Here is a 228,451-nt window from a genome sequence, read left to right on the forward strand (position 1 = left end):
CGGATAACAAAACGGTACCCCTACCGTGTTATCTGGAGTCACCGTATGACCACCAACGAGAAAGTAGCACGTCGCAAACTCAGCCTGCTAGAGCTCGCCAAAGAGCTCAATAACGTCAGTAAAGCCTGCAAGCTCATTGGCTACAGCCGCCAGCAGTTCTACGAAATTCGCCGTAATTACCAGACCTATGGCGCCGAGGGCTTGCTCGACAAATTGCCGGGCTGTAAAGGGGCTCATCCCAATCGGGTTGCGCCCGAGATTGAACAGGCCATCCTCGATTACTCCCTCACCAGACCAACTCAAGGCCCGCTGCGGGTCGCGCAAGAACTGGCTCTGCAAGGCATCAATGTCAGTGCGGGCGGTGTGCGTGGCGTGTGGCAACGGCACGACTTGCTCTCTAAACACGACCGCTTGCTGCGCCTTGAGAAAACTCACCGTGAGCAGACCATTGAGCTCAATGACGAGCAAATTCGCCTGTTAGAACGATTCAGTCCCGAGTTCCGAGAACGCCAGATTGAGGTTCATTACACCGGAGAACTGGTGGCGGTCGACACCTTCTTCGTCGGCGCGCTCAAGGGGGTTGGCAAGGTGTATCTACAAACCGTGCTGGACTGCTACAGTCGCCACGCCTGGGGACGGCTCTACACCAGCAAGCTGCCGGTGACCTCGGTTCATGTGCTCAATGAAACGGTGCTGCCGTTTTTCGAGGCCCACGAGGCGCGGGTCTATACCATCCTGTCGGACAACGGGCGCGAGTTCTGTGGGCGCCCAGACCACCATCCCTACGAGCTGTTCCTGCAACTGGAGGGGATTGAGCACCGAACCACCAAGGTGCGCAGGCCGCAGAGCAACGGCTTTATCGAGCGGCTGCATCGAACCTTGCTGGATGAACACTTCCGCATCAAGGGGAGGACGACCTGGTATGAGTCGGTAGAGCAGATGCAGACAGACCTGGATAGCTATCTGGTGCACTACAACACCCAGCGGCCACATCAGGGCAGGATGATGGAGGGTCAAACCCCCTACAGCATGTTCAAGAAGGGTCTGAAATTGATACCGAAGGAAGTGCGCTCTAAAGTAGCGTAAACAAGACACCGGTTTGAGGCCGGTGTCAGGTGATAACTAGATCTGTACAAAAGAGACCGGCTGATGGCCGGTCTCTCTTTATAAATCAGCATCACACTACCGATTTATATCTCAAAAAAACCTATCTTTCATTTCTTCACATACACCATCAATTCCAGGAAACATTGAACCAGCAGTGATACCCATATATCTTAATTCACGCATTGCCTCATCACGATACTTCACAGGGATATCAATAGCATGAAGAAATTTAACACCATTACTTTTTTCTACACTTAGTATATAGGCTTCTATATTTACCACATTTGTAACTGTAGTAAGGGCTTGTTGAGGTATCACCCTAGGATTATTTATGGCAGCAAAATCCGTAGCTGACAGGTGAGGGAATGGAGGGTTTAGATAATTAATCTGACTTAGCCTCTGCCTCCATAATTTATTATTGAATATATATATCCTAATGCACTCATCATTATTTTCATGTCCTTTCACCCATTCTCTAAAAGCAAAAAAAGCGGCCACAAATGGGGAATAACTCCAGTCTAATAATGGTGTGGGATATCCATGGTGTTGCAATAAGTTAAAGAATGCTCTATTTTGCTTCGGGTCATCCAAGTTGAAATAATGCGATGTGATTGAACACAATCTTTGATGTAGTATTGGAATGTCTTTTGATATAAATAAATCAGTTCTATATCTTCCTCGTCGATGGAAAGATGTCTGCAATGGCCATGGCTGTTTCTGTCCACGAAAAACCATCTGATCATCTAATATCTCAGATACGTGTTTTTTATATTGCTCCCAAGACATCTCAGATGATTGTATCAATGATTTTTCAGTAACTTTTTGCAAAGATAACTCTGCAGTCAAATTAACATCAATATCTGTTTTTGCTGATATTTTCATTCTATCACCATCAATTGTCATTGAGACATCAGCTTTTTTTGAATGAGAAATATCTTTATCGTACAAGTTCTTTATTGATTCCCAAGGAACTATATTATAGTTCCTTGGATCAATTGGTGAAACATCTGCCAAATAAGTGTTATTACTAGCTAAATCCTCAGCACTAAAATACGCAATAGACGATGGAATTTCAGATTTTTTAGGACATATATAAGCCAACACCTCATAACCTGAATCATTCTTTTCTATATATAATATTATTCCACCAACTACATCTCCAGAATATGTACCAATCCACTGACCTATCATCTCGCCCCCCTGAAAAGCAATATCAAAATACATTAACTTCAGGCTAATGACATATCAATCAAAAATCAAGATTTGTATTAATCAAGTCTTATATTATGTAAATAAAATAAACTATTGATAATGTTTTAGTTAGCGAAAAAAAGCGCCTCCCAAGGGAGGCGCTTTTCAATTCAGTACCAAGCAATCAGCGATTACAGGGATTCAGCGGTTGCAACCACGTTTTCCACGGTAAAGCCGAATTCCTTGAACAGCAGCTCGGCCGGTGCGGACTCACCGAAGGTGGTCATACCGATGATCTTGCCGCCGAAACCGACGTACTTGTACCAGTAGTCAGCGATGCCAGCTTCGATGGCCACACGCTTGGTGACGGAGGACGGCAGGACGGACTCTTTGTACTCGGCAGACTGGGCGTCGAACACGTCGGTAGACGGCAGAGAGACCACGCGCACGGCACGGCCCTTGGCAGTCAGCTGCTCATAGGCGGCAACGGCCAGTTCCACTTCGGAACCGGTGGCGATCAGGATCAGCTCCGGAGTACCGGCGCAATCCTTCAGCACGTAGCCACCCTTGGCGGTATCGGCCAGCTGCTGGGCAGTACGATCCATCTGGGCCAGGTTCTGACGAGAGAAGATCAGAGAGGTCGGGCCGTCGGTACGCTCGATGGCGTGTTTCCAGGCGATGGCAGATTCAACCTGGTCACACGGACGCCAGGTGCTCATGTTCGGAGTCAGACGCAGGGAGGCGATCTGCTCAACCGGCTGGTGAGTCGGGCCATCTTCACCCAGACCGATGGAGTCGTGGGTGTAAACGAAGATAGCGCGCTGCTTCATCAGGGCGGCCATGCGCAGGGCGTTGCGGGCATACTCCATAAACATCAGGAAGGTAGCGCCGTAGGGGATGAAACCACCGTGCAGGGCGATACCGTTCATGATGGCGGACATGCCGAACTCGCGTACACCGTAGTGGATGTAGTTGCCGGAGGCATCGTCGTTGGTCAGGGACTTGGAGCCGGACCACATGGTCAGGTTGGACGGCGCCAGGTCAGCAGAGCCACCCATGAACTCCGGCAGCAGCTTGCCGAAGGCTTCCAGAGAGTTCTGGGACGCTTTACGGGTTGCGATCTTGGCCGGGTTGGCTTGCAGGGTTTCGATGATCTTGGCGGATTCAGCAGCCCAGTTGGCCGGCAGTTCGCCAGCGGTGCGGCGCTTGAATTCGGCAGCCAGAGTCGGGTGAGCGGCTTCATAGGCGGCGAACTTGGCAGCCCAGTCGGCTTCCAGTGCAGCACCCTTCTCCTGAGCGTTCCACTCGGCAGCGATATCGGCCGGGATAACGAACGGAGCGTGGTCCCACTTCAGGAATGCGCGAGCAGCGGCGATCTCGTCGTTGCCCAGCGGTGAGCCGTGGCAGTCGTGAGAACCGGATTTGTTCGGAGAACCGTAACCGATGATGGTGCGGCAGCAAATCAGAGTCGGCTTGCCGGTCTCGGCCTTGGCGGCTTCGATGGCGGCATTGATGGCTTCCGGGCTATGACCGTCAACAGCCGGGATTACGTGCCAGCCGTAGGCTTCGAAACGCTTGACGGTGTCGTCGGTGAACCAGCCTTCTACGTGACCGTCGATGGAGATACCGTTGTCATCCCAGAACGCGATCAGTTTGCCCAGTTGCAGGGTACCGGCCAGAGAGCAAGCCTCGTGGGAGATACCTTCCATCAGGCAGCCGTCGCCCATAAAGGCGTAGGTGTAGTGGTCAACGATGTCGTGACCCGGCTGGTTGAACTGGTCAGCCATGGCTTTTTCGGCGATCGCCATACCCACGGCGTTGGTGATGCCCTGACCCAGCGGGCCAGTGGTGGTTTCAACGCCCGGCGCGTAACCGTACTCCGGGTGACCCGGGGTGCGAGAGTGCAGCTGGCGGAAGTTTTTCAGATCGTCGATGGAGAGGTCATAACCGGAGAGGTGCAGCAGGGAGTACAGCAGCATGGAGCCGTGGCCGTTGGAGAGAATGAAACGGTCGCGGTCGGCCCACTTGGGGTTGTTCGGGTTATGTCTGAGGTGGCTACGCCACAGCACTTCGGCGATATCCGCCATTCCCATGGGGGCGCCCGGGTGACCGGAGTTGGCTTTTTGAACGGCATCCATACTCAATGCACGAATGGCATTGGCAAGCTCTTTACGAGAAGGCATCTGAATCTCCTGCGATTGCTTCATTTGATGGCCAAGATTAAGGCGCGTTATTGTCCCAGCAGGGCGCGCGGCGTGCAAATATTATCTGGATGAATAAAGTGGCTTTGGGAGGACAATCGCTTTTCTTGCCCTCTATTGACCAAAGCAACCAGAGAAAAACGTTTGATTCCCATCCCTTTCGGGATAGGAGAGCACCGCTTGTGACCCATTGGACACTGCGCGACAAAATAGTGCTGGCAATCGGGGGGGGCGCTAATTAAAATAGACGTCCAGATGTAGATACCTCTACACCATCCCATTCATCCGGTTATTGCTATGGCGATAACCCAGACAAGCTGAGACTCTTATCATGGCAAAGCTGTTTACTTCCGAGTCGGTCTCCGAAGGCCATCCCGACAAGATTGCGGACCAGATCTCCGATGCGGTACTGGACGCCATCCTCAAGCAAGATACCAAGGCACGCGTTGCCTGCGAGACCCTGGTCAAGACCGGTATGGTCATGGTGGCCGGTGAAGTAACCACCTCTGCCTGGGTTGATATCGAAGAGATCGTGCGTGATACCGTACGTGAAATCGGCTACACCCACTCCGACATGGGCTTCGATGCTGACTCCTGCGCCGTGCTGAACGCCATCGGCAAGCAGTCCCCGGATATCAACCAGGGCGTTGACCGCAGCGATCCGCTGGAGCAGGGCGCTGGCGACCAGGGCCTGATGTTCGGCTACGCCACCAATGAAACCGACGTGCTGATGCCGGCCCCCATCACCTACTCTCACCTGCTGGTGAAGCGTCAGGCTGAAGTGCGCAAGAACGGCACCCTGCCGTGGCTGCGTCCGGATGCCAAGAGCCAGCTGACCTTCGCCTACGACGACGCAGGCAAGATCATCGGTGTGGATGCCGTGGTGCTGTCTACCCAGCACGCCGAATCTATCAGCCACAAAGATCTGGTTGAAGCAGTACGCGAAGAGATCATCAAGCCGGTGCTGCCGGCCGAGTGGGTCAACAAGGACACCAAATACTTCATCAACCCGACCGGCCGTTTCGTTATCGGCGGCCCGATGGGTGACTGCGGTCTGACCGGTCGCAAAATCATCGTCGACACCTACGGCGGCATGGCCCGTCACGGTGGTGGCGCCTTCTCCGGTAAGGATCCGTCCAAGGTTGACCGCTCAGCTGCCTACGCCGCCCGCTACGTTGCCAAAAACATCGTTGCCGCCGGTCTGGCCGATCGCTGTGAAATCCAGATCTCCTACGCCATCGGCGTGGCCGAGCCGACCTCCATCAGCGTCGAAACCTTCGGTACTGCCAAGGTTGCCGAGGAGCTGCTGGTCAAGCTGGTACGCGAGCACTTCGAACTGCGCCCGTATGGCCTGATCGAAATGCTGGATCTGAAGCGTCCGATCTACCAAGCCACTGCTGCCTACGGTCACTTCGGTCGCGACGAGTTCCCGTGGGAGCAGACCGACAAGGCCGAACTGCTGCGTTCTGCCGCTGGCCTGTAAGGCTCGCTGTTGTGTTAAAAGGGGAGCCTGGCTCCCCTTTTGCTTATCCGCCATTTGACGAGATGTTGATGTCTGCCACTCCTGCCCAGCTTGTCGCCCTGCTGCAACAACGCGTAGAAGCCTGTTTTGTGCAGGCCGAGGCGCGCCTTGGCCGCACCTTCCCCCGCCCGCGGATCTACTGCAATATGCGGGGCCGGGCGGCAGGATCGGCGCGGCTGCAAACCTGGGAGCTGCGCTTCAATCCCGCCCTCTATCAGGCCAACCAGCAGGCGTTTCTGGATGAGGTGGTGCCCCACGAGGTGGCCCATCTGCTGGTACACGCCCTATGGGGTGAAGGTCGCGGCAAAAGCCGGGTCTTGCCCCACGGCCGCCAGTGGCAATCGGTAATGCGGGAGGTATTTGGCCTTGAGCCCAGAACCACCCACAGCTTCGATCTGGCGGTATTGGCCCAGCGCACCGTGCCCTATCGCTGTCACTGCCAGCAGCATCAACTCTCTATTCGCCGCCACAACAAGGTGGTGCGCGGCGAGGCCCGCTACCACTGCCGCCGCTGCAAGCAACCGCTGGAGCGGGAACGGCCGGAGCCAGAGCTGTAAGCCAGCTTGTGTCGCGCCCCTGTGGTAGGGTGCCCGCCATCGTTCGTCAATCACCCCGTTTGCAAGGAATCTTATGCGTTTCATCTCCTCCCTCGCCCTGACCCTGCTGGCCGGTTTACCGCTGCTCAGCTCCCCCCTGCACGCCCAGACCTTTCGCGAAGCCAAGCAGGATCTGGTGAAGCTCTATCGCAGCCAGCCTGCGGTCACCACCTTCTACTGCGGCTGCGACATCGACTATCAGGGCAAGAAAATGAGCCCGGATCTCGCCAGTTGCGGCTATGAGCCGCGCAAGCAGGCCAAACGCGCCGCCCGCATCGAGTGGGAACACGTGGTCCCGGCCTGGGAGTTCGGCCACCAGCTGCAATGCTGGCAGGATGGCGGTCGCAAGAACTGCGAAAAAGCGAGCCCCGAGTTCAACAAGATGGAGGGGGATATGCACAATCTCTTCCCCGCCATTGGCGAGGTGAACGGCGATCGGGCCAACTACCGCTTCTCCGACTGGAACGGCAAGCCGGATCAGTACGGCCAGTGCCAGATGCTGGTGGATTTCAAGGATCGTCGGGTGCAACCGCCCAAGGGGCCGGTGCGGGGCCAGATTGCCCGTGCCTACCTCTACATGAGCCAGCAGTATGGGCTGCGTCTGGCAGCGCAACAGCGTAAACTGTTCGAAGCCTGGGATCGCCAGTACCCGGCAGAGGGCTGGGAGTGCGAGCGCAACCGCCGCATCGGCAAGCTGCAGGGCAATACCAATCCCTTTATTGAAAAGCAGTGCCAATAACCCCATTTGACCAGGGAGGGGGATCGCCCCTCCTATCATGAAACCCTTCCCTTCTGCCGCGTGAGCCTTGCTCGCCGCAGGATATAAAGGGTTTCCAAGCAAGAGACTGACAAGCAGCCATGCGCATTCCACGTATCTATGAACAGGCCACCCTGCAAGTTGGCCAGACTATCGCCCTGTCGGAAGACGGCGCCAACCATATCGGCCGGGTACTGCGCATGCAGCCGGGCCAGCAGCTCGAGCTGTTCAATGGCGATGGCAATCAATACCCCGCCACCATCGCCAGCGTCGGCAAGAAGTCGGTGGAAGTGACCATCGACAGCTGCGACGTCCAATCGGTGGAGTCACCGCTGGCCATCCACCTCGGTCAGGTGATCAGCCGTGGAGACAAGATGGACTTCACCATCCAGAAATCGGTGGAGCTGGGCGTCACCTGCATCACCCCGCTCTTCTCCGAGCGCTGCGGCGTCAAGCTGCCGGCAGACCGGCTGGAGAAGAAGCGCGAACAATGGCAGAAGGTGGTGATCAGCGCCTGCGAACAGTGCGGCCGCAACGTGGTGCCCGAAGTGCGTATGCCGATGGAGCTGGACGCCTGGCTGGCGGAAGAGACCAAAGAGCTCAAGCTCAACCTGCACCCGCGCGCCGAGTACAGCATCAACACCCTGCCCGTTCCCGAGCATGGGGTACGCCTGCTGATTGGCCCGGAAGGGGGCTTGTCGAGCGACGAGATCGCCCGTACCGTGCAGGAAGATTTCAAAGAGATGCTGCTGGGGCCGCGGGTGCTGCGCACCGAAACCGCCGCCCTGACGGCGATTACTGCGCTGCAGTGCCGCTTTGGCGATCTCGCTTGAGGCTGCATCATGGACGATTACGCTGCGCTAATCGACCCTACAACCCTATCGAGCCATTAAAAAGGAACAGCGGATGACCATTAAACTCGGCATCGTGATGGACCCCATCTCGGCCATCAACATCAAGAAAGATTCCAGCTTTGCCATGCTCGAAGAGGCGCAAAAGCGCGGCTATGAGCTCTTCTATCTGGAGATGAAGGATCTCTACATGGAAGCCGGTCGTGCCTTTGGTACCATGCGCCCGCTCACTGTCAAATATGACTATGCCGACTGGTACACGCTGGGCGAGGTGGTGGATCAGCCCCTCTCCAACCTCGATGTGATCCTGATGCGCAAGGATCCGCCGTTCGATACCGAATTTATCTACGCCACCTACATGCTGGAGCGGGCCGAGGATGAGGGTTGCCTTATCGTCAACAAGCCGCAGAGCCTGCGCGACGCCAACGAGAAGCTCTACACCGCCTGGTTTGCCGAGCACACCCCGACCACGCTGGTGACCCGCCGCGCTGACAAGCTGCGCGCCTTCCACGCCAAGCACAAAGACGTGATCTTGAAGCCCTTGGACGGCATGGGCGGCGCCTCCATCTTCCGCATGAAGGAAGATGACGCCAACGTCGGCGTGATTATCGAGACCCTGACCGCCCACGGCAGCCAGTACTGCATGGCGCAGACCTATCTGCCCGCCATCAAGGATGGCGACAAGCGGGTACTTGTGGTGGATGGCGAACCGGTGCCCTACTGTCTGGCCCGTATTCCGGCGCAAGGTGAGACCCGTGGCAATCTGGCGGCCGGTGGCCGTGGTGAAGCACGTCCCCTGAGCGAAGCTGACTGGGCTATTGCCCGCGCGGTGGGCCCGACGTTGAAAGAGAAAGGCCTCATCTTCGTCGGCCTCGACATCATCGGCGATCGGCTGACCGAGATTAACGTCACCAGCCCGACCTGCATTCGCGAGATTGAAGCCGCCTTCGATGTGCACATCACCGGCATGCTGATGGATGCCATCGAGCGTCGGCTGGGCAAATAATCACCAGGCAGGCTAAACCGACCTGTTCGGGGGTAACCCGCCCCCGACAAGCCCGGAAACAGAGAGGGTGGCCCGGCGCCACCCTCTCTGTTTCAAGACAATCCGGAAAGGGGCGGGATCTCGCCCAGCCCAAAAAGCGGTTTTTCCCATGGGGATCAACTGCCATAATTGACCTCAAATACCTTTGCACTATTTGGCCTCTATGCAAACACTGCAAAATCACTTCCTGCTTGCCATGCCAAGCCTGACGGATCCCTACTTCGAGCGCTCGCTGGTCTATCTGTGCGAGCACAACGAAGAGGGCGCCATGGGACTGGTCGTCAACATTCCGGTCGAGATGTCGCTGGAAACCATGCTGACCCAGCTCCAGCTCAATCCGCCCAACAACCCGGAGCTCAAGCAGCCGGTGCTGCAAGGGGGGCCGGTTCACGCCGATCGTGGCTTCGTGCTGCACAGCTTCCGCCCCGGTTTCAACTCCACCCTGCAGGTGGGGGATGAGATGATGGTGACCACCTCCAAGGATATTCTGGAAACCCTGGGTACGAGCGAGGCCCCTGCCCATTGGCTGGTGGCTCTTGGCTATGCCGGCTGGAGCGCCGGGCAGCTGGAGCAGGAGCTGGTGGACGGCGCCTGGCTGGTGATCCCTCCCAATCCGGCTCTGGTGTTCAAGACTCCCATTCACAAACGTTGGCAGCAAGCTGCCGCCAGCATAGGGGTGAACCCGGTTCACCTCTCCAGCGACATCGGCCACAGCTGATCGGCTGGCCCGCTCCGCTCTCTATTTCGAGGATTTATCAGTTATGTCATCACGCAGCATCATGGGCTTTGACTATGGCACCAAGAGCATTGGCGTCGCCATCGGTCAGGAGCTGACTGGCACAGCCCAGCCTCTGCGCGCCCTCAAGGCCAACGACGGCATCCCCAACTGGGACGAGATTGAGAAGCTGCTCAAGGAGTGGCAACCGGACCTGCTGGTGGTCGGCCTACCGCTGAACATGGATGGTACCGATCAGGAGATCACGGTACGGGCCCGCAAATTCGGCAACCGGCTACATGGCCGCTTCGGCAAGCCGGTGGAGTTCAAGGATGAGCGACTCACCACCACAGATGCCCGCGCCCGCCTGTTTGAGCGAGGCGGCTATCGCGCGCTGGAGAAAGGCAGTGTGGACGGCGTCTCGGCGCAGCTGATCGTCGAAGCCTGGATGGAAGAGCAGTACAACTAAGCCATCCACAGCAAGGCAAGGGTCGCAACCCTTGCCTTGTCTAGCACTATTCCCTCATTACGCCTGTGATTGTCCCGCCACCAGCCCTTCGGCCTCTGTCGGCGTCGCATTCATCATCCGGTTCAGCCAGGGCACCATCAGCCCCATCACCACCGCAATCAGCAGGGTCGCCATCCCGATCTTGCCAAATACGCCGGTGTAAATGGGCAAAGTTTGCAGCGGATCCGTCATCCCTTGCGGCACGGCGGTAAAGGTCGCCACATAGCCCCCCAGCAGGGACGCCATCGCCTGAGTCAGGAACCACATTCCGAGAATGAAGCCCATCAGCCGTTGTGGCACCAGCGCGGCGACCATCGCCAGTCCCAGGGCACTGATCATCAGCTCGCCCAGACTCTGGAACAGGTAGATAAGCACCATAAACCAGGGGGAGGTAAGCCCCTGCTCATCGGCAAACCACCAGCCGGATGCTGCCGCCGTCAGAAAGCCCAGCGAGCAGAAGAACATCCCGAGAGTGAACTTGAGCGGCATGGTGAGATCCCGCCCCTTGCTGCCCATTCGGGTATAGATCATCGCGAGTACCGGGCTACCCACCACCACCCAGAAGGGGTTGAGCGCCTGGAAGCTGATGGGGTTGACGCTCATGCCCAGCATCTCGTGGTGCATGTTGTTGATGGCAAAGAAGTTCAGAGACGTCGGCATCTGGGCATACAGCACATAGAAGAGCACCGCCTCCAGCATCAGCACGAAGGCCACATACATCTTGTTGCGGTCCACTGTGTCGAGCCTGAATGCCTCGCGAAAGAAGAAGATCACCACGGCGATGGTTACCGTCATCAGCACCATGTTGGCGATCACCACGTGGTGCATCAGCCAGGCGCAGAAGAAGACCATGGCTACCGAACCCAATATAACCAGCAGTAGTTTGCTGTAATCGAGCGGCAGGTGATCCGGCTCGGAGCCAATATCCTTGACCATATTGCGGCAGGCAAAGAAGGTAAGCAGCGCAATAATCAGCCCCACCCCGCACAGGTTATAGGTCACGGTATAGCCGTAGTGATCGGCAATCACCGGCGCGAGCGAGAGGGAAATAAGGGAGCCAATATTGATCGACATATAGAACAGGGTAAAAGCCCCATCCAGCCGTGGATCTTTTGGCTCATAGCATTTTGAAAGCAGGCTGGCCGGATTGGCCTTGAACAGACAGTTACCGACCGCGATGGTGCCTAGCGCATAGAAAATCAGGTCGGGATTGTAGATCGACAGGCCGGTCATAAAATAACCGACCACCAACACGATAGCCCCGAGCACCATGGTGCGCTTGGTGCCGAGCACATGGTCGCCGACATAGCCGCCGACCGAGATCAGACCATATACCAGCGCCGAGAAGGCACCGAAGGTAATAAAGGATTGCTCTTGGGAAAAACCCAGTTGCTGTACAAAGAAGACCGCCAATATCCCCTGCACGCCGTAATAACCGAAGCGCTCCCAGAGTTCGACGAAAAATATCATAAAGAAGGGTTTGGGCTGTTGTAACAACCCGGTCGGTGCTGTTGCTGGACGCATATCAACCTGCCTTTGCTGAGATTTATTTTTATTAATCTGGTGGTGGCTGCCGCACTATTTTTTGCCCGCCATTGCTATAACGGAGAGCACAGTCAGCCTGCCAATCTGGCTATTTTCGGGTGCACGCGCCCCGTTCGATGAAAGGTGTTTTTCATCTAGCCGGTTTCAATTACGGGTTATCGGGGGATGGTGAGTGGCGTCTCCCAGTACAGTTACCGGCTCCGGGTTCTACCTTTGCTGCATCCCTTTACTCAAGCCGGTTTTGCTTATTCCCCTCTGCTCCGTCACTCATGGCTGGTGGCTAGATAGCCGGGGCATGACACGGCCACAGACGACCTGTGGGGCTGGCTCACGCCGCGCTCTACTGGCAGTCACCTACGCAGGCGCTATCTAACCCCGCCATTCCAAGGGGTTCCATGCTATATCACTACTAATACAGGAACTTAATGGTCGATCACACTTTAAAAGTGGTCATTAGTGAAGTTTTCTAATGAAACCACATGAATTTTTTTCGTGAAAAGAGCTTCACTCGAGACGTGAAACCAAGGCAAATATGTGCATAAAGAGAGTTGAATGGCACACAGTTTGAACCCGACCTCGGCACTTAAGTCGTGCCAAAGCCCACTCATCCGGGCGATACAACAACAAAAAGCCGGAGCAGATGGCTCCGGCTCATCGATAGGCACCGTCACGGCCACATTAGCGTGAGCGTGGCGATTCGTCGTTGTAGAGTCGCCGGATCTCGTTGCGCAGCCACATCACCTTGGCATCCTGATTGTGCCGTTTGTGCCACAGCAGGATGAAGGCGATCTCCAGCTGGGCGTAGAGCTTCTCGGGGAGCGGCAGCGGCATGGCGATCAGATTGCCGTGATGCCGACTGGCATAACCACCGCAGTAAGAAGGAGCCACCGCGATCAGCTCATGGCTCGACTGGGAGGCAATATGCAGCGCCTGCTCGAAGCTTGAGACCATGATGGGTACCTCCCGCTTCAGCCCCTCGTCCTCCAGCAGACTGTCGAGAGCCCAGGTATCGTTCGCTTCCCACACCATGCTGATCTGGGGGCAGGCCAAAAAATTCTCCAGCGACCACTTCTGCTCGAGCAAGGGGTGATCCTTACGCAGAAAAACCACCGGTCGATCGGTGAACAGCACCTCGTGATCGATGTAATAAGGCAAGCGGTTGACCCTGGCCCGAGAGCGGCCATGGGTCTCGCGGGCGCAGAAGCCGAGATCTGCATCGCCATTGACGATGTCATTGAGGGAGTGGTGATCCCACCCCAGCATCCTGACTACCGAGTTGGGGTACTTCTGGTAGATGGTCATGGGCAGATCGCTCAGGAAGCTGATGTAAAAGGGGGACTCCATCACCAGCGTGAAGCGGGCACCGTCTGGGATCGCCTCGCTATTGAGCGAGGTGATACTGTCGGTTAGCTGGAACCAGACCTTCAGCTCCTCCTCCAGGGTCAGGGAGAGGTTGGTCGGCTGCAACCCCTGCCGCACCCGCACAAACAGGGGATCGTCAAACCACTCCCGCAATTTGGCCAGAGACTTGCTCACCGCTGACGGAGTGACACAGAGCTTTTTGGCCGCCCCTGCCACACTGCGCTCCTGCATCAGGTACTTGAACACCACCAGCAGGTTCAAATCGAGTTCACCCAGATTGCGCATATCCCCTCTCATCTTCCATCAGCCCTGCGACCGCGCTTCACGAAGCGCGAGCCATGGTAACAGCCCTTTGACAGCCAGGTAACTGAGCAGAGCCAGCATCAGGGCATAGATCAGCATCTCGGACGGAGTAAAGCCGAGCCGGCCAAGCAACCAGATATAGAGGCCGGAGAGGCTGATCTGCATGATGCAGAGCACGGCGCTGGCAAACGCCACATTGTGCTGGCAACCGTCGAGCGCCTCCCCCATCGCCACTCCAAAGCCGCAGGAGAAGCCGACACAGACCAAGGCAAATCCCGGCAGCAGCAGATGGATATCGCCTCCCGTCTGCCAGCTGCCGAACAGTGAGCAGGCCGCCAGCAGATAGGAGAGATGAGACACCGCCAGCACCTTGTGCTTACCAAGCCAGCGCAGCAGCAGCGGCGTCAGGAAGGAGGTGGACATGCTCACCCCGGCCATCACCATCATCACGATGGAGTACTGCTCGGTAGTGAAGCCAAACTCCTTCATCAGGATCAGCGGCGAGACGCTGACATAGACCAAAATAGAGGTCACGCTGGCACTGGTCAGCAGGGAGAGCAACATAAAGCGCGGGGAGCGCAGCAGGGCAAATGGCAGCGTTGTGCCCCCCCCCGTTTGCCGGGCCGGGCGGGTCTCCTTGAGCAGCAACCAATTCACCAAACCGCTGACAGCCGCCACCAGCGCCATCGCCACGAAGATCCCGCGCCAGTCAAAATGGGACAGGATGAGGTAACCGAGCACCGGCGCCAGCACCGGGATCACGCAGATGACCCCGTTGATCATCGAGAGCGCCATCGCCAACCGCTCCTGACTTAGCACGTCCCGCAGCACGGTAAAGGTCATGACATAGAGCGCCCCCGCCCCGACTCCCTGCCAGAAACGGCCGAAATAGAACTGGCCAATCCCCTCTGCACTGCCTGCCACCAGCGAGGCGAGGACAAAAATCAGGGCGCCCCCGAGCACCACCCAGCGCCGCCCGTAGCGATCGGCAATCATTCCGCCCAGCAGCACGGTCGCCGCCATGCCAAACAGATAGATGGAGAAGGCGGTGTGGATCTGCGCCTCGCTCGCCTGCAGGGTATCGGCAATCTGGGGCACGGCGACCAGATAGAGATCGATCCCGACCGGATAGAGGATGATCATCAGAAAAGTGCACAACAGGAAAACAGGCATGGATGCTCCATAACAGATTGACCCGCCTACCCCCGCCAGATGGCAGCAACATAGAGCAAAAGTTGGCGGGGCCAAGGTGGTGACAAAGGTAGCAACGCAGCGCGTCGCAATGGGGGCAACTATATGGGCGCCCACCGCCCTCACCTAGTGAAGAGATGGCGATCGGTACATTCCAATCAGGAAATATCATATTAAGTTGCGTGCCTGAGCGGCCATATTTAATCGACCAGACACAGCAATAAACCGGGTCACCTCCCGCTCATTGCCATCTCATCGCCTCACTTTTACCGCCCACCAGTTATCCGCCTTCGGCTTTGCGGGCGTATAAGCTGTAGGGGCAACGCAATACAGGGAATGTGTATGACGGGTATGAAAAAAGAAGAACAGATTGCCGGGCTGCTGGCGGCACTGGAGCAAGTCATTCTGGGCAAGCCGCTGCAACTGAAAATCGCGCTGGTAACCCTGCTGGCGCGCGGTCATCTGCTGATCGAGGATCTGCCCGGCATGGGCAAGACCACCCTGGCCCACGCGCTGGCGCAGGTGCTGGGGCTGGCATGCAGGCGGTTGCAGTTCACCGCCGATCTGCTCCCCGCCGATTTGCTGGGCCTGCAGATCTTTGATCCCCGCCAGCAGCACTTCACCTTTCACCCCGGCCCCATCTTCACCCAGGTGCTGCTGGCCGACGAGATCAACCGCGCCAGCCCCAAGGTGCAGAGCGCGCTGCTGGAGGCGATGGCCGAAGGCAAGGTGAGCATCGAGGGCCACACGCACCCACTCCCCGATCCATTTTTCGTCATCGCCACCCAGAATCCGGCGGATCAGGCGGGCACCTATCCACTGCCGGAGTCCCAACTCGACCGCTTCGCCGTGCGACTCTCGCTGGGTTTTCCGCCGCGAGAGGCGGAGCGCCAGCTACTGCGGGGCAACCAGCCGAGCGGCCCGTTGCCCGCCATGCTGGATGCTGCCGGACTCGCCACCTTGCAAAGCGAAGGTGATGCTATCCATGTTTCCGATGCCACCCTCGACTACCTGCTGGCGCTGGTGCACCAGAGCCGCTTTGATGGGGATCTGCCACAGCCCCTCTCCCCCCGGGCAGCCCAGAGCTTGCTGGCGGTGAGCCGTGCCTGGGCGCTGGTGGCGGGGCGGCGCTTTGTCACGGTGGAGGATGTGCAGGCAGTCTTCCCCTATGTGGCCGAGCATCGGCTGCGGGGCAGCTTTGGCGTACAGCACGGCGAAGCCTGTCCCCTGAGCCAGCGATTGCTGGCCAAGGTCGATCCGGATAATCCCTGATGAGCAAATTGCTAAACCGTTGGCAACAGTGGCGAGCCCGCTGGCAGCGACGCTGGCTCGATCGCCGCATTCCCCCGGCCCGCCAGATCACGCTGGGTACCCGCAGCCTCTTTATCCTCCCCACCCGCATGGGGCTGCTCTATCTGCTGGTGCTGCTCGCCATCTATCTGCTCGGCACCAATTACCAGAACAATCTGGTGCTGCTGGTGGCCTACTGCCTCGGCAGCCTGTTTATGGCAGCCATGTGGCTCACCCACCGCAATCTGCTGGGGCTGGAGCTGCTGGGTGGCCCGCTGATGCTCGGGGAAGCGGGTAGCCAGCTGCCTATCCGTATCTTGGTGCAGAGCCCGCGCCCGGTGCAGGCACTCAGCTTTAACCTCAACGAAGGCACCCTCTGGCTGGCACAGACCGACGCTGTGCCCAGCTCAGTTATCCTGCCTGTATCGGGCTCGCGCCGTGGGCCACTGCCCCTAGGTCGATTGCGGGTCGAGAGCCGCTACCCTCTTGGCCTGTTTCGCTGCTGGTCCCTGCTGGACTTGCAACTGGAGGGCTGGCTCTCTCCCAAACCGGTATTCGGCGCGTTAAGGGGGGAGCATGCGACCCAAAGCGAGGGTTATCAGGGCCAGCCCGCTCCAGCGCCCCTCGGTGACTTTGATACCCTGCGGACACATCAGGCCGGTGAACCACTGAGCCGGGTCGCCTGGAAGCAACTTGCCCAAGGGCGCGGCCTGCTGACCAAACAGTTCCATGAACCACAGCAGGATGACAATCACCTCACATTGCCGCGGGTCGCAGGCGGGGATCTGGAGCAGCGGCTGGCGGTGCTGGCCTGGTGGTGCGCCGATTACGGCAAGCGGGGCATCCCCTTCACCCTGACGCTGGCAAACCAGACGCTGGGGCCCGATAGTGGCGCCACCTTTGTGCAGCGCTGCCTGCTGGCACTAGCCCAGTTCGATGCCACACCACCGAAGAGCACGCCCGATGCTGCTCGATAACCGCCGTCTGTTGCCACTCATCGCTCTGCAACAGCTGCTGCTGGTCGCGGCGCTCTGGCCCCAACTGCAGATCTGGGTGGCGGCGGTGGGCGCCATCACCCTCGGCGTCCGGGCCATGATGCTGTGGCGCGGCTGGCCGCCCCTGCCTGCCCGCGGGTTGGCGCTGCTGGCCATCACCACTGTGCTGTTGCTGGGACTACAGTGGCGTGGCTTGGGCACCCTGCCCGCCCTGATCAATCTGCTCTGGCTCGGCTATAGCCTCAAGATGATCGAGGTACGGCGCGAGCGGGATATCGAGCTGGTGCTTCTGCTCGCCTTCTTCCTCATCACGCTGGCGCTGGTACAACGCCAAAGCATCGGCTGGACGGCCGGGATGGGAGTGGCACTCTGGCTGGCAGTGACCGCGCTGGTGGCCGCCGTCGCCCCCGAGCAGAAAAGGCCATGGCGCAGCGCAGGCGGTGCCCTGCTGCTGGCGCTTCCTTTGCTCATCACTCTGTTTTTGCTGCTGCCGAGGCTGCCGCCCCTCTGGCAGATGCCCACCACCAGCCGCGCCCTGTCGGGGCTCTCGGAAGAGCTGGCCCCCGGCGATATCAGCGAACTGGTCAACTCATCGGAACTGGCGTTTCGGGTCACCTTTGCCGATGGTCCGCCCCCGGCCCGCGAGCGCTACTTTCCGGTGATGCGCCAAGAAGTTTTCGATGGCCAGCGCTGGTTGCTGAGCCCCGAGATCAGGGCGTGGCAAAAGACAGTGCCGGTGCAAACCGGGCTGACCCTTCTGGCATCCTCTTCACAAGCCAGTACTCAACTGGCAGATAGTCCGTTACCCGCCGGAAGCTACGAGGTGATCGCCGAGCCCCAGCGCCACCGCTGGGCCTTTGCCCTGAGTGAACCGCGTCAGCTGGCGGGCCCTGTGCTGCTTACCCCTCTCGACACCCTCTATCGTCAGGGGAGCGGCGAAGTGGCGATCCGTTATCGCATTGGCCGCGGCGAAGCACAGATCGAGGACGACCACCAAGCCGCCCAGCGCAACCTGCAACTGCCAGCCGGAGGCAACCCGAGAGCGCGCGCCCATGGCCAAGGGCTGGCCGCACGCCATCCGGATCGCGCAGCGCTGGTCGCCGCCCTGCTCGCGCAGTTTCGCAGCCAATCCTATTACTACAGTCTGACCCCGCCACGACTTGGCCGTGACGGGGTGGATGAGTTCCTGTTCGATACCAAGCGCGGCTTTTGCGGCCACTATGCCATGGCGACCGCTTTCGTACTGCGCGCAGCCGGTATTCCAGCACGGCTGGTCACCGGTTATCTCGGCGGTGAGTGGAATCCAAGGGGCAACTATCTGGCGGTACACCAGTTCGATGCTCATGCCTGGGTGGAGTATCTCGATGAAGGTCGAACATGGCGGCGAATCGACCCCACGGCGGCAGTGGCACCGGAGCGCATTGAAGGCGGCGTGAGGGAGGCGCTGAGCGACGAGTTTACCGCTGCCGACCCCCTCGCTTTGCAGCGTTATCGCAACTGGGCTCTGCTCAATCAGCTGCGCTGGTGGGGCAACAATATCGACTACCAGTGGAGTCGCTGGGTGATTGGTTACGATGCGGGCCAGCTCTGGCAGCAAATTGGCCTGCGCTGGCCTGCACTGACGGGGCACACTCCCTGGTTGATCCTCGCCAGCCTGATGCTGGTCGCCCTGCTGGTGAGCCTGCCCCTGCTGTTGCCCGCCCCCCTGCCGCCAGAGCGGCGCATCTGGCAGCCCCTGCTCAAACGGGGCAAACGCAGTGGCTACCCACCAGAGCCCGCCGAGAGCATGGGGGCATGGTGCGAGCGGCTGGCACGGCTGCGTCCCGACCTTGCCCACTCCCTGCTAAAGAGTGCGTGGCTCTATCGACTCTGGCGTTATGCCCCCCTCAGCGAACGGCAACAAGGGCGCTGCTGGCGCCAGTTGCGACGGCGTGTCAGACAGCTCGTCCAGCGCTGGGATCAACAGCCAACGAGTTCACCATAAAAGAAGGGGGGAGCCACCGGCTCCCCCCTTCAGGTTTTAATCAAGAGGTTTGACTCACCGCTTGTTACTTTTTGGTCGGATTGTCCCAGATCCCCTCTTCCAGCTGGGAGCGGATCTCGGGGTACTTGTTGGCATCAAAGGTGGGTACCTTGCCCAGCCGGAGCTGGTCGTTGTAATCCTTCGCCAGCTTGATGGCAACGCTGGAGAGCAGCAGGATAGCCACCAGGTTGACGATGGCCATCAACCCCATGGAGACATCAGCCATTGCCCAGACGGTCGGCAACTCGCCCACAGAGCCGAACATCACCATGCCCAGCACAAACATCCGGAACAGCATCAGGCCGCCCTTGTGGTTGTGCTCGAGGAACACCAGATTCGTTTCGGCATAGGAGTAGTTCGCCACGATAGAGGTGAAGGCGAAGAAGAAGATGGCCGCCGCGATAAAGATGTTGCCACCGCTGCCAATCTGGGAGGAGAGCGCCCGCTGGGTCAGCTCGACACCGGTCACGCCGGAGCCCGGCTCAAACTGACCTGACATCAGGATGATGGCGGCGGTACAGCTGCAGATGACGATGGTATCCATAAAGACCCCCAGCATCTGCACATAACCCTGGGAGGCCGGGTGCGGCGGATAGGGTGTGGCAGTCGCTGCAGCGTTGGGCGCAGAGCCCATGCCCGCTTCGTTGGAGAAGAGACCACGCTTGATACCGTTGATCATCGCCTGGGAGATGGCATAACCCAGCGCACCCGAACCAGCCTGCTCAATCCCGAAGGCGGACTTGATGATCAGCATGAAGACATGGGGCAACTCGGTGATGTTCATCGCCACGATCACCAGCGCCAGCAGGATGTAGGCCAGCGCCATAAAGGGCACCACCAGCTCGGCAAAACGGGCGATACCACGAATGCCGCCGAAGATAATCAGGCCGGAGAGCGCCACCAGCGCCAGACCGCTGACCCAGTCAGGAATGCCAAACGCCACCTTCATCGCCAGACTGATGGAGTTGGCCTGCACCGCGTTGAACACAAGGCCAAATGCCAGGATCAGGCAGAGCGAGAACACCACCCCCATCCAGCGCATGCCAAGGCCTTTCTCCATGTAGTAGGCCGGGCCACCACGGTAGTTGCCATCCTCATCCTTGACCTTGTAGAGCTGGGCCAGGGTGCTTTCAACGAAGGCGGTCGCCATGCCGATAAAGGCAATCAGCCACATCCAGAAGATGGCGCCGGGGCCACCCAGATAGATGGCGACAGCCACACCGGCCAGGTTGCCGGTGCCGACACGGGCGGCAAGGCTGGTACAGAGGGCCTGGAAGGAGGAGATGCCCGCGTTGTCCGATTTACGGCTGTTTTTCAGCACGGAAAACATGTGGCCAAAGTGACGGATCTGGATAAAACCCAGGCGGAAGGTGAAAAAGATACCGACCCCGATGAGCAGGTAGATGAGCACGGCTCCCCACATCAGGTCGTTTAGCATCGCAATCAAGGTGTCCATAATTCTCTCGTTGTTATTCACATCCATGGTCAGTCTGCGCTGACCGTTTTCTGTCTGTCGTTTAATTAGCGTTTCGCTAAAGGGGCGGAATCTAGCACAGCGGGAGAGCCCGGAATAGTGATCCCGGTCACGCGAGACACAAAAAACGAACGGTAAAAGCCCATAAAGCTCCATTTAAATCGCAAACTTTCAACAAACTCAATAATTCAATCAGACAGGCCACTATTAAGCCCCATAAGAGAACCATTTTGATATATCCCTGATGAGCTATCCGAAAACGCAAACGCTTGCATGAAATGGCTTTCAAACGGAGACATTTCGCCAAACGTTTTCGCTGTAATTAAATTTCAAGTACGTAGTGAGATAATTTATGTGATCGACGACACAAATATGGATATTGGCTAAAAAAGTTCAGCTGAAAGCAAACCGGAGCGAGGTCGGAACGAAATGTAAAAAACCTTACTAATCATATAGTTTCAAGCCATAAAACGGGATAACTCAACAGCCTGAATGTTTAACAACCAAGCGCCCCTATTGCAGGATGCAGCACATCAGTATTAATTAGGCAGGCAATGACGATGGGCCGCCCCCATCGCGCTTTTCTGAGCCTGAGGCACCAAGATCCTGTAATTTTATTTCAGAACCACCGTCTCAAGCCCGCAACCCAGGGATTACTCCCTCATTAAGAGATGATATTCGCTATGGCCGATAAATTAACCCAGCTGAAAGCCCTGACCACTGTTGTTGCCGACACCGGTGATATCGAAGCCATCAAACGCTATCAGCCCATCGATGCCACCACCAACCCCTCTCTGGTTCTGAAGGCCTCCGAGATCCCCGAGTACGCTCCGCTGATCGAAGACGCCATCAAGTGGGCCAAAGCCCAGAGCCAGGACAAGGCACAGCAAATCATCGACGCGGGCGACAAGCTGGCCGTCAACATCGGTCTGGAAGTGCTGAAGATCGTTCCGGGCCGCATCTCTACCGAAGTGGATGCCCGTCTCTCCTTCGATACCGAAGCCAGCATTGCCAAAGCCCGCAAGCTGATCCGTCTTTACAACGAAGCCGGCATCAGCAACGACCGCATTCTGATCAAGCTGGCCTCCACCTGGGAAGGGATCCGTGCCGCCGAGGTTCTGGAGAAAGAGGGTATCCAGTGCAACCTGACCCTGCTGTTCTCCTTCGCCCAGGCCCGTGCCTGTGCCGAAGCCGGTGCCTTCCTGATCTCCCCGTTCGTGGGTCGTATCCTCGACTGGTACAAGGCCAAGCACAACCGTGATTACACCGCCAGCGAAGATCCGGGCGTGGTCTCCGTCACCTCCATCTACAACTACTACAAGCAGCACGACTACCCAACCGTCGTGATGGGGGCCAGCTTCCGCAACACCGGCGAGATCCTGGAACTGGCCGGTTGCGACCGCCTGACCATTGGCCCGGCCCTGCTGGAAGAGCTGAGCAAGACCGAAGGCGCCGTGGTACGCAAACTGGACTACACCGGTGAGCGCAAGGCCAAACCGACTCCGATGACCGAAGCCGAATTCCGCTGGGAACTGAACCAGGATGCCATGGCTCACGAGAAGCTGGGCGAAGGTATCCGCATGTTCGCCATCGACCAGGGCAAGCTGGAAACCATGCTGGCAAGCCGCCTGTAATCGGTTCTTTTTTCTGATAAAAACCGGGCCCCTGACAAGGGGCCCGGTTTTTTTTCATGGGCTTTTTTAGCGCTGTCATAGAGTCGTCACGAAAACGTTTTAATTTCAGATTCGTTATGTTATACGGGTGGTGAAAACGATAAAAACCAAGGAGGGAGCCATGGAAATGTTCAACTTCGATTATGACGAGGTGGTTGAACTCGGTTCGCGTAGCCGCGGGACAACGGGAAAAAAACGTAAATGGCGTGAAATCGAGGCGTTGAAAGACAAACATCGCCTGCAGAAGGAGCTGCAATCCATCGATATCGCCTATGAAGGTCTTACAGACGAGATTGAACTGTAATACCACCAGACACCTGTAAAAGCGCTCCGCACAGCCGGGGCGCTTTTTTATGCCGCAATCGGATGATCAAGCGGCTTGTCATGCCACCGCTAGCAATGCCAAAGGATGCTGCAGGCTAATGACAGTCATCACCAATAACATGGCATACCAACCCTGCCCCTCACTCGCGAAGAGTGAGCGGCGCCGTTTCAGGGCGCGTTGGGGCAATCACCGCAAGACATGTCATCAGTAATAAAAAGCCCCCGTCGCTGACGGGGGCCTGAATACTCGGGGCTGTCGGCTGCGCTTAGCAGTAGCCGTAGCCTAGCAGACGCTGGTAGCGCTGCTCCAGCAGTTGCTCGGTATCGAGCGGACGCAAGGCGTCCAGATCCTGCTTGATACGAGCCTTGAGGTTTTTGGCCATCTTCTCCACATCGCGGTGGGCACCGCCGAGGGGCTCGTCGATCACGTGGTCGATCAGCTTGAGCTCTTTCAGACGCTGGGCAGTGATACCCATCGCTTCGGCAGCCACAGAAGCTTTGTCAGCGCTCTTCCACAGGATGGAGGCACACCCTTCCGGCGAGATGACGGAGTAGGTAGAGTACTGCAGCATGTTGACGCGGTCACCCACGCCAATGGCCAGCGCACCACCTGAACCGCCCTCACCGATCACGGTGCAGACCACCGGCACGGTCAGACCGGCCATCACTTTCAGGTTGCGGGCAATCGCTTCGGACTGACCACGCTCTTCGGCACCGACGCCGGGGTAAGCGCCCGGGGTGTCGATAAAGGTGATGATCGGCATCTTGAAGCGCTCGGCCATCTCCATCAGACGCAGGGCCTTGCGGTATCCTTCCGGACGCGGCATGCCGAAGTTGCGCTTGATCTTCTCTTTGGTCTCGCGACCCTTCTGGTGACCAATCACCATCACCGGCTCACCGTCGAGACGGGCGATGCCGCCGACGATAGCCTTGTCATCGGCATAGGCGCGATCGCCAGCCAACTCGTCGAAATCGGTGAAGATATGCTCGATATAGTCAAAGGTGTAGGGGCGCTGGGGATGACGCGCCATCTGGGATACCTGCCAGGCCCCCAGATCACCGAAGATCTTCTTGGTCAGCTCTTCGTTTTTCTTCTCCAGCCGGCGGATCTCGTCTTTCAGATCCACGGCGTGATTGCCTTCACTCACATGTTTGAGTTCATCAATCTGCGCCTGCAACTCGGCAATCGGCTGTTCAAAATCCAGAAAAAGACTCATAGGGCCTTAGAACCTCTAATCAAAAACCAATTCAACCCGCTCTCGTCCAAGCAGGACTCGCAAGTCATCTATCAGTTGATCGGTGGGCGTCACCCGCCACTCGGTACCGAGCGTCAATCGCACCCGGGAGCCGGGGCGACGATAGTTTACCTGAACCGGACAGACTCCGGCACGGGCGGGCTCCAAAATCTCGCACAAACGCGGGAAAAAGCGATCATCAATCCGCTGTTCATCGAGGGAGATGCGGATTGCTCTGGCAAAACGCTCCCTCGCATCGTTGATATCCAGTAATTCTCGAGCCGACATTTTAAGGCCACCGGAGAAGTCATCAAAGCTGACCTGTCCAGAAACCACCAAAATGCGGTCTTTTTGCATCAATTCTTCATATTTTTCCAGCGCTTCACTGAACAGGGTCACATCGAGGCGACCGGAACGGTCGTCCAGGGTGAAGATCCCCATCTTGTTGCCACGCTTGGTCACCATGCTGCGGGCCGCAATCACCAGCCCCGCCGCCGTGGTCACGGTATCGCGGGAGGTGGGGTGCAGATCGCACAGGCGACCCGAGGTATAACGACGCAATTCGCTGCTGTACTGGTTGATGGGGTGGCCGGTGAGATAGAGCCCGAGGGTCTCGCGCTCCCCTTCCAACCACACCTTGTCAGGCCAGTGCGGCACATTGGCAAACGCCTTCTTGACGTCGTCAATCTCTTCGGTGAGCACGCCGAACATGTCGACCTGCCCCACCGCCTGCGCCTTGGCGTGCTGCTCGGCGGCACGCATCGCCTCCTCCAGGGTCGCCATCAGGGCGGCGCGGTGAGGGCCGAGCCGATCCATGGCGCCGGAGAGGATCAGCTTCTCCATCACCCGCTTGTTGAGCTTCTTGATGTCGACCCGGTTGCAGAAGTCGAACAGATCGCGGAACGGGCCGTCTTGATCCCGGGCGCTCAAGATCGCATCGATGGGGCCTTCACCGACCCCTTTCACTGCCCCGATCCCGTAGACAATATGACCATCTTCGTTGACCGAGAAGCGATAGCGGCCGGTGTTCACATCCGGCGGGATCACGGTGAGCCCCATCCGCTGGCACTCGTCCACCAGAGTCACGATCTTGTCGGTGTTGTCCATATCGGCGGTCATGACCGCCGCCATGAACTCGGCCGGGAAGTGGGTCTTGAGCCAGAGGGTCTGGTAGGAGACCAGCGCATAGGCGGCGGAGTGGGATTTGTTAAAGCCGTAGCCCGCAAACTTCTCCACCAGATCGAAGATCTTCATCGCCAGTTCGCCGTCGACGCCATTTTTGACGGCACCCTCCTCGAAACCGGCTCGCTGCTTGGCCATCTCCTCGGGCTTTTTCTTACCCATAGCCCGGCGCAGCATATCCGCGCCACCCAGCGTATAACCCGCCAGGGTCTGGGCTATCTGCATCACCTGCTCCTGATAGAGGATGATGCCGTAGGTCGGTTCCAGAATCGGTTTCAGGCTCTCGTGCTGCCACTTCTCGTCCGGATAGGAGATCGCTTCATTACCGTGCTTGCGGTCGATGAAGTTATCCACCATGCCTGACTGGAGCGGGCCCGGTCGGAACAGGGCCACCAGTGCGATCATGTCTTCGAAGCAGTCGGGGCGCAGCCGCTTGATGAGATCCTTCATGCCGCGGGATTCCAGCTGGAATACCGCGGTGGTCTCGTAGCGCTGCAGCAGGTCAAACGACTTCTTGTCATCGATGGGGATGGCGGCGATATCCACCGGCGGCTTGCCCTCTTTGGCAAGACGCGGGTTTATCATGCCGAGCGCCCAGTCGATGATGGTGAGAGTGCGCAGACCGAGGAAGTCGAACTTCACCAGACCTGCGTATTCCACGTCGTTCTTGTCGAACTGGGTGACCGGGTGATGGCCCTCGTCATCGCAGTAGAGCGGCGCAAAGTCGGTGATCTTGGTGGGCGCGATCACCACGCCACCGGCGTGTTTACCAGCGTTGCGCACCACCCCTTCGAGACGGCGAGCCATGTCGATGAGGTCTTTGACCTCCTCATCCTGCTCGTAGAGCTCGGGCAGCTTGGGCTCGGCCTCGAACGCCTTGGCGAGCGTCATGCCCGGATCCGGCGGAATGAGCTTGGAGATGCGATCCACAAAGCCGTAAGCGTGGCCCAGCACTCGGCCCACGTCCCGCACTACTGCCTTGGCCGCCATGCTACCGAAGGTGATGATCTGGGAGACCGCATCCCGGCCATACATGTCGGAGACGTGCTCAATCACCTCGTCGCGTCGGTCCATGCAGAAGTCGACGTCGAAGTCGGGCATGGATACCCGCTCGGGGTTCAGGAAACGTTCGAACAGCAGGTCAAATTCCAGCGGGTCGAGGTCGGTGATCTTGAGGGCGTAGGCCACCAGAGAGCCCGCCCCCGAGCCCCGGCCCGGACCAACGGGGATGCCGTTGTCCTTGGACCACTGGATAAACTCCATCACGATGAGGAAGTAACCCGGGAAGCCCATCTGGTTGATCACTTTCAGCTCGATGTCGAGACGCTCGTCATACTCGGGACGACGCTCGGCACGCACTTGCGGATCCGGGAACAGGAACTCGAGACGCTCCTCCAGACCCTCTTTCGACTTGGCCACCAGAAAATCTTCGGTAGTCATGTCGCCAGTCGGGAAGTTGGGCAGGAAATATTCGCCGAGACGCACCGTCACGTTGCAGCGCTTGGCGATCTCCACCGTGTTTTCCAGCGCTTCGGGAATGTCGGCAAACAGCTCCGCCATCTCCTCCTGACTACGCAGGTACTGCTGGGGGCTGTAGCGACGGGGACGGCGTTTGTCCATCAGGGTATAGCCATCGTGGATGGCAACCCGGATCTCGTGGGCATCGAAGTCATCGGCGTTGAGGAACACCACCTCGTTGGTGGCGACCACTGGCAGCTCGAACTCGGTGGCGATGGCCACCGCCATGTGCAGGTAGACCTCTTCGTCGGGTCGACCGGTGCGCAGCAGTTCGAGATAGTAGGCATCCGGGAAGTGGGTCTGATAGAAGGCGACACACTGCTCGGTCATCTGCCGGTTGCCCTTGAGCAGGAACTTGCCCACATCCCCCTCGCGGCCACCGGAGAGGACGATCACCCCCTTGGCATGTTCGGCGAGCCAGCTCTTGTCGATAACCGGACGCCCCTGCACGTGGCCGCGCTGATAGCCGCGAGAGATAAGCAGGGTGATATTCTGGTAGCCGTCGTTATCCATGGCGAGCAGGGTGAGGCGGAACTGCTCGTCGCCGAGCTCATCGCTCTGCACCCAGAAGTCGGCACCGACGATAGGCTTGATCCCCTTGCCGTGGGCCGCGCCATAGAAGCGCACCAGACCGCACATGTTCATCTGATCGGTCAGCGCCAGCGCCGGCATGTTGTTGGCCGCAGCCGCCCCGACGATGGGGTTGATCTTCTGCAGGCCATCGACCATGGAGAAGTCGGAGTGGACTCGCAGGTGGATAAAACGGGGGTCAGCCATCGTCATCTCCTCTCGCTGCTCAAACTAAATGGCATGGTCTACTCGATCCCTAGTGCGCGGCGCACCGGCTTGAAGCTCTTGCGATATTCGGGCAACGGGCCACGCTCGGCCAGAATGGCGAGGTGCTCAGGCGTAGGGTAACCCTTGTGGCGGGCAAAACCATACTCGGGATGGCGACAGTCCAGCTCGGTCATCTCCGCATCTCGGGTCACCTTGGCGAGGATAGAGGCGGCGCTGATGGCGGCCACCAGACTATCGCCCTTGACCACGGCGCGCGCTTCCATCGGCAGCGCCGGGCAGCGGTTGCCATCGATAAAGACCAGCTCGGGGGTGACCTTCAGTCCCGCCACGGCGCGCTGCATCGCCAGCATGGTGGCATGCAGGATGTTGAGCCCGTCGATCTCCTCTGGAGTGGCGCGACCGATGGCCCAGGCGAGCGCCTTCTCTTTGATCTCGTCAAACAGGGCGAGGCGCTTCTTCTCAGAGAGCTTCTTGGAGTCGTTGAGCCCCGCGATCGGATTGGCGGGATCGAGAATGACCGCAGCGGTGACCACGTCACCCACCAGGGGGCCACGGCCCACTTCGTCCACACCGGCAACCAGCTTGTCGTCAGGAATATCGATCATCATCTTGTAGCCTTGAATCAAAACAGGCCCCGTGGGGCCTGACAGGGGTCGACTGGCGCGGCATCACCGCTCGGAAAACGGATTAACGGGCTGTGCGGCGCAATCGACGGTCCGAAATAGCGTTATCTGCCGAGCAGATCCGCCACCGCATCGGCGGCCTGCGAGTCGGCATTGCAGCGGATCAGCTGGTGCAGCTCGGTGAAGGTGTTGACCAGCGCACTGTTTTCGTGCTCGAAGTACTTGCTCACCTCTTCCACCAGATTCTCCGGGGTGCACTCGTGCTGGATGAGTTCCGGCACCAGCATGCGACCGGCGAGCAGGTTGGGCAGAGAGACAAATTCGGTCTTTACCAGTCGCTGGGCCAGCCAATAGCTGAAGGGCTTGAGCTTGTAGCCCACCACCATCGGCTTTTTCACCAGCATGGCTTCGAGCGCCGCGGTGCCAGAGGCCAGCATCACCACGTCGGCGGCGATCATCGCCTCGCGGCCCTGCCCTTCCAGCAGCACCATGTCGAGACCCGGCGCTACCTCGGCCTTGATGGCCATAAACTGCTCGCGCCGTTTCTGGTTGACCAGCGGCACGATGAAGCCGAGATCCGGATAGCGCACCGTCAGGTGTTTGCACGCCTCGAGAAACAGGGGGGACATAAAGCCCACTTCTGCGGTGCGGCTGCCCGGCAGCACTGCCAGCCAGCGGCGATTGGCATCGATACCGAGATTGCGACGCACGGCAGCCTGATCCGGCACCAATGGAATATCGTCCGCCATGGTATGGCCGACAAAACGGCAAGGGGCGTCGAAACGGTCGTAAAAGGCTTTCTCGAACGGCAGGAAGGCGAGCACCATGTCGGTGGCAGCTTTGATCTTGTGAATGCGGTTCTGGCGCCAGGCCCACACAGAGGGGCTGACATAGTGAACCGTCTTGATACCGGCGCGGCGCAGTTTCAGCTCCACTCCGATATTGAAATCCGGTGCATCCACGCCGATAAAGACATCGGGCGGATTGGCAATAAAATGGCGCAACAGTTCGCGACGGACCTTGAGGATGCGCGGCAGACGGCCCAGCACCTCGGTGATCCCCATGACGGAGAGCTCTTCCATCTCGAACAAGGCCTTGACGCCGAGGGCCTGCATCCGCGGCCCGGCGATCCCTTCGAACTGCGCATCCGGGTAGCGGGCCTGCAGCTCGCGCACCAGACCAGCGGCCAGAATGTCGCCGGAGACCTCTCCGGCGACGATACCGATACGAACCGGATCAGGCACGGATGATTCCGCGCTCGTTATCTTTGAGGAAGTCCACATAGAGCTGGACGGCCGGTTCGGCTTGCGCCATCTCGATCAGCACCGGCAGCACCTCTTCGATGGTCTTGCCGGAGCGGAAGATCTCTTTGTAGGCACGCTTGACGGCTGAGATGGCCTCGGCGCTGAAACCGCGGCGACGCAGACCTTCAGAGTTGACCCCGAACGGCTTGGCGTAGTTGCCGGCAGCCATCACGTAAGGCGGCACGTCCTTGTTCAGGGCGGCGCAGCCACCGACGAAGGCGTGGGAGCCAACACGGCCAAACTGGTGAATGGCAGAGAGCCCACCGAAGATCACGAAATCGCCGATCACCACGTGGCCCGCCAGGGTCGCGTTGTTGGCGAAAATGCAGTTGTCACCGATGATGCAGTCGTGGGCAACATGAACGTTGACCATGAACAGGTTGCCGCTGCCCACCTTGGTCAGAGATTGATCCTGAATGGTGCCACGGTGGAAGGTGCAGTTCTCGCGAATGACGTTGTTGTCGCCAATTTCGAGGAAGGTGCGCTCACCGGCGTACTTCTTGTCCTGGCAATCCTCACCGATGGAGGTGTGCTGGAAGATCTTGTTGCCGCGACCAATCTTGGTCGGGCCCTTGATCACCACATGGGAACCTACCCAGGTGTTGTCACCGATTTCCACCTCGGCGCCGATGACAGAAAAGGGGCCGATTTCAACCCCTTTACCGATCACGGCAGACTCATGGACGATGGCAGTATCGTGAATGATGGCAGTCTGGTCGATCACGTGTGTTAAACCTCGCGTTTGGCGCACATCAGCTCGGCGGTACAGACCACTTCACCGTCGACGGTGGCGACACCGGTGAACTTGGCAATACCGCGACGCTCTTTCAGGAACTCCACGTCGAGCACCAGTTGGTCACCGGGGCCGACCGGACGCTTGAAGCGAGCGTTGTCGATTGAGGCAAAATAGTAGAGTTCGTTGGGAGACGGCTTGCCCACCATGGTAAAGGCCAGGATACCGGTGGCCTGTGCCATCGCTTCCAGGATCAGTACGCCCGGGAACACCGGCTTGGCCGGGAAGTGCCCCTGGAAGATCGGCTCGTTGAACGAGACGTTCTTGATGGCGCGCAGGGTTTTTCGCTCCTCGCTGATCTCGTAGTCGTCTACACGATCCACCATCAGAAACGGATAACGGTGGGGCAGCAGATCCATGATTTCCTGGATACCCAGGCTCTTCTTTTCAGTAGTCAAAACAGTACCCTATACCAATCGTGATTATTCTTGATCCAGCTTCTTCTCAAGCTTGCTTAACCGCTTGTGCATCTCTTCGATACGCATCACCCGGGCGGCGGTCTTGCGCCACTCTTTATTGGTTTGCAGAGGGATGCCGGAAGAGTAGACACCGGGCTCGGTAATGGGTCGCATAACCATGGCCATACCGGTAACGGTGGCCTGGTCGCAGATCTCCATATGCCCGTTAAAGACGGAAGCGCCGCCAATGATACAGTATTTGCCGACCTTGAGACTACCAGCCATCACGGTAGAGCCCGCCACGGCGGTGCCGTAACCGATCTCCACGTTGTGGGCGATCTGGCACTGGTTGTCGATGATGACGTTGTCAGCGATGCGGGTATCTTCCAGCGCACCGCGGTCAATGGTGGTACAGGCACCGATCTCGACCCGGTTGCCAATGGTCACACCGCCGAGCTGGGGGATCTTGATCCACTCGCCACGCTCGTTGGCATAACCGAAACCATCGGCGCCGATCACTGTGCCGGATTGAACCAGACAGTCGGTACCCATGGTCACATTGTGATAGAGGGTGACGTTGGCCCACAGCCGGGAGCGTGCTCCCAGCCGGGTATTTTTGCCAATAAAACAGCCCGGGCCAATGCGTACATCGTCACCCAGCACGACGTCGGATTCGATCACTGCATTGGCGCCGATGGCCACTCTCTCGCCCAGTTGCACGTCAGCCGCGATAACGGCGCTCGGATGGATATCCGTGGCCGGCTGCGGGGTAGTGTCCAGCAGTTGGGCTACCCGGGCAAAGCCCACATAGGGGTCTTTGAGCACCAGGGCATTGGTGGGACAAAATGGCAGATCCGCTTCTGTAATGAGCACGGCGGTCGCCTTGCTCTGCTCCAGATAATGCCGGTACTTTTTGTTGGACAGGAAGGTGATATCCCCCTCCCCGGCCTTTTCCAGTGTCGCTACCTTGCGGATTTCCAGGGTTCCGTCGCCATGGACCTGGGCCCCCAGTTGCTGGGCCAGCTGTGCGAGAGTGAATGCCATCAATTAGTTGCTCTTGCTTACCTGAGAAATAACCTGGCCGGAGATGTCCAGCTTGCTGGCGGCATACGGGGCGGCATTGCGCTCCAGCACCAGATCGTAACCATTGCTCTTGGCGATGGAATCGATGGCAGCCTGTACCTTGGTCAGGATCTTGTTGCGCTCTTCGGACTGACGGCGACCGTTGTCCTGCTCAAAGGCTTGACGCTTCTGGTTGAACTCCATCTGCAGCTTGGCCAGCTTCTCCTGGTTCTGCTTCTTCTGCTCGGCGCTCATGAAGGCTTCATCCTTGCGGAACTTCTCGACCAGCTTCTGGCCTTCCTGTTCCAGCTTCTGCAGCTCACGCATACGCGGCTCGAATTCACCTTTCAGCTTGGCTGCAACGGCTTCACGCTGGGGCAGCTTTTGGAAGACTTCGCCCATATCCACCACGGCGATCTTGGTCTCAGCGAAGGCAGAACCCATGCCGGCAGCCATCAGTGCAAAGCTCAAACCAGCTACTTTCAACGCTTTATTCACACTTACTCCTTGTTCCCTCATGGCGAGGGCTACCTGATTTACCCGATTATGCAAGCGGTGTTAGGACCGTCTTGTTACCTGGTGAGGCACGCATACCGCGCGTCCCATCATTGAAGACCCCCACCGCATGGGTGGGGGCGAAACTCTGCTTAGAAAGTACGACCGATGTTGAAGGAGAAGACTTCGGTGCGATCCCCTTCGTATTTCTTGATCGGCTTGGCCAAGGCAAACACCAGCGGGCCCATCGGAGAGAGCCACTGCAGGGAGACACCGGCAGAGACCCGGATATTGCCCGGGTTGGAGTAGTCCTGGCTCAGATAGTTGCAATCAGAACCGGCGGCGCAAGGATATGCCCCGTTGGCAAAATCAGTGCTCCATACGGTACCTGCGTCCATAAAGACGGTTGAACGGATCTGCGGACGATAGGTCTCGGAGACGAACGGGGTCGGGAAGACCAGCTCCAGTGAGGCGACGGCCAGAGCGTTACCGCCTACCGAGGTGTCGGAACCTTCGTAGTAGCCAGTTTCACACGGCTGAGAACCCGTGCAACTGCCAGCACCCGGCTTGTTGTAGGTCTTGTAGATCGCCTTGGGACCAATGGTATTGCTCTTGAAGCCACGTACCGTATCGAAACCACCGGCATAGTAGTTCTCGAAGAACGGCAGCATGGAGTCATCGCCATAGCCGTTACCGTAGGAGACACGACCCTTGCCGATCATTACCCAGCTGTGATCCGCATCGAGCGGGAAGTAGTGGGCATCTTCGGCAGAGAGCTTGTAGTACTGCAGCTCCATGCCCGGTACGGTCACCTTGGCGTTGATACGCTGACGATCGCCAGAAGTCGGGAACATCCCCTTGTTCAGGGTAGAGCGGGTCCAGCCAGCTGTGACATCAACGGTCACGAAATCGAGGTTGGAACCATCCTGTGAATAGGCATTCCAGAACTGATCCATCTGTACCGACTGGCGGTTATCGTTCCACTGATCCCAGCAGTAGGTATTGCCATCAGTATCCGGATTGTCCTTCAGACACTCCTGATAGTTCTGGGCATTGAATGACGGACGGCTCAACTTGGTGCTCTCGATACCGGTGCTGAAGTCGAGACGGTTGAACTCGTTGACCGGGAAGCCGCTGGAGAGACGGAAACCGATGGTTTCATTCTCGTAATCAACAATATCGGCATCATCGGCGCGGAACTGGTTGTAGTAGACCCGACCACCCAGGCTGACACCATCCACTGTGAAGTAGGGGTCGTTGTAGCTCAGGTCAACGTTCTTGGAGTAGTCGTTGGTGCTGGCGTTGATGGAGACCTTTTTACCGGTACCCATAAAGTTGTCCTGGGAGATCCCCGCCTGCAGGCTCAGACCCGATTCGGTACCGTAACCGATACCGGCGTTGATGGAGCCTGCTGGCTGCTCCTTGACCTTGAAGTCGAGGTCAACCAGGTCATCGTTGCCCGGCACCCGCTTGGTGTCCACTTCGACGCTCTCGAAGTAGCCAAGACGGTTGAGACGACTCTTGGACTGCTCGATGTTGTCGGAGGAGAGCCAGGTACCCTCCATCTGGCGCATCTCGCGACGCAGCACCTGATCTTCGGTGGTGGCGTTACCGCTGAAGTTGATGTTGCGCACATAGACACGGGGGCCAGGCTCAACGTTGACGATCAGCTCCACTTCTTTGGTCTTGTCATTGACCTGCGGGAAGGTGACCACTTTCGGATAGGCGTAGCCGTAACGGCCGAGGAACTTGGAGAGCACCTCTTCGGTATGAGTCACCTGACTGGCGGAGTAGGTGCTGCCGGCAGCGATCGGGATCAATCCCTTCATCTCGCCACCGCGATCGATCAAGTCACCCTTGAGCTGGACACCGGAGACCTTGTACTGATCCCCTTCCTTGATGTTGAGGGTGACGTAGACGCCCTTCTTGTCGGGGGTCATGGAGACCTGGGTAGACTCCTGCTGGAAGCGGATATAGCCGCGGTCCATGTAGTAGGAGCGCAGGGTCTCGATATCACCGGCCAGCTTCTGCTTCTGATAGCGCTGGTCGGCGGTGAAGTTCCACCAGGGCACTTCATCGCGCAGGGAGAGCTGGGCAATCAGCTTCTCTTCAGGGAAGACGCTGTTGCCGACGATGTTGATCTGCTGGATCTTGGCCGCTTCCCCTTCCACGAAGGTGAACTTGAGGTCGACCCGGTTGCGCGGCAACGGAGTGACGATGGCCTTGACCTTGGCGGAGTATTTACCCACGCCATAGTAGAAATCTTCCAGTCCCTTCTCGAGGGAGGTGAGTACGGTGCGATCCAGCGGATCACCCACACGAATACCGGAGGACTCCAGACTCTGGGTCAGTTGCTCCTCTTTGATATCCTTGTTGCCGGCAAACTCGATGCTGGAGATGGTCGGACGCTCCTTGACCATCACCTGCAGCACCTGGCCGTCACGGTAAACCTTCACATCCTCGAAGTTACCCGAGGCATAGAGCTTTTTGATGGCGCTGGCCAGAGCCACGGAGTCGACGGTATCACCGACCCGGATCGGCAGGTTCAACAGTGCGGCACCCAGGGTCACCCGTTGCAGACCTTCGACCTGGATATCTTGCACCACAAAAGAGGCAGGGGCCGCCTGGGCCAGGAAACTGGCACCCAGCAGGCAACTCAACACCAATGCTTTTTTAACAGCCATTTTGTTCTTATGTGTCCTTGTTGATGCTCTGGCCTCAGAGGCGAGCGAAATCGTTAAACAGCGCAATGCCCATCAATAACATCAGAATGGCGGCGCCGATCCTGAAACCCACTTCCTGTATTTTCTCTGATACCGGCTTGCCGGTGACCGCTTCGATCAGGAAATAGACCAGATGGCCACCATCGAGCACCGGCAGGGGGAACAGATTGATAATTCCCAGGTTGACGCTGATCAGCGCCAGAAAACTCAAGAAATAGACCAGACCATAGTCGGCACTGCTGCCGGCGCCCTTGGCAATGGAGATGGGGCCGCTCAGGTTGTCCAGCGACACGATGCCACCGATCAACTTGCCAATCATGTCAAAGGTGAGCGTGATCAGGCTCCAAGTCTTGTCCGCGCCATGCCACAGCGCCTGCAAAGGCCCATACTGTAACAGAATTCGATATTCATCCGGTAATGGAACCAGTTGCGGCGAGAGACCGACGAATCCTACCAGCTTGCCCTGCACCTTGCGGCTATCCGGGGTCAGGGTCACGTTGAGATCACTGTTGTTGCGCTCAACCACCACTTGCAGGGGTTCGCCCGGAGCCTGCTGCACCAGCTCGACAAACTGGGCCCACGCGGTAATAGGCTGATCGCCGACCTGTTTGATACGGTCACCGACCTGCAGCCCCGCCTTTTCACTGGCACTCTTGGCCACCACGGCAGCGACGACTGGCAGCACTTTGCCACTCAGGGGGACAATTCCCAAGCTGCCGATGGGCGACTCTTTATCCGGATCGAAGGTCCAGCCAGTCAGCGACAAGGTTTTATCGGTGGCATAGCTGGTATTGGGTGCCTGCACCTTGAGAGTCACAGCATCGTCACCCAGATGGCTGATAAGGGCGTAAGTGACGCTCTCCCAGTCACCGGTCTGCTCATCGCCGACCCCGACAATCTCCATCCCCGGCAGCACACCCGCCTCGGCCACGATGGATGCCGGACGCACTTCACCGATCACCGGCTTGACGCTCGGCACCCCGATGATAAACATCAGCCAGAGGGCAAACAGGGCAAAAACGAAGTTGGCCATAGGACCTGCGGCGACAATCGCCATCCGCGCCCAGACACTCTTGTGGTTGAAGGCATACTGCTCGTCACCGGGCTTGAGTTCATCGACCCGGCCATCGAGCATCTTGACGTAGCCACCGAGCGGGATCAGCGCCAGCACATATTCGGTGCCATCTTTACCCATCCGGCGCCAGATCGCCTTGCCAAAACCGATGGAGAAGCGCTCAACCTTGACGCCACAACGACGGGCCACCCAGAAGTGACCAAACTCGTGCACTGCGACCAGCAGGCCCAGCGCAACAACAAAAGCACCGATATTCCACAACACACCGCCCATCAGCCAAGCTCCTCAATCAAAGTGTGAGCACGGGCTCTTGCCGCACCGTCCAGGGCAAACAGATCATCGAGCGAGCCGACGGCGCTGCTCTCCAGCGCCAGCATCACTGCCTCGTTGATCCGGGCAATATCCATAAAGCCGATGCGCCCGGCCAGGAAGGCGGCAACCGCCTCCTCGTTGGCTGCATTGAGCGCAGTGGTCGCCGCTTGTCCCTTCTGGCAGGCATTGATGGCCAGCGCCAGACAGGGGTAGCGATCATAATCAGGCCGGATAAAGCTGAACTCTCCGACACTGAAGAAATCCAAAGGTTCCACACTGGAGGGGATGCGATTGGGATAAGCCAGCGCATGGGCGATGGGGGTACACATATCCGGATTGCCCAGCTGGGCCAGCACGGAGCCATCCTTGTACTGCACCATGGAGTGGATCACCGACTGCGGGTGGATCACCACCTGGATCTGCTCGGGCGCCGCATTGAACAGCCAGCGCGCCTCGATGTACTCCAGCCCCTTGTTGATCATGGTGGCGGAGTCGACCGAAATCTTGGCCCCCATCGACCAGTTGGGATGAGCGATGGCCTGCGCCGGCGTCACCTTGGCCAGCTCGCTGATCTCGGTGTAACGGAACGGGCCGCCAGAACCGGTCAGCAAAATCTTGCTGATCCCCGCCGCCGCCAGATCGCAAAAACCGGGCTGGCGCTGCACAGCGGTCGGCAGACACTGGAAGATGGCATTGTGTTCGCTGTCGATGGGCAGCAGCTCGGCGCCATGCTCGCGCACCGCCTCCATGAAGAAAGCACCGGACATCACCAGCGCCTCCTTGTTGGCCAGCAAAATACGCTTGCCGGCACGTACCGCGGCCATGGTCGGGGCCAGTCCGGCCGCACCGACGATGGCGGCCATCACGCTATGGGCGTCGGGGTGAGCAGCAACCTCGCAAAGGGCTGCTGCACCAGACATGACCCGGGTCGCACTGCCGTGCGCTTTCAGACGGGCAGCCAGTTCACGGGCGGCATCCTCATCGACCATCACGGCAAAGCGGGGGGAGAATTCGAGGCAGTCCCGCAACATGGCATCCACGTTGCGGGCGGCGGTCAACGCCAACACTTGCCAACTGCCCGGGTTATGGCGCAGCACTTTCAAGGTACTCTGACCAATGGAGCCGGAGGCTCCCAGAATAACCAGTGACTTGTGCATCAAAACTCCTGACTGAGTAGCAGATAACTGAGCAGAAACACCGGCAGAGCGGCGGTCAGGCTGTCGATCCGGTCGAGAATACCGCCATGACCCGGCAGCAGAGTGCCGGAGTCCTTGATGCCTGCTTCGCGCTTGAACATGCTCTCGGTCAGATCGCCGAGCACGGAGGCCAGCACCGCCAGCAGAGAGCAAAACAGCACGGTGATCATCTTGGCAGGAACAAATCCCATCGACCAGGTAACGCCGATGGCCAGCAGGCTGGCGGTAAAGAGGCCGCCACACATTCCTTCGATGGTTTTGCCCGGACTCACAGCCGGTGCCAGCTTGTGCTTACCGAACGCCTTGCCGAAAAAATACGCGCCAGAATCTGCCGCCCAGACCAGTCCCATCACGAACAACAGGATCCAGGCGCCCATCATGGGGTCATGGTAAAAGTTGTAACCACGGATGGCGACCAGCGACCAGAAGAAAGGAACCAGGGTCACCAGACCAAACAGCGACTTGAGCCAGATAGACTCTTTCCACAGCTTGGCGCTTTGGGGATAGCGCAGCACCAGCAGCAGACCCAGCAGCCACCAGCTTACCGCGGTCCAGAGCACGCCCATCACGAGGGGGTGCAGATGGGGCGTCCAGAGTTGCTCTACCGGCAGCCAAAAGAGGCTGGCACCGAGCAACAGACAAAATACGATGGGTAACCATTGCTGCGGAGCAGCAGAGACAAACCCACTCCATTCGCGACTGGCCAACAAAAACACCAGCGCAGCCAACAGGGCAAAAAATTTCAATGGCAGAAAGAAGAGCGCCCCCAACACCAGGGGGATCAACATCAAAGCAGTAATAATTCGTTGTTTTAGCAAAAGAAACCTCTCTCTTGGGAGCGGGGTTTAGCCGGTCTGCTGCTCGGCGATCAATTCCCGTATCTGTTCACCCGTGCAACCGAAGCGACGCTCGCGGGCAACGAAAGAGGCAACCGCCTCACTGAACTCGGCCTCGTTGAAATCGGGCCACAATACCGGGGTAAAATAGAGCTCGGCATAGGCGAGCTGCCATAACACAAAGTTGCTGATGCGATGATCACCACCGGTGCGGATCAACAGGTCCACGGGTGGCAGATCGGCCATGCAAACCTCGCGGGTCAACATGGATTCATCAATGTCGTCAGCGGCCAGTTCACCGGCCGCCACTGCTTTGGCCAGCTTGCGGGCCGCCTGAGCGATATCCCACTGGCCGCCATAGTTGGCCGCAATGTTCAGGGTCAACCCCTTGTTATTGGCGGTCAAGGCTTCCGCCTTGGCGATTTTGGCCTGCAACCGCTCACTAAAGCGAGCAGTATCGCCAATCACCTTGAGCCGGATCCCGTTGTTGTGCAGTTTCTGCACCTCACGACCCAGCACTGTAATGAACAGTTCCATCAAGGCACTGACCTCCCCTTCCGGGCGGCGCCAGTTCTCGCTGGAGAATGCAAACAGGGTCAATGCCTCGATCTTGGCACGCGCAGCAAAGGTAACGGCCTCGCGCACTGACTTGACGCCCGCCTTGTGGCCATAAACCCGCATCTTGCCTCGGTTCTGGGCCCAGCGACCGTTACCATCCATGATGATGGCGACGTGACGGGGTAAAGACGAGTTGGCACAATCACCCAACGCAGCCAAAAGCGACATGTAATTCTCCCACAAAGACAAAAGCGCCGTGCAGGGGCACTACACGGCGCTCGTAATATACCTTTCAGACGGTTAGATTTCCATTAGCTCCTTCTCCTTTACGGCAAGGGCCTCATCGACCAGCTTGATGTAGGAGTCGGTCAGTTTCTGGATCTCTTCCTGGGCGCGACGGTCGTCGTCTTCGGAGATCTCTTTGTCCTTCAGCAGCGCTTTCAGGTCGGCGTTGGCGTCACGACGGATGTTGCGCACGGCAACACGAGCGTTTTCCGCTTCGGCACGAACGATCTTGGTCAGATCACGACGGCGCTCTTCGGTCAGCGGCGGCAGCGGCACGCGCAGGGTCTGGCCATTGCTGGACGGGTTCAGGCCCAGATCGGAGGTCAGGATCGCCTTCTCTACCGCCTGGATCATGGAGCGGTCAAAAATGGAGATGGAGAGGGTGCGAGCATCTTCTGCCACGACGTTGGCCAACTGTTTCAGCGGAGTGGCAGCACCGTAATACTCAACCTGGATGCCGTCGAGCAGGCTCGGATGAGCGCGGCCGGTACGGATCTTGGACATTTGAGTCTTGAGCGCTTCTACGCTCTTGCCCATACGGTCCTTGGCGTCGTTTTTAATCTCGTTGATCACAGTGGTTTTCCTTTTGGCGAACGAGCCGCTACACGGCCCGTGTCTATCTTATTTACTGACGTGATGGATAGGATAAGAGCGCCAGGTGGCTCACTTTTATCTTATTTACCAACGTGGTGGATCAGAGTGCCTTCCGGTTCACCCATGACAACCCGGCGCAGGGCACCCGGTTTGTTCATGTTGAACACGCGGATCGGCAGATCATGGTCACGTGCCAGGGTAAAGGCAGCAAGATCCATCACCTTGAGCTCTTTTTCAAGAACTTCATCATAACTCAGTTCATGATACAGTACGGCATCCGGATTCTTGACCGGATCTTCGTTGTATACACCATCAACCTTGGTGGCTTTGAGCACCACGTCAGCTTCGATCTCGATCCCGCGCAGGCAAGCCGCAGAATCGGTAGTGAAGAAGGGGTTGCCGGTACCGGCAGAGAAGATAACGACTTTGCCAGCACGCAGCTGGCTGATTGCCTCGGCCCAGCTGTAGGAGTCGCAGACGCCTTGCAGAGAGATGGCAGACATCAGACGGGCATTCACATAAGCACGATGCAGGGCATCACGCATGGCCAGACCGTTCATCACGGTTGCCAGCATACCCATGTGGTCGCCCACCACGCGGTTCATGCCCGCTTTGGCAAGACCGGCACCACGGAACAGGTTGCCGCCACCGATGACCAGACCGACCTGAACACCCAACTCAACCAGTTCTTTGATCTCTTGGGCCATCCGCTCCAGCACCGCCGGATCAATGCCGAAACCCTCGGATCCTTGCAGGGCTTCACCACTCAACTTCAGAAGAACACGTCTGTATGCAGGTTTGGGATTGGTACTCATGTCACTGATTCCTGGTCATATAAAGACCGCGACATAAGTCGCGGTCTGGGGAAACGGAAAAACCGGTTCGATTAGGCCTTTTGAGCGGCCGCGATTTGGGCTGCAACTTCAGCAGCGAAATCGGTCTCTTGCTTCTCGATGCCTTCGCCCACTTCGAAACGGGTGAAGGAGACAACGTCAGCGCCTTCTTTCTTCAGCAGTTCGGCAACGGTCATGGAAGGATCTTTCACGAACGGTTGACCAGTCAGGGAAACCTCACCGGTGAACTTCTTCATGCGGCCTTCAACCATCTTCTCGGCGATCTCTTTCGGCTTGCCGGAGTTGATGGCGATGTCGATCTGGATTTCGCGCTCTTTGGCAACGACTTCAGCAGACACGTCTTCAGGCTTGACGAATTGCGGGCTGTTGGCAGCAACGTGCATGGCCAGATCTTTGGCCAGCTCGGCAGAACCACCGGTCAGCTTGGTGATAACACCAATGCGGGAACCGTGAACGTAGGTACCCAGGTTGTCACCTTCAACCAGCATCACGCGACGCAGGTTCATGTTCTCACCGATCTTGGCGATCAGGTTGGTGATGGTCAGCTCGACGGATTCGCCGTTACCGAAGTCAGCGGCTTTCAGCGCGTCAACGTCAGCAATTTTCTGGGTCGCAGCGATGTCAGCGATCTTCTGGCCCATTGCCATGAAGCTGGCATCTTTGGCGACGAAGTCGGTTTCGCTGTTCAGCTCGATCATGACGGCAACGTTGCCTTCGGTGCGAGCAAAGATAACGCCTTCAGCGGCGATACGGCCAGCTTTCTTGGCGGCTTTGGCCTGACCGGATTTGCGCATGTTCTCAATTGCCAGCTCGATATCACCAGCAGCTTCTTCCAGTGCTTTTTTGCAATCCATCATGCCAGCGGCAGTGCGCTCGCGCAGTTCTTTTACCAGGGCGGCAGTAACGTTAGCCATGTCCAGTATCCTCGGTCTTGAATTGACAAGAAACAGGGGCCACAAGGGCCCCTGCTAACCAATTACATCAGCTTGGTTAATAAGGGCTTTACAGTCCTTATCAATTACTCAGCTTCAACGAAGCCATCTTGTTCGGCTTGAACAACGATGTCCTGAGCGCGAGCTTCCAGTACGGTGTCAGCAGCAGCATTCAGGTACAGCTGTACGGCACGGATAGCGTCGTCGTTACCCGGGATGACATAGTCAACGCCGTCCGGGTTGGAGTTGGTATCAACGATGGAAACTACCGGGATACCCAGGTTATTGGCTTCTTTGATAGCGATATGCTCGTGGTCGGCATCGACAACGAACAGAACGTCAGGCAGGCCGCCCATGTTCTTGATACCACCCAGGCTCTTCTCCAGCTTTTCCATTTCGCGAGTACGCATCAGCGCCTCTTTCTTGGTCAGCTTGTCGAAGGTACCGTCTTGGCTCTGGGTTTCCAGATCTTTCAGGCGCTTGATAGACTGACGAACGGTTTTCCAGTTGGTCAGCATACCGCCCAGCCAGCGGTGGTTTACATAGAACTGGTCGCAACGCTCAGCGGCTTCTTTTACGGCTTCAGACGCGGCACGCTTGGTACCAACGAACAGTACCTTGCCTTTCTTGGCAGCTACGGAGCTGATGAAGTTCATGGCATCGTCAAACATCGGAACGGTTTTTTCCAGGTTGATGATGTGAACTTTGCTGCGGGCACCGAAGATGTAGGATTTCATTTTCGGGTTCCAGTAACGAGTCTGGTGACCGAAGTGAACGCCGGCTTGCAGCATGTCGCGCATAGAAACTTTAGCCATTTTATACCTCTGTATTGGGGTTAGGCCTCCACACATCCCATATAACCGACCCGTTAAGGCACCCCGGCATATGTGTCGATGTGTGTGTGTTGTTTAAGTAAGGGTGATGAAATCGGGAAGCAAGTTCCCCATTCCGGCGCGCTTTATACCATAACTTTGTTCAGGACACCACCGGCCGACACCCTAAACAGGTGTAAATATGGATCCCGCCAGAGGATGCTGCGACGCCGATTTGACGTTGTGATGACAATCACACTGGAAGTACGCGGGGGTTGCGGATAAAATTTTGCCCTGATTGCAAACGCATCTATTTTTCATTACCAGTCCTGTCTGCCCTCGCAGGCCCAGCGGCAGGCCGCAAGAGAGATCCCATGTCCATTAAAATCAAGACACCGGAAGAGATTGAAAAGATGCGCGTTGCCGGCCAATTGGCCGCCGATGTGCTGGTCATGATTGCGCCCCATGTCAAAGCTGGCGTCACCACTGACGAACTGAACACCCTCTGCCACGACTATATTGTCGACGTACAACAGGCGGTTCCAGCTCCGCTCAACTACCACGGCTTCCCCAAATCCATCTGCACCTCGGTGAACGATGTGATCTGCCACGGTATCCCGAATCACAAGAAGCTGCGCGATGGCGACATCATCAACCTGGATATCACCGTTATCAAGGATGGTTACCACGGCGATACCTCGGCCATGTTCATCGTGGGTGAAACCACCCCGCTGCGCCGCCAGCTCTGCAAAGTTGCGCAAGAGAGCCTCTACGCCGCCATCAAGAAGGTGCGTCCGGGGGCCTGCATCACCGAGATTGGCGCAGTGATCCAGCCCATCGTCGAGAAGGCCGGTTTCTCCGTGGTGCGTGACTACTGCGGTCACGGTATCGGTGCCGAGTTCCACGAAGAGCCGCAGATCCTCCACTATCGCAACAGCGGCAAGCTGGAGCTGAAAGCAGGCATGTGCTTCACCATCGAGCCCATGGTCAACAGCAAGAAGTATCACTGCAAGGTCAATCCGAAGGATGGCTGGACCGTGACCACCAAGGATGGCGGCGACTCCGCCCAGTGGGAGCACACCCTGCTGGTGACCGAGGATGGCTGCGAGGTGCTCACCCTGCGCCCCGATGACACTATCGACCGCTTCATCAAACACAGCTAACATCGAACCCCGGCCCTGAACTTCCAAAGCGCCGGGGTTTTTACTTCTGTTTCAGCCATTTGCCTGCCACTGTGTGTGAGATGCCATGGACGCCAGCCTGCTTTCCCCCCATTTGTTACCCGATGATCAGCTCACTCGCGACAACTGCAAAGAGTACCTGAGCCGCTTTCTCGGCTGGCTGCACGCCCGTTTTGATGCCGGCGACAACATCATCGAGCTGGTCGCCACCCGCTCCGAGTACATGGATCAGTTGCTCTGCCGGTTGTGGCAGAAGTTCGGCTTCGACAAGAGCGACCTAACCCTGATCGCGGTAGGCGGTTATGGCCGTGGCGAGCTGCACCCCCACTCCGACATCGACCTGCTGATCCTCTATGATGGCGATGAACTGGACGAGGTGTTGGGACTGCGCATCGGCGAGTTCATCACCTTGCTGTGGGATCTCAAGCTTGAGGTGGGTCAGGCGGTGCGCAACGTGGCGGAGTGCCTCGAGCAGGGGCGCGCCGATATTACGGTAGCAACCAACCTCATCGAGGCCCGCTACATCACAGGTCGCCAGGAGGGCTTTCGGCAACTAAAAGAGGCCACCGGCCCCCAGCACTTCTGGCCGAGTGAAGCCTTCTTTCGCGCCAAGCGCCAGGAGCAGGCGGAGCGTCATCAGCAGTTTCTCGGCACCGCCTACAAGCTGGAGCCCGATCTCAAGAGCAATCCAGGCGGCCTGCGGGATATTCAAACCCTCGCCTGGGTCGCCCGCCGCCACTTCGGCGCCACTACCTTGTTCGAGATGACCAGCCACGGCTTCCTCAATCGGGCCGAGTACCGCGAGCTGCTCGACTGCCAGAATTTCCTCTGGAAAGTGCGTTTCGCCCTGCACATGGCGATCAACAAGGGAGATAACCGCCTGCTGTTCGATCGCCAGCGCACCGTAGCCCAGATGCTGGGATTCGAGGGGGAAGGCAACACTCCGGTCGAGCAGATGATGAAGCGCTTCTACCAGACTGTGCGGCGGGTCTCGGAGCTCAACGAGATGCTGCTGCAGCTGTTTGACGAGGCGATCCTCGGCAACACCGCCATGGATGTGCGCCGCCTCTCCGACGAGTTCCAGCTTCGTGGCCGCCTCATCGATGCGGTGGATGCGGAGCTGTTTAGCCGTGAACCGGCCGCTATCCTGCGCCTCTTCTATCAGATGGCCCAACACCCCGAGATTGCGGGTATCCACTCGGCAACCTTGCGCCAACTGCGCGAGGCGCGCCGCAAACTCAACTGCTGGTTGCAAGACTTGCCCGACTGCCGTCGCCTCTTTATGGCACTGCTGCGCCACCCCAACGGCATCGGCCTGCCGCTCACCCTGATGCACAAGTACGGCATTCTGGCGGCCTATCTGCCCCAGTGGAACCTCATCGTCGGCCAGATGCAGTTCGACATGTTCCACGCCTACACGGTGGATGAGCACACCCATCGGCTGCTCAAGAACATTCACCAGTTTCCCAATCCGGCCAGTCGCCAGAGCCACCCGCTCTGCCACGAGGTCTTCACCCGGCTGCGCAAACCGGAGCTGCTCAGCATCGCCGCCCTGTTCCACGACATCGCCAAGGGGCGGCGTGGCGATCACTCGGAGCTCGGCGCCGTCGATGCGCTGGAGTTCTGCCAGCTGCACGGTCTGGATCGCTACGAGAGCCGACTGGTCGCCTGGCTGGTGCGCCACCATCTGCTGATGTCGGTTACCGCCCAGCGCCGCGATATCTACGATCCCGACGTGGTCACCGACTTTGCCCAGAAGGTGCGCGACGAGCAGCATCTCGACCTGCTCTACTGCCTCACCGTGGCCGATATCTGCGCCACCAACGATACCCTGTGGAACGACTGGAAGGGCACCCTGCTGCGGGAGCTCTACTTCGCGACCCAGAAGGCGCTGCGCCAGGGGCTGGAGAACCCGCCCGACATGCGGCTGCGCATTCGCGAAAACCAGCGTCAGGCCAAGCAACTGCTTGCGCAACGGGATGTATCGGAAGAAGCGATCAACCAGCTCTGGGCCGATTTCAAGGCCGACTACTTCCTGCGTCACAGCCCGGAGCAGATCGCCTGGCACTGCCGCCACATCATCGAGCATGGCGACAATCCGGCACCGCTGGTGATCATCGGCAAACACCCGACCCGCGGCGGCAGCGAGGTGTTTATCTACTGCCGCGATACCCCGAATCTGTTTGCCACCGTCGCCTCGGCACTGGATCAGAAGAACCTCAACATCCACGATGCCCAGATCATGAACTCGCGCAGCAACTATGTACTCGATACCTTCGTGGTGCTGGAGCCGAGCGGCGAACCCATCAGCCCCAACCGCACCGCCACCATCAAGAAGGCGCTGGAGAAGGCGCTGCAGGAGCCGGGCAAGCTGGTGCTGCGCAACAAGCCGCTGTCACGGCGCCACCGTCAGTTCAGCGTGCCGACCCGGGTGGTCTTTCTGCCCCGCTCTTCGCCCACTAAAGGGGAGAGCCGTCACACCCTGATGGAGCTGACTGCCCTCGATACCCCCGGCCTGCTGGCGCGGATCGGTGCCGTTTTCCAGCAGTGCGGACTGTCGCTGCACGCCGCCAAAATTGCCACTTTCGGTGAGAGGGTCGAGGACTTTTTCAGCCTGACCAGCCTCGATGGCGAGCCACTGACGGCGGAGCAGCAAAAACAGCTGGAAGAGCGACTGGTACACCAACTCAACCCCCAGCAGTCGGTGCTGGATTAAGCGAAGAGTGATTCGAAAGAGGCTGGTTGTCGGGCGTTTTTTTGCCATGCCAAACAACTGGTTGGCACACACCGGATGAAGAAATGGCCGCTGGCTGGAAGAATTCCGGTCAACCCCTTAAAAACAGTCGGAAAAGTGTGATACAACAAACAGAATTTTTTAAAGGAAACCTGTCATGACCGAGTTGCAACAGATCATTGAAGCGGCCTTCGAGCGCCGCGACACCATTACTCCGGGCTCCGTGGATAGCACCACCAAGTCCGCCATCCTTCAAGCCATCGACCTGCTGGACTCTGGCAAGGCGCGGGTTGCCGAGAAGATCGCCGGTGAGTGGGTTGTCCATCAGTGGTTGAAGAAAGCGGTACTGCTCTACTTCCGCATCAACGACAACGGCATCATCAAGGGCGACGATGCCCAGTACTACGACAAGGTTCCCCTCAAGTTCTCCAACTACACTGCCGAACAGTTCAAGGAAGCGGGTGTGCGCGTGGTGCCGCCGGCAACAGCCCGCAAAGGCTCCTTTATCGCCCCCAATACCGTGCTGATGCCCTCCTATGTCAACATCGGCGCCTTCGTTGACGAAGGTACCATGGTCGATACCTGGGCCACTGTCGGCTCTTGCGCCCAGATCGGTAAGAACGTTCACCTCTCCGGCGGCGTCGGCATCGGCGGCGTACTGGAACCGCTGCAGGCCAACCCGACCATCATCGAAGACAACTGCTTTATCGGCGCCCGCTCCGAAGTGGTTGAAGGGGTCATCGTCGAGGAAGGTTCCGTCATCTCCATGGGCGTCTTCATCGGCCAGTCCACCCGCATCTATGACCGCGAAACCGGCGAAATCCACTACGGCCGCGTACCGGCTGGCTCCGTGGTCGTCTCCGGCTCCCTGCCCTCCAAATGCGGCAAGTACAGCCTCTACGCGGCGGTGATCGTCAAGAAGGTCGATGCCAAAACCCGCGCCAAAGTCGGCATCAACGCCCTGCTGCGCTCCATCGACGAGTAATCAGCATTGCTGTGATGAAAAGGGCGCCTGATGGCGCCCTTTTGATTTTGGCGCCCCTGTCACAGGCAAGCCATGAGGCATCGGTTAAGATGGATGGGACAGGATCGTTTCAAACCGAGGAAGCCTGATGTACGAGAATCTGAAGAGCCTGGGGATCCAGGATCCCGCCTCCGTCGACAGCTATACCCTGCGCCAGGAGGCCAACCACGACATCCTCAAGATCTACTTCAAGAAGCAGAAGGGCGAGTTCTTCGCCAAGAGTGTCAAATTCAAATACCCGCGCCAGCGCAAAACCATGCTGGTTGACTCAGGCACCCATGAGTACAAGGATGTCACCGAGATCAACGCCAACCTCAAGTATGTGGTGGACGAGCTGGACAACCTGACCCAGGGCGTCCATCAGCAAGCCGACCCGGACATCAAGCAGAAGATCCTGCGCGACCTGCGCCATCTGGAAAAAGTGGTACAGAACAAGATCAGCGAAATCGAACGGGATCTGGAGAAACTCTAATCCCCTCGACTCGACAAAAGAGCGCCCAGATGGCGCTCTTTTTATTGGCTGATTACTGGATGACTTTATCTGGCTATAAGGTTGATCTGGTGATGGTGTGCGATAAGGCGAGCGAGGCACAACGCCGACAGAAGGTATCCCGTTACACATCGCATCTTGGGCAACGAGACTCCTGCCGAGATCGATCTACAGCGACTCGCACGATCCATAACCAGAAATAGCAAGAGGGAGGCTTTCGCCTCCCTCTTCAAACACGCTGATATTCAGGCAACAGAATTAGTTGCTCTTCATCCAGATGTCCATGTCGGTTTTCAGGTTGTCGGACTTGGTACCGAAGATGGCTTGAACGCCGGAACCAGCCACTACCACACCGGCAGCACCCAGCTTCTTCAGACCAGCCTGGTCAACCTTGGCAACATCTTTCACGCCAACACGCAGACGGGTGATGCAGGCATCCAGAGAAGCGATGTTCTCTTTACCACCGAAGGCGGCAACCAGAGCAGCAGACATCTCGTCTTTGCCTTGGCCAACGGCCTCTTCAGCAGTCTCGTCTTCACGACCCGGGGTTTTCAGGTTCATGGCACGGATAACGAAGCTGAATACCACGTAGTAGATAGCCGCGTAAACCAGACCCAGACCAACCAGCAGCAGCATGTTGTCGGCACGCGGTGATTGCACCACGAAGTCGATGAAGCCGTTGGAGAAGGTGTGACCGTGTACGATACCCAGAGAGTTGGTCAGCACATAAGCCAGACCAGCCAGTACAGCGTGGATTGCGTACAGAACCGGAGCGATGAACAGGAAGGAGAATTCAATCGGCTCGGTGATACCGGTCAGGAAAGAGGTCAGGGCAGCAGAGGCCATGATACCAACGATCTTGGCGCGGTTTTCCGGCTTGGCAGCGTGAGCGATGGCGAACGCAGCAGCAGGCAGACCGAACATTTTGAACAGATAGCCACCAGCCAGCTGACCGAAGCCGTTACCGGCAGCGCGGGACGCGTCATCAGCAGTCAGGAAGCAGGTCATGATACCGTGAACAGTTTCACCGGCACCGTTAACGCAAGTACCAGCCTGATAGAAGAACGGTACGTTCCAGATGTGGTGCAGACCGAACGGGATCAGGGAGCGCTCAACCACGCCGTAGATACCGAACGCCAGTACCGGGTTCTGGTTGGCAGCCCAGTCAGAGAAGGCACCGATGGCGCCACCCACTGGCGGCCAAATCACGGACAGGATCACACCCAGACCGATGGAGAGGAAACCGGTGATGATGGGTACGGCACGTTTGCCCGCGAAGAAGCCCAGGTACTCTGGCAGCTGGATCTTGTAGAAACGGTTGAACGCCCAAGCAGCGATACCACCGGCCAGGATACCACCCAGCACGCCGGTTTCGATGGTTTCAACACCCATCACAGGTGCCATGACCTTCAGGGTTGCGACCATGATGCCGTAGCCAACGATGGCTGACAGACCGGATACACCGTCGTTATTGGTAAAGCCCAGAGCAACACCCACTGCGAACAGCAGGGCCATCTGGCCAAATACGGAACCACCGGCTTGCTCCATCAACTGGGAGACAATTTCCGGCATCCAGCTGAAGTGGGCAGCCCCCACCCCCAGCAGAATACCTGCGACTGGCAAGACTGATACTGGCAGCATCAGCGCCTTACCAACCTTTTGCAGATTAGAGAAAGCATTTTTGAACATTGTGTGCGCTCCTGAATGGATTGTCGTCCCTGAACGATCTATCTGGATGAAATAAGGACTGATTCATTCAGATATCTTCGAGTCGGGCTTGTTTATTTTGACCATCAGAATATAACCCAGCGGGTCATAAATTGCTGCTTTCGAAGGCGGGGGAATATTGAATTTGGAGGGAAGATCACAACTTGTTTAGCAGCTAAAAAACAACCACTAATATAGGTTAATAATCTGCATTATCACTCTATTACAAAAACATATAAATAGCAGTTTCACTTTGTATTTTAATAATACCATTTATATCAAATGGAAACTCATTGTAACTCAATGTAACGGCGTGACTTTTATTTATTACAGTCTACCGATTAAAAAGGCCTCCAACAAGGGAGGCCTCAATAAATATATCTGACCAGTAAATGGTCGTATTATTCTATTTTTGCGAGCGCTTGACCGCATCAATAAACACGCTTTTTGCCTTGGTTGAACCGGCCCGCTCGGCCTCGTTCACCAGCTTCATCGCCTTGTCGATATCCCCCGCCTTGACCGCTTTTTCGATCTGGCTCTGGTAGAAGGCTTCAGTTTCACTCAGCATGGCAGGAGCAGGTTTGGCTGCGACCGCAGCTGTTGCAGTTGTGGTAACGGCTGCGGTAGTCGCTATCGCTGCAACCTGCTGACCCTGGCTCATAGCCACCTTGTCGGCATATTCGGGTTTGAATACCGCTTCAAGACCACTCCCACGGGCCATATCTTTGACTTTGATCTGCACCAAACCCCACGGGGAGTGCGGGATCACCGGATCCTTGATATCAGGCTCAACGGTACCATTAGCGCGAGCAAATGCTTTTGATGGATGCAGGATTGTTGTGCTGCCTGAGAGCTTATCCGCGGGCGCATAAACGATCATGTATGTTTCGCTGGCCGGGTTGCCAGGCATGCTGCGGTCAACAAAAACACGTCCTTCGATACGGTCGTTATCGAGCAAGTGAGCAGGCTGATAGCTGAATACTGACTCACCCAGGACCCGAGTCACCTTGAACTCGGCATCCAGCATAATGACCTTGGGCACCATCACGGTTTTACTCACCTGTGATGCCAGGCTGATCGCCAGATTGCCGGTGTTGGTCGGCAAGCGATAAGCAGCAAAGTAACTCATCCCCTCATCAAACTGAAAAGTGGGTTGCTTGCCATCAATGGCCAGCAAGGTCTCACCTTCAGGCAAGGGGGCATAACTGAAATCTTTAAACGCCACACAGCAGCTTGAGGCTTTGGCCAACGCTTGCTTGGCTTGATCTGCATCGCTCAAGATCGAGCCATGTTCTTCAAGAGGAACAACCATGTTTCCGGCACAACCGGTTAATAGCGCAGTGATTACGGCTGCAATAGACATCTTTACCCGTTTCATTTTTCTTATCTCCATAATCCGGTGGCCGTGATCCGGCGAAACAAAACTGCCCCCATAAGGGGGCAGTCACTAACTTAACTTAAACTTTTGCTTACCACCAAGCTTCTGCTTGAACACCAAATTGGTAGGTGTCTTTGGAGGTATTGCCTTCGAAGACTTTCTTGTCTTCGTCGTTAGCCAGATAGGAGGCGAACACACGGATTTCCGGACGGGCCCAGAAGCTGGAACCGGCAGACCAGGCTTGTGCCAGGGTCAGCTTGTAGCCAGCATCTTTGTCTTCGCTACCATTGGTAGACTTGTTGTTGTCCTTGAAGTAGCCGCCTTCAAAGATGGTCTTGTTGAAGTCATCCCACTTGTACATCGGGCGGATAACAGCGGACATGGTTTCGTACTTGTCGTTGCCATCCCACATTTCGTTGCCTACACCGTAAACCAGCTGGTGACCCATCTCCCAGGAGTTGCCCATCGGAACAACGCCCCAGTTGATGATACGGAAACCATCGGCACCGTCTTTGGCTTCAGCACCGTACCAGGAACCATCGCCATAGAAAGCCATAGTCTTGGAGTAACCTTCGGTACCGTATTGCAGCACGGTTTTGTTGAAACCACCGAGGATGCCTGCGGTCAGTTCAGCAGTCAGCATGACGCCGTCTTTCGGGTCTTTTTTCAGTGCTTTCTGATCGTTGGTCTCATTGACCAGAGCGTAATCCACGCCCAGCTCCAGAGAAGCATCGGTCCACAGCGGGATGCCGGCATAACGCAGATCCAGAGTATTGACGTTCAGGTCTTCGTTCTTGGTGTAAGTAGGCTCTTCGATGTAATTACCGGTCGGATTACCATTGGCATCCAAAACGGGTTTCTTAGTTACACCTGTTTTGGTGTATTGGCCAAACACATCGGCAGCGCTGCGATCGTTGCGTACCCATGCGAAAGAAACTTTACCCGGACCAGCCTGGATGCCTTCGATACCAGCACCGGCACCGGAGATGTTCCAGTAGTAGAAGTCGGAGATGTGGATGTCATGGCGTTGATAGTAACGCTTACCAGCCCACAGGGTTGCTTCAGGAGCAAAGTTCAGCAAGCCTTTGGCTTGTACGTTGAACTGACGCAGAGCGAAGTCGGAATCACCATTGCACTGCTTGGCATCGAAGTTACAAACAGTACCGGTACCTTCCCAGTCGTTTGAACCGTTGGAAGCCATGGCAAACATGGAATCAACATAGAAAGTCTTGCCATCTTTGTTGAATACTTCCTGACCCAGTTGCACTTCACCGTAGGTATCATTTTCGTTACCAAGACGGCCAACTTTATTGACGTTGTATTTAACCATGTCGCCGTCGCCGGAAACACCGACGCCGGAACGGAAGTAACCGTGGAAATCTACGGCAAAGGCGGCTTGGGAAGCCAGGGCGGCAGTAACAGCTGCTGCAATCGGGAGCCACTTCATTTTCATTGTCATATTCCTTATTTCCCGCAGTGAGGAGTGTGATCCTGAATATTCAACTTCTTATCACCATGTAATCCTGTTGGTGATAACCGAGGTTGATTATAGGGAGCGTATTTCACGACAAATATGAAGCGACTCACAAAATGGCGACAAATCGCTCGGCAAACGATCTCCACAACAACAACAAGTAAAAAAGCCATCAGCCGCGCAATTAAAATCTGGAAAACAAGAAAAACACACAACAACAGCAACCCTGAAAGCGTTATCATTAATTAATTCGCGATAGAACTAAAGTCATTATTTTACGTTCGAATGACAAAAACATGACTGAGATCGCTTTCAAGATGGAACTTTTATTTGGATGACGGGTCTGCGGTGCGCGTGAAACCATTACGGCAATGGAATGCTAAAAGGGGAAAATACCCCTCCGCCATCAGGGGAAATATGCGTTGCAGAGTGAGATGGTTTTTGTGCAAATAACAATCCCCTGCTACTTAAGGCTCAGGGGATTGATATGGCTCTATTCAAGAGAATATTCAGGGCTGAATATCCCACTTTTTCAGCCAGCTGAGTGCCACCTGTTCGGGTTCATCGTGCACGGTGGCATCCAGCTCCAGCGGGGGAATCACTCGCGTGGCCCCCAACTCTTGCAGCAATCCGTCCAGCCGACGGCCCGCGCCACAAAAATGGTCATAGCTGCTGTCCCCCATGGCAATCAGGGCATAACGCAATCCCTTAAGCCAAGGTGCCTTGTCGGCCAGCTCGCTGGCAAAAGGCTGCAGATTGGGTGGAATGTCCCCCTGCCCGGTGGTGGCACTGACCAGCAATAAAAAACGGCCGGGGTCTATGTCCGCCAGCCGTGCTTCTTCGTGCAGGGTACAGTGATGCCCCTTGCGTTCCAGCTCATCTGCCAAGGTCTCGGCCACCAGCATGGCTGCGCCGTAGACAGTTCCTACCACGATATCGATCTGCGCCATTCTCCTCTCCCTGCTTGAGTCACTCTTTTGAGCAACTCTATCAGCAAGCTGGCGTCAGATGCCACCGGTTCAAGGCTGAGGATCAGGCGCTTAGTAGTCGCTCTCGCTGGCGGGCCAGCCCATCTCGGCAAACAGGCGCAGCACATCCTGACCGAGCGGAGCCTGGATCCGCATCGGCACCTTGAGCACAGGATGGGTAAAGCTCAGGGTGCGGGCCACCAGCAGCAGCCGTTCGCAGCCAAAGTGCTCGCGAAAGAAACGGTTGTGGCGGCCATCCCCGTGGGTGGTATCCCCGACGATGGGGTGGAACAGGTGATCCATATGGCGGCGCAGCTGATGCTTGCGGCCGGTCTTCGGGAACAATCTGACCAGGCTGTAACGACTGGTGGGGTGCTTCTTGGAGACTGCGTGGGGCAGCTCGACCTGATGCAGGCGACGGAAGGTGGTGACAGCATCCTGCGCCGGGCGATCCGGGTTGCTCATGGCATCGGCAATCTTGTCCAGCTGCTCCTTGAGGGGATAGTCGATCACCCCCTGCTCGGGCACCCAGCCCCGCACCAGTGCCAGGTACTCCTTGTGCACCTGACGTTGGGTAAAGGCTTCGGTCAGTGCGCGGGCAATCACCGGATCGAGCGCAAACAGCAGCACGCCAGAGGTGGGCCGATCGAGGCGATGCACCGGATAGACGTGGCGACCGCCGATCAGATCCCGGGTCATCTGCATGGCAAAGCGGGTCTCGCCCTTGTCGAGCCAGCTGCGATGCACCAGCAGACCGGAAGGCTTGTTGACCGCCACCAGCCACTCATCCTGATAGAGCAGGGTCAGCTTCAGGTCACTCTCTTCTCGGGTTTGATCTGGCATCATTGTTCGATCACTTTGCCGGAAAGCAGCAGATCGAAGCGGGCGATCAGGCGCAGCAGCGCTTCTGCTTCGGCCAGATCTTCTTTGTAGACTTCGCTGGCCATGGGATAAAGGGAGACGCTGGTGGGCAGCGGCGCCTGCAACATCACCAACTGCTCCATGCGCGGGATCAGCACGAACTGCAGCCACTGATCAAAGCTCAGGGTATCGACACAAAAAGGCAGGGTGCTTGCTAGGGCTTCGTCACCGGGATGGTCAGCTTGCCAGCGCTCAAGGCGCTGCAACTCGGCGGTGAGTTCCCCCAACAGGCCAGCTACCAGCAAATATTGATTCATCTCGCTCTCTTCCTCATAACCACAGATTGATCCGCTGACCCGACAGGGTCAGCCAGGATGCCGATACATTCGGTCGCGCAGCACCGGCGATTAAGCCTGCTCGTCGACATACACGGCAGCCAGCGCGGCCTGCCGACTTTAAAAAAGGGCGATACTATACACCTCCCCCCGCATGGCTGCCATGTTGATATCTGCCGCAACGCGCGTCTGCTGCCACTGGCTATCCTCGGCAAGGGCCTTATAATCGGCCCGCATCACCATTAGCCGGATCTCACCATGTCTGTGACGCCTACTGCCATCAATACCTTGACCGAATTTCTGACTCAGGCTGGCACCCAGTTCCAGCTGTTTGACATGGGCCGCCAGGTGCGGCCACTGGCAAGCGATACCTTTGTGCGCATCGAACAGCAGCAGGAGCCCTATCCCTGGCCGCTGCAACAGCACGCCTGGCTGGGTGTGCACTTCTTCCAGCCGAGCGAGTCTCGCCACTACCTCTGGTTCCTCAAGTTTGCCCTCGATGAGCGCGGCCTGCTGATGTCAAATGGCCCCAAGCTGTTCATGGATCAGGTGGTGGAGACCCTGGGCTACAAGCTCACCGGCGATCTGGACGAGGAAAAAGCCCAGCGCTTGGCCGACAACCCCTACACCTTCCGCCCGGCGGAGGCAAAAATGGCCAGTCTGCACGCCAAGCTGGCGCGCCAGCTGGAACAGGCCCCTTCCGCCTATTACGATGCCCTCTGCCACTATCTGGCCGCCCCCAACGACACCGGTTGGCAGACGCTGGGGCTGCAGGGCTTTGCCGATCTGGCCGAGCGGCTGCATGATGAACGCAATCTGGCGCTGATCTGCAAGGCGCTGCCCAAACTGCCGCAGGAACCGCTCTATGCCCTCTGCCAGAGCCTTGAAAACGCCCCGCTGCCGCCTGCAGTACAAGGGGCCCTGCTCGAGCGGATCGGCAAGGAGCAGGAGTGCGCCGCCCCCAACCCTGAGACCCTGGCCTACCTCTGCCGCGCCATGTCCTCCTGCCCCGGCAGCACTTTGCGCACCAACAAGCTGCTGACCCTGCTGCAAACCCAGCCGAGCCCTGCGCTGCTGCTCGCCATCGCCGGCCGGCTCTGGCCCGACCTGAAAGATGCCAATCTGCTCAGCCACTATCTGGAACAGCTGGCACTGCAACCGACCCAGTTCTTCAATCAGGTTTTTGCCGAGTTGGTCACTTTACCGGCCCTGCGCAATGGTATGCTGGCCAGACTGCGTGACCCCAACCGCAGCGATGCGCTGGGCAAGGCCATCGGCCGTCTGTTTGCCTCGGCCTGATCCCTCGCCTCCCCCTCACGCCACGAGGCAACACGGCGGGATATAGAAAAGGAGATCGGGAGTGCCGAGCAGGACTCCCGGTTATCGACATCACGATAAGGAAGCCCGCCTATGGGAGAGATGCTCGGAATTTTGTTGCTGATTGCGATTGCCGGCCTGTTCTGGCTGCAACGCCAACAGGCAGAAGTGGCCTGGCAATACATGCGCCGCTACTGCCAGCACCATGACCTGCAACTGCTGTCACTGGCTCGCCATCGGCGGGAGCTGGCACATAATCCCCTGCGGCTGCTGACCCACTATCAGTTTGAATTTTCCAGCGATGGCGAGAGCCACTATCAGGGCACCCTCAAGATGCAGGGGCTGCACATCGTAGGCGTTGATCTGCCACCCCATCGCATCCCCTCTGCCTGATCCCCAATCTCGTCTCTGCGCCCGATGGCTGTGCCTGTCTATAATCTCAGGGATTAAACAAAGGGAGAGACGAGATGGAACCCCTTGTCCACGATCTGCCAGCCCTGTTTGCCCAGCTCGGGATGGCCAACGACGAGCTGAGCCTGCACCGCTTTGTGCACGACCATCACCTCGACAATGAAACCCTGTTGCCGGAGGCCGGTTTCTGGAACGCCGCCCAGGCCAGCTTTCTGCGCGATGCCCTGTGGAACGACTCCGACTGGTGCGAGGCGATCGACCAGCTCGATGTGATGCTGCGCCAGCCCCGCTAAGCCGCCCGCCCCTTTCCTCCCCTGCTGGCTTTGGTTAAGATCCCGCACCGATATCGATCCCCCCTTCTCACCCAGAGCATGCTTATGTCCGCCCACGAGATCATCCGAATTGCCAACGAGCTGGCCGCCAAGGGCCTGACTCCCACCACAGCCATGATCAAGGCCCGCCTCACCCAGCCCGTGCCGATGGCCGAGCTGCTGAAAGTGCTGAGCCAGTGGAAGCAGCAGCCAGTCGCGACCGCCGAGAGCGAGCTCCTGCCAGAGGCTGTGCCGCAGCCAGCACCGGAGCTCACCCTGCAGCAACTCGCCGAACAGCTCGCGCGCATCGAGCAGAAGGTGGATCGCCTGACCGACCTGCTCCTCAAGCAGGGGCAAGGCTGAACCATGTATATCGTCGAACTCTGCTTTGAGTGTTACCGCGATACCTCCCTTGGCGACGCCGAGCGGGCCATCGTTAACTACCTCGACATGCTGCGTTATCAGGGCCAGATCCTCGGGCGGGAGTTCCCCACCAGCATGCACGACGGCTATTTCGTCAGTCGGGTGGTTTGCCCGGAGCAGGATAGCCTGCACCCCGACAACCAGAGCGAGCAGGTAAAACTGGCCGAGCAGCAGCTCAATCAGGCCGGGTTATTGGCGCCAAAGCTCCATCTTCAAGGGGCGGATCTGCTCTCCGACAGCACAGATCCTTGCGGCCAGCTGGGCGAGCGGCCGAGCTGGATGCTGCTCTACACCAGCTTCCTGCACACCTGCTCGCCGCTGCGATGTGGCGACCACTTCGCCCCCATTCCGCTCTACCAACTGCCCGCGGTCGCCAACGGCGATCAGAAGCAGATCATCAAGTGGCAGGAGGATTGGGAGGCGTGCGATCAGTTGCAGATGAACGGCTCCATCGCCGAACATGCGGCGCTGCACGAAATCGGCGAAGTGGGCAGCCGCCTCTACCGGCGCGGCAGCGATCTGGCCAAACGGCTGGAAGTGCTGAGCGGCATCCCCACCTACTACTACCTCTACCGGGTGGGCGGGCTGAGCGCCGCTGACGAGAAGGCGCGCCCCTGTCCCAGCTGTGGCGGTGAGTGGGCGCTGGCAGAGCCACTGCACGAGATCTTCGACTTCAAGTGCGACAGCTGCCGTCTGGTCTCCAACCTCTCCTGGGATTTCAAGGATTAAGCTCGTTCCCTGTACGCGATGCCATAAAAAAGAGCCTTGCCGCATGGCAAGGCGCTTTTCGTTCCGATGAATAACCTTGGCTCGAACCGGCGCTATTGCGGCAACGTCTCCAGCCGCTCCAGAAACGCCGGCAAAGAGGGAGCCAGCGTCAGACGGCGACCAGAATCGAGCCACTCCAGCCACACCTGACCACTCTCGTTATCAAGGGAGATGAGCGTCATCTCGTTGCGGGTGGTGGCAATGAAGATGGAGGGGGTTCGTTTTAGCTTGCGCAGCATCAGCAGGTGGCCGATGAGGTTCTCCTTGAGCAGGTCGAGATCCGCGTCGTTCCACGGCAGGATCAATTCAAGGCGCAGCCCCTTGAAAAGGCAGGGGATGGGGCGGCTGAACCAGTGCCCGAACAGGGCGATGGCGCTGGGATGAATCGTCAGCTCAAGGGCGTCGGCCATGGCTGTAAAATCGGCGGGCTCGGAGCGATGGTGAGGACGCCAGGCCACCCGACCATCGGCGGGCTCACCAAGCTGGCAGGGGGAACGCCAGTCCGCCTCCCACTCGCACAGGGGCAAGCCTCGTCTGGCCTCGCCATCCCGTTGCCAGCGGGCAAAAAAGTGCTCCAGGGCAGACAAAACTTGATCCGACATCGAAAATCCCCACAATTGCTGGCAAAGTCCGCTATTGCACCACCAAACCCGGTAACAGACAAGGTTGCCAGCCGACCTTGCGACCCGAGCAACAGAACCCGGGATACAGAGAGGCCGACACCCAAGCCAAACGGCTGCAACCATCCGGCCCAGCAATGGCCCGTTTCATTCCACTCATCATGAGCACATTACGTGAGCAAACAAGATAGATACGCCGGGGCCAGCGCCCTGACCGGCCTGAGCCTGGGCCAGCAATCCGATTACATCAGCCAGTACACCCCCTCCCTGCTACAGCCGGTTCCCCGCAGCCTGAACCGGGATGATCTCCAGCTGGGCGATGATCTGCCCTTTAGCGGTTGCGATGTCTGGACCCTCTATGAGCTCTCCTGGCTCAACGCCAAGGGCAAGCCGATGGTGGCGGTGGGGGAAGTGGCCATTCCGGCCACCAGTGCGAACCTGATCGAATCCAAATCCTTCAAGCTCTACCTCAACTCCTTCAACCAGACCCGTTGCGACTCTATCGAGGCAGTCGCCGCCATGCTGACCAAGGATCTGAGTGCCTGTGCGGGTGAGACCGTCAAGGTGACCCTGTTCCCCCTCGACAAGGCGCCGCACCAGATTGCCCTGCTGCCCGGCGAGTGCATTGATGAGCAGGATATCGAGGTAGACAATTACGAGTTTGATGCGTCCCTGCTGCAAGGGGCAGCCGGTAGCGAGTTGGTCGAGGAGACCCTGCACAGCCACCTGCTCAAATCCAACTGTCTGGTGACCAGCCAGCCCGACTGGGGCTCTGTGGTGATCCGCTACAAGGGGCCGAAACTCGATCGGGAGAAGCTGCTGCGCTACCTCATCTCGTTCCGCCAACACAACGAGTTCCACGAGCAGTGCATCGAGCGGATCTTTATCGACCTCAAGCACTATTGCCAGCCTGAGCAGTTGACCGTCTATGCACGCTATACCCGCCGCGGCGGCCTCGACATCAACCCGTTTCGCTCCGATTTCGAAGCCGTGCCCGCCAACTTGCGTCTGATCCGCCAATAAAGTCGAGTTGCGACAGAGAGGGCAGTCGCACTGCCCTCCATGACTGGCAAAAAGGTTTCAATCGATGCTTTACGCAGCAGGGATAAGGGGGCTGGATAATAAAATCCAGACGAAACCCACTTGCCGGCCACCAGCAAACCACAGTAAACGCTGGACTCGCAGGGGGGGGCTTGGATAACATGCCAACACCTCTGCGCCGTCCTTAATCCAATGAATCAACTGTTTTTTCTGGCCATGATGATGTCCTCCCTGTCAGCTCCGAATCTGGATCTGGACAAGGAGCAACTCTCTATCGATCTGCAACAAGCGCAATCGATGGTACTGACCGATCCTGCCAGATGCGTCCAGATCACCACCGCCTTCCTGACGCGCGCAGCCAATAATCCCCAGCAAATCATCAGTAATCGCCAGGAGTTCGGTTATCGCGAACCCATCCTGAGCTACAGCACGGCGGCCCAGACCATAGGCGCCCATCTGCTCAAAGGGGAGTGTCTGCTGCAACTGGGTCAATATCAGGCCACCCAGCAAGCGCTCGACAAGGCGATGGCGCTGGCAGACAAAGAGCAACAACCGGAACTCAAGGCCCACGGCCTCTATCTCAAGATCCGCAGTCAGGCCCTCAAACCGGATAACCAGAGCACCAGCCGCGCCCTGATGGATCAACTGGACGAACAGTTGGCCGTCCCCACGCTCAAGCAGAGCCAGCTCCAGATTTATGGCCGCCTGCAACGCACCAGCTACGACATCGAGAACCAGCACTTCGATGATGCCAAGGCCCACTTGGCAGATGCGCGGATCTGGGCCGCCAAGACCCCCAATCCCCTCGCCAGTGCCTGGGTCAGCGCCATCAGCGGCGACCTTTATCGCGCGCTGCAGCAGCCGCAACTGGCGCTGGGGGAATATATCGATGCCCAGCAACAGGCCAAAAGCCTCAATGACCCGCTCTTTCTCGGCCTGCTGTCGAACCAGATCGTGAAACTCTACCAGCAGGAGCAGGAGCCCCAGAAAGCGCTGCAGTATGCCAATGAGGCGGCCAACTACTTCCACTCCATCGGCAACCCCTCCCTGCTGTGTGACTCCCTGATGGTGCTGGCGCGACTCAATCGCGAGCAGGGCGACCTCAATATGGCGCTGGTCTACTTCTTCAATGCGCTGGATCTGCTCGATGAAGGGAGCAACCGACCACAAGCCTCCCTGCTCAAATATGAAATTGGCAAAACCTACCTGCAAAGCGGCAACCTCTCGCTGGCCAGCAACTACCTCAATGCGGCCCGTCAGTCCCACGAGCTGAGCGATGCCAAAGAGCCGCTGATCGATACCCTGCTGCTGCTCGGCGAGCTCTATCTGAAGAAGCAGGAGGCCGCCATCGCCATCCTGCAGTTGGAGAACGCCCGCGCGCTGGCCAATCAGCTCGGTGATACCCGCCGTCAGTACGAGGTATTCCGCCTGTTGTCGCTTGCCTACGAACAGAAGGGGTATCTGCGTCAGGCTCTCGACAGCTACAAGCGCTTCCACCGTCTTGGCGAGGAGGTGCGCCAGCAGGAGCAAGCTATGGAGCAGGCGGCGATCCGTGACAACTATGTCCAGGTCGAGCGGGTGCAACATATCAAGGAGCTGGAGCAGCGACTTAACAACAGCCAGCATCAGCAGGAGCGCTATCTCTGGTCGAGCATCACCACCAGCCTGCTGCTGGCGCTCTTTATCTACCTCTTCTTCACCCTCTGGCTCAAGCTGCGTACTGCCCGCCTGCAACTGAAACGGACCAATGAGGCCCTGCTGATCGAGCCACGCTCGGGGCTGGCCAACTGGCAGCGACTGATGAACCGCTGGCCCCGGGAGATGGCAAAGCGCCAGCTGAAATCGGATCGCTGGTACCTCAGCGAACAGCCCTCCAGCGAGTTCGATGACAAGCTGCACTATCTGCTGTTCCGGGTGCCTTTCCTGGTCAACACGCTGGAGCGCCACGGCTATCAGGCCAGCAGAGAAATCGAGCAGGCCTTCGGTGCCTATATGGACACCCTGACCCCGCAAGATGGCCGTATCTATGACTTGCGTGAAGGACACATGCTCTATGTGGTGCCACAGCGCCACGTGACCAACCTGCATCAACTGGCGGGAGACCTGCTGACGGCCATCGCCGCCTTCCCTTGCAGCTATCCGCTGGATCGCCAGATCAGCCTCGGGATTGTCAGTCACCCCTTCCTGCCGAAAGCGGCGACCGCGCTCGATCACAATGGCCTGTTTGACCTCTGCTATCTCGCCCTGTCGGGAGCCATTCAGCTCAGTGAAAAATGCCAGCAAAACGCCTGGTTGGAGCTGGCTGCGATCGATTGCCAACAAGCGGCATTTTTTAATGGAGATGTGTGGCAATGCGGCCTGATGGCAATTGACAAGGGACTGGTAAAAGTCAATTCTTCTCATGAAAAGCAATGGGTTAATTGGCCCAGCCTTGCAAGGAAGCCGGCAGCCGATAACCACCAGGAAATAATGTAGATAACAGGCGAGGATCGAAACCAGGTTCGACCACTGTTGCTATCCAACACCAAAAACAATAATGACAACAGGGCGACCTGATAATGAATGACATCGCTGCCGTAGCAGGACAATTGGCAAGACTCAGGGAATCCCTTCAGCAGAAACAGCTGGAACTCGACGGCGTGCTGTCGTTTTCCGATGCAGAGCGTGCTCGCGGCATCCAGTTTATCAACAAGTTGATGCTCTCCTGCCGTGGCTTCGACCGCGAGCTGGACAATCGCTTCGCCAAGCTCAAGCAGAAACTGGATAACAATCCCGCATTTACCTCGCTGGACGCCGACCTGCTGGCCATTGAAAAACTGCTGCAGCAGCACAGCAATGCGCTGGAAGAGTCGATCACCCTGACCCAGACCGCCATCGATCTTGGTTCCAAACAGCTGAAAACCATCAAGGGCTTCCCGGAAGAGACCCGCAAGTCCCTCAAGGAATTTCTGGCAAGTCCCGCCGGTTACGGCATTGCCGATCACCAGAAGAAGGTGATCAAGCTGCTGGAGTTCTACCAGCAGGCGATCAAGATCCAGCTGCTGCCAAGCCAACCCATGTTGGCACCGTCAGGTGCAACTCAACAAGAAAGCAATACTGCCAGCAACGATGGCCAGCCCGATGTCGACCCGTTTGATCTAAAGGATCACGCTCGCATCGCCGATGAGCTGCAGCGGCTTATCACCGAACTCGACTTTGCCGGCGCCATCGGCGAGAGCCTGAGCGACATTCGTCGCCAACTGCTGATCGGGATCAACCCTGCCCTGCTGGCGGAAACCTGCCTGCAGGTGATCGAGCTCATCATCGAGGGCACCCGTGAGGAGCGCAAAGCCTCCCGCGCCTTTCTCAGCTCCCTCAACGAGAGCCTCTCCGCGGTACATGTAGGCTTTACCGAATCCCTCGATGAGGGGCGCGCGCTGCAAAACGAAACCCGCGAGACCCGCGAGGCGCTGGTCAACGAGTTGCAGGCGATCGATCACTCCCTGGCCAGCCATAACTCCATCGATGCGCTCAAGCGCGCCATCTCCGGCCATATGGGCGCCATCAACCTGCTGCTGCAAGAGCGTGACAGCACGGCGGCGCGGGAGCGTCACCTGCTTACCCGCCTCTCCACCATGGAGTCCAAGCTGCGCTTGATGAAGGAGGAGACCGCCGAGTACAAGAAGCGGCTGACCATTCAAAAACACAAGCTGTTCCTCGACAGCCTGACCCAGGTGCACAACCGGGCTGCCCTCGATGAACGGCTGGAGCAGGAGTACAAACGTTGGCTTCGTTACCGCACTCCGCTCTGCATGGCGATCATCGACATCGATCACTTCAAGAATATCAATGACAACTACGGCCATATGGCGGGTGACAAGGCACTGAAAGTGGTCGCCAAAGCACTGCAGAGTGCACTGCGTGACACCGACTTCATCGCCCGCTTTGGTGGAGAAGAGTTCGTGGTGTTGCTGCCCAATATCAACCCGGACAAGTTCCAGAAGCCGCTGGAGACCCTGCGCCAGACCATCAAGAGCATCCCGTTCCGTTTTCGCGATGCCAAGGTGGAGATCACCATCTCCATCGGTGCAACCCTGTTCAAGGATGGGGACAACCCGTCAGATGTATTTGAACGGGCGGACAAGGCGCTCTACCACTCCAAGCACACCGGTCGGGATCAAGTGACACTGGCCTGACAAGCGGCTAAAAAAACAGCGAACAGTCATCGCCCTATTTCCCTCCACCCTCTGTTACCACTACTATCGATCTCAGGGGATGCAACATAGCGTCCCCTTTTCTCCCCAGGGAAAAACACAACGATAACAAGTGAGTAAAGGGGAACCTATGATTACGCACATCAATCCTGTCGGCAGCATGGATTTGCTGTCACAGCTTGAGGTGGATCGCCTCAAGCAGACTGCCTCCAGCGATATCTATCAACTGTTTCGCAACTGCTCGCTGGCAGTGCTCAATTCAGGTAGCCATACCGACAGCTCCAAGGAGATCCTGGAGCGCTTCAAATCGTTCGATATTCATGTGATCCGGCGCGAGCGCGGGGTCAAGCTGGAACTGTTCAATGCCCCCGAGCACGCCTTTGTCGATGGCGAGATCATTCGCGGCATTCAGGAGCACCTCTTCTCGGTGCTGCGCGACATTCTCTATGTCTCCAATCAGCTCGAGTCCAACCGCCAGGTCAATCTGACCAACTCCACTCATATCTCCAACGTGGTGTTCGCCATTCTGCGCAACGCCAAGGTGATCCTGCCCGGCGCAGATCCCAACCTGATCGTCTGCTGGGGTGGCCACTCCATCAACGAGATCGAGTACCAGTACACCCGCGCCGTGGGCAGCGAGCTGGGCTTGCGTGAGCTGAACATCTGTACCGGCTGTGGCCCTGGCGCCATGGAGGGCCCGATGAAGGGGGCCGCCGTCGGCCATGCCAAACAGCGGGTGCGCAACGGGCGCTACATCGGCCTCACGGAGCCTTCCATCATTGCGGCCGAACCGCCCAACCCCATCGTCAACGAGCTGGTGATCCTGCCAGATATCGAGAAACGGCTGGAAGCCTTCGTGCGCCTTGGTCACGGCATCATCATCTTCCCGGGCGGGGTCGGCACCGCCGAAGAGCTGCTCTATCTGCTCGGCATCATGATGCATCCGGCCAACGAGCGGCAGCCGATGCCCATCATCCTGACCGGCCCGAAAGAGAGTGCCGACTACTTCCGTGCCATCGACGACTTCATCAAGGCGACCCTCGGTGAACCGGCGACCAAACTCTACCGGATCATTGTCGGTGATGCGCCGGAAGTAGCCCGGGTGATGAAGGAGGCGATGCCAAAAATCCGCGAATACCGCAAATCGGTCGGCGATGCCTATTCCTTCAACTGGTCCCTCAAGATTGAGCCGGAGTTCCAACTCCCCTTCGAACCGGATCACGCCAGCATGGCCAGTCTGGATCTGCACCGCAACCAGCCGCCCCAGTTGCTGGCAGCCAACCTGCGTCGTGCCTTCTCCGGCATCGTCGCCGGCAACGTCAAGGAAGGGGGCATTCGCGCCATCGAGAAGAAAGGCCCCTTCAAGTTGCACGGCGACAAGGAGCTGATGCACCTGATGGACAAGCTGCTGGAGAGCTTCGTCAAGCAGCAGCGGATGAAGCTGCCGGGCAGCCAGTATGTGCCCTGCTACGAAATCGTCCGCTAGGGTACAGATAGATCATCGACAGAGGGGTGCATCGGCGCCCCTCTTTATTGGCTCAATGCCCTCCCTACTGCCATCAATCCCCCATAAGGCGAGCGGTTTGTTACAATGGGGCGTCCCGACCGCCAAGAGTGCCCCATGTCAACTATCCGGCCACACCTGCTCATCATCGATGCCCTCAACCTCATTCGCCGTCTGCACGCGGTACAGGCCCAGCAGGCACTGACCCCTGCCCAGGCACTGGTCGCAACCCGCGCCAACCTTACCAATACCTGCCGTAAGCTGCTGGCCAATAGCGAGCCGACCCATGTCATTGCGATCTTTGACGGAGAGAGCGATGGCGAGGTGCATAGCTGGCGCAAGGAGGTCTATCCGTCCTACAAGGAGGGACGCACACCCATGCCACCGGAGCTGCGCGAAGGGCTGGGTACACTGCAGGATGCCTTCTGGGAGTGCGGCATAGACGCCCTGCTTTCAGAAACCGACGAGGCCGACGATCTCATCGCCACCCTGGCCTGTGGCATTGCCCAACACGGGGCAAGGGCTACCATCATCTCCACCGACAAGGGGTTCTGCCAACTTATCTGCCCGCAGATCCAGATCCGCGACTACTTCAACAAGCGATGGCTGGATGCCGCCTTTGTCGAGCAGCAATACGGGGTTGCGCCGACACAACTGGTCGATTTCTGGGCGCTGACCGGTATCGGGGGCTCCAACATCAAGGGTGTTCTGGGGATTGGCCCCAAGACCGCTACCCAACTGCTGCAGCAATATGGCGATCTGGCAGCCATGCTCGAAGCCTGCCAGCAAGAGGACGCCGCCAAGCCCCTGATCAAGCTGCGCCAACATCAGGATGAGGCCCTGCTGGCCCAGCGGCTGGTGCGCTTGCAGCGGGATATTCCGCTGGGATTCAACCTGCGGGACATCCGCTACCCGCCCCAGCCAGACTAAAGTGCCGAACAAAAATGAAGACAAGGGCGTGAACCATGACGAGACTCACCCTCGCTGTTGATAAAAGTGAGTAGAATGTAAAGGAATGTGGTTGGTTTGCTGAGTAAATGCTATAAAGCAGCCCCATCCTCCCCTATACCCTGGAAGTGGAACCCTCTCATGTCCAAAAGAAAAATTACCGTGATCCCCGGCGACGGCATCGGCCCCAGCATCATTGAATCAGCCATCCAGATCCTGACCCATGCGGGCTGTGATTTTGAGTACGAATACGCTGATGCGGGTCTGGTTGCCCTCGAGAAGCATGGCGAGCTGCTGCCCCAGGCGACCCTGGATCTGATTGAGAAGAACAAGGTGAGCCTGAAAGGACCATTGACCACACCGGTCGGCGGCGGTTTTACCTCCATCAACGTCTCCCTGCGCAAGAAGTTCAACCTCTACGCCAACGTGCGTCCGGTCATCTCCTTCAAGGGCACCAGAAGCCGTTACGACAACATAGACATCATCACGGTGCGTGAAAACACCGAAGGCATGTACTCGGGTGCAGGTCAGAAGCGCAGTGATGACAACAAGAGTGCCGAGGCGATGAGCATCATCACCCGCGAAGGGGCCGAACGCATCGTCAAGTTCGCCTTCGAGCTGGCCCGTCAGGAAGGGCGCAAGAAGGTCACCATCATCCACAAGGCGAACATCCTCAAGTCGACCTCCGGCCTGTTCCTCGAAGTGGCCCGTGAAATCGCCAGCCACTACCCGGATATCCAGAGCGAAGAGATGATCGTCGATGCCGCCTGCATGAATCTGGTGATGTACCCGGAGCGTTTCGATGTCATGGTCACCACCAACCTGTTCGGCGACATCCTCTCGGATCTTTGCGCCGGTCTGGTTGGCGGCCTTGGAATGGCGCCCGGCGCCAACATCGGCGATGGCGCGGCCATCTTCGAAGCGGTCCACGGCTCTGCCCCCGACATTGCAGGCAAGAACATTGCAAACCCGACCTCGGTGATCCTCGCCTCCATCCAGATGCTGGAGTACCTCGGCATGCAGGATAAAGCAGAGCGGATCCGCGAGGCAGTACGAGCCACCATCGAATCCGGTGATCGGGTCACCCGCGATCTGGGCGGCACGGCTTCCACCAGCGAATTCACCCAGGCCATCATCGATCGTCTGTGAGTTAATTCATTGATTTTAAAAGGGAGCTTCGGCTCCCTTTTTTATGTTTCCGAATCCTTTGCCACTCCCCGAACAGCAACTATGTTCAATAGAGAAGAAGAACAGGGAGTGTTTTTCATGAAGGGATACGGGTGCTATCTGGTTTCGGGTCTGATGCTGGTGTGTGGTACTGCCAGTGCTTTCGAGCAGGATCAACAGACCCAAACCGCCAAACTGCCACAGCAGGAAAAACGGACTGCCACCGAGGTATGGCGCTCGAGCCTGAATACCAACGACCTGCTAAAAGCGCCCAAACCCCTGTCGTTTGGTATTGAAGTCTCCACCGACAACTTTGGTAATCAAAAGATCACCTCCTACCCGCAGCTTAATCTGACCCCGGAAAAAAGCGTCAGTCTGTCAGTCGAACGCTTCAGACCCAAGGTCAAGTTCAAGGCTGGCGGAATGAACACCGCCCTCAGGCTGAGAGGAGACGGGATAAAGATGCAATTCAATCCGGTCGACAAAACCATCCCGCTGCAGATAGAGATCAAGGTGACCGACGACGAATCCTCCCTGCGCCTCGATTACCGTTTCTGATATTTTCCGGCAGCCGAATAGCAAAAGGCCGACAGGTTTCCCTGTCGGCCTTGGTATTTATCGTACGGGCAGAACTGCTACATCACGCCTTGGGCTCGAGTTTGGAGACCCAGTACTTGTTGTAAACATGCACGGTGATCTCTTCTCGATCGTGATAGAGCTGCTTGGCCTGGATCACGAACGCGTTGTCGATCTCCTTGAGCATCTCGCGCAGCACCTCGATATTGTGCACCGACTCGGCATAACGCTTCTTCATCGGCAGCTTGAGGTTGAACATCGCCTCCTGGCAGTCACCCTCACGGAACCAGTCCGCAATCATGTGAACGACCCGCGCCGGTTTATCGACCATGTCGCACACCAGCCAGTAGGTGTTCTTCTTGCTCGGACGCCAGACGAAACCGTCATCCCGGATATGCTTGACCTGACCGGTATCCATCAGGGATTGGGCCATCATACCGTTGTCGACCGCCGTCACCATCATGCCACGGCGCACCAACTGATAGGTCCAGCCACCCGGGCAGGCGCCCAGATCCACCGCCTTCATGCCTGAACAGAGACGCACATCCCACTCTTCCCGCGGCACGAACACGTAAAACGCCTCCTCCAGCTTGAGGCTGGAGCGGCTCGGTGCATCGGCCGGGAAGCGCAGGCGCGGGATCCCCATGTGGAATCCGGAGTTGTTGAACGAGTAGGAGTAACCCAGCAACACGTGATCATTGGCCATGAAGAAGGCGTGGAACACCGGACGGTTTGGCGTCTCCTTCTTGGTCAGGATCTCGTTGCTGCGCAGCGCCTGACGAAGCGGCACGGTGAACTTGCGGCAGAAGGCCGACAGCTCTTTCGCTTCGTTGGTATCCGCGGTTTCGACCCGCAGATCGCCGCAAATGGTGTAGTCACTCACCGCCTCAAGGATCGGGGAGATCCTGTCCGCGACATCCAGATCCTTCAGCTCATGGGTGACCACCAGCATCTGGCGGATGAAGATGAGCTCCCGGAACGGCAGCTTGCGAGCCAGCAGGTCCGCCTGCTCCTCGTCATACAGTTCGAAGATCACATAACCGCTGTCGTCCTTGACCCGGGCGAAACCGTAGCACTGCATGTTACCGGCACGCTCGGTGATCTCTGCTGCCGCCTCTTTCTCAAAACCGGGGCGGCAATAAAGCAGCAGATTATTCATTTTTTCCTCCAAGACGACAGCCAGCCCAGATCAGGGCCGCCCATCCCAACATAAAACAGAGGCCACCGGCCGGAGTAATCAACCCCAGCCCCTTGCTGCCAAGCAGCACCATGGCGTAAATACTGCCGGAGAATCCGATGATCCCCAGCACAAAAGCGGTGCCAGCCAGGTGGATCACCCTGCTGCGCACACCACACCAGCCCAGAACCAGCAGGGCCAATGCGTGAAAAAACTGATATTGCACGGCGGTATTGAACGCCGCCAGACGCTCGGGCGTAATGCCGGTCGCCGCCAATCCATGGGCGCCATAAGCCCCCAGCATGGTGGCCATCAACCCGAAGAGACCGGCCAGTATCAGCCAATGTCGATGGATCTGCATCCTCACTCTCCCTCTCTCATCGAGGCTGGCAATAAAGCCAACCCTCTCGTGCTATCCATGCCGGGCCACAAAATGGCTGATGGCCGCCGCTGCATGCTGCATATTATCCTGCTCGCTCACGCCACTGGCTTTTCGCGGTTTGAAACCATGATCACCATCGGTCAACCAATGGACCGATACGGCGGGTGAGAAGGGGAAATCGGCCAGTTCAGCGCGACTACCGAAGGTATCGCGCTCCCCCTGCAACAGCAGGGTTGGCACTGCAATATGCTTGAGTACCTCGCCTCGCCAGCTGTCGGGCTTGGCCGGAGGGTGGAAAGGATACCCGAGAATGAGCAATCCTGCAGCATTCATCTCACCCTCGCCTTCGCTATACAGTTCCGCCGCCATCCGCCCGCCCATCGACTTGCCCGCCAGAAACAGCCGTGGATGGGCAAACTCGCGGATCATGTCGCGCCAATGGGCGAGCAGCACATGTGCTCTGTCCGGCGGACGGCGCTTGCCATCCTGTGCTCGCTTGGTCATGTAGGGAAAGTTGAAGCGCACCACTTCGATGTCGGGGCCAGCCAGCAGACGTGACATCTCGGCAAGAAAGACATGATCCATCCCCGCGCCTGCCCCGTGGGCCAGCAAAATGCGAACGGGGGCATCAACTGCCCCCTCGCGGATCACCTCATGCATCGGCGAGCCTTGCCCTGCGACGCGCCTCTTCCTGCTCCACCAACTCCAGCATCCAGTCGCGGAAGGCAACGATCTTACCCTGATCCGATTGTTGCTCCTGGCACACCAGATAGAAGGCATTTTTGCTCACCAGCACCTGCTCGAACGGGCAGATAAGGCGGCCGGCCTCAATCTCGGGCTGAGCCAGCACGCTGTGGCCAAGCGCCACCCCCTGGCCGTGGATCGCCGCCTGGATCACCATGGTGGAGTGGCTGAAGATGGGCCCCTGATTGACGTTAGGTGCATCGATATCGAGCTGGCGGAACCAGGCCTTCCAGTCGCGGCGGGAGGTATCGTGCAGCAGGGTATGAAGTGTCAAATCTTGCGGCGTACGCAGCGGTTTGGGCCCGGTCAGCAGCAAGGGGGAACAGACCGGGATCAGGTATTCGGTATGCAGCTTGTCCGAGCGCAGACCCGGCCAGTTTCCGCGCCCGTAGTAGATGGCCACATCCACATCGTCGGTGAGCGACCCTTCGTCGAGATCGACCGCCTTGATCCGCACGTCGATATCGGGGTGGCGCTCGCTGAACTTGACCAACCGCGGCACCAGCCACTGGATGGCGAAACTCGGCTGCAAACTGACAGTCAACGCCCCCTTGGCACTGCGGGCCAGCAGCTTGTCGGTCGCCTCAGAGATGGAGGCAAAGATGTCCTTGATATCCAGGAAATAGCCCTGCCCCTCTTCGGTCAGCAACAAGGAGCGGTTTTTGCGGCGGAACAGCTTGATGCCAAGATACTCCTCCAGCGCCTTGATCTGGTGACTGATGGCAGCCTGAGTCACAAACAACTCTTCTGCTGCGCGGGTAAAGCTTAAGTGACGAGCCGCAGCTTCAAACGCCTTGAGGGCATTGAGCGGGGGTAAACGACGAGACATGACACCAGCCGACGATGAGTTTTTCTAATGGGGCGCATTATAATTTGTCGGTTGCGGGTCGACCAGTGAATAAACATAATTCGCCCAGCAATCAGTCGTCATATGGCTCACATTTTCTAGTACGTGTTGGTTTACATGTGTTTTTAGTGAGCCTTTCGACTGTGATTGTGGTGTTGTGTTTCTTCCTCTGCGGGAAGAGGGGCTCAAATCTCACCGGTTTGACCCAGTCTGTCATCTGAATGTGTTTGGCGCCTCCAGCTGGATGGCGCCTTTTTTCATCCCTTCTATACCTTGAACTGCCCCACCAGCTGCTGCTGCTTGTCCGCCAGCGCAGAGAGCTCGCGACCATTTTCGGCGGAGGTCGCCGCCTCGGCACGAATGGTGTGGCTCACATCGCGAATGTTGCTGACGTTGCGGTTGATCTCGTCCGCCACCCGGCTCTGCTCCTGCGCCGCCCGGGCAATCTGCTCGTTCATCTGATGGATGGTGGAGACCGACTGGATAATCTGCTCCAGCACCTGCACCGAGAGATCCACCTTGGCGAGCGTCTCGTCAGCCTGACCATGACCATCTCGGATAGCCTTGACCACGGCGCCGGTACCGGATTGCAGTTGGCTGATCAGGGTCTGGATCTCGACGATGGCATTCTGGGTGCGACCGGCCAGATTGCGCACCTCATCGGCCACCACGGCAAAGCCACGGCCCTGCTCACCGGCCCGCGCCGCTTCAATAGCCGCATTCAGCGCCAGCAAGTTGGTCTGCTCGGCAATTCCCTGGATCACGATAAGAATGTCATTGATGTTGTCGCTGTTGGCGGAGAGCCGCTCCACCACCGGCTGGGCATCGTTGATAATGGTCATCAGCTTGCGCATCGCCTCCTGGGTGTCGGCAACGACATATTTGCCCTCTTGCGCCGCGGCATCAGTGGTGTTGGCAGCCGCCACCGCCGAGCCGGCATTACCGGAGACCTGCAACGCTGTGGCGCTCAGCTCTTCAAATGCCGTCGCCACCAGATCGATCTCCTGATACTGGGCCTGCATGCCGCTGCTGGTGCGCTCGGCCACTTGCGCGGCTCGCTCGGCACTGTTACGCGTACCGGAGACGGTATCAATCACCTGACTGATGGTGGATTGCAACTTGTTGAGGAAGCTGTTGAACCACTTGGCCAGCTCGCCGATTTCGTCTTGCCGCTGGATCTCGATACGCTGGGTCAAATCCCCCTCACCGCTGGCGATATCCTTGAGGCGGGCAACCACGGCGCGGATGGGCGCCACAATCTGGCGCGCCATCAACCAGATAAAACTCAGGGCCACCAGCGAGACCAGCACTCCGATTGACAGCTGCGAGACCACGCTGCGATTGGCTTCACTGGCCAACTCATCTTGCAGTTGCTGGGCCGAAGCCAGTACTACGGCCCGTGGCAATTCAATGTAGATGCCCCATTTACGGTCGGTGCCACGCATGGATACCGGGACAAAAGTCTGCAACAAGGCGCCGTCGCTGCTCCAGCGAGTCAGCTCCTGCCCCTGACTGAGCCAGCCTTTCAGCTCGCTGGCCAGCACCTGATACTTCTGATCCAGCCCGCGCCCCATGGTCACATCGAACTCATCGGCTCCCGCCACGCGCCCCTCGTGACTGACCAGCAATATTCTGCCCTTGCCGTCATAGAGCTCCTTGTCCATGGTGCTGACCAGACTCTGCAAAGTAGCCAGCGAGATATCGACCCCGACCATCCCCAGCAAGGTCTCCTGCTCCAGCAGCGGGACCGTCACCGAGGTCATCAATATCTGTTTATCGCCCACATCGTCCAGGTAGGGCTCCAGCAAGCAGAGGGCACGGGTGCGAATACTGCAGCGATACCACTCGTTTTCGATTCCACCAGCCTCGGTCGGGCTTTCATCGGCCAGTACATCCTCATTCTGCACTTCCGGTTCTATCTTGCCGTTGTCATAGGCCCAGTAACTGGAAAAACGCCCCTTGTCGTTGGAACCCAGCGCCGTTGAGCCCTGATAGTTGCTGTCTTCCCCATCCAGCTGGTCAGGCTCGAACACCGCATAGACACCAAGCAGATTGGTCGATGAGGCAACGGCATCGTGCAGTTGCTGATTGACGGCGCTGCGCAGCGCCTCCGAATGGACAAAGTTCTCGGCCGCATTCTTGCGCTGGAACAACACGCTCTCCGCCAGCAAACTGGCGCGGAAATAGGCCTCATCGAGATAGCTGGTCACCTTGGCCGCCTGCTCCGAGCCCATCGCCTTCATCCAGTTTTCGGCAGACTGCTGCGCCTCGTGCATGGTGGCTTGCCGCACCTGCTGTTGCATCTTGTTCGCGTTGTAAATCGAAGAAGCAACCAGAGCGGCGGCTGTCACCAACAGACAGCAACCGGCGATCAGGGTAATCCGACCCTGGACAGAAAGAGCGCTCATGCCAATATTCCTACGTCATACAGATATGGATAGATTATCGACTTTATAAACAAAAACTTAACTCTCTCACAGCAAATCCAGCGAGAGTTGATTAACTTCACCCTCTTTTGGCAAACCCACCACCAAGCCCAGCAGGCGAACCGAACGCCCTTGCGCCCGCTGTAGCCCCTCTTTGAGCAGGGGAACGAACAAGGCTGGCTGATAGCCACCCTGACTGCGATAGACAGTGGTCTGGTGGAAGTCGGCAAACTTGAGTTTAATCCCCTGCCCCATCACCTGCTCGGCAGGGCACGCCAGCTGAAATCGCCGCTCAAGCTCCGGCAACAGTTGCTGCAATACCGTCAGGCAGGCAGCTTCGTCACAAACATCGCTCGCCAAGGTGGTCTCCACCCCGATGGTTTTGCGGATCCGGTGTGCCTGCACCGGCTGTTCATCCAGCCCCCAGATCCGGGTCGTCAGCATCTCTCCCAGCTTGCCAAAACGGCTGCACAGCTCTTGTGCCGACAAGGCCCGCGCATCCTCACAAGTGTAAAGCCCCTGCGCCTCCAGCCGCTCGGCAGTCTTGCTCCCCACCCCGGGCAGTTTGCCGAGGGGCAACTGGCAGACAAATTCAGCCACTTCGTCGGGACGAATGACAAACAGACCATCAGGCTTTCGCTGCTCCGAGGCGAGCTTGGCGAGAAACTTGTTGGGGGCCACTCCGGCCGAGGCGGTCAATCCCAGTTCGGAGACGATGGCTTGCCGGATCTCTTGCGCCATGAGGGTGGCGCTGCCGCCAAAACAGCGACTGTGGGTCACGTCGAGGTAAGCCTCATCCAGCGACAGCGGTTCAACCTGATCGGTATAGCGCAGGAAAATGGCCCTGAGCTGACGGGAGATATCCTTGTACACCGCCATTCGCCCAGGGATCAGTACCAGCGGCGGGCAGAGTTTTTTCGCCAGCGCGCTCGGCATGGCGGAGCGCACCCCGAACCGGCGCGCCACATAGTTACAGGTCGAGATGACGCCGCGCCGCTCGGAGGACCCACCGATGGCAAGCGGCACCTCCCGCAACGCCGGATTGTCCCGCATCTCCACCGCGGCAAAAAAGCAGTCCATGTCGATATGGATGATCTTGCGCATACCACTGTATAAATAAACAGACATGGCATCATCTTACCCCAAGGATAACCGCAACTCTATCTCTCTTGTTGTGGCTAAAATAGTAGACTCCAAGGAGACCTTTACTACCACAATGACAAGGAGCGTTCGGGATGAAATATCTTTGGCTGGGGCTCTGTTTGCTGCCGTTGACCGGCATCGGCAAGAACAACCCGACGGCAGAGTGCCGCTGGCTGTACGACCGGATTGAGATACTGGAACAGGCCATCAAGAAAGGGGACACACTCGGCACAGAGCAAGAGTTGTCTCTCTGGCGTGAAGAGTTTCGCAAGAAGAAGTGCAAACAGTACGACTACTGAGCCGGACAAGATGGCGTGACCGACAACGGCAAATAACAAGCGGGCCCCGATCAAGATGATCGGGGCCCGTTTTTCAAAGCGTGACCAGCTTGATTCTGCAGCAGAGTGTGCTCAAGGCAGCACCATAGGGCCAGCCACGGCGGTAGCCACATCATCCCCGCGCAGCACCCGCACCAGTTCCAGCGCAAACTCGATGGCGCTGCCCGGCCCCTGGCTGGTGATCAGGCGATGAGCCTCATCTCTGACGACCCGCTCATGTGACAGCTGCGATGTCGGTAGTCGGGACTGAAAGCCGGGATGACAGGTGACGATGGCACCATCCAGCAGCGCGTGATGTTGCAAGAGCACCACAGGGGCGGCGCATATGGCAGCGCGCCAGCGGCCAAGAGCGGCCTGCTCTTTGAGCAGATCGATGGCCAGCGGGGTATCGCGGATCACTTCGCTGCCGGGCAGACCACCGGGTACCACGATGGCTTCAAAGTCCCGACGGGTCAGCTCGTCGATATGACAATCGGCCACCAGCTGCACCCCGCGCGACGCTTTTACCTGCCGGGATCCGGCAGGGCAGCAAGAGGCCAGCACCACCTCGATGCTGGCGCGCACCAGGGTATCGACAATGGCGACCGTCTCTATCTCTTCCGACCCGGGGGCCACCAGCACCAGTACACTCACGTTCGCCTCCTTGCAGCTTGCTCTGCCATGTAGAAGATCAGACGGCCTGACTCTTCTCTTTGATTGCCTGATAGAGACCCTGATTGACCGGTACGGCGATGCCATGCCGGGCTGCCTTGGCCAGCAGGAAGCCGGTGATGGCCTCAATCTCGGTCTCGCGTCCCAGCTCCATATCCTGATGCATGGAGGAGTAATTGTCAGCGGTCAGTTCCACCACTGTCATCACCCGACGTTGCAACTCCTCTGCCGTGGTCGCAACTCCTTCGGCACACATCACATCCGCCACTTCCACGCAGATCTGCTGCAGGGCATCGGCAAAACGGGGGCCAGCCAGCTCGCCATTTTTCAGCTTGTAGAGGGCCGTCAGGGGATTGATGGCACAGTTGATGGCAAGCTTTTGCCACTGGCGCGTCAATACCTGCTCATCCCAACCAGCCTGACCCAGTGCCAGCGCCAGCTCGTCCGCGAGCGCGGCATGGGCCTTGGCGGCATCGTTGATCGGGCCAAGCCAAGTTTCCCCCTTGCCAGTATGACGGAAGACAAAATGGCCGCACTGCATGGCGCCATGGCTGGTGACACCGGCAATCACCGGATTGTGCGGGAACATCTCGACCACCTGCTCGGCAATGCCCATCCCGTTGTGCAGCAGCACGATTGGCACGCCGGCATCCAGATTGCTCACCAGCGGTGTCAGTGCGGCAATCACCTGACTGGCCTTGGTCATCACCAGCAGACGCTGGATCTTGCCGGGTTTGCTGACAAATCCGCGCTCGATATTGAGCAGCTGGACATGCCCCTCCAGCGAGGTGAAATCGATCCCCGGATGGAGCGTGGACTTATGATGTTCGCGCAACAAGACACGGGTAGATTGACCACTCAGGGTCAGCAGGGAGGCAAAAACGCCGCCGAGGGCGCCACAACCCAACAGTGACCACTTCGGAGTAACGGGTGGAATAACGGGCTGTCGGGAATTTTTTAATCCGCTTGGCATGGTGTGACTCTGTCAGGGTAAGGGTTGCAATCCTCTCAACCTGTTACCGGGGATAAGTGAAGATGTCGCTGGTGGACACTAACGGGTCCACCCGTCCTGTGCGCTGGGGATTCTAGCAGAGCAACCCCATCAAAATCAGCAAATTTGCCCGTTTTCTGGTAGATTTGCCCCCCGATAACGCAACATGAGGAGCTCCGGCTATGCCGTCATTCGATATTGTCTCTGAAGTCAAAATGAACGAGGTGTTGAACGCAGTCGACAACGCCAATCGTGAACTGGCCACCCGTTTCGATTTTCGTGGGGTAGAAGCCAGCTTCGAGTTGAACAAGGAAGAGGTAAAGCTGGAAGCCGATGCTGATTTCCAGCTCAAGCAGATGGTCGAAATCCTGCGCGGTGCCCTGCTCAAGCGCAACATCGAAAACAGCTCCATGGAAGTGGGTGACTCCGTTCACTCCGGCAAGCGTTTCCACCTGACCGTCAAGTTCAAACAGGGGATCGAGAAAGAGATCGCCAAGAAGCTGGTCAAGCTGATCAAGGACTCCAAGATCAAGGTACAGGTCGCCATCCAGGGTGATGAAGTACGTGTCACCGGCAAGAAGCGTGACGATCTGCAAGAGACCATGGCACTGGTCCGTGGCGCCGAACTGGGTCAACCGATGCAGTTCCAGAACTTCCGCGACTGATTTATCCACTCAGCCGTGGCGCACTTGATGACTCGCGCCACGCTATCTAAATCGCGGCCATAAAAAAACCGGAGCAGATGCTCCGGTTTTTTGTACCCCAAGTTTTATTAGAACTTGTAGGTAACAGAGAAGTAGTGGCCGAAACCGGTAGTGTTCAGACCACCAAAGGCACCATTGTTGATACCGTAGATTTCGTTGAAGTACTTCAGACCGTAACCAACTGCGTAACGGTCGGAGTGCCAGTAGATACCGTGGAAAGTACCCAAACCGTTAGCACTCTGGTTGTTGTCGCCATGGATATCTTTATCAAACAGATAATCCAAGTAGCCCTGATAGGAGACGAAGCTGCCGTTGGAGAAGGTATAGAAAGGCTTGAACCAGTTCATGGAGAACTGATAACCGTTCCAGTCACCCTCTTCGGCCTTGAAGCCACTTTCGGTTGCATGGCGAGCATACAGGTTCATGCCAACTTTACCGAACCAAGGCACCTGTACATCAGCACCCAGACCGATCATGTTCTCCATCATGGAGTCATCAACGTTGTTCAGGGTAGCGATGTAGAGCTCTTGTACCGGGCCGAAGGAGAGATCTTTACCAGTCAGGGCATCCAGAGAAAGACGCGGGGCGAACTTCATGAAGATGTTCTGGCCATTGTGTTTGTCGCTATGGCTGCTTTGGAAAATATCGAACACATCGACATAGCCATACAGATCAAACATACCGGAACGACCACCGAATTCCATTTCCAGGTAGGTGTCGTTGTAGTCGCTGCCCATGTAAGGACGCTGGTCAATGGTATGCATGACGTTGAACTGCATCCATTTGAAATCATTCTTGTGGATATCACCGCTGTAGTCAGCAGCGAAGGCCGGGGTAGCGGCAGCAGCCAGCAGACCGGCAGCGATCAGAGTCTTGGTAAATTTGGCCATTTTATTGGTCTCTTGTGCGTTAGTTGAGGTTTTCCGTAGCCTGCCCACAAGGAGCGAGAGGGATTCTAATCAAATAAAATTGGGGGTGAAACAACTTCTCGGGAACTTTATCCGGAAGTGTGAATCTAATCACCCCCGATTCTACGCAAACGCTTGCTATTTGTCAGCCGTTGAGAGCAACTCACTCCCTTTTCTGGCGACAAGCACAATCAACAACAACACCGGCAAGCCCAATAAACTGGTTCCGACAAAGAAAGCACTGTAGCCAATCAGCTCCACAACCTGCCCGGAAAAACCGGCGAGCAACTTGGGTAGCAGCAACATTACCGAGCTGAACAGGGCGTACTGAGTGGCCGAAAATGCCACATTGGTCAGGCTGGAGAGATAGGTCACGAAAGCCGCGGTCGCGATACCGGCACTGAGGTTATCCAGCGAGATAATCAGGGTCAGCAGTTCCAGATTGTGGCCAACCTGATTGAGCAGGGCAAACAGCAGGTTGGTGCTGGCAGTGAGCAGCGCCCCCAAGAACAGGATGCGCAGCGTACCGAAGCGCATCACCAGCACGCCCCCCAGCGCAGCGCCCACCAGCGTCATGATGACGCCAAACACCTTGGTAATGGTGGCAACCTCGGTCTTGCTGAACTGCATATCCACATAGAAGCTGTTGGACATCACCCCCATCACCACATCGGCAACCCGATAGCAGGCGATCAGAGCCAGGATCAGCAGCGCCGAGCTGCCATAGCGACGAAAGAAGTCGGCAAACGGACACCAGACCGCCTCATAGCCCCAGGCCCCCGCACTCGCCAGCAGAGCTGGCCACCCTTTTTCCAGGAGCTGCGCCTTGCGTTCGGCCTGTTGTTTGCCCTGCTCGGCCAGATCGATATCCGGCTCGTGGCAAAACAGCGTGGTGATAACCCCGAGTGACATCAGACCCGCCATCACCAGATAGGTAATCTGCCAGCCACGATAGTCATAGCCGCTGTTGCTGCCAAACCACGCCGCCAGCGCCAGCGCACCGGCGCCCGCCATGATCATCGCCAGTCGGTAGCCGGTCATGTAAGAAGCAGCCATCGCCGCCTGCAGCCGCTCGGGGGCAGATTCGATGCGATAGGCATCGATAACGATATCCTGAGTCGCCGAGGCAAAGGCCACCAGCAGGGCAAACATCGCCAGCTGGGCCAGCTCGGTCTTGGGATCGCAGAACGCCATGCCGACCAGCGCAGCGGCAATCAGCAACTGGGAGAAGAACATCCAGCTGCGGCGACGCCCCAGCAGCGTGGAGAGCAACGGCAGCGGCATGCGATCCACCAGCGGCGACCACAGCCATTTAAAGCCATAGGCGAGCGCCACCCAGCTCATATAGCCGATATCGGTCAGGCTGACATCGGCCTCGCGCAACCAGAATGAGAGGGTACCGAACACCAGCAGCAGCGGCAGACCCGATGAAAAACCCATGGCAAAGAGAATAAACACCCGAAATTCGAGATAGACGGCGAGGGACTCTCTCCAGCTTGGTTTGCGGATCATGTTCAACTACCTGACGACTTTGGAAAAGTGCGTCATTTTGGCAGGTTGATGGCAGATAGCCAAGGCGAGCAAAGAGATAGGCAAAAGAAGTCCGGATAGAGAAAAGGCCCATCCCGAACGGGATGAGCCTTGTATTGTGGCATGGCGAGGGCGAGGTGACGAGCCGCGTCCGGCGAGAGTTACTTGCCCGCTTTCTTGTCGACTTTCTTGTCTGCCGGAGTTTCTGCCAGCAAGACCACCTTCTTCAGAATGATGGGACTGGTCGGCACATCGTTGGCACGCAGAATGGGGCTGTAACCGGTCTGTACCTGAGCCAGTTTGTCCAGCACCTCCATCCCCTGAACCACCTGACCGAACACGGTATAACCCGCAGAGCCACCGGCGTTGAGGTTATTGTTGTCGACCAGATTGAAGTAGAACTGGCGAGTAGCGCTGTCGACCGCCTGGGTGCGAGCCATGGCGATGGAGCCACGCTTGTTGGGCAGACCGCCACGCGACTCGTTGACCACAGGTTCATAAGTCGGCAGTTGCTGGAACTGCTGGTTGTAGCCCCCCCCCTGCACCACGAAATCCTGGATCACCCGGTGGAAAATGCTGCCGTCATAGCTGCCATCAGCCACGTAGCGCAGGAAGTTCTTCACCGTCTGGGGCGCCTGCTTGGACGCCAGCTCCACCACGATATTGCCGTGGTTGGTCTCCATTCTGACTTTCGGGCCCGCGAACGCCAGCGGGGCGATCAGCATGGCCAGCAACCAGAGTTTTTTCATCATCAGACCCCTGCACCGTTCGGTTGACCTTTCAGGTAACCGCGCAGCGCATCATCCGCCATGATCTGCTGCAGCACGCTACCCAGTTGCAGGTTCAGTGTAGACTCCAGGTCGGCCATGCTTGGCTCGCTCGGGCTCTCCTTGCTGGAGGACATGTTGAACTGCTTGGTCAGACGGTTGCCCTGGAAATCGGCGATCACCTGCAGGCTGACGCGGGACTTGGTGACATAGGTAAAGGTCTTCTCTTCCACATTGACTGCGGCGTTGGAGATCACCAGCGTCAGGTTGGTGGTGCCACTGTTGCCAACTTCCAGACCCTGGCTGCGCAGCCCTTCGGCCAGCCGCTCGGCCATCAGCAGGTTGAGCGGACGCTCACTGTTGACCAGCACGGGCGCTTTCTCTTTATGTTTGATAGAGAAGACATAAGCAGCCTCACGCTTGTCTACCCCTTCCATGGTGATGCGATTGCCAGAGTAGTATTGCTGGTTGGCGGGGATCACCTGCGGATTGAGCAGCGCCGTCTCCGGCCAATGAGTGGCACACCCGCCCAGCATCAGGGCGGCCAGCAGCAAGAGTGACTTTTTCATCATGGTTTCCTTTGGCTTTAGCGTTTGATGGCTTTCAAAATAACGAATTTGCTGTTCGACGCAACGACTTGTGCGTTGGCAAACAAGCGCTTGAGTTTGTTGTGATAGTCCAGATGACGGTTGCCTACTATCCAGAGTTCACCCCCTTGAGGCAACACCCGGTGCGCATCGCTGAACATCTGCCAGGCGATATGATCGGTGATCGCCTGCAGCTGATGGAAAGGAGGGTTGCAGAGGATCCGATCCGCCGAGCCGACCGCCACCCCGTCGAGACAGTTATTGACCATAAAGCGGGCGCGCGGCAGTGCATCGGGCAGATTGTGCTCGACGTTGAGCTGTGCCGAGGCGACTGCCATATAGGATTCATCGATAAAGGTCACCTCCACCTCGCTGTCTTTGGCGAGCAGCGACAGACCCAGCACCCCGTTGCCACAGCCCAGATCGATCACCTTGCGGGCACTGTGGATGGGCAGGTTGTCCAACATAAAACGGGCACCGATATCGAGACTGGTGCGCGAGAAGACATTGGCATGGTTGTGGATGAGCATGCCACTCCCCTCCAGCGGCCAGACAGTCGGGAAGGGGTTGGCCAGCGCGGGTTGTCCGGCCTGCGGCTCGCAGTGAATAAGGCGCGCCTTTTTCCAGGCCAGCGAGGTACGGGTAGGCCCCAGATACTTCTCGAACAACTTGAGGGTGGAGGTATGAATATCCTTCGCCTTGCCGGCAGCGATAACGCGGGTTGCCGGTGTCACCACCGCACGCAATGCCAGCAGTTGCTGCTCCAGCAGTGCCTGATATTTGGAGACCTTGATCACTACCAGAGCAGGAGCATCGGGCAGCGGCGCCAGCGCATCCTGCAAGCGGATACCACCCGCATCCAGTCCGTTTTCGGCCAGATTGGCCAGGGTCGCCCGCTCACTGATGTAGGAGTCGGTGACGCAGCAGGGGGAGTGCGGATGCAGATAGGCCGCCAGCGCGCCAAAACCGTCATTCATGATGATGACGGGGCCCGCCTGCTCGAGGGGAGACTCCGCCAGGGTGTTGATCAGGTATTCGTCAGCCGCATCCCAGGCTTGCAGGGTCTCCTGACTCTGGCGCGGATAGCGGTAGAGCGTGAGCTGGCAATGGGGAGTGTCGAGAAGGGTTTGCATAGGAAGAGTCCAACCTCGGCTTGATTCGTGTATACAGGCGCCAGGGGCGACGCAAAGTGGCGCTATTCTAGCGAGGAGCAGGAATTTCACCAGTTCGATGCGCATCAAGGGGGCAACTGACGGGTGATTTCCCTCTTACGGGGGCTTATTCCATCCCGCGACTGCCGATAGAATGGCCCGACATTCACTCTGGAAGCCGATCCGATGACCATCCAACAACTGATTGAAGCCAAGCTGACCGCAGCCCTCTCCCCCACCGTGCTGGAGGTGATCAACGAGAGCCACATGCACCGTGTGGAACCGGGATCTGAGAGCCACTTCAAGGTGGTGATCGTCAGCGAGCAATTTGCAGGGCAGCGGCTGCTGGCCCGTCATCGTCAGGTCAATTCGGTGCTGGCCGACGAGCTGGCCGGTGCCGTTCATGCACTGGCGTTGCATACCTACACCGAGACCGAGTGGCAGGAAAAAGGCCACGCCCCGCGCACCCCGAGCTGCGTTGGCAAACCGTCACTCTCCTGAAACCGGTTGTACCACAGGATTCTCCTCGAGAACCTGCCAACAAAAATTAAACATATTTCCCCCATTGGCCCCGAAAAGGCTACATCCAAGGGGGTATATTTCGGCATCAAGGCTTTTTGTTGATAGTGGAGACAACGGCAAATACCCCCATCGAGGTATCGAAATAAAAAAACCTTTAAAACCACTACTTACAAGGTGTCGGGGGCTTATTCATTGCAGGTTAATTTTGTGATGGCACGGGGATTTTGCCCATTTGGCATGGCAGAAAATGCACCTTAAGTGGTAAACTCAAGCGCTTTTGAGTGAGCCTGCATGTTGAATAATTGTTGAGCCTGCCCACCTGGCGCAACCACAACATCAACTCATTCAACCACCCGTCGTGATGTATTTCTCGGCGCTAACCAACCTCTCCCGTAACGGTAGTGCAAGTAAGTATGATTACAATCAAAAGAGGACTGGACATCCCCGTGCTGGGTGCGCCAGAGCAAGTAATCTACGATGGCCCCGCCATCACCCGTGTTGCGACACTGGGCGAGGAGTTTGTGGGGATGCGACCTACTATGTTCGTCAAAGTAGGTGATCGCGTCATCAAAGGTCAGGATCTTTTTGAAGACAAGAAGAATCCGGGCGTTAAATTCACAGCTCCTGCCACCGGTGTGGTTTCAGAGATCAACCGTGGTGCCAAACGTGTTCTCCAGTCAGTGGTCATCGACCTCGACGGTTCCGATGAACAGGTGACGTTTGAGCATTTTGCCTCTGCCGAGCTGGCCAAGCTCGAGCGCAGCAAGGTGCAAGAGATCCTGGTCGCATCAGGTCAGTGGACTGCGTTGCGTACCCGTCCGTTCAGCAAAGTCCCCGCGGTAGCGTCTGCCCCGCGCGCCATCTTTGTGACTGCAATGGACACCAACCCGCTAGCAGCCGATGCCGAGCTGATTATCAAGGAACAGCCGCAGGCCTTCCTCGATGGTCTGGCCGTATTGACCCGCCTGACCGACGGCGCCGTCTACGTCTGTAAAGGCGAAGGCAGTCTGCCCCACTCTCCGCTGGCTCAGGTCAAGGAAGAGATCTTCGTTGGTCCGCACCCTGCCGGTCTGCCGGGTACCCATATCCACTTCCTGGATCCGGTCAGCAGCACCAAGGTGCAGTGGCACATCAACTATCAGGATGTGATCGCATTCGGCAAGCTGTTCACCACCGGTCAGATCTTCACTGACAAGGTGATCGCCCTTGCCGGCCCGAACGTGCTCAAGCCGCGTCTGCTGCGTACCCGTCTGGGCGCCTGCATCAGCCAGCTCACCAATAATGAGCTGCGTGCCGACGAAAACCGTATCATCTCCGGTTCTATCCTGAGTGGTGCCAAAGCCGAAGGTGTTCACGACTACCTGGGCCGCTACCACAATCAGGTTTGCGTGCTGGGTGAAGGTCGCGAGAAAGAGTTCCTGGGCTGGATCAACCCCAGCGCCAACAAGTTCTCTATCACCCGCACCACCCTCTCTCATCTGATGAAGGGCAAGCTGATCAACTTCACCACCACTACCAACGGTAGTGACCGTTCCATGGTGCCTATCGGCAACTATGAGCGGGTGATGCCACTCGACATCCTGCCGACCCTGCTGCTGCGGGACATGGTCTCCGGCGATACCGACGGTGCGCAAGCACTGGGCTGCCTGGAGCTGGATGAGGAAGATTTGGCGCTCTGTACCTTTGTCTGCCCCGGCAAGACAGAGTACGGCCCGATCTTGCGTGAGTGCCTGACCAAGATTGAACTGGAAGGTTAAGCGATGAGTTTCAAGCAACTTCTTGAAAATATGGAACACCACTTCGAACCGGGTGGAAAGTACGCCAAGTACTATGCCCTGTTCGAAGCGGCGTACACCCTGTTCTACACCCCGGGTAGCGTTACCCGCAACGCCTCCCACGTTCGTGATGCGCTCGATCTGAAGCGCATGATGATCATGGTGTGGCTGGCCGTGTTCCCGGCCATGTTCTGGGGCATGTACAACGTTGGTAACCAGGCGATTGCCGCCATTGCCCACATGGGCTCGGCTGCTGGTGCCAGCAGCTGGCAATATGCCCTGGCGACCATGCTGGGCGCCTCCCTCGATCCGGCTGTTGCCGGTATCGGCAGCAAGATGCTAATTGGCGCCACCCACTTCTTCCCAATCTATATCACCGTCTTCTTTGTCGGTGGTTTCTGGGAAGTGCTGTTCGCCATGGTGCGCAAACACGAGATCAACGAAGGCTTCTTCGTGACCTCCATTCTGTTTGCCCTGATCGTGCCGCCCGAGCTGCCCCTGTGGCAAGCTGCGCTGGGTATCACCTTCGGTGTGGTGATGGCCAAAGAGGTGTTCGGTGGTACCGGCAAGAACTTCCTGAACCCGGCGCTGGCTGGTCGTGCGTTCCTGTTCTTCGCCTACCCGGGCCAGATCTCCGGTGACGCCGTGTGGGTTGCCGTTGACGGCTTCTCCGGCGCGACTGCCCTGAGCCAGTGGGCCCAAGGCGGCCAGATGGCGCTGATCAACGGAGCAACCGGCCAGGCTATCAGCTGGATGGACGCTTTCCTGGGTAACCTGCCGGGTTCCATCGGTGAAGTCTCTACCCTGATGATCCTGCTGGGTGCCGCCATGATCGTCTACATGCGCATCGCCTCCTGGCGCATCATCGCCGGCGTGATGATCGGTATGATCGCCACCTCCCTGCTGTTCAACGTCATCGGTTCCGATACCAACCCCATGTTCAACATGCCGTGGCACTGGCATCTGGTACTGGGTGGCTTCGCCTTCGGTATGGCCTTCATGGCGACCGACCCTGTCTCCGCAGCCTTTACCAACAAAGGCAAGTGGTGGTATGGCGCCCTGATCGGCGTAATGGTCGTGCTGGTTCGCGTGGTCAACCCTGCGTTCCCGGAAGGCATGATGCTGGCCATTCTGTTTGCAAACCTGTTTGCTCCCCTGTTTGACCACTTCGTCGCTCAGGCAAACATCAAGCGGAGGATTGCTCGTGGCGTTTAATAAAGATTCAACCCTCGGCACCGTCAGCGTGGTCACCGGCCTGTGTCTGGCCTGTTCCATCGTGGTATCCGTTGCAGCTGTGGGCCTGCGTTCTACCCAGCAGGAAAACAAGGCGCTGGACAAGCAGAGCAACATTCTCGCCGTAGCCGGTGTGGATGTAAGCGAAGTGGCCAAGCGCGACCTGGCCAAACTGTACGGCGAGAAGATCGAAGCGCGTCTGGTGGATCTGGCGACCGGTGACTTTGTTGACGGCGATGCCGACAACTTCGACACCAAGCAGGCAGCCAAAGATCCGGCCCGCAGCATCCGTCTTGCCGCCGCTGACGACAAGGCCAGCCTGCGTCAGATCTCCAAGCAGATCCCGGTATTCTTCGCCAAGGATGCCGAAGGCAAGATCGACAGCATCATCCTGCCCATCTACGGTCAGGGTCTGTGGTCGACCATGTATGCCTTCGTCGCCGTTGCCGCTGATGGCCAGACCATCAAGGGCATCACCTACTATGACCACGGTGAAACCCCGGGTCTGGGTGGCGAGATCGAAAACCCGGCCTGGCAGGCGCTGTTCAAGGACAAGAAACTGTTCGACCAGAATGGCATGCCGGCGCTGCGCGTCATCAAGGGCCATGCTCCGGCGGGCTCCGAGCACGAGATCGATGGTCTCTCCGGTGCCACTCTGACCGGTAACGGCGTACAGCATACCTTCGACTTCTGGATGGGTCCCAAGGGCTTCGGTCCTTTCCTGGCCAAGGTTCGTGCAGGAGAAATCAACAATGGCTGACAAGAGCGAAATGAAGAAGTTGCTGTTGACGCCTGTGCTGGGCAACAACCCCATCGCCTTGCAGGTGCTGGGTGTCTGTTCTGCACTGGCGGTTACCAGCCAGATGAAAACTGCGTTTGTAATGACCCTCGCGGTCATGGCGGTCACCGCCTTCTCAAACCTGTTTATCTCCCTGATCCGCAACCAGATCCCGAACAGCGTCCGGATTATCGTACAGATGGCGATCATCGCCTCACTGGTTATCGTGGTTGACCAGGTGCTCAAGGCGTACGCCTATGACATCTCCAAGCAACTGTCGGTCTTCGTGGGTCTGATCATCACCAACTGTATCGTAATGGGTCGTGCCGAAGCATACGCCATGAAGAGTGCCCCGCTGCCCTCCTTCCTGGATGGTATCGGCAACGGTCTGGGCTATGGTGCCATTCTGCTGAGTGTCGCGACCGTGCGTGAACTGCTGGGCTCCGGCACCTGGTTCGGCATCGAGCTGCTGCCGCTGGTGAACAACGGTGGCTGGTATGTGCCCAACGGCCTGCTGCTGCTGCCGCCGAGTGCATTCTTCATCATTGGTCTGATCATTTGGGGCGTGCGCACCAAGGATCCCAAGCAGGTGGAGGCGAAGGATTAAGGTATGGAACACTATCTGAGTCTGTTGATTAAATCGATCTTCATCGAAAACCTGGCACTCTCCTTCTTCCTGGGGATGTGTACCTTCCTGGCGGTGTCCAAGAAGGTAAAGACCTCCATGGGTCTGGGTATTGCCGTTATTGTGGTGCAGACCATCGCGGTTCCTGCCAACAACCTGATCTACAACTACGTGCTTAAAGATGGCGCTCTCGTATCCGGTCTGGATCTGAGCTTCCTGAGCTTCATCACCTTCATCGGTGTGATTGCAGCGCTGGTACAGATCCTGGAGATGGCGCTGGACAAGTACTTCCCGGCACTCTACAACGCGCTGGGTATCTTCCTGCCGCTCATCACCGTGAACTGCGCCATCTTCGGTGGCGTCTCCTTCATGGTGCAGCGTGACTACAACTTCATGGAGTCTGTGGTCTACGGTGTGGGTTCAGGGGCAGGCTGGATGCTGGCGATCGTTGCGCTGGCAGGTATCCGCGAGAAGATGAAGTATTCCGATGTTCCGGAAGGCCTGCGCGGTCTGGGCATCACCTTCATCACCGCCGGTCTGATGGCGCTGGGCTTCATGTCCTTCTCTGGTATCTCCCTGTAATCGGCTTTCCTGCAATCAGAAAGGAACGATAGATGGAAATTATTTTGGGTGTGGTCATGTTTACCGTGATCCTGCTGGCACTGGTGGCAGTCATTCTGTTCGCCAAGTCCAAGCTGGTGACCGCGGGCGACGTGACAATCAGCATCAATGGTGACCCGGCCAAGGCTGTGACCAGCCCGGCCGGTGGCAAGCTGCTCGGCGTGCTGGCTGGCAGCGGTATCTTCGTCTCCTCCGCCTGTGGCGGCGGTGGCTCCTGCGGCCAGTGCAAGGTACGGGTGAAATCCGGTGGTGGCGACATTCTGCCGACCGAACTGGATCACATCAGCAAGGGCGAAGCCCGTCATGGCGAGCGTCTGGCCTGTCAGGTTACCGTTCGCTCCGACATGGATATCGAACTGCCGGAAGAGATCTTCGGGGTGAAGAAGTGGGAATGTACTGTTATCTCCAACGATAACAAGGCCACCTTCATCAAAGAGCTCAAGTTGCAGATCCCCGATGGCGAGAGCGTGCCGTTCCGCGCCGGTGGTTATATCCAGATTGAAGCCCCGGCTCACCACGTGCACTACAAGAACTTCGATATTCCCGAGGAGTATCGCGGTGACTGGGATCGCTTCAAGATCTTTGAGCTGGAGTCCAAGGTCGATGAGCCAATCATCCGTGCCTACTCCATGGCCAACTATCCGGAAGAGTTCGGCATCATCATGCTGAACGTACGTATCGCAACCCCGCCCCCGAGCAACTGGACTGCCCCTCCGGGACAGATGTCCTCCTACATCTTCAGCCTGAAGGCTGGCGACAAGGTGACTATCTCCGGTCCGTTCGGTGAGTTCTTCGCCAAAGACACCGATGCCGAAATGGTATTCATCGGTGGTGGTGCGGGTATGGCGCCGATGCGTTCCCATATCTTCGACCAGCTGCGTCGCCTGAAGTCCAAGCGCAAGATGAGCTTCTGGTACGGTGCCCGTTCCAAGCGCGAAATGTTCTATGTCGAAGACTTTGACATGCTCGCCGCCGAGAACGAGAACTTCACCTGGAACGTCGCGCTGTCTGATCCGCAACCGGAAGACAACTGGGACGGCTACACCGGCTTCATCCACAACGTGCTCTACGAGAACTACCTCAAGAACCACGAAGCACCGGAAGATTGCGAGTTCTACATGTGTGGACCTCCGGTGATGAACGCTGCCGTCATCAACATGCTCAAAGACTTGGGCGTTGAAGACGAAAACATCCTGTTGGATGACTTTGGTGGTTAATCCATGCACAGTGTTGTAAAGACCTGGCTAGCCTTCGGGCTAGCCTTTTTCTTGACTGGGTGCGGTCAGGAGACGGTCCAATCCAAGCCGGAGATCCACATCACCGGTAGCACCATGGGCACTTACTACTCCATCAAGGTGGCGGACAACGCCATCAGCGATCCGGCCAAGCTTCAAGCTGAGGTGGATGTGTTGCTGGAGCGGGTCAACGATCAGATGTCGACCTATCGCCCCGATTCCGAACTGTCGCGCTTCAACCAGAGCCGTGACAACAAACCGGTAGTGGTCTCCCGCGATACCGCACGGGTCGTCACAGAGGCTATTCACATTGGCCGTGAGAGCCAGGGGGCGCTGGACGTCACCGTTGGCCCCTTGGTCAATCTGTGGGGCTTTGGCCCGGACAAGAAGCCGACCAAGGTCCCTTCCGACGAGCTGATCACCCAGACTCGCCAGAAGACCGGTCTGGGCAACCTGCACGTCATCACCTCGGTGGATGCCGATACCCTGCAAAAAGACATTCCGGATCTTTACGTCGATCTCTCTGCCATCGCCAAGGGCTTTGGTGTGGACAAGGTAGCCGAGTATCTGGAATCACTGGGTGCGCGTAACTATTTGGTGGAGATTGGCGGCGAGCTGCGGATCAATGGCGTCAACGGCAAGGGTCACCCCTGGCGCGTGGCCATCGAGAAGCCCACCGCAGGCACCGGCACGGTGCAAGAGGTGATCGTGCCCGGTGACAACGGGGTGGCCACCTCCGGCGATTACCGCAACTACTATGAACTGGATGGTCAGCGCTTCTCCCACACCATAGATCCGCGCAGCGGCAAGCCGATCCAGCACCGTCTGGTGTCGGTCACCGTGATCCATCCCTCCTGCATGACCGCAGACGGGCTGGCCACCGTGTTTATGGTGATGGGGACCGAGAAGAGCCTGGCCTATGCCAACGAGCGCGGCCTGGCGATCTTCGTGATCACCAAGACGGACAACGGCTTTGAAGAGGCTTACTCCGATGCCTTCAAGCCCTATCTGGTCAAGAAGTAAGAGGTAGAGATGCAGATTTTTCTGATCACCTTCGGGGTATTCATGCTGGTGATAGCCGCCATGGCTATCGGTTACATCTTCCAGAAGAAGACCATCTCCGGCTCCTGTGGCGGTCTGGGTAGTGTCGGCATCGAGAAAGAGTGCGATTGCCCGGAACCCTGTGACAACCGCAAGAAGAAGATGGCCAAGGAAGAGGCCCGTCGCAAGATGCTGGAAGAGAACCGCATCATCTGATGACTCTGGTTTTTCGGTAAACAAAAGCGCGCCATCGGCGCGCTTTTTACTGGTCGTTATCTTGCGTTAACGGTCAGGGCTGACGTTCGATATAGAGGATCACCTCGCCAAGATGGATACCGAACTTGCTGATCTCGGCACGATTGATCAGACGTTCTTCGTCCAGCAGGTACATCCAGTCATCGAAGCTCACCCGCACTACCTCGCCATCCGGTAGCGCCAGATCAAGTTGATAACGCCAGTTGAGGGCGAACCCTTCGCTTTTACCCACCGCCTCTCCCACCACATCGGAAGCAGTACCGCGCCAGTGACCATCATCGCCCTTGCTCAGATACCAGGTACGGGTCTGCTGGCGGCCATCGTCAAAGTAGAACTGTTCGAACAGCTCTCCCTTGCCATCCTTCCAACGACCCACCATCTCGACCCGAAAGCGACTGGTCACTTCGCCGCTGCGGTCGGTTACCAAGCCGTGAGCCACTAATTTACCGTTGAAGAAACGGGCGAGATCCCAGTTTGGCCCCTGCCCCCGATAGTTATCGAGACTGGCACCACAGCCGCTCAACAGCAAAAAAGGGAGCAACAGCAACCAGCGGTATGCACGATAGAAAAACATTGGAAACTCCATGCTCAGGGTTGGCCACGCAGGCGGCGGGTAAGGGCGGGATCGCGGCTGTTGTCAGCCAGCCAAATGGCGAGAAAAGCGGCCGAGAATTGCGGATCGGCCAGAGTCCCGAGGGACTTCTCCTGCCACCAGAAGTGGCCTGCCCCGCCCTTGTCGACATAGAAGGTGAGCTTGTCGCCTGCCTGCACATCGGGCCAGAGTGCAGCGAGCTGGCCGAGCCAGCGCTGACGTTCGGCGTCGGAGCCAAGACCGAGTCGCTGCCACTCGGCGGCAGTGGCGCTCAGCAGATCTTCCCGCTCGATGGCTCTGGCATAGGTGAGGGTCAGGGCCTGCGGATAGTGACCGGGCTGATAGCGCCCGCTCGCACTGTAGAGGGTGGCATCGTAGAGCTTGAACCAGAGCCAGTTCATCTCCCCCTGCCCGACCGGGCGCAGCTGCTGCCAGTGGGCGGAAGAAGCCTGCACCGCGGTTGCAGCAAAGAGCGTAAACGCCAGCAGCAGCGGGTTAATTCCACCCCATATGCCAGTGGTTGGGGTCTTCCAGTTCATGCCAGTCCATCTCCTGTTCTTGCAAGGTGTTGATATCCTGCATCACCACCTGCACCAGCCGCCCCTGCGCATCCCGCTGGCAGGCAACCACCAGATAGAAGCGATCAGTCAGCTCATGCTGGCTCTCTTTGGTCCATTTGGAAAAAAGCAACGAATCGGTCGAAAAGGTGTTTGTCATGACTCACCCTCCAGCTTGACCATTACCCACAGGAGTACGGGTAACCACCACATCCAGATCACTGCCAGCAGTGCCGTGCTGATCCAGATGCCCCAGGGTAAGTGTACTGCCCCCATGGCGGCCCCCGCCACATAGGAGGAGGCACCGCCAAATACGCCAAACAGCGCCTGCTGCCAGCGAGGCAAGCGCAACAGCCAGCGCATACCGTGGGCCAGCGTCAGGGCAAAACCGAGCCAGAGCAGCACCAGCCAGAGGGGAAAACCGGACGGGAACCGGAACAGGCCGAGCTGCCAGAGCAGGACATCCAGCAGACAGCCAGCAACCGCGATGGGGAGCAGCCGCCAGTCACGCAGGCGGCTGGGTGAGAAGATAAAGTGCAGCAGCAACATTGCCAGCAGCGGGCCCGGCTGCTGCCACTTCACCGCCAGCAACCAGTAGAGGTTGAACCCCAGCAGGTGAGCCCACTGCCACATGGTCAGTGACCGCTTACTGGCACATCACCCGACCAGCCAGCGGGCCCCGGCTTGGCGGCCTCCAGCTGCACCAGACTGATGGTGCGCTCCCAGAATCCCCCTTCGCAATAGGCAAAGTAGAAGTGCCACAACCGGATGAAATCCTGGCTGTACCCGAGCTTGGGCAGCTCGGGCGCCAACGCCAGAAAGCGCTCGCACCAGTGAGCCAGGGTGCGGGCATAGTGATGGCCGTGATCGTGCAATCGCACCAGCTGCATGTCGGTCTCCCGCGCCAGCAACCCCGCCATCTGGGAGACGCTCGGCAGGCAGCCACCGGGGAAGATATAGCGCTGGATAAAATCGACCCCGCGCAGATACTGGGCGTGGCGCTGATCGGCGATGGTGATGGCCTGGATGAGCAGGCGACCACCGGGTTTGAGCAGCCGCGACAGTTGGCGGAAATAGTCGGGCAGGAAGGCGTGGCCTACCGCCTCGATCATCTCGATGGAGACCAGCTTGTCATAGGTGCCCTCCAGCTTGCGGTAATCCTCCAGCAGCAAGGTGATGCGATCCCCCAGCCCCTCCCGTGCAATCCACTCCTTGGCATAGTCATGCTGGGCCCGGGAGATGGTAGTGGTGGTCACCCGGCAGCCATAGTGGCGGGCGGCATAGACGGCGAGGCCGCCCCAACCGGTGCCAATCTCCAGCAGATGATCATCAGGCCCCAGCGCCAGCCGCTCGCAGATGGTGCGCAGCTTGGCCTGCTGCCCCTCTTCCAAAGTGGCCTCGGCGCTCGGATAGATGGCGCTCGAGTACTGCATATGGCTGTCGAGAAACCCCTGATAGAGGGTATTGCCGAGATCGTAGTGGGCGGCGATGTTGGAGCGCGAACCGGTCAGAGTATTGCGGTTGAGCCAGTGGCGCACCTTGTTGAAGGGGAAGCTGAGCCAGCCGAGGCGCCGTTCGAGGGAGTCGAGCAGGGTCAGATTGCGGGCCAGCAGCCGCACCAGCGCCACCGGATCCGGGCTGGTCCAGAGTCCCTCCACCCAGGTTTCTCCGGCGGCAATGCTGCCCCCCAGCAACAGGCGACGATAGAAGGCAGGATCCAGCACCACCAGTTCGGCATGCAGATCGGTACCCGCGACGCCAAAGCTGTGGCGCTCACCGCCATCCCGCAGCAGCAGCTGGCCATGTTCGAGGCGACCCAGCAGATTGAGCAGCAGTTGCCTTGCCCCCTTGTCGATGAAAGAGGCAGAGAGGGTTGATTGAGCAAGTTCCATTAGCGGCTCTCCGGATGGGTAAATATCGGGGTTCGTTTGATAAATAGACGCAGGGCCTGCCAGTAGATCCCGAGCAGCACCTTCATGGTCATCCAGGGCCAGCGGGCCAGCAGGGCCACCAGCCCCTTGCGCGACAAGGGTTCGCGAGTGAGCGCCAGGGTTGCGTCAAACAGCTTGGCTTCACCGGATACGGGATGACTCTCGATGTGGATCAGGGTCTCCTGTGCGGGCGGCCTGATCCGCCAGTGATAACGCATCGCCAGCCCCATAAAGGGGGAGACGTGAAAATCCTTGTCATGGGGTGCCAGCGCCGCCAAATCCAGCAGGTAGTAGTGACGCTCGTTCCAGGGAGTGTTCGACACCTCTGCCAGCAGATAGCGCGCCTCGCCCTGCCGGTAGCAGAAGTAGAAGTTGACCGGGCTGAAGTAGAACCCCAGACAGCGCACATTGCCGAGCAGCAGTACCCGCCCCTCAGGCTCGGCATCTCCACCCAGTTCGCTCACCTTCTGCCACACCGCCTGCTTGAGGCTCCCCTCACTCCCCTTGAGATAGTCATGGCGGTGAAACGAGAGCAGCCCTGAGCGCTCCACACCGAACCAGCGCCCCTGATCGAGCTGCGGTAGCTCGTCGAGATCCAGTCCCAGCATAAAAAGGCTGTAGGAGAAGGCGTGAGCCCGCGGCGCAAAACGGCGGTGGTGCACCGAGCCCTGCCAGATGGCGCTGGTGACGCCAGCCAGTTCGTTGGCACGCTCATGTTCCGTGGCCACGGTGGCGCCGTTCATAGCTCGGCTCCGAAGCGCCTGGCGACATCCAGCGCGCTGCGTACCCCATCCTCGTGGAAGCCGTTGTACCAGTAGGCGCCACAGAAGTGGGTGTGCTGCTGGCCGCAGATCTCCGCGCGGCGCTGCTGGGCGGCGATGGAGGCCTGATTGAACACCGGATGGTGGTAGACGAAGCGGCGCAGCACCTTGCTCTCATCCACCTTGCCCTTGGGGTTAAGACTGACGCAGAAAGGCTCCGGCGAGTTCACCCCCTGCAGGATGTTCATGTTGTAGCTCACCAGCGGCCGCGCCTCGTCGTTGCCATCTAGCTGATAGTTCCAGCTTGCCCATGCCTTGCGGCGGGTGGGCAGGCAGCGAGCATCGGTATGGAGCCAGACATCGTTGGCCTGATAGGGCATGTCGCCGAGGATGGCCTGCTCCCGCTCGCCGGGATCCGCCAGCAGCGCCAGCGCCTGATCGCTGTGGCAGGCGAAGATCACCTCGTCAAACCGCTCCTCGCCGTAACTGCTCTGGATCACCACGCCGTCCGCGTCCCGCCGTACGCTCTGCACCGGACAGGCGAGGCGGATCTGCGACTGCCAACCCGCGGTAAGGGGGCCGATATATTCCCGCGAGCCACCCGGGATCACGTACCACTGGGGGCGATTGGCCACATCCAGCAAGCCGTGGTTGGCAAAAAAGCGCAGGAAGAAGCCAAGGGGGAAGGCGCGCATATCGGCCAGCGTCGATGACCAGATCGCCGCCCCCATCGGCAAGATGTAGTGGCGGGCGAAGTAGTCGCTAAACTCCCCCGCCAGCAAAAAATCCCCCAGGGTCAGCTCGGGGCCAGCTCCCTGATGTTGCCCATCTGCCAGCCAGGCCCGTGCCTCCCGGTTGAACCGCAAAATCTCGGCGACAAAGCCGTAGAAGCGCGGACTCAGCAGATTGCTGCGCTGGGCAAACAGGGTGTCGAGGTTATGGCCGTTATACTCCAGCCCCTCCGGGCTTTTCACCGAGAAGCTCATCTCGGCCGGTTGCCGCGCCATGCCGATCCGTGCCAGCAACTTCAAGAAGTTGGGGTAGGTGCGATCATTGAAGACGATAAAACCGGTGTCGATGGCATAGCTGCGGCCAGCCTGATTCACATCGACAGTGGCTGTGTGCCCCCCCAGAGTCGGCGCCGCCTCGAACAGGGTTATGTCATGGCGTTTGTGGAGCAGAAAACCGGCGGTGAGCCCCGAGATCCCAGAACCGACGATGGCGATCTTTTTCTTCATGAATGGCTTCCTTTCGATACGAGTGCGCGGCCAAGGCGCAGCCAGAGCCCCACCGGCAGCGCACCAAGCAGGCGCAGCAACCAGATGAAACGGCGGGGAAAGTGGATCTGGTGACGACCAGCGGTCAGCCCGTCCATGATGGCGCGGGAGGCCTGCTCCACCGTCACCAGACAGGGCATGGGAAAATCATTTTTGGCGGTGAGCGGCGTCTGGACAAAGCCGGGGCGGATCAGGGTCACCCCGATCCCTTTGCTGGCTAAATCGAGGCGCAAGGTATCCGCCAGATAGTCGAGGGCCGCCTTGGAGGCGCCATAGGCCTCGGCTCGCGGCAGCGGCAGCCAGCTCACCGACGAGCTGACGATGGCCAGCCGTGATCCCGCCCCTAGCAACGGCAAGAAGGCGGCCAAAGCATGGCCGGTGGCGGTCAGATTGGTGTCGATGACACGGGCAAACAGCTCGCTGTCAAACCCCTCCGCCACATCCATGTACTCGCAGTTGCCTGCGTTAAGGATCAGCAGCTCGAGAGATGGCAGCGTAGCAGCCACCCCGCTCATTGCGGCCAGATCCCGGGCATCGAACTGCAGCGGCGTGACACCATCCAGCCCCAGCGCCTGCAGCCGTTCGCCATCGCGGCCACAACCCCACACCTGCCAGCCTGCCCGCCGGTAATCCAGCGCCAACTGGCGACCAATGCCGGAAGTCGCGCCTGTAATAAGCACCCGGCCGCTCATGCGCCAAGCCTCATCTTGATAGTGCGCACCACGGGCCCGAGCAGCGGCAACTGCTCGTAGAGCATGGCGCCCAGGTCAAAATAGTCCCTGTGCTGGCACACCTTGCCCGCCTCGTCGAATTCGAGGCGGGTGGCCCCCTCCACCGTCACCGGCTCACCACCACGCAATCTGGGGTGAGAGAAGGTCATGGTCCAGCCGAGCCAGGCCTGCTGCCCTTGTTGCTGCTGACTGGTGATGACGAAACGGCAGTAGGCGAGGCGCTGATAGAGGGCGGCAAAATAGTCGCCAAGGGCCGCCAGCCCCTCGATACGGTGGGCCGGATCGGTAAAGACCACCTGTTCGGCATAGACCTCGGGCAAGCGGTGCAACTGCTGTTTGTCCAGTTGCTGATAGAGGCCAATAAAGCGGGCCAGCGGCTCGTTCATCCTATTTCTCCAGAGAGCGAAACATCTCGATGGCTCTCACCCGGGCAACGGCGTGATCCACCATGGGTGCCGGATAATCCTGTCGCCCCTTGAGTCGCAGCCAGTCGTGGGGCTGATGCACATAAGCGGCAGGAATATCGGCCAGTTCAGTTACCCAGGTACGGATAAACTCCCCTTGTGGATCAAATCGTTGCCCCTGAGTGGTGGGGTTGAAGACCCGAAAGTAGGGGGCCGCATCGGCGCCGGTCCCCGCTGCCCACTGCCAGCCGCCGTTGTTGGCCGCCAGATCCCCGTCGATGAGCCGACTCATGAAGTAATCCTCCCCGAGCCGCCAGTGGATATGGAGATCCTTGGTGAGAAAGCTCGCCACTATCATTCGCAGCCGGTTGTGCATCCAACCGGTGGTGTTGAGACAGCGCATCGCTGCATCAACGATGGGGTAGCCGGTACGGCCCTCGCACCAGGCGGCGAAGGCATCCGGGTCCCAGCTCCAAGGCAAGGCCGCCGTCTCGGGCTTGAAGGGGAGATTCATGGAAAGAGTCGGGATCAGCACCAGTAGGTGGCGATAGAACTCGCGCCAGATAAGTTCGTTGAGCCAGACAAAGCCGGGCTGAGCCTTGGACTGGGGCCGATAGCCAAGCCGCTGCTGAAGCGCCGCCACACACTGACGAGGACTGATGATGCCCGCCGCCAGATAGGGGGAAAGCACAGAGGTGCCCGCGATGGCAGGAAAATCCCGGGTCTCGCCATAGTCGAGCACCGCCTGCTCCAGAAAAATGTTCAAACGACGCAGAGCTTCCACCTCGCCCACAGGCCAGCGGGAATCCGCCGTCAGCTCGCCGAGCGCCTCATCAACCCACGCCCGCTCGGCCAGCGGCTGCCACGGCAACGACTCGCCACGGGGCGCTGGGGCGCGATGAATGACAAACCCCTCTTCATCGAGGGCCTTGAGCCAGGCTCGGCTGAAGGGGGTGAACACCTTGAACATCTCCCCCGAGCCGGTCAGCACCCGCCCCGGTGGCAATACGCAACAGCCGTTGAGCCAGTGACAGCTCACTGCCTGCTCTGCCAGTGCGGCGCTGACGGCGTGATCGCGGCGCTGCTCATCGATCTCGATAGCCTGATTGGCATAGAGCTGGGTCACCCCCAGCTCGCGGCAGAGGTCTGACAACGCAGCGGGCGCCTCGGCAAAGGTCTCCACTCGCAACAGATGGAGCGGGATGCCAAGCGCCGCCAGCTCGCGGCCCAACACATCGACCTGCGCCAACATAAAGCGCTGACGGACGGGTGCCATTTTGTGCTGCCGCCACTGGGTGGGGGAGATGATAAAGAGCGCGGCCACCGGCTCATCACCGGCGCAGGCATGGCGCAGCGCGGGGTTGTCGGCAAGGCGAAGATCATTGCGAAACCAGACCAGTTTCATGACTTTTTCCTCCCGCGTCCGCTGGTGCCATCAGCATCTGGGGCATCCGCCATCAGCTCGGCAAGGCTCGCCTGCCAGCCATGGGCTTTAAGCCACTTATCGTCGTAGAGGCGCCCCAGTTCGCCAAACAGGCGTGTGCCTGCGGGCCACCCGGCGGCCAGCTCCTGTTTGCCAAGCCCGGCCCCCAGCAGCACCAGCCAGGGAGTGGCCGCACGTCCTTCCAACAGGCTGGCATGGCGCGGCTCAACCGCCCCCAGCAGTTGCACCTCATAGCCCTGACCGATCAGCTCGTAGGCGGCCCACACCAGATCGAGGGGACCGACCTGTCCCCAGCTCGCCAGCGTGATCGGCACGCCCTTCTCCTGCTCGATCAGGTGGCGGGCGAAGCGGGTATGGAGCCAGCCCAGCCACACCTGTTGCAGCAGCTCGCCATCGGGCCGCTCGCGCCACAGCCCCAGCAGCCGCTCCACCAGCGGTTGCAGTACCCGGCTGCGCACCAGCTCGAACGGGTAGCTCGCCAGCAGATCGTTGAGCTCGGCCTCCGCCTTGCGCTGGTTGAAGGCGAGCAGCGCCTGACTGAACTGCTCCAGAGTTTGCTGCCAGTGATCGCTCACCGGCGCGGAATGGGGTTCGCTCAAGAGCCCCTTCACCTGCCCGATACTCACTCCCCGCTCCAGCCAGCTCAGGATCTCGCCGATCTGGCGGATATCCTGCTCGCTGTAGAGGCGGTGGCCCTTTTCGGTGCGGGCCGGTTGCACCAGACCGTAGCGGCGCTGCCAGGCACGCAGGGTCACGGCGTTGACGCCGGTGAGCCGGGAGACCTCGCGAATGGGGTAGATCCCCTCATCAGCGAGAGGAGCAACTTCTTGCGATAAATCAGACATGACAACGTCCATCAAACAGAGGGGTAAGGCTCCCCGGCGCCAACCATGCGCCGGGGCAACAGAACGGATTCAGAGCCCGTAACGCAATTTGAGCGTATCGGGGTGCGGATTGAGATAAACCTGCTCGGCGAGATAGGGATTGGGGTACTCGCGCAGGTAGTGGCGGATCAGGGTGAGCGGCACCAGCAAGGGGAAGATGCCAGTGCGGTACTTGTCGATGGTATCGGCAAGCTCCTGCTTCTGGGCCGGGGTCAGCACCCGCTTGAAGTAGCCCTGCAGGTGCATCAGCACATTGGTGTGGCTGCGACGGTTGGCCCGCAGGGTCAGCGCCGTCATCAATCCCTTGATGTAGTTGTCGGCCACCTCCTGCAAATTGGTGGACTTGCCCAGATTGCCGAGCAGCTTGCCGAGGATGCGGTAGTGGGTGGTGGCATGGGAGAGCACCAGATACTTGTAGCGAGAGTGGAAGCGGATCAGCGCAGAGGCGGTAATGCCGCGGGCGCAGAGTTGCTGCCAGTCGTGGTAGGCGAAGACCCGCAGCACGAAATTCTCGCGCAGGATCGGGTCGCACAGGCGGCCATCTTCCTCTACCGGCAGCAGGGGGTTGGCCTCCATCAAGGCCTTGGCAAAGAGGCCAATCCCCTCCTTGGCGCTCCCCTCGTTGTTGGCGCCATAGACTTTGACCCGCTCCATACCACAGCTGGGGGATTTGGCGCAGAGGATATAACCGGAGATAAAGTCGAGCTGACGTGCCTTCTGCTCGCTGAAGGCGATCAGCTTTTCGGTGACATCGAAGCTACCGTTGCTCGCCTCGGCACGGATCTCGCCGTTGCGCTTGACCAGCCGGATGGCGGCGCGAGGCGCCCCTAGACCGATGGCCATCTCGGGACAGACGGGGTGATAGTCAAAGTGAGCGCCAAGATCCCGTTCACAGAAGCTGGAGCGCTTGTGGCCCCCATCGAAACGTACCTCTTGTCCCAGCAGGCAGGCACTGATACCGACTTTAATCTTGTACATGATGACGCTCCTTGTATAAGCATTGATTCAGTTATAGCAGTTATACAAAAAAATGAAAGTTGTATAATTATTTGCGACTGATACGACACAAGGAGAAAAAAGGGATCACCGGAAAAAGAAAAAACCCATGGCAAACACCATGGGTAAAAATCAAGACACTACGGACTACGGGAAGGAGGATTAGAAGCTGTACTTCACACCCAGGCTGGAGATGGAACCTTTTTGCAGATCCCAGTTGCGATAGGTGTAATCGGCAGTCAGCGCCCAATTCTGGTTGAGCTTGTAGGCACCGCCCACCTTGAAGTCGTGCATATCGTCGGTCATGTTGGCGTAGCGATAAGCGGTGGAGAGCTCGACATTGCCGATGTCGTAGCGCAGACCCACTTCACCGTACATGCTGCCGCTATCTTTGCGAGCAACAGCATCCCACCCTTTGTTAGCGATATCGCTGGCAAGTTCACGCTCCAGCATGTAGCCGGTCAAACCGGTTTCACCGTAGAGGTTCAGACCCGTGCTCAGCGGGGTAAATACACCGACACCGATGCTGGAGATCGACATGCTGTCGTTGCCGTTGCTGCGAGAGGTGTATTCAGTGCTGCCGCGACCATAGAAATTGGAGCCGAAGCTCTTGGAGAGATCCAGGCTCAGACCGCCAAAATCACGGGTTCCTTTGCTGTCATTGCTGAAGGTACCGCTGAGATAGTCGGACTTGGTGTGAGCCCAGGTGGCGGAACCCTTGGCGTAGCTGAAGGCATCCTGCGCCATGACGGAAGTAGAGGCAAACCCGGCCAGAACCAGAAGAGAGACAGTTGCTTTTTTCATGATAATAACTCCATGTGATTGGGCCCGTTGCTAGCGAGCTGGTATGGAGTCATTGTGCGATCAGGTTCCCGACTTGCCGAGCTGCAAGCTGTTGCAGAACCATGTCAGATGTAAGCAGATATTGCAGGGGGTGTCAGCGGCAACAAGTTGCCGGCCCACACGGTTTGCATGGGCCGGAACAACGCCAAATCAGCGGAAGACCACCTCGTCAATTTCGACACGCACCAGCGGCTGACCGGTCAATCCGGCAGGACGGGGGATCTCGAGGGCCAGTGACGGACGGACTTGCCCCTTGCGCAGATAGGTCTCCGGCAGGCGGTTCTCGGCAACCCAGAAGCGGGCCTCCTGACGGCTCAGCTGCACTCCGTCAGCACTGAACAGGGTCACCATGCCACGCACCCCGACCACATTGCGGGTACCGGTATTGCTCACCATAAAGGTCAGCACCAGCGGGTCAGATTCCTCGATCTTGTCGAGCTTGACCACCACACCATCGCGCGCCATCTGGGCAAGCAGGTCCGGATTGGCCTTGGCCTGATCGGTCAGCACCGGAGCAGCGACGGCCACCACGGCCCCAGCCTTCCCATCAGCAGCCACGCCCTGTACGGACTCGGCCGGTTTGACCACCAGATACTCCCAGGTGAAGTCGTCGTTGAGCTGAACCTGCCGACCATCGGGCAGCGTCACCTGAGAAAGAGGGGCAGCCTGCGCCAGTACGGGGGAGAGGCACAGGGCAATCAGCAGACGGGAGAAGGGTTTCATAGGGCGAAGCTCGGTAACGGGTGAAAGGGCGACAGTATAAACAGTCCCGTCGCCCCTTGCCTATGACAGCACTCACGTTCTGGTACCCGCATCGCTTGCCCGCAGGCTAGATGGCGAGATCGTGCCGCTCTTTCTGTGCCATATCCAGGGTCACCAGATCGAACTTGCTCCCCTTGAGGGCGGACAGAATATCCGATTGCATATCAAAGGCCTGCGCACGCTGATGCTCGGGCAGACGCACCCGGGCCAGGGTGGTGGAGCAGTCGCACAGGGTATGGAAAAAGACCTGTGCCTCGTCCAGTCCCATGTCGGCCAGCATCTGCTCGGCCTGATCCACCATTCGCAGATAACGCTGCTCAAGCTGCCGTGGATTGGTGAAGCGATTGCTGAGGCAACCGTTGCTCCCCTTGCCCCAACGACCGAGCTGACGCTTGTTGAAGCCGTAACGATAATCGCGGCGCATCAATCCGTTGTCGGCAAAAAACCAGATTGAGTTGGCAGGCAGAGACCCGAACTGGGCAAGATAATCATCACGCTCCTCCACCGCTGCCGGAACCAGCAACGGCAGATGAGTCCACTCAGGACGAGTCTGCACATACTCACCAATGCGGCGAACCGGGTCGATCAGCCCTTCAATATTTGGCAGTCGATCGCAAAAGACGATCTCGTCACTCTTGATGACCCAGTGATCGATGCCATAACGCTGGCAATAACGACGGGCTCGGGCCACTTCGCTGCGACTGCGGGTCGGATTATCGAGGGTAATTGCATGGATTTTCACACCGGCAGCGCGGCACAGCTCGATGCTGTAGCAGGATTCCAACCGTCCCGAAAAAGAGACAACCAGCTCGTCAAAACTTGCCAGTCGCTCAATCAGCAGCTGTTCCCTGGCTTGAAAAGAGTGATCATATCCCTGATTCAGTACAACTACATTGGCACCCATTAAACAGCTCCGGATGATGAACAGGTGCAGTATTGTGCGGCAAACAAACTGAATAGACCCTTAAAGAGTCTGGTTAAAATTAAAACTTGATGATTATTTCCTGTGATTCTGCTGCTAAATCTTCATTTTGGGCGTCATAAATTCGTAATCTTGCTTGGTGAACCCGATGGGCTCGCAAGAAACCCTGCGCCTGATCCAGCGAGGTGAAGGTCAGGCGCCCTCCCTCACTGTCGGTCAGGCAGAGGCACTCCCCTTCTGCCTCAACACAGAGCTGATAACCGCTGCCATCCTTGCAGGCGATGATCAGGGTCGCCTCGGGATAGTGACTGAGCCAATTGCGAAACCGGCCATGCTCCATAGTGCTCCTAGAGGGGCATCATCCCCTGCCGGTGGCGGGCAAACAGCCCAGCTCACCCAGTTGCTGGCGGCAACTCGCCGCGTCGGTAAAAACGATCCCCCTGATACCGAGGGCCTCGGCGGCCGCGATGTTGGCAGGACTGTCATCGATGAAGATGCACTCTGCCGGTTTCAGATCGAACGACACCAGCAGATAGCGGTAGATATCCGGCTCCGGCTTCATCATCCGCACCCGAGCCGAGACCACCTTGCCGCTGAAGAAGCGCCAGAAATCCTGATGCTGCTCCAACCAGTCGATGCTGGCATGACCCATGTTGGAGAGGGCATACAGAGTGTGCCCCGCCCCGTGCAGCTCGGCTATCAGGGTTAGCATAGCGGGATCTGGCAGCAGGGAAGCGGGAACTGCCTGTAAAATGGCCAGATTCTCCGCCATCGAGAGGCCGGTGCGCGCTTGCGCTTCCCGGGCCATGGTGTGGAGCGACATGGTGCCTCTGTCTACCTCCAGCCAATCCGGGTGGTTAAAGAGCAGCTCGGCCAACTGTTCGGCCCCTTGCGGACCACGCACGGAACGCACTATGCCTACCGGATCCCAGCTCACCACCACCCGTCCCAGATCGAAAATAATCGCCATCGTCTTTACCTCCCCCACTGGGTGTCAGTCATAAAAACAGAGTCAATAGAACATCGCTCATACGCCATTTTCTTAACCGGATACCCTGCCCCCATCCCCGCCTGCGGGCAAGTTTTACTTGCATCAGACCGGCAAATCCCTTAATGGTTATGACGTTACTTCAAGGACACACCTATGCACGCACCATTCTTCTTTGCTTTCTCGTTTATCCGGCCCGCTTGAGGGAAGGCCTGTCGTCGTGTGAACAGAAAGCAAAGACGAATCGAGCCTCCCCTAGCGGAGGCTTTTTTTTGCATTAATATCAATCGATTACTTGGATAGGGAACAATCATGGCAACGCTCGACGAGATCAGACAAGACATCACCCGGTTGGATCAGGAGCTGCTTGCCCTGCTGGCGAAACGCAAGACCCTCAGCATCGAGGTCGCCCGTGCCAAGCAAGCCAACCCGCGCCCCATTCGTGACCACCAGCGGGAGCAGGAGCTGCTGGTCGCCCTGATCCAGAAAGGGCGCGTGCTGGGGTTGGATGCCCAGTACATCACCCGCATCTATCACACCATCATCGAAGACTCTGTGCTCTCCCAGCAGGCCTATCTGCAGAGCCTGCTCAACCCGGAGCAGCAGGAGCCGATGACCAGCGTCGCCTATCTGGGACCTCGCGGTTCCTACTCCAGCCTGGCCGCCCGCAAATATCTGGCGCGCTACAAGGATCAGGTGATCGAGGTGAACTGCCAGAACTTCCGCGAAGTGCTGGATGCGGTGGAGTCAGGCCGCGCCGCCTTCGGCGTGCTGCCCATCGAGAACACCAGCTCGGGCTCCATCAACGAAGTCTATGACGTGATGCAGCATACCAGCCTCTCCATCGTCGGCGAGCTCACCTACCCCATCGAGCACTGTATCCTCACCGCCGTACCGACCGAGCTGAGTCGCATCAAAACCTTCTATGCCCACCCGCAGGTGTTCCAGCAGTGCTCCCACTATCTGAGCAAGCTGGAAGGGGCGCGTCACGAGATCTGCGACTCCTCCTCCAGTGCCATGATGAAGGTGAAAGAACTGGCCAGCCCGGAGGCCGCCGCCATCGGTAGCGCCGCCGGTGGCGAACTGTATGGTCTGGATGTGCTGGCCGAGCAGCTTGCCAACCAGAAAGAGAACTACAGCCGCTTCATCGTGGTGGCGCGCAAACCAATCGACGTGGCACCGCAGATCCCGGCCAAAACCACCCTCATAATGTCCACCTCCCAGAAGCCGGGTTCGCTGGTCGAGGCGTTGCTGGTGCTGCGCAACCACGAGATCAACATGACCAAGCTCGAATCCCGTCCGGTACAGGGCAACCCGTGGGAAGAGATGTTCTACCTCGATGTCTCCGCCAACCTGCAAACCCCGGCGATGCAGGCCGCACTGGTGGAGCTGACCAAGATCACCCGCTATATCAAGGTGCTTGGCTGCTACCCGAGCGAGGATGTGAAACCCACCGCAGTGCCGCCGGTGCTGATGGGGAGCTAACCAGCCCACAACGACAAAAGGCGAGCACCCTGCTCGCCTTTTGTTTTGATGCCGATTTTCACGGTAAGCCCATCAACTCAGAACTGACCGGCCATCAGCTGGTTGATGTTGTAGAGGGCACGGGTATCGAGCTCCATCTCGGTGGCATAGGTATTGCCGCGCGGATAAGAGGCAACCACCCGGGCACCACGCACCACACCGGCGACCGACACATCAAGCGAGTTGGAGGTCTGGGTCAGGTCACGATAGCTGCTCTGGCCGCGCACCTGCTGACCATTGAGCTGCTCTGCCAGCTCGCGATAAGCATCCATCTTGGAAGCGCGAATGGCTTGCAGCATCTTCTCCGACTGGGAGGGGCCAGGCTGGATGTCGATCACCGCATAGCCCACCGCCTTGAGCACCGGAAAATCATCGGGCTTGCCACCCTGGGTGTAATCCACCACCCGGTTGTAGCTGCAACCGGTGAGCAAGAGTGCCAACAGGCAACCAAACAGGATCTTCATTACTCGCTCCTCACGGGGTCAGGTTGACCAGATGACCGCCCGGCCGGGCCTGACTGTCACGCATCAGATAACCGCGATTGATCGATGCCCGACCAAACGAGTTGTTGGCACCGAACAGATATTTTTGCGGGATCAGGCTCTGGGCCGTGGTCTCCACCATCTTGGTGCGCATGTCGATAACACGGGCGTTGACCAGGATCCCCTTGCTGTTGCGGCTGAAGGTGCCGACCAGAATGCGGGAGATCGGCAAACGGGAAGAGAGCTCCTTGTAGTTGCGGCTCAGCACGAAGTCCCCCTGCGGCGTCACCTTGATACTGCCGGTCAGCTTGAAGTCCACCACCACCTCGCCGCGGCGGTTGAGCTCGTAGATAAAGCTCTCCTCAATCTGCTGCCCCATCCAGTTGGTATCCTGCAGGGTGTCGAGATCGACGAAAGAGGCCACCGCGATGGGTTCGGTCAGAGTGGTCAGCGATTTGCGCTCCATCAGCTGATCGGTCATGCGCGCCACCAGCCAGTTGAGCTCCATCCCCTGCGCCGCCTGGCGGGGGTCACCCTGATCCCGATTGATAGGGTCGGAGCCACACCCGGTCAATGCCAGGGCAAGCGCCAACGCCGTGATGAGTTTGTTCATGGATACCTTTCCTGTATCTGCACCTGACTTATTATCGGACGCGCCGGACAAAGCTTGAGCCGGGAATAAGGCATGATTCTTGCTTTTAATGGTCATCGTCAGCGCCAACGTGCGCTGCCACTTGGAACGTGTTGTGATCCATGTCGGCCAGCAGGCGCCATTTCCTCAAAATGGCTCGGCTGCCCGCCAACTCAAGGTATCTGCTATGAAATTACCGCTGCTGTTGACCCTGCTGCTGGCCAGCCTGAGCGCCCGCGCAGAGCTTATCGAAGCGCAGGGCAGCGCCGCCATTCTGGGGGGCGATGAAGTCTATGCCCGCGAGCAGGCGACCCGCGACGCCCTGCGTCAGGCGCTGCTGGCCAGCGGCGCGGCCGTTTCCAGCGTCCAGCGTCTGGAAAATGGCAGCCTTCGATCCGAGCAGATCCAGATCCGCTCCGGCGGCGATATTCGCCAGTACCGGCTCAAGCGGGAAGAGGTGCGCAACGGCCGCATGTACATCACCCTGGTGGCCGACATTCAGGCCGAGCGCCAGATCTGCCAGACCCAGCACTTCGCCAAGGATTTGACACTGGTGAGGCTGCGGATGCGCTATCCGGATCAGGCCAGCTATGGCGCCATGGACGACATGCCGGAAAACCTCTCACGCCGGCTATTCGAAACTCTCGCCAATGCGCCGCAAGGGGTCGCGGTGCGCCAGTGGCTGGATGAAAACCTGCGCATCGATCCGCTCCATCTGCAACAGGGAGATCGCAGCGCCCTCGAGGAGATCAAGGCGCTCAGCCTGCGTACCGACAGCCAGTATCTGGTGCTCGGCAGCATCGACGATCTCTCCATAGAGCCGCAAGGCAACCAGCTGACCAGCTGGTATGAGGATCCCGTACGTAACTTTCGCATGCAGCTCTACCTGTTTGACGGCATCAACGGCAGTCTGGTCAACCGCAAGGTCTACGAAGGGCGCGCCACCTGGACCTTTGGCAAGCGGGAGCAAGTGGGCAGCAGCAGCGGCCAGTTCTGGCAGTCAAGTTATGGCCAGGAGGTCAACTACCAGTTGCAACAGGCGGCTCAGGATCTGGTAGCCCAGCTCACTTGCGCCCCGGTCACCGCAAGAGTGGTCGGCCAGAACGAACGCGGCCCCTACATCAATCTGGGACGGCGCAACGGCATCAAGCTTGGCGATCAGTTCCGCATCCAGCACAACGCCGACTTCATCGACCCCTACGGCAAATCGCGCATGATGCGCAACCCGGCCGACGGCCTGTTCGAAGTGGTGCAGGTGTTCGACGATGGCGCCATCATCAGCAGCCAGAACAAATATTCGCCGTTTAACATCCAGAACGGGGATTTGGCAGTATTGGAATAAGAATCAAGGGTTTAAAAGGGAGTTGCTTCTTGTATAATGCCCGCCACACAGCTCCCGTAGCTCAGCAGGATAGAGCGGTCCCCTCCTAAGGGACAGGCCACTGGTTCGACTCCAGTCGGGAGCGCCATATAAAACAAGGGGTTAGCATCATCACGATGCCAACCCCTTGGTCGTTTTTGGCCTCGCACCCCTCTCCGTACCCCTCCAGTGCAGTTCATTGCACAACACCATCATGCTGTAACGCCCCTTAAAATAATGAGAATTTAATAGCAAATAAATCCTATTCAACAAACTTTCAAACCTACATCACCTCCATGAGTTAGCAGGCTGAATGTCTGCATTTCACTATTCCTGGAGGAGATATGGCTCACCTGATTGACACCATGGCCTACACTGGCCAAACCCCTTGGCATGGCCTTGGCAATGTCTTGCCCCCACAGCAATCTCTCGATATCTGGCTGCAAGCAGCCGGGATGGATTGGACCATCGAGCAGAGCGATGTGATGTTTAACGTCGCCTCCGATGCACTACATATCCGCCCCTACAACGACAGCAAGGTACTTTATCGCTCCGATACCCTTGCCCCTCTGTCAGTGGTCTCAAGCCGCTACAACGTGGTACAGCCTCACGAGGTGCTGCACTTCTATCAAGATCTGGTGGAAGCCGGTGGCTTTGAGTTGGAAACAGCAGGCTCGCTCAAAGGTGGTCGCAAACTGTGGGCACTGGCTAAGACCGGCCAGGATCTAAAACTCAAAGGCAATGACTTGGTAAAGTCCTATCTGCTACTGGCGACCAGTTACGACGGCACACTCTGCACCACGGCGCAGTTCACCTCTTTGCGGGTGGTTTGCAACAACACCCTGCAGATGGCACTGCGCGGCGCTACTGGTGCCATCAAGGTGCCCCACTCCACTCAGTTCGATGCGGCGACCGTCAAAGAGTCGCTCGGACTGGGGCTCTCCCTTTGGGATGAGTTCAAGGCACAGACCAAAGCGCTGGCACAACGGCTAGTCGCCCCTGAAGAGGCGCTACGCTTTTTCAGCGACTTGCTGGCGCAACCGCTGGATGAGGAGAGCATCATTCTCACCAAGCCGGTACAACGGCTGCATGAGCTCTATCAAGGCGCAGGCATGGGCTCAGAACTTGCGAGCTCCCGCAATACCGCTTGGGGGCTGGTCAATGCGGTCACTGAATACGTGGATCACCACCGCCGTGCCCGCAGCCAGGATCACCGGCTCGATTCCGCCTGGTTTGGTCAGGGCGCCCAACTCAAATCCCAAGCCCTGAATCAGGCACTCACTCTGCTGCAGTAATTCCGCTTCCCCATTCAAACCGCATAACGACCTCACCCGGGCTGGCGCAAGCCAATCCGGGCGTCGCCATTTATGCCGTCAACAAGGAATAGTCATGAAATCAAAAGCCAAATACGGCCAAGCCCTGCGGCTATCCTCTACTAACCAGTTAACCCGCGAGCAGTGGCTCGCTATCCGCAAACTCGGCATTGGCTCCTCCGATGCCGCCGTGGCTGTAGGCCTCTCCCCCTACAAATGCCCGCTCAGCCTATGGCTGGAAAAAACCGGCCGCAAGGAACCAGAGGATATCTCCCACAAGGAAGCAGTGTTGTGGGGCATCGAACTGGAACATGTGTTGGCGCAGGTCTATGCCAAACGCACCGGCTACAAGGTGCGTCGGGTCAATGCGGTACTGCAACACCCCGAGCAACCCTTCATGCTCGCCAACCTCGACCGAGAGGTAGTCGGCCATCCCGATGGGCCGGGCATTCTGGAGATCAAGACCGCCAGCTATCACAGCGCCCCCCAGTGGGAAGAAGGGGTGCCGGTTGCTTACCAGTGTCAGGTACTCCATCAACTAGCCGTCACTGGCCATGCCTGGGCTGAGGTAGCAGTGCTGATCGGCGGCCAGGATTTTCGGATTTACCGCATCGAGCGTGACGAAGAGAAGATCCAGGATCTCACCGAGCGGGAAGCGCAGTTCTGGCAAATGGTGCAACAAGACCAGCAGCCCGAGCCTGACGGCTCCAGTGATGCTGCCAATGCTCTGAGCTGGCTCTTCCCCCGCGATGATGGCCAGACGGTGGATCTCTCCGATTCCCCCGAGTTCAATCAACTATTTGGGGATCTGTTGCGCTTGCGTCAGCAAAAGGAAGCCGTCGAGCTGCAAGAGTCGCAACTCAAGCAGCGGCTGCAAGCCACCTTGGGTGAAGCGACAGCCGGGTTGTTTGCCGATGGCAAGATCACCTGGAAGCGCAGTAAAGACCGGCTAGCACCGGACCTGGATAAGCTCGGTCAGGATCATCCCGACCTGCTCACCCGTTACGTCAAACCGGTACCCGGCGTGCGCCGTTTCACCATTCAACCCTTGAGGCAAACACCATGATCAAAGGACTGGCGATCACCCCGCCCGTGATCGGGCGGATCTGCATCGGCAAGCTGGTGCAAAAACAGGATAAGTGGGTGCCGGAGAAGGACGACAGCTTCACCCTCACCACCCAGATACAGCAAAAGGGGGGATGGTTGCTCCATCCCCTGCATCAACACTACTCATCGCAAAAGAATAACCAAGGGCAGGAGCAGACCAAGATCCGCGCCATTCCGGTGCGGGTGCTGTTCAACGACAGCGACTTGAATCTACGGGCGGAATACAGTGCGTTTGACCGGCAAACCGGCAGGCCGCTCTGCGTCGGGAATGGGGAGGTGGCAAGACGCGTGGGGGCACAAGGCCTAGAGGAGGTCAGCTGCTCTGGACCAGAGCGCTGCGCCTTTGCAGGCCAACAGGGTTGCAAGCTGTACGGGCGACTGAACTTGTTTGTGGAGGGGCAAGGGGATGAGCTGGGCAGCTTTATCTTCCGCACCACCGGCTACAACTCGGTGCGAACCTTGGCGGCACGGCTCAAGTACCTGGAGGCCGTGAGCGGTGGTCACACCCGTTATTTGCCGCTCACCCTGCGGTTGCGAGCCAAAAGCACCACCCAGTCCTACCGCACACCAGTCTACTACGTGGATTTGACCTTGCGGGAAGAGACCAACCTGACCGAAGCAATCAGACAGGCACACGAGGCCGCCCAGCGTGACCAAGAGGCAGGGCTCGCCATCGACCAGATGGAGCAGGCCGCTCGCGACCTGCTGCGCAATGGCCAATTTGAGGATATCGATGAAGAGGTGTCGATGCTGCTGGAGGAGTTCTATCCCGAAGCCAACAACGACGAAACGGCTAATGGTAACGCTGGTGTGGAGGCGACTACCTCACATGCCGCACCGCAGAGGCCGCAACCAAGAAGGAGTCCGCTCACCAACAAATTGGGGAAAGGGACCCCATCCCCTCCCCCAGTAAATGGCGGGTGATCAGCTGTGACGCGCCAACCGCTCCACCAACCGTTCTACCGTTTCCAGCAACAGGGTTCGGTCAGCATCATCAAGGCGAGCCAGTTGCTGGCTTAGCACAATGCCCTGCTCGGTCGGGCGATTACTGGTCTCGCGCAGAAAGTCCGCCAACTCACAACCAAACAGTTGAGCGAGCTCCGCCAGCCGCACCACGGTCGGCACCACAATCCCCCGCTCCATCCGGGAGACCGCCTCCATCCCGATATTGAGGTGTTCAGCCACATGCTCTTGCGTGAATCCGGCTTGAGTACGCTTGTGGCTGATCGCCTTGCCAACGCTCTTGGCTAACAGCTCAAGGTTGATATCTGTCATGGGTCCTCCAGTCAACCTCTATGGTTGACCATGGACCCATTGACGATAAGGACTCAAAAGGTAGACTAAAGACCTAATGGGTCCATTCAACAGCAATTGATGCTGATTTGACACAGATGTTAGGCCCTCGGCCAGTAAACCATCGTGACCACCTCGCAACAGCTGGACTCCAAAAGACGCTTTCACTACACAACCAAGGAAACAAAACATGGAAAGACTGACTTATGAAGATCTGGGTACTGACAAGCTGGCCACACTGATCCGTGCACGAAAATCTTTCGAAGTCGTGGGGCTATCGGGGAGAATGAGCGCCGCCGTCACAAAACTTGAAAACACCATCGAACCTGCCGGGCTGACATGTCGGGTCTATACCAAGGGCCGGATCGCAGCAGCAGGAGCCAGCATCTTTGGCGGTATTACTGGTCTGGCCGGGATCGCATCTGCCGTCACTATCGCGGCACATAATCTCGCCACTTACAATCCAGACTATGAAATCGTTAAGCACTTGGTGGATAACTCACTCAGCGTGCTTTACAAAAAATAACCACGTTAATGGCTCATCTAAATCCTTGAGCCTTTAGGAGTCACAGGGATGAAAAAACTCTTCATTACCTCAACAGCACTGCTGCTGTGCGGCAACGCCTTTGCGTATGGCGAGGCCGGACGCTGGAGCAGTGGCTGGGGTCAGGGCACCAGCGAATACACGGCGGTGGTCAACGAGCAAAACAACCTCTATATCGCCTGTAATGACACCCGCAAGGTCAGCATGACGGCTACCGTGCAGGGCAAGGAGTACGGCTCTTATGCTAGACAGGCTTTCACCATCATCGTCGATGGCAGCCAATACGATGCGCCCTATGAGACCGAGTCCCGTGTCGGTGAGAACAATTTCTTCGACATGTGGGGCAAGCTACGCAAGGCCAAGTCGATCCGCATTTTAACGGCTGACGGCAAGCAACTCGCACTGCCAACCAAAGAGGTCGCATCTGTACTGCCCGCCACTAATACGCCCGAGTTTGACTGCTTGATGTGGGACCAATAGATCACATCCATTCCCATCCAAGAGGAGGCATTTGCCTCCTCTTTTCATTTCTGCCATTCACCCACCTGTGAAGGAGACACACTATGCCCCCCTGTATTCCTCCCGAATGCGAGCCGTTCGACCAGCAAGGCTTTTGGCGCAAGCTCTGCGCCTTTGCCAAGCGTGCCGGTCGGCCCTTTATTGAAACCTGCCTGTTGCTCTACTACACCAGCCAGAAGGATGACCTGCCGCTCTGGGCCAAGCTGCTGATCTACAGCGCGTTGGCCTACTTTATCTCGCCCATCGATGCGATCCCGGATGTGCTGCCTATGGGGCTCACCGATGACATCGCGGTGCTAAGTGCGGCACTCGCCAGTATTACCGCCTTTATTGACACCCAGATCCGTGCCCGTGCGGCCAGAAAAATGCGCGATCTGTTCGGCCAAGATTAACCCCTACAAGGAGTACATCATGACTATTCCCTTTTTCCGGGGCGGCTTTGCTCTGCCCGTAGCCCAAGCATTGCTGGTTCTGCTCGACCAGGAAGTCGCTAAAACCGAGCTCAATATCGATCGCTTAACCCAACTGACCTTCAACTTTCGTAACCCCGGCTACAGCGTCGAACAAAGTGGTGTGCACCCAGTCGAGATCCGCCTGATCCGTGGGCTCGATGGCTGGCTGTTCGATTACGTCACCGACTTCAGCTACCAGGGGCAGGGCCAAGATACGGAGCTCGGCAAGGAGCTCGATTTCAACTTCCTCGATGGGGAACACTCCATGTTGGGCTGGGGACCGCTGCGGCTGGCCGAAGCGCGGGAATTGTTCGACATCTGGCAAAGCAACTTCATTGCCTACTGCCGGTTGGAATGCTTCAGCGTCACGGTCGCAGGAGATTAGGAGGTCACGATGATCCAAGAATTAGCGCTCTCCCACTACTCACGCCAGTGGCTGGGACGAGTCGCCACCAGCGCCAAGCTCACCCCCACTCGCAGTGGTCAGCGTTGGCTGCTGCACCTGACACCGGATAGCCCACCAGCCCGCACAGTCACCCTGCAAGTGCGTTGGTCCGGGGTGCAGTGGCAACTGCTCTCCCTCACCAATGCCGAGGACTGGCACACCATGAGCCAGCCGGTCGATGAGATCTGCATTGACCCCAAGCGAAGTTGTTTCTGGCATTGCCAAGCAGGGCCGGTGCCGCTCAGCGAGCAGCCCCGCGTGCTGGCCAACTTTCTGAGCGACCTGCAGCGAATCTGCATTCATCGCGGCTATCGGGTAGAGAGTGACCCTATTCAGCAACAGGAGAATAAGGATGATTAACACCGTGATCGCCATCGAGCTGGAGGCTTATCTTGAGCACAATGGTCAGATTGAAGCAGTGCATGACCAAGGCCAGCCGGTGGCCGGTTACGCCCTCTACCTACGCTATGAAAACGAACGGGGTGACAGACTGGCGCAATGGCTGTGCGATCACCCGGATCACCGCTGGCTAACCCAGTTCGGCACCATGCTCGCCACCAGTTACTACATTCCGCTGCATGACTACACCCCGCACACATTGGCAGCCTGAAAACTGCCAACCAAGCCTGCGGTCACACCCCATTCAGTAACTCATTAACCAACTACTTCGCCTACCCTGCCGCACCCCACTCGGTGGGGCGATGGCGTATGGAGCACAATCATGTTGCATCACAAACTGATCGCCGGGGAGACCCCCGGCACCTACCGGGTGACTGACCTTGTCACCGACGATGACCTGCTCACCATCGCCCAAGCCGTTGCCCGGCAGAAACTGGCCAAGGGCACGGCTCTCACCGATAAATACTTGGCACAGCAAGCCCTGCAAGGGCTGCTGCAAACACGGGATCGCGAAGTTTTTGCGGCACTGTTCCTCGATAACCAACACCGGATACTGGCCTACGAGGAGCTCTTCCTTGGCACCCTGTCCGCTGCGACCGTCTACCCCCGCGATGTCGTCAAGCGAGCACTGCACCACAATGCTGCCGCCCTGATGCTGGTGCATAACCACCCGTCGGGATACCCGGAACCCAGCCGGGCAGATATCGAGATCACCCTGCGCTTACAGGATGCCCTGGCACTGGTGGATATCCGGATTTTGGATCATCTGGTCGTCGGTACTGAGGGAGTGGTGTCGCTGGCAGAACGAGGGAATTTGTAACTACCACGCTGGTCAGGGGGGCCCGTTCATGGAGGAAGAAGGTATAGCCAGCAGTGAGCTCTACAACGACTTACCATCATTAGGAGTACACAGAAAAGGGGAACCATAGGGAGTTGGGGATTACACACCCAAGTTCAACCATGTTTTGGCGCACGTGCAATTGTTGAACGAAGCAGGGTTTCCCTGCTTTGGGATCGCTGCGGCGTCTATGGCGATGCTGACGAGCAATGGCTCACCGACATTGATACCGTTATACCGAGTTTTATTGAGCGCCTTAGCAAGCTCTTTCAACAAGGAGAACTACTGAGTGACCAAGATAAATTGGTGACGTTGCAGCAAGGGGAATGGGTGTGTCTGGCTAATCCCAAAGCCAGCTACGGATATCTCTATCTGGATGTCTACCGGCAGGAATGCAGTAGTGTTCAAACCACGAAAATATGAATCTGAGGCAGAGGGTGAGCATGTAGCTCACCCTACCTGATACTTCTTTTTTTGGCTGACTACTGAACCCCTAATGCCTTGTAGACGGCATCTACCGGATCAGCATAAAAGCTGATTTGAAACTTGGAGAAGATCTCCGCCGGTACGGTTGGAATATCCGAGGCTGACGCCATCGGCAGCAATACCCGTTTTCCGCCACTGTCCATTGCCAGTTGCAGACTGCCAGCCAAATCCTCAACCGGATTGACCACACCGCCTAGCGTCATGTCACCCAGCACTACCATCTGCTCCTGCACCGGCTTGCCCATCAGAATGGAACAAAACGCCACCAGCGCGGCCAGACTGGTTTTGGTGCTGGGGCCGGAGTTATGTAGCTCGACCACATGCAAATGGTACTCATGCTCGGAGAACTTGGCCGTTGCGCTGACCCGATTCAGGTTGCCTTTGAAGTAATCGAAACCGACCCGGATCGCCTCCTTCGCTGGCGTATTAGAACCCAGGCCTGAGGTTGAATGCTTGCCATTACCGGGTGTCATTTGGGTTTCAAAACGATAAAGGCCTAATTGCCCTGCCCCGCCCTTGGTGACCATATGCACCACCCCGGGCTTACCCAATCCTTCCGGGATCAACTGGCTGCCACCTTGTTCCGGCACATTGACAAAGAACTCTTCCAAGGTCTGATTATCGAGGTAGCTGAAATGCACATCAAAAAACTCCATACCACCAAGTTTCTTGAGCTGCTCCTTGATGCGCCGACGCAGTTCCAGTGCATAAGTCAAACAGCGGCGCACATCTTCTTTATCAAACACACCATGTGGATGGAGCAACTTCAACAGCCCAGACACAGTACGCCTAACGGCGATCACATCACGCTGATTCAAGTTGTTGCCCAGCTTGAAGTAACGATCGATGGCGTCGGAGAAACTGCGCTTACGCATCTCGCGCATATACTCGGCGAGATAATCGGTGATCAGACCATAGCTATTGGTGAAAAACTCCGGCCTCATCTTGGGGATGTCCCAGCCGGGAATATAGGCATGGAAGCGATCGAAGAAGGCCGTATCGATCATCGCTTCAGGGAACGGCGCCAGCAGATGGCTGGTCTTGACCAGGGTCTCAACACTCTGGTTGATGTTACCGACAAAAACCATCGAGGCTTTTGCCTCGATTGAATCACGACCACGGGAGAAGGACCCAGAGGCCATGTAATCCTTCATGATCTGTACGCCGTCTTTATCCTTGAAGGTGATCCCCGCCACCTCATCAAAAGCCACCACATCCCACATGCCCACCAGACCAACCTGGCGCGAACTCATGTTGTAAAACAGGTTAGCTACCGTTGTCTGCCCACCAGAGACCAACAAGGAGTTGGGTGAACACTCCTTATAGACATGGCTTTTACCCGTCCCCCTCGGCCCCAGCTCACAGACGTTGTAGTTATTTTCAACAAAGGGGATCATCCGGGTCAGCAGATGCCACTTAACCCGTTGCTGCAAGTTGGTCGGCTCCATGCCGATGGAGCGGATTAATACATCCAGCCACTGATCGGTATTGAAATGAGCACGCGCAGCGAACAGCTCCTCCATATCCATGGAGGGCATCTGGATCGGCTTCAGGGTAAAAATTGAGAAGGGCGAGATCTTCTGCCCTTCCTCATAGAAGTAATTGAGGGTGATGATGCACCAGATCCCGCCAGTCAGCAGTTTCTCGTTTTGCTTGACGATATTGGCAGGGATCACCGCATCCTTGATGCCTAGATTGGAGAGCTGCGCCTCGTAGACATCCTTTTTCTGATTGAGTTTGACCCCCACCTTGTCAATCACCTTGAAGCTGCCACGCTCACGGATCAGTGACTTGACCTTCTCTGCCTCGTCGGGACGCACATAGTTCTCGGCCAGGATCTTCTTGACGTTTTCTAACCCTTCGCGCACCACCTCATCATCATCAGAGGCGCAATACATCCCGAGCAAATATTCCAGGACATAGACGGGGACATTGGCCCCTTCCTTGAGCTGTTTGGTCAGATCCTTGCGCACCACTTTGCCTTTGAAATAGCGATTCAGGCGAGCATCGAGATCCATGCTGGCATGCTGCGCCAACTCATCTACTGCCCCTGCGAGCGGATAACCGGATATCAAACCGTGCTCAGGAATGTTCTCATCACCACTTGGCTTACTTCCAGGGTACACATCCATCTGCTGGATCAGCACATTGTTGGTGATATGGGTAACAGATGTGGCCTGCTCGTCCGGTTGATCTTTACCGACATGCTCGCCTTCAGTTGCACTCATTTCATCATGTGGCATCGGGTCACTCCAAGGCATAACCTGAGCTATGCCTTATTTCATCAATAAAAGTTCAAGAAATTCGGGCTCATCACTGACAAATCGTCTCAACAATTTCCGGTATTAAAAACCGAAGTCGTTCTGGATCGCCAGATCAATGGTCACAGGGTAACGGGCCAGTTCAATGCCATCCTCATCATCTTCCAGCAGCAACAGATATTGTGCCTTGCGGTCAAAATCGGTACCAGTCAGCTTCAAACGAACATCCTGCTGGCGCTGCTCAAGGGTGCCGGAAGTCGCATCAAAGCTGAGCTTCTCGACAGCGGATACCCGCTGTCCATTGGCATCCATTACCACAAAACGCACCGTGCGCGGCTTGTGCCGTTCATCAACGGCATCGGTCTGCAAGAACCGGATTTTGTCGATGGCATTGACCAACTTGATAGGCTGATAGGCAGGCACGATATTCACCTTGATCTTTTCATGCTGCGCCTGCTTTTTCCCGCGTAGCTCCTGCACTTCCACCACCGGCACACAGATCTCCTGCAACATGGCCCCGCCATGCACAAAACGGGCACCGCCCACAAAATGGAAACGGCTTACCCCCTTGGGCAGCCAGAATCCGACATCGGAATCTCCGCCGACCGTGTCGCTGATCTGGCCCTGCCAGACATCTTCATTAACAGGCAACTGCCGTCCGATCAGATAGCGTTTTTTAGCCTCAAGCGTGCCAGAAGGCTCAGCCTGTAGTTGGGCTTTAACCCCACTTTCCGGCGCCTCACGCTGGAACAAGAACCCATGATCTGCCGTGACGATGACCCGGGTAACACCAAAACCATTGATGATCTTGCTGACCAGATTATTGAGCTCATCGATGGCCTGACGCACTGCCGAAAATGTTTGCTGCTCGGTCGCTTGCTTGTCACCGATGGCATCAATGACATCGTGATAGACATAGATCACCCGAGCATCGCCAATCGCTTCATTGGCCTGAGCGCGGGTCCAACCTTGCAGCGACTTCGCTGATATCGCAATGCCCCCCACTTTGGCCAAAATTGCGCTGCGATTATCTAATCCAGCACTACTTTGGCCATCCACCAATACGGTCGCACTCCCTTGTGCATAATCAATCTGCTGGTGGGGTAACAGGGCAGCCATCCCGAGCTGAGTGTAACTGGGCAACACACCCAGCTGACTAGTGATCTTGGCGGCAAAACGCTTGGCCTCGTTGATTTGCCCCTGCAACTCATGAGCCACCTCGTAGCGCAGCGCATCACTGATGATCACAAACTGCCGCTTTACCCCTGCCTGGGTAAAACGCTGCTTAACAACGGTATCGTAGAATCGTGCTTGTGTTGGTACGCCCAACTCCCAGCATGCCAGCAGTTGCTGCTTGGCCAGCAATCCATCCCATGCCAAGCCAAGCTGGTAGAGGTACCAGTTAACATAGAGATCTTCGATCTTGTCGGCTAAAGCGGCCAATACCTCAACTGCCTGCCCCTGCAAATGGAGTAATGCCTCGTTAAAGAGACGATATGCAGCATCAAACTGGAATAACTCGGTTTCATAAGCCTGATACATGGCCTGAGCCGATGAAAAATGAAAACCATCCGGGTAGTTTCTGCGCAGCTCCAACAGATTTTCAGCATGCAGCAGCGCCTGATAGAGATGGGCATACTTGGGCTCGAACCCGGGCCAAAAGCCCTGACGACGGCGCGAGATGAGCTGGCTAAAGTCGCTGCGACTCAAACCGAGATCGCCCCCCATCAATCCAGCAACCAACTCTCGGATCAAGGCCTGCTCAACCGCCTCAAAACTGGTCACCTCTGCCCAACACCAGACCTCTTGAGTCGTCAGGCTATTCAACCTGTTTGACAGCTCAAGCTGCGTCGCCACCTCTTGTGAAAGCTGGGCAAACGCTCCCCTGTGTTGTAATGAATCGCGCCAACCCGCCAGCAATGCCATGGCATTGGCTCGGCCGGTCGGCGTCACCAGCAACTGCGATTGCAACCAAGCCGGGCGCTGTTCCTGCTTGGTCACCTCCAGCAACTCATAACTCTCACTGGCAAAAAGCTTGCGGATAAACTCCCGCAAAGACTCCTTATTTTCTTCGGCGACCTGATAGCCATAATCCCGTTCTAACAACTGCCAAAGGCTCGGCAGCAACCCATGTTGGTCAAGTGGTGCCAGAGCATCTGCGGGCTCAAAGTGAGTATCCAACAGGCGAGCGCCTAGTTCCCTGACTACATCAGCAGGTTGAGCAAGACAGCCCAACAACACGCTGATCATCTTTAGATCAAGCGACAGCGAGTCTTCCACCCCACTGCGACCATCCAACCGACGCTTGAGGGCAGCGGTACGATCCTTGTTAGCAAAAAAGCTGCTGCGTGACGCGATATAATCACGCAACGCCATATTGGCAAGACCCAGCTCGTTGAGCAGGATCGATGCCGCATCGGCATAAAAAGTAGCGCTGTAGCGACGCATATCGAGCAGCCAATCTTTGGCTGCTGCAGGCTCAAGGCTTGGCCAGTAGAGCAGAAATGGCGTGATCGGCTCATCGAGTTCTATGCGCCTTCTCACCTGTAATTGGGAGTGCTGTGACATGTTGAGCACCACCACAGGCTGGCCTTCGCGGGTCAAACCGGCCTGGGGATCGGCAAGCTCTGCCAGCTGTGCAGTAAAGCTCTGCTCGGGATCATGCCAAAAGACGATCCGGCTCTGCTCGAATTTCTTATTTAGCCCGGTTTGGAGCTGGGTGATATCCATAAAAATCCGTCACGACAAGCCATTAGGCTCCGATTTACAACAAAACCATATGGTAATCGAAATGCTCTTAGAGTTCATGAAGCAATCCGTATTGGGTAGGGCCTGGAGTCATCGAATGGTCGCTTTGGCAAGCGCTACTCGCGGACTCAACCAGGTGGTAGAGAAGACAGGCCAGCCACCTCCCTGTCCTCTTGATAGCCTCTGACAACCCAGCACTATGTTAAGCTGTCACAACACACTCAAGTTGCTGTTTGCATAATTGCTGACTGTTGCCCAGCAGCAGCTGATTTTCGATAGAGTGTAACAGATTGTTAATATCTTTAAATTTATTAACCAGCAGATGACTACTGCGACTGGCCTTGCCGGTTAACCACTGATCATAACCAACTTTTGCCCATAACCGATAAGAGTTCAAAACAGACTTGTATTTTATTGCTGCCGACTCAACCAGTGCATCCGCATGATGATATTTACCAAGAGTGGTATAAAGTGCAGACTCCACATAGATTGATTTTGGCATGACATCCAATACACTTGTCACAAAATCAACAATCAATGCAGCATGTTCATCGGTAATTTTATTCTCGATTGCTTTACTGTGGTCGATCCAGCCAATCAGGTTCATCAAGAATGTACACAATTCGTTTCTTTGCTGAGCAAGTGTTGCCAATAATGGTGCAATCACCTCAGGGTATGCCTCGCTCTCTTTAGAAACAGCCAACATCTCATGGGCTGCCATAATACTACCCATATACGATGAAAGTTTTTCAAGATAAAAGAGCTGATTTTGAGTTTGAATTTCAACAGCGATTTTATCTATCGACGCCTGGATTTTATTGAGCTTTTGAGAGAGATAGGCGGTTTGAATCACTATCGCTGCGAGAATAATTCCGGTTGATAACCCGACCGCTAGGCCGATGCTTTTCTGCATGGCGGCGGTGGCTTTCATCAACTGCTCGACATTAACGCTCTGGCTGACATCTACTGTCATCTCTTTAAAGGGAAGGTGCTTGACAATACTCCCCGCCCCCTCTGATAGTTTTTTACCCTTGGCCCAATAAATGACGCCTTCACGAAGATGCATATGGCCAGTTTTGAGCAATTCAATAATTTCAGGGTCAACCTTTTCCCAATCTGGCACCATAATCACTTTGATCGTCTCTTCAAGCATCTTAATATCCTTGTGTTGTCAGAACTTGTGTTATCAGATTCAGTTAAACGGGTTACCGTGGCGATGGAACTCACGCAACATGGTGATATGGATAACGCACGGCAAGGTGACTCGTAGTGCAGGCCCCTCTACCACAGCACTGAATAATCCGCCAACTAGCCCAAGTGGACTAGAAAATAATAATGCTCTTGGCAGCAGCATAGCTCCAGCCGCAGCAGCCCCACCGAATGCCCCCGCTAGTACGCCCGATATCACACTAAAATCCCTGACCGTCCACTTTAAAGGATCGATATTATTCACTTGATAGTCATTCTTCATGGTTTTAATAAACGCTTCCCGTTCAGCCTGCGTCATCTTATCCATCTGCAACTCCAGCACTTTGGCTACTATCGCCTGCTCGAGGGTCTGCACATCACTGTGCTTGTCTATCGCGCAGCCAACGGATTTTGCAGTGAACTGCACAATATCCTTATACGCAGCCCCCTTTCTGGTCACGATATTTAATGCTGTCGAGTTGCCATATGTTTGCAGCTCAGTGCAGATGGCTTGCCAAGCCCGAGAGAAATCATGCTTGTTTGCTTTAAATTCGGGGTTGTTGGTCAAAGTTTCAGCCAATCTCGGCTTGCCATCACGATCAATAGTCAAATAACTAACCAGTGGCGCGAGTTGCTCATGGGTGCAGTGAGCAATAAATGCCAGATCTTCATCTTCTCTGTACTTGTAATATCTGCTTGCAATATTAATATCCATATTCACGCCACCGATTTATGATAAATATCAATAAAATACTACGCTCTCACCAGTCAAGTCCAAGGGATAACCCTCTACCTTGAACGACAATAAGCAAAATGAGAGCTGCCGCACAAGCGGCAGCTCTCGCCTTGATTTGATGGACGATAGGTCGATCACTCGCCCTTATCGCCGGTGATGGCTTTGACATCACTGAGCAGGGTACCGAACTTGCCGTAGTTGACCTTGACCCCGTCATCGAGATCCAAGGTGATGCGCATATCTGCATGGTGTTTAAGCTGGTCATCAAAGGCGCGCAGTTCACTAAGCTGCTTGGTGAGACTGTCGATCTCTTTGCCAATGCGTTTGGCATCGCTGGTACTGGCCTCGGTTTGCTGCAAGCGCAAGCGTTCGATACGTCCGGCCATCTGACCGAGCAGCGGCGTCACGTATTCGGTGCGCATCCGTGGCAAAGTCGCTTCGTTATAGCGGTGCAGATAGACCAAACACTCAAAGGCCTTCTCTTTGCCTGAACTAAACAGCCAGTAGATGGGGCGCTTCTTGTAAGTCTTGAGGTGGTCTTTATAGAACTGGGTCGAGAGATAACGGCGCAGGGTTTCACGGGAGGTTTCACCACCCTTTTTCACCGGCTTAATAGCAGCAAGGCAGAGGCTATCGGCAATAAATTGCAGGTTCTCTTCCAGGGTCTCTTTGCCCCAGACAGTGCATACAAAGGCTTCAAGGCGGGTGGCGACATCATCCGCAAACCAGCTATCAGTGCTCAGTGGCAAGATGCCGTCCTCATCGGCGGCAAAGGTGGCATAGGCCCCTTCTTCCACCAGCGTTTTAAAGCCCTCATTACCGGCATGGGCGTACACCAGCCCCTCACGATCCAGTGAATAGCGGCCCATCATGCAGCCGATGACGTAGGAGATCAGTTCGCAGATGGTGTCGGACTGCAGGCGCGCCTCGCGCTCTTCATCGGTGAGATTTCCGCCATAGCGATAGTGCGGGTTACATGTCAGGGTGATTTCACTTAGGGGGACTTCGGGCGTCAATTCATCCTGTAGGCCATAGGCATCGATAAAGAGGCGGTTGTTTTTCTCTTCAAGGCGCTGCACTTCCTGAATAGTTAAAATCCATTTATTGACTAATTTTTGATAGATGATTTTAAGCGTAGAAGTCTTATTATCTATCCCTAACAAATAATGCTTAGAAAAGCCCCACGACAACTCATTTGAGTCCCAATCATTTCTCGCCTCAAGAACCAATGTGTCGATGAACATTAACTTGCGTTCTATTTCTATAAGCGGAAGTCGAGAAACAACCCCACCATTGAAATCTAAAGTAGGTGACATTGCTGTTAGAAAATAACGTGAAACCTTTGAGTTTAAAAATCCAAGCAGATGATTTACATCTAACGCATCATTTGGAAAAAGCATTTGTCCTTTCGTATCAAACAAAAAACCACAACCATTCGAACGTAGAGAAAAATCCGCAGATGATAATGAAGACCATGTCAAACCATTTTGAAAATAATAATCTTGGTTCCAACACTTTGAGTTATTGGCCGTAATTTTCCCTGACAATAGGTCTGCTTTCTTTTTTTCTTTTATATCTGAGCCATCGTTTTCCCAGTTAATTACATACTCTTTATTTCCGTGCCACTTTCTGAAACCACCTCCCTTGTTATGTGGAAACCATTTCCCCTTGGAATGTGCGGATTCTTCACGAGACTTACAATTAGGTACAAATTTACTCGAGCACACTTCATACCAATATCTTAAAAAAGTATCATTATCCCCAGTTTGCAAGCCAGCTCTAAAAACCGCTTTTTCACTTAAGGGGGAATTGCTAAATGCCGCTATCGATTTCTCACTAATCCAATAAGCAATTGGATTCCCTGGAATCTTACCAAAATCCGCCGCTGAGGCACGGTAAAAATTTTTTTGCATGTCGTTTTTCTGTTGTTGTTGGCTCATTGGGCCACCTCTTCTCTTAAATAAGGAACTGTGTGGCTTGAACGCAATAAATCTCATGCTCGTAGCCAATACAGCCCTAAGCTGACACCTTGTCATACTTGTTTGTTGGTAGCATTGGCCACTTTAAACATCGCCGCTTTTTCTGCTTCCGAGTTGCCATCCACCAGACGGAAGTAAGCACCTTGATAGGTGGGCAGATGGGGCTGGGCCAGCACAAAGGCGGTAGTGGACACCACCTCGCCACCGATGCTGTCAAAGCCGCGCGCCCCCAAGTGAGCCATCCCCAAGATGGTATGCAGCCCCAAAATGCGGGCGCGTAATGCCTCAAACGAGGAGAGGAACATCCAGCTTTGCATGGTGATCATGGCAACCATGCCTGCAGTTGTGGTCAAGTCGAGATTGCGTTCGATAAAGATGGCGAACAGATCCGACTTGCTGTTCGGAAACTGCTTTTTGGCAAACTCTTTGAGCTCCGCATTCATGCCCTTGCTGCCCATATAAGGCGGGTTGGCAATCACCGCATCATAGCGTTTGGCCAATATGCTGGCTTGCTTGAGCAGTGGTAGCAATGCCTGAGCGGCCGGTTTTTGCATGGCATCACCACTGATGCTTAAGGTGTGCAGGGTAGCAGCCAGCTCGGTGATGGCTGGCGCCTGCTCGGCAGGCACCTCGATCAAGGATCCCAACGTTTTGGCAGACAGGAAACGCATGTGCAAATCGTTCAGCAGACCCAAGCGCGGGTCATTACTCGCCAAACTGGCCGGAGCAACAGCAAACAGATCCTGGCTTTGACCACGATCCCACTCGGCATTGAGGTTAAGGGCTTGCCACAGCTTGGGGATATTGAGGTGTCGGCTCTCCTGCAAAGCGTGGACGTTAAGCTGGATCTCCCGTGAGAAGAGACGGCGATCATCCTGACGGGCACGCATCAGCAGGGCGAAACCGGCCAGTTGTGCGGCGCGGTCGTCAATATCGAGGCCATAGAGGTTGTGGCTCAGGATAAGCGTGGGGATATCGCGGCTGCGGTAACCGCGCTCTTCGTAGATGCGATAAAGCAGGTTATAGGCTTCCACCAGAATATGGCCAGAGCCACAGGCGGGATCGAGCACCTTGATTGACTCAGGTTCAATACTGGCAGGGGTTAGACGTGCGTATTCATCCTGTACTTCAATAGATTGCTCACCGGGGAAGACAAAGTAAGGCATGACTGCGGGCAACGCCGAATCAGGATAGGTCTGCAGCCAATAGCGCCCAACCGAGTTTTGCACCAGATATTGGACGATCCAGTTAGGGGTAAAGAGCTGGGTGGCGGCGGGAATGTCTTCCGATTTCACTACCTTGCCGATCACCTCATCCTTCTTCTCACTGATATAGAACTGATAGAGCCAGCCAATCACCTCAACCTGAGTCCAGTCCTCTTCCGGTATTCCATCCACCAGTTCACGCCAGAATGCATCGGTTCGGGTCAGGCCGGTGGGCAGCAGCAACTCGGTCTCGTCGTCGATAGCTTCAAACAGAAATGGCATCGCCTGATGCAGGCGGTGGCACTGTCCGAGCAGCAGCTCACGGAATAACGCTTCTTGCTCGTTACCCGCCAGCATCAACTCGAGCAGTGCAGACTTATCAAGGGAAACACCTTCGCCCATTAAGGATTCGATCACTTCGGGTGCGCGGTCGAGCACTTCAAAGCCTTGCGGCTGAGTGGGGTGCGATAAGATACGCACCCCGTGTTCGAGGTAGCCCTCGTCGCTTTTGAGCTCCATAAAGCGGATGGCGCAAAAACGGTTAAACCAGGTATAGGCCATCTGCTCGATCAGTTGCGCAACGCCTTCGTTGGCCACCCGTGCTTGCAGACGGGTAACGGCCGGGGCAAAGCGAGCAGGATGGGTAAAACCCGCCACTTGCAGTACATCACCACTGATTGTTGGGGCACTAACGTCCTTGGCGGTGATACCAAACTCACCGGCTCGGGCTGTAATGGCTTTAATAAAGGCGGTACGCGCCCGAGGGGCGACTTTTTTCAGGTTGTTGGTGTTCATTTTTTTCTCGTTCTAGCGCCGGGCCATTCTTAATGGCCCGGTTAAGCCAACTCATTGGTAAGCCTATTAATCAGGCTTGCTGTGTTTGAAGAACATGGCGCAGTCGACCCAGCAGAGTTTCACGGCGCTCCTGATAAAACTCAGCAAATCCAAGCAGGGACTCAGGCAAGGTGTTGATGGCTTGTAACTGCAGATGGTTCGCTCTAGCGGCCGGATCTGGCCACATAATGGCGTACCACTCATGTGGCAGCTTTTCCCGCTTTTCATTGTTCAGGCTTCCTTCGAGAAGCTGTAGATTAGGCAGACAATTGGCCATTTGGCACCACTTTTCAATCTGCTCTTCATCGGAGATCCCCGCCTTTTTCAGCTGTGCGCGAGTAAAGCGACCTTTGGGAAAGATATGATCTACATGGAAGTGACGACTAAAGTCATGGCCGGGAAAGAGCAATGACAACAGCGCAAAAGTGCGGCGGTTGCCGTAGTCGAGTTCAGCCAAGGTTTGCAGCTCTTCTTCTTCAAAACGCAGGCTCTTGCCGCGCTCGGTCATCGCTGTATTAATCTCGGTGAGCGGGAATCCATGCTGACCATGCTCTTTGATTTTACTACGCAAGGTTGTCAACAGCGTATCGAGGCCACTCCCCCAGATGCCGGATTGCTTGAGGACTGAGCGGATCAACCACCCCCTCAGATCTTGTCTATCTGCTGCATACTCACTGCGAGTCAGGTAGCTGTCGCCAAGTTCACGCCTAAAGAGGTAGTAAGCTATCGGCAATAGTGCGCTATCGGCTCCTAGGTTGTAGCCATTAAAGCCAAAGCTGGCGAGCAGGTTGACGGCCAGTTGCAACGCCTTACGGATTGGCTCCCAGTTCTCCTCCAGCTTGGCCATATTCTCTTTACTGAAGTTTTCAACCTTGAAGCCGACACTGCCGATATCGCACAGCATCAGACCCGCTTTGAGCACCAGATCCTTGCTAAATGAGAAGCCATCACCAATTTGGTTGAGCTCATCCACCAATTTGTGGATCTCTTCCCGGGCGTCCAGCTTGCTCCACTGTGCCACAGCGATAGATAGCAGCAGGTCAGAATAGGAGAGCGCAGTCCCCCCGCTATTCATCCGAATAAAGATATTGAGAACCTTCTCCAGGCTCTGCTCTGACTCTTCGTAATAAGAGATTTTGTCTTGCAGATGGATAGTGCGATGCAGCAAACGCAGGGTATTGCGCGCGATTTTGCGGCTTTCTTTGTCCAGCTCGATATCATCTAGTTCATCGGTTAATTCATCTATATCAATAGCCATGATCCGACTGACCAGAAACCAGTGGTGCTCATGGTCTTGACGAGCCGCTTCCTCTTCACTCAAGAAACGAAAATCATAACGAGCTCCCCCTTCAACTTCACCGGCCACCAGCAAGTTAAGATATAGGCGACGCTCGATAAATGCATCTGGGCTGGACCACCACTTTCCCTGCGTCTTCCAGCTGTAGGATCCGCGCAGACCAATGTTGAGGGCTGTCATGCGCTGCTGACCATCGAGTACGGCAACGCGATCCTGCTCACCAATGAGATCAAGCTTTTCACAATGCACCCGATCACGCTGGTGATAGTGACGCATGAAGTCGTAGAACTGATACTCACGCTGGTGAGTAGACTTTATTTTCCAAAAGAGGAAGGTTCCGAAGGGATAGCCCTGCAGCAAAGAGTCGAATAACTGGCAAATTTGCTCTGGCTTCCAGACAAATTCGCGCTGAATTGCGGGTAAAATATAATCATGCTGCTCAACCTTGGTCAGCAAATCCTTGATAGTTCCACCGGCTTGGTACATGTTTTTATCCCATTTTCATTATTGTTATCTGCCCAATAGTTCGATGCTAAGCCAATTAAAGAAGGTCAACGATCACCCTTGACGTGACGGTATATCATCAAACAATCAGAACAGATGCTTGTTATTGTCGCTTTATTAGCCTCCCCTGTTGCTCTAATGAGCAACAGGGGAGGCTCTTGGGCTGTTATTTAATCCGCACCCGTTTGCCACCATCAATGGCCTGCTGCAAGCGGCTACGCAGCTTGCCCAGATAGGCTTCGATATCCTGCTCAGTCTCAATAAAGAGGTGGTTATCGCCCAGCAGCTCGGTGGGGGAGACCAGTTCGATCGGCTTAGGGGCGGGCTTAGGCTTGGCAACCGGCTTTTCAACAGTCGCCTGGGCACTACCGCTACTCGTCCCTGCGGCTGGCTCCTGGACCTGTGACGGCGCTGCTACGCCAACATGTCTGGCTGCTTCAGCACGGTCTTTTTCTGCCTGCAACTGCTGCGCACTGAAGCGGTTGATAAGCTCGATCACCTTGTCTTCTTCGTCATCCGCCTCTTTGACCAGACTGACCAGCTCATGGAGTGAGACGCTCTTGCTCACCCGCTCTTTGAGCAATACAAAGGGGCGCATGGCCTGATTTTGCAGATCGCTTGGCAAGTCACTGACAGAAGATTTGATTCCCATTTGGGTTCGCTCGATAGCCTGCAGGCTCACTACCCGCTGCTGCTCAACCAAACGAAGGTTAATCGCGCTAATCTGCTCAACCAAGGTGCCGACGTTACGCAACTTGGCATAGGGCTGCTTGTCATCGTGAATGGCTTGCAGCTGTGCAAATAGCGCTGCGGCATCCGGGTCTTGCTCAAGTGCATGACGGTTAGCGCGGAACTGTTCCCCCAAGGCGCGGTGCAGTTGCAGCCAGGTGTCAAACTGTCGGGTATAGAACTCTTCAACCTCTTCAAAATCTTCAGCAAAATCCTGCAAATCATTAGCCTGGGCACATAGCGCGTCGATCAGGGCATAGCTGTTATTGCCCAGATCCAGCAGGCCTGCCACCAGTCGTTTGCCACTATCCAACACGCTTTGTCCAGGGCAATAGCCTTGCTTTGCCTTGAAATCGAACTCTTGAAGCAGTTTCTGCCACTGGCTTAGCTCCCCTTGCAGCTTGCTCGCAAGCTCTTTTTCACTGCTATCGAAAGGTTTTTGGAAGATCTCTTTGGCAAGACGTGCAGCCTTCACAATCTGCTGCTCACTATGCTGGCGCACCCGGCGAATACGCAGACTGGTATGGCTGCGCACCGAGGTGAACTGGTCATAGCTGCGATTAAGTGGCAGATCGCCGTTAGGGGTCGATAGGGCAGCCTTACCCAGCAACACCAGATGGGCGACTTGCAGCATCACTTCATCACGGTTCCAGCCATAAGGGCGAGCACTGAAACGCTCGAGCAACTCTTTGAGGTAGACCGGCTTGTTGGCCTCTTCCGACACATTCAGGTAAAACTCAATTTCTTGCTTGGCACTGCTGTTCGGATCCTGGTCACCCAGATGCATGTTGAGCTGCGCCGTATCATCAGCAACGATCACCGCTTTAAGCTCTTGCATCGGGTTGGCACCGCAGCTTTTGAGCAAACTGAGCTTTTGGAACGAATTCTCGATCACGTAGCTATAGGCTTCATCGAGCATGTTCACGACACTGCCTGACTTGGTCTGTAGCTCGTTGCCAATAGCAAAGAACTGAGCCTGCTTCACCAGATCCTCAAACAGCGACTTGAGACGATTGCGGCGCTGAGTATTCTCCATCGCTTTTTCGGCCAACAGCTTCTCTTGTTCCGGCCGCTGGCTACGGTTGCTTGCCAGGAACTTCTCGGTTTTAAGCCAGGTATCAAATTCGTCCCATAGCCGCTTTTCATCAGGCAAGCGGATCACGATGCTACCTTGACCTTCCAGACTGAGCGCCTTGCAGCCCTGATCGTTGTAACCATCGAAGTTGGCATCAAGCGGAGAGATGACTTTGAGCACCAGATCAGTCTGCAAGCTGCCATCGAAAGGATGACCGTTACAGAAACGACTCACTGGATAGTCTTGTTTGTTGACAGGATAACGATACTGGCGGCGCCCTCCCATTACCTCATCAAAAATGACCTTCGACAGCAGACGTGTGATTTCAGTGCTCTCGACCAGAGTGTGTTTGATCTCCTGCTCGACCTCTTTCTCTTCGTTAGTGAGGAACACATATTCATCACCGTTGCGGGCGATCAGTAGTTGATTCTCCAGGCGCTGCAAGCTGGCCTCGATCCGTTTTCTGAGCGCCACTTTATCGGTATCAATCTCTTCGATTGAGAGGGTCACCAGATTATCGAGCGTGGACTTAACCAGATCGACATAACGGATCAAAAACAGTGACTTGAGGATGCTGACATCATAAGGGTCGAGGCTCTGTTTCTCAGCCGCCTGTTCGAAAATGCGTTTGACGTTGGTATCCAGAAACGATTCGATAGCCGGATAGAAGGCATGGAACGGCACCAATACCCCAACACCTTGATTCATCTGCTGACGCGCTGCATTTTGGAACGCATCCAGCAAAGAACGTTCACCACGAGAAAGGTGTTTACCTGTTGCCCCCACTTTGCGGATCGCTTCAAACACCTTCTGCACCAGCAAGTACTGATAGGGAATGAAAGGGTAGTGATCGACAAATTCGACGTTGTCGCGATAGTTCGCCAGCTCAGCTGTCGTAGTTGCATCAAACGCCAGCTGGTTGCGCAAGATATCGCCTTTCTGAATAAACAACTCAGCAAGCTGATCTTTAGCCGCTTCTGTTTTTTCGAGCAGACGCTTTTGGATGACTTCGTTGGTATTAGACGAGGAGAGGGAGATCCGGGTATGAAAACGTCCCTGGATTTTTGAGAAATCCTGCCCTTTTTTCGCGCTGAGATCGCCAAGTACGGCATCGATATCCTCTTGTGAGGTAACGATAACCCATGCACGTCCACCACATGCTGTCCCCAGATTCTCAGTGATGGTCTGGAGTTTGAGCATCATCTGGGTGTTATTGCCGATAAACTGACCGACTTCATCGACCAGGAAGATGATGCGTTTGCCATCACCCCCACTCTCTTGGGCACTGCGATCCAGATACTCCCGCACCCACTTGCAGAAGTTGCTGATATCGAGCGTAAACATGGACTCCAAGTTTTCCATGCTCTGCACCGAGGAGGCTTCCGATTGACCTGTGGCGTGAGCCCAGGCTTGCGCCATTTCATCGCGGCAGAAGCCATAAGCATCACGTTCCTCTTCCCAAGAGGAGCCAGTCAACTCGGCAAATTTGCTCTTGAACGCTTGATATTGATTACGAGCATCGAGCTCTCGCTCAAGGTGTGCAATATGAGGATGATCGGCGCAATAGCCGAGCCGCTCGTTAAACACCCGCAGGAACACTTTCAGGATGGCATCTTCTTTATCTTCAGTATCAGCACGACTGTCGATGTTAAAAAGAATCACCTCAGTTTGACGATTCACCGCTGCGTGAATATCGCTGTAGAGCAGGTTGTCACTGATCTTATCTTTGAAAAAATCGATAGCAACTTTGCTCTGCTCACCGTGAACGGCTCTCTGGTTACCCAACAGATAAGAGAGAATTTTGATAAAGTGCGATTTACCGGAGCCAAAGTAACCGGAGACCCAGATACCAATCTTACCAGCCACGCTGGGATCATCAGGATGGGTGACGCCTGGCAAATAGGTCTCGAAGAAATGGCGCAGATGGCGATCAAGTTCACGGGTCACCACATATTCATCCAACTCAGTCCAGATAATTTGCTCATCCAGCTGTTCGGCTTTCACCACGCCATTGATTGGACGATCCAGTTGTTTGGTAAATAGCTCTTTGATTTGCATCGATGATCCCATGTCTCTTGTTTGCAGGTTACCGTTCTTGTAGCGGTTTAGTGATTTACGTTATCGCGCCATTGGCTTACCAACAGCTGAGGTTCGAAAGTTTTTGTAACGAAACAACCCCTCTATGCCACTTCAGTCACAGCTCATTGGCCTATCTCTGGAAACCAAGGTGGCTATCCACCTTGGTATTTTGAAGCATGCGGCACTAGCTGGAACGCACGATAGTAATTGGCTGTTGCCACTTCGGCGCGATCCAGGTCAAAGGGATAGAGCTCAAGACCGTTGTATCGCCCTGGATAAAACAGCACCAGAGGGATCGCGCCCATATGTGCATGAAGAGCATTGAGCAAGCTGTGGCCACGAAGTAATGGCCAACATTGGCCAAGGCCGGACAACAGCACAAACTGCGGATTGGTCGGACGAATTTTGCTCATCAAATGCTGGGCAACACGCCCTTGCTCGAGCGGGCCTTTCAACGCTTTGGCCAACTCATCCGTCCCTTTTTTCAATTCCAGTTCAAAGGCCTTATCTAACAGCTTTCGTCCCTGCAACATGTCGAGTAGTTCTTCAAACAAGTTGAGGTGCAAAAATTGCAGCCCTTGCTTGCGCACCTGGAGCAGGCTTGATTCGAGATACTCGCGCACGATCAACTCAAATTGAGGCGGATAATCGAAGATATAAAATCCGATCTCCCCTCCCAATTCTCGGTTGTTCAAGAAACTGTCACTTTGCAAGCGCGCTTCTATCTGCTCCAAGCGAGCCTTAAGTTGCGGCTCACTATCCCACCGCACCTTCATCGTGCTGACTCCATCGCCTCATAGGCTTTTGGACAGCCCAAGCGCATCGACCATTCTCTCATTTCGGGTAACAGGTAAAGATTCTGCAATTTTCTCGAGCGACCAGACTCCAGATACCCAACATCTGCCAGGATCTTAAAAACGTTATTCCCCATTTTCTGAATTGAGCTCGCAGAAAATTGTTCAAGGCCATCAACAACCCGTTGCCGAGACAAAATAAATTCCTGCCAGTCATCGCTACGCAGTGATTCTCGATACATGCGCCTAGCATCAGAAACAACCGTTGCCATAAAATCGCCTAGAACGGGAGACTGACATATAGTTGCCAGCAGTAACATCTGCTTTGCCAGGTCATCAGACACCTGCAGCAATGCAGTCCAGAAATCCTGCCCCATCGGCTCAAGTCTTTTGCGAAGAGTTGATGCCATCCGCTTAGCACTATGCACAGAGGTTTTTTGCAATGCGTTTTCGTTAACAATGGCATCACTCCAGCTCACTTCATCCGGATGTTGTAGCAGTAGTTCAGCAACCACTCTGCTCTCACGCAACATGATACTGCCACCGATGATGTCGCCCAGATATGCTTTGGCCGTCATAACTACTCTCTAATTCGACAATGGGTTCTAAGACGCGGTTATCATACGCGAAACGAGCCACATTGCCTTTAACCAAGCGCACAGTTATCCCTCTGGGGCTGCCTGAACGACGACAACTCCCTCATTTTCGATGGTCATTGCCCCAACAAGACTGGCGGCAGGCTTTCACCACTGCATTTCAACTGCCCCAGAGCGTTGGTTCTACAGACGGTACCGTCGGAAGCACGTAAATTGCCGAGGCTATCCTCACGCCAGATCACCCGCTCCCCAGTTTTTGGGTTGCTACCACGCACATTACCCAATGCATCTTCACGGTAAGTTGTTCCATCACTGCCCTTGAGGTTGCCCAAGACATCAGTTCGCCAGGTGATGCCCGAGCCCGAATCCCTGATATTGCCGAGAGCATCCTCACGCAGGACGCCCTGCTTGCCATCATCACACCGGTAGTGGGTATGGCCCAACGCATCTTCCCGATAGGTGCAGTTGGCTGCCAATGCTGTTGATTGCAGCAGCCCAAGCAGCAGAGCGGCCAGCGACAACTGGGGTTCTGCTAACCAAAAACCGGTTCGGTTACTCATCGCATGCCCTCTCTGAGGTGGTCTCGGCTGACTATACCGGGCCTGCCGCGCAGCTTCGATACTGGGGTTTTGCACATGTCGTGTTTTCAGGCGGATGCGGATATCGCTAAAAGTCTGTGATCGAGGCTGCGCCCATCAATATCGAACCGTGGTAGGCTAAACCAAATGGAACTTTTTTGGGAAATATCATGCCTATACCACCACCTCCATTTACCTTTCGTTGCCCTCAGTGTTGCTGGCACAAGACGGTTGTTCCCAAGAGCGACGTTATGGTACGTGGCCACACCTGGTTTGAGACCTGTCCCGAGTGCCACCATGCCCCACTGGAAAAATCGTCGACCACCATGGTGGAGCTAGCCATTGCGATGTTGAAGGGGGTCATCCGAAAGTAGCCGCTGTTATTACCACTTGCTATTCCAGCCACTTCGTCACCAACCAGATGATCAAACAGCGGGACAGGGAGCATGGTTGCCGAAGCTGGGCTATTCATCTGATTGAGAAGGAGATCATCGTTGAATTTTGAACAGTTGAAAACTCGTCACCGGATGCTGCGTGAAGACTCTCCCAGCAATCTCAACCTGCGAGTTCATCGTGCCTTAAGCTGGCTTCAACGCGCTGAAATGGCCGAAGATGAAGATGGCCGCTTTATCTTTCTCTGGATTGCGTTCAATGCGGCTTATGCCACTGAAATCGATGACAATCGTCGCCTCTCGGAACAGGAGACCTTCAAAGGCTTTCTGGAGAAACTGTGCGACCTGGATGAGCACAAAAAGATCGAACATCTGGTCTGGCAGGAGTTCTCTGGCAGTATCCGCATACTGCTGGACACCCCGTTTGTACTACAAGGCTTCTGGGATTATCACAGCGGCAAAATAAGCGAATCCCAGTGGAAGGAGCGGCTGACACAAGGCAAGAAGATGGCAAACCAGGCACTCGCCAGCGGCAACACCCCGCAGTTGCTGGGCGTGGTGTTTAACCGCCTCTATACCTTGCGCAACCAGTTAATCCATGGTGGTGCGACCTGGAACAGCTCGGTCAATCGCAAACAACTGAAGGATTGTGCCAACCTGCTAGGCAAACTGGTGCCGGTGATCATCGAGTTGATGATGGCCCACCCAGATACCCTGTGGGGAGATGCCTGTTATCCGGTGGTTGAGCTGGCTGGTTAATCAGCCGCAAGATGGCGGGGCAGCAGCTGCCCCGCAGCTTCAAGCAGTCAGATCTGACAGATAGAAAGCACCGGCCAGCAAACCATAGACCAACCGCACCCGCTCATCCCTGCCCAGCAGCACACCGAGTAGCACTTCTCCGCTTTCCAAATCATCACCATGCCAGAAGCACCATAGGGCTGCCTCCACAACATCCAGCCAGCTGGCATGGCCCAGCTGATTACGTGACTTGCGCCGCCAGCTGCCGCGTATCACGGCGCAGCTATTCGGGGAGCTGGTCGCCAGCGCCCGCTGCTCCATAACGCTTACCGTTAATCCATCCAGCTTGGCCTGACGACTGCCATGCCCTCCTCGCAATAATTTTTCGAGTAGTAGCGCCAACAGACGCAACGCATCCAAATCTTCAAAACTGGCATCCTCCCCAAGCAAACTGGCGGTACCCTCCATCAGTTGCTCACGCCCTTGGTAGATTGGCTGTGAAGTGCGATCCAGCCGATGTTGCTCGACATGGATAGCCAGTGCCGTCACCACCATCAGCGGTGAAGTCTCACCCTCTTGGTGATACGCGCCTTTGGCAAGCAGAACGGTCAGAGCCCTAGCTCGCTCGGCTGGTAGTAGGCAATAGATCCCCCTGATCAGTGGCATGGCCGCCTGATCCGATAACAGTCTTGAGTTCATAGCGCCTCAGTGACGATCGCGTTTGAAGTGGGTGGTTTTATGACAAACGGTGACAATCTCACCGTCTTGCAGAACCAGATAGTGACGGCGCAGCCGCTGGCAACATTCCGCGGGCAATCCGCCTCCGGTTTGCAACATCGCCAATCCTTTGCGGTCGAGATAAACCAGTTCGCGCCCCTGGTGATAAGCAGAGCGTCCGATGTTCAGCAGCATATCCACCAGCTCGGGTGCAATACCGCACTGCTGCATCCGGCACGCGGCGTGATGGCTGTACGCACTATCCAGCCTCCCGTTCATGACATGTTCCTTTGGCGCTCATTTCGATGGACTCATTATATGTAGCCTGTATACTCATGCCGATACTGGTTACATAAACATGTCGCATTTTGGAGCACGTATGTCACCCAAAGAGCTCACCTGGGATCAAACCCTGCGCTTTCGTCTGCTGGAAATCGTATTACAGTGGGAGGGACGGCTGACCACCAATCATTTGATGACCGCCTTCAATATCGGTCGCCAACAGGCCTCGCGGGATATCAACCACTACCTGATCCACTACTCACCGGAAGGGTTGGTCTATGACAGAAGCCTGAAAGGATACAAACCCACAGAGCACTTTGTCCCGCGCTTTAGCGAAGGCAAGGTGGACGAGTACCTGATGCTGCTACACCGTGAAAAGCAGCACCAACGCCAACATGACGCGGGGCTGTTGACCCTGCCGCTGATGGATCTGCGCTACGGCCATATCGAGATCCTGGATGTGCCAAACCGCCATATCGACCCGAAAATCGTGCGCGGCTTGGTGCAAGCGGCGCGCGGCCAACTGCGGGTCGATGTCGATTACGTATCCCTCAGCTCAGAGGAGCAGAGTGGCCGCAATATCGTGCCTCACACTCTGGTCTATGACGGGATCCGCTGGCACGTACGTGCCTACTGCGAGAAGAAAGGGGAATATCTGGATTTTGTGATGAGTCGTTTTCGCGGGGAACCGGATCTGCTGGATGCCTCCCCCCACGGCCGGGATCAGGATCTGGAGTGGAACTCCCAAGTGACCGCCATAGTCGTTCCCAATCCTGGGCTCAGCGAGGGACAGCAGGCCATCATTGCCAGAGACTATGCCATGACCGGGAGCCAGCTGTTGATCCGCCAACGGATCCCCTTGGTTCATTACGCATTGGAACGGATGCAGGTGAGCTATAACGGCGAACACCAGCAGCATCCCCTGCTATACCCGCTGGTGCTGGCCAACCGGGAGGAGCTAATTCAGCAAGGATGTACCTTCAAGCTCAAGAGCGCGGATTTGCAAATTTAAAAATGCAAAGGGCGCATGGCTCCATAACTAAAAATGTTGAGATAGAGAGACTCCCGGCACTGCCGGGAGTCTCTTCATTCAGGTTATAGGATTTAGATTGTGCTGAGTCGAGTCAGCAATTCATCATAATCGGCCAACTCCTGCTCCTTGTGCTGCAAGCCTTGGCGTACTTGATCCAGTTCTGACCGAAGATCCCGGGTCAGCTCCTCCTTAAGAGAGGTCTGCAACGCTTCCAACTGAGCCAGCACCTGATTGATCCCCTTATCCAACTGTTTTTCCAATCGGTCAAAGACATTTCCCAACGCTTCGTCCAGATAGCGGCGAAGCCTCTCCATCTCGTCACGTTCCTTGATCTGACCCGAGAAGGGAATGATCGAGGTGGCATCCCCAAGCGAGAGCCTCAGGGTCGGCATCGACAGGCGATTGATGGCCCCCTCCAGGGTGCTCCTGAACAGCGCGGGATCGAAGTGATCGCTCTTGGTATCCAGATGCTTGAGCAGAGCCTTGCGCAAACTACTTTTAAGCTCGTGTGGGGAGATGAGACGGTTGATATGACTTCGCATCTGATCAGCACACTGAGCACCGAAGTCACGCACCTGTTCTATGGCATCGGCCGCATTGAGATAGTCATAGCTAACAGTGTCGGTATAGTACTCGGTTCTGGTGCTACCCCAAGTCCAGGGTTTATACCAGGTCGAATCGCTAACCTTGTATGATCTGGTCACCTCTTTGGTGCCGCTGCGAGTCTGGATATTTCTGAAGCGACCGCGATCACGGGCCAATTGCGACAGCATTTCCCCGCTATCCTTGCGCGCCCTTGCTGTCACACTTTCGACAATGGCTTTAAGCTCATCGGCGATGGCCGAAAGTCGCTGATCGCAGTTTTGCTGCTGCAGTGCCAGCGACTGCAGATCCTGGGTCTTAAGCAGGTGGATACGCTGCTTGATCCGCTCGGCAAAACCATTGCGCCACTCGATAAGGCGCTCTTGTATCTCTTGTTCAAAACCCTGCCGTTGCAGCTCCAGCAGCGGCAGGCGATCACAGCGTGCCTGTTGATAGGCCGCTTTCAGCGCATCGAAGTTCGCCAGGCGTTGCCATTGTTCGGTTGTGATGGGCTCATCCCAGCACTCCTCGGCCATCTCCTGCAACTTTCTGTGGGTATGGCGCATGCTGTCACCCCAACGTACCTCAGGCCAAGTGGCGAAACCGTAGGCAAAGGTGCTGGCAAACACCGGCAGTGCTAATTGCTCCAGCACCTTGGCGCGCGCATCTTGCCCCCGCTCGCGGCTCTTTGTTACCAGTTCGGTCACTGTCTCCGCAGCCCCCCGCTGCAGTCGACGGCGGATATTGTTGTCGGTTTCATCCAGCGAGCTGCGATCGTAACCATCATCGAGGATGGCCGAATCAAACTGCCCCGCAACCAACACTAGCCGCTTCACCCCCTTGCCCGGCAGTTGTTCGCCTAGTAGTCCCACATCCGACTTGTCGAGGAACTGGCTGCAGCGGGATAGAAAGAAGACCACATCACAGTTGGCCATATAGTCGCGGGTCTTCTGGGAACGACTTTGCACCGGATCGTTCAAGCCCGGAGTATCGACCACCTCAAACCCTTTGAGCTGCTCATCGGGCAGGGTCAGCATGGTGGACTTGACCAGAGCGGTGTAACGACCATTGTTACCGGCATACTGATTAAGCAGTCCCTGCAACCCCGCCAGATCGTCGGCATAGAAGGTCTCACAATGTTCTTCGCCACCCATTCTTTGCCAGTGCTGCGTCAGATCAATCCCGGATGCCTGCCCCATGGCCACCAGCTCACGGGCGACCTTGCTCTTGTCCCCTTCCCCTGCTTGATTGGCCTGGCTCACAATCTCGTTCCACTCCTGCTGGCTGTAATATTCCACCTGCAGGCTGTAACGCTCGCCATAGACCACCTTGGTCAGATTCGCTGTCTTGGGTGTGGCTGCCTCAGGCAGGATCGGGCGACCATCAAACAGCAGAGCGTTAAGAAAAGTACTCTTGCCCGCCTTGACCTGTCCCATAATACCAATATTGAGGGTCTGCTCCTGCATCTGCCAACGGGAGAGCTTGCTCTGATAATCGGTGTAAATGCCTTTTAACCCTTCTTGTTCTTGTTCAAAGCGGGCTAATATGGATTTCTGATGGGAAAGAAATTTAAATGTTTCCATCTATTCAAAAGTATCCTGTGCATCTAAGACTTAATAAATATGTGTGACAACACTTGCAAGTGTTAATATAGTCACAGCACAATAGCTATTATATTTCTTCACTATCAAAAAACCTACGCCAAGTTGATAAGCCATTTGGATATGGGATCATACACAACGCCGGAGCCTTTCCCCCAAAAGACCAAAGTTTACTAGAGAAATTTTTTATTGGAGCATATATGCTTACTAACAGACCTCGTGGAAACCTCACTTTATTCACACAGTAATAATAATTGTAACTGATGCCAGCATCTGAAAAGTAACTAGATATTGAACCACCCGTGTAAAACTCATTTTCATTATAAATCTTACCTGGTTTAAGCGAAAAAGAGATGCAATTAAAATTGCTAAGAATATCTCTATCAGATTTAAGAACACATTCTGCGTAAACTATTTCATGCAAGTCAACATTGGTTTCATATATTGATAGGGGTTTCCCTTGAGTTAAGTAATCGAACCAAAACACGAGGTTTTTTGCTTCACGCTCAGTAACCCCTAAAACTGTAAACTGTTGTTCTATAAGTGTAATTTTGGTAGAATCGAGAGGGCTATCAATACGCAGCAGCACCAGTAGATCGAATAGATAAGCTTTGGTCCTTTCTTTGTCCTCTCTTAAATAAAGCAGAATTTCTTTGAGCTCGTTATGCTCCAGGGCATTGGCTTGCTGCATATAGAAGCTGGCCGAATGATCGGTCTCCATAGAGGTGATCAGCATATCGAACAAGCGGCTGCGAGCCTCACTCAATGCTCCTACCTCTAACAAATTGGCCGCCAGCAAGGTGAGATAACGATCTCGCGCCAAGGGCGTTTCGTTCGATAAATAATGCTCATCTAGGGGATCAATCTCAGGTCGGACCCTATCCAACATCTGTAATAGTTTATTCATTTAATCAATTCCTTCTGGAGTGCGTCAGGCTTGCAGCACCTGTAAGGTAGTAGCAAGGGGGCTATCACGGCACAGCAAATATTCACGTCGTGCTAGAGGCATATCTTGAATTAGGAACAGCCACTGCTTGGCAGCGTGCTTATTTCGGCGTAACAGATGATCACGATGCTCCAAAGGTTGCTTACGAGTTAGCGGCAGCCAGAATAAGGAATCCCATTCTGTCGCAGGAATATCCCACTCCCTCATCAATTGCCAGAGCATATCCGAGAGCTGAATAGAGCCAAGATCCAGCAGACTTAGGGCATCCGGCTCCGGCAGCGCAATGCCGACCCTATCCCCTATCTGTTTAAGTTGGGTAAAGAAGCGGTCCTGAAGATCGGCCAGTGTCTGCGCCAGTTGCTCCAACTGTTCGAGCTCGCCCTTGCAATTGCGCTGCACACTGTCGATATCGACCTGCACGTCGCCATCATCGCTCAGGGCGAGGATGCGGTTGAACTTAGCCAGCAGCCGCTGCGCCTCCTGACGTTCCTCGTCAATAAAACGTTGATAGCCCATAAACTGGCGCTTGAACTGCTTGGCAAAACCCAGCTCCCGGCTCGCCTCATTCCATTGAGCAAAGTAGTCCATCAGTGGCCCCGCATTGAAGCCGGTACGGGGACGGGTCGAGAATGGGAGCACATCGAGTACCGACAGACCGCGTTTGGCCAGCGTTTCCCTCACCAACTGCACTATATTGGCAATCTCTTCCGGCGGGTGCTTGTCGGCGCGGCTCACCACGATCAGCTTAGGAATGGCGCGATCGAGAGAGGCGAGGAACGCAATATCCTCCTCGGTGATGGTGCCCTTGTCGGCCGGCACCAGCCAGAGGATAAACTGGGCACTGCTGAGCTGGGTTCTGGCTACATTAGAATCCGTCCGTTCGCCACTCGCCTCATCCGCCTTGCTGTAACCCGGCGTATCTAACAGGGTCAGATTGGCCCACGGCAGTGCTGGGTGAGCGACTACCACCGACTTGAGCAGAGTGCTCACCTGACTACCATACAGCTCCTTTTCATCATGAGTGATGGTACGAAACTGGGCATAAGTGAGGGAGACCTTGCGGTTGAAATGATTAATGGCATGCACCCCAACCTCTTCCCCCAGCCCCTGCACCAGATAGGTAGGCAGCGAGGTGGTCGGGGTCAGCTCAGTCGCCAGACACTTGCGATCACCTATCAGCGCATTGATCAGCGACGACTTGCCGGCACTGAAACTCCCGCCCAGCCCGACCACCACCTTGCTGGGGAGTTCGGGGTACTCACAAAACTCCCGAAAACGCACCATCTCTTGGCGAAGGGCATGGAGCAGATCGGCAAAATTGTCCGGGCTTCCCCTGCGAGCCAGCGCTGGCAGCTCATGCTCGATCAATTGCTCAAGGCACTGCAACTGCCCTTCCAACTGCAGCTCCGCTCCCTGGGGGGCGGCGTCACAGACCTGGCAAAGCAGGGCATAGCGCTCGCGAAGGGTTTGCTCATCGAGCAACAACCTAGTGTTATCACTCATGACCAAACGCTTCCACCTTGGTTAACAGAGCAGCCAGCTCGGCATGCTCTTGCTGCAAACGGGCCTTGTTGGCATTATCGTTGGCCTGCTCGCTAGCCAGTTGCTCGGCCAATTGCGCCAGGGACTGCTGAAAATTGCGCAACTCGCGCTCGGCTTCTCCCTTGACCGTGGAGATCACCTGCTCAATGCCCTTCGCCAGCGCCTGCTCAATTGGATCTTTAACCTGAGCAAGGCAATCAGGGATCAAGTTGCGGAGCACATATTGACGCACTTCTTCCCGCTGTTCCCGTCTCGCCACCTCTTTGGCGGCATTATCAAACAGCGAACCCAGGATGGTTTTGAGGATTGGGGCAAAGATCATCAGTGCCGGAATACGGGTCAATGCTGCCATGACCAGTGGCAATAGATTGCCGATCACATCCTTGAGCAAACCGCCATTCACACTATTGAGCTGGAAGTTATGGTCAAAACTCAGCTCACCGAATTCTCCCTCCGTCAGGCGCTCAAGCTGACTCAGCTTGCTGCTGATAAGCGGTTTGAGCCGCTCCTCCACGCCAGTGGCATAAGCCATGCGTAGCGCAGTCCCTACCACGCCATTGATATCCCCGTGGTGGAGCAGATGGCCTGCCAGGGTGTCGAGTTGCGAGTTGAGCCGGCTAGCAAACTGATCGCAAACAAACGCCGCTAAGGTGATGACCTGGGACTGCAACTGCTGTTGGGTCTGTTGGAGATCCTGCTGGAGACGCTCCTTATCCTGATGGAGTTGTGCCTGCTTGCCCTTAATCTGCTCGATGGTGAAGTTCTCGCTGTTGAACAGCTTGTTCAGATGGGTCATCAAGGTTTCAAGATGTCGCTCAAATTGGCTGCCGACACGTTGATGGAAAAATTGCTGGTTAAGAGGAATGATCTCTTGTAACGCATTGGCCCACTCCTGTGGCTGTTTGCGTTGAGCTTTGCTGACCGAGAGCAGAGGTATGCCGGTAATGGATTCGATCTCACCCTGTACCTGAGCCAGTACGCTGGCAACATCTTCCGGCGTCTTCTTATCGCATTTGGTCAGAATCAACATCATCGGCTTCTTATAAATGGCCAGCTCTTCGATGATCTTTTTAAGGCTGTCTTTGAGTCCCCCCTCATCGACACTGACCACGACGCAATAGGCAGAGCTGCGCTCAAGATAGTTGTCGATAGCATTGGAATGTTGCTCAATACCGGACTCCCAACCCGGCATATCAACCAGGGTCATTCCCCCCAGCTTGGCAAGTACTGGTGAGGGTGTGGCGACCTCTACCCAACTGCTGGCAGTGATCTCGCCAAACGCCTGCACTTTAAGGGCTTCGCGATCAAGACAGACATCTGACCTATTGGAATGATGCAGCGTGATGGCTTCAGACTCCGCATGGCGAAGCTCGGTCGGCAGACAGGTCTCCGGATTGACCGCGACCGATAGCAGGCTATCACCCAGCAAGAAGTTGATAAGAGAGGACTTGCCAGCGCTGAATGAGCCTATAAGGGGAAGGCGAACCGAAAACTGGTTTAACTCGACCTCCAATGCCGCCAGCTCCTCAGTAGGGAACTCGTGGGCAGACCAGAGCACCTGGAGACGGGGAAGACTTTCCTTGAGAAATACCTGTTCGTTGAGCATATGAACCTCATAATTTATAGATGGCGACTTATCGCTCTAACCCATTGACGAACATACGATAAGCGTCTTGTGGAACCATCATACAGAGGAACCATGATCCTTTTAAGGGGTGTATAAATTCACATGTCACATTTTCAGGCAGAAGTTGGCTCAACCTCCCACTTTTACCACACCCCCCGCTCCCGAACTCTCTCTTGGCGTGGTTTTGGCTCACTCACGACCACGGCCAGCTGGCCGTTGCGCTCCTTCCATACCGCATATGCGGCGGCCTTCTCGACCTCGACCCGTTCTTGCTGCTCTTTCGGTAGGGCACACAGATTGTGACTCATACTGACCTCTTTGTTATTTGTAGGCGCCATGGTGATGTGGTGATTGCACTACTCGATGGCAGCTTCACGGTCAAGACCTTACAACTCAAGCCGAGGCTGCGGCTGTTGCCAGCCAATCCGGCGTTCGCGCCTATCGACCCTTTCATGAGTCTCTCCCTGGAGCTGTTCGGGGTGTTCACCCATGTGATTGGCAATCTGAGGCAGCGTAATGGCCATAGCGCTTGTTGATGTAAACAACTTCTACGCCAGCTGTGAGCGGCTGTTTCGCCCTGAGCTGCGTGGCCGCCCGATCGTGGTACTCTCCAACAACGATGGATGCGTGGTGTCGCGCAGCCCCGAGGCAAAGGCGATGGGCATCAAGATGGCCGGGCCCTACTTCAAGATCCGCGAGCAGTTCGAGGCGAATGGCGGTGTGGCGTTCAGCTCCAACTACGCGCTCTATGGCGATATGTCTGGCCGGGTGATGAGCACGTTGGAGACCATGGCCCCCGAGCTGGAGGTGTACTCCATCGATGAAGCATTTCTGTCTCTGTCAGAGTCGTTTGCCGGGGACCTGACAGCCTATGGGCAACAGATCCGGCAGCGAGTGTGGCAGTGGACCGGCCTAACGGTAGGGGTTGGGATTGGCCCCACCAAGACCCTCGCCAAGCTGGCCAACTATGCAGCCAAGAAGTGGCCAGCCACTGGTGGCGTCGTGGACTTGCGTGACGAGCTGCGCCGCGCACGGCTGATGGCTATCACCCCGGTGGATGAGGTGTGGGGCATAGGGCGGCGCTTGGGGGCCAAGTTGGTGGCTCAAGGCATCAACACCGTGGCTGACCTGGTGGCTAGCGACGCCAAAGGGTTACGCGCTCAATACGGCGTGGTGGTCGAGCGGATCGTACAGGAGCTGCGTGGCCTGCCTTGCGCAGAGCTGACCGTTGAACCGGCGGCGAAGCAGCAGATCCTCTCGAGCCGTTCCTTTGGGGAGCGCGTGACTGACCGTGGAGAAATGGCCCAAGCGTTGTCAGGCTTTATGGCTCGCGCAGCCGAGAAGCTGCGGGCCGAGGGGATGTGTTGCCAGCGGGTGCACCTGTTCGTGCGAACCAGCCCCTTTGACGAACGAGCCCCTTACTACAGTGAGCAGGCTGGCGTCCGGCTGGTCTGCCCTAGCGATGATACCCGGTTGTTGCTGCAGCAAGTGAACGTGCTGCTACCGCAGATTTGGCGCGACGGTTACCGCTATCAGAAGGGAGGTGTCATGCTGAGTGAGTTCACCCCCAAGGGGCAGCAACAGGCCGATCTGTTTGCCCCGTCCTCCGCTCAATCGGACGCACTGATGGCAGTGATGGACCAGATCAAAGCCAAGGGATTGGGGCGCGTAGGCTTTGCCAGCCAAGGTGCGGGGTCGCCTGAGTGGATGATGCGACAAGAGCACCTGAGCCCCTGTTACACCACACGCTGGGAGGACCTGCCGGTGGCGAGGTAGTCCTGAGTCGGTTAGCTGCGGGGCTAGATGGTTACGCGTCAGGATCCAATACCTCCCAACGCCCACTCTTGCGCGGTCCAACAAAACGTAATCGTCCGTCTTTGACCAGCACGGCCACAGCTCTCTCCACTGTACTGGTCGACTTGCCAATCCGCTCTGCGACTTGCTTGAGCGTTATGGTCGGCTCAGCCGCCAGTTCCGCCAAGATGGCCTGCGGTGTTTTCAACCGTTTTTCTACCTCCGTTTCAACCTTCATTTCTACCCGCATTTTCTCCTGATGAGGTGATACTGCTGCTGGTTGAATCGCAATCGCCTGGGCCAGCGCATCGCGCAGCGCTTCCAGTAAAAAGAGCATAAACTCGGTACAATCACTGCGACGATCAGCCTGACTTAGCTGCTGATATTAGTGAGCTTGCCGTGCCTTAATGACCGTCTCCACTGGTAAGAAGGCCATCACAGGCTGCCAGCGACTCAAGATCACCGTCTGCCATAAACGTCCCATCCGACCATTTCCATCCGCAAAGGGGTGAATAAACTCCAACTCATAATGCAAGGCACAGGAAGCGATCAGCGGATGAGCCTCGGTCTCAGCCAGCCAAGTCAATAGATGTCCCATCAGACGAGGGACCTGGTTCGCAGGGGGGAGCCATACGAACCAACACCTCACCTCGATAGATACCTACGCCACCGCTACGCCAGTGACCCGCATCATCGCAGAGTCCACGCATCAGGAGTCCGTGAGCACCGAGTAGATCATCAGCGGAAGCCGGATCCCAATCAGGCATTGCTTCATAGGCCGCAAACGCATTACGGACCTCTTGGATTTCCCGTGGAAGCCCAAGCACCGTCTTCCCCTCAATCACTGCCGTCACCTGCTCAACACTCAGAGTATTTTCTCTATAGCCAAGGAGGCTTGGATGGTGTGAATCCGGTTCTCTCGACGCAGCATAGGAACCTGGGAGCTCTGAGCAAACCGCCACTGCCCCACCAACTCAGCGATCTCCGCCACTCGACTCAACATGGCATGGGTCATGGGTGAAGGAAGGGGAATAGGCTGCCATGGGTTACCCCAACTGATGCGATAATAAATGAGGAATTAGCTTAACCGATCCGGGAGTAGAAACTCCCAAATTGAATTTGAATGGCCAAGCATCCCCGCTAGAGCCCATGAATTAAGTGTAAACATTACCTTATCAGTTGACTACGCCCAAAATTACGGCTGTTTCGTACTTTCGTACGTAATTTAAATAAATACGCAGTCCTCTCCAAGAAGTTATAAAATTTCTCATTGTGTAGATCAGCATCTCGGCGATCAAATCGATACTCTGCGTCATCAGGGAAATGTACCAAAGACGCATAATCAGGGTATGCGAGCCTCAATGCACTACACCAAGCTTTACGGATGCGTGTAGCCATGTTATCCGCATCGAAATTAGAGTAATCACCAAGATGACCGTAGTCATCTCGGTTAAACAGTAGCACCACGTGATAATGAGGGTGCTGGCTTGTTACTTGCTCCTTTACCCAGATATAACCCAAAAAGAATGGTTTGCCAGTCTGACCCTTACGGTGACGTAACGCCTGTATCTGGCTTTTTAGTGAAGCAAAAAAGCGCGTAATAACCTCTTCCTCTTCTACCTCCGGTGGAAAGCCTGTCGGCATGTCCGGATCATCCATAACTGGTATATGAGGGAAACGCAGATCAACGCGTACAGCAAATACTCGTGGATGTTTATTCAAAAAGTTGGTGATTACCTCCACGGATGTTTTCAACTGCTCAAAAGATATTTCACCATATTTGGCCTCAACCACAACTCGCAAATTTTTTAACTCGTTGGGCATTAAGTAATACCCGGCTTCAAATTTCATATACGGTCCGATTGTTCGAATGGAATATCCATGCCTTGGGGTTAGATACTCAAGTAACTGCACTAATCGTCATTAATGAGGATTGCTACGTAAAACTTTACAGCCAACTGATACCTTGCTCTCTTATCAAACAACTAGGTTGATATACCAACCTGCATTTAGCACTCTGTGCTTTGCATATGCTGCGCTATGCCGATGTATACGGCTAATGGCTTGTATCTGAGGTACAAGCCTGATGCATATCTGATTGGTATACCCTGTGATACACTCTGATGGTGTATCACTCTCTCCTTCGATATATATCCTACCCCCTCTACCTTGGTATACACCTTAGTGTATATATTACTATTACCGAACTTAGCGACCTCCTAAATCACCGGGGAACACGTGATTATTTTAAATAAAACCCCAACAGCACCGGATGTTAAGGCAAGAAAGTTACTCTGAACTTAGCTTGCCCTCTCCTACCTAGCGGATGCCTTCGAATCAATCCATTTTATTACTTCACTCTGCATCCAAGCGACCGCTCTAGGCCCTAAACGAACGACACCAGGGAACTCCCCTTTGCTCATCAAACGATAAATTGTCGCTTTGGATAGCGTCGTCATTTCCGTGACATCTTTGAGTTTGATCAGTTTCATTTTTTGGATCCGGCTATTTGTCCATAGCTGAACCAACGATGTTAATAATTACGTTTATCGCTTCTCACATCGCCCCCTAATGCGATTATCTATGCAGAAGAAACAATCATTAGCTCACCCAAAGTGCTTCAACGCCACTGAGTAGGTTATATTACAGAGCATTAGGCATGCATTTACATGTACAAACGCCAACACCAGCAACAACAAAAGCTTGAAAAACACCACAAAAAAAACACACACTAAATGCAACCATAAATCAACACAAAACACTACAATGTAGATTAAGGAAAATCATTGTGTCAATTCATGACAATAGCGTAAAGGTGCAATTTAACAAGAAATTAGACAATCCTTTTTTTGTAGATTATCTTTGGCATTGCACATGTAAAATTAATGGTGGTTCAGCAACAGACATACCACCTATTTCTTTGTTGATAAAACATCTAGAAAATTCATGCGCCACGCCTAACGCTCACGCATTTATGCGCAAATATAATCCTAGAGATGAAAGACAATTTGGACTTGAAAGGTGGATAGACACTTTGGCAGGCGAGTTTGATGCAAAATGCCTTACAGATAAAAGCTTCGACTGGCTAGATAATAAAAATACGAGACTACATCACTTCATATGGAGGCTAATGAGTCATCTACATGTACAAATAGATGGCAGTGACCAATTTCTAGCTAAAACTATAAACATAAACCTTTACTCATCATTAGTTAATGACAATATAAAAACACATACCAACACGAATAAAAAATTGAAAAGCAATATAAGCACCCTTGATATAGTTTCAACTATAAACAGACTACCTTGCAATAAGACTAAAAAAGAAGAACTAGTCCTTTATATATCTGATTTTTCTGAGTCAATAATGAATAACACTGAGATTACAACATGGATTAATAAACAAAAAACGGAGAAGGTTGCATGGCTACACAAATATCTTGAGTATAAAAACATAGATTATGTGTCATTGGTTTTAAATGGTTCATCAGCTCAAAAAGATGATCTTATTTCCTTTTTTGATGTATTAATCATCACTAATATTGATAGATATAAATTTTTAGTTTCCAACGTCAAGAAAGCATGGAGCCAAAAAGTATATCGTGATAAAAATATAGAAAAGAAACAATACAGCATTAACATGAGTAAAGATATAGGTGATATGATTGAAAAACTAAGCCAAATAGAAAACAAAATAAAAATACCATCATAGAAGAGTTGATTAGAGAGGCATACGCAAAACGGTGTGCAATATAAATAAATTGGACTGAATTATTTAATAACTCAGTCCATTACTAACAAGAATTATAGTCACATTTACTTTCTATTAAAACTCACCTTCACAACGTTATTATATGCTGTTTCAGTAACAGGATCTTGCATCACCTCATCGGCAACCAGGCGGCCCCAATTAATCCAGACAAGTCGGGTTTTCTCGGTATGACGTGAACGGTGATAAGTTCTAATAAGTTTGTTAATGGGGGTGTGATTCAAGCAAAGCTCAATAACTCTTTCCTCAAAATCTAGCCTTTCTGCCCAGTTAGTAGCCGCACTACGCCGCAAATCATGGACAGTAAATGGGTCAATATCAGGTAAACATCGTGCGATGAATCGCCTTAGAGCCCGAGTAATGGAATCAACTAAAATTGGCTCGATTTCATCTGTTTTTGGACGATCAGATTCGAATAAGAAATCACCATTGGCATACTGCGCCTGCTCTTCAATGACCGATTTCGCCTGAGGGGAAATAAAGACAGTATGAGCTCTACCATTTTTTGTTTCAGGAATAGTCCATATATCATCTTTTATCTGTGAAAAACGCATATTAGCGACTTCGCCTCTACGACATCCGGTCAGTATCAATAACTTAATCGCATTCGCAGCAGGTATAGAAATCGTTGCATGGCGAGAAACACCACGCCCTCCGACCGCCAAGCTACCACCACTCCCAAGATCCTCATCTATCGCCTTCCATAACCTGCGCAATTCGGGAACGGTCAACCATCGCTCTCTTGGCGAGCCAGCACTGGCACCAAAATCTTTTGGCCGCAACAGTCTCGCAGGGTTGGCCTCAAGCAGACAGTGAACCACTGCATAATCCAACATTTGGTTCAGCGTTCCCAACCCTTTACGGGTTTCGTCTTTTGTTGCACGCCTGGTTATCTCTAACGCTTGTGCCAAGTGGGCACGAGTCAGATCGATTAAGCGAATGTTACCTAGGGTCTTCTTGAGATGACGATTCCAACGATCCTGATGGCATTGGAGGGTTTTGGGTTTGACGACCTGAGCAACACGCTGTGCATCGAGCCATCGTCCAAGCAGCTCATCCATCGTCAGGGCCGTTTCATTTTTAGCCTTTTCTTGCGCCGCAAACTTGGCGGGATCAATGCCCCGCTTCACAAGCAGCACCGCTTTCCCATGCTCCTCTCTGGCTTTAGCCAGAGTCAGGGCAGGATAACTCCCCAGCAACAATTCGCCTTCACTACCACCAATCTTGAAGCGATATACAAAACGCTTGAGGCCACTTTCACGGATTTCTATTTTGAGCCCACCACCATGCCTCGATTGAATCGCATAGCGTTTCACTTTAACCCCTTCAACTGGCTTGAGTGACGAGATCTCCAAGTCTTTACTTATCGCCATCCGTACCCCTCCCCGTACCCCTCCAGCGCAGTGCATTGGAGTGAGACTTTATGAAACCACTTGGTACAGACATATTATGTAAACAACTGTTTTTAATCAAAAAACATTTAGTATAAAACCAACTGATTCTATATGAAACTAATGAATTCTGGACTCCTAAGGGACAGGCCACTGGTTCGACTCCAGTCGGGAGCGCCATATAAAACAAGGGGTTGGCATCATCACGATGCCAACCCCTTGGTCGTTTTTGGCGACAATGAATCCGACCATCCAACCGTAATGACCCTCTCCTTTCTGCGTTCAGAGCATGCGCTCTCTGATAGACTGCTTCTCTTCGGCTTGTCTTTGAGGCCAAGCCCTGTTTCATCTTGCAAAGGAGTGTTGGATGTCCGGATGTTCTTGGTGGGATAGATCCACCGGTTTTGCACTGCTGACCATTGTGCTGTGGGCTTCACTGGCGGCGCTGACGTCACGGGTCACCAGCGTGTCACCACTGGTGCTGGTAGGACTGGTGCTGTTTTTCTGCGGGGTCGGGGCCTTGCCGTTTTGGCACCAATGGCGCGCTCGTCCTATTACCTGGCTGGTGACGGTTACGGCATTGCTGCTCTACCATCTGCTGCTCTTTATGAGCTTTCGCCATGCCCCGGTGCTGGAGGCCAACCTCATCAACTACCTCTGGCCGCTCTGCATCATTCTGTTCACCCCGCTGTTGTTGCCCGGCCATCCACTCCATGCCCATCACCTGCTGGCTGGCGCCTTTGGTCTGGCGGGCTCCATGCTGGTGATGGTCAATGGCGAGCTGCAACTGCAACAGACCTATCTGCCGGGATACCTGTTGGCGCTCGGTGCAGCTGTCGTCTGGGGGGCCTATTCGGTGCTATCACGCCGTCTGCCGCCAGCCCCCGCCGTGGTCACTGCGGCAGCCTGCCTGCCCGCAGGTTTGCTGGCGCTGCTGCTTGCCCGTCTGCTGGAGGGGCCCCTGCCGCTCGCGCAGATCCCCACCAGTGACTGGTGGCTGATCATCGGGCTGGCGCTGGGGCCCATGGGGGCGGCCTTTGTGACCTGGTATCTGGCACTGCGAGACGGCGATCCACGCCGGATCGGTGCCCTTGCCTACCTGACCCCTCTGCTGAGTACTTTGCTGTTAGTGACATTGAACGGAGAGGAACTGACCTCTCGCCATCTGCTGGCCGGGGCACTTATTATGGGAGGCGCCCTGCTCGGTATGCTGGGCCAACACAACAGCGCTCAAGCATCCCCAGCCAGTTAAGTCGGTAAAATAGGGCCACCTGACCATGCTGTCATAAAAACGCCATCATCCCTGTTTAGGCTCGGGCCACGCTCCCCCATGGTCTGTGCTGACAGGAATTACCCCGTGAAAATCGCCCATTACGCCACCCTATCCTCCCTTGTTTTGCTACTGGTTGCGGGAGGACAGGCGCTGGCCCTCTACCACGGCTGGCAACAGCTTGCACATACCAATCAGGCACAGCATCAGCACGAGACGCTGCAACAACTGGTGACAGTGACCCTGCAAAACAGTCTGCGTGACTACCTCAACAGCGGCGATCCGCAACAACTAACAGCTGCGGAGAAGATCCGCCAGCAAGCACTCTCCTCACTGGCCGCTCAGGATGATGCCGTGGCGGCCCCGCTCAGACAGCAACTCGAACAGATGGCGCAGCGCATCGCGCACGACTATCAGGCCGCAGGCAAGCTCTCGGGCAACAGCCAGCTGCTGCTGCAAAATGCGGAGAGTGAGCTGGGCAGCCAGGCCATGGCGCTGATCCGCTATGGGGAGCAAGGTGCCAGCACGGAACAATCTGCCGCAGCACAGCAATATCGCAGCAGCGCAGCCGAGATCCTGGCGGGCCTGCCGCGCCTCGCCCATTTGCGCCAAAGCTATATGGAGCAGGGCAATGAAAAGCTGCTCGAAGGGATCCGCTTCGAGCTGGAGGCACTGCAAAAACAGGCGCAAGCGCTGCAAGCCTTGCCGCTGCTCGGCCTGTATGAAGAGGCGCCCGCCGATGAGTTCACGCTGAGGGAGCCGGTGCGCAAGGAGCTGGGAGAGCAACCGCGCAGCGAATTACGCTCGCTGCTGGGCCGCTATCCGCAGGAGCTGGCCAACAGCCGCACGGCGCTACAACAGCAACAGGCTGGCCGCCAGACCGTGCAGCAAGACATCATGGCGATGTTGCAAGCGACCAGACAGATGGGGGAACAACTTGCCCGCGAACGGCAAGCCGTCAATCAGGAGCTGGCCACCATCCTCGGCACGCTAGCGCTCTGTCTGGTGATAGTCGCCCTGCTGTTTGCGCTGGTGCAACGACGTTGGCTGCTCACCCCCTTGTTGCGACTGCGCGGAGCTTTTATGCAACTCGATCAGACGGGGCAGGCCGAGCCGTTGCCTACCGGGCGCGATCGCAACGAGCTGGCCGATATCGTTGCCAGCTACAACCGGCTGATCGGTCGTCTGCAACTGGACCAACAACAAAAAGAGGGGCAGCTGTCAGCGGTATCCCTCAGTCTGCAAGGAATGGTTAGTCAGGTTGACGAGATCCACCACAGCACCCGCACCACCGAACAGGTGGTCGACGAGAGCGGTCAGATGATGGATGAGCTGAACCAGCTGGCCGGAGAGGTCCATCAGGTCGCCGCCGACATCGCCCAGCATGCCCACCATAACGAACAGGCGATGAGCCAGAGTGAAGATCTGGTGGGGAGCATGCTACACGCTACTCATCAGACCGGACTGGCGATTGACGAGAGCGATGAGGCGCTGCAAGCCCTCACCCGCTCGGTTGCCGATGTGACGGCCATTGTCGATGTGATCGGTCATATCGCTCAGCAGACCAACTTGCTGGCCCTCAACGCCGCCATCGAAGCGGCCCGCGCAGGGGAACAGGGACGCGGCTTTGCGGTGGTCGCCGATGAAGTACGCCACCTCTCGGCCAATACCCAGCAATCCCTCAACCAGATCACCGATATTCTGGGGCGCCTGACCCAATCCGGCGAACAACTTGGCACTGTACTGAACCGGATCACCAGCGAATCAAGCCGCCAGCGGGCGCAGGCGGAACAACTGCGCCAGACTACCCAGGCAGTGAGGGAGATCGCCCGCAACACCGCAGTGATCGCCCTGCAGGGCGCCGACAACGCCAAAAGTCAGGAGCACAAACTGGCCAGTTTTGCCGATCTGATCACCCGTATCCATCAGCATGCCCGTCAGGTGAGTCAGCTCTCGGTGCAGGTCTCCTCCCATATCCACCATCAGGCGCAGCAGATCCCCCGCATCCTCGGCCAGCAAGGCTGAACCCTATTCGCCCCGCCTCCCCACCAGATCACTTTCCCTCAACCAGAGGGAAAGTTTTTTTGTGGCACAAAATTATCTGTTATCGGCAGGTTAACCGACACCTCTTCCGCCGTACCGGATGAAAACCCGCACTGGCGCTGGCTGCGGCCTCAAGAAAACGCTCTCATCACCGTAATACCTGCCATGAGGCTGTTTACGACCTTGCCCATGATTATTTGCACTCGGTCATACTTTTGAAACGTTGAGGGAACTTTTCATTGATATTTCGCACCGCGAACGTACTCTTGGGGTTGTCCGATAGCCAAGAATCGGAACATAAAAAAACAACATGTGATGATCAGGACTGCCAACTACAGATGTGCCAAGACATCCGGGTTTGCAGGTAGCCAAGACAAGATTTTTTGCCCTTCGGGGTTTTGATTGCAATGCCAATACCGAGCGGTAGGCCCGATGCCAACTGCCGGAAAAAAAAGCTAAGTCCATAAAATCAGGAGCAATAAAAATGGAAAAAGTGATCTTCAAGCGCGCCGCTTTGAGTGCCGCTGTGGTAGCCGCTCTGGTCGCCCCCGGTATGGCGTTGGCAGCTCAGGATATGATGAGCCCGGAATACGGCCAGTCCTATGAAACCTTCGTTAAAGACTCCAAACTGACCGGCGGTCTGTTCTACTTCCAGCGTGATCGTCAGCGCATCGATGGTGACCCGACTGCAGCCAAGAAAGAAGGCAAATACCAGTCCAACCTGAGCCATTCCACCGTTCAAGCCGCTCTTAACTTCAACTCCGGTTATGCCTGGGACACCGTAGGTCTGGATCTGGGCGGCTTCGGTGCCTATGACCTGGCCGTTACCGAAAATCACCCGGTCAACCAGGAGAACGAATTCTCCTTCGCTGGCCGTTCTTGGGGCAACAACGCCAAAGATGGCTCCCCTGAAGGTGGTTTCAGCCTCTCCAACGCAGCGATGAAGCTGAAATTCCTGGACGGCGGCATCACTGCCAAGGGTGGTTATACCCAGCTGTATGTCCCTGGCCAAATCGGTGTTAACTGGTCTTATCAGCCGGGTACCTATCGTGGTGGTCAAGTTGAAGGTAACTTCGGTGGCCTCTACCTGACCTACGCCATCGCTGACGAATACAAGGCCCCCTGGTACAAAGAGACTCAGGTCTTCTCCCGTGCCAAAGCGTGGATGGATCCGTTCGCTGATGAAAACGTCATCGACTACATCCACGGTATAGCAGCCCGTTACACCTTCGAAAATGGCACTGCAGTGACCGGTTCTTTCGGTCAGTCCGAAGGCTACATGGATAGCTACCACTTCAAACTGGCTCACAAGTTTGACGTACTGGGCGGCCTCTCCACCAGCTACCAGTTCTACGGTTCCGAGACCGAGACCTACACCAAGGGCGCTTCCCAGATCGAAACTTATGACGGTCTGGCATGGCAACAAGCTCTGACAGCTGCCTGGGGCATGGGCCCTTACGGCTTCCGTCTGGAAGGTCTGTGGACCAAGGCTGAAGGTGCGGAAGGCAACTACCTGCCTCGCCTGACCCGTGGCTACGCCAACTCCCAGGGCGCCAACGAAATTTGGTGGGATTCCCGCTCCGACTGGAACGCCAACAACGAAAAAGCGCTGTTCTTCGGTGTAACCCGCTCTCTGGATGATCTGGTTGGTGCGCCTGGCTGGTCCGTCGGTGTATCCGGTGCTTACGGTTGGGATATCGAAACCGGTCAAGGCAAGAAAGCAGCCAACGGTGAAGATACCGAATGGGCAGCCAACTTCGATGTCACCTATACCGTGCAGGATGGCAAGCTGAAAGGCACCCTGTTCAAACTGCACTACACCGACTACAACAACGACATCAGCCAGGGCGGCGGTTGGACCGATTACCCCAACATCTTCGCCTCCGAGCACGACGTCAAGTTCCACATCATCATGCCGCTTACCTTCATGTAATCAGGCAAGACGATGTCAGCAAACCGGGCCACTTGGCCCGGTTTTCTTTTTGCCGGTTGGCAGGCTAACATGCGAACCGGATAAGGGGTTTATCCGCTCACCAGCCAGCACGCTTTTGTCAGCAGTCACAAGGACGCCATCATGCCCCGTTTTGTTTTGATCACCGGTTGTTCCAGCGGTATTGGCCTCGCTGCCGCACAGGCGCTCGGGCAGCACGGTTTTACCGTGATCGCTTCGGCGCGCAAGGCGGAAGATGTGGCCCGTCTGCAGCAACAGGGATTGCTGGCAGTACAACTGGATCTGGCGGACCCTGCTTCCATCGAGCTGGGAGCCAGTGCGGCGCTCCATCTGGCAGGCGGGCGCCTCTATGGCCTGTTCAACAACGGAGCTTATGGCCAACCTGGGGCGCTGGAAGATCTGCCCACCGAGGCGCTCAGGGAACAATTCAATACCAACCTGTTTGGCTGGCACCATCTTATCCGTCAGGTGCTGCCGCCGATGCTGGAGGCCAAAGAGGGACGGATAGTGCAGAACAGCTCGGTACTGGGGCTGGTTGCCATGAAGTATCGCGGCGCCTATAACGCCAGCAAATTTGCACTGGAAGGTTATAGCGATACCCTGCGCCTCGAACTGGCGGGTAGTGGGGTACATATCAGCCTGATTGAACCGGGCCCCATCGATACCAGTTTTCGTGCCAATGCCCGCAGCGCCTTCTTGCGCCACATCGATCCGGCCCAGAGCCGTCATCAGTCGGCCTATCGCCAGACCCTGACACGGCTGGAAAAAGAGGGGGTCACCAGCGGCTTTACCCTCCCGAGCGAAGCCTGCATCCCGCCGCTGCTCCATGCGCTGACCCACGCCCATCCCAAAGCGCGCTATCCGGTGACCACTCCGACCCGGCTGTTTGCCGTCCTGCGACGGGTATTGCCCACTCGCTGGCTCGATAAACTGCTGGCCAAATCAGCCTGATCCCGTGATTGGCGACCAAGTACCCGGTCGCCCAAGTGGCGCTAGCCGGGTAGCGGCGTCACCCGTCCCGCCAATCTGGTTTGTCCCCCTCTTCAATAGTGCTCGCCATTGCTGTAGTAGGCGCTCTTGACCAAGGGAATCACCTGCACCACCACATAGATCTGCTCCCCCAGCACCCGTTTCAAATGGCGCGTGATAAGGCGCGCGGCCGCGTCCTGCATCTCTTGTGGCCGCTCGAACCAGTGCAGCTCAACAAACGGAAAACCCGCCTCAGGCTCGCCGTTGCGTATCCAGCAGCTATCAATCCGCTCCATGGTGACAAACTCCGGCTTGCCGCCGGTCAGCTCGCAAAGCTCGGCCAACAGCGGGCCGCTCACCTGTTGCAGGGTCTCGAGCGTCACGGCGCGAAAACGAAGATGGGGCATGGCAAACCTCTTGGTTATCTGAAATGAGGACTTATCATAGGAGTTATTGTCAGCAAGAGAAGTCACCCGGCGCATATTAAGGATCCCCATGAGATTTCATCGCACCCTCTTTGCCTTCCTGCTCTGCCTGCTGCTACCGCTGCACGCCTTTGCCGATCCCGCATTTTATCGGGTGAGCAAGGGCAACCAGCAACACTGGCTGCTGGGCTCCATCCATGCGGGCAAGCCTGCCCTCTATCCGCTGCCCGAGCCGGTGGAGCGCGCCTGGCTGCAGAGCCGCGCACTGGTGATGGAGGTGGACATGAACAGCATCACGCCGGATCAGTGGCAACAGACCGGCTCCCTCACCCGGCTGGTGGATGGCAAACCGCTCAAGGATCATCTGCCTGCCGAGCTCTATCAACGCACCCTGATGGCGGGCGCCCGCTATGGCATCGACGAGGCGACCCTCGCCACCCTGCGCCCATGGTTTGCCGCCATTACCCTGACCCAGGCCGCCATGGCCCGCTCCGACTTCAAGAGTGAACTCGGGATAGACCAGCACTTTGCCGTCCGGGCCGCCAAAGAGGGCAAACCGGTAGTGGGTTTTGAAACCCTGCTGGAGCAGCTCGGTTATCTGGCCAGCGTGGGTGACAACCAGACCCTGATGCTCGCCAGCACCCTGGATGAGCTACCGATGCTGGAGAGTGGTTTCGCCGCCGTGATGAAGGCGTGGCAGCAGGGGGATGAGGCGACGCTGATCAATCTGCTCAAGGAGGAGATGGCCCCGCCCGCGCTACAGAGCTGGATGGAGCAGACCCTACTGGCCGAGCGCAACCATAACTGGCTGAAAAAATGGTCCACCCTGCCCAACGAGAGCTTTATCGTGGTAGGCGCCCTGCACCTTTACGGCGAACAGGGGTTGCTGGCGTTGCTGGAGCAGCAAGGGTGGCGCATTACCCCGCTCACCACACCGGGCCCTGTGCAGGCTCGGCAGCAAGGAGTCCAGTGAGAACGATCACAGATCGTTCTGGTTATTAAACAACCTGCAAGGGAGTTGATCGGGATCATCCCGGACGGGGCAAAGAGGTATTTATCATGCCTGTCATCAACTGGGTGACAGGAGCAATAAAATGGACTTTTGGCTGGACCTGATGTTTGGCAACAGCGTGGGATTGATGTCGATGCTGGTGATTATCGGCACCTTCTTGCTCATCAGCTCTTACGCGGCCTACTTCATCTACAAGGTGATGCACTCGCAACCGCCTCATTCACAGCAACCCCATTCTCAACAGCCCAAAGAGGGAAAATAATCCTCTGACCACAGGCGGCAGCTCACACTGACCGCCTGTGCTGTTTTATGGTTCGCGACTGTGATTCCCGGGCCTGGCTGCACCAGTGTCCATGCTGGGTGCCCCTTATCCCCTCCCCCTTTCCCCGTTTTCTGTGCCGGTTACGACCGTTATAATGGCCCCCACTTTTTCTTATGGGGAGCCTGCCGTGTCTCATAACGACGAACTCTCGCTATTCATGAATGAAGTGGCCGACGTACGGCCCATTCGCAGCGACAACATCCATCCCCATGCGGCCAAATCCGCCCCGACCGAGGCGCAGCTCGCTCGCCGTCAGGCTGCCACCGCCGAACAACTCGCCCTCGACCACCTCACCATGGAGGCCATCGAGATGCGCGATCCGCACGAAATCGTCGGCTTCAAGCGTGATGGGGTGCAGGAGGGGGTCTACAAGAAGCTGCGGCTCGGCAAATACGAGCTGCAGGCCAGCCTGGACTTGCACCAGAAAACCCTCAACGAAGCGCGCCAGACGCTGGTGCAGTTCATTGCGGATTGTGAAGTCCGGGATATCCGCTGCCTGCTTATCCTGCACGGCAAGGGGGAGCGCAGCACCCCGCGTGCCCTGCTGAAAAGCTATGTGAGCGCCTGGTTGCCGCAACTGCCCGCCGTCATGGCGATCCACAGCGCCGAGCGTCGCCACGGCGGCAGCGGTGCTCTATACGTGCTGCTGCGCAAAAGCGAACGCAAAAAAGCGGAAAACCGCGAACGGCACCAGAAGCGGCTCGGCTAATCCGCGTCTCGCCACCACACCTTTGGCTCGCCTGCATGATGGTGGTCAACTATAGAGCGGCGGTGTTAGCATCGAACGGCCCCGATCATGCCAGGTACGGGGCGGCATACCATCAGGGACGATAACAAGGACAATCCCATGTCATATCAAAAGCTTGAACAACATCAGCAGCAGATCCACCGCTTTAGCCACCTCGCCGCTATCTGCGGCTGGGATCAGGCAGCCATGATGCCGGAAGGGGGCAACGATGCTCGCGCCGAAGCAATGGCCGAACTCGGTCTGCTGATCCACCAGAAGCGCACCGCTCCCGAGCTGGGCGACTGGATTGCCAAGGCCGAGAGCGAACCGCTCGATGAAGTGCAACGTGCCAACCTCGGCGAGATCAAGCGCCAGTGGCAAGATGCCAGCCTGCTGCCCGGTGAGCTGGTCGAAGCGCTGTCGCTCGCTGGCAGCAAGTGCGAGCACGCCTGGCGCAGCCAGCGCAAGAACAACGACTGGGCCGGCTTTGCCCCCAATCTCGAGGAGGTGGTGAAACTCTCCCGTGAAGTGGCGCAGCTGCGGGCCGATGCGCTTGGCGTGCGCCCCTACGACGCCATGCTGGCGCTCTATGAGCCGGGCATGACCAGCGCACGGCTCGATCAGATCTTCGGCGATCTCGCCAGCTGGCTGCCGGCTCTTATCCAGACCGTGAGTGAACAACAAAAGGGCGATGCCCTGCTGCTGCCGCAAGGCCCCTTCCCCATCCCGACCCAACAGGCACTCGGCCAGGAGGTAATGGGGCTGCTCGGCTTTGATTTCGCCCACGGCCGCCTCGATGTGAGCAGTCACCCCTTCTGTGGCGGGGTGCCGACCGACGTGCGGATCACTACCCGCTATAACGAGCAGGAGTTTGTCTCCAGCCTGATGGGCATAGTGCACGAGACCGGTCACGCCCGTTACGAGCAGGGGCTGCCGCGCCATCTGCTGGGTCAGCCGGTGGCCGAAGCGCGCTCCATGGCGATCCACGAGAGTCAGAGCCTGTTTTGCGAGATGCAGCTGGGGCATCATCCGGCCTTCCTCGCGCTGCTGGCGCCACGCATTCGTCACCACTTCGGCGAGCAGGCGGCGTTTGCGCCGGACAATCTGGCCAAGCTCTACAGCCGGGTCGAGCCGGGCTTTATCCGGGTCGATGCGGACGAGGTGACCTATCCGGCCCACGTTATCCTGCGCTACGAGCTGGAGCGCGATCTGGTGGAAGGGAAGATCGAGGTGGCCGACATCCCCGAGCTGTGGGATGCCAAGATGCAGCAGTGGCTGGGGCTCTCCACCAAGGGAAACTACCGCAATGGCTGCATGCAGGATATTCACTGGACCGACGGCTCGTTCGGCTACTTCCCGAGCTACACCCTGGGCGCCATGTATGCCGCCCAGCTGCGCTTTGCCCTCGAGAAAGAGCTGGGCAGCATGGGTGAGGTGATCGCGGCGGGCCGCCTGCCGGAAATCTTCGGCTGGCTCGGACGCAACATCTGGTCACAAGGGAGCCTGCACAGCACCGACGAGCTGGTGCGCCGTGCCACCGGTGAAGCGCTCAACCCGCACTGGCTGCGCCAGCATCTGGAACAGCGTTACCTGAAGTAATGAGCACAGTAAGCTAACAACAGAACGGGGCCCTTTTTAGTTGACCACTACAGGGCCCCGCTTTTATGGCGGTGCATGGCACAGCACACCGTCACAGCAATGCTGCACAAAGAAAGGATTCAGAGAGGATCAGGGGAACCCAGCAACTCGCGCAGTTGCAGGATATTGCCCTCCGGGTCGAAGGCGTTGCGCACCACAAAGCCGGGCCCTGTCCACTGCTGTGACAACAAACCGCCGCCGAGATCCGCCGCCTTCGCTTCCGCCCAGGCGAGGCTGGAGACGGTGAAGAACAGTTTGATGGCCCCCTCTTCCCGCAGCGCCGGCGGCCGCTTGATGACGACTTGCCCAGCATAGGACGCAGGAATGGCGTGGATGAGCAGCTGGATATCGCTGTTTTCCAGCACCACCAGCTGCTCATCCTGACTGCAGACCACCATCTGCAGCAGGGTACGGTAAAAGTGGGTCAGCAGGCCCGGATCCTTGGCATAGATCAGGGCACCGGCGCGAGCGGGGCCTGGCATGGAGCACTCCTCAACAGTGAACGGCTGGGTGGACAGATCTCCACCTTCTCACAGTTGCGCGCCCCATTCGATCCTTTTTAGCGGCTCGCCAGCCTCACTGCACAAAGTGCCACTGTCGCAGTGCCAGCGTCGGAGGCGGCCCCTGGTCGTCCCCCAGATCTGCCATGCCCAGCGCCTCGTCGTAGTGCACACCGCCAGCACCGCTCTCGGTCAGATGCTTGGCACGCACAGCCCCGTACAAACCGCCACTTCCGCTGATCTTCATCTCGGTGAGCGGGGCATAGAGGGCGGCATAGAGCGGGGTATTGCCCGACAGCTTGATCCCATCCTTGCCGCTATACGCGGAATAGATGGAGATAGCGGGCGTACCGCCAGCGGTCAGCCCCTGCTTGACTGCCGTCACCTCGGCACCGGCACCGAGATCGACCTTGCCGCTGACGATCAGGGTCAGACTACTGCCCTCGCTCACCGTCAACTTGTTGCTGCCAGTCATGGTGAAATCCTTGTCGATCAGCAGCACCACATCCCCCTTGATGGTGAGTGTGGCATCGGCCCCCATATTGAGGCTGTCGAGCTTGTAAACGGTCTGCTCCTTGCCAAACAGCTCCCCCTTGCCGGGTAGCGGCAGCCCGGGCTTGTGCTGGTTGCTGCTGGTGACCGAGCCGGTGGAGGGATCCGTGGTCAGCACCATCTGCTGGGTGGCCCCGAGCGTCAGCGGGCCATTGATGGGCAGCGTTGCAGGAGGGAACGATTTGGGCAGCGCGGCCACATTGAGCGGGTCACACACCTGCCCGGCCACGGGTGGCAGCTTGGGGTGAGTGCGGTATTGGGGATCCAGATACTTCTGATGCTTGGCATCAAGGAATTCCCCGTTCCCACCATAGTTCAACTTGTCGCCAGCAATGCTTGTGCCATGACCCATAGAGACATCACCATTGATCGCAACAGCTCCGGCAATATGCCCCCCTTGCAAGGCAAAATTTCCACTCCCGTTCACGCTGCCCTCAACCCTGACGACCCCATCAGAGGGAGAAATGGTGATATCGCCGCCAGCAAGTACATTACCCGCAACAGGTGAAGAGCCGTTCAAGGTCACCGAGCCGGTCGCCCGCACATCACCCCAGATGGGGGAGTGCCCGGCGAGCACTACATTGGCCTTGTCGCTGACGGTCGCCACCTTGCCGTTTTGCCCCTGATTAAGAGTCCCGGAAACAGGCTCCTTGTACGCCCCCTTGCGCGAGTCGTAGCTGTCGATAAAACCGCTACCGGAGAGGCTTAGCCCTTCGCATGCCACCACCGAATCCTGAAAGATGAGATTGCCGGGCTCGCGCTTGAGGGTAAACAGGGCGTTGAGGCTGGCATTCCCCTCCAGATAGCGGCCATGGCTCTGCAACGCCAGCTTGCTGCCTGTGGAGGCATCCAGCTGATCGATGCTGAAGCGGCTGCCCGCCATGGCCCCTTCCCCCTTGCCAGGCACCTTCTGCACCAGTTGCTCCCACTCTATCCGCGGTTCGGCGCCAAGCGCCTGATGCAGGGCACGATAACTCTCGTTCATCCCCTGCTCGGCACTGAGCTGCGCATTGATCTTCTTGTGAAAATTGCCGCTCAGGCGAGTCTGCAACTGGTTCTCCTGAATGCTGGTAAACACCAGCAGACTCGACAGCAGGCTCACCACCAGTACCACCAGCAGTACGGCTCCTCGCTGCCCCTGTAATCCCTTGTTCATCCCGCTCCCCCTGCTGTGGCGTTGGCACCGGATGTGGCCAACGCTGCTGCCCAGACCGCCTTGCGGCGGGCCACCTGCACCTCTACTCCCGGTGCCAGATAGCTCGGCAGCCCTTCGGGCAAGATGCGGATATTGACCAGTGCACCCTGCTGGCCGAATTCAAGATCCTGAAGATGGGCCAGCAACAGGCGCGGGCCATCTCCGTCATCGCAACTGAGTACCGGCGGCGTGAAGCGGTACTGCTCGGTAAAATCGGCGGTTTTCTGGTTGCCAAGGCAGGAGAGCACCTGACTGCCCCCCTCCACCTTGAAAGCCAGCGTCAGGCGATCAGGAGTGACCGCAATTAGCTGATCCGCCTGCTTGATGCTGTTGGTAAAGGTGAGAGTGGCAAAGCGCAGCACTTCGTTCGCCTGCTCCAGCGCCTTGCTCTGTTCGACCGTACTCTTGATCGGGGCGTAACCGGCAAAAATCGCCAGCATCAGCATCAGACCGAGCACCATGGAGATCATCAGCTCGACGAGACTGACGCCTCGTTGCCGTGAGGGGACGCTCAGCATAAAGGCGGAAATCCTGCGTTCAGCTCCACTCGCTTGGCGCCGGAGACCCGCTCATCCTGCCACTCGATAGCGACCACAAAGTTGTCGCTATAACGGTTCGGCAGCACCAGTCGGTGGCCCTCGTGCAGGGTGAAGCGGGCAAGAAAATCGGCCTGGGTGAACCGCTCGGGCTTGCGCTGCACTTCACACAGCGAACTCCAGATCTGCTCCACGCTGTTGCTCGCCTCGATCGTAGCCAGCGTGCTCTGCAAGCTGTAATGCGCCTGCTGCAACGAGACCACCTGCCCCTTGGCGAGACCGAGAAACACCATCACCGCCAACACCATGGAGACCATGATCTCCACCAGATTGAAGCCCTGCTGGCGGGCAAGTGCGGCGTGTTTCATGAGCAGCTCCCTTGCAGCAGCTGGCCGCTCGGGGCCACGCAGAGGACCCGCTGCTCACCGAGGCGATTGGCCAGAATGATCTCGGCGTGGCTGCTGCTGCCGGTTGGCGCGATCTGGATGGGGTCAAACGGCTTGATCACCACGCCGCCACCGGGAGCCGATGCCTGACGCAACCGCTGACTGTCGGCCATCACCTCCCAGCCACCGTTCTCGGTGCCCTGCAGCACCACCGGCAGGGTCAGCTTGACCGCTTCGCTGCGGGCAAAGCGATAGGCAGACGCGAGTTCGGTCGCACTGCGATCGAGCCGTTCGGCCGCGAGGCGCTGACTCATGGAGGGCAACCCGACCAATAGCAAGATGGCGGCGATGCCGACCGTGATCATCAACTCAATCAGGGTAAATCCGCGCACATTCATTTTATGATCCCCAGCAGTCATGGCGATTGGCCGCGCGATAACCGGTCTGATCGAGGGTCAGAGTGCCGCACTCATCCTGTTGTCGCGTCGTTGGAATAGCTTTGAGCAGGTAGTCGCCAGCATCTTGCTGGCTGTAGCTGAACTGGTAGAAATCAGTGTTGGAAGGGGTAGCAAACGTATCGGGATAACGGCCCTGTTGGGTATAGATACGTTCGAGGGCGAGCGCCTGCTCCAGCAATTGCTGCTGCGCTTCGTAACGACGTCCCTGTTGCAGATAACCCTGATACGCTGGCAACGCGATGGCCGCGAGAATGCTGACAACCGTCATGGCGATCAACAACTCGATCAGACTAAACCCCCGGCAATGGGGCCATGCCTTACAGTCGTTCACTTATCATCCTTGGCAAGTGTTGTTGTTATTGGTCGGCCTAAGGCCGCAGATGTGATGACTTAATAATCATCAAAAATTAACTGACTCGATTGAACAACACAAAATCACCACACTCAATGTAAAAAAGATAGTTATGTGATCTGTTATTAATTTTTAAGCAGTTTTCGCCGCCACTAATCTCGCTAAGCAAATAAAGCTAAGCCAATCGTGCCTACGACCCGTCCGTTATGCCCCCTTCTGTCGAGCCGCGATACATGAATAACAGCGTGACGAAGAGTGAAACCCGGCCGTGCAATAAAAGAGCAAAAAAACCTTTGGCCAATTTTTGCTATCCCTGTCCGTTTCTGGCTAGTCACAGCCCCTGAGCCCCCTTACTCTCTTGCCATCTATTCCAGCAAAGCCGCCCACACCATGAATGCAAAGCCCAGCCCAGAGTCGTCACAAGATGAGGTGATCAACACCCTCAGCCGTGAGCAGTGCCATGCCGCACGGCTCGCCCGCGATGCTCGCTTTGATGGCCGCTTCTTTACCGGCGTGCTCTCGACCGGCATCTACTGCCGGCCAGTCTGCCCAGCACGGCCACCGCACGAGCACAATGTGCGCTACTTCCAAAGCGCCGCGGCCGCCGAGCAGTATGGGCTGCGCCCCTGCCTGCGCTGCCGCCCCGAGCTGGCCCCCGCCGCCCGTGGCGATCTGCCGGTTGAACTGGTACGTCTGCTGGCGCGCATCGATCGCGGCGAGCTGGCTGAGGGCACGCTCGCTGAACTCGCCGCTGAGGCAGGGATCAGCGAACGCACCCTGCGCCGCCAGTTCGAGCAACATCTCGGCGCCTCGCCAAAACAGGTGGAGCAAACACGCCGCCTGCTGCTTGCAAAAAGGCTGCTGACCGAAACCGGGCTGCCCATTACCGACATCGCGTTTGCCGCCGGATTTGCCAGCATCCGTCGCTTCAATGACGCCTGGCTCAACGCCTACGGGCTGGCCCCACGTACCCTGCGCCAACAAGAGGGTCATGCGCCAGAGCACATGAGCGATCAGCCGCGCGGCGCAACCCTGACGCTGCAACTGCCCTACCGCCCTCCGTATGACGTGGCGGCCATGCTGGCGTTCTACCGGCTGCGGGCGATCCCCAGGCTGGAGCGGGTAGATGGTGAGGTGTATGAGCGGCGCTACCGGGTCGGCGATCAGGTCGCGCTGGTGCGCATCGCGCAGGGCAAGGGGCACAGCTTGCAACTCACAGTCCATGATCTGCCGCTCGCAGCGCTGCCCGATCTGCTCTATCGGGTGCGCAGGATGTGGGACCTCGATGCCGAAATGCAGCGGATCGGAGATCTACTCGGTCAGGATCCGCTGCTCGCCCGCTTGCAGGCGCGCTGGCCCGGCGTGCGGCTGCCGGGTGGCTGGGACGAATACGAGGTGATGCTGCGCGCCATCGTCGGCCAGCAGGTGTCGGTCAAGGGAGCCATCACCATACTCGGTCGACTGGTAGCCCGTACCGAGGCGCAATTCGGGGTGGCGCAACTACCGACCCCCACCCAGTTGTGCGAACTCGATCTCGACGGTATCGGCATGCCCGGCAGCCGTATTCGCACCCTGCGGGGCGTGGCACAGGCGCTGGCCAGCGGCGAGCTGACCCTCACGACAGCCAGTGACGAGCAGTTGCTGGCGCTGCCGGGCATAGGCCCCTGGACGGTCTCTTACTGGCGGCTGCGTTGCGGGCTGGATACCGATGCCTTCCCCGCCTCCGATCTGGTACTGCAAAAGGCACTCGGAGGCGGCACCAAGCTGCCGGTGAAAGAGGTGTTAACCCAAAGTGCAACGTGGCAGCCGTGGCGCAGCTATGCGGCCAGCTGGCTGTGGCATGCCATGAGTGAAGCGCCCGATTTGCTGCTCCGTGCCACTGGCAACGAACAACAGCCAGATACCCAACAACAGGAGATAACCCCATGATCCGCTACGATATCCTGCCGACCCGCTGCGGCGATCTGCTGGTTGCCATCAATGAATCCGGTCTGGTGCACGTAGACTTTGTGGCGGGCCTGCGGGCACTGCCCGATATGAGTGGCTGGCAGCAAGATCACGGGGCGCTGGCTCCCTTCCTCGCCGAATTTGACGCCTATTTTGCCGGTCGCTTGCAGCGCTTCTCCCTGCCCCTTGCCGCCCGTGGCACCGCCTTTCAGCAGGCGGTGTGGCAAGCGCTGTGCGACATCCCCTACGGCGAAACCCGCAGCTACAGCGATATTGCCCGCGCCATCGGCAAACCCGATGCGGTGCGGGCAGTGGGCGCGGTGAATGGCCGCAATCCGCTCTCGATCATCGTCCCCTGCCATCGGGTGATCGGCCAAAACGGCAGCCTGACCGGCTATGCGGGGGGATTGGAGATTAAAAAAACGCTGCTGACTCTGGAAGTAAAAACATTATTGAAGCCCAATCTTAGCCCTAGTGAGTCATACCTAAAAAGGTAAATCACAGTGACAAGTCTCTCACAACTTGGCAGAAGAGCTTCATTCTAAACCCAACAACACATATAATGACAAAACAATCATTTGATGCATTTTCCTCCACCATGAGGCAGGATTAAGAACATTATTAAGGTATTTTATGTTGATAGGATGTTTCATTCGTGGTTACAAGATATTCCCTACAGTAACATTTGTTCCGTTTTTATCAAAAGAAAAAACAACTCTGAGTATTTTTATCGGTGATAATGGCGTAGGTAAATCATCTATATTAGAAGCATTAGATCTTGCATTTAATGATCGCGAATGGAATGTAAATAATACAGCCAAAAAATCAGAAGCATTTATTTGCCCTGTGTTTCTGATTGAAAAAAAGACATGTCAGATAAAAAATAAAGCTCTTTCTCTTGTTAGTGACATTTTTTGGAGCTATAAGCCGCCCATCACGCAAAATAACTTCTCATATGATGGTATGGATAAGTTCATTTCATTTCGAGATGAACTAACTGAATGGGCAAATCCTGCAGACTATTACTTAATATCTGTTGGGTTAAATATTGACAAAGAAACATACTTTACATCAACCCTTGACAAAAAGATCAGAACCTCTCTACGCCCGAAGTCAGTTTCTGGTTCAGACCTAAATGAGTCAAAAAATGAGATATATAAACTCTATGAATTTATATATCTTCCTGTTGATGTATCTTCAAAACAAATCTTAGATATTCAATCCGATGCTTTACAAGGATTGATGGATAAGAATTTAACAACTGAAATAGAAAAACTATTGAATCAACAACGAGAAAAAGGTGGTAGTATCGTTTCTGAAATAAATGAAAAATTAGATCTTTTTCTTACAGAAATTAATAAAAAACTTTTTGATGATGACTACAATTTTGCCACCCCCACTATTGGTAAAAAAACAATTCATGCCAGTGATATTACTGACTCGATCATTAAAGGTTATTTTGAGATAAGAACACTACAGAAAGAAAAGAAAAACATATCAAATCTCAGCTCAGGAGAACAGAGAAGAGCACTAATTGATGTTGCTAGTGTATTTGTCAAAGATACTCTTGAACGTAGAAAAAAATTAATTCTATGCATTGATGAGCCTGAAGCCTCTCTATCCGTTACTTCATGCTACGAGCAATTTAAAAAAATATTTGATATATCTCTGGCAAATCAGGTCCAAATGATAATATCAACCCATTGGTATGGTGTGTTGATGTCATCTGAAAAAGCTTCACTACATCACTTGTCTAATGAAGGGAGTAAGATTGAACTGAAATCATTTAATCTACATTCTGTACATGAAGAGAGGCGATCATTTCCTGCATCTGTTGAAATGAAAAGTTTTTTGGATTTAGTTTCATCTATGCTGATGATTATGAAAAGCGCTGGTGGGAAATGGATTGTTTGTGAAGGTTCAGATGATAAAAATTATTTAGAGAAATTAATAGACCCTCGCCATAATGATGTTAACATTTTACCCCTTGGTGGTGTTTCAAATGTTGTCAAGCTCTTCGAATACTTTAGAATTGCAGCATCTGACAAAATTGAGCGGATAGCTTTAAAAGGTAAGATATTATTTATTATTGACAGTGATAAAGTTCGACTGGACATTGATGCATCTGTCCACAAGGAAGTATGTAACAAAATATCAATCAGACGCTTTCAAATGTTTGATGATGGCCCCAAACTGATTGAACCTAAAAATGCTGGGTTATATACAGAAACAGAACTAGAGGATTGTCTTGATGCTGCCGACTTTTATTTGGCAGCAGAGCAGATCATTACTGAAAATTACAATGCATTCAGCAAAAACTTCAAACAAAATAAAGGTTCAAAATTTACCGAAATTAATAACGGATTAAAATTCCTTATTCCAAAAGGGGCAAAGGGGTATCAAGACTTAAATGTCATAAAATCTATACTTTCAAATCACAAAATAAAATATGACATTTCTATGAATTATGAACAATCATCTCCTTTAGCTTGGGTGAATGATATTAATAGTTATTTTGATTGATGTTTTAATACATATTTAGAACAACATAAAACATCTTCTCTTACTCTATGTATAAAGGGGCAAGTCCAATAACATAGAAAAATCTGTTTACTTGGTTGCCCCTAAATAATTCTCTTCGAGAACGGCGACAGCCTATTGTTTTAATCTCCCCATCACATGCATTTCGCAGCGGTTGCAGTCAAAACGCAGGCGGAAGGTATCTTTACCCATCTTGAGCTCCAGCGGCTCAGCCTTGAGACCGGGCACCTCGTTTGGGCAGAGGTTCTGGCTATAGCGGATACAGTGTTTGGTGATCATCAGCACCACTTCCCGCTCCTCCTTGTTCGCCTCATAAGCGGGCGCGATGCGCTCCACCCCATGCTCGCGGAAGAACTGTTCGGCCGCGCTGTTCAGCACATTGCCAAGGTAGGAGAGACGGTGCTGGGGATAGCTGATATCCCGCAGGGCGATACGTCGCTCGGGGCGCTGGTAGCTGGCCACTCGCGCCACCTCCAGCGCGGCGATGCCGTCCCGGCGCAAACCGTTGAGCTGTGATGCGGCGATAAATAGCGGGTGAGTGAATGCCAACTCAATCTTGCGCGCCACAAACAGGGTATTGCCGAGTTTGCCAAGCTGATCCCGCGCCTGCTGCAGCGCCCGCTCCGGGTTGTCGGCAGGCTGTTTGTCACAAGGCAGGGTCACTGCGGCACTGATGCCCTGCTCGTCGGTGAGCGTGAGGCTCACGCCCTCATCGCACTCTGCCAGCACCATATCGACCCGGATGCGACGATCCGCGCTCGCCTTCTCCAGCATCTTGCTGAACGCCTGATCGTGGTTGCGGTAGATTTCGGTCCCCACCTTCAACCCCGGCATGCGTTCAGACAGGAGTAACTGCTTACCTTCGACCTTGTTGAGGCGCATCCCCACCAGCTCGTTGTTCGGCTTGAAGAAGCCGAGTCCGTCGCCGTTGTTGAGAGTGACCTGTTTGCCATCGATCTCGATACCGTCACGGGTCACCTTGGTGACACGCCCGAGCGGTTCACCCACATATTTCGGGCTCTTGGTGGAGTCGATCCCCTGCTGGCGGCCATGGAGGAAATAGTCGGTGCTGCCGCGGTTGAAGCTCTTCTTGGGGTCAGGCGTGAAGCTGTAGCTGCAACGACCCGCCGAAGCGGCCACCAGATCGCTGCGACTATCCAGAATGGCGTCGAGCTTCTGGCGATACCAGGCGGTAACGTTCTTGACGTAATCGAGCCCCTTGAGACGCCCCTCGATCTTGAAGGAGCGGATCCCCGCCTCGATCAAGGCCTCCAGGTTGTCGGTCTGATCCATATCCTTGAGTGACAGCAGGTGGCTGTCGGCCACCAGCACTTCACCGTCCGGCTTTTGCAGTGAGCAGGGCAGGCGACAGAGCTGGGCACACTCGCCGCGGTTGGCACTGCGGCCGGTACGGGCATGGCTGATGTTGCACTGGCCACTGTAGGAGACGCAGAGCGCGCCGTGGATAAAGAACTCCAGCTGCACATTGGTCGCCGCACTGATCTCGCGGATCTGCGCAAGAGACAGTTCGCGCGCCAGCACCACCTGAGAGAAACCCACATCCTGCAGAAACTTCACCTTCTCTGGCGTACGGTTGTCGGTCTGGGTACTGGCATGGAGCGCGATGGGAGGAAGATCGAGCGCCAGCAGTCCCATATCCTGCACAATCAGCGCATCGGCACCGGCTTCGTAAATTTGGTGGGTCAGGCGCCGCGCTTGCTCCAGCTCATGATCGTGCAGCAGGGTGTTGAAGGCGACAAAAACCTGGGCGCCGAAACGGTGGGCGTGGCGCGCCAGCGCCTCGATATCCTCGATGGAGTTGCCCGCCGCACTGCGGGCGCCAAAGGCAGGACCGCCCATGTAGACGGCATCGGCACCATGGTTGATGGCTTCGATGCCGTAGGCGAGGTTCTTGGCCGGAGCCAGCAGCTCCAACCGGTTGTTGTGGCTTAACGGGTGCTTGTTCTGGTGCATGGTCTCGGGATCAGGGCGGACAGCAAATGGGCGCTACTCTAGCCCATTCACCACCCACATGCCTTGATCCCGCTTAAGGTATCCGCAAAATGCAGGATTAGATAACCACCTTGAGTGCCAGTCCGAGCAGCACCAAGCCGCTCACCTTATCGATCACAAAGGATTTGGCTTTAAGCCACGCCAGCACAGGCCCGCGCGAGAGTACCAGTGCCACCAGCACGTACCAGACTGCATCGATCCCGCCCGCGGTTAGCATCATGATGCCCCCTTCGCTCCAGCCGGTATCGGCCCGCACAAACTGGCTGAACAGGGCGATGAAGAAGACCGCCAGCTGGGGATTGAGGAAGGCCACCATAAAACCTTCAAAGGCCCCTTGCCGACCACGCAGCTGGTGAACTTCTTCACTCGCGTCACCACTGGCTGGTTTTGCCAACAGGGCTTTCACCCCGAGCCAGGCAAGAAATGCGGCGCCACCATAGCGGATCAGATCAAACAGGATCGGAGTCTGGGTGATCAAAATGGAGAGGCCGAGCGCCGTGACCAGCGCATAGATTCCAACCCCGAGGCCGTGACCGAGCGCAGTGGCGACGCCATGCCCCTGCCCGCCTTGCACCGTGTTGCGAATGATCAGCGCCAGACTCGGCCCCGGGCTGATGGCGCCCATCACGCAGATTGCGGCCAGTGCCAGCCAACTCGTCAGTTCCATGCTTTTCCTCTTTTGTGCTCGATATGATGACCTGCACTCAGGGTACGGGCTGAGCCATTATGCCAGTAGTGAAAGTTATGAATAGAACCCATAACCCATGGCTATAGCGCGACACAACTGACTGGGGCTAGCCACCGAGATCGAGCTGCTTGCGACTCTCGCCGACGGTGCGTTGCAGGTGATCCCGCAGGAAGGGGTAGGCCAGCTCGCGAAACCAGCGGTGGGCCGGATCTTGATGGTGGCGCTGGTGCCACAGCAGATGATACTGCTGATCGCGGGTCGCAAAGGGCAAGTCGACAAAGGTGAGCTCATGGCCGCAGGAGAGCTGCCAGGCGATATGGGCCGGGGTGGTCATCAGGCAATCGGTGCGCAGCAACACCTCCACTGCCGCCTGAAAGAAGGGAACTCTGGCAAACCAGCGCCGACTCAGTCCCTGCGGCGCTAATACCTGCTCCACCGGGCTGTCCTTGTCGCCACCGCCACTCACCTGCAGGTGAGGCCAGGCGAGATAGTCATCGAGATTAAGCGTCTTGCCTGCCAGCGGGTGGTGACATCCCATCAGCACCGCCAGCCGATCTTCCCCCTGATGCAGACCGCGTATCTGCTCCGGTACCTGCTCGGTGATGGTAGAGACCAGATCCAGCTCGGACTGCCATAGCTGTGGCAGCTGACGTTTGTCCCACAGGCTGTACTCCAGCGCCGCCAACGGCGCCTCTTTGGCGAGCGCGGCACAGATATCCGGCAGGATATGCTGGGCAACATAATCAGAAGACGCAAGTCGAAATACCCGCTCGCAGCGGCTCGGGTCAAATCCGGGCGCCTCGTAGAGCCGCTCCAGCGCACCGAGAGAATCCGCCAGCTGAGCGGCCAACAGTTCGGCCCGTGGCGTCAGCAGCCAGCGTTGCCCCTCCCGCACCAGCAACTCGTCATCAAACTCGCTGCGCAACTGGGCAAGCTGCTTGCTGATGGAGGGCTGACTCAGGTGCAGCAGCTCGGCGGCGCGGCTGATATTACGGGTCTCCAGCAGTACCTTGAGGGTCGGCAACAAGTTGAGATTGGCTCTGAGCAAGGAGATCCCCTCATCGTTGGTGAAACGCCTATCTTAGGGCAGAGGAGTCCCGCGTTTTAAGCAAAATTTCCAGCCATGCTCAGTACGTTGCAGCCCTTTGCGACCAGATGGCACAGCTGAGCCCCCCGCACATAACCATGACCACAAGATGACAGTGGTTGTCTCGTACGGCATAATTGCACGATTTTCCGCCCGCGGGCGATCCACTTTGAGAAGCGGTAACAAGATGAAATACGCCAATATCACCGGCTGGGGCAAATGCCTGCCTCCCTCCGTGCTGACCAACGATGACCTCAGCACCATCATGGATACGTCAGACGAGTGGATCTATCCGCGCACCGGCATCAAGGCCCGCCGGATCTCCCATGTCAGCACCTCGGATCTCGCCACCCTGGCCGGTCGCCGTGCACTGGCCTGCGCAGGTCTGGAAGCGAGCGACCTCGATGGCATCATCCTGGCCACCGCCACCCCGGACAACCTGCTGCCAAGTGCCGCCTCTGCGGTGCAGAAGAAGCTCGGTGCCGTCAATGCCGCCGTGTTTGATCTCAATGCTGCCTGCACCGGTTTCGTCTATTCCCTCTCCGTCGCGACCTCACTGGTGCAGACCGGCATGATGAAGAAGGTGCTGGTGATCGGCGCCGAGCGCCTCACCTACCTGCTGGACTGGGCGCGCCGCGATACTGCCGTGCTGTTTGGCGATGGTGCCGGTGCCGTGGTGATCGAGGCAAGCGAACAGGAGTGTGGCCTGATCGCCAACAAGCTGGGCTGTGACAGCGAAGCGCGGGAGATCCTGCACGTACCGAACTTCGGTACCGATCGGGTGCGTTTTGCCGATATCGATGGGCTGTTCACCTTCAACTTCGAAGGCCCGGAGATCTTCAAACGCGCCGTGCGCGGCATGGGTGAAGCCACCAGCACTGTGCTGGCACAAGCTGGCATTGCGCCGGAGCAGGTCGACCTGATCGTTCCCCATCAGGCCAATATCCGCATCATCGAGACCCTCGCCAAACGGATGAATGCGCCGATGGAGAAGGTGATGGTCAACATCGAAAACTATGGCAACACCTCCGCAGCCACTGTACCCATCGCCCTGTGCGAAGCGCTGGAGCAGGGCCGCGTCAAACCGAACTCCTATCTGCTGACCGCCGCTTTCGGTGCCGGCCTGACCTGGGGTGCCGCCATCATCAAGTGGGGAGATCGCGTCACCCCCATCAAGGCGTGCGATGCCGAACTGCCCCCCTGCGACCAGAGTGCGCTGGAGCTCATCGCCCATGCTGTGGAAGGTTGCCAGAAGGCTCACGCCAACGAGGCGTGATCCTCATCAGGAGCCTGAATCCTCAGGCTCCTTCTCTCCTTTTCATCCCCACCTGGCTCTGCCCCCACCTCGCAAGCCGCTTGATACGGCAATCGCTGATACAAACAACTCCGATTTGCAGCCAATTAATTTTTTTCCGCTAACCTTATTGTGCCAACTATAAATAAAGAAAAGAGCGTCAAGGGGCACCATGACTGTTTCGGTCCTGCGCCTTTACCTCTTACCAAATAATTGCACAGGGATAAGCTACGTATGGCACAACACAAAAGTGGCGTGAACACACCGCTTTGGGAACCGGTTTGCTGGATTTGCTGCATCGGGCTTGTTCTGCTGAGCTGCCTGTTGCTGCAACTCGCCGATGCGCTGTCAACTCTCTACCTGCTGCTCAATGTGCTGGTTGGTATTGCCGCCGCGCTCTGGACATCGAGTCACTTCCACCAGCACACACTCCGACATCGTGCAGGAGAGGAACAAACCGTCGCTACCGATCTTCTCGCCCACTCCATCATCGGGCTCGAACAGGTGTGTGAGAAGGCTCTACCTATCTGGTCCCAGCAAATTGAAAGCTCTCGTCAACAAACCGAAGCCGCGATGATTGACCTGACTCAACGCTTCAGCGGCTTGGCCAACAAGCTGGAAGAAGCAGTCAATGCTTCTCATCTGGCAGCCGGAGAATTGGGTGATGCCAATTCCCGTGGCATGGCAGGAGTCTTGAGCGAGAGCCAGCAGCAGCTCAATGAAGTGGTTGCCATCCTGCATTCCGCCCAGGCCAATCGGGACGCCATGCTGGGTGAGATAAAAAGCCTGACCACCTACACCATAGAGCTCAACACCATGGCCATGGATGTGGCCAAAATCGCCTCCCAGACCAACCTGCTGGCCCTCAACGCCGCCATTGAAGCGGCTCGTGCAGGGGAAGCAGGCCGTGGCTTTGCTGTGGTCGCTGATGAAGTGCGCAACCTCTCCCGCCTCTCCAGCGAAACCGCCCAGAAGATGACCGACAAGGTAGACACCATCAATACAGCTATCGGTCGCGCCTTCCAGATTGCCGAAAATGCTGCCGCACGGGATCACGCCTCGGCGCTCAATTCGGAGCAAACAATCGAACAGGTGCTGGCCCGTTTTCGCCATGCCACTGACAGCCTGGCGGAATCCGCCTCCCTGCTGCAAAACGAGAGCACCGATATCCATCGCGAAATCTCCAGCGTCATTGTCTCGCTGCAATTTCAAGACAGGGTCAGCCAGATCCTCAGCCACGTCAGACAAAACATGGAGAGCCTCTCCAGCCACCTGGTTGCTTCGGAGCAGAGCAGCAATGCGACAGGGCCAATCCAGATCGATGCCAATCGCTGGCTGGCAGAGATGGAACTCTCATACGCCACCGACGAACAGCGCAATATTCACCATGGTCGCACCACCCGTTCTGTCAACGCGCAACCAAGCAGCGCCGACATCACATTTTTCTAGGAGAGAGATATGGGCAAAACGATCCTGATCGTGGATGACTCGGCAACTATTCGCCAAGTCGTAGGCATGACCCTCAAGGGAGCCGGTTATGAGGTCATGGAAGCCTCTGACGGCAAAGATGCGCTCAACAAACTAGATGGCAAGAAGATCAACCTGATCATCAGTGACGTCAACATGCCGAACATGGATGGCATCACCTTCGTCAAAGAGGCTAAAAAGCTGGCCAACTACAAATTTACCCCTGTCATCATGCTAACCACCGAGTCTCAGGACAGCAAGAAGCAGGAGGGACAAGCCGCGGGGGCCAAAGCCTGGGTGGTCAAACCCTTCCAGCCCGAACAGATGCTGGCCGCAGTCGCCAAGCTCATCATGCCGTGACCCGGAGCGCATCATGCAACTACAGAGTGAGCTACTCGACAACAAGGTAGTGGTGACCATGCCGGACGAGATCACCATTTATACAGTCAGCGAGCTGAAAGATGCCCTCTCGCCCTTATTGCATCAGGGGAACGAACTGGAGCTGAATCTGGCAGCGGTATCCGAGATAGACAGCGCCGGGCTGCAACTGCTGCTGGCAGCGAAGAAAACCGCTCTGCAGCAAGGCTCCTCCCTGGCACTGGTCTGGCACAGCCATGTTGTGCTTGAACTGCTGGAGCTCTGCCAGCTCTCGGCCTTTTTTGGCGACCCCACCCTCATCACCCATGGCGAACGGCCCTGAGCCACCATGACAAGGAGTCACCGTGAGCATCGATCTTGATCAGGCTTTACAAACCTATATCGCCGAGGCACGCGAGTTGCTTGAAGAGATGGAGTCAGCCCTTCTATCACTGGAATCTGACCCTGACAATAGCGAGCTGATTGGAGCCATCTTCCGTGCTGCTCATACCATCAAGGGGTCGGCTGGCCTGTTTGGTCTGCAACCAATAGTCGGGTTTACCCATATTGTCGAGGATCTGCTAGACCAGATCCGCAATCAGCAGCTCACCGTCACCTCTCCTCTGATCAAGGATCTGCTGGAGAGCTGTGACCACATCCAGACGCTCATCAGTGTCGTTGCAGAGCAGGGCAGCACGTTAAGCGATGGCGATGCCAACCAGGATGAACGGCTGAGGCTCACCCTCACCCGTCATCAGTGCGTCCCCCATGCCACGCTGCCAGATACTGTACATACGCCGGAACCCAAGATCGAAAAAGAGGGAGGGATTACCAGCTCCGCCTCCCTGTGGCATATCTCCCTGCGTTTTGGTCCCGATGTGCTGCGCAATGGCATGGATCCGGCCGCATTTCTGCGCTATCTCGGCACTCTCGGAACCATATGCTCGGTGGAGACTATCCATCAGGTGCTACCGGATTGGGAACAGTTCGATCCGGAGAATTGCTACCTCGGCTACGAGATAGACTTCGACTCGCAGGCAGACAAGACGGCCATCAGCGATGTCTTTGAATTTGTCAGAGATGACTGCCAGATCAGCATCTTGCCACCCCACAGCAAGATCGCCGAGTACATCAACCTGATCGAGTCGCTGCCTGAAGATAGCGCCATGTTGGGGCAGTTGCTGGTCAACACCGGCGCCCTGACGGCAGAGGAGTTAGCAAGCGGTCTGCAGGCACAACAAGCGACCCCGGCAGAACAAGCGCCCAAACTCGGGGAGATCCTGATTGCGCAGGGTGCCGTCAACGAAGCCGTCGTCGATGCTGCTCTGAAAAAACAGAACCAGACCAAGGAGAGCAAGAGCAAAGAGGGCCGTTACGTCAGGGTGCATGCCGACAAGCTGGACGATCTAATCAATCTGGTCGGGGAGTTGGTAGTCGCCAGTTCAGGAGCCAATCTGCTGGCCCAACGTACCCGCGAAAGCCAGCTGCAGGAAGCCACCTCGGTCATTGCCATGCTGGTGGAAGAGATCCGCGACAGTGCACTGCGCCTGCGCATGGTGCCTATCGGCGATACCTTCAACCGCTTCCAGCGGGTGGTGCGCGATGTCAGTCAGGAACTGAACAAGGATATCACTCTGGTGATCTCCGGAGCCGAGACTGAACTGGACAAGTCGGTGGTAGAGAAGATCGGCGATCCGCTGATGCATCTGGTCAGAAACTCGATGGATCATGGCATTGAATCGGCAGAGCAACGGCTGCTGGCAGGAAAACCCCCCCGTGGCACCCTGAATCTCAATGCCTATCACGACTCCAACAGTATCGTCATCGAAATTCGGGATGACGGTGCAGGTCTCAACAAAACCAAGATCCAGCAAAAAGCCATCGAGCGCGGTCTGATCAGCCCAACCACCACGCTGACGGATCAGGAGATATACAACCTGATCTTCGAGCCGGGGTTCTCTACCGCCGAGGCGATAACCAACCTCTCCGGTCGCGGGGTTGGCATGGATGTCGTCAAACGCAACATCACTGCCCTGCGCGGCACGGTCGATCTGGACAGCATCCCGGGAAAAGGAACCCGTGTGCAGATCCGCCTGCCGCTCACCCTTGCCATCATCGACGGCTTCCTGGTGCGAGTCTGCGACACCCACTACGTCATTCCCCTCGATATGGTGATCGAGTGCGTTGAATTGACCCAGAGTGCACTGTCCGACACCCAGGGTCGCAATTACATCAATTTGCGTGGCGAGGTGCTGCCCTTTATCCGCCTGCAACACTACTTCGATACCAATGGCAGCAAGGGGCGGCGCGAGAACATTGTCGTGGTCAGCCACGCAGGCAAAAAATCCGGACTGGTGGTGGATGAGCTGCTGGGAGAATTCCAGACCGTCATCAAACCGTTGGGAAAATTGTTCCAGCGCCTGCAGGGCATCAGTGGCTCAACCATTCTGGGGGGGGGAGAGGTCGCCCTGATCCTCGACATTCCTTCGCTGATCCAGCACGCAATCACTCAGGAATCCTGTCAGCTCAACAGGTTGACAGTGTCGCGCAACCTGCCTCAATCCAGCATCAACTGAGGGGACCATCATGTTAAAAAATTCCACCATCAAATTGCGTCTTATTGTACTGCTTTGCATGCTCTGCCTGCTGCTGCTGGCCGTTGGCAGCCTCGGGTTATACAACATGCAGAGCAGCAATACCGGGTTGCAGCGCGTTTACAACGACAGGGTGGTTCCCCTCAAGCAGCTGAAGACCATCTCCGACAGCTATGCCGTCTCGATCATCGACAACCTCAACAAGGCCAATGCGGGGCTGATCCCGGCAGAAGAGGCTTTGAAGCAGATACAACAGGCCCAGCAGACAATCAAAAACGAGTGGCATCACTACCAGTCCACCACTCTCACACCGGATGAACAGCGTTTGTCAGCCGAGGCGACAACCCTGTTCAACGCGGCTGATACCGATATTGGCAAGCTGGAGAAATACCTCGCCACCCAGCACGGCATGATTACTGGCATGCTGAACAATTTTGACGGTGCCCTCTATGGCTCCATCGACCCGATAGGCAACAAAATCACCGAGCTGGTCAACCTGCAGCTCAATGTGGCCAAGTCGGAATATACCGCAGCGCAATCCTGGTATGACGTGATGCTGATAACCATGGCGGTGGTTATCGCGGTCGGCATCGCACTCGCAGCCTGGTTTGGCACCCTGCTGATCAAAAGCATCGTCACCCCTATCGAACAGGCTCTGCGCGTGGCCAATAGTCTGGCCGATGGCAATCTGGATGTATCGATCCAGATAGACTCCAACGATGAAGCGGGTCAGCTCTTGATGGCGATGGATAACATGGTCAAGAAACTGGGGGCCTTGATCACGGATATCGAGACGCTGGTCACCGCCGCTGTCGAACAGGGCGACTTCAGCCACAAGATTGCGCTGGAGGATCGTCAGGGCTACATCAAGCGGGTATCAGAGCTGCTGAATCGCCTCTCCCATGTGACAGATACCAGCCTGGAAGATGTGATGCGCATCGCCACCGCACTCTCCAAGGGTGATCTGACCCAACGGATCGATGAGCCCTACCCAGGTATTTTCGGCCAGACCAAAGACGGCCTCAACCGGACCATCACTGCGCTGACCAATATCATCGAAGAGGTACGCAACGCCGCCGACAACCTGACCAATGCCTCCAATCAGGTGAGCAACACGGCGCAGGCATTGAGCCAAGCCACCAGCGAGCAAGCGGCCAGCGTTGAAGAGACCAGCGCCTCTATCGAGCAGATGAGCGCCAGCATCAATCAGAACACCGAGAACGCCAAGATCACCGACAGCATGGCCAGCAACTCGGTGTTGGAGGCCACCGAAGGGGGCCAATCCGTTCAACAGACGGTGACCGCCATGCAGCAAATCGCCAAGAAAGTCAGCATCATCGACGACATTGCCTACCAGACCAACCTGCTTGCCCTCAACGCCGCCATCGAGGCGGCTCGCGCCGGAGAGCATGGCAAAGGCTTCGCGGTGGTTGCTGCCGAGGTGAGAAAACTGGCAGAACGCAGCCAGATCGCTGCGCAGGAGATTGGCGAGCTCTCCTCCGACAGCGTCAGCAAGGCAGAGAGGGCTGGCAACCTGCTGGAGAGGATCGTCCCCTCCATTCGCAAAACCTCTGATCTGGTACAAGAGATCAATGCCGCCTCAGGTGAACAGGCCAGCGCAGCCAACCAGATTAGTCTGGCCATGAACCAGCTTAATCAAGTGACACAGCAGAATGCGGCCAGTAGCGAGGAGCTGGCGGCCACGGCCGAAGAGATGAGCTCGCAAGCCAGCGAACTGCAGCAAACCATGGCCTTTTTTGCTCTGGAGAAAAGTGCGCAGCTCAACACCAGGCCCAATGAAACCGGCCACAAGGGCATGCCTCCCAGAGGCAGTTTCATCGCCCCCCCACAACGGGCCAGCCAGCCCAATCAACCATCATCCCATTCCATTGATGACGCGGATTTTGTCCGCTTTTAACCGGAGGCGACCATGCATACATCCACCGACATCACGGTGCCATCAGCGGCCGCTGACGAGAGCAGTGGCGATGCCCAGTACCTGACATTTCTGATCAACAACGAGATGTTCGCCATCAATATTCTGGGGGTCAAAGAGATCATCGAATACGGCAATATCACTCCGGTTCCGATGATGCCGGGTTTTATTCGCGGCGTAATCAATCTCAGAGGAGCGGTAGTGTCGGTCGTAGACTTGAATGCCCGTTTTGGCAATGCTCCTTCGGTCATCACTCGCCGCAGTTGCATCGTCATTATTGAGGGGGTGGCCCCGCAGGGCGATGAACCTTTAGGTCAGGATATTGGCGTTGTGGTGGATTCCGTATCGGAAGTACTGGGTATCCCACAAGCAGATATCGAGCCCCCACCCAGTTTTGGTGCCCGCATCCGGGCCGATTTCATCAGCGGCATGGGCAAGGTCAACGGCAAATTCGTCATCCTCATCGATACCGGGAAAGTGTTGTCACTCGATGAGATGGCTCAACTCAACGAACTGGCCCAGCCACAGGCAAGGTTGCCACAAGGCAACCTGCAACCCTCCTGAACAGGCCTCCATACTCCACGACATGCAGCATAAGGAAACGCTCATGACCCAATCACTCTTAGGAAAACTCTTCGGAGACAATGCCACCGAAGTGAGGCAGCGGACCCAGTTACTCGACGCAATCGGCCAGCTGCAACACGCAGTCCTGGCAGAGCAGGTTCCAGCACCACTCGATCTTTCCAGTATGGACAGTCCCTTTCGTGAAGTAGGACATGCCATCAACGAGGTGGTCACCTTGCTCAGCGACAAGCTGGAACAGAGCCGCAACGACATTAAAAAGAACCAGGTGCTGCTCCATGAGAACCAGCTGGTTCGCAAAGCACTCGACTGCGCCAGCACCAACGTGATGATTGCCGATACCAACCTCGACATTATCTATATGAACGAGGCAGTGACCGGCATGCTCAATCAGGCTGAGACCGACATCAAGAAAGAGCTATACAGCTTCAACGCCAATCAGCTGATGGGTGCCAACATCGACAGCTTTCATAAAAATCCCGGCCATCAGCGCGCCATGCTGGCCAAACTCAACAGCACCTACCGTACCCAGATCCAGCTGGGGGGGCGCACCTTCTCCCTGATCGCCAATCCGGTCTTCAACGATACCGGAGAACGGTTGGGGTCCGTGGTCGAATGGGCCGACAGAACCAAGGAGGTAATGATAGAGAAAGAGATGTCCGACATTGTGCAGGCCGTGATCAATGGCGAGCTGCACCGCAGGATGGAACTTACTGGCAAGAGCGGCTTCTTTCAGGCGATGGGAGAAGGGATCAACCAGATTGCCGAAGTGATCGACAGCACCCTCAACGACGTCATCCGGGTCGTACAATGTTTGGCAAAAGGTGATCTGACCCAACAGATTGAGGCGGACTACCCTGGCGTGTTTGGTACCACCAAGGATGCGCTCAACAAGACCATCGCTTCGCTCACCAACATCGTCACCGAAGTGCGCGGTGCCTCTGACAACCTCTCCAGTGCCGCCGAGCAGGTAAGCGCGACCGCCCAGTCGATCAGCCAATCCAGCAGTGAACAGGCCTCCAGCATGGAGGAGACCAGCGCTTCCATCGAGCAGATGAGCGCCAGCATCAACCAGAATACCGACAATGCCCAGGTCACCGATGGCATGGCCAGCAAGGCAGCCAAAGAGGCCGTAGAGGGAGGAGAAGCGGTCAAACTGACTGTGGATGCCATGAAGCAGATCGCCAGACGGATTGGCATCATCGATGACATCGCCTACCAGACCAATCTGTTGGCACTCAACGCAGCTATCGAAGCGGCGCGGGCAGGCGATCACGGCAAAGGCTTTGCCGTAGTGGCGGCGGAGGTGCGCAAACTGGCCGAACGCAGCCAGGTGGCAGCACAGGAGATTGGTGAGCTGGCCTCCAGCAGTGTCGAGATGGCGGAAAAAGCAGGTCGCTTGCTCGATCAAATGGTGCCCTCCATCAATAAGACCTCGGATCTGGTGCAGGAGATCAGTGCCGCTTCGGTTGAACAATCCACCGGTGTCAGCCAAATCAATCAGGCCATGAACCAGTTGAGTCAGGTTACCCAGCAGAACGCCTCTTGCAGCGAAGAGCTGGCTGCCACGGCAGAAGAGATGAGCAGCCAAGCTGAACAGCTGCAGCTGGCCATGGAGTTCTTTACCCTGGAGGTCCACGCCAAAGAAGGTAAAGCAGCCACCTCGCATCTTCACCCCAATACCCGAGGTCGCTTCATGAACGAGAGCAATGCGAACAGTCGGGAACGAGCCGCCACAGGCCAACGCCCCATCGGCGATGGCGATTTTGTCCGGTTCTAGTCACGGGAGAGGCGTTGCCTCTCCCATCGCCACAACACAGGTAGAGGGACAGTTTTTTGTATCAAACCCAGCTGCATGATGATGAGTTCTCCCGTTTCCAACGCTGGCTTCATCAAACAGCGGGGATAGAGCTGTCTCCAGCCAAGAAGGCGCTGGTAGCCAGCCGCCTGGCTAAGCGACTCTGCCACTATGAGCTGGATAGTTATGACGACTACTTCCAGCTCATCATGAACGATCGCAGCAGCGAACTGCAGCTGGCGCTTGATCTCCTTACCACCAACGAAACCTACTTTTTCAGGGAGCCCAAACACTTCGAGTTTCTGACGCGGGAGATAGTCTCAGCGCTCCCGCCCGAGCAATCGCTGCGGGTCTGGAGCGCTGCCAGCTCATCCGGCGAGGAGCCCTACAGTCTGGCCATGACCCTCGCGGAAAAACGCAGCACCTTCAACTGGGAGATCCTGGCCTCCGATATCTCGTCCCGGGTGCTGGAACAGGCGATGAGCGGGCGCTACCCCATCGAGCGGGCGCAAAATATTCCACTGCCCTTTTTGATGAAATATTGCCTCAAGGGTGTGGGCCTGCAGGAGGGCATCTTCATCATCGATCGCAAGTTGCGGGACAAGGTGCAGTTCATGCAGATCAACCTCAATCAGGACCTGCCGGACATAGGCATGTTTGACGTCATCTTCATCAGAAACGTGATGATCTACTTCAACAAAGAGACCAAAGGGCAAGTTTTGCAGCGACTGGTCCCCAGACTCAAACCCGGTGGCTACCTGCTGGTGAGCCACGCCGAGAGCCTGCATGGCCTGCACCACGGCCTGCAGCTTGTCTCTCCTTCCATCTATCAGAAGAGATAAGTCATGACTCGGGAGGTGATCCTGCAACCGGGAGAACTCTTTTTTGGCAAGGAGGATGTGGTGGTCAGAACCGTACTGGGCTCCTGTATTGCCATCACCTTGTGGCATCCGGAGCAGAAACAGGGAGGAATGTGTCACTACATGCTGCCAAGTCGGCGCAATCCCTCTGCCAAGCTGGATGGGCGCTATGCCGATGAAGCCCTCGCCTTGCTGCTGCAAGCGGCCAGTCACTATCCCGCCCCCATCCATGAATATGAGGCCAAGTTGTTCGGGGGTGGCAACATGTTTACCGAGCCTCAATACGCACAGAGCGACAACAATGTCGCCACCAAAAATATTCAGGCAGCCTGGCAGCTGACCCGACACCTTGGCCTTGATATCAAGGCTCATCATCTTGGCCATAGCGGCCACCGAAGCTTGCTCTTTGAGCTCAGCAACGGCAGTGTCTGGCTCCGTCATCATCGTCTGCCACATCAACGGGAGTCGCGAGAATGAAGCAGATCAGGGTCATGCTGGTGGATGATTCCGCCGTGGTCAGACAGGTATTGCAAGCGGTGCTGGAGCAGGAGCCTGATATCCGGGTGATCGCCACAGCATCAGATCCCCTGTTTGCCCAGGAAAAACTAAAGAAAGAGTGGCCTGACGTCATCGTGCTCGATGTGGAGATGCCCCGTATGGATGGCATCACTTTTCTCACCAAGATCATGGCAGAGCATCCAACCCCGGTGGTGATCTGCTCCTCCCTCACCGAAAAAGGGGCCGAGACCACCTTGCAGGCAATGGCTGCCGGCGCGGTGGACATCATCACCAAACCGACCATGGGGATAAAAAGCTTTCTGCAAGAATCTGCCCACGACCTGGCCATGGCGGTACGTGCTGCGGCCCAGGCCAACCTCAAGCGCGTGGGCAAGCCCTCCTCTGTGCCGGTCAGCACCAAACTCAACGCAGATGCCATGCTGGCGCCCAACCAGCACGCCATGGCACAAACCACCGAGCGGCTCATCGCCATCGGCACCTCGACCGGCGGCACACAAGCACTGGAAGCCGTGCTGACAGCCTTGCCCCGGGTCAGCCCCGGCATTGTCATCGTGCAGCACATGCCAGAGAAATTTACCGCCATGTTTGCCGAGCGGTTGAACGGGGTCTGCCAGATAGAAGTGCGGGAGGCGAGAAACAATGATCGGGTGATCCCGGGGCTGGCGCTGATTGCCCCCGGAGGCAAGCATATGCTGCTCAAGCGCAGCGGTGCCTACTATCACGTCGAGGTGGTCGACGGGCCGCTTATCAACCGCCATCGCCCCTCGGTGGATGTGCTGTTTCGCTCCGTCGCCAAATATGCCGGCAAGAATGCCACCGGCATCATCATGACCGGCATGGGGGATGATGGTGCCCGGGGATTGCGCGAGATGCTGGATGCGGGTGCCAACACCTATGCCCAGGATGAGGCCTCCTGCGTGGTCTTCGGCATGCCCAAGGAGGCGATCAAGCTGGGAGCTGCCCGCCATGTGCTCCCCTTGCAAGAGATGCAGTACGCCATCCTCGGCAAGTAATCCCTTATTGCTCGTTTTGACCATAAAAAAGTCCGGCTCCCATTGGGGAGCCGGACTTTTTACATCAACCGGAACCGATCCGGTATCAGGCGAGCAGATTACTCTGCAGCAGGCGCTTCTTCAGCGGCCGGAGCGGCGTCAGCAGCAGGTGTAGCCGCTTCGGTCGGGGCGTTCGCTTCCTTGATGGAGAGACGTACACGGCCCTGACGGTCCACTTCCAGTACCTTCACCTTGACCACGTCACCGATTGTCAGGTGGTCAGCCACGTTCTGCACGCGAGCGTCGGTGATCTGGGAGATGTGTACCAGACCATCTTTACCCGGCAGAATGTTGACGAATGCACCGAAATCGGCCAGACGAACAACTTTACCTTCATAGATGCGGTTCACTTCGATCTCGGCGGTGATGGCCTCGATGCGACGGATCGCTTCCATGGCGGCTTCGTTGGCCACGGCGGAGATACGTACAGTACCGTCATCATCCAGCTCGATGTTGGTGCCGGTCTCTTCGGTCAGCGCACGGATCACGGAACCACCCTTACCGATCACGTCCTTGATCTTCTCAGGATTGATCTTGATGGTGTGGATACGCGGTGCGAAATCGGAGATCTGGGCACGGGGAGCCTGGATAGCTTCATCCATCACTTTCAGGATGTGCAGACGAGCACCACGAGCTTGCTTCAGAGCAATCTCCATGATCTCTTTGGTGATGCCTTCGATCTTGATGTCCATCTGCAGCGCGGTCACACCTTCGGTGGTACCGGCTACTTTGAAGTCCATGTCGCCCAGGTGATCTTCGTCACCCAGAATGTCGGACAGCACGACAAAACCTTCTTCTTCCTTAACCAGACCCATGGCGATACCGGCAACGGAGGCCTTGATCGGCACACCGGCATCCATCAGCGCCAGAGAGGAACCACAGACAGAGGCCATGGAGGAGGAGCCGTTGGACTCGGTAATTTCAGACACCACGCGCACCACGTACGGGAACTCGGCGGCGCTCGGCATCACGGCAGCAACGCCGCGCTTGGCCAGACGGCCGTGACCGATTTCACGACGCTTCGGGCTACCCATCATGCCGGTCTCACCGACACAGTATGGTGGGAAGTTGTAGTGCAGCATGAAGCGATCGGCACGGTTGCCGGTCAGCTCGTCGATGTTCTGGGCGTCACGCTCGGTACCCAGAGTGGCGACCACGATGGCCTGAGTTTCACCACGGGTGAACAGGGCAGAGCCGTGAGCACGGGGCAGAATACCGGTACCTACGCTCAGGGCGCGGATCATTTCCGGATCGCGACCATCGATACGCGGCTCACCACGTACTACGCGACCACGTACGATGCGGCTTTCCAGGCTGTGGAACTCTTCGCCAATCTTCTTGGCATCTTCTTCCACACCGGATGCGATAACTTGCTCAACCACACGACCCTTGATGGCTGCGATGGTTTCGTAACGGACAGCCTTCTCGGTGATGCGGTAGGCTTCACCCAGTTCGGCGCTCGCCAGCTCGGCAACCTTGGCTTTCAGCGCTTCGTTGACGGCAGGCGGAGTCCAGTCCCACGGCTTGGTGCCGACGGCAGCGGCAAACTCGTTGATCGCATTGATCACGGTCTGCATCTGCTCGTGACCGTATACCACGGCGCCCAGCATCACCTCTTCGGAGAGGATGGCCGCTTCGGACTCAACCATCAGCACGGCGTTGGCAGTACCGGCAACTACCAGATCCAGATCGCTCTGCGGCAGTTCGGTGGTGGTCGGGTTCAGCACATACTGACCGTTCATGTAACCCACGCGAGCAGCACCGATCGGGCCGCCAAACGGGATACCGGAGATGGCCAGTGCAGCAGAGGCACCGATCATGGCAACGATGTCGGGGGATACGGCCGGATTCACGGACATTACGGTCGCAACGACCTGAACCTCATTGAGGAAGCCTTCCGGGAACAGCGGACGAATAGGACGGTCGATCAGACGGGAGATGAGGGTCTCGCCTTCGCTCGGACGGCCTTCACGACGGAAGAAACCACCCGGGATACGACCAGCAGCATAGGTACGCTCCTGGTAGTTGACGGTCAGCGGGAAGAAATCACGGCCGTGATCGGCCTCTTTCTTGCCGACTACGGTCACAAATACGCAGGTATCGTCCATGCTGACCATAACGGCCGCAGTGGCTTGACGGGCCATCACACCGGTTTCCAGAGTGACGGTGTGTTGACCGTACTGGAATGACTTTACAATAGGATTCACGTGAATTTCCTTTTTACAATTTGGCTCTTTAAATTCGCGCACAAGTATACTTGATTCGATGCAAAAGGTAAGCGGCGACGTGAATTCTGTGAGGCAGGCAACGGCTTGAAGAGCAATAAAAAAGGGGAACCTGACGGTTCCCCTTTTTCGCGAAATCTGATGGTCGATTAACGACGCAGACCCAGCTTGGCGATCAGAGCAGCATAACGCTCGGAATCTTTACGCTTCAGGTAGTCCAGCAGCTTACGACGCTGGGAAACCATGCGCAGCAGACCGCGACGACCGTGGTGGTCCTTGGAGTGCTCTTTGAAGTGACCTTGCAGATGGTTGATCTGGGCAGTCAGCAGGGCAACTTGCACTTCGGGGGAACCGGTGTCGTTTGCGCAACGAGCGTTGTCAGCAACGATTTGAGCTTTGATCTCAGCATTTAGAGACATGGTAATACTCCAGTAGAGTGTTTAAAGGTTCACAGCCAATCTCTAATTCAGCCGTGAAATGAGGGCGGTATCATAATCGTCCCCGCCCCTTTTCGCAACGATAAAGAGGTGAAACGGGAAAGACGCGCTGATACCGCCTGAGGATCACTCCTCGTCGTGATAACGCACCAGTCGCTTGGGAGCGACGCGGCCATCATCATCAATCTCGCCAACCCCGATGAACTCGCGCTCCGGGCCGACCGTCATGCGAACCTGACCGCTTTGCGGCGCACCCGCCACCTGCACGGCCTGGCCCTGATTCACATAGGCAGCCACAACCGCCAGCATGTTCACCTCGGGCAAGCTTGCCACGGCGGTATCCATCGGCAGCAGCAGCGGATCCAGCTGCTCGCGCGGCGGGATGCTCTCGGCCTTGGCCTGCTCGAAGATGCACTCGAGTTGCTCCAGAGTCAGCATCCGCTCGTACGGATAGCTGGCCACCTGGGTACGACGCAACTGAGTTACGTGGGCACCACAGCCCAGCACTTCACCCAGATCATCCACCAGAGAGCGGATGTAGGTGCCTTTGCTGCAGTGCACTTCAAGGCGCACTTCATCACCTTCGAAGCTCAGCAGTTTGAGCTCGAATACGGTGATGGGACGGGCTTCACGCTCAATCTCGATGCCTTCGCGGGCATATTCGTAGAGCGGACGGCCGTTGTGCTTGAGCGCGGAGTACATGGACGGCACCTGCATGATGGGGCCGCGGAACTGGTCCAGCGCCTCGATCAGGGTACCGACAGCCACGTTCACCGGACGGGTGGAGACCACCTCACCATCGGAGTCGCTGGTGTTGGTGCGCTCGCCCAGTTTGGCGGTCACCTCATAGCGCTTGTCCGCTTCCAGCAAATACTGGGAGAACTTGGTGGCCTCGCCGAGGCAGATCGGCAGCATGCCGGTCGCCAGCGGATCCAGTGCGCCGGTGTGACCGGCCTTGGCGGCGTTGTAGATGCGCTTGACCTTCTGCAACACATCGTTGGAGGTCAGGCCGGTCGGCTTGTCCAGCAGCAGAATGCCGTGCACATCACGGCCCTTGAAACGACGTCTTCGGGTCATCTCAGGCTTTATCCTCAGTCGTGTCATCCGGTGTGGATTCAGCTTCTTCGTCACGGCCGGATTCGGCCATGCGACGCTTGTCTTCACGCACAGTGTTGGTCACCAGGTTGGAGAGACGCATCCCCTCGACCAGGGTCTGGTCGTAGTAGAAACGCAGCTCGGGCACAACGCGCAGACGCATGGCACTGCCCAGCAGACTACGGATATATCCGGCTGCTTCGGTCAGACCCTGCAAGCCTTCCTTGATGCGCTCGGCATCATTTTCCAGCTGCAAAAAGGTGACGTAAATCTTGGCATAGTTGAGGTCACGGGACACTTCCACATCGGAAACGGTCACCATGCCGATGCGCGGGTCTTTCACCTCGCGCTGCAGGATCAGCGCGATTTCACGCTGGATCTGCTGTCCGACCCGACGGGTCCGGCTGAATTCTCTGGCCATATTCTATCCTGCGATAAAAGGGGGCCGCGGCCCCCTATTTTGTCTAACTCTCGGCTTACAGAGTCCGTTGGATTTCAACAGTCTCGTAAACTTCGATCTGGTCGCCTTCGCGCACGTCGTTGTAGTTCTTGACCGCGATACCACACTCGTAGCCGTTGCGAACTTCGTTGACGTCATCCTTGAAGCGGCGCAGGGATTCCAGCTCGCCTTCATAGATAACCACGTTGTCACGCAGAACGCGGATACGGTTGGAACGCTTGACCACACCTTCGGTAACCATACAGCCGGCAACGGCGCCGAACTTCGGAGACTTGAAGACGCTACGCACTTCAGCCAGACCGATGATTTCCTGACGATACTCAGGGGCCAGCTTGCCGCTCATGGCCTGCTTCACTTCGTCGATCAGGTCATAGATGACGGAGTAGTAACGCAGATCCAGGCTCTCGGATTCGATGACCTTGCGCGCAGATGCGTCGGCACGGACGTTGAAACCAACCAGGATAGCGCTGGAGGCAGCAGCCAGAGTCGCGTCGGTTTCGGTGATACCACCTACGCCGGAACCCACGATCTTCACCTTCACTTCGTCGGTGGAGAGTTTGACCAGCGCATCGCAGATCGCTTCCACAGAACCTTGTACGTCGGCCTTGATCACCACGTTCACTTCGGACACTTCGCCCTCGGTCATGTTGGCGAACATGTTTTCCAGCTTGGCCTTCTGCTGGCGAGCCAGCTTGACTTCGCGGAACTTGCCCTGACGATAGAGCGCCACTTCACGGGCTTTCTTCTCGTCACGGACAACGGTGGCTTCGTCACCGGCAGAGGGAACGCCGGACAGACCCAGGATTTCCACCGGCAGGGACGGACCCGCTTCCTTGATCTCGCGACCCAGTTCGTCACGCATGGCGCGAACACGGCCGTACTCGAGACCACACAGAACGATGTCGCCCTGACGCAGAGTACCTTCTTGAACCAGTACGGTAGCAACCGGACCACGACCTTTATCCAGGAAGGATTCGATCACGACGCCGTTGGCCATGCCATCAACCACCGCTTTCAGCTCCAGTACTTCGGCCTGGATCAGGATGGCTTCCAGCAGGTCGTCGATGCCTTCGCCAGACTTGGCGGACACGTGCACGAACTGGCAGTCTCCACCCCAATCTTCGGACATGACGTTGTAACGGGCCAGTTCGGTCTTGACGCGATCCGGATCCGCTTCCGGCTTGTCGATCTTGTTGACCGCAACAACCAGCGGCACACCGGCAGCCTTGGCGTGCTGGATAGCTTCGATGGTTTGCGGCATCACGCCGTCGTCAGCTGCAACAACCAGAACAACGATATCGGTCGCCTTGGCACCACGAGCACGCATGGAGGTAAACGCCGCGTGACCCGGGGTATCCAGGAAGGTGATCATGCCACTGTCGGTCTGGACGTGGTAAGCACCGATATGCTGGGTAATACCACCGGCTTCGCCAGCAGCAACCTTGGCTTTACGAATGTAGTCGAGCAGCGAGGTCTTACCGTGGTCAACGTGACCCATGATGGTTACGACCGGTGCGCGCGGCTTGGCTTCGGAGGTCTCGTCACGATCGGACAGTACCGCCTCTTCCAGCTCGTTCTCACGACGCAGCACAACCTTGTGACCCATCTCCTCGGCGACCAGCTGAGCGGTCTCCTGATCGATCACCTGGTTGATGGTGGCCATGGCACCCATCTTCATCATCACCTTGATGACTTCAACGCCCTTGACGGCCATCTTGTTGGCCAGCTCGGCCACAGTGATGGTCTCGCCGATGACGACGTCGCGGTTCACCACGGCAGCCGGCTTGTTGAAGCCGTGCTTCATGGCGTTCGGCATGGCGACCTTGCCGCGCTTGCCTTTGCGGGCACGCGGGTTGCGAGAGTCGCGATCATCTTCACGACGACCGGCTTTCTTCGGTGCCTTGGCAGCTGCGGCAGTGCGGCGGCTGGTCTCTTCTTTCCGATCCAACTCGTCTTCTGCGGCTTGCGCATGCTTGTTGGTGGTCAGATGGTAGTCGCTGCTCTCTTTGGCGCGAGCGGCCTCTTCTTCAGCCCAGCGGGCTGCGTTCTGTTCCGCCATGAGACGAGCCTCTTCGGCTTTCTTCGCGGCGAGTTCTTCAGCTTTTTTCAAAGCTGTTTGTTCCTGTTGGCGCTTCAGTTCTTCTGCTTCGCGCTTGGCCATCTTTTCTGCCTCTTGCTGAGCTGTGCTACTGGCTGCTTTGGCGGGCTGTGAAGCCTGTCGAGCCTTTGATTGTGCCTCGATCCGCGCCTTTTCCTCAGCTTCACGACGAGCTTGCTCAGCCTCACGGCGAGCCTTCTCTTCAGCTTCGAGGCGAGCCTTCTCTTCGGCCTCGCGACGAGCTTTTTCTTCTGCTTCCAAACGCGCTGTTTCCTCGGCTTCCGCCTGACGCTGTTCATCTTCCAGCGCCGAGCGTCTTACATAGGTGCGAGACTTGCGCACTTCTACCTGCACTTCCTTGTTCTTGCCGCCAGTCCCCTGAACACTGATGGTGCTCTTGGTCTTGCGCTGCAAGGTCATGCGGGCAGGAGCGGCGACCTCGTCACCTCCATGCTGTTTCTTCAGGTGTGCCAGCAGGGCCTGTTTCTCAGACTCGCTGACCATGTCGTCGGCCTTGCTCTTGCTGATACCGGCATCGACAAACTGCTGGAGAAGACGATCAACCGGTGTGTCGATGTCAGTGGCAAGTTGTTTGACTGATACTTCTGCCATTCATTTTCCTCCGTTTGATCTTACTCGGACTGCTCTTCTCCGAACCAACAGATATTGCGAGCAGCCATAATGAGCTCACCTGCCTTCTCGGCAGTCAGCCCTTCAATATCAGCAAGGTCATCGATACCTTGCTCAGCCAAATCTTCCAGGGTGCCCACGCCACGGCCCGCCAGAGCGTAAGCCAGTTCGCGGCTCAGACCGTTCAGATTGAGCAGCTCTTCGGACGGCTCAACGCCATCGAAAGACTCTTCTTTGGCCAGTGCCTTGGTAGTCAGGGCATCTTTGGCGCGCTTGCGCAGCTCTTCGACCATGTCTTCATCCAGACCGTCGATAGCCAGCAGCTCGTTGACCGGTACAAAGGCGATCTCTTCCAGGGTAGAGAAGCCCTCTTCCATCAGCAGACCGGCGAAATCGTCGTCGATATCCAGAGTGCTGGTGAACAGGTTCATGATGCGGTCGTTTTCGGCCTGGTGCTTGGCACGCATGTCCTCAACGGTCATCACGTTCAGCTCCCAACCGGTCAGCTGGGAGGCCAGACGCACGTTCTGACCATTGCGACCGATGGCCTGAGCCAGGTTGGCAGCTTCCACGGCGATATCCATGGTGTGGTTGTCTTCATCAACGATGATGGAGGCCACATCGGCAGGTGCCATGGCATTGATCACGTACTGGGCCGGGTTGTCATCGTACAGCACGATGTCGGCGCGCTCACCGCTCAGCTCGGCGGAGACAGCTTGCACACGGGCACCGCGCATACCGATACAGGCACCGATCGGGTCGATACGACGATCATTGGTCTTCACCGCGATCTTGGCGCGGGAACCCGGATCACGGGCAGCGCCCATGATTTCGATCATCTCTTCACCGATCTCCGGTACTTCGATACGGAACAGCTCTTTCAGGAAGTCCGGGCTGGAACGGCTGACAAACAGCTGGGAACCACGGGCTTCCGGACGCACTGCGTAGAGCAGGCCACGGACACGGTCACCCGGGCGGAAGGTTTCACGCGGCAGCATGTCATCACGGAATATCACGGCTTCAGCATTGCTGCCCAGATCCAGGATGACGTTGTCGCGGTTACTCTTCTTGACCACACCACTGATGATGGTGCCTTCTTTATCTTTAAACTGATCAACTACTTGTGAACGCTCGGCTTCGCGCACTTTCTGCACGATAACCTGCTTGGCGGTCTGGGTAGTGATACGGTCGAAGGTCACAGAGTCGATCTGGTCTTCAACATACTCACCGATCTGGATTTCCGGCTGATCAATTTGTGCCGCTTCCAGGGTGATTTCAGCATAGGGGTTCTCCATCGCGGCTTGATCCGCAATGACTACCCAGCGGCGATAAGTGTCGTAGTCACCGGTCTTGCGATCGATTTCGACCCGAACTTCAATCTCGCCTTCATATTTCTTCTTGGTCGCAGTCGCCAGCGCGGTTTCCAGAGCCTGGAAAATCTTCTCGCGGGGTACCGCTTTCTCGTTGGATACTGCGTCAACGACCAGCAAAATCTCTTTATTCATATCCGATAGCCTCGTTAACCAAAGTTCGGCACTATGTTCGCTTTTTGGATATTGGTGAAAGCCAACACGTCGTCCTTACCATCTACTGTCAGGGTGATCATGTCGCCTTGCACAGCTTTGATTACGCCTTTGAACTTGCGGCGGTTGTTTGTTGCCATCCGAAGCGTTACCGCCGCCTCTTGGCCAACGTATTTTTCGAAATGGGCAACCTTGAACAGGGGACGATCCAGGCCTGGGGAGGACACCTCGAGGTAGTACTCCTCGGTGATGGGATCTTCGACGTCCATGATGGCGCCAACCTGATGGCTGACCTCAGCACAGTTCTCGACAGTCACACCCTGCTCGCCGTCGATATAGACACGCAAGGTGGAGTGTTTACCCGCACGGATAAACTCAATACCCCAAAGTTCAAAACCCAAGGCAACGACCGGAGCCTCGAGCAGATCGGTCAAACGTTGTTCCAACGTAGCCAAAGTCACCCTCCGAAAAACAAAAAAAGGGCATAAAGCCCAGATAGATATCGATTCAGAGTAAATTGCACATAACAAAAAGCCCCGATGTCAAATCGGGGCTTGGCGCTTTACCCTGATTGTCGCCTCGCAGCGACCGCCTTCCTGAGCGTAGGAAATGCGTGAAATTTGGTTGCGGGGGCCGGATTTGAACCGACGACCTTCGGGTTATGAGCCCGACGAGCTACCATGCTGCTCCACCCCGCGTCCGAAATCGTGCGAGATTATAGCCACTTCACTCTCTCGATACAAGACTGACTGGCTATAATACACTCGGTTTCCCGAGTTCACTGCTTAATTGGTGCCGTGGGCGGGACTCGAACCCGCACACCCTAGAGCACTACCCCCTCAAGATAGCGTGTCTACCAATTCCACCACCACGGCAAAACTCTTACTCGGGAACGTCAGTATCTTTCTTCACTGGCACTTTGGTCTGCTCAACCTGTTGGGTTTGTTGCAGATTTTCCCACTCACTACCCTGCTTTACCTTGTTGCTGGACATAGATCCGAGCACCAAGCTGATAACGAAAAACAGAGTAGCCAAAATTGCTGTTGTTCGGGTCAGGAAACTGCCTGAACCACCGGAGCCGAATACTGTGTTCGATGCCCCTGCGCCGAAGGAGGCGCCCATATCAGCCCCTTTACCTTGCTGAATCATCACCAGACCAATCAAAGCCAGTGAAACCAGCAGATAAACGACTAAAAGAATCTCGTACATTTAACTTGCACCCTTTGCCGCTTCAACAATTCCTAAAAACGCATCGCTATCGAGGCTTGCTCCGCCAATCAGTCCACCATCAATGTCGGGCTGTGCAAACAAATCTCTCGCGTTGCTCGGCGTTACGCTCCCACCATAGATGATTCTAACTTTCTCACCTATTACCGGAGTATCCTCCGCCAAGCGACTACGTATAAAGGAATGAACCTCTTGTGCCTGCTCGGGTGTGGCGCATTTACCTGTACCTACAGCCCAAATCGGCTCGTAGGCGATGATAGCATTATCGAAAGCCATCGCGCCATTTTTCTCTATGACGATATCCAGCTCTTCAGCGATCACCTCGAAGGCTCTTCTCGCCTGCCTCGCCGCACCTGATTCACCTAAACAGAGGATGGGAATCAAGCCTGCCGCTCTGGCTGCCGCAAACTTCTCTGCGACAATAAAACTGGTCTCACCAAAGAGACGCCTGCGCTCGGAGTGCCCTACCAATACGTAACGACACACTGCCTCAACCAGCATCTGACACGAGATTTCTCCAGTGTAAGCGCCAGTAGCGTGCTGACTCACATTCTGAGCCCCCAACTTTATTACTTTCTGCTCGTTGAGCAGTGAAGCGGTAAAGTCGAGATGCACATGGGAAGGACAGAGAACCACATCTACTTTTCCGTCAACGCCCTTCAGGCACTGACTCGTAAACTGCTCTAACTGCGACCTACTACCGTGCAACTTCCAGTTGGCTGCTACAAACGGCTTGCGATGTCCCATCGGCAACTCCCTTGCGAAAGCGGGGCTGATAATATCCAGAGGATGCTCAGCTGACAAGTGCTATTTTTAAATTTTTGAATCGTTTGAACAAGATACAACCAGGACGGCTAAAAAGCCGCCCTGGTTGTTCATTAAAACGCCGATTCAACCTGCTTGGCGATGCGCTGAGCCATGTCACGTACCTGCTGTTCATGCTCCCCTTCGACCATGACCCGGATCAGCGGTTCGGTACCTGATTTACGCAACAGTACGCGACCACGACCAGCCAGCTCCTGTTCCACCTTGGCAACCTCAGCCATGACAGCATCTGCGGCCAGCGGATCCTTGCCTTCGGCAAAACGAACATTTACCAGCACCTGCGGGAACTTGCTCATGCCGGAGCGCAACTTGGCCAGCGGCATCTCGGCACTGCGCATGGCGGTAAGCACCTGCAAGGCAGCCACGATGCCATCACCCGTAGTGGTTTGATCAAGACAGATAATGTGGCCGGAATTCTCACCACCGATGCGCCAGCCCTTCTCTTCCATCATCTCCAGCACATAGCGGTCACCCACCTTGGCACGGGCAAACGGAATGCCCAGGGTTTGCAGCGCCAGCTCCAGACCCATGTTGGCCATCAGGGTGCCGACTACGCCCCCCTTGAGGCGACCATTACGCAGAGCATCGCGTGCGATGATATAGAGCACTTCATCACCGTCGATGAGATAGCCGGTATGGTCGACCATGATCAGACGGTCGCCGTCACCATCAAAAGCAACCCCCAGATCAGCCTTGCACTCCAGCACCTTGGCAACCAGTGCGTCAGGCGCAGTCGAACCAACACCATCGTTGATGTTGAGACCATCCGGGGCACAGCCCATGGTGATCACTTCAGCACCCAGCTCGCGGAAAACCGAAGGCGCAATGTGATAAGTCGCCCCGTGGCCACAGTCGACCACCATTTTCACCCCATCCAGATTCATGTGAGAGGGGAAGGTGCTCTTGCAGAATTCGATATAGCGACCGGCAGCATCATCAATGCGCACCGCTTTGCCAAGTTCGGCCGACTCGACACACTTGAGTTCGTGATCCAGCTCGGCTTCGATAGCCAGCTCGACATCATCGGGCAGCTTGGTGCCGTCGGCGGAGAAGAACTTGATGCCGTTGTCGTAGAAGGGATTGTGGGAAGCGCTGATGACGATACCAGCTTCGGCACGGAAAGTGCGAGTCAGGTAGGCAACCGCCGGCGTGGGCATGGGCCCCATCAGAATGGCTTTAAGGCCTGCCGCGGAGAGCCCCGCTTCCAGCGCGGATTCCAGCATGTAACCGGAGATGCGGGTATCTTTGCCAATCAGCACCTTTTTGGTGCCCTTCTTGGAGAGCACCTTGCCGGCAGCCCAACCCAATTTCATTACAAAATCAGGGGTGATCGGGTATTCGCCAACCTTGCCGCGCACACCATCGGTACCGAAATACTTTCTTGCCATTGTCTGTTCTCTTTATTATCTGGAAATAAAATCTTGTCCCGTCATTGCCAGCCAACCGACGCGCAATGCGTCCATGGTCTCCCGTACATCATGTACCCTGATGATGCGGGCCCCATGCTGCATGCCGATAAGGGCGCATGCCAGACTGCCCGCCAGACGCTCATCCACCGGACGGCCCAGCAGGTTGCCTATCATAGACTTTCGCGACATCCCCACCAATAGCGGCAAGCCATAATCAAGCAGTTCCTTTTGAGCCGCCAACAGCTGATAGTTGTGTGCAAGGGTTTTGCCAAAGCCATATCCCGGATCCAGCAACAGCTCTTCACGACGGATCCCGACCGCCAGACAAGCCGCAATACGCTCATCAAAGAAGGCGCGTACCTCCCCGATCAGGTCGTCATAGTGCGGCTCGACTTGCATGGTTCTCGGCTGCCCCTGCATATGCATCAGACAGACCGGAACCCGCGCTTCGGCCGCGGCCTGCAGCGCTCCAGGCTCTTGCAGCGCCCGCACATCGTTGATCAGATGGGCACCCGCCTTGCAACCCTCCCGCATCACAGCCGCTTTGGAGGTATCGAGGGAGATCATCACATCCAGCTCACGAACCATCTGCTCCACAACAGGAATGACCCTGTCCAGCTCCTCCTGCTCGTTCACATCGGGCGCACCAGGGCGGGTTGACTCGCCACCGATGTCGATGAGGGTCGCACCGTCAGAGACCATCTGGCGCGCATGGGCCATTGCCCGTTCAAACTGGTTGAAATTACCGCCATCGGAGAAGGAGTCGGGCGTCACATTGAGGATCCCCATCACATGGGGACGATCGAGGGAGAGGCTGAGCCCCTTGCTGGTTAACTGCATTTTCACGTCCATCTGATAAAGAAAAACCCCGGGCAAGCCCGGGGTTTGGAGAGTCACAATTATTTGGCCGGAGCATCGTTGGCTTTGTCGATAGTGACATCCGCCACCGGTGCAGCCTCATCGGCAGGCTTGGCCTCGGCAGCCACGGTGGAACCACCTTGCGGAGTATCACCGTGCTCGTCATGCCAGTTGCTCGGAGCACGTACCTCGCGACGCGCCATCAGATCATCGATCTGTTTGGCGTCGATGGTCTCGTACTTCATCAGCGCATCTTTCATGCTGTGCAACACGTCCATGTTATCCAGCAGGATCTGCTTGGAACGGGCATAGTTGCGATCAATGACCTGCTTGACCTCGGCATCGATGACGCGAGCTGTATCGTCGGACATGTGCTTGGCCTTGGCCATGCTGCGACCGAGGAACACTTCACCATCTTCTTCCGCGTAGAGCATTGGGCCGAGACGCTCGGACATACCCCACTGGGTCACCATCTTGCGTGCAATGTCGGTCGCTCGCTCGATGTCGTTGGAAGCTCCAGTAGAAACCTTCTCGGCACCATAGATCAGCTCTTCTGCCAGGCGACCGCCATACAGGCTGGAGATCATTGACTCCAGATGCTGCTTGGAGTGGCTCCAGCGATCCTGCTCCGGCAGATACATGGTCACACCCAGCGCACGACCGCGCGGAATGATGGATACCTTGTAAACCGGGTCATGATCCGGAACGAGACGACCAATGATGGCGTGACCGGCTTCATGATACGCAGTCATCTCTTTTTCGGACTCTTTCATCACCATGGAGCGGCGTTCCGCACCCATCATGATCTTGTCCTTGGCCTTCTCGAACTCAGCCATGGAGACCACCCGGCGGCTCTCGCGGGCAGAGAAGAGGGCAGCTTCGTTGACCAGGTTGGCCAAATCCGCACCAGAGAAACCGGGGGTACCACGGGCAATCAGTGCCGGATTGACGTCATCCGCCAACGGAACTTTGCGCATGTGCACTTTCAGGATCTGCTCGCGACCACGGACATCCGGCAGACCGACCACAACCTGACGGTCGAAACGGCCCGGACGCAGCAGTGCCGGATCCAGTACGTCAGGACGGTTGGTGGCAGCAATGACGATGATGCCTTCATTGCCTTCAAAGCCATCCATCTCGACCAGCATCTGGTTAAGAGTCTGCTCACGTTCATCATGACCACCACCCAGACCGGCACCACGCTGGCGACCGACCGCATCAATTTCATCGATGAAGATGATGCAGGGGGAAGATTTCTTGGCCTGTTCGAACATGTCACGCACCCGGGAGGCACCGACACCGACGAACATCTCCACGAAATCGGAACCTGAGATGGTGAAGAACGGCACCTTGGCCTCGCCCGCAATGGCCTTGGCCAGCAAAGTCTTACCGGTACCGGGAGGACCAACCAGCAGCACACCGGTCGGGATCTTGCCACCCAGTTTCTGGAATTTGCTCGGGTCGCGCAGATAGTCGACCAGCTCCTTCACCTCTTCCTTGGCTTCATCGCAACCTGCAACGTCAGCAAAGGTGGTCTTGATCTGATCTTCGCTCATCAGGCGAGCCTTGCTCTTGCCGAACGACATGGCACCTTTGCCACCGCCGCCCTGCATCTGACGCATGAAGAAGACCCAGACACCGATCAGCAGCAGCATCGGGAACCAGGAGATGAAGATAGAGGTCAACAGAGACGGCTCTTCCGGCTTCTCGCCCATCACTTTGACATTGTGATTGAGCATGTCGTTGAGCAGCTGGGGATCCGGCGCAGGGATTATGGTGGTGAATCGTTCACCAGTACGCTTGACGCCATTAATGACCTTACCGTCCATCCGCACTTCACGGATCTGCTCTTGGGTCACCTCTTTAACGAAGCTGGAATAGTCCAGCTGGCGACTGGTGGTATCGCTGGGGCTGAAGCTATTGAACACCGACATCAAAACGACGGCGATGACCAGCCACAGGATTAAGTTTTTCGCCATGTCACTCAAATCAGTAACCTCGCAGACTGACAGTTAACGATGAAGGTTAGGGTACTACAGTTTAAAACCGGTAGCCACAATGTAGACTTCCCGTGATCTGGCGCGGGATGAGTCTGGTTTACGAATTTTGACAGCGGAGAAAAGTTTACGAATTTCATTGAGATAGGCATCAAAGCCCTCTCCCTGAAACACCTTCACTACGAAACTGCCGTCACTACGCAATACCTGATTGCACATGTCCAGCGCCAGCTCGACCAGATACATGGCGCGAGCCTGATCCACCTGCTGGGTACCGCTCATGTTGGGCGCCATATCAGACATCACGACATCGACCTTGTCGGGACCCACTCGCTCCAGCAAAGCGCCGAGTACAGTTTCCTCCCGAAAGTCCCCTTGCAGGAAATCGACACCAGCAATGGGATCCATCGGCAAAATGTCACATGCGATGACGCGACCCGAATCACCAACCTGTTCAACCGCGAACTGGGACCAACCACCGGGGGCTGCCCCCAAATCCACTACGGTCATGCCATGTTTCAGCAAGCGATCCTTGCCCTGGATCTCGTCAATCTTGAAAACAGCACGAGAACGCAGGCCCATTTTCTGGGCTTTTTTGACGTATTGATCGTCGAAATGTTCTTTTAACCAGCGAGTTGAACTGGGGGAACGTTTTTTCTGGGTCATGATAATCGACTTTAAAAAACCACAAGGGTTATTAGTATTAAGGGCTAAGTGGGGGTAGAATACGCCCCTTTCAACCCTGACTTATGAAGAAATTGCGATGATTCTCAACAATAAACAGAAACAGTACCTCAAGGGCCTTGCCCATAGCCTCAAGCCTGTCGTCCTGCTGGGTCAGCATGGTCTGACCGAAGGTGTACTGGCCGAGATCGATCTGGCGCTGAACCATCACGAGCTGATCAAGGTTAAGGTTGCCTCTGAAGATCGCGAAATGAAACAACTGGTTATGGATGCTATCGTCCGTGAAACCGGTTCAATCAAGGTGCAAAGCATGGGTCATGTGCTGACCATTTATCGTCAAGCCAACGAACCAAAAATCCAGCTGCCCCGCAAGTAAAAGGAAAGAGCATCGCTCTTTCCTTATTCCACTTCTTCCCGAGTCGCTTGCCAAAGTAGTCGCAAAGCCCTTAACCTGCGATGAATACTTCCGGACACGCATTATGGCTCACCATCCTATTCTGACCGACGATGAGCTGGCCATGCTGCGGGACTTGGGGAGCAATCAGGACACCCATGTTCTGAGTGGTCACCTCGATGCCCCCATGCTTGGCTTGCTGCAAAAAGCCGAACACCTTGTACTCGAAGCCCGCTTCGCAGGCCATCAGCTGCGTTTTCCCCTGAGCTTTACCCAAGGGGAAGATGGCTTCGTCGAGCCCCGGTTATCTGCACCGGTCATCAGGGAGCTTGGGTTTGCGCAACCGCGTGCCTGGCGTCTCACACAAAAAGCCAAGCTTTGCAGCGACCTGGGCCTGTTTCAGGTGCTCAGCCTCTCCCTCAACGGCCTCATCGTGGAAAATTTGCCAACCGACATGGTGGCCGATACCCCCATCAACGGCGAGCTCTGCATCGAGCAAGAGGCCCCTCTTCCACTGCAGGGACGACTGGTAAGGCGCATCAAAGCCAATGCCGACCATGCCACCTGGGCACTGAGCTTTCAAATGAGCGAGAGCAATATCGAACGGCTGCGCCATTGGTTGTTTCAGCGTCATCAGGACGCCTTTACCGAGGCGTATCTGTCCTGATTTTTATCAATAATCATATAGATAAAGACAAACAGGGGAGCGCCAGCCCCCCTGTTTCATCGTCTATAGCATTCGCTTAGATATAAGCGACTTCCAGTACTTCGTATTCCACATCACCGCCCGGGGTCTTGACGATTGCAACATCGTCCACTTCCTTGCCAATCAGGGCGCGGGCAATGGGGGAGTTGACAGAGATGAGGTTCTGTTTGATATCAGCCTCATCATCACCCACGATGCGGTAAACCACCTCTTCCTCTGTCTCGCTCTTGAGCAGAGTCACAGTCGCGCCAAAAATCACGCGGCCGTTGTTGGTCATCTTGGTGACATCGATCACCTGCGCATTGGAGAGCTTGGCTTCAATCTCCTGAATGCGACCTTCACAGAACCCCTGCTGCTCGCGAGCGGCATGGTATTCGGCGTTTTCCTTCAGATCGCCGTGCTCACGGGCATCGGCAATCGCTTCGATAATCTGGGGACGAAGCTCGGTCTTGAGATAATCGAGCTCTTCGCGCAGCTTCTCAGCGCCGCGAACAGTCATCGGAGTATGATTCATAGTCGAAACCTGGGTTGCTTGAAAATAGAAACTGCGGCCATCTGCAAGGAGGCCGCAGCGATCGGTTCGGATGAGGCATCTTAATATGAAGCCAACACAAAATCCACGTCAGCCCCCTGATGCAGATCCCACTTGCGTCATCGACATTCCCCTCGCTTACTTCCCTTCCGGTACGGAAATGGGGGCCGAAACGGTCGGTTTGCCCTGCATGATGGCGATCTCCACCCGCCGGTTCATCCGACGATTTTCCGGGGTCGTATTGGGCACCAATGGCTGGGAATCCGCCATCCCCTGAACCACCAGTCGCCCCTGATCAAAACCGGGGACCTTCAGCATCTGGTGCGCCACCGCCACCGCCCGTTGCGACGACAACTCCCAGTTGGACTGGAACAGCTCATCTTCGGTCGCCACGTTGTCGGTGTGACCGGAGATGGTGATTTCACCCGGCACATCCTTGAGCAGGGTCGCTACCTTGCGAATGACCGGCCAGAACTGTGGCTGCAGAAATGCCGAACCGGCCGGGAAAGATGCTTTTTCCCTGATCCGGATGATGATCTGCTGGCCCAGCGCCTCAATTTCGATGGCGCCATCCTGGATCTGATCTTTCATCTGCTCGGCGAGGGCTTTGGCCAGGGTATTGGACTGTTCTTGCGCCTTCTTCGCATCCTGCGCGGTATCGCCCCCCGTCTGTTTGCCATCACTCTTGTCCTGACCACCTGCCTGATCCGACTCGCCGGGCAGAAACTCCAGTTCGGTCTGGGTCAGATCGATGGTCTGCTGCATCACGGTATCAATCGGCGTGGGTTCCGGGCGACCAGGCCTGAACTCCTGGGCAATCACCGAGGTTCCCTTGGGAATATCTTTCACCTCAAGGATGTTCTGTACCCCGAATGCCTTGTCCATGGAACCGGCTATCTGTTTGAACTTCTGCACATCCATCTCGGCAAAGGAGAGCAACAGCACGAAGAAGCACATCAACAGCGACATCAGGTCGGCAAAGGTTCCCATGTAACCAGGAAGACCTGGTGGCGGGCACTTGCAATCAGACATAGCGCCCCCTATTCGGTGCCAGTATTACGTTTGGACTGGTTCAGATAGTTTTGCAGCATGGACTGGATCACCCGCGGGTTCTGGCCATCCTGAATCCCCATAATGGCATCAAGGATCAGGGTACGACTGAGCTTCTCCTCCCCGCTGCGCAGCTCCAGCTTGTCGGCAATCGGGATCGCCAACATATTGGCCTCTATCGCACCGTACAGGGTGGTAAGCAAGGCCACCGCCATCGCCGGCCCGATCGACTTGGGGTCACTCATGTTGGCCAGCATGGCCACCAGACCCACCAACGTACCTATCATCCCCATGGCAGGGCCCAGATCCCCAAGGGTACGGAAGACCTTGATGGCAATGACATGGCGCTCGGCTGTCAGGTCGATATCCTTTTCCATCACGGCGCGCACCACTTCGGCATCGTGACCATCCACCAGCATATCGATCCCTTTTTTCATAAATGCATTGGGGATCTCTGCGGCTTCCAGCGCAAGAAAGCCCCCTTTGCGAGCCGCGTCAGCCAGTTCAACGGCTTTAGTAATCAGGTCTTCAAGCTTGTCGCCCTTGTACATAAAGGCTTTACCCGCCACCTTGAATGCCATCAGGAACTGGCCAAGGTTGAACTTCATCATGGCGATGAAGATTGATCCCAATACAGTGATGTAGACCGATGGCATATCCACATACATGCTCATGGGGCCACCCAGCAGCATGCCGTACACCACCACCCCGAAACCCAGCACTATCCCTATCAGACTGCCTAGATCCACGTCCCTACTCCTGTCACCGGTTCTTATGTCTATTTATAGTCTGTTGAATTTTCTGCTATTGCGACCCATGCGGCAAGCATACATCCACTGAGAATGATGGCTCATTATCGGCCAGTTTAGCGAGAGTTTGAGGGGGCAATGCTTTTCTGCCTCCCCCCTGTGGACGGTCGATGTTAATATAAGCCGTTTTTTTCAATCCCCGAGGATGGACATGGCCAGTAAAAAAATCGACCGTCTGAGTTTTGATGCCACTCTGGAAGAGCTGGAAACCATCGTTCATCAGCTGGAACAAGGTTCCCTACCCCTGGAAGAGGCACTCAAGCAGTTCGAGCAGGGCGTTCATCTGGTTCGGGCCGGTCAGCAGAAGCTGGAACTGGCCGAACAGAAGATCCAGATCCTGCTCAGTCAAGCCGATGGCAGTGATCAGCTCGCCCCCTTCCAGCCAGAACAAGGAGAGGAGTGAGTGGCGCTGGACCATTTTTCCCGTCTGCATCGTCAGCGTATTGACGACTGTCTGTCAGCACAACTTGAATCCTTGCCCGCCATGGCGCCGCGTCTGCGCGATGCCATGAGTTATGGCCTGCTGCTGGGCGGCAAACGGGTTCGCCCGTTTCTGGTCTACGCGGTCGGCGAGATGCTGGGCGTCAAGAGCGAACTGCTGGATGGCCCCGCGGCTGCCGTGGAGTGCATCCACGCTTACTCCCTGCTGCACGATGACCTGCCCGCCATGGATAACGACGACCTGCGTCGTGGTCAGCCAACCGTTCACAAGGCGTTTGACGAAGGCACCGCCATTCTGGCCGGTGATGCGCTGCAGACCCTGGCGTTCTCCATTCTGGCCGATCACCCCATGCCCGATACCTTGATGGCCAACCGGGTGCGAATGCTGAGTACCCTCGCCCGCGCCTCCGGCTATCTGGGTATGTGTGGTGGTCAGGCGCTGGATCTGCAGGCCGAAGGGCGCCAGATCACGCTTGCCGAACTGGAGCAGGTACACCGCCACAAGACCGGTGCGCTTATTGAATGCGCCGTGGCGCTCGGCGCCCTGTGCAAAGCCGATGTCGATGACGCCACGCTGGCTGCACTGCAAACCTATGCCGCCGCGATTGGCCTCGCCTTTCAGGTGCAGGATGACATCCTCGACATCACAGGTGATACCGCCACCCTGGGCAAGCCACAAGGTTCTGACCTGGCGCTGGAGAAAAGTACCTATCCGGCCCTGCTCGGACTCGAAAATGCCCGTGAGCTGGCTCGCGAACTGCATGGGAAAGCCTTAACAGCCCTGCAATCCTTGCCCTACAATACCGACATTCTGGAAGCGTTTGCCGATTACATCATCGAGCGAACCCACTAAACGCTGGATAACAGTAACAATATGAGCGTTGATATTAGCAATTTCCCCAACCTGGCCCTCGCGGACACTCCGGTCGAGCTGCGTTCCTTGCCCAAAGATCGGCTGCCGGTGCTGTGCAACGAGCTGCGCGAATATCTGCTGCGCTCTGTCAGCCGCTCCAGCGGACACTTTGCCTCCGGTCTCGGCACGGTCGAACTGACCGTCGCCCTGCACTACGTCTACAACACCCCGTTCGATCGGCTGATCTGGGATGTGGGCCATCAGGCCTATCCCCACAAGATCCTGACCGGGCGCCGTGACCAGATCCACACCATCCGGCAGAAGGATGGTCTGCACCCCTTCCCCTGGCGTGGCGAGAGCGAATACGACGTGCTCTCCGTCGGCCACTCCAGCACCTCCATCGGTGCGGCGCTCGGTATGGCGGTCGCCGCCGAGAGTGAAGGGCTGGGTCGCAAGGTCGTTGCAGTGATCGGTGATGGTGCCATTACCGCAGGGATGGCCTTTGAAGCGCTCAACCACGCCGGCGATGTCCACAAGGACATGCTGGTGATCCTCAACGACAACGAGATGTCCATCTCAGAGAATGTCGGGGCGCTCAACAACCATCTGGCCCGGGTCATGTCAGGCAAGCTCTACACCACCATCCGCGAAGGCGGCAAGAAGGTGCTGGCGGGGCTGCCGCCGGTCAAGGAGCTGGCCAAGCGGGCCGAAGAGCACCTCAAGGGGATGGTGGTGCCCGGCACCCTGTTCGAGGAGTTCGGCTTCAACTATATCGGCCCCATCGACGGTCACGATATCGAGGCACTGGTCGAGACCCTGCGCAACATGCGCAACCTCAAGGGTCCGCAACTGCTGCACGTCAAAACCAAGAAGGGCAAGGGTTACGAGCCGGCGGAGAAAGACCCCATCGGTTATCACGCTGTGCCCAAGTTCAATCCTGACGATTGCTCCTTACCCAAGGCAAGCGGTGCCAAACCCACCTTCTCCGCCATCTTTGGCCAATGGCTGTGCGACATGGCCGCCAAAGACGAAAAGCTGGTCGGCATCACCCCCGCCATGCGCGAAGGCTCGGGGCTGGTGAAATTCAGCCAGCAGTATCCGGATCGCTACTTCGATGTGGCCATTGCCGAGCAGCATGCAGTCACGTTCGCTGCCGGTCTCGCCATCGCCGACAAGAAGCCGGTGGTGGCCATCTATTCGAGCTTCCTGCAGCGTGCCTACGATCAGTTGATCCACGACGTGGCGCTGCAAGATCTGCCGGTGCTGTTCGCCATCGACCGGGCCGGTCTGGTGGGCGCCGATGGCCCGACCCATCAGGGGGCGTTCGACATCAGCTTCCTGCGCACCGTGCCCAACATGGTGGTGATGACGCCATCTGACGAGAGCGAATGCCGCCAGATGCTCTATACCGGCTATCGCCATCAGGGGCCAGCCGCGGTGCGCTATCCGCGCGGCAGCAGCCTGAGTGACGCCCCCATCTCGTCAGAGATGCAGGCACTGGAGCTCGGCAAGGGACGTATCCTGCGAGAGGGCAAGGGCACTGCCATTCTGGCGTTTGGCACCTTGCTGCACCACGCCAAAGCGGCCGCCGAAGTGCTGGATGCCACCTTGGTGGATATGCGCTTTGTCAAACCGATGGATGAGGCGCTGGTGCTGTCGCTGGCGGCCAGCCACGATCACTTCGTCACCATTGAAGACAACGCCATCATGGGCGGTGCCGGTTCGGCGGTGAACGAACTGCTGATGCGCAGCAAGCAGTGCAAGCCGGTGCTCAACCTTGGCTTGCCGGATCGCTTCGTGGAACAGGGTACCCAGCAGGAGATCTATGCCCTGCTCGGTCTGGACGATGCAGGCATCCAGCGCAGCATCGAAAGCTGGCTGCAAGCCTGACGAGACACGATGTGATGCAATAGACTGGAAAATTCAGTAACGGTTCGAAAAAATCCCCAGGTAATGCCTGGGGATTTTTTTAAGAAGACAGCAGAGTGTGACTACTGTTGTGACGATACCGAATCGACAGCGCTTAGTTACACCCTTCGGTAGAGGCTGAGTTCAGATAGCTCACCTCATTGCCTGGCTGATAATCGGCCACGTTGATGGTCTTCTTGATCTCGATGTACTCCTTCAGCACGGCAGCATCGACCAACCCGGCGTTGATGGTATCGATCTTCGGATAACCGTCACCACCGGAGGCGCTGAAGCTCGGGATCGCGAAGCTGTAAGTTGCAGCCGGATCAAACGCCTTGCCACCGATGCTGGTGATATTGACGCTCTTGGCCTGGCAATCCACCGCCATGTTGATACCGCCAAACTGGGCATAACCACCGGTATTGCGGGTCTTGCTTGCCACCTGGCCCAGATAGGTCGCCAGATCGCTTCCCTTCATGACAGCCTTGTTGACCGTGTTGCCAAACGGGTGCACCAGCAGCACGCTGCGGTAGGTGATATCACCGGCCGGGATGCTGTCACGGACGCCGCCAGAGTTGACGATACCAAAGTCGACACCCAGCTTGCTGCTGGTCGCCGTGGTGATCAGGCGACCCAGGTTGGTCTGCTTGTTGCGAACCGAGTTGCGATCACCAACCAGCAAGCCATCTGCCGAGCCAATGACGACATTCAGCTCTTGCTGACCTTTCTCCTGATAACCCAGCAGGGTGTTATACAGCTCGGGATCCTTGGTGATCTCGTCCTGTACGAACTGCATCTTGGCCGGATCCTTGGTTACGGCGCCGTTGGCATCGATCGCCTCGCCCTTGGCGTTACGCTTGATCAGGTTGACCGGGATCAGGTCATAGCTGGTCAGGGTCAACTTGCCATTCTGGTACTCAAACTGGGCACGGCCCACATACTTGCCCCACTCGTGAGCCTGCATGATCCAGGTGCCGTTCTGCTGGTCTGGCTGGCAGTTATCACCCGGTTTGAAATTGGCGTACTTGTTGGTAGTACCCGGTTCCATACAGACCGGATTCTGGGAGTGGCCACCAATGATGGCATCCAGAGTCCCTGCCGGCAGTGCACGAGCCATCTCTACATCGCCCGGCGCATTGCTGCCGTGCTGACCATTCTCGTAATGGCCCATGTGAGTGATGGCGAAGACCAGATTGGCCTCCTTGTTGCTGCGGATCTGCTGGCCCAGTTTGGCCGCCTCGCTGGTCGGATCGCGGAACTCCAGGGTTTGCACGTTGTTGGGATCCACCAGCTGGGCGGTATCCTCGGTGGTCAGGCCCAGTACGGCGACCTTGAGACCGCTCTCCAGCTTGAACACCTTGTAGGGGTCAAAGTAGTGTTTGCCACTGGCCTTGTCATAGATGTTGGCCGAGAGCATGGGGAACTGGGCCCACTTGCGCTGCTTCTCCAGCACGCTGAGAGGGTTGTCGAATTCATGGTTGCCCACTGCCATGGCATCGTAGCGAATGTTGTTCATCGCCATGAAGTCAGGCTCGGCATCCTGCAGATCGGACTCCGGCACCCCGGTATTCACATCACCACCGGAAAGAACCAGTACGTCACTGCCAGCAGCCTTGGCATCGGCACGCAGCTGCTCGACCAGAGTCTTCTGGGCAGCCATACCGTACTCATTTTCAGCGTTGTGCCAGAAACGGCCGTGGGTATCGTTGGTGTGCAGGATGGTCAGTTTGCAGACATTTTCGGTGCAGGGTGCAACGGTGTCATTGCTCGAGGTATTACAGCCAGTCAGTGCAGCAAGCACGGCCAGTGCCACGCCGCCTTTGATAAAGTTATTATTCATTTCCATATCACCTTGATTGTTTTGTTATTTATCAACCCTGTCCAGCGGGTCGGGCGCCAATATAACAAACAACGGATGACCGTTTTTCATCGATGACTCACAAATTCTGCTAATTGTGATCTTCGGCCCAACATCCGGCTTCCTGCTGATTTATCAGTTTTTTTGTTGAGCAGTCACTCACTTGCTCCCCTCCCGCACCAAGGAGGCGCCACCCGGACGCGCCTTTATGGCATACTCCCCAGCCAGCCATGCCCGAGGAGATGATTTGATGGCCAAGTACGACAAGATTTCCCCCGAGACCCAGCAGGAGGCGATGAAAATTGCCCGTGCCAACCAGAAGCCGGGGCAGACCAAGGAGCAGACCCAGCTTATCGCGCAAGGGATCCAGAAAGGCATCGACGAATACAAGAAACAGATGAAGGCGCGGGCCCGCGAAGCGAGCCGCCAGAAAAAATTGCAGGCCAAAGCCAGGCAGCCACAGGCGGCGCCACAAACCGAAGAGCAAGACGATCAGCTTGAAGTGGTTGAAGTAAGCCATCAGCATCCCCTGCCCTGGATCTTGCTGGTGCTGAGCTGGCTAGGATTTGCTACAGCCTGGTTCTGGTTGCACTAAGACGCGCTAGCAAACCTTTATCCGGGATCCTCTTCACAGCCCGGGCCCGGGCTGCTGGTGATTACCTGCGAAGAGTGGTTAAATCGCGCGCCTCTTGCACCGGACTCCCTGTTTTTTGACGATCAGTTTTCAGGAAAGATGTTATGAACCCCGCTCCGCTCTATCTGCTGGCCCCTTTTGTACTGTTCCTTGTGACCATGCTGCTCTATCGCATTTCGCCGCTGCGGGCGGTCGCCGCCGGTGGGGTACGCTGGTTTATCCTGCCGGCCTTCACCCTGTTTATTTTGCTGATCATCATCAATGGTGCCGCCGATCCCGCCCTGCGCGATCCGGCATTCCACTGGTTGATGCCGGGCCTTGGCTTTGCCCTGAGCCTGTTTCCGGCCCTGCCCAAGGCGCTGGTGCCACGGCTCGCCATCAAAGAGGGGGCCTTTGCCGCCCTCGGTCTGATGCTGATGAGCCTGGCTATGGTCTACTGAGCAACCGGCCACAGCCGTTAACATGACTCAAGGGGCGCTCTGTGATGGGCGCCCCTTGTACAAACAATGGCCTGCAGGCATCTTGGTGACAGGATAACCAGCAAGGAGGCCAAATGGACAATCCGCCCGATTTCATGGCGCTGTGGGATTATCAGGATCCCGCCGCCAGCGCACTGCGTTTTCACACCCTTCTTCCCGAAGCGCGCACCGCCGCCGACCTGCAACTCGAACTGGAGTTGCTGACCCAAATTGCCCGCACCCACTCGCTGCAGCGCCAGTTTGCCGAAGCCCATCAGCTGCTCGACGAGATAGCGCCTCGCCTCACCGACACAACCCCCAGAGCGCGGATCCGGGCCCTGCTGGAACGGGGCCGCACCTTTAACTCGGCGGGCGACAAAGCCAGCGCCAAACCGCTGTTTGAACAAGCCTGGCAGTGGGGACTCAAGGAGAAAGAAACCTATCTCGCCATCGACGCCGCTCACATGATCGCCATCGCCGCACCACTGGAAGAGCAGAGCCGCTGGCATCAACTGGCGATGGAGCTGGCGGAGCGCAGCAGTGACGAGAAGGTGCGTGGCTGGCTGGCCCCCCTTTACAACAATCAGGGCTGGACCCTGTTCGAACTGGGCCGCTTTGATGAGGCGAAAATCCAGCAGCAGAAGTGTCTGGCCTGGCATCTGCAACATAACCAGCCGGCCAAGGCGTTTATCGCTCGCCGGAGTCTGGCTCGCCTGACCCGGGCCCAGGGTCAGCACCAGCAGGCACTGGCAGAGCTGCACCAACTCAAGGTTGATATGGCCGAGGCAGGCGAACCTGAGGATGGTTATCTGTTCGAGGAGCTGGGGGAGAATGCCTTGGTGCTGGACGATCCGCTGGCCGCGGAATACTTTTCCCGCGCCTGGTTTCTGCTGTCACAGGACCGCTGGTTCAGCGCCAACGAGGGAGAGCGACTGGCTCGCCTCAAGCGCCTAGCCAAACTCTGATCCCCAAAATAGCAAGGGCGGCACGCTAGCCGCCCTTTCTGCTGACAAGATGGTTCAGGCCCGATTGGACTCCTCCCACCCCTGCTTTTTACGGTAAATGGTGGAGGGGCTGATCTCGAGCAGGGCCGCCGCCTTGGGAATATTGCCGTCACAGCTGGCGATGGCCTGTTCGATCACCTCTTTCTCCACCAGCCAGAGCGGACGAATCGGCCCGTTGGCCACGCCAGTGGCGGCCGGAGCCGATGCCACCGCTGCCGCAATCGCAGTCGGTAGCTGGGGGCGCACCCCATTGAGCGGTGGCGGCAGAATATCCGGGCTCACCAGCTCCTTGTCATTGAGCACCACGATATTGCGCACCACGTTCTGCAGCTCGCGTACGTTGCCGGGCCAGGGGTAGTCGAGCAGCACTCGCGCCGCCTCAACGTCAAAATCCTTGAAGCGTTTGTTTTCCTCCTTGGCGTAGCTTTGCAGCAGGGTACGCGCCAACAGCAGGATATCCTCACCCCGCTCCCGCAGCGGCGGCAGGGTAAGCGGAATGACGTGGAGCCGATAGTAGAGATCCTCGCGAAAACGGCCCGCTTTTACCTCCACCAGCGGATCCCGGTTGGTGGCGCAGATAAAGCGGACATCCACCGTCTCGAGCTTGCCGCTACCGACCCGCTGCACTGTGCCAGTCTGGATAAAGCGCAGCAGCTTGCTCTGCAGATCCAGGTCCATCTCGCAGATCTCGTCGAGAAACAGGGTACCGCCATCGGCCAGACTGGCTGCCCCTTTGCGATCCCCCTGGGCGCCGGTAAAGGAGCCCTTCACATGACCGAAGATCTCGCTCTCCATCAAATCGTGGGGAATGGCGGCGCAGTTAAGGGCAATAAAGGGCTGTTCGCTGCGGGGACTGCACTGGTGAATCGCCTCGGCACACACCTCTTTGCCGGTGCCGCTCTCGCCAGTGATAAAGACGGTCGCTTTGCTGGGCGCCGCGCTCTCGATGATGCGATAGACCGCCTGCATCGACATGGAGGCGCCGATAAAACCGAAGAAGGAGCTGCGCTCGAAGTTTTCCCGATAGTGGGCAACCAGCGAGCTCAACTGCTGGTGTTTCAAGGCATTGCGAACAGTGGCGCAGAGCCGCTTGCTGTCAAACGGCTTGGTCAGAAAATCGAAGGCACCAAGGCGCATCGCCTCCACCGCCACATCCACCGAGCCGTGGGCGGTGATCACCACCACCGAGCAAGGCAACTGCTGTTCGGTGATCATCTGCAGAATATCCATACCGGACATATCCGGCAGCTCCAGATCCAGCAGCACCACGGGGGGAGGACTTGCCAGTAACTGCGCCAACGCTTGCTGGCCACAGTCGGCCAGCACCACCTCATACCCCTCCTGGCGCAGGTACTGTTCATAGACCACCGCCAGACTACGGGTATCTTCCACCAGCAGGACACGCGATTTATTTTCAGCCACTGGACTCATCCTTGTATTTGATTCTGCGATCTATTTTGCCTTATGTTCGCGCGCAAACCCAACGCCAAGACAGCTCTGTTATCCCGCGATTGCAGGGAATACACAAGTAAAAACGGCTCCTTAAGGAGCCGTTTTTAACTACAAGAAGGGATTACTTCTTGGCATCGTCAGCAGTCGGCTTCTCGATAGCCAGCAGCTCAACGTCAAACACCAGCACGGCGTTCGCCGGGATGGAGCCTGCACCGTGCTCGCCATAGGCCAGCTTGGACGGCAGGAAGAACTTGAACTTGGAGCCAACCGGCATCAGCTGCACGCCTTCAGTCCAACCCGGGATAACCTGGTTGAGCGGGAAGGTAGCCGGCTCGCCGCGATCGACGGAGCTGTCGAACTTGGTGCCGTCAGTCAGGGTACCGGTGTAGTGAACCTTGACGATATCGGTAGATTTCGGCTTGGCGCCAGTGCCCATCTTCTCGACCACGTACTGCAGGCCGGATTCAGTGCTCTTCACACCCTCTTTCTTGGCGTTGGCAGCCAGGAACTCTTCGCCCTTCTTCAGATTCTCAACGGCGTCTTTCTCGGCCTTGGCCTTGGTCAGCTCGTTGATCTTGGCGTCGTAATCCTGCAGTACCTTCTGGATCTCTTCATCAGTCATCTTGGCTTCTTTGCCCAGACCGTCAGTCACCCCTTTCAGGATCACGGCGTTGTCCAGTTTGATGCCCAGTTCCTGCTGACGCTCCAGGGTATTGGCGATGTAACGACCCATGGAGAGGCCAATTGCGTAGCCAGATTGCTCTTCAAAGCTCTTGGCTTCGGCCTTGGTCGCCTCTGCCGGCTTGCTGGCTTCTGCCTTCACTTCGGCGGTATTGGCCGCAGCAGGCTTCTCGTCTTTTTGGCAAGCAGTCAGACCGACGGCAACGGCCGCCGCCAACAGGGACACCTTCAGAAATTTGTTCATCAGTTTCTCCAAACTCCAAATACCGCTCTCGGTTCCATCGTGAAATGAGAGGTTTATCGTGATAAGCGCCTTATACTAACGCCGTGATCGCAGGTAACAAAAGCGTGAGACCGCAAAAATGATAAAAAGTGCCATTTATCTGGTGAGCCTCTGTTTAATGCTCACCGGTTGCGAGCAAAGCTCCCAACCCAACCAGCAAATGACCCTCGCCAGCACGGGTCTACTGACCGCAGATCTCTCCAGTGATGGCAAGCAGGCCATCGTCTCCAGCATCAGCCAGGGCATCATCGTCTGGGATCTGGAACAGAACCGTCAACGCTGGCGCTGGAAGCAATCCGACTCTGCGGAAGATCTGGTATTCATTACCCGCTTTTCCGAAGGCAACAGCCACGCCGTCACCGCCACCCCAGACACCTTTGCTACCTGGCGGCTGAACGACGGGCAATCACAAGGCTACTACTCACTTCCTGAATCCAGGCTGAGGGACATCGCGCTCTCTGCCGACGGTCGTTATGTGCTGATCGGGCGGGAAGATGGCAAGGCCGAGTGGCTCGACACCCGAAGCGGCCGTCGCCTGCAGTTTCTGGGGCACACCGAACAGGTCAATACGGTGGATCTATCCGCCAACGGTCGCTACGCCCTGACCGGCGGCAACGACTACAGCGCCTATCTGTGGGATACCCGTAGCGGGCAGGTAATTTGGCGCTTCAACCATGGTGGCCGGGTGATCATGGCCAGACTGGAGCCGAGCGGCCGCTACGCCTTCACCGCCGACAGCAGCCGGGCCAGCATCTGGGATCTGAAAACCGGCAAGGAGGTGAGTCAGCTGCAATATGATCACCGCTTCGAGGTCTACACCAGCGCCCGCTTTGCCAACGATGGCAAGTGGCTCATCACTGGCGCCCCTTCCCGTCAGCTCTCCCTGTGGCAAGTGAGCGATGGTGCCCTGCTGCAGAGCTGGCGCGTCTCGCCGCAACCCAAGGTGAAACCGCCCAGCGCAGTGGTCTACGGCGTCGCTTTGCGCGACAATAGCCACCTTGTCAGTGCCAGCTCCAGTGGTCTGGCCGAAATCTGGACAATCAAGTAAGGACCCGAAGGCCCATGAGTCAGCAACTTAACGATCGCATCGAAACCCTGGAAACCCGTCTCGCCTATGCGGAGTACACCATAGAGCAGCTTAACGACGAGGTAACCACCCAGGGCCGTGAACTCGATCGGCTCAAATACCAGATCCAGCTGCTGATCGACAAACTACAAAGCGTACAGCCCAGCCAGATTGCCAGCATGGCCGAAGAGACCCCGCCGCCGCACTACTGATGGGTGTGCAATCAACAAGCTGTCTGCTCAATACAATAAAAATCCGAAACCGGCTAAACCCGTTTCGGATTTTTTCATCCAAATGATCTGATAGCTGCGACTCGGCGCCTCAGAATCAGCCCGCGTTAACCTTTGTAGATCTTGGGGTTAAACACATCCCGCAGCCAGTCACCCAGCAGGTTGATGACCAGCACCAGCACCACCAGACAGATGCCCGGGAAGGCGGTGATCCACCAGGAGCCGGAGAAGATGTAGTTGAAGCCGACGCTGATAAGCGAACCGAGCGAGGGCTGATCAACCGGCATCCCCAGACCGAGGAAGGAGAGCGCTGCTTCGCTCATGATGGCGTTGGCCACCTGCACGGTGGAGATCACCAGAATGGGCGACAGGCAGTTGGGCAGAATGTGGCGGAACATGATGCGCGGGGCGCGGAACCCCATCACCTTGGCCGCTTCCACATACTCCTTCTTCTTCTCCGCCAGCACAGAGGCGCGCACAGTACGGGCGTACTGCGGCCACTCGGCGATACCGATGATCACCACCAGCATCATGATGGCAAACTTCGAGTAAAACTCGGAGCCAAAGGTTGCCTGAAAGATGGCGGAGATGATGATCGCCACCATCATGGTGGAGAACGACAGCTGCACATCGGCAAAGCGCATCAGCAGGTTGTCGATACGACCACCGAAATAACCGGCAATCAGACCGATGACGATACCGAGCACCAGCTGCAGCGCCACCGCAAACAGGCCGATGGTGAGGGAGATACGGGCGCCATAGAGGATGGTGCTCCAGATATCCCGCCCCTGGTTGTCGGTGCCGAGCCAGAAGCGCTCCTCGCCACCTTCGAGCCAGGAGGGGGGCAACTCGGCATCCATCAGATCAAAACTGGTCTGGTCATAGACGTTGTGCGGGGCAAGCCAGGGTGCCAGCAGCGCCGCCAGCACAAATACCACGAACACCGCAAAGCTGAACATGGCTACCTTGTCCCGCAGGAAGTAGTAGACGATGTCAGAGTTCTTGAATCGTGCCCAACGGCTTGGGCTTGCAGTTACAGCGTTACTCATGCTTACCCCTTGGCAGTCAGGTTAACGGTCGGGTTGATCAACCCGTAGAGCAGGTCGACCAGGGTATTGGTCACCACGAAGATCAGTCCCACGAAGATGACGTAGGCGGTGATGAGGGGCGTATCGACCCGGTGGATCGCTTCAAGAAACAGGAAGCCGGTGCCCGGCCACTGGAACACGCTCTCGGTCAGGATGGTGTAGGCCACCATGGTGCCGATCTGCACCCCGCCGACGGTAATGACCGGCAGCATGGTGTTCTTCAGAGCGTGCTGATAGTAGACCTTGTTGTTGTCCAGCCCCTTGGCGCGGGCGAACTTGACGTATTCGGAGGAGAGCTGCTCCAGCATCTCGGAGCGCACCAGCCGGATAAACAGCGGCAACATGATGGAAGAGAGCGACACCGCAGGCAGGATCAGGTGCAGGATGCCGTCCCAGGTAAAGAAGCCCGACTCCCAGCCCAGCAGGTTACGGGTCTCGCCGCGGCCATAGGCAGGCAGCCAGCCCAGCTGGATGGAGAAGAGGTACATCAGCATGATGGCGGTCAAAAATACCGGGATCGAGATACCGATACTGCTCCCCGCCATGATGATCTTGGTGGGAATGCTGCGCGGGCGGATCGCCGAATAGACACCGAGTGGAATGGAGACCACCACGATGATGAGCGCGGCAGCAAACACCAGCTCAAGGGTAGCCACCAGCTTGTCGAGGATCACCTCGAGAGCGGGTCGCTTGAAGAAATAGGAGGTGCCCAAATCCCCATGCACCGCATTTTTCAGAAAGCGGCTGTATTTGATGAGGAAGGGATCATTAAGGCCCATCTTCTCGCGCAACTCGTGACGCTGGGCTTCGGAGACGGATTGTCCCACCAGCTCGCGCAACGGGTCACCCAGGTTGTCCTGGATGGAGAAGGCGACCAGGCTGATGACGAACATCACTATCACGGCCTGATAGAACCGTTTCAGCAGGAATGTAAACATGCTTGTCCTTCTACGTGGCCTGTGTCGTGGCACAGGCTTCTGTTAGTGGGCGGAGTGGCCAGCAGACCACCCCGCCCCGTCCTTCCTTGCGACGTTCTCTTACTTGCTGACCACCAGGTCACCCAGGTAAGGGAAGTTCATCACGTTGACCACTGGCTTGATATCGACGTTCTTCTTGGCGCCATAGGCCAGATCTTCCCAGTGCAACGGCACATAGGCAGCATCTTCGATCAGCATGGCTTCGACCTTCTTCAGCATCTCGGCACGCTTGGCCGGATCGGTCTCGGCGTTGGCATCCATCACCAGCTTGTCAGCTTCGGCGTTGGCATAACCGGCGCAGTTGTACTGGCCCATACCGGTCTTGGCATCCTTGGTGAAGGTCAGGAACTCGAAGAAGTTCGCGGTATCTTCGGTGTCGGAGTGCCAGCCGATCAGCTGCATGTCCGCGGCGCACTTGTCAAACTCGGGCCAGTACTGGGCCACCGGCATGGTCTTCAGATCCACCTTGATGTTGATCTTGGCCAGCATGGCGGAGACCGCCTGGGCAATCTTGACGTCGTTGACGTAGCGGGCTGCCGGGGAGATGAAGGTCATCTTGAAGCCTTTCTCGTAACCGGCCTCCTTCATCAGCTCCTTGGCCTTGGCCAGATCATACTGGGGCACCAGCGCCTCGTTGTGGCCGGCATAGCCTTTCGGGCTCAGCTGGCCAGCGGGGGTACCGAAGCCCTTGTTGATCTTCTCGACGATACCCACCTGGTTGATGGCGTAGTTGATCGCCTGACGCACGCGCTTGTCTTTCAGTGCCGGGTTGGTGTTCTGGTTCAGCTCGATGATGATGGCGCGGGTACCGGACAGGGTGACCAGCTGGGAGTCCTTGCCATTCTTCACGCGCTCCAGATCGTTCGGCGCAACCGGATAGATCATGTCCACGTCGCCACCCAGCAGGGCTGCAACACGGGTCGCATCTTCCTTGATCGGCACCACGGTCAGGTTCTCGACGTTACCCTTGGAGGCCTTGTCCCAGTAGTTGGCGTTGCGGGCATAATCCAGCTTCACACCCTGCTCGCGGAACTTGACAGTGAACGGGCCAGTACCGGAGACGTGGGTAGAGGCATAGGAGTCGCCGTTTTTGACGATCTCGGCCTTGTCTTTGCCCGCTTCGGTCTTGCCGGTGTAGAACTTGGAGTCCATCGGGAAGATGTAGGTGACGGTCTGCAGCACCAGCGGGAACGGCTTGGCAGTGATCAGATCGACGGTGTAGTCATCGACCTTCTTCACTTCGCTGATGGGATCGAAGATCGCCTTGAAGTCGACGGAGGATTTCAGGCGGTTGACGGTCCACACCACGTCGTCTGCGGTGAAGTCGTTACCGGAGTGGAACTTGACCCCTTTGCGCAGGTGGAAGCGGACGGTCTTGTCATCGACACGCTCGAACTTCTCGGCCAGACGGGGCTCGAACTGCAGGTCCTGGGTGTAACGCATCAGGGGATCGAATACCAGGTGCGACATCTCCAGGGTCTGACCGGAGAGCTGCTCCTGCGGATCCAGCGAAGTGGCGTCAGAAGCGACACCCACCTTGATATCAGCGGCTGAGACACTGAAAGCGAAACCGGCGGCAAACAGCGCCAGGGCAATCTTGGACAATCCTTTCTTCATCTTGTTCTCCATGCTTTTGGCTTTCTTATGACACTTTTTTTGACAAGCAGACCGGCGCACCGGCGCTCTCCTAGCTTGCGATTTCCAGCCCCTCGCGGGACATTCCCTTGAACTCCGGCATGAGGGAGATCAGCTTGCGGCTGTACTCATGCTCGGCATTGGTAAAGAGTTTCTCGGTCTCGGCCACTTCCACCAGATGACCGTGCTGCATCACCCCGATGCGGTCGCACATCTGGCGGATCACCGGCAGATCGTGGCTGATAAACAGCATGGTGAGCTTGAGCTCCTGCTGCAGATCCTTGAGCAGGTTGAGGATCTGGGCCTGCACCGACACATCCAGCGCCGAGGTCGGCTCGTCGCAGATGAGGAAGCGTGGGCGAGTGGCGAGAGCGCGGGCAATGGAGATACGCTGGCGCTGACCGCCGGAGAACTCGTGGGGATACTTGACCCCGGCACCACGGCCAAGACCCACATGATCCAGCAGATCGCCGACAATCCCCTCAATCTGGCTCTCGCTGCTCGCCAGCTGATGGAAGCGGATCGGCTCGGCAATGATGTCGCGCACCTTCATCCGCGGGTTCATCGACGAATAGGGGTTCTGGAACACCATCTGCATCTGGCGACGCAACGGGCGACGCTCGCGCTCGCTCTTGAGAGAGGTCAGATCGATCCCCTCGAAGAAGATTTTGCCGGTATCAGGCGGATAGAGACCGGTGATGGCGCGGGCAATGGTCGATTTGCCGGAGCCCGACTCCCCCACCAGACCGAAGGTCTCCCCTTCGAAGATCTCGAAGCTGATGTTGTTGCAGGCGCGCACATACTGGCGGCGGCTCGGGAAGATGGAGTCCTTGGTGACGAACTTCAGATCGACGTTCTCCACCCGCAGCAGCGCCCCTTCATAGGCACGCTCGTCCTGACTCTGGCCGAGCCAGTGGGTCTTGAGGTCGATATTGGTATCCGGCGCACTGGCATCCTCGATATAGGAGACCAGCGGGAAACGCACCAGCTTAACGTCGGAGCGGGGTACCGCCGAGATGAGGCTGCGGGTATAGGGGTGATTGGGGCTGCCCAGTACCTGTTCGGTCAGGCCGAACTCCACCAGATCGCCGCGATACATCACCGCCACCTTGTCGGTAACGTTGGAGACAACGCCCATGTCGTGGGTCACCAGCATGCAGCCCACCTGACGCTCTTTGCAGAGGGCGCGGATAAGCTGGAGGATCTGATCCTGAATGGAGACGTCGAGCGCCGTGGTCGGCTCATCGGCGATGATCAGCTCAGGATCGCAGGAGAGCGCAATGGCGATAACCACCCGCTGACGCATGCCACCGGAGAACTGGTGCGGATACTGCTTGATGCGCAGCTCCGGCTGCGGAATACCCACAGCCCCCATCAGCTCCAATGCCTTGGCAAAAGCGGCTTCGCGAGAGAGGTCGGTATTGGCCAGAATGGTCTCCACCAGCTGATGCTCAACGGTGAACAACGGGTTGAGGGAGGTCATGGGGTCCTGGAAGATGAACCCGATACGGGAGCCACGGATGGCCCGCATCTCATTCTGGCTCTTGCCGGAGATGAGTTCGCCATTGAGATAGATATCGCCACGGGCGATGCGACCCGGCGGGCTCAGGAGATCGATAACGGCATTGCCGATGGTGGACTTGCCGGCGCCGGATTCACCGACCACCCCGACAATCTCACCCTTTTCGATAGAGAAAGAGAGATCCTTCACCGCGGCCAGCACCCCGTAGCGGGAGGGGTACTCGATCCGCAAGTTCTTTACTTCGAGCAAGGACATGTTTACCTCTGCGGGGGACATCCGTCCCAAATAATTCGTCCGTAAATCAGCCGCAGATGCCGGTTGTTACCTTGGGCAATATTTGCTCAATCCATGAGGCAGCGAAACCAGCGATCCGGGCGGGTTTTTTGCATTTTTTTGGAATAACCCGCGAGTAACTTAGACGGTTTGACCACGGGTGTAAATGATTGAGTTATACAATTCCGCAATGTTTTGTGCAGATAACCACCAATTTGACAGAGATAAATGATGATTTTCATCACACAAATGGCCGGTGCGTCCGTACATCTATTGGTATCATTACTTTAATTTCAACAACAACGCAACAAGCAGCATTTATCACTATTTCCAAAACAATCACGCGCCCCGAATGAGTAGTGAATATTTATGTGAAATGGATGATAAACGGCAGCATATGCCGATGAATGAAAATTAAGCAGATATAAATCGGGGGATGCCAGAACGGTCATCCCCCGGAAGATGGCTCTCAGCCGAGCCAGAATGCCAGTAATTGCATACAAAACAGGGCGAACAGGCCAGCGATCAGATCGTCCAGCATGATACCCAGGCCACCGTGGATCCGGCGATCAAACCAGGAGATGGGCCAGGGCTTCAGCACATCAAACAACCGGAACAGCGCGAAGCCCGCCACCACCCACTCCCAGCCGGCAGGCGCGGCGATCATGGTGACGCCAAAACCGATCACCTCGTCCCAGACGATGGCGCCGTGATCCGGCATGCCGATGGCATCGGTGGCGCTCTGGCAGATACGAATACCGACAACAAAACCCACCGCAAGCAAGGCGATAAACCAATAGGTCGGCAGCCCGCTCACCAGCAGGTAGAGCGGAATCGCCGCCAGGGTGCCCATGGTGCCCGGCGCTTTGGGGCTGAGACCGGAACCAAACCCCACTGCCAAAAAGTGAAGCGGATTTTTCAGATCCAGTCGTGTCAGCTCGGGCTTTATCCTGAACAAACTCATGCGAAGTGATCCCACCCTTTCAGTTGCAGCTCGACCGCTTGGTCGCCACGCAGGTAGTCGATGCCCGGCTCGCCCGCCACGATGCGGCCGATGCGGCTGAACTTGACCCCGCTGTGGGCCAGCGCCGTATCGAGCGCGCCGCGGTGCTCCTCCGGTACGGTGAAGCAGAGCTCGTAGTCATCGCCACCGGCCAGCGCCAGTTGCCACGCCTCCTGCTCGCTCACCGCATCCTGCAGCACCGGCGAGAGCGGCAGCAGATCGAGCTCGATCTGGGCCCGCACGCCGGAGGCCTTGAGGATATGGCCGAGATCCGATGCCAGCCCGTCGGAGAGATCCAGCGCACTGCCCGCCAGCCCGCGCAGTGCCTGACCGGCCAGAATGCGGGGATGGGGGTGGTCGAGCCGTGGCAGCACGGCGGCCAGCTGGTTCTCGTTGAGGGTGCGTTTGCCCAGCAGGTGGGAGAGTGCCAACGCGGCATCTCCCAGGGTACCGGTGACATAGATGCCGTCACCGGCTTTGGCGCCGCTTCGCATCAGGGCGCGACCGGCAGGCACCGACCCCTTCACCGAGATGGTGATGGAGAGCGGCCCGCGGGTCATGTCTCCGCCCACCAGCGCCACGTTGTAGTACTCGGCCAGCTCCAGAAACCCTTCGGCAAACCCGGCAACCCAACCTTCGTTGATGGCAGGCAGAGTCAGCGCCAGCGACACCCAGCGCGGCTCGGCCCCCATGGCGGCGAGATCGGAGAGATTGACCGCCAGCGCCTTGTAGCCGAGATCCACCGGATCCATGTCGGGAAAGAAGTGTACGCCGCTCACCAGAGTGTCGGTGCTCACCGCCAGCTGGGTATCGGGGGGCAGGGTCAGCAGGGCACAGTCATCTCCAGGGCCCATCACCACGTCCTTGCGGGCGTGGGGGACCTTGAAGTACTTATCAATCAGCTCAAATTCACCCATACAGTAAAAAGCCAGCAATAAGCTGGCTCCTCTCTTAGATGCTGACGGACAGCAGGATCAACGCTTGTTCAGCGACTTGATCACCTTGTCCAGTACACCGTTGACAAACTTGTGGCTGTCATCGGCAGCAAAAGCTTTGGCCAGCTCGATCGCTTCGTTGATGACCACGCGCGGCGGTACATCATCACGACGGGTCAGCTCGTAGGTCGCCAGACGCAAGATCGCCTTGTCCACCATGTCCACTTCTTCCAGCGGACGGGAGAGGAAAGGTGCAAACACCTTGTCCAGCTCGCTGCAGTGGAGGGCTACCCCGAACAGCAGATCGCGGAAATAGTTCAGGTCTACACCCTTGGTGTCCTGATCGATCTTGAACTGCTCTTCGATGTCACCCACGTTAGCCTTGGTCATCTGCCACTGGTAGATGGCCTGGGTGGCGCAATGGCGGGCTTTACGGCGCTCAGACGGTTTCAATGTACTTCTCCTCGTTACACGTCCAGTTCTTTCAGGACGTTGATCATTTCGAGCGCTGCCAGTGCAGCCTCTGCACCCTTGTTACCCGCCTTGGTACCTGCACGCTCGATGGCTTGTTCAATGTTTTCAGTGGTCAGCACACCGAAGGCAACGGGAATTTCATATTCCATCATTACCTGGGCCATGCCCTTGCTGTTCTCGTTTGCCACCAGGTCGAAGTGATAGGTGCCGCCACGGATGACAGTACCGACCGCCACGATGGCGTCGTATTGACCACTCTTGGCCAGCTTCTTGATGACCAATGGCATTTCAACCGCGCCCGGCACTTTTACCAGTGTCAGGTTGCTGTCCTGCACTTGACCTTGACGCTTCAGTACGTCCACCGCACCGTTCACCAGACTGTCGTTGATGAAGCTGTTGAAACGGGCAACAACAATAGCAACGCGCGCCTCAGGAGCGGCGATATTTCCTTCGATAACCTTCATTGGAAATCCTGTATCTGTGCAATCAAAAGGGCCGGAGTCAAAAGTGCGCACATTCTAGCACAACAGACCCACGACAAAAACCATGGCCGCAATAGACAGCCATGATCGCGATTTAACCAGTCCGGCGCGCTTACTCGCCGGTAAATTCCACGACTTCCAGGCCTAAACCACCCGGAAGGGGATGGTACTTCTCTGGTAGAACGTTACTCGCCGATGTACTCAACCACTTCCAGACCGAAACCACCGAGGGCATGGTACTTCTTCGGCGAGCTCAGCAGGCGCATCTTGCTTACACCAAGGGCCTTGAGGATCTGGGAACCCACACCAACCCGGCGCGAGGTGCCCTGCCACTTGGCCCCTTCCGGTGCCAGTCCCTTGTCGGCGGCTTCAAAACCCTTGACCCGGGCCAGCAGCTCGGCGCCGTGGGCTTCCGCCCCCAAAATCACCAGCACGCCGCCTTCGTCAGCGATGCGGGCCATGGATTTGGGCAGCGGCCAGCTGCGGGCGGCGTGGCGGTCGGTCAGCAGCAGATCGCTCAGCACATCGTGCAGATGGACGCGCACCAGAGTCGGCTGGTCAGCCTGTACCTCACCCTTTTTCAGGGCGAAGTGAACCTGATTGTCGATGGTATCGCGGAAGGTGATGAGGTCGAACTCGCCAAACTCGGTCGGCAACTTGCACTCGGCCACCTTCTCGACCGTGGTCTCGTGCTGGTTGCGGTACTCGATAAGGTCGGCGATGGTGCCGAGCTTGATGCCGTGCTCCTCGGCGAAGATCTCCAGGTCAGGACGGCGCGCCATGGTGCCATCTTCGTTGAGGATCTCGACGATGACGGCGGCCGCCTCGAAACCGGCCAGACGGGCCAGATCGCAACCTGCTTCAGTGTGACCGGCACGGGTCAGCACGCCGCCATCCTGCGCCATCAGCGGGAAAATGTGGCCCGGCTGCACCAGATCGGCCGCCTTGGCGTTGGGCGCCACAGCCGCCTGTACGGTCACCGCGCGATCCGCGGCTGAGATACCTGTGGTCACCCCTTCTGCCGCCTCGATGGAGACGGTAAAGGCGGTGGAGAACTGGGCATTGTTGCGATCCACCATCAGCGGCAGCGCCAATTGCTTGCAGCGATCCCGGGTCAATGTCAGGCAGATGAGGCCACGGCCGTAACGGGCCATGAAGTTGATATCCTCCGGACGGACGCAGGAGGCGGCCATGATGAGGTCCCCTTCGTTCTCCCTGTCTTCGTCATCCATCAGGATCACCATCTTGCCAGCCTTGATATCGGCAATGATTTCCTGGGTTGTGCTCAGCGCCATGGGCTACTCCATCAGTGTGCTTGGGGGTTGAGCCCGCAGGCTCAACGCAAATGCGTGTGTATGTTGCTCTAGATTGGGGCTAGCGGCTCCATTTCAATCAGAGCGGGATCACAGAAAATCGTTTTGGTGGCCAGATTTAGCGCACACCGTCAGAGAAAACCGGCCTTGGCCAGCGTCTCCATGGTCAGGGTCGAGGCGCTGCTCTCCTGACTTTTTCCCATCATCAGCCGCTCCAGATAGCGGGCGATCTGATCCACCTCGAGGTTGACCTTGTGACCCGGCTTCCAGCTGGCGATGGTGGTCTCCTGCGCGGTATGAGGCACGATGGTCAGGCGAAACAGGTCCCCCTGCACCGCGTTGACGGTGAGGCTGATGCCATCCACCGCAATGGAGCCTTTCTCGGCGATATAGCGGGAGAGCTCGCCCGGCGCCTTGATCCAGTACTCGATAGCGCGGCCGCTGCTGGAGACGCTTCTCACCTCCCCGACCCCGTCCACATGGCCGGAGACCAGATGGCCGCCGAGGCGGGAGGTGGGCATCAGTGCCTTCTCGAGGTTGACCCGATCGCCCACTCTGGCGGCGGCAAAGCCGGTACGGGAGAGAGTTTCCAGCGACACGTCGGCGGTATAGCTCTTGTCACCCAGCGCCACCACGGTGAGGCAGACGCCGTTGGTGGCGATAGAGTCGCCCAGCTTGACATCGCTAAAATCCAGGCCTGGTGCGTGGACGGTGAGGGCCATGTCGTCGCCCTGACGACGCAGTTCGGCCAGGGTTCCCACCGCTTCGATAATTCCGGTAAACATGCAGATCACCTTGCTGATGACGGGGGCAGCTGCTGCCCCCTTGAACATTGAAAGATCAGGCTATTTTGGCGGTAATGCGAATATCTGGCCCCACCATGCGCACATCCTTGATGGCGAGCTTGGGCGCCTGGAACAGCCGGGTCAGACCCGGCAGATGGAACAGGCCGCGCCCCTCGTCGCCCATCAGTTTGGGTGCCTGATAGAGCACCAGCTCATCCACCAGCCCCTTCTCCAGCAGAGCGCCGCAGAGCCGCGGGCCCGCCTCGACCAGCACCGAGTTGACGTTCTGTTTGGCCAGCAGCATGAAGAGGCTGACCAGATCCAGCTTGCCATCCAGCAGCGGCAGCTCCAGCTGTTGCACCCACTCGGGCCACTCGCCGGACGCCTTGTGACGGGCCAGCAGCACCGGGCTCTCGCTCTGGAACAGCGGCAAGTCGGGGGTGAGCCGGTTTTGCGAATCGACAATGACCCGCAGCGGCTGGCGCAGGGTCTCTTTGGGGTAGCTCGCCTTCACCGAGAGTGGCAGCTCGTCCCAGCGCACGGTCAGGGAAGCGCCATCGGCCAGCACGGTTTCAGCGCTGGAGAGTACCGCATCGTGGCGGGCCCGCAGCCGCTGCACATCGCGGCGCGCATCCGGGGAGGTGATCCACTGGCTCTCGCCGCTCGCCATGGCGGTGCGGCCATCGAGACTGGCCCCCAGCTTGACGGTCACTCGCGGGAAGGCGGTCCGCATCCGCTTGAAAAAGCCCGGGTTGAGCGCTTCCGCTTCGCTCGCCAGCAGGCCGAAATCGGTCTTGATGCCCGCTTCGGAGAGCATCCGCAGGCCGCGTCCGCCAACCTGGGGATTGGGGTCAACCATGGCCGCCACCACCCGGGCCACCCCGGCGTTGATCAGCGCCTCGGCGCAGGGAGGGGTACGGCCGTGGTGGGAGCAGGGCTCGAGGGTCACATAGGCGGTAGCGCCACGGGCGTTGTCACCGGCGGCGCGCAGGGCGTAAACCTCGGCATGGGGCTCGCCCGCCTTCTGATGCCACCCTTCGCCAACCACCACGCCATCTTTGACCAGCACGGCGCCGACGCAGGGATTGGGGGCCGTGGTGTAGCGGCCGCGGCGGGCCAGTTCGAGGGCCCGACTCATCCATTGGTAATCATCTTGACTAAACATTCGGGCTCCTTTGACAACACATCTCGACTTAACGCAGTATCGTAGGTTCGATTAGCGCAGCGTAATCGGACGCGGCAACATGGGTGAGCATGGAGGTTTACTTCTCCAGCTTGGCAATCTCTTCGCCAAACTAGCGAATATCTTCGTGTCCTGAGGTAGAGAGGGGCGAAGTGGATATCCACTTGCCCATCCGATACCATCATTTCTCCAATTTGGCGATCTCTTCACCGAACTCGCGAATATCTTCGAAGCTGCGATAGACGGAGGCAAAGCGGATATAGGCCACCTTGTCCAGACTCTTGAGCTCATCCATCACCAGATTGCCCACCAGCTCGGAGGCGACTTCGCGCTCGCCGGTGGCACGCAGGCGGGATTTGATATGGTTGACCGCCTTTTCGATGGCCTCCATGCTCACCGGCCGCTTCTCCAGCGCCCGCAGGATGCCGGCGCGCAGCTTGTCTTCGTTGAACGGCTCGCGGGAACCGTTGGACTTGATGACGCGGGGCATCACCAGCTCGGCCATCTCGAAGGTGGTAAAACGCTCGTGACAGAGCAGACACTCACGACGGCGGCGTACCTGATGGCCTTCTGCCACCAGACGGGAATCAATCACCTTGGTATCAACCGCACTACAGAATGGGCAATGCATCGGACCTCCGGCGTTAATGGAACAGGGACCGGCCCGGCGGGCCAGGATCTTAGGTCGGCCAGTGTAGCACGGCCATCCAAAACCGGTAAAAGCCAGAAAAAACAATGCCACCCGCAGGTGGCATTGGTCTCAAACCGGATGATCTGACTTATCAGCCATAAACCGGGAAGCGGCGGCAGATATCCAGCACCTTCTCGCGTACGGTGGCCAGCACGGCATCGTTGTCGTGGTTGTCCAGTACGTCGCAGATCCAGTGGGTCAGCTCGATGGACTCGGCTTCCTTGAAACCGCGGCGGGTGATAGCCGGGGTACCGATCCGCACACCGGAGGTGACGAATGGGGAGCGCGGGTCGTTGGGCACGGAGTTCTTGTTGACGGTGATGTTGGCTTTGCCCAACGCAGCGTCAGCATCCTTACCGGTCAGCTCGCGGCCGATCAGGTCAACCAGCATCAGATGGTTGTCGGTACCGCCGGAGACGATCTTGTAACCGCGCTCGATAAAGGTGGCGGCCATCGCCTTGGCGTTTTTGACGACCTGAGCCTGATAGGTCTTGAACTCCGGCTCCAGCGCCTCTTTGAAGGCAACGGCTTTACCGGCGATGACGTGCATCAGCGGGCCACCCTGACCACCCGGGAAGACGGCAGAGTTGAGCTTCTTGTAGAGCTCCTCGTCGTCAGCGGCAGAGAGGATCAGACCACCGCGCGGACCGGCCAGGGTCTTGTGGGTGGTGGAGGTGACCACGTGAGCGTGGGGCACCGGGTTCGGGTAGACGCCAGCGGCAATCAGACCAGCCACGTGGGCCATGTCGACGAACAGGTAGGCACCGACCTTGTCGGCGATTTCGCGCATGCGGGCCCAGTCAACGATGCCGGAGTAGGCAGAGAAGCCACCGATCATCATCTTCGGCTTGTGCTCGACAGCCTGACGTTCCATGTCGTCGTAATCGATCTTGCCGGACTCATCGATACCATAAGGCACGATGTTGTAAAGCTTGCCGGAGAAGTTGACCGGGGAGCCGTGGGTCAGGTGACCGCCGTGGGCCAGGTTCATGCCCAGTACGGTGTCGCCCGGCTGCAGCAGAGCCATGTAAACGGCGCTGTTGGCCTGGGAGCCGGAGTGCGGCTGCACGTTGGCGTAGGTGGCACCGAACAGCTCTTTGGCGCGCTCGATAGCCAGGGTTTCGACCACATCCACATACTCGCAACCACCGTAGTAACGCTTGGAGGGGTAACCTTCGGCGTACTTGTTGGTCAGCTGGGAGCCCTGGGCTTCCATGACACGGGGGCTGGTGTAGTTCTCAGACGCAATCAGCTCGATATGCTCTTCCTGACGACGGGTTTCGTCTGTGATGGCCTGCCACAATTGCGGATCATAATTGGCGATGGTCATGTCACGTTTCAACATCCGTTTCTCTCCTGAAAATCGTTTGCGCGTTAGGTGAAGTGGGCGCGGGCATTGTAACGTGAGCTGGATCAAAGAGACAGTCCAACCACCTAAAAAAATGTTGAATTTATGTTGTAAAAAACAAGATTCCCTCCCCGCTCAATACCCTGGCCGCCCCGCCAAACGGCACATTTTTCATCCCGCCGCAGGCGGGCAAAACCCGAAGGGGATCACAACGCCCTCTTT

Annotated in this window: 218 protein-coding genes, 3 tRNA genes and 1 other annotated feature; of the genes, 91 read left to right on the forward strand and 130 right to left on the reverse strand. The window is 56.8% G+C overall.

The annotated features are described in order from the left end of the window. The first annotated feature begins 45 nt into the window (after window positions 1-45). The gene (locus tag AB5Z05_RS05335) at window positions 46-1,086 is read left to right on the forward strand and encodes an IS481-like element ISAs19 family transposase (RefSeq protein WP_279460456.1); all 1,041 of its coding nucleotides are present in this window, start codon (window positions 46-48) and stop codon (window positions 1,084-1,086) included. Window positions 1,087-1,197: 111 nt separating this feature from the next. On the opposite strand, the gene AB5Z05_RS05340 is transcribed toward AB5Z05_RS05335, so the two are convergent. Next, a complete protein-coding gene (locus AB5Z05_RS05340) occupies window positions 1,198-2,298 on the reverse strand; it encodes an FRG domain-containing protein (RefSeq protein WP_368150402.1) in 1,101 nt (366 codons plus the stop codon). A gap of 191 nt (window positions 2,299-2,489) precedes the next feature. Continuing rightward, complete coding sequence (gene tkt, locus AB5Z05_RS05345; protein ID WP_368150404.1) at window positions 2,490-4,481, reverse strand: transketolase; 1,992 nt, start codon at window positions 4,479-4,481, stop codon at window positions 2,490-2,492. 349 nt (window positions 4,482-4,830) lie between these two features. On the opposite strand from tkt, the gene metK reads away from it, so the two are divergent. The 7 genes from metK (at window position 4,831) to ruvX (ending at window position 10,454) form a co-directional block, all read left to right on the forward strand. Then, window positions 4,831-5,982 (forward strand): methionine adenosyltransferase, encoded by a 1,152-nt coding sequence (metK, locus tag AB5Z05_RS05350; RefSeq protein ID WP_005338519.1) that lies wholly within the window; start codon window positions 4,831-4,833, stop codon window positions 5,980-5,982. A gap of 68 nt (window positions 5,983-6,050) precedes the next feature. Beyond that, window positions 6,051-6,578: a SprT family zinc-dependent metalloprotease gene (locus AB5Z05_RS05355; RefSeq protein ID WP_236295682.1), complete on the forward strand. Its 528-nt coding sequence runs from the start codon at window positions 6,051-6,053 to the stop codon at window positions 6,576-6,578. 73 nt (window positions 6,579-6,651) lie between these two features. Continuing rightward, entirely contained in the window at window positions 6,652-7,356 is a 705-nt protein-coding gene (locus AB5Z05_RS05360) for an endonuclease (RefSeq protein ID WP_266134110.1), read from the forward strand. 119 nt (window positions 7,357-7,475) lie between these two features. After that, the gene (gene rsmE, locus AB5Z05_RS05365) at window positions 7,476-8,207 is read left to right on the forward strand and encodes a 16S rRNA (uracil(1498)-N(3))-methyltransferase (RefSeq protein WP_368150405.1); all 732 of its coding nucleotides are present in this window, start codon (window positions 7,476-7,478) and stop codon (window positions 8,205-8,207) included. A 73-nt stretch (window positions 8,208-8,280) separates the two neighbouring features. Continuing rightward, on the forward strand, window positions 8,281-9,231 hold the full coding sequence (gene gshB / locus AB5Z05_RS05370) for a glutathione synthase (protein WP_040066605.1): 951 nt from the start codon (window positions 8,281-8,283) through the stop codon (window positions 9,229-9,231). Window positions 9,232-9,433: 202 nt separating this feature from the next. Next, the gene (locus AB5Z05_RS05375; RefSeq protein WP_005349793.1) at window positions 9,434-9,988 is read left to right on the forward strand and encodes a YqgE/AlgH family protein; all 555 of its coding nucleotides are present in this window, start codon (window positions 9,434-9,436) and stop codon (window positions 9,986-9,988) included. Between the two features lie 43 nt (window positions 9,989-10,031). Continuing rightward, on the forward strand, window positions 10,032-10,454 hold the full coding sequence (gene ruvX / locus AB5Z05_RS05380; RefSeq protein ID WP_005343821.1) for a Holliday junction resolvase RuvX: 423 nt from the start codon (window positions 10,032-10,034) through the stop codon (window positions 10,452-10,454). 57 nt (window positions 10,455-10,511) lie between these two features. Here the strand turns inward: ruvX and dtpB are convergent, their stop codons facing one another. The 3 genes from dtpB to AB5Z05_RS05395 all read right to left on the reverse strand — a co-directional run bounded on the left by dtpB (window position 10,512) and on the right by AB5Z05_RS05395 (window position 14,876). Beyond that, on the reverse strand, window positions 10,512-12,017 hold the full coding sequence (gene dtpB / locus AB5Z05_RS05385; RefSeq protein WP_368150408.1) for a dipeptide/tripeptide permease DtpB: 1,506 nt from the start codon (window positions 12,015-12,017) through the stop codon (window positions 10,512-10,514). 699 nt (window positions 12,018-12,716) lie between these two features. Then, a complete protein-coding gene (yidZ, locus tag AB5Z05_RS05390; RefSeq protein WP_368150762.1) occupies window positions 12,717-13,685 on the reverse strand; it encodes an HTH-type transcriptional regulator YidZ in 969 nt (322 codons plus the stop codon). Between the two features lie 18 nt (window positions 13,686-13,703). After that, entirely contained in the window at window positions 13,704-14,876 is a 1,173-nt protein-coding gene (locus tag AB5Z05_RS05395; RefSeq protein WP_368150410.1) for an MFS transporter, read from the reverse strand. A 369-nt stretch (window positions 14,877-15,245) separates the two neighbouring features. On the opposite strand from AB5Z05_RS05395, the gene AB5Z05_RS05400 reads away from it, so the two are divergent. From AB5Z05_RS05400 to AB5Z05_RS05410, 3 genes are read left to right on the forward strand one after another with little or no spacing between them, the layout of a single operon-like run. Beyond that, complete coding sequence (locus tag AB5Z05_RS05400; RefSeq protein ID WP_368150412.1) at window positions 15,246-16,166, forward strand: AAA family ATPase; 921 nt, start codon at window positions 15,246-15,248, stop codon at window positions 16,164-16,166. After that, window positions 16,166-17,161, forward strand: a complete 996-nt coding sequence (locus AB5Z05_RS05405; protein ID WP_368150413.1) for a DUF58 domain-containing protein — start codon at window positions 16,166-16,168, stop codon at window positions 17,159-17,161. Before AB5Z05_RS05400 ends, AB5Z05_RS05405 begins: the two co-directional genes overlap by 1 nt. Beyond that, window positions 17,148-19,163, forward strand: a complete 2,016-nt coding sequence (locus AB5Z05_RS05410; RefSeq protein ID WP_368150415.1) for a transglutaminaseTgpA domain-containing protein — start codon at window positions 17,148-17,150, stop codon at window positions 19,161-19,163. The genes AB5Z05_RS05405 and AB5Z05_RS05410 overlap by 14 nt, the downstream gene beginning before the upstream one ends. 64 nt (window positions 19,164-19,227) lie before the next feature. On the opposite strand, the gene AB5Z05_RS05415 is transcribed toward AB5Z05_RS05410, so the two are convergent. Continuing rightward, window positions 19,228-20,658, reverse strand: coding sequence for an alanine/glycine:cation symporter family protein (locus AB5Z05_RS05415; protein ID WP_368150417.1), 1,431 nt, complete (start codon window positions 20,656-20,658; stop codon window positions 19,228-19,230). A gap of 701 nt (window positions 20,659-21,359) precedes the next feature. On the opposite strand from AB5Z05_RS05415, the gene tal reads away from it, so the two are divergent. Together tal and AB5Z05_RS05425 are read left to right on the forward strand one after the other, a co-directional pair. Then, window positions 21,360-22,310, forward strand: coding sequence for a transaldolase (gene tal, locus AB5Z05_RS05420; protein ID WP_139443195.1), 951 nt, complete (start codon window positions 21,360-21,362; stop codon window positions 22,308-22,310). Window positions 22,311-22,470: 160 nt separating this feature from the next. Continuing rightward, a complete protein-coding gene (locus AB5Z05_RS05425; protein WP_005338547.1) occupies window positions 22,471-22,653 on the forward strand; it encodes a DUF3545 family protein in 183 nt (60 codons plus the stop codon). Window positions 22,654-22,939: 286 nt separating this feature from the next. Here AB5Z05_RS05425 and accA read toward each other — a convergent pair whose 3' ends face one another. From accA to rpsB, 17 genes are all read right to left on the reverse strand, one after another. Then, the gene (accA, locus tag AB5Z05_RS05430) at window positions 22,940-23,890 is read right to left on the reverse strand and encodes an acetyl-CoA carboxylase carboxyl transferase subunit alpha (RefSeq protein WP_005338549.1); all 951 of its coding nucleotides are present in this window, start codon (window positions 23,888-23,890) and stop codon (window positions 22,940-22,942) included. Between the two features lie 15 nt (window positions 23,891-23,905). Further along, window positions 23,906-27,385, reverse strand: coding sequence for a DNA polymerase III subunit alpha (dnaE, locus tag AB5Z05_RS05435; protein WP_042081101.1), 3,480 nt, complete (start codon window positions 27,383-27,385; stop codon window positions 23,906-23,908). A 38-nt stretch (window positions 27,386-27,423) separates the two neighbouring features. Beyond that, entirely contained in the window at window positions 27,424-28,014 is a 591-nt protein-coding gene (gene rnhB, locus AB5Z05_RS05440; protein WP_019445224.1) for a ribonuclease HII, read from the reverse strand. Between the two features lie 119 nt (window positions 28,015-28,133). Next, entirely contained in the window at window positions 28,134-29,273 is a 1,140-nt protein-coding gene (gene lpxB / locus AB5Z05_RS05445) for a lipid-A-disaccharide synthase (protein ID WP_368150420.1), read from the reverse strand. Continuing rightward, window positions 29,266-30,057 carry an acyl-ACP--UDP-N-acetylglucosamine O-acyltransferase gene (lpxA, locus tag AB5Z05_RS05450; RefSeq protein ID WP_005338557.1) on the reverse strand — a complete coding sequence of 264 codons (792 nt, stop codon included), beginning with the start codon at window positions 30,055-30,057 and terminating at the stop codon, window positions 29,266-29,268. The genes lpxB and lpxA overlap by 8 nt, the downstream gene beginning before the upstream one ends. 5 nt (window positions 30,058-30,062) lie before the next feature. Then, the gene (gene fabZ / locus AB5Z05_RS05455) at window positions 30,063-30,524 is read right to left on the reverse strand and encodes a 3-hydroxyacyl-ACP dehydratase FabZ (RefSeq protein ID WP_150390375.1); all 462 of its coding nucleotides are present in this window, start codon (window positions 30,522-30,524) and stop codon (window positions 30,063-30,065) included. 24 nt (window positions 30,525-30,548) lie between these two features. Beyond that, a complete protein-coding gene (gene lpxD, locus AB5Z05_RS05460) occupies window positions 30,549-31,568 on the reverse strand; it encodes a UDP-3-O-(3-hydroxymyristoyl)glucosamine N-acyltransferase (RefSeq protein WP_368150422.1) in 1,020 nt (339 codons plus the stop codon). Window positions 31,569-31,571: 3 nt separating this feature from the next. Then, window positions 31,572-32,084, reverse strand: coding sequence for an OmpH family outer membrane protein (locus AB5Z05_RS05465; protein ID WP_005338563.1), 513 nt, complete (start codon window positions 32,082-32,084; stop codon window positions 31,572-31,574). Between the two features lie 149 nt (window positions 32,085-32,233). Next, window positions 32,234-34,765 carry an outer membrane protein assembly factor BamA gene (gene bamA, locus AB5Z05_RS05470; RefSeq protein WP_075114987.1) on the reverse strand — a complete coding sequence of 844 codons (2,532 nt, stop codon included), beginning with the start codon at window positions 34,763-34,765 and terminating at the stop codon, window positions 32,234-32,236. 34 nt (window positions 34,766-34,799) lie between these two features. Beyond that, window positions 34,800-36,152 carry a sigma E protease regulator RseP gene (gene rseP, locus AB5Z05_RS05475; RefSeq protein ID WP_005338567.1) on the reverse strand — a complete coding sequence of 451 codons (1,353 nt, stop codon included), beginning with the start codon at window positions 36,150-36,152 and terminating at the stop codon, window positions 34,800-34,802. Continuing rightward, window positions 36,152-37,348, reverse strand: coding sequence for a 1-deoxy-D-xylulose-5-phosphate reductoisomerase (ispC, locus tag AB5Z05_RS05480; protein ID WP_005338569.1), 1,197 nt, complete (start codon window positions 37,346-37,348; stop codon window positions 36,152-36,154). The genes rseP and ispC overlap by 1 nt, the downstream gene beginning before the upstream one ends. Beyond that, window positions 37,348-38,205, reverse strand: a complete 858-nt coding sequence (locus AB5Z05_RS05485; RefSeq protein ID WP_026034918.1) for a phosphatidate cytidylyltransferase — start codon at window positions 38,203-38,205, stop codon at window positions 37,348-37,350. The genes ispC and AB5Z05_RS05485 overlap by 1 nt, the downstream gene beginning before the upstream one ends. Window positions 38,206-38,232: 27 nt before the next feature. Continuing rightward, complete coding sequence (uppS, locus tag AB5Z05_RS05490; RefSeq protein WP_005338574.1) at window positions 38,233-39,009, reverse strand: polyprenyl diphosphate synthase; 777 nt, start codon at window positions 39,007-39,009, stop codon at window positions 38,233-38,235. 72 nt (window positions 39,010-39,081) lie between these two features. After that, the gene (gene frr / locus AB5Z05_RS05495; protein WP_005338576.1) at window positions 39,082-39,639 is read right to left on the reverse strand and encodes a ribosome recycling factor; all 558 of its coding nucleotides are present in this window, start codon (window positions 39,637-39,639) and stop codon (window positions 39,082-39,084) included. 101 nt (window positions 39,640-39,740) lie between these two features. Then, on the reverse strand, window positions 39,741-40,475 hold the full coding sequence (pyrH, locus tag AB5Z05_RS05500) for a UMP kinase (protein ID WP_005338577.1): 735 nt from the start codon (window positions 40,473-40,475) through the stop codon (window positions 39,741-39,743). A gap of 71 nt (window positions 40,476-40,546) precedes the next feature. Then, complete coding sequence (gene tsf / locus AB5Z05_RS05505) at window positions 40,547-41,428, reverse strand: translation elongation factor Ts (protein ID WP_005338578.1); 882 nt, start codon at window positions 41,426-41,428, stop codon at window positions 40,547-40,549. 104 nt (window positions 41,429-41,532) lie between these two features. Further along, entirely contained in the window at window positions 41,533-42,261 is a 729-nt protein-coding gene (gene rpsB, locus AB5Z05_RS05510) for a 30S ribosomal protein S2 (RefSeq protein WP_005303470.1), read from the reverse strand. A 371-nt stretch (window positions 42,262-42,632) separates the two neighbouring features. On the opposite strand from rpsB, the gene map reads away from it, so the two are divergent. The 4 genes from map (at window position 42,633) to AB5Z05_RS05530 (ending at window position 47,669) form a co-directional block, all read left to right on the forward strand. Beyond that, complete coding sequence (gene map, locus AB5Z05_RS05515) at window positions 42,633-43,421, forward strand: type I methionyl aminopeptidase (RefSeq protein WP_005338579.1); 789 nt, start codon at window positions 42,633-42,635, stop codon at window positions 43,419-43,421. An 85-nt stretch (window positions 43,422-43,506) separates the two neighbouring features. Then, entirely contained in the window at window positions 43,507-46,155 is a 2,649-nt protein-coding gene (gene glnD, locus AB5Z05_RS05520; protein ID WP_019445217.1) for a bifunctional uridylyltransferase/uridylyl-removing protein GlnD, read from the forward strand. A 175-nt stretch (window positions 46,156-46,330) separates the two neighbouring features. Further along, complete coding sequence (gene dapD, locus AB5Z05_RS05525) at window positions 46,331-47,158, forward strand: 2,3,4,5-tetrahydropyridine-2,6-dicarboxylate N-succinyltransferase (protein ID WP_042081110.1); 828 nt, start codon at window positions 46,331-46,333, stop codon at window positions 47,156-47,158. Between the two features lie 127 nt (window positions 47,159-47,285). Then, the gene (locus AB5Z05_RS05530; RefSeq protein WP_005338583.1) at window positions 47,286-47,669 is read left to right on the forward strand and encodes a DUF3461 family protein; all 384 of its coding nucleotides are present in this window, start codon (window positions 47,286-47,288) and stop codon (window positions 47,667-47,669) included. A gap of 276 nt (window positions 47,670-47,945) precedes the next feature. On the opposite strand, the gene ptsG is transcribed toward AB5Z05_RS05530, so the two are convergent. From ptsG to AB5Z05_RS05560, 6 genes are all read right to left on the reverse strand, one after another. After that, window positions 47,946-49,376 (reverse strand): PTS glucose transporter subunit IIBC, encoded by a 1,431-nt coding sequence (gene ptsG, locus AB5Z05_RS05535; RefSeq protein ID WP_005338586.1) that lies wholly within the window; start codon window positions 49,374-49,376, stop codon window positions 47,946-47,948. A gap of 424 nt (window positions 49,377-49,800) precedes the next feature. Then, a complete protein-coding gene (locus tag AB5Z05_RS05540; RefSeq protein ID WP_368150426.1) occupies window positions 49,801-50,772 on the reverse strand; it encodes a MalM family protein in 972 nt (323 codons plus the stop codon). 91 nt (window positions 50,773-50,863) lie between these two features. Further along, window positions 50,864-52,225 (reverse strand): maltoporin, encoded by a 1,362-nt coding sequence (locus AB5Z05_RS05545; RefSeq protein WP_108612675.1) that lies wholly within the window; start codon window positions 52,223-52,225, stop codon window positions 50,864-50,866. Window positions 52,226-52,755: 530 nt separating this feature from the next. After that, window positions 52,756-53,196, reverse strand: a complete 441-nt coding sequence (locus AB5Z05_RS05550; protein ID WP_128815494.1) for a flavodoxin — start codon at window positions 53,194-53,196, stop codon at window positions 52,756-52,758. Between the two features lie 90 nt (window positions 53,197-53,286). After that, window positions 53,287-54,060 carry a tRNA pseudouridine(65) synthase TruC gene (gene truC, locus AB5Z05_RS05555; protein ID WP_368150428.1) on the reverse strand — a complete coding sequence of 258 codons (774 nt, stop codon included), beginning with the start codon at window positions 54,058-54,060 and terminating at the stop codon, window positions 53,287-53,289. Further along, on the reverse strand, window positions 54,057-54,392 hold the full coding sequence (locus AB5Z05_RS05560) for a YqcC family protein (protein ID WP_005338596.1): 336 nt from the start codon (window positions 54,390-54,392) through the stop codon (window positions 54,057-54,059). Before AB5Z05_RS05560 ends, truC begins: the two co-directional genes overlap by 4 nt. Before the next feature lie 276 nt (window positions 54,393-54,668). Between AB5Z05_RS05560 and AB5Z05_RS05565 the strand changes: the two genes are divergently transcribed. The 5 genes from AB5Z05_RS05565 (at window position 54,669) to AB5Z05_RS05585 (ending at window position 57,601) form a co-directional block, all read left to right on the forward strand. Then, a complete protein-coding gene (locus AB5Z05_RS05565) occupies window positions 54,669-55,709 on the forward strand; it encodes a DUF3549 family protein (protein ID WP_368150430.1) in 1,041 nt (346 codons plus the stop codon). A 111-nt stretch (window positions 55,710-55,820) separates the two neighbouring features. Then, entirely contained in the window at window positions 55,821-56,120 is a 300-nt protein-coding gene (locus AB5Z05_RS05570; protein ID WP_139409987.1) for a DUF3301 domain-containing protein, read from the forward strand. 74 nt (window positions 56,121-56,194) lie between these two features. Beyond that, window positions 56,195-56,431 (forward strand): DUF2789 family protein, encoded by a 237-nt coding sequence (locus AB5Z05_RS05575; RefSeq protein WP_005338602.1) that lies wholly within the window; start codon window positions 56,195-56,197, stop codon window positions 56,429-56,431. Between the two features lie 84 nt (window positions 56,432-56,515). Next, a complete protein-coding gene (locus AB5Z05_RS05580; protein WP_368150433.1) occupies window positions 56,516-56,812 on the forward strand; it encodes a DNA-binding protein in 297 nt (98 codons plus the stop codon). Between the two features lie 3 nt (window positions 56,813-56,815). After that, a complete protein-coding gene (locus AB5Z05_RS05585; protein WP_368150435.1) occupies window positions 56,816-57,601 on the forward strand; it encodes a Zn-ribbon-containing protein in 786 nt (261 codons plus the stop codon). Window positions 57,602-57,693: 92 nt separating this feature from the next. Here AB5Z05_RS05585 and syd read toward each other — a convergent pair whose 3' ends face one another. Next, window positions 57,694-58,242, reverse strand: coding sequence for a SecY-interacting protein (syd, locus tag AB5Z05_RS05590; RefSeq protein ID WP_236562558.1), 549 nt, complete (start codon window positions 58,240-58,242; stop codon window positions 57,694-57,696). 192 nt (window positions 58,243-58,434) lie between these two features. Here syd and queF point away from each other — a divergent pair, with 192 nt between their 5' ends. The 7 genes from queF to AB5Z05_RS05625 all read left to right on the forward strand — a co-directional run bounded on the left by queF (window position 58,435) and on the right by AB5Z05_RS05625 (window position 67,671). Continuing rightward, a complete protein-coding gene (gene queF, locus AB5Z05_RS05595; protein WP_252656019.1) occupies window positions 58,435-59,283 on the forward strand; it encodes an NADPH-dependent 7-cyano-7-deazaguanine reductase QueF in 849 nt (282 codons plus the stop codon). A 210-nt stretch (window positions 59,284-59,493) separates the two neighbouring features. Beyond that, the gene (locus AB5Z05_RS05600; protein WP_199416159.1) at window positions 59,494-61,776 is read left to right on the forward strand and encodes a hypothetical protein; all 2,283 of its coding nucleotides are present in this window, start codon (window positions 59,494-59,496) and stop codon (window positions 61,774-61,776) included. 83 nt (window positions 61,777-61,859) lie between these two features. Then, window positions 61,860-63,476, forward strand: a complete 1,617-nt coding sequence (locus AB5Z05_RS05605) for a diguanylate cyclase (RefSeq protein ID WP_368150438.1) — start codon at window positions 61,860-61,862, stop codon at window positions 63,474-63,476. A 148-nt stretch (window positions 63,477-63,624) separates the two neighbouring features. After that, window positions 63,625-64,980, forward strand: coding sequence for a nucleotide 5'-monophosphate nucleosidase PpnN (gene ppnN / locus AB5Z05_RS05610; protein ID WP_005338611.1), 1,356 nt, complete (start codon window positions 63,625-63,627; stop codon window positions 64,978-64,980). A gap of 135 nt (window positions 64,981-65,115) precedes the next feature. Then, window positions 65,116-65,928, forward strand: a complete 813-nt coding sequence (gene xni / locus AB5Z05_RS05615) for a flap endonuclease Xni (protein ID WP_368150440.1) — start codon at window positions 65,116-65,118, stop codon at window positions 65,926-65,928. A gap of 159 nt (window positions 65,929-66,087) precedes the next feature. After that, window positions 66,088-67,095 carry an isocitrate dehydrogenase gene (locus AB5Z05_RS05620; RefSeq protein ID WP_005349723.1) on the forward strand — a complete coding sequence of 336 codons (1,008 nt, stop codon included), beginning with the start codon at window positions 66,088-66,090 and terminating at the stop codon, window positions 67,093-67,095. A gap of 117 nt (window positions 67,096-67,212) precedes the next feature. Next, on the forward strand, window positions 67,213-67,671 hold the full coding sequence (locus AB5Z05_RS05625; protein ID WP_005349721.1) for a hypothetical protein: 459 nt from the start codon (window positions 67,213-67,215) through the stop codon (window positions 67,669-67,671). An 82-nt stretch (window positions 67,672-67,753) separates the two neighbouring features. Here AB5Z05_RS05625 and rlmM read toward each other — a convergent pair whose 3' ends face one another. From rlmM to dinB, 6 genes are all read right to left on the reverse strand, one after another. Then, complete coding sequence (rlmM, locus tag AB5Z05_RS05630; protein ID WP_005338617.1) at window positions 67,754-68,848, reverse strand: 23S rRNA (cytidine(2498)-2'-O)-methyltransferase RlmM; 1,095 nt, start codon at window positions 68,846-68,848, stop codon at window positions 67,754-67,756. Next, a complete protein-coding gene (locus AB5Z05_RS05635) occupies window positions 68,841-69,227 on the reverse strand; it encodes a DUF423 domain-containing protein (RefSeq protein ID WP_368150443.1) in 387 nt (128 codons plus the stop codon). The genes rlmM and AB5Z05_RS05635 overlap by 8 nt, the downstream gene beginning before the upstream one ends. A 51-nt stretch (window positions 69,228-69,278) precedes the next feature. Further along, window positions 69,279-69,908, reverse strand: coding sequence for an alpha/beta family hydrolase (locus tag AB5Z05_RS05640; protein WP_368150445.1), 630 nt, complete (start codon window positions 69,906-69,908; stop codon window positions 69,279-69,281). Further along, window positions 69,901-70,821, reverse strand: a complete 921-nt coding sequence (locus tag AB5Z05_RS05645) for a transcriptional regulator GcvA (RefSeq protein WP_005338622.1) — start codon at window positions 70,819-70,821, stop codon at window positions 69,901-69,903. The genes AB5Z05_RS05640 and AB5Z05_RS05645 overlap by 8 nt, the downstream gene beginning before the upstream one ends. Window positions 70,822-71,105: 284 nt before the next feature. Next, window positions 71,106-73,247, reverse strand: coding sequence for a methyl-accepting chemotaxis protein (locus AB5Z05_RS05650; RefSeq protein WP_368150447.1), 2,142 nt, complete (start codon window positions 73,245-73,247; stop codon window positions 71,106-71,108). Between the two features lie 66 nt (window positions 73,248-73,313). Continuing rightward, on the reverse strand, window positions 73,314-74,369 hold the full coding sequence (gene dinB / locus AB5Z05_RS05655; protein WP_236302897.1) for a DNA polymerase IV: 1,056 nt from the start codon (window positions 74,367-74,369) through the stop codon (window positions 73,314-73,316). 131 nt (window positions 74,370-74,500) lie between these two features. On the opposite strand from dinB, the gene AB5Z05_RS05660 reads away from it, so the two are divergent. After that, on the forward strand, window positions 74,501-74,707 hold the full coding sequence (locus AB5Z05_RS05660) for a hypothetical protein (protein ID WP_368150449.1): 207 nt from the start codon (window positions 74,501-74,503) through the stop codon (window positions 74,705-74,707). 111 nt (window positions 74,708-74,818) lie between these two features. Here AB5Z05_RS05660 and AB5Z05_RS05665 read toward each other — a convergent pair whose 3' ends face one another. Then, complete coding sequence (locus AB5Z05_RS05665) at window positions 74,819-75,379, reverse strand: DJ-1 family glyoxalase III (RefSeq protein ID WP_019445897.1); 561 nt, start codon at window positions 75,377-75,379, stop codon at window positions 74,819-74,821. A gap of 37 nt (window positions 75,380-75,416) precedes the next feature. Next, window positions 75,417-76,370 (reverse strand): ketopantoate reductase family protein, encoded by a 954-nt coding sequence (locus AB5Z05_RS05670; protein ID WP_201932744.1) that lies wholly within the window; start codon window positions 76,368-76,370, stop codon window positions 75,417-75,419. A 200-nt stretch (window positions 76,371-76,570) separates the two neighbouring features. Between AB5Z05_RS05670 and AB5Z05_RS05675 the strand changes: the two genes are divergently transcribed. Then, the gene (locus AB5Z05_RS05675) at window positions 76,571-77,053 is read left to right on the forward strand and encodes a YajQ family cyclic di-GMP-binding protein (RefSeq protein ID WP_005338634.1); all 483 of its coding nucleotides are present in this window, start codon (window positions 76,571-76,573) and stop codon (window positions 77,051-77,053) included. 107 nt (window positions 77,054-77,160) lie between these two features. Here the strand turns inward: AB5Z05_RS05675 and AB5Z05_RS05680 are convergent, their stop codons facing one another. The 5 genes from AB5Z05_RS05680 to AB5Z05_RS05700 form a co-directional block, all read right to left on the reverse strand. Next, window positions 77,161-77,982: an outer membrane protein OmpK gene (locus AB5Z05_RS05680; RefSeq protein ID WP_005338635.1), complete on the reverse strand. Its 822-nt coding sequence runs from the start codon at window positions 77,980-77,982 to the stop codon at window positions 77,161-77,163. 156 nt (window positions 77,983-78,138) lie between these two features. Then, the gene (locus AB5Z05_RS05685) at window positions 78,139-79,518 is read right to left on the reverse strand and encodes an MFS transporter (RefSeq protein ID WP_043819027.1); all 1,380 of its coding nucleotides are present in this window, start codon (window positions 79,516-79,518) and stop codon (window positions 78,139-78,141) included. Between the two features lie 173 nt (window positions 79,519-79,691). Further along, window positions 79,692-80,279 carry a peptidylprolyl isomerase gene (locus tag AB5Z05_RS05690; RefSeq protein ID WP_042053243.1) on the reverse strand — a complete coding sequence of 196 codons (588 nt, stop codon included), beginning with the start codon at window positions 80,277-80,279 and terminating at the stop codon, window positions 79,692-79,694. A gap of 2 nt (window positions 80,280-80,281) precedes the next feature. After that, window positions 80,282-80,866: a YajG family lipoprotein gene (locus AB5Z05_RS05695; protein ID WP_005349692.1), complete on the reverse strand. Its 585-nt coding sequence runs from the start codon at window positions 80,864-80,866 to the stop codon at window positions 80,282-80,284. Between the two features lie 17 nt (window positions 80,867-80,883). Further along, window positions 80,884-82,017 carry a methyltransferase gene (locus AB5Z05_RS05700; RefSeq protein WP_111899933.1) on the reverse strand — a complete coding sequence of 378 codons (1,134 nt, stop codon included), beginning with the start codon at window positions 82,015-82,017 and terminating at the stop codon, window positions 80,884-80,886. A 204-nt stretch (window positions 82,018-82,221) separates the two neighbouring features. Here AB5Z05_RS05700 and AB5Z05_RS05705 point away from each other — a divergent pair, with 204 nt between their 5' ends. From AB5Z05_RS05705 to nqrM, 9 genes are all read left to right on the forward strand, one after another. Continuing rightward, window positions 82,222-82,536 carry a BolA family transcriptional regulator gene (locus tag AB5Z05_RS05705; protein WP_042053239.1) on the forward strand — a complete coding sequence of 105 codons (315 nt, stop codon included), beginning with the start codon at window positions 82,222-82,224 and terminating at the stop codon, window positions 82,534-82,536. Between the two features lie 434 nt (window positions 82,537-82,970). Then, window positions 82,971-84,314, forward strand: coding sequence for a Na(+)-translocating NADH-quinone reductase subunit A (locus AB5Z05_RS05710; protein ID WP_005349684.1), 1,344 nt, complete (start codon window positions 82,971-82,973; stop codon window positions 84,312-84,314). A gap of 3 nt (window positions 84,315-84,317) precedes the next feature. Further along, on the forward strand, window positions 84,318-85,547 hold the full coding sequence (locus AB5Z05_RS05715) for an NADH:ubiquinone reductase (Na(+)-transporting) subunit B (RefSeq protein WP_005338642.1): 1,230 nt from the start codon (window positions 84,318-84,320) through the stop codon (window positions 85,545-85,547). Further along, window positions 85,537-86,325: a Na(+)-translocating NADH-quinone reductase subunit C gene (locus tag AB5Z05_RS05720; RefSeq protein WP_005338643.1), complete on the forward strand. Its 789-nt coding sequence runs from the start codon at window positions 85,537-85,539 to the stop codon at window positions 86,323-86,325. Before AB5Z05_RS05715 ends, AB5Z05_RS05720 begins: the two co-directional genes overlap by 11 nt. Continuing rightward, window positions 86,318-86,950, forward strand: coding sequence for an NADH:ubiquinone reductase (Na(+)-transporting) subunit D (locus tag AB5Z05_RS05725; RefSeq protein WP_005338644.1), 633 nt, complete (start codon window positions 86,318-86,320; stop codon window positions 86,948-86,950). Before AB5Z05_RS05720 ends, AB5Z05_RS05725 begins: the two co-directional genes overlap by 8 nt. Before the next feature lie 3 nt (window positions 86,951-86,953). Next, on the forward strand, window positions 86,954-87,550 hold the full coding sequence (gene nqrE / locus AB5Z05_RS05730) for an NADH:ubiquinone reductase (Na(+)-transporting) subunit E (RefSeq protein WP_005338645.1): 597 nt from the start codon (window positions 86,954-86,956) through the stop codon (window positions 87,548-87,550). 32 nt (window positions 87,551-87,582) lie between these two features. After that, window positions 87,583-88,806 (forward strand): NADH:ubiquinone reductase (Na(+)-transporting) subunit F, encoded by a 1,224-nt coding sequence (gene nqrF, locus AB5Z05_RS05735; protein ID WP_005338656.1) that lies wholly within the window; start codon window positions 87,583-87,585, stop codon window positions 88,804-88,806. 3 nt (window positions 88,807-88,809) lie between these two features. Next, window positions 88,810-89,847: an FAD:protein FMN transferase gene (locus AB5Z05_RS05740; RefSeq protein WP_368150454.1), complete on the forward strand. Its 1,038-nt coding sequence runs from the start codon at window positions 88,810-88,812 to the stop codon at window positions 89,845-89,847. Between the two features lie 9 nt (window positions 89,848-89,856). Then, window positions 89,857-90,081: a (Na+)-NQR maturation NqrM gene (gene nqrM / locus AB5Z05_RS05745; RefSeq protein WP_005338668.1), complete on the forward strand. Its 225-nt coding sequence runs from the start codon at window positions 89,857-89,859 to the stop codon at window positions 90,079-90,081. Window positions 90,082-90,154: 73 nt separating this feature from the next. Here the strand turns inward: nqrM and AB5Z05_RS05750 are convergent, their stop codons facing one another. The 17 genes from AB5Z05_RS05750 to AB5Z05_RS05830 all read right to left on the reverse strand — a co-directional run bounded on the left by AB5Z05_RS05750 (window position 90,155) and on the right by AB5Z05_RS05830 (window position 103,194). Further along, a complete protein-coding gene (locus AB5Z05_RS05750; protein WP_368150456.1) occupies window positions 90,155-90,694 on the reverse strand; it encodes a DUF3833 domain-containing protein in 540 nt (179 codons plus the stop codon). 14 nt (window positions 90,695-90,708) lie between these two features. After that, a complete protein-coding gene (locus tag AB5Z05_RS05755) occupies window positions 90,709-91,251 on the reverse strand; it encodes a chalcone isomerase family protein (RefSeq protein ID WP_368150458.1) in 543 nt (180 codons plus the stop codon). Continuing rightward, on the reverse strand, window positions 91,208-91,429 hold the full coding sequence (locus AB5Z05_RS05760; protein WP_019445887.1) for a TIGR02450 family Trp-rich protein: 222 nt from the start codon (window positions 91,427-91,429) through the stop codon (window positions 91,208-91,210). The genes AB5Z05_RS05755 and AB5Z05_RS05760 overlap by 44 nt, the downstream gene beginning before the upstream one ends. After that, window positions 91,426-91,902 (reverse strand): DUF2878 domain-containing protein, encoded by a 477-nt coding sequence (locus AB5Z05_RS05765; protein WP_368150460.1) that lies wholly within the window; start codon window positions 91,900-91,902, stop codon window positions 91,426-91,428. Before AB5Z05_RS05765 ends, AB5Z05_RS05760 begins: the two co-directional genes overlap by 4 nt. Before the next feature lie 2 nt (window positions 91,903-91,904). Next, window positions 91,905-93,161: a cyclopropane-fatty-acyl-phospholipid synthase family protein gene (locus AB5Z05_RS05770; RefSeq protein WP_257123553.1), complete on the reverse strand. Its 1,257-nt coding sequence runs from the start codon at window positions 93,159-93,161 to the stop codon at window positions 91,905-91,907. After that, a complete protein-coding gene (locus AB5Z05_RS05775) occupies window positions 93,161-93,943 on the reverse strand; it encodes a DUF1365 domain-containing protein (protein ID WP_368150463.1) in 783 nt (260 codons plus the stop codon). Before AB5Z05_RS05775 ends, AB5Z05_RS05770 begins: the two co-directional genes overlap by 1 nt. Further along, a complete protein-coding gene (locus AB5Z05_RS05780) occupies window positions 93,940-95,199 on the reverse strand; it encodes an NAD(P)/FAD-dependent oxidoreductase (RefSeq protein ID WP_368150465.1) in 1,260 nt (419 codons plus the stop codon). Before AB5Z05_RS05780 ends, AB5Z05_RS05775 begins: the two co-directional genes overlap by 4 nt. After that, window positions 95,196-95,930 carry an SDR family NAD(P)-dependent oxidoreductase gene (locus AB5Z05_RS05785; RefSeq protein ID WP_368150467.1) on the reverse strand — a complete coding sequence of 245 codons (735 nt, stop codon included), beginning with the start codon at window positions 95,928-95,930 and terminating at the stop codon, window positions 95,196-95,198. The genes AB5Z05_RS05780 and AB5Z05_RS05785 overlap by 4 nt, the downstream gene beginning before the upstream one ends. After that, entirely contained in the window at window positions 95,927-96,355 is a 429-nt protein-coding gene (locus tag AB5Z05_RS05790; protein ID WP_005343652.1) for a nuclear transport factor 2 family protein, read from the reverse strand. The genes AB5Z05_RS05785 and AB5Z05_RS05790 overlap by 4 nt, the downstream gene beginning before the upstream one ends. A 1-nt stretch (window position 96,356) precedes the next feature. Then, window positions 96,357-97,778 carry a deoxyribodipyrimidine photo-lyase gene (gene phrB / locus AB5Z05_RS05795; RefSeq protein WP_368150469.1) on the reverse strand — a complete coding sequence of 474 codons (1,422 nt, stop codon included), beginning with the start codon at window positions 97,776-97,778 and terminating at the stop codon, window positions 96,357-96,359. Beyond that, on the reverse strand, window positions 97,775-98,662 hold the full coding sequence (locus AB5Z05_RS05800; protein WP_368150471.1) for a MerR family transcriptional regulator: 888 nt from the start codon (window positions 98,660-98,662) through the stop codon (window positions 97,775-97,777). Before AB5Z05_RS05800 ends, phrB begins: the two co-directional genes overlap by 4 nt. Before the next feature lie 69 nt (window positions 98,663-98,731). After that, complete coding sequence (locus AB5Z05_RS05805) at window positions 98,732-99,679, reverse strand: DUF523 and DUF1722 domain-containing protein (protein WP_005338692.1); 948 nt, start codon at window positions 99,677-99,679, stop codon at window positions 98,732-98,734. Window positions 99,680-99,859: 180 nt separating this feature from the next. Further along, entirely contained in the window at window positions 99,860-100,501 is a 642-nt protein-coding gene (locus AB5Z05_RS05810) for an outer membrane beta-barrel protein (protein WP_108611962.1), read from the reverse strand. Window positions 100,502-100,690: 189 nt separating this feature from the next. Beyond that, a complete protein-coding gene (locus AB5Z05_RS05815; protein WP_368150473.1) occupies window positions 100,691-101,263 on the reverse strand; it encodes a DUF3157 family protein in 573 nt (190 codons plus the stop codon). 106 nt (window positions 101,264-101,369) lie between these two features. After that, window positions 101,370-102,206: a hypothetical protein gene (locus AB5Z05_RS05820; RefSeq protein ID WP_042080710.1), complete on the reverse strand. Its 837-nt coding sequence runs from the start codon at window positions 102,204-102,206 to the stop codon at window positions 101,370-101,372. Window positions 102,207-102,285: 79 nt separating this feature from the next. Further along, window positions 102,286-102,564 (reverse strand): DUF6482 family protein, encoded by a 279-nt coding sequence (locus AB5Z05_RS05825; protein ID WP_005338699.1) that lies wholly within the window; start codon window positions 102,562-102,564, stop codon window positions 102,286-102,288. 18 nt (window positions 102,565-102,582) lie between these two features. After that, complete coding sequence (locus tag AB5Z05_RS05830; protein ID WP_263084492.1) at window positions 102,583-103,194, reverse strand: HAD family phosphatase; 612 nt, start codon at window positions 103,192-103,194, stop codon at window positions 102,583-102,585. Window positions 103,195-103,364: 170 nt separating this feature from the next. Then, window positions 103,365-103,486: a sequence feature (Phe leader region), on the forward strand. Window positions 103,487-103,524: 38 nt separating this feature from the next. Between AB5Z05_RS05830 and pheA the strand changes: the two genes are divergently transcribed. Further along, on the forward strand, window positions 103,525-104,697 hold the full coding sequence (gene pheA, locus AB5Z05_RS05835) for a prephenate dehydratase (protein WP_021230338.1): 1,173 nt from the start codon (window positions 103,525-103,527) through the stop codon (window positions 104,695-104,697). A gap of 77 nt (window positions 104,698-104,774) precedes the next feature. On the opposite strand, the gene AB5Z05_RS05840 is transcribed toward pheA, so the two are convergent. Both AB5Z05_RS05840 and AB5Z05_RS05845 read right to left on the reverse strand, forming a co-directional pair. Continuing rightward, window positions 104,775-105,200 (reverse strand): LPP20 family lipoprotein, encoded by a 426-nt coding sequence (locus tag AB5Z05_RS05840; RefSeq protein WP_005349622.1) that lies wholly within the window; start codon window positions 105,198-105,200, stop codon window positions 104,775-104,777. Between the two features lie 10 nt (window positions 105,201-105,210). After that, window positions 105,211-105,831 carry a FlgO family outer membrane protein gene (locus AB5Z05_RS05845; protein ID WP_005338718.1) on the reverse strand — a complete coding sequence of 207 codons (621 nt, stop codon included), beginning with the start codon at window positions 105,829-105,831 and terminating at the stop codon, window positions 105,211-105,213. A 205-nt stretch (window positions 105,832-106,036) separates the two neighbouring features. Between AB5Z05_RS05845 and AB5Z05_RS05850 the strand changes: the two genes are divergently transcribed. The 5 genes from AB5Z05_RS05850 to AB5Z05_RS05870 all read left to right on the forward strand — a co-directional run bounded on the left by AB5Z05_RS05850 (window position 106,037) and on the right by AB5Z05_RS05870 (window position 110,553). Then, window positions 106,037-107,191, forward strand: coding sequence for a flagellar assembly protein FlgT (locus AB5Z05_RS05850; RefSeq protein WP_368150476.1), 1,155 nt, complete (start codon window positions 106,037-106,039; stop codon window positions 107,189-107,191). A 50-nt stretch (window positions 107,192-107,241) separates the two neighbouring features. Then, a tRNA-Arg gene (locus AB5Z05_RS05855) sits at window positions 107,242-107,318 on the forward strand. 235 nt (window positions 107,319-107,553) lie between these two features. Beyond that, window positions 107,554-108,504, forward strand: a complete 951-nt coding sequence (locus tag AB5Z05_RS05860; protein ID WP_368150478.1) for a DUF932 domain-containing protein — start codon at window positions 107,554-107,556, stop codon at window positions 108,502-108,504. A gap of 94 nt (window positions 108,505-108,598) precedes the next feature. Further along, a complete protein-coding gene (locus AB5Z05_RS05865; RefSeq protein WP_368150480.1) occupies window positions 108,599-109,588 on the forward strand; it encodes a YqaJ viral recombinase family protein in 990 nt (329 codons plus the stop codon). Beyond that, window positions 109,585-110,553 carry a hypothetical protein gene (locus tag AB5Z05_RS05870; RefSeq protein ID WP_368150482.1) on the forward strand — a complete coding sequence of 323 codons (969 nt, stop codon included), beginning with the start codon at window positions 109,585-109,587 and terminating at the stop codon, window positions 110,551-110,553. Before AB5Z05_RS05865 ends, AB5Z05_RS05870 begins: the two co-directional genes overlap by 4 nt. Here AB5Z05_RS05870 and AB5Z05_RS05875 read toward each other — a convergent pair whose 3' ends face one another. Further along, a complete protein-coding gene (locus AB5Z05_RS05875; protein WP_368150484.1) occupies window positions 110,554-110,904 on the reverse strand; it encodes a helix-turn-helix domain-containing protein in 351 nt (116 codons plus the stop codon). It lies immediately after the preceding gene. A gap of 208 nt (window positions 110,905-111,112) precedes the next feature. On the opposite strand from AB5Z05_RS05875, the gene AB5Z05_RS05880 reads away from it, so the two are divergent. From AB5Z05_RS05880 to AB5Z05_RS05915, 8 genes are all read left to right on the forward strand, one after another. Next, window positions 111,113-111,448: a hypothetical protein gene (locus AB5Z05_RS05880; protein WP_368150486.1), complete on the forward strand. Its 336-nt coding sequence runs from the start codon at window positions 111,113-111,115 to the stop codon at window positions 111,446-111,448. Between the two features lie 48 nt (window positions 111,449-111,496). Continuing rightward, entirely contained in the window at window positions 111,497-111,946 is a 450-nt protein-coding gene (locus tag AB5Z05_RS05885; protein WP_368150488.1) for a hypothetical protein, read from the forward strand. An 83-nt stretch (window positions 111,947-112,029) separates the two neighbouring features. Next, window positions 112,030-112,377, forward strand: a complete 348-nt coding sequence (locus tag AB5Z05_RS05890; RefSeq protein WP_011705009.1) for a YkvA family protein — start codon at window positions 112,030-112,032, stop codon at window positions 112,375-112,377. A gap of 19 nt (window positions 112,378-112,396) precedes the next feature. Next, window positions 112,397-112,822 carry a DUF2787 domain-containing protein gene (locus AB5Z05_RS05895; RefSeq protein WP_368150490.1) on the forward strand — a complete coding sequence of 142 codons (426 nt, stop codon included), beginning with the start codon at window positions 112,397-112,399 and terminating at the stop codon, window positions 112,820-112,822. Between the two features lie 9 nt (window positions 112,823-112,831). Then, window positions 112,832-113,242, forward strand: a complete 411-nt coding sequence (locus tag AB5Z05_RS05900; RefSeq protein ID WP_368150492.1) for a hypothetical protein — start codon at window positions 112,832-112,834, stop codon at window positions 113,240-113,242. Continuing rightward, window positions 113,235-113,492, forward strand: coding sequence for a hypothetical protein (locus tag AB5Z05_RS05905; protein ID WP_368150494.1), 258 nt, complete (start codon window positions 113,235-113,237; stop codon window positions 113,490-113,492). Before AB5Z05_RS05900 ends, AB5Z05_RS05905 begins: the two co-directional genes overlap by 8 nt. A 111-nt stretch (window positions 113,493-113,603) precedes the next feature. Continuing rightward, a complete protein-coding gene (gene radC, locus AB5Z05_RS05910; RefSeq protein WP_316941449.1) occupies window positions 113,604-114,101 on the forward strand; it encodes a DNA repair protein RadC in 498 nt (165 codons plus the stop codon). Between the two features lie 105 nt (window positions 114,102-114,206). Further along, window positions 114,207-114,542, forward strand: a complete 336-nt coding sequence (locus AB5Z05_RS05915; protein ID WP_368150765.1) for a type IV toxin-antitoxin system YeeU family antitoxin — start codon at window positions 114,207-114,209, stop codon at window positions 114,540-114,542. A 59-nt stretch (window positions 114,543-114,601) separates the two neighbouring features. Here the strand turns inward: AB5Z05_RS05915 and brxL are convergent, their stop codons facing one another. From brxL to AB5Z05_RS05970, 11 genes are all read right to left on the reverse strand, one after another. After that, window positions 114,602-116,833, reverse strand: a complete 2,232-nt coding sequence (gene brxL / locus AB5Z05_RS05920) for a protease Lon-related BREX system protein BrxL (RefSeq protein ID WP_368150496.1) — start codon at window positions 116,831-116,833, stop codon at window positions 114,602-114,604. Between the two features lie 117 nt (window positions 116,834-116,950). Beyond that, window positions 116,951-119,596 (reverse strand): BREX-1 system phosphatase PglZ type A, encoded by a 2,646-nt coding sequence (gene pglZ / locus AB5Z05_RS05925; RefSeq protein ID WP_368150498.1) that lies wholly within the window; start codon window positions 119,594-119,596, stop codon window positions 116,951-116,953. Window positions 119,597-119,816: 220 nt separating this feature from the next. Next, the gene (locus tag AB5Z05_RS05930) at window positions 119,817-120,767 is read right to left on the reverse strand and encodes a hypothetical protein (protein WP_368150499.1); all 951 of its coding nucleotides are present in this window, start codon (window positions 120,765-120,767) and stop codon (window positions 119,817-119,819) included. A 39-nt stretch (window positions 120,768-120,806) separates the two neighbouring features. Further along, the gene (locus AB5Z05_RS05935) at window positions 120,807-121,517 is read right to left on the reverse strand and encodes a DUF3944 domain-containing protein (RefSeq protein ID WP_368150501.1); all 711 of its coding nucleotides are present in this window, start codon (window positions 121,515-121,517) and stop codon (window positions 120,807-120,809) included. Window positions 121,518-121,672: 155 nt separating this feature from the next. After that, complete coding sequence (gene pglX / locus AB5Z05_RS05940) at window positions 121,673-123,478, reverse strand: BREX-1 system adenine-specific DNA-methyltransferase PglX (RefSeq protein ID WP_368150503.1); 1,806 nt, start codon at window positions 123,476-123,478, stop codon at window positions 121,673-121,675. A gap of 92 nt (window positions 123,479-123,570) precedes the next feature. Continuing rightward, window positions 123,571-125,517: a BREX-1 system adenine-specific DNA-methyltransferase PglX gene (gene pglX, locus AB5Z05_RS05945; protein ID WP_368150505.1), complete on the reverse strand. Its 1,947-nt coding sequence runs from the start codon at window positions 125,515-125,517 to the stop codon at window positions 123,571-123,573. Between the two features lie 70 nt (window positions 125,518-125,587). After that, a complete protein-coding gene (locus AB5Z05_RS05950) occupies window positions 125,588-127,339 on the reverse strand; it encodes a DUF262 domain-containing protein (protein ID WP_368150507.1) in 1,752 nt (583 codons plus the stop codon). 184 nt (window positions 127,340-127,523) lie between these two features. Beyond that, entirely contained in the window at window positions 127,524-131,219 is a 3,696-nt protein-coding gene (gene brxC / locus AB5Z05_RS05955; RefSeq protein WP_368150509.1) for a BREX system P-loop protein BrxC, read from the reverse strand. A gap of 173 nt (window positions 131,220-131,392) precedes the next feature. Beyond that, window positions 131,393-132,016 carry a DUF1788 domain-containing protein gene (locus tag AB5Z05_RS05960; protein ID WP_050664995.1) on the reverse strand — a complete coding sequence of 208 codons (624 nt, stop codon included), beginning with the start codon at window positions 132,014-132,016 and terminating at the stop codon, window positions 131,393-131,395. Next, window positions 132,013-132,612, reverse strand: coding sequence for a DUF1819 family protein (locus AB5Z05_RS05965; protein ID WP_087756132.1), 600 nt, complete (start codon window positions 132,610-132,612; stop codon window positions 132,013-132,015). The genes AB5Z05_RS05960 and AB5Z05_RS05965 overlap by 4 nt, the downstream gene beginning before the upstream one ends. Before the next feature lie 134 nt (window positions 132,613-132,746). Beyond that, entirely contained in the window at window positions 132,747-133,190 is a 444-nt protein-coding gene (locus AB5Z05_RS05970; RefSeq protein ID WP_101617893.1) for a hypothetical protein, read from the reverse strand. A gap of 512 nt (window positions 133,191-133,702) precedes the next feature. On the opposite strand from AB5Z05_RS05970, the gene AB5Z05_RS05975 reads away from it, so the two are divergent. Then, window positions 133,703-134,359, forward strand: a complete 657-nt coding sequence (locus tag AB5Z05_RS05975; protein ID WP_368150512.1) for a hypothetical protein — start codon at window positions 133,703-133,705, stop codon at window positions 134,357-134,359. 39 nt (window positions 134,360-134,398) lie between these two features. Here AB5Z05_RS05975 and AB5Z05_RS05980 read toward each other — a convergent pair whose 3' ends face one another. Both AB5Z05_RS05980 and AB5Z05_RS05985 read right to left on the reverse strand, forming a co-directional pair. After that, entirely contained in the window at window positions 134,399-135,037 is a 639-nt protein-coding gene (locus tag AB5Z05_RS05980; protein ID WP_368150513.1) for an ADP-ribosylglycohydrolase, read from the reverse strand. Between the two features lie 6 nt (window positions 135,038-135,043). Beyond that, window positions 135,044-135,334, reverse strand: coding sequence for a DUF4258 domain-containing protein (locus AB5Z05_RS05985; RefSeq protein ID WP_095593105.1), 291 nt, complete (start codon window positions 135,332-135,334; stop codon window positions 135,044-135,046). Window positions 135,335-135,434: 100 nt separating this feature from the next. Here AB5Z05_RS05985 and AB5Z05_RS05990 point away from each other — a divergent pair, with 100 nt between their 5' ends. Beyond that, window positions 135,435-136,349 (forward strand): WYL domain-containing protein, encoded by a 915-nt coding sequence (locus AB5Z05_RS05990; RefSeq protein ID WP_095593106.1) that lies wholly within the window; start codon window positions 135,435-135,437, stop codon window positions 136,347-136,349. A gap of 92 nt (window positions 136,350-136,441) precedes the next feature. On the opposite strand, the gene AB5Z05_RS05995 is transcribed toward AB5Z05_RS05990, so the two are convergent. The 5 genes from AB5Z05_RS05995 to AB5Z05_RS06015 form a co-directional block, all read right to left on the reverse strand. Further along, window positions 136,442-138,535, reverse strand: a complete 2,094-nt coding sequence (locus tag AB5Z05_RS05995; protein WP_095593107.1) for a dynamin family protein — start codon at window positions 138,533-138,535, stop codon at window positions 136,442-136,444. A gap of 88 nt (window positions 138,536-138,623) precedes the next feature. After that, window positions 138,624-139,460 (reverse strand): hypothetical protein, encoded by an 837-nt coding sequence (locus AB5Z05_RS06000; protein ID WP_368150516.1) that lies wholly within the window; start codon window positions 139,458-139,460, stop codon window positions 138,624-138,626. Window positions 139,461-139,484: 24 nt separating this feature from the next. After that, the gene (locus tag AB5Z05_RS06005) at window positions 139,485-141,002 is read right to left on the reverse strand and encodes a dynamin family protein (RefSeq protein ID WP_368150518.1); all 1,518 of its coding nucleotides are present in this window, start codon (window positions 141,000-141,002) and stop codon (window positions 139,485-139,487) included. Next, window positions 140,995-142,647: a dynamin family protein gene (locus tag AB5Z05_RS06010; protein ID WP_368150520.1), complete on the reverse strand. Its 1,653-nt coding sequence runs from the start codon at window positions 142,645-142,647 to the stop codon at window positions 140,995-140,997. Before AB5Z05_RS06010 ends, AB5Z05_RS06005 begins: the two co-directional genes overlap by 8 nt. Before the next feature lie 164 nt (window positions 142,648-142,811). After that, complete coding sequence (locus AB5Z05_RS06015; protein ID WP_368150522.1) at window positions 142,812-142,976, reverse strand: DUF3283 family protein; 165 nt, start codon at window positions 142,974-142,976, stop codon at window positions 142,812-142,814. A gap of 36 nt (window positions 142,977-143,012) precedes the next feature. Here AB5Z05_RS06015 and AB5Z05_RS06020 point away from each other — a divergent pair, with 36 nt between their 5' ends. Together AB5Z05_RS06020 and umuC are read left to right on the forward strand one after the other, a co-directional pair. After that, entirely contained in the window at window positions 143,013-143,204 is a 192-nt protein-coding gene (locus AB5Z05_RS06020) for a hypothetical protein (RefSeq protein WP_368150524.1), read from the forward strand. After that, window positions 143,185-144,444 carry a translesion error-prone DNA polymerase V subunit UmuC gene (gene umuC, locus AB5Z05_RS06025; protein ID WP_368150526.1) on the forward strand — a complete coding sequence of 420 codons (1,260 nt, stop codon included), beginning with the start codon at window positions 143,185-143,187 and terminating at the stop codon, window positions 144,442-144,444. Before AB5Z05_RS06020 ends, umuC begins: the two co-directional genes overlap by 20 nt. Before the next feature lie 31 nt (window positions 144,445-144,475). On the opposite strand, the gene AB5Z05_RS06030 is transcribed toward umuC, so the two are convergent. The 4 genes from AB5Z05_RS06030 to AB5Z05_RS06045 form a co-directional block, all read right to left on the reverse strand. Then, on the reverse strand, window positions 144,476-144,799 hold the full coding sequence (locus tag AB5Z05_RS06030; RefSeq protein ID WP_368150528.1) for a winged helix-turn-helix transcriptional regulator: 324 nt from the start codon (window positions 144,797-144,799) through the stop codon (window positions 144,476-144,478). 48 nt (window positions 144,800-144,847) lie between these two features. After that, a complete protein-coding gene (locus AB5Z05_RS06035) occupies window positions 144,848-145,060 on the reverse strand; it encodes a Fic family protein (protein WP_368150530.1) in 213 nt (70 codons plus the stop codon). Window positions 145,061-145,629: 569 nt separating this feature from the next. Beyond that, on the reverse strand, window positions 145,630-146,313 hold the full coding sequence (locus AB5Z05_RS06040) for an inovirus Gp2 family protein (protein ID WP_368150532.1): 684 nt from the start codon (window positions 146,311-146,313) through the stop codon (window positions 145,630-145,632). Window positions 146,314-146,777: 464 nt separating this feature from the next. Continuing rightward, window positions 146,778-146,954: a helix-turn-helix transcriptional regulator gene (locus AB5Z05_RS06045; protein ID WP_368150535.1), complete on the reverse strand. Its 177-nt coding sequence runs from the start codon at window positions 146,952-146,954 to the stop codon at window positions 146,778-146,780. 296 nt (window positions 146,955-147,250) lie between these two features. Here AB5Z05_RS06045 and AB5Z05_RS06050 point away from each other — a divergent pair, with 296 nt between their 5' ends. Continuing rightward, a complete protein-coding gene (locus AB5Z05_RS06050; RefSeq protein WP_368150538.1) occupies window positions 147,251-148,174 on the forward strand; it encodes a hypothetical protein in 924 nt (307 codons plus the stop codon). A gap of 104 nt (window positions 148,175-148,278) precedes the next feature. Here the strand turns inward: AB5Z05_RS06050 and AB5Z05_RS06055 are convergent, their stop codons facing one another. Further along, complete coding sequence (locus tag AB5Z05_RS06055) at window positions 148,279-149,604, reverse strand: tyrosine-type recombinase/integrase (RefSeq protein ID WP_368150540.1); 1,326 nt, start codon at window positions 149,602-149,604, stop codon at window positions 148,279-148,281. A 385-nt stretch (window positions 149,605-149,989) separates the two neighbouring features. Here AB5Z05_RS06055 and AB5Z05_RS06060 point away from each other — a divergent pair, with 385 nt between their 5' ends. The 4 genes from AB5Z05_RS06060 to AB5Z05_RS06075 all read left to right on the forward strand — a co-directional run bounded on the left by AB5Z05_RS06060 (window position 149,990) and on the right by AB5Z05_RS06075 (window position 155,837). Continuing rightward, window positions 149,990-150,874 (forward strand): DMT family transporter, encoded by an 885-nt coding sequence (locus tag AB5Z05_RS06060; RefSeq protein WP_368150542.1) that lies wholly within the window; start codon window positions 149,990-149,992, stop codon window positions 150,872-150,874. Between the two features lie 105 nt (window positions 150,875-150,979). Then, on the forward strand, window positions 150,980-152,917 hold the full coding sequence (locus AB5Z05_RS06065) for a methyl-accepting chemotaxis protein (protein ID WP_368150545.1): 1,938 nt from the start codon (window positions 150,980-150,982) through the stop codon (window positions 152,915-152,917). Between the two features lie 502 nt (window positions 152,918-153,419). Then, entirely contained in the window at window positions 153,420-154,868 is a 1,449-nt protein-coding gene (locus AB5Z05_RS06070) for an OprD family outer membrane porin (protein ID WP_005338723.1), read from the forward strand. A 141-nt stretch (window positions 154,869-155,009) separates the two neighbouring features. Further along, entirely contained in the window at window positions 155,010-155,837 is an 828-nt protein-coding gene (locus AB5Z05_RS06075; protein ID WP_368150547.1) for an SDR family oxidoreductase, read from the forward strand. A 92-nt stretch (window positions 155,838-155,929) separates the two neighbouring features. Here AB5Z05_RS06075 and AB5Z05_RS06080 read toward each other — a convergent pair whose 3' ends face one another. Further along, complete coding sequence (locus AB5Z05_RS06080; protein ID WP_201989704.1) at window positions 155,930-156,262, reverse strand: DUF1904 family protein; 333 nt, start codon at window positions 156,260-156,262, stop codon at window positions 155,930-155,932. 88 nt (window positions 156,263-156,350) lie between these two features. On the opposite strand from AB5Z05_RS06080, the gene AB5Z05_RS06085 reads away from it, so the two are divergent. The 4 genes from AB5Z05_RS06085 to AB5Z05_RS06100 all read left to right on the forward strand — a co-directional run bounded on the left by AB5Z05_RS06085 (window position 156,351) and on the right by AB5Z05_RS06100 (window position 159,940). Further along, window positions 156,351-157,253 carry a TraB/GumN family protein gene (locus tag AB5Z05_RS06085; protein ID WP_368150549.1) on the forward strand — a complete coding sequence of 301 codons (903 nt, stop codon included), beginning with the start codon at window positions 156,351-156,353 and terminating at the stop codon, window positions 157,251-157,253. A 121-nt stretch (window positions 157,254-157,374) separates the two neighbouring features. Further along, window positions 157,375-157,554, forward strand: coding sequence for a DUF3149 domain-containing protein (locus AB5Z05_RS06090; protein ID WP_005338733.1), 180 nt, complete (start codon window positions 157,375-157,377; stop codon window positions 157,552-157,554). A gap of 187 nt (window positions 157,555-157,741) precedes the next feature. Further along, window positions 157,742-158,323 (forward strand): DNA endonuclease SmrA, encoded by a 582-nt coding sequence (gene smrA / locus AB5Z05_RS06095; RefSeq protein WP_005338734.1) that lies wholly within the window; start codon window positions 157,742-157,744, stop codon window positions 158,321-158,323. A 138-nt stretch (window positions 158,324-158,461) separates the two neighbouring features. Further along, a complete protein-coding gene (locus AB5Z05_RS06100; protein ID WP_088870002.1) occupies window positions 158,462-159,940 on the forward strand; it encodes a carboxypeptidase M32 in 1,479 nt (492 codons plus the stop codon). 119 nt (window positions 159,941-160,059) lie between these two features. On the opposite strand, the gene AB5Z05_RS06105 is transcribed toward AB5Z05_RS06100, so the two are convergent. The 6 genes from AB5Z05_RS06105 to AB5Z05_RS06130 form a co-directional block, all read right to left on the reverse strand. Continuing rightward, window positions 160,060-160,461 carry a glyoxalase/bleomycin resistance/dioxygenase family protein gene (locus AB5Z05_RS06105; protein WP_368150552.1) on the reverse strand — a complete coding sequence of 134 codons (402 nt, stop codon included), beginning with the start codon at window positions 160,459-160,461 and terminating at the stop codon, window positions 160,060-160,062. Between the two features lie 94 nt (window positions 160,462-160,555). Continuing rightward, window positions 160,556-162,187: a hypothetical protein gene (locus AB5Z05_RS06110; protein WP_368150554.1), complete on the reverse strand. Its 1,632-nt coding sequence runs from the start codon at window positions 162,185-162,187 to the stop codon at window positions 160,556-160,558. Then, window positions 162,184-162,744: a PilW family protein gene (locus AB5Z05_RS06115; protein WP_005338746.1), complete on the reverse strand. Its 561-nt coding sequence runs from the start codon at window positions 162,742-162,744 to the stop codon at window positions 162,184-162,186. Before AB5Z05_RS06115 ends, AB5Z05_RS06110 begins: the two co-directional genes overlap by 4 nt. After that, window positions 162,738-163,130, reverse strand: a complete 393-nt coding sequence (locus AB5Z05_RS06120) for a prepilin-type N-terminal cleavage/methylation domain-containing protein (protein ID WP_075115427.1) — start codon at window positions 163,128-163,130, stop codon at window positions 162,738-162,740. The genes AB5Z05_RS06115 and AB5Z05_RS06120 overlap by 7 nt, the downstream gene beginning before the upstream one ends. Further along, a complete protein-coding gene (locus AB5Z05_RS06125; protein ID WP_005349592.1) occupies window positions 163,127-163,546 on the reverse strand; it encodes a GspH/FimT family pseudopilin in 420 nt (139 codons plus the stop codon). Before AB5Z05_RS06125 ends, AB5Z05_RS06120 begins: the two co-directional genes overlap by 4 nt. 1 nt (window position 163,547) lies before the next feature. After that, a complete protein-coding gene (locus tag AB5Z05_RS06130; RefSeq protein ID WP_005343572.1) occupies window positions 163,548-163,937 on the reverse strand; it encodes a type IV pilin protein in 390 nt (129 codons plus the stop codon). A gap of 411 nt (window positions 163,938-164,348) precedes the next feature. Here AB5Z05_RS06130 and AB5Z05_RS06135 point away from each other — a divergent pair, with 411 nt between their 5' ends. The 3 genes from AB5Z05_RS06135 (at window position 164,349) to AB5Z05_RS06145 (ending at window position 168,428) form a co-directional block, all read left to right on the forward strand. Next, window positions 164,349-165,887 (forward strand): AlkA N-terminal domain-containing protein, encoded by a 1,539-nt coding sequence (locus AB5Z05_RS06135; RefSeq protein WP_368150557.1) that lies wholly within the window; start codon window positions 164,349-164,351, stop codon window positions 165,885-165,887. Beyond that, window positions 165,884-166,402, forward strand: coding sequence for a methylated-DNA--[protein]-cysteine S-methyltransferase (locus AB5Z05_RS06140; protein ID WP_368150559.1), 519 nt, complete (start codon window positions 165,884-165,886; stop codon window positions 166,400-166,402). Before AB5Z05_RS06135 ends, AB5Z05_RS06140 begins: the two co-directional genes overlap by 4 nt. 136 nt (window positions 166,403-166,538) lie before the next feature. After that, window positions 166,539-168,428 (forward strand): ATP-dependent endonuclease, encoded by a 1,890-nt coding sequence (locus AB5Z05_RS06145; protein WP_368150562.1) that lies wholly within the window; start codon window positions 166,539-166,541, stop codon window positions 168,426-168,428. Window positions 168,429-168,560: 132 nt separating this feature from the next. Here the strand turns inward: AB5Z05_RS06145 and AB5Z05_RS06150 are convergent, their stop codons facing one another. The 3 genes from AB5Z05_RS06150 to AB5Z05_RS06160 all read right to left on the reverse strand — a co-directional run bounded on the left by AB5Z05_RS06150 (window position 168,561) and on the right by AB5Z05_RS06160 (window position 172,195). After that, entirely contained in the window at window positions 168,561-170,420 is a 1,860-nt protein-coding gene (locus AB5Z05_RS06150; RefSeq protein ID WP_368150564.1) for a U32 family peptidase, read from the reverse strand. A 97-nt stretch (window positions 170,421-170,517) separates the two neighbouring features. Then, complete coding sequence (locus tag AB5Z05_RS06155; RefSeq protein ID WP_042080663.1) at window positions 170,518-171,126, reverse strand: LysE family translocator; 609 nt, start codon at window positions 171,124-171,126, stop codon at window positions 170,518-170,520. Window positions 171,127-171,253: 127 nt separating this feature from the next. After that, window positions 171,254-172,195 (reverse strand): LysR family transcriptional regulator, encoded by a 942-nt coding sequence (locus AB5Z05_RS06160; RefSeq protein ID WP_368150566.1) that lies wholly within the window; start codon window positions 172,193-172,195, stop codon window positions 171,254-171,256. A gap of 226 nt (window positions 172,196-172,421) precedes the next feature. Between AB5Z05_RS06160 and AB5Z05_RS06165 the strand changes: the two genes are divergently transcribed. The 11 genes from AB5Z05_RS06165 (at window position 172,422) to AB5Z05_RS06215 (ending at window position 184,654) form a co-directional block, all read left to right on the forward strand. Continuing rightward, window positions 172,422-173,510, forward strand: coding sequence for a ketoacyl-ACP synthase III (locus AB5Z05_RS06165; RefSeq protein ID WP_042080660.1), 1,089 nt, complete (start codon window positions 172,422-172,424; stop codon window positions 173,508-173,510). 783 nt (window positions 173,511-174,293) lie between these two features. Then, window positions 174,294-174,977 carry a methyl-accepting chemotaxis protein gene (locus AB5Z05_RS06170; protein WP_224970223.1) on the forward strand — a complete coding sequence of 228 codons (684 nt, stop codon included), beginning with the start codon at window positions 174,294-174,296 and terminating at the stop codon, window positions 174,975-174,977. A gap of 9 nt (window positions 174,978-174,986) precedes the next feature. Further along, window positions 174,987-175,355: a response regulator gene (locus tag AB5Z05_RS06175; protein WP_005338778.1), complete on the forward strand. Its 369-nt coding sequence runs from the start codon at window positions 174,987-174,989 to the stop codon at window positions 175,353-175,355. A gap of 13 nt (window positions 175,356-175,368) precedes the next feature. Beyond that, window positions 175,369-175,695 (forward strand): STAS domain-containing protein, encoded by a 327-nt coding sequence (locus AB5Z05_RS06180; protein WP_005358513.1) that lies wholly within the window; start codon window positions 175,369-175,371, stop codon window positions 175,693-175,695. 22 nt (window positions 175,696-175,717) lie between these two features. Further along, window positions 175,718-177,928 (forward strand): chemotaxis protein CheA, encoded by a 2,211-nt coding sequence (locus AB5Z05_RS06185; protein ID WP_368150570.1) that lies wholly within the window; start codon window positions 175,718-175,720, stop codon window positions 177,926-177,928. A gap of 10 nt (window positions 177,929-177,938) precedes the next feature. Continuing rightward, window positions 177,939-179,864, forward strand: coding sequence for a methyl-accepting chemotaxis protein (locus AB5Z05_RS06190; protein WP_368150572.1), 1,926 nt, complete (start codon window positions 177,939-177,941; stop codon window positions 179,862-179,864). 12 nt (window positions 179,865-179,876) lie between these two features. After that, entirely contained in the window at window positions 179,877-180,446 is a 570-nt protein-coding gene (locus tag AB5Z05_RS06195) for a chemotaxis protein CheW (protein ID WP_110303373.1), read from the forward strand. Between the two features lie 43 nt (window positions 180,447-180,489). Beyond that, window positions 180,490-182,244 carry a methyl-accepting chemotaxis protein gene (locus tag AB5Z05_RS06200; RefSeq protein ID WP_368150575.1) on the forward strand — a complete coding sequence of 585 codons (1,755 nt, stop codon included), beginning with the start codon at window positions 180,490-180,492 and terminating at the stop codon, window positions 182,242-182,244. A gap of 56 nt (window positions 182,245-182,300) precedes the next feature. Beyond that, on the forward strand, window positions 182,301-183,104 hold the full coding sequence (locus AB5Z05_RS06205) for a protein-glutamate O-methyltransferase CheR (protein WP_005349557.1): 804 nt from the start codon (window positions 182,301-182,303) through the stop codon (window positions 183,102-183,104). Between the two features lie 3 nt (window positions 183,105-183,107). Next, window positions 183,108-183,599: a chemoreceptor glutamine deamidase CheD gene (gene cheD, locus AB5Z05_RS06210; RefSeq protein WP_058059429.1), complete on the forward strand. Its 492-nt coding sequence runs from the start codon at window positions 183,108-183,110 to the stop codon at window positions 183,597-183,599. Then, window positions 183,596-184,654 (forward strand): chemotaxis response regulator protein-glutamate methylesterase, encoded by a 1,059-nt coding sequence (locus tag AB5Z05_RS06215; protein ID WP_005338795.1) that lies wholly within the window; start codon window positions 183,596-183,598, stop codon window positions 184,652-184,654. Before cheD ends, AB5Z05_RS06215 begins: the two co-directional genes overlap by 4 nt. 98 nt (window positions 184,655-184,752) lie before the next feature. On the opposite strand, the gene pnp is transcribed toward AB5Z05_RS06215, so the two are convergent. The 15 genes from pnp to rlmE all read right to left on the reverse strand — a co-directional run bounded on the left by pnp (window position 184,753) and on the right by rlmE (window position 200,143). After that, a complete protein-coding gene (pnp, locus tag AB5Z05_RS06220; RefSeq protein ID WP_368150577.1) occupies window positions 184,753-186,900 on the reverse strand; it encodes a polyribonucleotide nucleotidyltransferase in 2,148 nt (715 codons plus the stop codon). Between the two features lie 167 nt (window positions 186,901-187,067). Beyond that, window positions 187,068-187,337: a 30S ribosomal protein S15 gene (gene rpsO / locus AB5Z05_RS06225; RefSeq protein WP_005338797.1), complete on the reverse strand. Its 270-nt coding sequence runs from the start codon at window positions 187,335-187,337 to the stop codon at window positions 187,068-187,070. A gap of 144 nt (window positions 187,338-187,481) precedes the next feature. Beyond that, on the reverse strand, window positions 187,482-188,432 hold the full coding sequence (truB, locus tag AB5Z05_RS06230; RefSeq protein ID WP_005338798.1) for a tRNA pseudouridine(55) synthase TruB: 951 nt from the start codon (window positions 188,430-188,432) through the stop codon (window positions 187,482-187,484). A gap of 1 nt (window position 188,433) precedes the next feature. Then, window positions 188,434-188,871, reverse strand: a complete 438-nt coding sequence (gene rbfA, locus AB5Z05_RS06235) for a 30S ribosome-binding factor RbfA (protein ID WP_368150579.1) — start codon at window positions 188,869-188,871, stop codon at window positions 188,434-188,436. Between the two features lie 55 nt (window positions 188,872-188,926). After that, entirely contained in the window at window positions 188,927-191,620 is a 2,694-nt protein-coding gene (gene infB / locus AB5Z05_RS06240) for a translation initiation factor IF-2 (protein ID WP_005338806.1), read from the reverse strand. A gap of 20 nt (window positions 191,621-191,640) precedes the next feature. Continuing rightward, window positions 191,641-193,143, reverse strand: coding sequence for a transcription termination factor NusA (nusA, locus tag AB5Z05_RS06245; protein ID WP_005338808.1), 1,503 nt, complete (start codon window positions 193,141-193,143; stop codon window positions 191,641-191,643). 14 nt (window positions 193,144-193,157) lie between these two features. Beyond that, window positions 193,158-193,616: a ribosome maturation factor RimP gene (rimP, locus tag AB5Z05_RS06250; RefSeq protein WP_005338809.1), complete on the reverse strand. Its 459-nt coding sequence runs from the start codon at window positions 193,614-193,616 to the stop codon at window positions 193,158-193,160. Between the two features lie 166 nt (window positions 193,617-193,782). After that, a tRNA-Met gene (locus tag AB5Z05_RS06255) sits at window positions 193,783-193,859 on the reverse strand. Between the two features lie 92 nt (window positions 193,860-193,951). Then, window positions 193,952-194,036: transfer RNA gene (locus AB5Z05_RS06260), tRNA-Leu, on the reverse strand. Window positions 194,037-194,043: 7 nt separating this feature from the next. Beyond that, window positions 194,044-194,370, reverse strand: coding sequence for a preprotein translocase subunit SecG (gene secG / locus AB5Z05_RS06265; protein WP_106842314.1), 327 nt, complete (start codon window positions 194,368-194,370; stop codon window positions 194,044-194,046). Next, window positions 194,371-195,135, reverse strand: coding sequence for a triose-phosphate isomerase (gene tpiA, locus AB5Z05_RS06270; protein ID WP_368150581.1), 765 nt, complete (start codon window positions 195,133-195,135; stop codon window positions 194,371-194,373). A gap of 131 nt (window positions 195,136-195,266) precedes the next feature. Next, window positions 195,267-196,601 (reverse strand): phosphoglucosamine mutase, encoded by a 1,335-nt coding sequence (gene glmM, locus AB5Z05_RS06275; protein WP_005338823.1) that lies wholly within the window; start codon window positions 196,599-196,601, stop codon window positions 195,267-195,269. Between the two features lie 15 nt (window positions 196,602-196,616). Next, window positions 196,617-197,462 carry a dihydropteroate synthase gene (folP, locus tag AB5Z05_RS06280; RefSeq protein WP_101531045.1) on the reverse strand — a complete coding sequence of 282 codons (846 nt, stop codon included), beginning with the start codon at window positions 197,460-197,462 and terminating at the stop codon, window positions 196,617-196,619. 59 nt (window positions 197,463-197,521) lie between these two features. Further along, a complete protein-coding gene (gene ftsH, locus AB5Z05_RS06285) occupies window positions 197,522-199,468 on the reverse strand; it encodes an ATP-dependent zinc metalloprotease FtsH (RefSeq protein ID WP_005343537.1) in 1,947 nt (648 codons plus the stop codon). Window positions 199,469-199,513: 45 nt separating this feature from the next. Beyond that, a complete protein-coding gene (gene rlmE / locus AB5Z05_RS06290; protein ID WP_005338828.1) occupies window positions 199,514-200,143 on the reverse strand; it encodes a 23S rRNA (uridine(2552)-2'-O)-methyltransferase RlmE in 630 nt (209 codons plus the stop codon). Window positions 200,144-200,240: 97 nt separating this feature from the next. Between rlmE and yhbY the strand changes: the two genes are divergently transcribed. Further along, on the forward strand, window positions 200,241-200,537 hold the full coding sequence (gene yhbY, locus AB5Z05_RS06295; RefSeq protein ID WP_005338829.1) for a ribosome assembly RNA-binding protein YhbY: 297 nt from the start codon (window positions 200,241-200,243) through the stop codon (window positions 200,535-200,537). Window positions 200,538-200,640: 103 nt separating this feature from the next. Further along, entirely contained in the window at window positions 200,641-201,222 is a 582-nt protein-coding gene (locus AB5Z05_RS06300; protein WP_139743385.1) for a PilZ domain-containing protein, read from the forward strand. Between the two features lie 76 nt (window positions 201,223-201,298). Here the strand turns inward: AB5Z05_RS06300 and greA are convergent, their stop codons facing one another. From greA to pomA, 3 genes are all read right to left on the reverse strand, one after another. Further along, window positions 201,299-201,775, reverse strand: a complete 477-nt coding sequence (gene greA / locus AB5Z05_RS06305) for a transcription elongation factor GreA (RefSeq protein WP_005338833.1) — start codon at window positions 201,773-201,775, stop codon at window positions 201,299-201,301. Window positions 201,776-201,931: 156 nt separating this feature from the next. Next, a complete protein-coding gene (locus AB5Z05_RS06310; RefSeq protein ID WP_005349528.1) occupies window positions 201,932-202,825 on the reverse strand; it encodes a flagellar motor protein MotB in 894 nt (297 codons plus the stop codon). An 8-nt stretch (window positions 202,826-202,833) separates the two neighbouring features. Continuing rightward, window positions 202,834-203,592 carry a flagellar motor protein PomA gene (gene pomA, locus AB5Z05_RS06315; RefSeq protein WP_005349525.1) on the reverse strand — a complete coding sequence of 253 codons (759 nt, stop codon included), beginning with the start codon at window positions 203,590-203,592 and terminating at the stop codon, window positions 202,834-202,836. A 211-nt stretch (window positions 203,593-203,803) separates the two neighbouring features. Between pomA and xseB the strand changes: the two genes are divergently transcribed. The 3 genes from xseB to dxs are packed head-to-tail and all read left to right on the forward strand — an operon-like array spanning window position 203,804 to window position 206,836. Further along, the gene (gene xseB, locus AB5Z05_RS06320) at window positions 203,804-204,055 is read left to right on the forward strand and encodes an exodeoxyribonuclease VII small subunit (RefSeq protein ID WP_005338838.1); all 252 of its coding nucleotides are present in this window, start codon (window positions 203,804-203,806) and stop codon (window positions 204,053-204,055) included. Continuing rightward, window positions 204,056-204,946: a (2E,6E)-farnesyl diphosphate synthase gene (gene ispA / locus AB5Z05_RS06325; RefSeq protein ID WP_042080637.1), complete on the forward strand. Its 891-nt coding sequence runs from the start codon at window positions 204,056-204,058 to the stop codon at window positions 204,944-204,946. 21 nt (window positions 204,947-204,967) lie between these two features. Continuing rightward, window positions 204,968-206,836: a 1-deoxy-D-xylulose-5-phosphate synthase gene (gene dxs, locus AB5Z05_RS06330; RefSeq protein ID WP_368150585.1), complete on the forward strand. Its 1,869-nt coding sequence runs from the start codon at window positions 204,968-204,970 to the stop codon at window positions 206,834-206,836. A 133-nt stretch (window positions 206,837-206,969) separates the two neighbouring features. On the opposite strand, the gene ushA is transcribed toward dxs, so the two are convergent. Next, the gene (ushA, locus tag AB5Z05_RS06335) at window positions 206,970-208,694 is read right to left on the reverse strand and encodes a bifunctional UDP-sugar hydrolase/5'-nucleotidase UshA (RefSeq protein ID WP_005335278.1); all 1,725 of its coding nucleotides are present in this window, start codon (window positions 208,692-208,694) and stop codon (window positions 206,970-206,972) included. Between the two features lie 268 nt (window positions 208,695-208,962). On the opposite strand from ushA, the gene AB5Z05_RS06340 reads away from it, so the two are divergent. The 3 genes from AB5Z05_RS06340 (at window position 208,963) to AB5Z05_RS06350 (ending at window position 210,769) form a co-directional block, all read left to right on the forward strand. Beyond that, window positions 208,963-209,307 carry a DUF2956 domain-containing protein gene (locus tag AB5Z05_RS06340; protein ID WP_216949576.1) on the forward strand — a complete coding sequence of 115 codons (345 nt, stop codon included), beginning with the start codon at window positions 208,963-208,965 and terminating at the stop codon, window positions 209,305-209,307. Between the two features lie 143 nt (window positions 209,308-209,450). Continuing rightward, window positions 209,451-209,786 carry a hypothetical protein gene (locus tag AB5Z05_RS06345; protein WP_005358483.1) on the forward strand — a complete coding sequence of 112 codons (336 nt, stop codon included), beginning with the start codon at window positions 209,451-209,453 and terminating at the stop codon, window positions 209,784-209,786. A gap of 113 nt (window positions 209,787-209,899) precedes the next feature. Continuing rightward, on the forward strand, window positions 209,900-210,769 hold the full coding sequence (locus AB5Z05_RS06350) for a hypothetical protein (RefSeq protein WP_368150588.1): 870 nt from the start codon (window positions 209,900-209,902) through the stop codon (window positions 210,767-210,769). A 54-nt stretch (window positions 210,770-210,823) separates the two neighbouring features. Here AB5Z05_RS06350 and AB5Z05_RS06355 read toward each other — a convergent pair whose 3' ends face one another. Together AB5Z05_RS06355 and fkpA are read right to left on the reverse strand one after the other, a co-directional pair. Further along, window positions 210,824-212,230 carry a sigma-54 dependent transcriptional regulator gene (locus AB5Z05_RS06355; protein WP_100654426.1) on the reverse strand — a complete coding sequence of 469 codons (1,407 nt, stop codon included), beginning with the start codon at window positions 212,228-212,230 and terminating at the stop codon, window positions 210,824-210,826. A gap of 151 nt (window positions 212,231-212,381) precedes the next feature. After that, on the reverse strand, window positions 212,382-213,185 hold the full coding sequence (gene fkpA, locus AB5Z05_RS06360) for an FKBP-type peptidyl-prolyl cis-trans isomerase (RefSeq protein ID WP_005335283.1): 804 nt from the start codon (window positions 213,183-213,185) through the stop codon (window positions 212,382-212,384). Window positions 213,186-213,303: 118 nt separating this feature from the next. Here fkpA and AB5Z05_RS06365 point away from each other — a divergent pair, with 118 nt between their 5' ends. Both AB5Z05_RS06365 and AB5Z05_RS06370 read left to right on the forward strand, forming a co-directional pair. Further along, the gene (locus AB5Z05_RS06365; RefSeq protein WP_005349516.1) at window positions 213,304-214,272 is read left to right on the forward strand and encodes a hypothetical protein; all 969 of its coding nucleotides are present in this window, start codon (window positions 213,304-213,306) and stop codon (window positions 214,270-214,272) included. Between the two features lie 14 nt (window positions 214,273-214,286). Next, a complete protein-coding gene (locus AB5Z05_RS06370) occupies window positions 214,287-214,502 on the forward strand; it encodes a SlyX family protein (protein ID WP_005335285.1) in 216 nt (71 codons plus the stop codon). A 125-nt stretch (window positions 214,503-214,627) separates the two neighbouring features. On the opposite strand, the gene AB5Z05_RS06375 is transcribed toward AB5Z05_RS06370, so the two are convergent. The 13 genes from AB5Z05_RS06375 to glyA form a co-directional block, all read right to left on the reverse strand. Further along, window positions 214,628-215,569, reverse strand: a complete 942-nt coding sequence (locus AB5Z05_RS06375; RefSeq protein WP_040068611.1) for an ABC transporter permease — start codon at window positions 215,567-215,569, stop codon at window positions 214,628-214,630. 2 nt (window positions 215,570-215,571) lie between these two features. After that, window positions 215,572-216,546: an ABC transporter permease gene (locus tag AB5Z05_RS06380; protein ID WP_005349514.1), complete on the reverse strand. Its 975-nt coding sequence runs from the start codon at window positions 216,544-216,546 to the stop codon at window positions 215,572-215,574. Between the two features lie 99 nt (window positions 216,547-216,645). After that, window positions 216,646-218,202 (reverse strand): ABC transporter substrate-binding protein, encoded by a 1,557-nt coding sequence (locus tag AB5Z05_RS06385; RefSeq protein ID WP_042054176.1) that lies wholly within the window; start codon window positions 218,200-218,202, stop codon window positions 216,646-216,648. Window positions 218,203-218,272: 70 nt separating this feature from the next. Next, on the reverse strand, window positions 218,273-219,997 hold the full coding sequence (locus AB5Z05_RS06390; protein ID WP_368150591.1) for a dipeptide ABC transporter ATP-binding protein: 1,725 nt from the start codon (window positions 219,995-219,997) through the stop codon (window positions 218,273-218,275). Between the two features lie 487 nt (window positions 219,998-220,484). Further along, on the reverse strand, window positions 220,485-220,979 hold the full coding sequence (locus AB5Z05_RS06395) for a phosphatidylglycerophosphatase A (RefSeq protein ID WP_021230380.1): 495 nt from the start codon (window positions 220,977-220,979) through the stop codon (window positions 220,485-220,487). Next, window positions 220,976-221,935: a thiamine-phosphate kinase gene (gene thiL / locus AB5Z05_RS06400; protein WP_159143094.1), complete on the reverse strand. Its 960-nt coding sequence runs from the start codon at window positions 221,933-221,935 to the stop codon at window positions 220,976-220,978. The genes AB5Z05_RS06395 and thiL overlap by 4 nt, the downstream gene beginning before the upstream one ends. A 57-nt stretch (window positions 221,936-221,992) precedes the next feature. Beyond that, entirely contained in the window at window positions 221,993-222,406 is a 414-nt protein-coding gene (gene nusB / locus AB5Z05_RS06405; RefSeq protein WP_005343514.1) for a transcription antitermination factor NusB, read from the reverse strand. A gap of 14 nt (window positions 222,407-222,420) precedes the next feature. Then, the gene (ribE, locus tag AB5Z05_RS06410) at window positions 222,421-222,891 is read right to left on the reverse strand and encodes a 6,7-dimethyl-8-ribityllumazine synthase (protein ID WP_005338866.1); all 471 of its coding nucleotides are present in this window, start codon (window positions 222,889-222,891) and stop codon (window positions 222,421-222,423) included. A 203-nt stretch (window positions 222,892-223,094) separates the two neighbouring features. Beyond that, on the reverse strand, window positions 223,095-224,204 hold the full coding sequence (gene ribBA, locus AB5Z05_RS06415) for a bifunctional 3,4-dihydroxy-2-butanone-4-phosphate synthase/GTP cyclohydrolase II (protein ID WP_043822849.1): 1,110 nt from the start codon (window positions 224,202-224,204) through the stop codon (window positions 223,095-223,097). Window positions 224,205-224,353: 149 nt separating this feature from the next. Beyond that, window positions 224,354-225,007 (reverse strand): riboflavin synthase, encoded by a 654-nt coding sequence (locus AB5Z05_RS06420; protein WP_368150595.1) that lies wholly within the window; start codon window positions 225,005-225,007, stop codon window positions 224,354-224,356. A 55-nt stretch (window positions 225,008-225,062) separates the two neighbouring features. Further along, on the reverse strand, window positions 225,063-226,172 hold the full coding sequence (gene ribD / locus AB5Z05_RS06425; RefSeq protein ID WP_335811803.1) for a bifunctional diaminohydroxyphosphoribosylaminopyrimidine deaminase/5-amino-6-(5-phosphoribosylamino)uracil reductase RibD: 1,110 nt from the start codon (window positions 226,170-226,172) through the stop codon (window positions 225,063-225,065). Between the two features lie 199 nt (window positions 226,173-226,371). Further along, window positions 226,372-226,821: a transcriptional regulator NrdR gene (gene nrdR / locus AB5Z05_RS06430; RefSeq protein ID WP_005338880.1), complete on the reverse strand. Its 450-nt coding sequence runs from the start codon at window positions 226,819-226,821 to the stop codon at window positions 226,372-226,374. Window positions 226,822-226,972: 151 nt separating this feature from the next. Further along, a complete protein-coding gene (glyA, locus tag AB5Z05_RS06435; RefSeq protein ID WP_005338884.1) occupies window positions 226,973-228,226 on the reverse strand; it encodes a serine hydroxymethyltransferase in 1,254 nt (417 codons plus the stop codon). Window positions 228,227-228,451: the final 225 nt, after the last annotated feature.

Origin of the sequence: Aeromonas sp. R2-4 (assembly GCF_040908365.1) — a bacterium.
Lineage (GTDB): Bacteria > Pseudomonadota > Gammaproteobacteria > Enterobacterales > Aeromonadaceae > Aeromonas > Aeromonas veronii.

Excerpts from the sequence above, each read along its gene's own strand:
- AB5Z05_RS05335 (WP_279460456.1), top strand. The coding sequence starts at position 46 with ATGACCACCAACGAGAAAGTAGCACGTCGCAAACTCAGCCTGCTAGAG.
- AB5Z05_RS05340 (WP_368150402.1), bottom strand. The coding sequence starts at position 2,298 with ATGATAGGTCAGTGGATTGGTACATATTCTGGAGATGTAGTTGGTGGA.
- tkt (WP_368150404.1), bottom strand. The coding sequence starts at position 4,481 with ATGCCTTCTCGTAAAGAGCTTGCCAATGCCATTCGTGCATTGAGTATG.
- metK (WP_005338519.1), top strand. The coding sequence starts at position 4,831 with ATGGCAAAGCTGTTTACTTCCGAGTCGGTCTCCGAAGGCCATCCCGAC.
- AB5Z05_RS05355 (WP_236295682.1), top strand. The coding sequence starts at position 6,051 with ATGTCTGCCACTCCTGCCCAGCTTGTCGCCCTGCTGCAACAACGCGTA.
- AB5Z05_RS05360 (WP_266134110.1), top strand. The coding sequence starts at position 6,652 with ATGCGTTTCATCTCCTCCCTCGCCCTGACCCTGCTGGCCGGTTTACCG.
- rsmE (WP_368150405.1), top strand. The coding sequence starts at position 7,476 with ATGCGCATTCCACGTATCTATGAACAGGCCACCCTGCAAGTTGGCCAG.
- gshB (WP_040066605.1), top strand. The coding sequence starts at position 8,281 with ATGACCATTAAACTCGGCATCGTGATGGACCCCATCTCGGCCATCAAC.
- AB5Z05_RS05375 (WP_005349793.1), top strand. The coding sequence starts at position 9,434 with ATGCAAACACTGCAAAATCACTTCCTGCTTGCCATGCCAAGCCTGACG.
- ruvX (WP_005343821.1), top strand. The coding sequence starts at position 10,032 with ATGTCATCACGCAGCATCATGGGCTTTGACTATGGCACCAAGAGCATT.
- dtpB (WP_368150408.1), bottom strand. The coding sequence starts at position 12,017 with ATGCGTCCAGCAACAGCACCGACCGGGTTGTTACAACAGCCCAAACCC.
- yidZ (WP_368150762.1), bottom strand. The coding sequence starts at position 13,685 with ATGCGCAATCTGGGTGAACTCGATTTGAACCTGCTGGTGGTGTTCAAG.
- AB5Z05_RS05395 (WP_368150410.1), bottom strand. The coding sequence starts at position 14,876 with ATGCCTGTTTTCCTGTTGTGCACTTTTCTGATGATCATCCTCTATCCG.
- AB5Z05_RS05400 (WP_368150412.1), top strand. The coding sequence starts at position 15,246 with ATGAAAAAAGAAGAACAGATTGCCGGGCTGCTGGCGGCACTGGAGCAA.
- AB5Z05_RS05405 (WP_368150413.1), top strand. The coding sequence starts at position 16,166 with ATGAGCAAATTGCTAAACCGTTGGCAACAGTGGCGAGCCCGCTGGCAG.
- AB5Z05_RS05410 (WP_368150415.1), top strand. The coding sequence starts at position 17,148 with ATGCTGCTCGATAACCGCCGTCTGTTGCCACTCATCGCTCTGCAACAG.
- AB5Z05_RS05415 (WP_368150417.1), bottom strand. The coding sequence starts at position 20,658 with ATGGACACCTTGATTGCGATGCTAAACGACCTGATGTGGGGAGCCGTG.
- tal (WP_139443195.1), top strand. The coding sequence starts at position 21,360 with ATGGCCGATAAATTAACCCAGCTGAAAGCCCTGACCACTGTTGTTGCC.
- AB5Z05_RS05425 (WP_005338547.1), top strand. The coding sequence starts at position 22,471 with ATGGAAATGTTCAACTTCGATTATGACGAGGTGGTTGAACTCGGTTCG.
- accA (WP_005338549.1), bottom strand. The coding sequence starts at position 23,890 with ATGAGTCTTTTTCTGGATTTTGAACAGCCGATTGCCGAGTTGCAGGCG.
- dnaE (WP_042081101.1), bottom strand. The coding sequence starts at position 27,385 with ATGGCTGACCCCCGTTTTATCCACCTGCGAGTCCACTCCGACTTCTCC.
- rnhB (WP_019445224.1), bottom strand. The coding sequence starts at position 28,014 with ATGATGATCGATATTCCTGACGACAAGCTGGTTGCCGGTGTGGACGAA.
- lpxD (WP_368150422.1), bottom strand. The coding sequence starts at position 31,568 with ATGGCATTCACTCTCGCACAGCTGGCCCAGCAACTGGGGGCCCAGGTC.
- bamA (WP_075114987.1), bottom strand. The coding sequence starts at position 34,765 with ATGGCTGTTAAAAAAGCATTGGTGTTGAGTTGCCTGCTGGGTGCCAGT.
- rseP (WP_005338567.1), bottom strand. The coding sequence starts at position 36,152 with ATGGGCGGTGTGTTGTGGAATATCGGTGCTTTTGTTGTTGCGCTGGGC.
- ispC (WP_005338569.1), bottom strand. The coding sequence starts at position 37,348 with ATGCACAAGTCACTGGTTATTCTGGGAGCCTCCGGCTCCATTGGTCAG.
- uppS (WP_005338574.1), bottom strand. The coding sequence starts at position 39,009 with ATGTCGCTTTTGGCTGCGTTGGGTGATTGTGCCAACTCGTCTTTACCC.
- pyrH (WP_005338577.1), bottom strand. The coding sequence starts at position 40,475 with ATGAGTACCAATCCCAAACCTGCATACAGACGTGTTCTTCTGAAGTTG.
- tsf (WP_005338578.1), bottom strand. The coding sequence starts at position 41,428 with ATGGCTAACGTTACTGCCGCCCTGGTAAAAGAACTGCGCGAGCGCACT.
- rpsB (WP_005303470.1), bottom strand. The coding sequence starts at position 42,261 with ATGGCTAAAGTTTCTATGCGCGACATGCTGCAAGCCGGCGTTCACTTC.
- map (WP_005338579.1), top strand. The coding sequence starts at position 42,633 with ATGTCCATTAAAATCAAGACACCGGAAGAGATTGAAAAGATGCGCGTT.
- glnD (WP_019445217.1), top strand. The coding sequence starts at position 43,507 with ATGGACGCCAGCCTGCTTTCCCCCCATTTGTTACCCGATGATCAGCTC.
- dapD (WP_042081110.1), top strand. The coding sequence starts at position 46,331 with ATGACCGAGTTGCAACAGATCATTGAAGCGGCCTTCGAGCGCCGCGAC.
- AB5Z05_RS05530 (WP_005338583.1), top strand. The coding sequence starts at position 47,286 with ATGTACGAGAATCTGAAGAGCCTGGGGATCCAGGATCCCGCCTCCGTC.
- ptsG (WP_005338586.1), bottom strand. The coding sequence starts at position 49,376 with ATGTTCAAAAATGCTTTCTCTAATCTGCAAAAGGTTGGTAAGGCGCTG.
- AB5Z05_RS05540 (WP_368150426.1), bottom strand. The coding sequence starts at position 50,772 with ATGAAACGGGTAAAGATGTCTATTGCAGCCGTAATCACTGCGCTATTA.
- AB5Z05_RS05545 (WP_108612675.1), bottom strand. The coding sequence starts at position 52,225 with ATGAAAATGAAGTGGCTCCCGATTGCAGCAGCTGTTACTGCCGCCCTG.
- AB5Z05_RS05550 (WP_128815494.1), bottom strand. The coding sequence starts at position 53,196 with ATGGCGCAGATCGATATCGTGGTAGGAACTGTCTACGGCGCAGCCATG.
- truC (WP_368150428.1), bottom strand. The coding sequence starts at position 54,060 with ATGATGCCAGATCAAACCCGAGAAGAGAGTGACCTGAAGCTGACCCTG.
- AB5Z05_RS05560 (WP_005338596.1), bottom strand. The coding sequence starts at position 54,392 with ATGAATCAATATTTGCTGGTAGCTGGCCTGTTGGGGGAACTCACCGCC.
- AB5Z05_RS05565 (WP_368150430.1), top strand. The coding sequence starts at position 54,669 with ATGTCTGTGACGCCTACTGCCATCAATACCTTGACCGAATTTCTGACT.
- AB5Z05_RS05570 (WP_139409987.1), top strand. The coding sequence starts at position 55,821 with ATGGGAGAGATGCTCGGAATTTTGTTGCTGATTGCGATTGCCGGCCTG.
- AB5Z05_RS05575 (WP_005338602.1), top strand. The coding sequence starts at position 56,195 with ATGGAACCCCTTGTCCACGATCTGCCAGCCCTGTTTGCCCAGCTCGGG.
- AB5Z05_RS05580 (WP_368150433.1), top strand. The coding sequence starts at position 56,516 with ATGTCCGCCCACGAGATCATCCGAATTGCCAACGAGCTGGCCGCCAAG.
- AB5Z05_RS05585 (WP_368150435.1), top strand. The coding sequence starts at position 56,816 with ATGTATATCGTCGAACTCTGCTTTGAGTGTTACCGCGATACCTCCCTT.
- syd (WP_236562558.1), bottom strand. The coding sequence starts at position 58,242 with ATGTCGGATCAAGTTTTGTCTGCCCTGGAGCACTTTTTTGCCCGCTGG.
- AB5Z05_RS05600 (WP_199416159.1), top strand. The coding sequence starts at position 59,494 with ATGAATCAACTGTTTTTTCTGGCCATGATGATGTCCTCCCTGTCAGCT.
- AB5Z05_RS05605 (WP_368150438.1), top strand. The coding sequence starts at position 61,860 with ATGAATGACATCGCTGCCGTAGCAGGACAATTGGCAAGACTCAGGGAA.
- ppnN (WP_005338611.1), top strand. The coding sequence starts at position 63,625 with ATGATTACGCACATCAATCCTGTCGGCAGCATGGATTTGCTGTCACAG.
- xni (WP_368150440.1), top strand. The coding sequence starts at position 65,116 with ATGTCAACTATCCGGCCACACCTGCTCATCATCGATGCCCTCAACCTC.
- AB5Z05_RS05620 (WP_005349723.1), top strand. The coding sequence starts at position 66,088 with ATGTCCAAAAGAAAAATTACCGTGATCCCCGGCGACGGCATCGGCCCC.
- AB5Z05_RS05625 (WP_005349721.1), top strand. The coding sequence starts at position 67,213 with ATGAAGGGATACGGGTGCTATCTGGTTTCGGGTCTGATGCTGGTGTGT.
- rlmM (WP_005338617.1), bottom strand. The coding sequence starts at position 68,848 with ATGAATAATCTGCTGCTTTATTGCCGCCCCGGTTTTGAGAAAGAGGCG.
- AB5Z05_RS05635 (WP_368150443.1), bottom strand. The coding sequence starts at position 69,227 with ATGCAGATCCATCGACATTGGCTGATACTGGCCGGTCTCTTCGGGTTG.
- AB5Z05_RS05640 (WP_368150445.1), bottom strand. The coding sequence starts at position 69,908 with ATGCATGAGGTGATCCGCGAGGGGGCAGTTGATGCCCCCGTTCGCATT.
- AB5Z05_RS05645 (WP_005338622.1), bottom strand. The coding sequence starts at position 70,821 with ATGTCTCGTCGTTTACCCCCGCTCAATGCCCTCAAGGCGTTTGAAGCT.
- AB5Z05_RS05650 (WP_368150447.1), bottom strand. The coding sequence starts at position 73,247 with ATGAGCGCTCTTTCTGTCCAGGGTCGGATTACCCTGATCGCCGGTTGC.
- dinB (WP_236302897.1), bottom strand. The coding sequence starts at position 74,369 with ATGCGCAAGATCATCCATATCGACATGGACTGCTTTTTTGCCGCGGTG.
- AB5Z05_RS05660 (WP_368150449.1), top strand. The coding sequence starts at position 74,501 with ATGAAATATCTTTGGCTGGGGCTCTGTTTGCTGCCGTTGACCGGCATC.
- AB5Z05_RS05670 (WP_201932744.1), bottom strand. The coding sequence starts at position 76,370 with ATGCCAAGCGGATTAAAAAATTCCCGACAGCCCGTTATTCCACCCGTT.
- AB5Z05_RS05675 (WP_005338634.1), top strand. The coding sequence starts at position 76,571 with ATGCCGTCATTCGATATTGTCTCTGAAGTCAAAATGAACGAGGTGTTG.
- AB5Z05_RS05680 (WP_005338635.1), bottom strand. The coding sequence starts at position 77,982 with ATGGCCAAATTTACCAAGACTCTGATCGCTGCCGGTCTGCTGGCTGCT.
- AB5Z05_RS05690 (WP_042053243.1), bottom strand. The coding sequence starts at position 80,279 with ATGAAAAAACTCTGGTTGCTGGCCATGCTGATCGCCCCGCTGGCGTTC.
- AB5Z05_RS05695 (WP_005349692.1), bottom strand. The coding sequence starts at position 80,866 with ATGAAAAAGTCACTCTTGCTGCTGGCCGCCCTGATGCTGGGCGGGTGT.
- AB5Z05_RS05700 (WP_111899933.1), bottom strand. The coding sequence starts at position 82,017 with ATGCAAACCCTTCTCGACACTCCCCATTGCCAGCTCACGCTCTACCGC.
- AB5Z05_RS05705 (WP_042053239.1), top strand. The coding sequence starts at position 82,222 with ATGACCATCCAACAACTGATTGAAGCCAAGCTGACCGCAGCCCTCTCC.
- AB5Z05_RS05710 (WP_005349684.1), top strand. The coding sequence starts at position 82,971 with ATGATTACAATCAAAAGAGGACTGGACATCCCCGTGCTGGGTGCGCCA.
- AB5Z05_RS05715 (WP_005338642.1), top strand. The coding sequence starts at position 84,318 with ATGAGTTTCAAGCAACTTCTTGAAAATATGGAACACCACTTCGAACCG.
- AB5Z05_RS05725 (WP_005338644.1), top strand. The coding sequence starts at position 86,318 with ATGGCTGACAAGAGCGAAATGAAGAAGTTGCTGTTGACGCCTGTGCTG.
- nqrE (WP_005338645.1), top strand. The coding sequence starts at position 86,954 with ATGGAACACTATCTGAGTCTGTTGATTAAATCGATCTTCATCGAAAAC.
- nqrF (WP_005338656.1), top strand. The coding sequence starts at position 87,583 with ATGGAAATTATTTTGGGTGTGGTCATGTTTACCGTGATCCTGCTGGCA.
- AB5Z05_RS05740 (WP_368150454.1), top strand. The coding sequence starts at position 88,810 with ATGCACAGTGTTGTAAAGACCTGGCTAGCCTTCGGGCTAGCCTTTTTC.
- nqrM (WP_005338668.1), top strand. The coding sequence starts at position 89,857 with ATGCAGATTTTTCTGATCACCTTCGGGGTATTCATGCTGGTGATAGCC.
- AB5Z05_RS05750 (WP_368150456.1), bottom strand. The coding sequence starts at position 90,694 with ATGTTTTTCTATCGTGCATACCGCTGGTTGCTGTTGCTCCCTTTTTTG.
- AB5Z05_RS05755 (WP_368150458.1), bottom strand. The coding sequence starts at position 91,251 with ATGAACTGGAAGACCCCAACCACTGGCATATGGGGTGGAATTAACCCG.
- AB5Z05_RS05760 (WP_019445887.1), bottom strand. The coding sequence starts at position 91,429 with ATGACAAACACCTTTTCGACCGATTCGTTGCTTTTTTCCAAATGGACC.
- AB5Z05_RS05765 (WP_368150460.1), bottom strand. The coding sequence starts at position 91,902 with ATGTGGCAGTGGGCTCACCTGCTGGGGTTCAACCTCTACTGGTTGCTG.
- AB5Z05_RS05770 (WP_257123553.1), bottom strand. The coding sequence starts at position 93,161 with ATGGAACTTGCTCAATCAACCCTCTCTGCCTCTTTCATCGACAAGGGG.
- AB5Z05_RS05775 (WP_368150463.1), bottom strand. The coding sequence starts at position 93,943 with ATGAACGGCGCCACCGTGGCCACGGAACATGAGCGTGCCAACGAACTG.
- AB5Z05_RS05780 (WP_368150465.1), bottom strand. The coding sequence starts at position 95,199 with ATGAAGAAAAAGATCGCCATCGTCGGTTCTGGGATCTCGGGGCTCACC.
- AB5Z05_RS05785 (WP_368150467.1), bottom strand. The coding sequence starts at position 95,930 with ATGAGCGGCCGGGTGCTTATTACAGGCGCGACTTCCGGCATTGGTCGC.
- AB5Z05_RS05790 (WP_005343652.1), bottom strand. The coding sequence starts at position 96,355 with ATGAACGAGCCGCTGGCCCGCTTTATTGGCCTCTATCAGCAACTGGAC.
- phrB (WP_368150469.1), bottom strand. The coding sequence starts at position 97,778 with ATGAAACTGGTCTGGTTTCGCAATGATCTTCGCCTTGCCGACAACCCC.
- AB5Z05_RS05800 (WP_368150471.1), bottom strand. The coding sequence starts at position 98,662 with ATGTCTGATTTATCGCAAGAAGTTGCTCCTCTCGCTGATGAGGGGATC.
- AB5Z05_RS05805 (WP_005338692.1), bottom strand. The coding sequence starts at position 99,679 with ATGTACAAGATTAAAGTCGGTATCAGTGCCTGCCTGCTGGGACAAGAG.
- AB5Z05_RS05810 (WP_108611962.1), bottom strand. The coding sequence starts at position 100,501 with ATGAAAAAAGCAACTGTCTCTCTTCTGGTTCTGGCCGGGTTTGCCTCT.
- AB5Z05_RS05815 (WP_368150473.1), bottom strand. The coding sequence starts at position 101,263 with ATGAAACCCTTCTCCCGTCTGCTGATTGCCCTGTGCCTCTCCCCCGTA.
- AB5Z05_RS05820 (WP_042080710.1), bottom strand. The coding sequence starts at position 102,206 with ATGGGTGCCAATGTAGTTGTACTGAATCAGGGATATGATCACTCTTTT.
- AB5Z05_RS05825 (WP_005338699.1), bottom strand. The coding sequence starts at position 102,564 with ATGGAGCATGGCCGGTTTCGCAATTGGCTCAGTCACTATCCCGAGGCG.
- AB5Z05_RS05830 (WP_263084492.1), bottom strand. The coding sequence starts at position 103,194 with ATGGCGATTATTTTCGATCTGGGACGGGTGGTGGTGAGCTGGGATCCG.
- pheA (WP_021230338.1), top strand. The coding sequence starts at position 103,525 with ATGGCAACGCTCGACGAGATCAGACAAGACATCACCCGGTTGGATCAG.
- AB5Z05_RS05840 (WP_005349622.1), bottom strand. The coding sequence starts at position 105,200 with ATGAAGATCCTGTTTGGTTGCCTGTTGGCACTCTTGCTCACCGGTTGC.
- AB5Z05_RS05845 (WP_005338718.1), bottom strand. The coding sequence starts at position 105,831 with ATGAACAAACTCATCACGGCGTTGGCGCTTGCCCTGGCATTGACCGGG.
- AB5Z05_RS05850 (WP_368150476.1), top strand. The coding sequence starts at position 106,037 with ATGAAATTACCGCTGCTGTTGACCCTGCTGCTGGCCAGCCTGAGCGCC.
- AB5Z05_RS05860 (WP_368150478.1), top strand. The coding sequence starts at position 107,554 with ATGGCTCACCTGATTGACACCATGGCCTACACTGGCCAAACCCCTTGG.
- AB5Z05_RS05865 (WP_368150480.1), top strand. The coding sequence starts at position 108,599 with ATGAAATCAAAAGCCAAATACGGCCAAGCCCTGCGGCTATCCTCTACT.
- AB5Z05_RS05870 (WP_368150482.1), top strand. The coding sequence starts at position 109,585 with ATGATCAAAGGACTGGCGATCACCCCGCCCGTGATCGGGCGGATCTGC.
- AB5Z05_RS05875 (WP_368150484.1), bottom strand. The coding sequence starts at position 110,904 with ATGACAGATATCAACCTTGAGCTGTTAGCCAAGAGCGTTGGCAAGGCG.
- AB5Z05_RS05880 (WP_368150486.1), top strand. The coding sequence starts at position 111,113 with ATGGAAAGACTGACTTATGAAGATCTGGGTACTGACAAGCTGGCCACA.
- AB5Z05_RS05885 (WP_368150488.1), top strand. The coding sequence starts at position 111,497 with ATGAAAAAACTCTTCATTACCTCAACAGCACTGCTGCTGTGCGGCAAC.
- AB5Z05_RS05890 (WP_011705009.1), top strand. The coding sequence starts at position 112,030 with ATGCCCCCCTGTATTCCTCCCGAATGCGAGCCGTTCGACCAGCAAGGC.
- AB5Z05_RS05895 (WP_368150490.1), top strand. The coding sequence starts at position 112,397 with ATGACTATTCCCTTTTTCCGGGGCGGCTTTGCTCTGCCCGTAGCCCAA.
- AB5Z05_RS05900 (WP_368150492.1), top strand. The coding sequence starts at position 112,832 with ATGATCCAAGAATTAGCGCTCTCCCACTACTCACGCCAGTGGCTGGGA.
- AB5Z05_RS05905 (WP_368150494.1), top strand. The coding sequence starts at position 113,235 with ATGATTAACACCGTGATCGCCATCGAGCTGGAGGCTTATCTTGAGCAC.
- radC (WP_316941449.1), top strand. The coding sequence starts at position 113,604 with ATGTTGCATCACAAACTGATCGCCGGGGAGACCCCCGGCACCTACCGG.
- brxL (WP_368150496.1), bottom strand. The coding sequence starts at position 116,833 with ATGAGTGCAACTGAAGGCGAGCATGTCGGTAAAGATCAACCGGACGAG.
- pglZ (WP_368150498.1), bottom strand. The coding sequence starts at position 119,596 with ATGGATATCACCCAGCTCCAAACCGGGCTAAATAAGAAATTCGAGCAG.
- AB5Z05_RS05930 (WP_368150499.1), bottom strand. The coding sequence starts at position 120,767 with ATGCTTGAAGAGACGATCAAAGTGATTATGGTGCCAGATTGGGAAAAG.
- AB5Z05_RS05935 (WP_368150501.1), bottom strand. The coding sequence starts at position 121,517 with ATGGATATTAATATTGCAAGCAGATATTACAAGTACAGAGAAGATGAA.
- pglX (WP_368150503.1), bottom strand. The coding sequence starts at position 123,478 with ATGAGCCAACAACAACAGAAAAACGACATGCAAAAAAATTTTTACCGT.
- pglX (WP_368150505.1), bottom strand. The coding sequence starts at position 125,517 with ATGAACACCAACAACCTGAAAAAAGTCGCCCCTCGGGCGCGTACCGCC.
- AB5Z05_RS05950 (WP_368150507.1), bottom strand. The coding sequence starts at position 127,339 with ATGTACCAAGCCGGTGGAACTATCAAGGATTTGCTGACCAAGGTTGAG.
- brxC (WP_368150509.1), bottom strand. The coding sequence starts at position 131,219 with ATGCAAATCAAAGAGCTATTTACCAAACAACTGGATCGTCCAATCAAT.
- AB5Z05_RS05960 (WP_050664995.1), bottom strand. The coding sequence starts at position 132,016 with ATGAAGGTGCGGTGGGATAGTGAGCCGCAACTTAAGGCTCGCTTGGAG.
- AB5Z05_RS05965 (WP_087756132.1), bottom strand. The coding sequence starts at position 132,612 with ATGACGGCCAAAGCATATCTGGGCGACATCATCGGTGGCAGTATCATG.
- AB5Z05_RS05970 (WP_101617893.1), bottom strand. The coding sequence starts at position 133,190 with ATGAGTAACCGAACCGGTTTTTGGTTAGCAGAACCCCAGTTGTCGCTG.
- AB5Z05_RS05980 (WP_368150513.1), bottom strand. The coding sequence starts at position 135,037 with ATGAACTCAAGACTGTTATCGGATCAGGCGGCCATGCCACTGATCAGG.
- AB5Z05_RS05985 (WP_095593105.1), bottom strand. The coding sequence starts at position 135,334 with ATGAACGGGAGGCTGGATAGTGCGTACAGCCATCACGCCGCGTGCCGG.
- AB5Z05_RS05990 (WP_095593106.1), top strand. The coding sequence starts at position 135,435 with ATGTCACCCAAAGAGCTCACCTGGGATCAAACCCTGCGCTTTCGTCTG.
- AB5Z05_RS05995 (WP_095593107.1), bottom strand. The coding sequence starts at position 138,535 with ATGGAAACATTTAAATTTCTTTCCCATCAGAAATCCATATTAGCCCGC.
- AB5Z05_RS06000 (WP_368150516.1), bottom strand. The coding sequence starts at position 139,460 with ATGAATAAACTATTACAGATGTTGGATAGGGTCCGACCTGAGATTGAT.
- AB5Z05_RS06005 (WP_368150518.1), bottom strand. The coding sequence starts at position 141,002 with ATGAGTGATAACACTAGGTTGTTGCTCGATGAGCAAACCCTTCGCGAG.
- AB5Z05_RS06010 (WP_368150520.1), bottom strand. The coding sequence starts at position 142,647 with ATGCTCAACGAACAGGTATTTCTCAAGGAAAGTCTTCCCCGTCTCCAG.
- AB5Z05_RS06015 (WP_368150522.1), bottom strand. The coding sequence starts at position 142,976 with ATGAGTCACAATCTGTGTGCCCTACCGAAAGAGCAGCAAGAACGGGTC.
- umuC (WP_368150526.1), top strand. The coding sequence starts at position 143,185 with ATGGCCATAGCGCTTGTTGATGTAAACAACTTCTACGCCAGCTGTGAG.
- AB5Z05_RS06030 (WP_368150528.1), bottom strand. The coding sequence starts at position 144,799 with ATGCTCTTTTTACTGGAAGCGCTGCGCGATGCGCTGGCCCAGGCGATT.
- AB5Z05_RS06035 (WP_368150530.1), bottom strand. The coding sequence starts at position 145,060 with ATGGGACATCTATTGACTTGGCTGGCTGAGACCGAGGCTCATCCGCTG.
- AB5Z05_RS06040 (WP_368150532.1), bottom strand. The coding sequence starts at position 146,313 with ATGAAATTTGAAGCCGGGTATTACTTAATGCCCAACGAGTTAAAAAAT.
- AB5Z05_RS06045 (WP_368150535.1), bottom strand. The coding sequence starts at position 146,954 with ATGAAACTGATCAAACTCAAAGATGTCACGGAAATGACGACGCTATCC.
- AB5Z05_RS06055 (WP_368150540.1), bottom strand. The coding sequence starts at position 149,604 with ATGGCGATAAGTAAAGACTTGGAGATCTCGTCACTCAAGCCAGTTGAA.
- AB5Z05_RS06060 (WP_368150542.1), top strand. The coding sequence starts at position 149,990 with ATGTCCGGATGTTCTTGGTGGGATAGATCCACCGGTTTTGCACTGCTG.
- AB5Z05_RS06070 (WP_005338723.1), top strand. The coding sequence starts at position 153,420 with ATGGAAAAAGTGATCTTCAAGCGCGCCGCTTTGAGTGCCGCTGTGGTA.
- AB5Z05_RS06075 (WP_368150547.1), top strand. The coding sequence starts at position 155,010 with ATGCCCCGTTTTGTTTTGATCACCGGTTGTTCCAGCGGTATTGGCCTC.
- AB5Z05_RS06080 (WP_201989704.1), bottom strand. The coding sequence starts at position 156,262 with ATGCCCCATCTTCGTTTTCGCGCCGTGACGCTCGAGACCCTGCAACAG.
- AB5Z05_RS06085 (WP_368150549.1), top strand. The coding sequence starts at position 156,351 with ATGAGATTTCATCGCACCCTCTTTGCCTTCCTGCTCTGCCTGCTGCTA.
- AB5Z05_RS06090 (WP_005338733.1), top strand. The coding sequence starts at position 157,375 with ATGGACTTTTGGCTGGACCTGATGTTTGGCAACAGCGTGGGATTGATG.
- AB5Z05_RS06100 (WP_088870002.1), top strand. The coding sequence starts at position 158,462 with ATGTCATATCAAAAGCTTGAACAACATCAGCAGCAGATCCACCGCTTT.
- AB5Z05_RS06105 (WP_368150552.1), bottom strand. The coding sequence starts at position 160,461 with ATGCCAGGCCCCGCTCGCGCCGGTGCCCTGATCTATGCCAAGGATCCG.
- AB5Z05_RS06110 (WP_368150554.1), bottom strand. The coding sequence starts at position 162,187 with ATGAACAAGGGATTACAGGGGCAGCGAGGAGCCGTACTGCTGGTGGTA.
- AB5Z05_RS06115 (WP_005338746.1), bottom strand. The coding sequence starts at position 162,744 with ATGCTGAGCGTCCCCTCACGGCAACGAGGCGTCAGTCTCGTCGAGCTG.
- AB5Z05_RS06120 (WP_075115427.1), bottom strand. The coding sequence starts at position 163,130 with ATGAAACACGCCGCACTTGCCCGCCAGCAGGGCTTCAATCTGGTGGAG.
- AB5Z05_RS06125 (WP_005349592.1), bottom strand. The coding sequence starts at position 163,546 with ATGAATGTGCGCGGATTTACCCTGATTGAGTTGATGATCACGGTCGGC.
- AB5Z05_RS06135 (WP_368150557.1), top strand. The coding sequence starts at position 164,349 with ATGAATGCAAAGCCCAGCCCAGAGTCGTCACAAGATGAGGTGATCAAC.
- AB5Z05_RS06140 (WP_368150559.1), top strand. The coding sequence starts at position 165,884 with ATGATCCGCTACGATATCCTGCCGACCCGCTGCGGCGATCTGCTGGTT.
- AB5Z05_RS06145 (WP_368150562.1), top strand. The coding sequence starts at position 166,539 with ATGTTGATAGGATGTTTCATTCGTGGTTACAAGATATTCCCTACAGTA.
- AB5Z05_RS06150 (WP_368150564.1), bottom strand. The coding sequence starts at position 170,420 with ATGCACCAGAACAAGCACCCGTTAAGCCACAACAACCGGTTGGAGCTG.
- AB5Z05_RS06155 (WP_042080663.1), bottom strand. The coding sequence starts at position 171,126 with ATGGAACTGACGAGTTGGCTGGCACTGGCCGCAATCTGCGTGATGGGC.
- AB5Z05_RS06165 (WP_042080660.1), top strand. The coding sequence starts at position 172,422 with ATGAAATACGCCAATATCACCGGCTGGGGCAAATGCCTGCCTCCCTCC.
- AB5Z05_RS06170 (WP_224970223.1), top strand. The coding sequence starts at position 174,294 with ATGCTGGGTGAGATAAAAAGCCTGACCACCTACACCATAGAGCTCAAC.
- AB5Z05_RS06175 (WP_005338778.1), top strand. The coding sequence starts at position 174,987 with ATGGGCAAAACGATCCTGATCGTGGATGACTCGGCAACTATTCGCCAA.
- AB5Z05_RS06180 (WP_005358513.1), top strand. The coding sequence starts at position 175,369 with ATGCAACTACAGAGTGAGCTACTCGACAACAAGGTAGTGGTGACCATG.
- AB5Z05_RS06190 (WP_368150572.1), top strand. The coding sequence starts at position 177,939 with ATGTTAAAAAATTCCACCATCAAATTGCGTCTTATTGTACTGCTTTGC.
- AB5Z05_RS06195 (WP_110303373.1), top strand. The coding sequence starts at position 179,877 with ATGCATACATCCACCGACATCACGGTGCCATCAGCGGCCGCTGACGAG.
- AB5Z05_RS06200 (WP_368150575.1), top strand. The coding sequence starts at position 180,490 with ATGACCCAATCACTCTTAGGAAAACTCTTCGGAGACAATGCCACCGAA.
- cheD (WP_058059429.1), top strand. The coding sequence starts at position 183,108 with ATGACTCGGGAGGTGATCCTGCAACCGGGAGAACTCTTTTTTGGCAAG.
- AB5Z05_RS06215 (WP_005338795.1), top strand. The coding sequence starts at position 183,596 with ATGAAGCAGATCAGGGTCATGCTGGTGGATGATTCCGCCGTGGTCAGA.
- rpsO (WP_005338797.1), bottom strand. The coding sequence starts at position 187,337 with ATGTCTCTAAATGCTGAGATCAAAGCTCAAATCGTTGCTGACAACGCT.
- truB (WP_005338798.1), bottom strand. The coding sequence starts at position 188,432 with ATGACCCGAAGACGTCGTTTCAAGGGCCGTGATGTGCACGGCATTCTG.
- rbfA (WP_368150579.1), bottom strand. The coding sequence starts at position 188,871 with ATGGCCAGAGAATTCAGCCGGACCCGTCGGGTCGGACAGCAGATCCAG.
- infB (WP_005338806.1), bottom strand. The coding sequence starts at position 191,620 with ATGGCAGAAGTATCAGTCAAACAACTTGCCACTGACATCGACACACCG.
- nusA (WP_005338808.1), bottom strand. The coding sequence starts at position 193,143 with ATGAATAAAGAGATTTTGCTGGTCGTTGACGCAGTATCCAACGAGAAA.
- secG (WP_106842314.1), bottom strand. The coding sequence starts at position 194,370 with ATGTACGAGATTCTTTTAGTCGTTTATCTGCTGGTTTCACTGGCTTTG.
- tpiA (WP_368150581.1), bottom strand. The coding sequence starts at position 195,135 with ATGGGACATCGCAAGCCGTTTGTAGCAGCCAACTGGAAGTTGCACGGT.
- glmM (WP_005338823.1), bottom strand. The coding sequence starts at position 196,601 with ATGGCAAGAAAGTATTTCGGTACCGATGGTGTGCGCGGCAAGGTTGGC.
- folP (WP_101531045.1), bottom strand. The coding sequence starts at position 197,462 with ATGCAGTTAACCAGCAAGGGGCTCAGCCTCTCCCTCGATCGTCCCCAT.
- rlmE (WP_005338828.1), bottom strand. The coding sequence starts at position 200,143 with ATGACCCAGAAAAAACGTTCCCCCAGTTCAACTCGCTGGTTAAAAGAA.
- yhbY (WP_005338829.1), top strand. The coding sequence starts at position 200,241 with ATGATTCTCAACAATAAACAGAAACAGTACCTCAAGGGCCTTGCCCAT.
- AB5Z05_RS06300 (WP_139743385.1), top strand. The coding sequence starts at position 200,641 with ATGGCTCACCATCCTATTCTGACCGACGATGAGCTGGCCATGCTGCGG.
- greA (WP_005338833.1), bottom strand. The coding sequence starts at position 201,775 with ATGAATCATACTCCGATGACTGTTCGCGGCGCTGAGAAGCTGCGCGAA.
- AB5Z05_RS06310 (WP_005349528.1), bottom strand. The coding sequence starts at position 202,825 with ATGTCTGATTGCAAGTGCCCGCCACCAGGTCTTCCTGGTTACATGGGA.
- xseB (WP_005338838.1), top strand. The coding sequence starts at position 203,804 with ATGGCCAGTAAAAAAATCGACCGTCTGAGTTTTGATGCCACTCTGGAA.
- dxs (WP_368150585.1), top strand. The coding sequence starts at position 204,968 with ATGAGCGTTGATATTAGCAATTTCCCCAACCTGGCCCTCGCGGACACT.
- ushA (WP_005335278.1), bottom strand. The coding sequence starts at position 208,694 with ATGAATAATAACTTTATCAAAGGCGGCGTGGCACTGGCCGTGCTTGCT.
- AB5Z05_RS06340 (WP_216949576.1), top strand. The coding sequence starts at position 208,963 with ATGGCCAAGTACGACAAGATTTCCCCCGAGACCCAGCAGGAGGCGATG.
- AB5Z05_RS06345 (WP_005358483.1), top strand. The coding sequence starts at position 209,451 with ATGAACCCCGCTCCGCTCTATCTGCTGGCCCCTTTTGTACTGTTCCTT.
- AB5Z05_RS06350 (WP_368150588.1), top strand. The coding sequence starts at position 209,900 with ATGGACAATCCGCCCGATTTCATGGCGCTGTGGGATTATCAGGATCCC.
- fkpA (WP_005335283.1), bottom strand. The coding sequence starts at position 213,185 with ATGAACAAATTTCTGAAGGTGTCCCTGTTGGCGGCGGCCGTTGCCGTC.
- AB5Z05_RS06365 (WP_005349516.1), top strand. The coding sequence starts at position 213,304 with ATGATAAAAAGTGCCATTTATCTGGTGAGCCTCTGTTTAATGCTCACC.
- AB5Z05_RS06370 (WP_005335285.1), top strand. The coding sequence starts at position 214,287 with ATGAGTCAGCAACTTAACGATCGCATCGAAACCCTGGAAACCCGTCTC.
- AB5Z05_RS06375 (WP_040068611.1), bottom strand. The coding sequence starts at position 215,569 with ATGAGTAACGCTGTAACTGCAAGCCCAAGCCGTTGGGCACGATTCAAG.
- AB5Z05_RS06380 (WP_005349514.1), bottom strand. The coding sequence starts at position 216,546 with ATGTTTACATTCCTGCTGAAACGGTTCTATCAGGCCGTGATAGTGATG.
- AB5Z05_RS06385 (WP_042054176.1), bottom strand. The coding sequence starts at position 218,202 with ATGAAGAAAGGATTGTCCAAGATTGCCCTGGCGCTGTTTGCCGCCGGT.
- AB5Z05_RS06390 (WP_368150591.1), bottom strand. The coding sequence starts at position 219,997 with ATGTCCTTGCTCGAAGTAAAGAACTTGCGGATCGAGTACCCCTCCCGC.
- AB5Z05_RS06395 (WP_021230380.1), bottom strand. The coding sequence starts at position 220,979 with ATGAGTTTGTTCAGGATAAAGCCCGAGCTGACACGACTGGATCTGAAA.
- thiL (WP_159143094.1), bottom strand. The coding sequence starts at position 221,935 with ATGGGTGAATTTGAGCTGATTGATAAGTACTTCAAGGTCCCCCACGCC.
- ribE (WP_005338866.1), bottom strand. The coding sequence starts at position 222,891 with ATGAAGGTTATCGAAGGAAATATCGCCGCTCCTGAGGCGCGCGTTGCT.
- ribBA (WP_043822849.1), bottom strand. The coding sequence starts at position 224,204 with ATGGCGCTGAGCACAACCCAGGAAATCATTGCCGATATCAAGGCTGGC.
- AB5Z05_RS06420 (WP_368150595.1), bottom strand. The coding sequence starts at position 225,007 with ATGTTTACCGGAATTATCGAAGCGGTGGGAACCCTGGCCGAACTGCGT.
- ribD (WP_335811803.1), bottom strand. The coding sequence starts at position 226,172 with ATGTTTAGTCAAGATGATTACCAATGGATGAGTCGGGCCCTCGAACTG.
- nrdR (WP_005338880.1), bottom strand. The coding sequence starts at position 226,821 with ATGCATTGCCCATTCTGTAGTGCGGTTGATACCAAGGTGATTGATTCC.
- glyA (WP_005338884.1), bottom strand. The coding sequence starts at position 228,226 with ATGTTGAAACGTGACATGACCATCGCCAATTATGATCCGCAATTGTGG.